General features: G+C 58.6%; 217 protein-coding genes, 5 tRNA genes, 2 pseudogenes and 2 riboswitches (2 of these 226 cut by a window edge). Of the genes and pseudogenes, 109 read left to right on the top strand and 115 right to left on the bottom strand.

Going from position 1 to position 226592, the window contains the following annotated elements; translation table 11 throughout:
- A protein-coding gene (locus tag RSK20926_RS09265; RefSeq protein WP_008206125.1) for a reductive dehalogenase crosses the window boundary here: on the top strand, nucleotides 1–1032 show its 3' portion. It extends 177 nt beyond the left edge of the window; 1032 of the gene's 1209 nt are visible here — the last part of the coding sequence; its start codon lies off the left edge, out of view; it ends in the stop codon at nucleotides 1030–1032.
- Between the two features lie 107 nt (nucleotides 1033–1139).
- Entirely contained in the window at nucleotides 1140–2051 is a 912-nt protein-coding gene (locus RSK20926_RS09270) for a pirin family protein (protein WP_037254634.1), read from the top strand.
- A gap of 39 nt (nucleotides 2052–2090) precedes the next feature.
- On the opposite strand, the gene RSK20926_RS09275 is transcribed toward RSK20926_RS09270, so the two are convergent.
- Complete coding sequence (locus tag RSK20926_RS09275) at nucleotides 2091–2591, bottom strand: GNAT family N-acetyltransferase (protein ID WP_008206129.1); 501 nt, start codon at nucleotides 2589–2591, stop codon at nucleotides 2091–2093.
- 3 nt (nucleotides 2592–2594) lie between these two features.
- Complete coding sequence (locus RSK20926_RS09280; protein WP_008206131.1) at nucleotides 2595–3182, bottom strand: TetR/AcrR family transcriptional regulator; 588 nt, start codon at nucleotides 3180–3182, stop codon at nucleotides 2595–2597.
- Between the two features lie 72 nt (nucleotides 3183–3254).
- On the opposite strand from RSK20926_RS09280, the gene RSK20926_RS09285 reads away from it, so the two are divergent.
- From RSK20926_RS09285 to RSK20926_RS09310, 6 genes are all read left to right on the top strand, one after another.
- Entirely contained in the window at nucleotides 3255–3536 is a 282-nt protein-coding gene (locus RSK20926_RS09285; protein ID WP_008206133.1) for a hypothetical protein, read from the top strand.
- 169 nt (nucleotides 3537–3705) lie between these two features.
- Nucleotides 3706–4992: a homoserine dehydrogenase gene (locus RSK20926_RS09290; RefSeq protein WP_008206135.1), complete on the top strand. Its 1287-nt coding sequence runs from the start codon at nucleotides 3706–3708 to the stop codon at nucleotides 4990–4992.
- 168 nt (nucleotides 4993–5160) lie between these two features.
- A complete protein-coding gene (glpX, locus tag RSK20926_RS09295; RefSeq protein WP_037254538.1) occupies nucleotides 5161–6147 on the top strand; it encodes a class II fructose-bisphosphatase in 987 nt (328 codons plus the stop codon).
- Between the two features lie 109 nt (nucleotides 6148–6256).
- On the top strand, nucleotides 6257–7999 hold the full coding sequence (recJ, locus tag RSK20926_RS09300; RefSeq protein ID WP_037254637.1) for a single-stranded-DNA-specific exonuclease RecJ: 1743 nt from the start codon (nucleotides 6257–6259) through the stop codon (nucleotides 7997–7999).
- Nucleotides 8000–8112: 113 nt separating this feature from the next.
- Nucleotides 8113–8187, top strand: a tRNA-Glu gene (locus RSK20926_RS09305).
- A gap of 169 nt (nucleotides 8188–8356) precedes the next feature.
- Nucleotides 8357–8431, top strand: a tRNA-Glu gene (locus RSK20926_RS09310).
- A 260-nt stretch (nucleotides 8432–8691) separates the two neighbouring features.
- On the opposite strand, the gene RSK20926_RS09315 is transcribed toward RSK20926_RS09310, so the two are convergent.
- From RSK20926_RS09315 to RSK20926_RS09335, 5 genes are all read right to left on the bottom strand, one after another.
- A complete protein-coding gene (locus tag RSK20926_RS09315; protein ID WP_008206141.1) occupies nucleotides 8692–9699 on the bottom strand; it encodes a GGDEF domain-containing protein in 1008 nt (335 codons plus the stop codon).
- Complete coding sequence (locus tag RSK20926_RS09320; protein WP_008206142.1) at nucleotides 9696–10283, bottom strand: heme NO-binding domain-containing protein; 588 nt, start codon at nucleotides 10281–10283, stop codon at nucleotides 9696–9698. Before RSK20926_RS09320 ends, RSK20926_RS09315 begins: the two co-directional genes overlap by 4 nt.
- 416 nt (nucleotides 10284–10699) lie before the next feature.
- On the bottom strand, nucleotides 10700–12256 hold the full coding sequence (locus tag RSK20926_RS09325) for a trimethylamine methyltransferase family protein (protein ID WP_008206143.1): 1557 nt from the start codon (nucleotides 12254–12256) through the stop codon (nucleotides 10700–10702).
- A 251-nt stretch (nucleotides 12257–12507) separates the two neighbouring features.
- Complete coding sequence (locus RSK20926_RS09330) at nucleotides 12508–13197, bottom strand: HAD family hydrolase (protein ID WP_008206149.1); 690 nt, start codon at nucleotides 13195–13197, stop codon at nucleotides 12508–12510.
- A 92-nt stretch (nucleotides 13198–13289) separates the two neighbouring features.
- A complete protein-coding gene (locus RSK20926_RS09335; protein ID WP_008206151.1) occupies nucleotides 13290–13574 on the bottom strand; it encodes a DUF3572 domain-containing protein in 285 nt (94 codons plus the stop codon).
- Between the two features lie 114 nt (nucleotides 13575–13688).
- Between RSK20926_RS09335 and RSK20926_RS09340 the strand changes: the two genes are divergently transcribed.
- A complete protein-coding gene (locus tag RSK20926_RS09340) occupies nucleotides 13689–15089 on the top strand; it encodes a diguanylate cyclase (RefSeq protein ID WP_037254541.1) in 1401 nt (466 codons plus the stop codon).
- A 190-nt stretch (nucleotides 15090–15279) separates the two neighbouring features.
- On the opposite strand, the gene RSK20926_RS09345 is transcribed toward RSK20926_RS09340, so the two are convergent.
- The 4 genes from RSK20926_RS09345 to RSK20926_RS09360 all read right to left on the bottom strand — a co-directional run bounded on the left by RSK20926_RS09345 (nucleotide 15280) and on the right by RSK20926_RS09360 (nucleotide 17278).
- Nucleotides 15280–15765 carry a periplasmic heavy metal sensor gene (locus RSK20926_RS09345; RefSeq protein ID WP_008206154.1) on the bottom strand — a complete coding sequence of 162 codons (486 nt, stop codon included), beginning with the start codon at nucleotides 15763–15765 and terminating at the stop codon, nucleotides 15280–15282.
- Nucleotides 15762–16151, bottom strand: coding sequence for a hypothetical protein (locus RSK20926_RS09350; protein ID WP_008206155.1), 390 nt, complete (start codon nucleotides 16149–16151; stop codon nucleotides 15762–15764). The genes RSK20926_RS09345 and RSK20926_RS09350 overlap by 4 nt, the downstream gene beginning before the upstream one ends.
- Complete coding sequence (locus tag RSK20926_RS09355) at nucleotides 16144–16740, bottom strand: RNA polymerase sigma factor (protein ID WP_008206158.1); 597 nt, start codon at nucleotides 16738–16740, stop codon at nucleotides 16144–16146. Before RSK20926_RS09355 ends, RSK20926_RS09350 begins: the two co-directional genes overlap by 8 nt.
- 70 nt (nucleotides 16741–16810) lie before the next feature.
- A complete protein-coding gene (locus tag RSK20926_RS09360) occupies nucleotides 16811–17278 on the bottom strand; it encodes an EF-hand domain-containing protein (RefSeq protein WP_008206160.1) in 468 nt (155 codons plus the stop codon).
- 215 nt (nucleotides 17279–17493) lie between these two features.
- Between RSK20926_RS09360 and RSK20926_RS09365 the strand changes: the two genes are divergently transcribed.
- Nucleotides 17494–18225: an NUDIX hydrolase gene (locus tag RSK20926_RS09365; protein WP_037254544.1), complete on the top strand. Its 732-nt coding sequence runs from the start codon at nucleotides 17494–17496 to the stop codon at nucleotides 18223–18225.
- A gap of 45 nt (nucleotides 18226–18270) precedes the next feature.
- Here RSK20926_RS09365 and RSK20926_RS09370 read toward each other — a convergent pair whose 3' ends face one another.
- From RSK20926_RS09370 to RSK20926_RS09380, 3 genes are read right to left on the bottom strand one after another with little or no spacing between them, the layout of a single operon-like run.
- Entirely contained in the window at nucleotides 18271–19176 is a 906-nt protein-coding gene (locus RSK20926_RS09370) for a DMT family transporter (RefSeq protein WP_008206163.1), read from the bottom strand.
- A gap of 18 nt (nucleotides 19177–19194) precedes the next feature.
- Nucleotides 19195–20124, bottom strand: coding sequence for a fatty acid desaturase (locus RSK20926_RS09375; RefSeq protein WP_008206165.1), 930 nt, complete (start codon nucleotides 20122–20124; stop codon nucleotides 19195–19197).
- Complete coding sequence (locus RSK20926_RS09380; RefSeq protein ID WP_037254546.1) at nucleotides 20117–20323, bottom strand: DUF2061 domain-containing protein; 207 nt, start codon at nucleotides 20321–20323, stop codon at nucleotides 20117–20119. The genes RSK20926_RS09375 and RSK20926_RS09380 overlap by 8 nt, the downstream gene beginning before the upstream one ends.
- Before the next feature lie 124 nt (nucleotides 20324–20447).
- On the opposite strand from RSK20926_RS09380, the gene RSK20926_RS09385 reads away from it, so the two are divergent.
- Nucleotides 20448–21311, top strand: coding sequence for a helix-turn-helix domain-containing protein (locus RSK20926_RS09385; protein ID WP_008206169.1), 864 nt, complete (start codon nucleotides 20448–20450; stop codon nucleotides 21309–21311).
- 107 nt (nucleotides 21312–21418) lie between these two features.
- Here RSK20926_RS09385 and RSK20926_RS09390 read toward each other — a convergent pair whose 3' ends face one another.
- The 3 genes from RSK20926_RS09390 to RSK20926_RS09400 all read right to left on the bottom strand — a co-directional run bounded on the left by RSK20926_RS09390 (nucleotide 21419) and on the right by RSK20926_RS09400 (nucleotide 25012).
- Nucleotides 21419–22186, bottom strand: coding sequence for an SDR family oxidoreductase (locus RSK20926_RS09390; protein WP_008206170.1), 768 nt, complete (start codon nucleotides 22184–22186; stop codon nucleotides 21419–21421).
- Nucleotides 22183–23658: a carnitine 3-dehydrogenase gene (locus RSK20926_RS09395; protein ID WP_008206171.1), complete on the bottom strand. Its 1476-nt coding sequence runs from the start codon at nucleotides 23656–23658 to the stop codon at nucleotides 22183–22185. The genes RSK20926_RS09390 and RSK20926_RS09395 overlap by 4 nt, the downstream gene beginning before the upstream one ends.
- A 439-nt stretch (nucleotides 23659–24097) precedes the next feature.
- The gene (locus tag RSK20926_RS09400; protein WP_037254548.1) at nucleotides 24098–25012 is read right to left on the bottom strand and encodes a 3-keto-5-aminohexanoate cleavage protein; all 915 of its coding nucleotides are present in this window, start codon (nucleotides 25010–25012) and stop codon (nucleotides 24098–24100) included.
- 134 nt (nucleotides 25013–25146) lie between these two features.
- Between RSK20926_RS09400 and RSK20926_RS09405 the strand changes: the two genes are divergently transcribed.
- Entirely contained in the window at nucleotides 25147–26184 is a 1038-nt protein-coding gene (locus tag RSK20926_RS09405) for a GlxA family transcriptional regulator (protein ID WP_037254550.1), read from the top strand.
- Nucleotides 26185–26447: 263 nt separating this feature from the next.
- On the opposite strand, the gene RSK20926_RS09410 is transcribed toward RSK20926_RS09405, so the two are convergent.
- On the bottom strand, nucleotides 26448–27491 hold the full coding sequence (locus RSK20926_RS09410) for an aldo/keto reductase (protein ID WP_008206175.1): 1044 nt from the start codon (nucleotides 27489–27491) through the stop codon (nucleotides 26448–26450).
- Nucleotides 27492–27660: 169 nt separating this feature from the next.
- On the opposite strand from RSK20926_RS09410, the gene RSK20926_RS09415 reads away from it, so the two are divergent.
- The 3 genes from RSK20926_RS09415 (at nucleotide 27661) to RSK20926_RS09425 (ending at nucleotide 29279) form a co-directional block, all read left to right on the top strand.
- Nucleotides 27661–28077: a rhodanese-like domain-containing protein gene (locus RSK20926_RS09415; protein WP_008206177.1), complete on the top strand. Its 417-nt coding sequence runs from the start codon at nucleotides 27661–27663 to the stop codon at nucleotides 28075–28077.
- Nucleotides 28078–28143: 66 nt separating this feature from the next.
- Nucleotides 28144–28545: a rhodanese-like domain-containing protein gene (locus RSK20926_RS09420; protein WP_037254552.1), complete on the top strand. Its 402-nt coding sequence runs from the start codon at nucleotides 28144–28146 to the stop codon at nucleotides 28543–28545.
- Nucleotides 28546–28676: 131 nt separating this feature from the next.
- Complete coding sequence (locus tag RSK20926_RS09425) at nucleotides 28677–29279, top strand: ImuA family protein (protein WP_008206181.1); 603 nt, start codon at nucleotides 28677–28679, stop codon at nucleotides 29277–29279.
- A 37-nt stretch (nucleotides 29280–29316) separates the two neighbouring features.
- On the opposite strand, the gene RSK20926_RS09430 is transcribed toward RSK20926_RS09425, so the two are convergent.
- Nucleotides 29317–29727, bottom strand: coding sequence for a DUF2000 family protein (locus tag RSK20926_RS09430; protein WP_008206183.1), 411 nt, complete (start codon nucleotides 29725–29727; stop codon nucleotides 29317–29319).
- Between the two features lie 123 nt (nucleotides 29728–29850).
- Between RSK20926_RS09430 and RSK20926_RS09435 the strand changes: the two genes are divergently transcribed.
- Nucleotides 29851–30333 carry an Lrp/AsnC family transcriptional regulator gene (locus RSK20926_RS09435; RefSeq protein WP_008206184.1) on the top strand — a complete coding sequence of 161 codons (483 nt, stop codon included), beginning with the start codon at nucleotides 29851–29853 and terminating at the stop codon, nucleotides 30331–30333.
- A 113-nt stretch (nucleotides 30334–30446) separates the two neighbouring features.
- On the top strand, nucleotides 30447–31676 hold the full coding sequence (locus RSK20926_RS09440) for an MFS transporter (RefSeq protein ID WP_037254554.1): 1230 nt from the start codon (nucleotides 30447–30449) through the stop codon (nucleotides 31674–31676).
- 170 nt (nucleotides 31677–31846) lie between these two features.
- On the opposite strand, the gene RSK20926_RS09445 is transcribed toward RSK20926_RS09440, so the two are convergent.
- Both RSK20926_RS09445 and RSK20926_RS09450 read right to left on the bottom strand, forming a co-directional pair.
- Nucleotides 31847–33541 (bottom strand): flotillin family protein, encoded by a 1695-nt coding sequence (locus tag RSK20926_RS09445; protein WP_037254556.1) that lies wholly within the window; start codon nucleotides 33539–33541, stop codon nucleotides 31847–31849.
- A 76-nt stretch (nucleotides 33542–33617) separates the two neighbouring features.
- Nucleotides 33618–34385 (bottom strand): OB-fold-containig protein, encoded by a 768-nt coding sequence (locus RSK20926_RS09450; protein WP_008206189.1) that lies wholly within the window; start codon nucleotides 34383–34385, stop codon nucleotides 33618–33620.
- 235 nt (nucleotides 34386–34620) lie between these two features.
- Between RSK20926_RS09450 and metG the strand changes: the two genes are divergently transcribed.
- The 12 genes from metG to glpD all read left to right on the top strand — a co-directional run bounded on the left by metG (nucleotide 34621) and on the right by glpD (nucleotide 47094).
- The gene (gene metG / locus RSK20926_RS09455) at nucleotides 34621–36366 is read left to right on the top strand and encodes a methionine--tRNA ligase (protein ID WP_008206190.1); all 1746 of its coding nucleotides are present in this window, start codon (nucleotides 34621–34623) and stop codon (nucleotides 36364–36366) included.
- A gap of 572 nt (nucleotides 36367–36938) precedes the next feature.
- The gene (gene hemP / locus RSK20926_RS22445) at nucleotides 36939–37109 is read left to right on the top strand and encodes a hemin uptake protein HemP (RefSeq protein WP_008206194.1); all 171 of its coding nucleotides are present in this window, start codon (nucleotides 36939–36941) and stop codon (nucleotides 37107–37109) included.
- On the top strand, nucleotides 37106–37585 hold the full coding sequence (locus RSK20926_RS09465; RefSeq protein ID WP_008206195.1) for a hypothetical protein: 480 nt from the start codon (nucleotides 37106–37108) through the stop codon (nucleotides 37583–37585). Before hemP ends, RSK20926_RS09465 begins: the two co-directional genes overlap by 4 nt.
- 41 nt (nucleotides 37586–37626) lie before the next feature.
- Nucleotides 37627–38895 carry an imelysin family protein gene (locus RSK20926_RS09470; protein WP_008206197.1) on the top strand — a complete coding sequence of 423 codons (1269 nt, stop codon included), beginning with the start codon at nucleotides 37627–37629 and terminating at the stop codon, nucleotides 38893–38895.
- Nucleotides 38896–38975: 80 nt separating this feature from the next.
- The gene (locus tag RSK20926_RS09475; RefSeq protein ID WP_008206199.1) at nucleotides 38976–39989 is read left to right on the top strand and encodes a porin; all 1014 of its coding nucleotides are present in this window, start codon (nucleotides 38976–38978) and stop codon (nucleotides 39987–39989) included.
- A gap of 225 nt (nucleotides 39990–40214) precedes the next feature.
- Nucleotides 40215–40508 (top strand): (2Fe-2S)-binding protein, encoded by a 294-nt coding sequence (locus tag RSK20926_RS22450; RefSeq protein WP_083805768.1) that lies wholly within the window; start codon nucleotides 40215–40217, stop codon nucleotides 40506–40508.
- Complete coding sequence (gene bfr, locus RSK20926_RS09480; protein ID WP_008206200.1) at nucleotides 40456–40944, top strand: bacterioferritin; 489 nt, start codon at nucleotides 40456–40458, stop codon at nucleotides 40942–40944. Before RSK20926_RS22450 ends, bfr begins: the two co-directional genes overlap by 53 nt.
- Nucleotides 40928–42463 (top strand): di-heme oxidoreductase family protein, encoded by a 1536-nt coding sequence (locus RSK20926_RS09485; protein WP_008206201.1) that lies wholly within the window; start codon nucleotides 40928–40930, stop codon nucleotides 42461–42463. The genes bfr and RSK20926_RS09485 overlap by 17 nt, the downstream gene beginning before the upstream one ends.
- Nucleotides 42464–42530: 67 nt before the next feature.
- Entirely contained in the window at nucleotides 42531–43469 is a 939-nt protein-coding gene (locus RSK20926_RS09490; protein WP_008206202.1) for an imelysin family protein, read from the top strand.
- A 14-nt stretch (nucleotides 43470–43483) separates the two neighbouring features.
- Complete coding sequence (locus tag RSK20926_RS09495) at nucleotides 43484–44578, top strand: DUF1513 domain-containing protein (protein WP_008206203.1); 1095 nt, start codon at nucleotides 43484–43486, stop codon at nucleotides 44576–44578.
- Between the two features lie 145 nt (nucleotides 44579–44723).
- Complete coding sequence (locus RSK20926_RS09500; RefSeq protein WP_037254562.1) at nucleotides 44724–45509, top strand: DeoR/GlpR family DNA-binding transcription regulator; 786 nt, start codon at nucleotides 44724–44726, stop codon at nucleotides 45507–45509.
- Nucleotides 45502–47094, top strand: a complete 1593-nt coding sequence (gene glpD, locus RSK20926_RS09505; protein ID WP_008206205.1) for a glycerol-3-phosphate dehydrogenase — start codon at nucleotides 45502–45504, stop codon at nucleotides 47092–47094. The genes RSK20926_RS09500 and glpD overlap by 8 nt, the downstream gene beginning before the upstream one ends.
- 189 nt (nucleotides 47095–47283) lie before the next feature.
- On the opposite strand, the gene cobO is transcribed toward glpD, so the two are convergent.
- A complete protein-coding gene (cobO, locus tag RSK20926_RS09510; protein ID WP_008206206.1) occupies nucleotides 47284–47919 on the bottom strand; it encodes a cob(I)yrinic acid a,c-diamide adenosyltransferase in 636 nt (211 codons plus the stop codon).
- 50 nt (nucleotides 47920–47969) lie between these two features.
- Nucleotides 47970–48180, top strand: a riboswitch (cobalamin riboswitch).
- 102 nt (nucleotides 48181–48282) lie between these two features.
- On the opposite strand from cobO, the gene RSK20926_RS09515 reads away from it, so the two are divergent.
- The 7 genes from RSK20926_RS09515 (at nucleotide 48283) to cobJ (ending at nucleotide 56430) form a co-directional block, all read left to right on the top strand.
- The gene (locus RSK20926_RS09515; RefSeq protein WP_008206207.1) at nucleotides 48283–48693 is read left to right on the top strand and encodes a DUF1636 family protein; all 411 of its coding nucleotides are present in this window, start codon (nucleotides 48283–48285) and stop codon (nucleotides 48691–48693) included.
- Nucleotides 48694–48696: 3 nt separating this feature from the next.
- Nucleotides 48697–49773: a cobalamin biosynthesis protein CobW gene (gene cobW / locus RSK20926_RS09520; RefSeq protein ID WP_008206208.1), complete on the top strand. Its 1077-nt coding sequence runs from the start codon at nucleotides 48697–48699 to the stop codon at nucleotides 49771–49773.
- A 143-nt stretch (nucleotides 49774–49916) separates the two neighbouring features.
- Nucleotides 49917–53162, top strand: coding sequence for a cobaltochelatase subunit CobN (gene cobN / locus RSK20926_RS09525; protein WP_008206210.1), 3246 nt, complete (start codon nucleotides 49917–49919; stop codon nucleotides 53160–53162).
- Nucleotides 53159–54319 (top strand): precorrin-3B synthase, encoded by a 1161-nt coding sequence (cobG, locus tag RSK20926_RS09530; RefSeq protein WP_008206212.1) that lies wholly within the window; start codon nucleotides 53159–53161, stop codon nucleotides 54317–54319. Before cobN ends, cobG begins: the two co-directional genes overlap by 4 nt.
- A 1-nt stretch (nucleotide 54320) precedes the next feature.
- A complete protein-coding gene (locus tag RSK20926_RS09535) occupies nucleotides 54321–54950 on the top strand; it encodes a precorrin-8X methylmutase (protein ID WP_008206214.1) in 630 nt (209 codons plus the stop codon).
- A gap of 2 nt (nucleotides 54951–54952) precedes the next feature.
- Nucleotides 54953–55669, top strand: coding sequence for a precorrin-2 C(20)-methyltransferase (locus tag RSK20926_RS09540; RefSeq protein ID WP_037254648.1), 717 nt, complete (start codon nucleotides 54953–54955; stop codon nucleotides 55667–55669).
- Complete coding sequence (gene cobJ / locus RSK20926_RS09545; protein ID WP_008206218.1) at nucleotides 55666–56430, top strand: precorrin-3B C(17)-methyltransferase; 765 nt, start codon at nucleotides 55666–55668, stop codon at nucleotides 56428–56430. The genes RSK20926_RS09540 and cobJ overlap by 4 nt, the downstream gene beginning before the upstream one ends.
- Before the next feature lie 3 nt (nucleotides 56431–56433).
- On the opposite strand, the gene RSK20926_RS09550 is transcribed toward cobJ, so the two are convergent.
- Nucleotides 56434–57174 (bottom strand): cobalt-precorrin-6A reductase, encoded by a 741-nt coding sequence (locus tag RSK20926_RS09550; protein ID WP_008206220.1) that lies wholly within the window; start codon nucleotides 57172–57174, stop codon nucleotides 56434–56436.
- Between RSK20926_RS09550 and RSK20926_RS09555 the strand changes: the two genes are divergently transcribed.
- The 6 genes from RSK20926_RS09555 to cobF all read left to right on the top strand — a co-directional run bounded on the left by RSK20926_RS09555 (nucleotide 57173) and on the right by cobF (nucleotide 62511).
- Nucleotides 57173–58369, top strand: coding sequence for a bifunctional cobalt-precorrin-7 (C(5))-methyltransferase/cobalt-precorrin-6B (C(15))-methyltransferase (locus tag RSK20926_RS09555; RefSeq protein ID WP_008206223.1), 1197 nt, complete (start codon nucleotides 57173–57175; stop codon nucleotides 58367–58369). The genes RSK20926_RS09550 and RSK20926_RS09555 overlap by 2 nt on opposite strands.
- The gene (locus RSK20926_RS09560; RefSeq protein ID WP_008206224.1) at nucleotides 58366–58743 is read left to right on the top strand and encodes a cobalamin biosynthesis protein; all 378 of its coding nucleotides are present in this window, start codon (nucleotides 58366–58368) and stop codon (nucleotides 58741–58743) included. Before RSK20926_RS09555 ends, RSK20926_RS09560 begins: the two co-directional genes overlap by 4 nt.
- A complete protein-coding gene (gene cobM, locus RSK20926_RS09565; protein WP_008206226.1) occupies nucleotides 58740–59534 on the top strand; it encodes a precorrin-4 C(11)-methyltransferase in 795 nt (264 codons plus the stop codon). Before RSK20926_RS09560 ends, cobM begins: the two co-directional genes overlap by 4 nt.
- Before the next feature lie 162 nt (nucleotides 59535–59696).
- A complete protein-coding gene (locus tag RSK20926_RS09570; protein ID WP_008206227.1) occupies nucleotides 59697–61007 on the top strand; it encodes a cobyrinate a,c-diamide synthase in 1311 nt (436 codons plus the stop codon).
- Nucleotides 61004–61726: a uroporphyrinogen-III C-methyltransferase gene (cobA, locus tag RSK20926_RS09575; protein WP_008206229.1), complete on the top strand. Its 723-nt coding sequence runs from the start codon at nucleotides 61004–61006 to the stop codon at nucleotides 61724–61726. Before RSK20926_RS09570 ends, cobA begins: the two co-directional genes overlap by 4 nt.
- 26 nt (nucleotides 61727–61752) lie before the next feature.
- Nucleotides 61753–62511, top strand: coding sequence for a precorrin-6A synthase (deacetylating) (gene cobF, locus RSK20926_RS09580; protein WP_037254650.1), 759 nt, complete (start codon nucleotides 61753–61755; stop codon nucleotides 62509–62511).
- A gap of 22 nt (nucleotides 62512–62533) precedes the next feature.
- Here the strand turns inward: cobF and RSK20926_RS09585 are convergent, their stop codons facing one another.
- Nucleotides 62534–63403 (bottom strand): DMT family transporter, encoded by an 870-nt coding sequence (locus RSK20926_RS09585; protein WP_037254565.1) that lies wholly within the window; start codon nucleotides 63401–63403, stop codon nucleotides 62534–62536.
- Between the two features lie 35 nt (nucleotides 63404–63438).
- Complete coding sequence (locus tag RSK20926_RS09590) at nucleotides 63439–64827, bottom strand: aminotransferase-like domain-containing protein (protein ID WP_037254652.1); 1389 nt, start codon at nucleotides 64825–64827, stop codon at nucleotides 63439–63441.
- A 232-nt stretch (nucleotides 64828–65059) separates the two neighbouring features.
- On the opposite strand from RSK20926_RS09590, the gene RSK20926_RS09595 reads away from it, so the two are divergent.
- On the top strand, nucleotides 65060–65458 hold the full coding sequence (locus tag RSK20926_RS09595) for a DUF983 domain-containing protein (RefSeq protein WP_232281876.1): 399 nt from the start codon (nucleotides 65060–65062) through the stop codon (nucleotides 65456–65458).
- An 80-nt stretch (nucleotides 65459–65538) separates the two neighbouring features.
- Here RSK20926_RS09595 and RSK20926_RS09600 read toward each other — a convergent pair whose 3' ends face one another.
- The gene (locus RSK20926_RS09600; protein WP_008206237.1) at nucleotides 65539–66177 is read right to left on the bottom strand and encodes a glutathione S-transferase family protein; all 639 of its coding nucleotides are present in this window, start codon (nucleotides 66175–66177) and stop codon (nucleotides 65539–65541) included.
- A gap of 195 nt (nucleotides 66178–66372) precedes the next feature.
- Complete coding sequence (locus RSK20926_RS09605; protein WP_008206238.1) at nucleotides 66373–67539, bottom strand: cytochrome P450; 1167 nt, start codon at nucleotides 67537–67539, stop codon at nucleotides 66373–66375.
- Between the two features lie 87 nt (nucleotides 67540–67626).
- On the opposite strand from RSK20926_RS09605, the gene RSK20926_RS09610 reads away from it, so the two are divergent.
- Nucleotides 67627–68154 (top strand): MarR family winged helix-turn-helix transcriptional regulator, encoded by a 528-nt coding sequence (locus tag RSK20926_RS09610; RefSeq protein ID WP_008206239.1) that lies wholly within the window; start codon nucleotides 67627–67629, stop codon nucleotides 68152–68154.
- A 152-nt stretch (nucleotides 68155–68306) separates the two neighbouring features.
- Here RSK20926_RS09610 and ppk2 read toward each other — a convergent pair whose 3' ends face one another.
- The 3 genes from ppk2 to RSK20926_RS09625 form a co-directional block, all read right to left on the bottom strand.
- On the bottom strand, nucleotides 68307–69224 hold the full coding sequence (ppk2, locus tag RSK20926_RS09615; protein ID WP_008206241.1) for a polyphosphate kinase 2: 918 nt from the start codon (nucleotides 69222–69224) through the stop codon (nucleotides 68307–68309).
- A gap of 212 nt (nucleotides 69225–69436) precedes the next feature.
- Nucleotides 69437–71029: a GMC family oxidoreductase gene (locus RSK20926_RS09620; protein ID WP_008206243.1), complete on the bottom strand. Its 1593-nt coding sequence runs from the start codon at nucleotides 71027–71029 to the stop codon at nucleotides 69437–69439.
- 104 nt (nucleotides 71030–71133) lie between these two features.
- Entirely contained in the window at nucleotides 71134–71592 is a 459-nt protein-coding gene (locus RSK20926_RS09625) for an Lrp/AsnC family transcriptional regulator (RefSeq protein WP_008206245.1), read from the bottom strand.
- A gap of 137 nt (nucleotides 71593–71729) precedes the next feature.
- Between RSK20926_RS09625 and ald the strand changes: the two genes are divergently transcribed.
- The 3 genes from ald (at nucleotide 71730) to RSK20926_RS09640 (ending at nucleotide 74421) form a co-directional block, all read left to right on the top strand.
- A complete protein-coding gene (ald, locus tag RSK20926_RS09630; RefSeq protein WP_037254568.1) occupies nucleotides 71730–72848 on the top strand; it encodes an alanine dehydrogenase in 1119 nt (372 codons plus the stop codon).
- 204 nt (nucleotides 72849–73052) lie between these two features.
- Nucleotides 73053–73487, top strand: a complete 435-nt coding sequence (gene mscL / locus RSK20926_RS09635; protein WP_008206248.1) for a large conductance mechanosensitive channel protein MscL — start codon at nucleotides 73053–73055, stop codon at nucleotides 73485–73487.
- A 124-nt stretch (nucleotides 73488–73611) separates the two neighbouring features.
- Nucleotides 73612–74421, top strand: a complete 810-nt coding sequence (locus RSK20926_RS09640) for a mechanosensitive ion channel family protein (protein WP_008206251.1) — start codon at nucleotides 73612–73614, stop codon at nucleotides 74419–74421.
- 117 nt (nucleotides 74422–74538) lie between these two features.
- Here RSK20926_RS09640 and RSK20926_RS09645 read toward each other — a convergent pair whose 3' ends face one another.
- From RSK20926_RS09645 to RSK20926_RS09660, 4 genes are all read right to left on the bottom strand, one after another.
- A complete protein-coding gene (locus RSK20926_RS09645) occupies nucleotides 74539–75012 on the bottom strand; it encodes a hypothetical protein (RefSeq protein ID WP_008206253.1) in 474 nt (157 codons plus the stop codon).
- A 123-nt stretch (nucleotides 75013–75135) separates the two neighbouring features.
- Complete coding sequence (locus RSK20926_RS09650) at nucleotides 75136–75663, bottom strand: GNAT family N-acetyltransferase (RefSeq protein ID WP_008206255.1); 528 nt, start codon at nucleotides 75661–75663, stop codon at nucleotides 75136–75138.
- Nucleotides 75660–76109: a YtoQ family protein gene (locus RSK20926_RS09655; protein WP_008206256.1), complete on the bottom strand. Its 450-nt coding sequence runs from the start codon at nucleotides 76107–76109 to the stop codon at nucleotides 75660–75662. The genes RSK20926_RS09650 and RSK20926_RS09655 overlap by 4 nt, the downstream gene beginning before the upstream one ends.
- A 92-nt stretch (nucleotides 76110–76201) precedes the next feature.
- Nucleotides 76202–76837, bottom strand: a complete 636-nt coding sequence (locus tag RSK20926_RS09660; RefSeq protein ID WP_008206257.1) for a class I SAM-dependent methyltransferase — start codon at nucleotides 76835–76837, stop codon at nucleotides 76202–76204.
- An 86-nt stretch (nucleotides 76838–76923) separates the two neighbouring features.
- On the opposite strand from RSK20926_RS09660, the gene RSK20926_RS09665 reads away from it, so the two are divergent.
- Nucleotides 76924–77817 (top strand): LysR family transcriptional regulator, encoded by an 894-nt coding sequence (locus tag RSK20926_RS09665; protein WP_008206259.1) that lies wholly within the window; start codon nucleotides 76924–76926, stop codon nucleotides 77815–77817.
- 32 nt (nucleotides 77818–77849) lie between these two features.
- On the opposite strand, the gene pheT is transcribed toward RSK20926_RS09665, so the two are convergent.
- The 3 genes from pheT to pheS form a co-directional block, all read right to left on the bottom strand.
- Nucleotides 77850–80246 carry a phenylalanine--tRNA ligase subunit beta gene (pheT, locus tag RSK20926_RS09670; RefSeq protein WP_008206260.1) on the bottom strand — a complete coding sequence of 799 codons (2397 nt, stop codon included), beginning with the start codon at nucleotides 80244–80246 and terminating at the stop codon, nucleotides 77850–77852.
- A 157-nt stretch (nucleotides 80247–80403) separates the two neighbouring features.
- A complete protein-coding gene (locus RSK20926_RS09675; RefSeq protein WP_050773065.1) occupies nucleotides 80404–81177 on the bottom strand; it encodes a type 1 glutamine amidotransferase in 774 nt (257 codons plus the stop codon).
- A 365-nt stretch (nucleotides 81178–81542) separates the two neighbouring features.
- Nucleotides 81543–82616: a phenylalanine--tRNA ligase subunit alpha gene (gene pheS / locus RSK20926_RS09680; protein WP_008206263.1), complete on the bottom strand. Its 1074-nt coding sequence runs from the start codon at nucleotides 82614–82616 to the stop codon at nucleotides 81543–81545.
- Nucleotides 82617–82942: 326 nt separating this feature from the next.
- Between pheS and RSK20926_RS09685 the strand changes: the two genes are divergently transcribed.
- Nucleotides 82943–85621 carry a methyl-accepting chemotaxis protein gene (locus RSK20926_RS09685; RefSeq protein ID WP_008206265.1) on the top strand — a complete coding sequence of 893 codons (2679 nt, stop codon included), beginning with the start codon at nucleotides 82943–82945 and terminating at the stop codon, nucleotides 85619–85621.
- A 478-nt stretch (nucleotides 85622–86099) separates the two neighbouring features.
- On the opposite strand, the gene RSK20926_RS09690 is transcribed toward RSK20926_RS09685, so the two are convergent.
- The gene (locus RSK20926_RS09690) at nucleotides 86100–86654 is read right to left on the bottom strand and encodes a hypothetical protein (RefSeq protein ID WP_232281867.1); all 555 of its coding nucleotides are present in this window, start codon (nucleotides 86652–86654) and stop codon (nucleotides 86100–86102) included.
- A 30-nt stretch (nucleotides 86655–86684) separates the two neighbouring features.
- Nucleotides 86685–86978, bottom strand: coding sequence for a hypothetical protein (locus tag RSK20926_RS09695; protein ID WP_037254570.1), 294 nt, complete (start codon nucleotides 86976–86978; stop codon nucleotides 86685–86687).
- A gap of 415 nt (nucleotides 86979–87393) precedes the next feature.
- On the opposite strand from RSK20926_RS09695, the gene RSK20926_RS09700 reads away from it, so the two are divergent.
- Nucleotides 87394–93231, top strand: a complete 5838-nt coding sequence (locus RSK20926_RS09700; protein ID WP_008206270.1) for a hypothetical protein — start codon at nucleotides 87394–87396, stop codon at nucleotides 93229–93231.
- Between the two features lie 12 nt (nucleotides 93232–93243).
- Nucleotides 93244–93960: a CpXC domain-containing protein gene (locus RSK20926_RS09705; RefSeq protein WP_157133076.1), complete on the top strand. Its 717-nt coding sequence runs from the start codon at nucleotides 93244–93246 to the stop codon at nucleotides 93958–93960.
- A 5-nt stretch (nucleotides 93961–93965) separates the two neighbouring features.
- On the opposite strand, the gene RSK20926_RS22055 is transcribed toward RSK20926_RS09705, so the two are convergent.
- Complete coding sequence (locus RSK20926_RS22055; RefSeq protein ID WP_008206274.1) at nucleotides 93966–96335, bottom strand: putative bifunctional diguanylate cyclase/phosphodiesterase; 2370 nt, start codon at nucleotides 96333–96335, stop codon at nucleotides 93966–93968.
- Nucleotides 96336–96817: 482 nt separating this feature from the next.
- On the opposite strand from RSK20926_RS22055, the pseudogene RSK20926_RS22695 reads away from it, so the two are divergent.
- Nucleotides 96818–98831: pseudogene (locus RSK20926_RS22695) on the top strand (DEAD/DEAH box helicase).
- 87 nt (nucleotides 98832–98918) lie between these two features.
- On the opposite strand, the gene RSK20926_RS09720 reads toward RSK20926_RS22695, so the two are convergent.
- The 5 genes from RSK20926_RS09720 to pyk all read right to left on the bottom strand — a co-directional run bounded on the left by RSK20926_RS09720 (nucleotide 98919) and on the right by pyk (nucleotide 101738).
- Entirely contained in the window at nucleotides 98919–99182 is a 264-nt protein-coding gene (locus tag RSK20926_RS09720) for a hypothetical protein (protein ID WP_008206277.1), read from the bottom strand.
- A 150-nt stretch (nucleotides 99183–99332) separates the two neighbouring features.
- Nucleotides 99333–99698, bottom strand: coding sequence for a 50S ribosomal protein L20 (rplT, locus tag RSK20926_RS09725; RefSeq protein ID WP_008206278.1), 366 nt, complete (start codon nucleotides 99696–99698; stop codon nucleotides 99333–99335).
- Between the two features lie 14 nt (nucleotides 99699–99712).
- Nucleotides 99713–99913, bottom strand: coding sequence for a 50S ribosomal protein L35 (gene rpmI, locus RSK20926_RS09730; RefSeq protein WP_008206279.1), 201 nt, complete (start codon nucleotides 99911–99913; stop codon nucleotides 99713–99715).
- A gap of 115 nt (nucleotides 99914–100028) precedes the next feature.
- Complete coding sequence (locus RSK20926_RS09735; RefSeq protein ID WP_008206280.1) at nucleotides 100029–100250, bottom strand: hypothetical protein; 222 nt, start codon at nucleotides 100248–100250, stop codon at nucleotides 100029–100031.
- A 42-nt stretch (nucleotides 100251–100292) separates the two neighbouring features.
- Nucleotides 100293–101738: a pyruvate kinase gene (gene pyk, locus RSK20926_RS09740; protein WP_008206281.1), complete on the bottom strand. Its 1446-nt coding sequence runs from the start codon at nucleotides 101736–101738 to the stop codon at nucleotides 100293–100295.
- A gap of 129 nt (nucleotides 101739–101867) precedes the next feature.
- Here pyk and RSK20926_RS09745 point away from each other — a divergent pair, with 129 nt between their 5' ends.
- From RSK20926_RS09745 to RSK20926_RS09755, 3 genes are all read left to right on the top strand, one after another.
- On the top strand, nucleotides 101868–102605 hold the full coding sequence (locus RSK20926_RS09745) for an N-formylglutamate amidohydrolase (RefSeq protein WP_008206282.1): 738 nt from the start codon (nucleotides 101868–101870) through the stop codon (nucleotides 102603–102605).
- A gap of 129 nt (nucleotides 102606–102734) precedes the next feature.
- Nucleotides 102735–102974 (top strand): DUF6868 family protein, encoded by a 240-nt coding sequence (locus RSK20926_RS09750; protein WP_008206283.1) that lies wholly within the window; start codon nucleotides 102735–102737, stop codon nucleotides 102972–102974.
- Between the two features lie 110 nt (nucleotides 102975–103084).
- Nucleotides 103085–103399 (top strand): DUF1244 domain-containing protein, encoded by a 315-nt coding sequence (locus tag RSK20926_RS09755; protein ID WP_008206284.1) that lies wholly within the window; start codon nucleotides 103085–103087, stop codon nucleotides 103397–103399.
- A gap of 81 nt (nucleotides 103400–103480) precedes the next feature.
- Here RSK20926_RS09755 and RSK20926_RS09760 read toward each other — a convergent pair whose 3' ends face one another.
- On the bottom strand, nucleotides 103481–104341 hold the full coding sequence (locus RSK20926_RS09760; protein ID WP_008206286.1) for a D-amino-acid transaminase: 861 nt from the start codon (nucleotides 104339–104341) through the stop codon (nucleotides 103481–103483).
- Between the two features lie 184 nt (nucleotides 104342–104525).
- Here RSK20926_RS09760 and RSK20926_RS09765 point away from each other — a divergent pair, with 184 nt between their 5' ends.
- Nucleotides 104526–105536: a DUF5671 domain-containing protein gene (locus RSK20926_RS09765; RefSeq protein WP_008206287.1), complete on the top strand. Its 1011-nt coding sequence runs from the start codon at nucleotides 104526–104528 to the stop codon at nucleotides 105534–105536.
- A gap of 3 nt (nucleotides 105537–105539) precedes the next feature.
- On the opposite strand, the gene dgcA is transcribed toward RSK20926_RS09765, so the two are convergent.
- From dgcA to RSK20926_RS09780, 3 genes are all read right to left on the bottom strand, one after another.
- Nucleotides 105540–106505, bottom strand: a complete 966-nt coding sequence (gene dgcA / locus RSK20926_RS09770) for an N-acetyl-D-Glu racemase DgcA (RefSeq protein ID WP_008206288.1) — start codon at nucleotides 106503–106505, stop codon at nucleotides 105540–105542.
- A 148-nt stretch (nucleotides 106506–106653) separates the two neighbouring features.
- Nucleotides 106654–107655: an N-acetyltransferase DgcN gene (gene dgcN / locus RSK20926_RS09775; RefSeq protein ID WP_008206289.1), complete on the bottom strand. Its 1002-nt coding sequence runs from the start codon at nucleotides 107653–107655 to the stop codon at nucleotides 106654–106656.
- 101 nt (nucleotides 107656–107756) lie between these two features.
- A complete protein-coding gene (locus RSK20926_RS09780; RefSeq protein WP_232281868.1) occupies nucleotides 107757–108995 on the bottom strand; it encodes an MFS transporter in 1239 nt (412 codons plus the stop codon).
- Nucleotides 108996–109214: 219 nt separating this feature from the next.
- Between RSK20926_RS09780 and RSK20926_RS09785 the strand changes: the two genes are divergently transcribed.
- Nucleotides 109215–110174, top strand: a complete 960-nt coding sequence (locus RSK20926_RS09785; protein WP_008206291.1) for an L-malyl-CoA/beta-methylmalyl-CoA lyase — start codon at nucleotides 109215–109217, stop codon at nucleotides 110172–110174.
- 113 nt (nucleotides 110175–110287) lie between these two features.
- Nucleotides 110288–110896: a hypothetical protein gene (locus RSK20926_RS09790; protein ID WP_008206292.1), complete on the top strand. Its 609-nt coding sequence runs from the start codon at nucleotides 110288–110290 to the stop codon at nucleotides 110894–110896.
- Between the two features lie 56 nt (nucleotides 110897–110952).
- On the opposite strand, the gene RSK20926_RS09795 is transcribed toward RSK20926_RS09790, so the two are convergent.
- Nucleotides 110953–111405, bottom strand: a complete 453-nt coding sequence (locus RSK20926_RS09795; protein WP_008206293.1) for an Lrp/AsnC family transcriptional regulator — start codon at nucleotides 111403–111405, stop codon at nucleotides 110953–110955.
- Between the two features lie 72 nt (nucleotides 111406–111477).
- Here RSK20926_RS09795 and RSK20926_RS09800 point away from each other — a divergent pair, with 72 nt between their 5' ends.
- Entirely contained in the window at nucleotides 111478–112074 is a 597-nt protein-coding gene (locus RSK20926_RS09800; RefSeq protein ID WP_008206294.1) for a LysE family translocator, read from the top strand.
- 121 nt (nucleotides 112075–112195) lie between these two features.
- Here RSK20926_RS09800 and RSK20926_RS09805 read toward each other — a convergent pair whose 3' ends face one another.
- Both RSK20926_RS09805 and RSK20926_RS09810 read right to left on the bottom strand, forming a co-directional pair.
- Nucleotides 112196–113029: an AraC family transcriptional regulator gene (locus tag RSK20926_RS09805; protein WP_008206295.1), complete on the bottom strand. Its 834-nt coding sequence runs from the start codon at nucleotides 113027–113029 to the stop codon at nucleotides 112196–112198.
- 51 nt (nucleotides 113030–113080) lie between these two features.
- A complete protein-coding gene (locus RSK20926_RS09810) occupies nucleotides 113081–113977 on the bottom strand; it encodes a hypothetical protein (RefSeq protein ID WP_157133077.1) in 897 nt (298 codons plus the stop codon).
- Nucleotides 113978–114042: 65 nt separating this feature from the next.
- Between RSK20926_RS09810 and RSK20926_RS09815 the strand changes: the two genes are divergently transcribed.
- Nucleotides 114043–115005, top strand: a complete 963-nt coding sequence (locus RSK20926_RS09815) for an acetyl-CoA carboxylase carboxyltransferase subunit alpha (protein ID WP_008206298.1) — start codon at nucleotides 114043–114045, stop codon at nucleotides 115003–115005.
- A gap of 9 nt (nucleotides 115006–115014) precedes the next feature.
- Here RSK20926_RS09815 and RSK20926_RS09820 read toward each other — a convergent pair whose 3' ends face one another.
- The gene (locus tag RSK20926_RS09820) at nucleotides 115015–115425 is read right to left on the bottom strand and encodes a winged helix-turn-helix transcriptional regulator (RefSeq protein WP_008206300.1); all 411 of its coding nucleotides are present in this window, start codon (nucleotides 115423–115425) and stop codon (nucleotides 115015–115017) included.
- Nucleotides 115426–115518: 93 nt separating this feature from the next.
- Between RSK20926_RS09820 and RSK20926_RS09825 the strand changes: the two genes are divergently transcribed.
- Nucleotides 115519–116283, top strand: a complete 765-nt coding sequence (locus RSK20926_RS09825; protein WP_008206301.1) for a hypothetical protein — start codon at nucleotides 115519–115521, stop codon at nucleotides 116281–116283.
- Nucleotides 116284–116385: 102 nt separating this feature from the next.
- Here the strand turns inward: RSK20926_RS09825 and RSK20926_RS09830 are convergent, their stop codons facing one another.
- Complete coding sequence (locus RSK20926_RS09830; RefSeq protein ID WP_008206302.1) at nucleotides 116386–117048, bottom strand: GntR family transcriptional regulator; 663 nt, start codon at nucleotides 117046–117048, stop codon at nucleotides 116386–116388.
- Nucleotides 117049–117134: 86 nt separating this feature from the next.
- Nucleotides 117135–117815 (bottom strand): M48 family metallopeptidase, encoded by a 681-nt coding sequence (locus tag RSK20926_RS09835; protein WP_008206304.1) that lies wholly within the window; start codon nucleotides 117813–117815, stop codon nucleotides 117135–117137.
- Nucleotides 117816–117914: 99 nt separating this feature from the next.
- On the opposite strand from RSK20926_RS09835, the gene RSK20926_RS09840 reads away from it, so the two are divergent.
- The 7 genes from RSK20926_RS09840 (at nucleotide 117915) to RSK20926_RS09875 (ending at nucleotide 123427) form a co-directional block, all read left to right on the top strand.
- Nucleotides 117915–118241 (top strand): TIGR02300 family protein, encoded by a 327-nt coding sequence (locus RSK20926_RS09840; protein WP_008206306.1) that lies wholly within the window; start codon nucleotides 117915–117917, stop codon nucleotides 118239–118241.
- 176 nt (nucleotides 118242–118417) lie between these two features.
- Nucleotides 118418–118493, top strand: a tRNA-Ala gene (locus RSK20926_RS09845).
- 490 nt (nucleotides 118494–118983) lie between these two features.
- A protein-coding gene (locus RSK20926_RS09855; RefSeq protein WP_085979697.1) for an IS3-like element ISRosp5 family transposase occupies nucleotides 118984–120110 on the top strand; the annotation gives its coding sequence in 2 pieces (ribosomal slippage) (nucleotides 118984–119248 and nucleotides 119248–120110; 1128 coding nt in all).
- Nucleotides 120111–120198: 88 nt separating this feature from the next.
- Complete coding sequence (locus RSK20926_RS22060; protein ID WP_083805763.1) at nucleotides 120199–121032, top strand: ABC transporter ATP-binding protein; 834 nt, start codon at nucleotides 120199–120201, stop codon at nucleotides 121030–121032.
- 15 nt (nucleotides 121033–121047) lie between these two features.
- A complete protein-coding gene (locus RSK20926_RS09865) occupies nucleotides 121048–121983 on the top strand; it encodes an ABC transporter substrate-binding protein (protein ID WP_008206312.1) in 936 nt (311 codons plus the stop codon).
- A gap of 3 nt (nucleotides 121984–121986) precedes the next feature.
- Nucleotides 121987–123039 (top strand): FecCD family ABC transporter permease, encoded by a 1053-nt coding sequence (locus RSK20926_RS09870; RefSeq protein WP_008206314.1) that lies wholly within the window; start codon nucleotides 121987–121989, stop codon nucleotides 123037–123039.
- 40 nt (nucleotides 123040–123079) lie between these two features.
- The gene (locus RSK20926_RS09875) at nucleotides 123080–123427 is read left to right on the top strand and encodes a GNAT family N-acetyltransferase (RefSeq protein ID WP_037254575.1); all 348 of its coding nucleotides are present in this window, start codon (nucleotides 123080–123082) and stop codon (nucleotides 123425–123427) included.
- Between the two features lie 104 nt (nucleotides 123428–123531).
- Here RSK20926_RS09875 and RSK20926_RS09880 read toward each other — a convergent pair whose 3' ends face one another.
- The 5 genes from RSK20926_RS09880 to RSK20926_RS09900 form a co-directional block, all read right to left on the bottom strand.
- Nucleotides 123532–123921 carry an ectoine synthase gene (locus RSK20926_RS09880; protein ID WP_037254577.1) on the bottom strand — a complete coding sequence of 130 codons (390 nt, stop codon included), beginning with the start codon at nucleotides 123919–123921 and terminating at the stop codon, nucleotides 123532–123534.
- A 17-nt stretch (nucleotides 123922–123938) separates the two neighbouring features.
- Nucleotides 123939–125273: an amidase gene (locus tag RSK20926_RS09885; RefSeq protein WP_008206319.1), complete on the bottom strand. Its 1335-nt coding sequence runs from the start codon at nucleotides 125271–125273 to the stop codon at nucleotides 123939–123941.
- Between the two features lie 128 nt (nucleotides 125274–125401).
- On the bottom strand, nucleotides 125402–126184 hold the full coding sequence (locus RSK20926_RS09890; RefSeq protein ID WP_008206325.1) for a maleate cis-trans isomerase family protein: 783 nt from the start codon (nucleotides 126182–126184) through the stop codon (nucleotides 125402–125404).
- Between the two features lie 63 nt (nucleotides 126185–126247).
- Nucleotides 126248–126997 carry an SDR family oxidoreductase gene (locus tag RSK20926_RS09895; protein ID WP_008206327.1) on the bottom strand — a complete coding sequence of 250 codons (750 nt, stop codon included), beginning with the start codon at nucleotides 126995–126997 and terminating at the stop codon, nucleotides 126248–126250.
- A 305-nt stretch (nucleotides 126998–127302) separates the two neighbouring features.
- Nucleotides 127303–128274: a LysR substrate-binding domain-containing protein gene (locus tag RSK20926_RS09900; RefSeq protein WP_232281869.1), complete on the bottom strand. Its 972-nt coding sequence runs from the start codon at nucleotides 128272–128274 to the stop codon at nucleotides 127303–127305.
- Between the two features lie 32 nt (nucleotides 128275–128306).
- Here RSK20926_RS09900 and RSK20926_RS09905 point away from each other — a divergent pair, with 32 nt between their 5' ends.
- Complete coding sequence (locus RSK20926_RS09905) at nucleotides 128307–129512, top strand: MFS transporter (protein ID WP_008206331.1); 1206 nt, start codon at nucleotides 128307–128309, stop codon at nucleotides 129510–129512.
- A 105-nt stretch (nucleotides 129513–129617) separates the two neighbouring features.
- Here RSK20926_RS09905 and RSK20926_RS09910 read toward each other — a convergent pair whose 3' ends face one another.
- The 3 genes from RSK20926_RS09910 to RSK20926_RS09915 all read right to left on the bottom strand — a co-directional run bounded on the left by RSK20926_RS09910 (nucleotide 129618) and on the right by RSK20926_RS09915 (nucleotide 131050).
- Nucleotides 129618–130175 carry a gamma-glutamylcyclotransferase gene (locus tag RSK20926_RS09910; protein ID WP_037254663.1) on the bottom strand — a complete coding sequence of 186 codons (558 nt, stop codon included), beginning with the start codon at nucleotides 130173–130175 and terminating at the stop codon, nucleotides 129618–129620.
- Between the two features lie 118 nt (nucleotides 130176–130293).
- Entirely contained in the window at nucleotides 130294–130464 is a 171-nt protein-coding gene (locus RSK20926_RS23480; protein WP_083805764.1) for an NAD(P)(+) transhydrogenase (Re/Si-specific) subunit beta, read from the bottom strand.
- Between the two features lie 394 nt (nucleotides 130465–130858).
- On the bottom strand, nucleotides 130859–131050 hold the full coding sequence (locus RSK20926_RS09915; protein WP_157133079.1) for a hypothetical protein: 192 nt from the start codon (nucleotides 131048–131050) through the stop codon (nucleotides 130859–130861).
- 85 nt (nucleotides 131051–131135) lie between these two features.
- Here RSK20926_RS09915 and RSK20926_RS09920 point away from each other — a divergent pair, with 85 nt between their 5' ends.
- Nucleotides 131136–131495 carry a hypothetical protein gene (locus tag RSK20926_RS09920; RefSeq protein ID WP_037254580.1) on the top strand — a complete coding sequence of 120 codons (360 nt, stop codon included), beginning with the start codon at nucleotides 131136–131138 and terminating at the stop codon, nucleotides 131493–131495.
- A gap of 486 nt (nucleotides 131496–131981) precedes the next feature.
- Here the strand turns inward: RSK20926_RS09920 and RSK20926_RS09925 are convergent, their stop codons facing one another.
- The 6 genes from RSK20926_RS09925 to RSK20926_RS09950 all read right to left on the bottom strand — a co-directional run bounded on the left by RSK20926_RS09925 (nucleotide 131982) and on the right by RSK20926_RS09950 (nucleotide 138121).
- Nucleotides 131982–132830 (bottom strand): carbon-nitrogen hydrolase family protein, encoded by an 849-nt coding sequence (locus RSK20926_RS09925; RefSeq protein ID WP_008206340.1) that lies wholly within the window; start codon nucleotides 132828–132830, stop codon nucleotides 131982–131984.
- A gap of 3 nt (nucleotides 132831–132833) precedes the next feature.
- Complete coding sequence (locus RSK20926_RS09930) at nucleotides 132834–133742, bottom strand: MurR/RpiR family transcriptional regulator (RefSeq protein ID WP_008206342.1); 909 nt, start codon at nucleotides 133740–133742, stop codon at nucleotides 132834–132836.
- 144 nt (nucleotides 133743–133886) lie between these two features.
- The gene (locus tag RSK20926_RS09935) at nucleotides 133887–135179 is read right to left on the bottom strand and encodes a TRAP transporter large permease (protein ID WP_008206344.1); all 1293 of its coding nucleotides are present in this window, start codon (nucleotides 135177–135179) and stop codon (nucleotides 133887–133889) included.
- Nucleotides 135176–135730: a TRAP transporter small permease gene (locus RSK20926_RS09940; RefSeq protein ID WP_037254583.1), complete on the bottom strand. Its 555-nt coding sequence runs from the start codon at nucleotides 135728–135730 to the stop codon at nucleotides 135176–135178. The genes RSK20926_RS09935 and RSK20926_RS09940 overlap by 4 nt, the downstream gene beginning before the upstream one ends.
- Before the next feature lie 82 nt (nucleotides 135731–135812).
- On the bottom strand, nucleotides 135813–136826 hold the full coding sequence (dctP, locus tag RSK20926_RS09945) for a TRAP transporter substrate-binding protein DctP (protein ID WP_008206351.1): 1014 nt from the start codon (nucleotides 136824–136826) through the stop codon (nucleotides 135813–135815).
- A 338-nt stretch (nucleotides 136827–137164) separates the two neighbouring features.
- A complete protein-coding gene (locus RSK20926_RS09950; RefSeq protein WP_232281871.1) occupies nucleotides 137165–138121 on the bottom strand; it encodes a MurR/RpiR family transcriptional regulator in 957 nt (318 codons plus the stop codon).
- 42 nt (nucleotides 138122–138163) lie between these two features.
- Between RSK20926_RS09950 and RSK20926_RS09955 the strand changes: the two genes are divergently transcribed.
- From RSK20926_RS09955 to RSK20926_RS09965, 3 genes are read left to right on the top strand one after another with little or no spacing between them, the layout of a single operon-like run.
- Nucleotides 138164–138946: an enoyl-CoA hydratase/isomerase family protein gene (locus RSK20926_RS09955; protein ID WP_008206354.1), complete on the top strand. Its 783-nt coding sequence runs from the start codon at nucleotides 138164–138166 to the stop codon at nucleotides 138944–138946.
- 19 nt (nucleotides 138947–138965) lie between these two features.
- Nucleotides 138966–141110: an acetate--CoA ligase family protein gene (locus tag RSK20926_RS09960; RefSeq protein WP_008206359.1), complete on the top strand. Its 2145-nt coding sequence runs from the start codon at nucleotides 138966–138968 to the stop codon at nucleotides 141108–141110.
- 1 nt (nucleotide 141111) lies between these two features.
- Nucleotides 141112–141912 carry a crotonase/enoyl-CoA hydratase family protein gene (locus RSK20926_RS09965; protein WP_008206360.1) on the top strand — a complete coding sequence of 267 codons (801 nt, stop codon included), beginning with the start codon at nucleotides 141112–141114 and terminating at the stop codon, nucleotides 141910–141912.
- A gap of 712 nt (nucleotides 141913–142624) precedes the next feature.
- On the opposite strand, the gene RSK20926_RS09970 is transcribed toward RSK20926_RS09965, so the two are convergent.
- The 7 genes from RSK20926_RS09970 to RSK20926_RS10000 form a co-directional block, all read right to left on the bottom strand.
- Entirely contained in the window at nucleotides 142625–142963 is a 339-nt protein-coding gene (locus RSK20926_RS09970; protein ID WP_008206361.1) for a RidA family protein, read from the bottom strand.
- A gap of 9 nt (nucleotides 142964–142972) precedes the next feature.
- Nucleotides 142973–144367 (bottom strand): FAD/NAD(P)-dependent oxidoreductase, encoded by a 1395-nt coding sequence (locus tag RSK20926_RS09975; protein ID WP_008206362.1) that lies wholly within the window; start codon nucleotides 144365–144367, stop codon nucleotides 142973–142975.
- Entirely contained in the window at nucleotides 144367–144663 is a 297-nt protein-coding gene (locus RSK20926_RS09980; RefSeq protein WP_008206363.1) for a (2Fe-2S)-binding protein, read from the bottom strand. Before RSK20926_RS09980 ends, RSK20926_RS09975 begins: the two co-directional genes overlap by 1 nt.
- Complete coding sequence (locus tag RSK20926_RS09985) at nucleotides 144638–145738, bottom strand: NAD(P)/FAD-dependent oxidoreductase (protein ID WP_008206364.1); 1101 nt, start codon at nucleotides 145736–145738, stop codon at nucleotides 144638–144640. The genes RSK20926_RS09980 and RSK20926_RS09985 overlap by 26 nt, the downstream gene beginning before the upstream one ends.
- Nucleotides 145739–145800: 62 nt before the next feature.
- On the bottom strand, nucleotides 145801–146799 hold the full coding sequence (gene dctP, locus RSK20926_RS09990; protein WP_037254589.1) for a TRAP transporter substrate-binding protein DctP: 999 nt from the start codon (nucleotides 146797–146799) through the stop codon (nucleotides 145801–145803).
- A 43-nt stretch (nucleotides 146800–146842) separates the two neighbouring features.
- The gene (locus RSK20926_RS09995; RefSeq protein ID WP_008206366.1) at nucleotides 146843–148153 is read right to left on the bottom strand and encodes a TRAP transporter large permease; all 1311 of its coding nucleotides are present in this window, start codon (nucleotides 148151–148153) and stop codon (nucleotides 146843–146845) included.
- Nucleotides 148150–148620 (bottom strand): TRAP transporter small permease, encoded by a 471-nt coding sequence (locus tag RSK20926_RS10000; RefSeq protein WP_008206367.1) that lies wholly within the window; start codon nucleotides 148618–148620, stop codon nucleotides 148150–148152. The genes RSK20926_RS09995 and RSK20926_RS10000 overlap by 4 nt, the downstream gene beginning before the upstream one ends.
- Nucleotides 148621–148648: 28 nt before the next feature.
- Here RSK20926_RS10000 and RSK20926_RS10005 point away from each other — a divergent pair, with 28 nt between their 5' ends.
- The 8 genes from RSK20926_RS10005 (at nucleotide 148649) to RSK20926_RS10045 (ending at nucleotide 155512) form a co-directional block, all read left to right on the top strand.
- Nucleotides 148649–149662 carry a LysR family transcriptional regulator gene (locus RSK20926_RS10005; RefSeq protein ID WP_232281872.1) on the top strand — a complete coding sequence of 338 codons (1014 nt, stop codon included), beginning with the start codon at nucleotides 148649–148651 and terminating at the stop codon, nucleotides 149660–149662.
- A 306-nt stretch (nucleotides 149663–149968) separates the two neighbouring features.
- Complete coding sequence (locus RSK20926_RS10010) at nucleotides 149969–150382, top strand: DUF7684 family protein (RefSeq protein ID WP_008206370.1); 414 nt, start codon at nucleotides 149969–149971, stop codon at nucleotides 150380–150382.
- Between the two features lie 574 nt (nucleotides 150383–150956).
- Nucleotides 150957–151170: riboswitch (cobalamin riboswitch) on the top strand.
- A 170-nt stretch (nucleotides 151171–151340) separates the two neighbouring features.
- Nucleotides 151341–151628 carry a DUF1636 domain-containing protein gene (locus RSK20926_RS10020; RefSeq protein WP_232281873.1) on the top strand — a complete coding sequence of 96 codons (288 nt, stop codon included), beginning with the start codon at nucleotides 151341–151343 and terminating at the stop codon, nucleotides 151626–151628.
- Entirely contained in the window at nucleotides 151625–152431 is an 807-nt protein-coding gene (locus tag RSK20926_RS10025) for an ABC transporter ATP-binding protein (RefSeq protein ID WP_008206374.1), read from the top strand. Before RSK20926_RS10020 ends, RSK20926_RS10025 begins: the two co-directional genes overlap by 4 nt.
- Nucleotides 152428–153375 carry an ABC transporter substrate-binding protein gene (locus RSK20926_RS10030; protein WP_008206376.1) on the top strand — a complete coding sequence of 316 codons (948 nt, stop codon included), beginning with the start codon at nucleotides 152428–152430 and terminating at the stop codon, nucleotides 153373–153375. The genes RSK20926_RS10025 and RSK20926_RS10030 overlap by 4 nt, the downstream gene beginning before the upstream one ends.
- 1 nt (nucleotide 153376) lies before the next feature.
- Nucleotides 153377–154390 carry a FecCD family ABC transporter permease gene (locus RSK20926_RS10035; RefSeq protein ID WP_050773066.1) on the top strand — a complete coding sequence of 338 codons (1014 nt, stop codon included), beginning with the start codon at nucleotides 153377–153379 and terminating at the stop codon, nucleotides 154388–154390.
- A gap of 319 nt (nucleotides 154391–154709) precedes the next feature.
- Complete coding sequence (locus tag RSK20926_RS10040) at nucleotides 154710–154931, top strand: hypothetical protein (protein ID WP_008206378.1); 222 nt, start codon at nucleotides 154710–154712, stop codon at nucleotides 154929–154931.
- 245 nt (nucleotides 154932–155176) lie between these two features.
- On the top strand, nucleotides 155177–155512 hold the full coding sequence (locus tag RSK20926_RS10045; protein ID WP_008206379.1) for a hypothetical protein: 336 nt from the start codon (nucleotides 155177–155179) through the stop codon (nucleotides 155510–155512).
- A gap of 72 nt (nucleotides 155513–155584) precedes the next feature.
- On the opposite strand, the gene RSK20926_RS10050 is transcribed toward RSK20926_RS10045, so the two are convergent.
- Genes RSK20926_RS10050 through paaG form a run of 4 tightly spaced genes read right to left on the bottom strand, consistent with a single transcriptional unit; the run spans nucleotide 155585 to nucleotide 158743 of the window.
- Entirely contained in the window at nucleotides 155585–156181 is a 597-nt protein-coding gene (locus RSK20926_RS10050; protein ID WP_008206380.1) for a TetR/AcrR family transcriptional regulator, read from the bottom strand.
- 8 nt (nucleotides 156182–156189) lie between these two features.
- A complete protein-coding gene (paaK, locus tag RSK20926_RS10055; RefSeq protein ID WP_008206381.1) occupies nucleotides 156190–157500 on the bottom strand; it encodes a phenylacetate--CoA ligase PaaK in 1311 nt (436 codons plus the stop codon).
- Between the two features lie 29 nt (nucleotides 157501–157529).
- Nucleotides 157530–157955 carry a hydroxyphenylacetyl-CoA thioesterase PaaI gene (gene paaI, locus RSK20926_RS10060; protein WP_037254667.1) on the bottom strand — a complete coding sequence of 142 codons (426 nt, stop codon included), beginning with the start codon at nucleotides 157953–157955 and terminating at the stop codon, nucleotides 157530–157532.
- Between the two features lie 2 nt (nucleotides 157956–157957).
- A complete protein-coding gene (gene paaG / locus RSK20926_RS10065) occupies nucleotides 157958–158743 on the bottom strand; it encodes a 2-(1,2-epoxy-1,2-dihydrophenyl)acetyl-CoA isomerase PaaG (protein WP_008206386.1) in 786 nt (261 codons plus the stop codon).
- A 198-nt stretch (nucleotides 158744–158941) separates the two neighbouring features.
- Here paaG and paaZ point away from each other — a divergent pair, with 198 nt between their 5' ends.
- From paaZ to RSK20926_RS10085, 4 genes are all read left to right on the top strand, one after another.
- Nucleotides 158942–160972, top strand: coding sequence for a phenylacetic acid degradation bifunctional protein PaaZ (paaZ, locus tag RSK20926_RS10070; protein ID WP_008206388.1), 2031 nt, complete (start codon nucleotides 158942–158944; stop codon nucleotides 160970–160972).
- A gap of 70 nt (nucleotides 160973–161042) precedes the next feature.
- Nucleotides 161043–161843 (top strand): PaaX family transcriptional regulator C-terminal domain-containing protein, encoded by an 801-nt coding sequence (locus RSK20926_RS10075; protein WP_008206389.1) that lies wholly within the window; start codon nucleotides 161043–161045, stop codon nucleotides 161841–161843.
- A gap of 18 nt (nucleotides 161844–161861) precedes the next feature.
- Nucleotides 161862–162845, top strand: coding sequence for an alpha/beta fold hydrolase (locus tag RSK20926_RS10080; protein WP_008206390.1), 984 nt, complete (start codon nucleotides 161862–161864; stop codon nucleotides 162843–162845).
- 106 nt (nucleotides 162846–162951) lie between these two features.
- A tRNA-Met gene (locus tag RSK20926_RS10085) sits at nucleotides 162952–163028 on the top strand.
- A gap of 73 nt (nucleotides 163029–163101) precedes the next feature.
- Here the strand turns inward: RSK20926_RS10085 and RSK20926_RS10090 are convergent.
- Entirely contained in the window at nucleotides 163102–164037 is a 936-nt protein-coding gene (locus RSK20926_RS10090) for a GlxA family transcriptional regulator (protein ID WP_008206391.1), read from the bottom strand.
- Nucleotides 164038–164133: 96 nt separating this feature from the next.
- On the opposite strand from RSK20926_RS10090, the gene RSK20926_RS10095 reads away from it, so the two are divergent.
- Nucleotides 164134–164925 carry a class II aldolase/adducin family protein gene (locus RSK20926_RS10095; RefSeq protein ID WP_037254668.1) on the top strand — a complete coding sequence of 264 codons (792 nt, stop codon included), beginning with the start codon at nucleotides 164134–164136 and terminating at the stop codon, nucleotides 164923–164925.
- A gap of 130 nt (nucleotides 164926–165055) precedes the next feature.
- Here the strand turns inward: RSK20926_RS10095 and RSK20926_RS10100 are convergent, their stop codons facing one another.
- The 7 genes from RSK20926_RS10100 to RSK20926_RS10125 form a co-directional block, all read right to left on the bottom strand.
- Nucleotides 165056–166084: an ABC transporter ATP-binding protein gene (locus tag RSK20926_RS10100; RefSeq protein WP_008206398.1), complete on the bottom strand. Its 1029-nt coding sequence runs from the start codon at nucleotides 166082–166084 to the stop codon at nucleotides 165056–165058.
- A complete protein-coding gene (locus RSK20926_RS10105; protein ID WP_008206400.1) occupies nucleotides 166081–167130 on the bottom strand; it encodes a Gfo/Idh/MocA family protein in 1050 nt (349 codons plus the stop codon). Before RSK20926_RS10105 ends, RSK20926_RS10100 begins: the two co-directional genes overlap by 4 nt.
- Nucleotides 167127–167261 carry a hypothetical protein gene (locus RSK20926_RS23345; RefSeq protein WP_269724397.1) on the bottom strand — a complete coding sequence of 45 codons (135 nt, stop codon included), beginning with the start codon at nucleotides 167259–167261 and terminating at the stop codon, nucleotides 167127–167129. The genes RSK20926_RS10105 and RSK20926_RS23345 overlap by 4 nt, the downstream gene beginning before the upstream one ends.
- Before the next feature lie 128 nt (nucleotides 167262–167389).
- The gene (locus tag RSK20926_RS10110; RefSeq protein WP_008206404.1) at nucleotides 167390–168229 is read right to left on the bottom strand and encodes a carbohydrate ABC transporter permease; all 840 of its coding nucleotides are present in this window, start codon (nucleotides 168227–168229) and stop codon (nucleotides 167390–167392) included.
- A gap of 10 nt (nucleotides 168230–168239) precedes the next feature.
- Entirely contained in the window at nucleotides 168240–169154 is a 915-nt protein-coding gene (locus RSK20926_RS10115) for a carbohydrate ABC transporter permease (protein ID WP_008206406.1), read from the bottom strand.
- A gap of 88 nt (nucleotides 169155–169242) precedes the next feature.
- Nucleotides 169243–170511 carry an ABC transporter substrate-binding protein gene (locus RSK20926_RS10120; protein WP_008206408.1) on the bottom strand — a complete coding sequence of 423 codons (1269 nt, stop codon included), beginning with the start codon at nucleotides 170509–170511 and terminating at the stop codon, nucleotides 169243–169245.
- A 34-nt stretch (nucleotides 170512–170545) separates the two neighbouring features.
- Nucleotides 170546–171448 (bottom strand): N-acetylmuramic acid 6-phosphate etherase, encoded by a 903-nt coding sequence (locus tag RSK20926_RS10125; protein ID WP_050773067.1) that lies wholly within the window; start codon nucleotides 171446–171448, stop codon nucleotides 170546–170548.
- A gap of 179 nt (nucleotides 171449–171627) precedes the next feature.
- Here RSK20926_RS10125 and RSK20926_RS10130 point away from each other — a divergent pair, with 179 nt between their 5' ends.
- From RSK20926_RS10130 to RSK20926_RS10185, 12 genes are all read left to right on the top strand, one after another.
- Entirely contained in the window at nucleotides 171628–172530 is a 903-nt protein-coding gene (locus tag RSK20926_RS10130; RefSeq protein WP_008206412.1) for a BadF/BadG/BcrA/BcrD ATPase family protein, read from the top strand.
- Nucleotides 172527–173282 carry a GntR family transcriptional regulator gene (locus tag RSK20926_RS10135; protein WP_008206413.1) on the top strand — a complete coding sequence of 252 codons (756 nt, stop codon included), beginning with the start codon at nucleotides 172527–172529 and terminating at the stop codon, nucleotides 173280–173282. The genes RSK20926_RS10130 and RSK20926_RS10135 overlap by 4 nt, the downstream gene beginning before the upstream one ends.
- A gap of 50 nt (nucleotides 173283–173332) precedes the next feature.
- Nucleotides 173333–174361 carry an SIS domain-containing protein gene (locus RSK20926_RS10140; RefSeq protein WP_008206415.1) on the top strand — a complete coding sequence of 343 codons (1029 nt, stop codon included), beginning with the start codon at nucleotides 173333–173335 and terminating at the stop codon, nucleotides 174359–174361.
- A complete protein-coding gene (gene nagA / locus RSK20926_RS10145) occupies nucleotides 174358–175536 on the top strand; it encodes an N-acetylglucosamine-6-phosphate deacetylase (RefSeq protein ID WP_008206416.1) in 1179 nt (392 codons plus the stop codon). Before RSK20926_RS10140 ends, nagA begins: the two co-directional genes overlap by 4 nt.
- A 310-nt stretch (nucleotides 175537–175846) precedes the next feature.
- Nucleotides 175847–176272: a DUF2946 family protein gene (locus RSK20926_RS23400; protein ID WP_008206418.1), complete on the top strand. Its 426-nt coding sequence runs from the start codon at nucleotides 175847–175849 to the stop codon at nucleotides 176270–176272.
- Nucleotides 176263–178455, top strand: a complete 2193-nt coding sequence (locus tag RSK20926_RS10155; protein ID WP_008206419.1) for a NosR/NirI family protein — start codon at nucleotides 176263–176265, stop codon at nucleotides 178453–178455. The genes RSK20926_RS23400 and RSK20926_RS10155 overlap by 10 nt, the downstream gene beginning before the upstream one ends.
- A gap of 11 nt (nucleotides 178456–178466) precedes the next feature.
- Nucleotides 178467–180380, top strand: coding sequence for a TAT-dependent nitrous-oxide reductase (gene nosZ, locus RSK20926_RS10160; protein WP_008206422.1), 1914 nt, complete (start codon nucleotides 178467–178469; stop codon nucleotides 180378–180380).
- Between the two features lie 139 nt (nucleotides 180381–180519).
- Nucleotides 180520–181746, top strand: coding sequence for a nitrous oxide reductase family maturation protein NosD (locus tag RSK20926_RS10165; RefSeq protein ID WP_083805770.1), 1227 nt, complete (start codon nucleotides 180520–180522; stop codon nucleotides 181744–181746).
- Nucleotides 181739–182647, top strand: coding sequence for an ABC transporter ATP-binding protein (locus tag RSK20926_RS10170; RefSeq protein ID WP_008206426.1), 909 nt, complete (start codon nucleotides 181739–181741; stop codon nucleotides 182645–182647). The genes RSK20926_RS10165 and RSK20926_RS10170 overlap by 8 nt, the downstream gene beginning before the upstream one ends.
- Nucleotides 182644–183465, top strand: coding sequence for an ABC transporter permease (locus RSK20926_RS10175; RefSeq protein WP_037254601.1), 822 nt, complete (start codon nucleotides 182644–182646; stop codon nucleotides 183463–183465). Before RSK20926_RS10170 ends, RSK20926_RS10175 begins: the two co-directional genes overlap by 4 nt.
- Nucleotides 183462–183995 (top strand): nitrous oxide reductase accessory protein NosL, encoded by a 534-nt coding sequence (locus tag RSK20926_RS10180; protein WP_008206430.1) that lies wholly within the window; start codon nucleotides 183462–183464, stop codon nucleotides 183993–183995. Before RSK20926_RS10175 ends, RSK20926_RS10180 begins: the two co-directional genes overlap by 4 nt.
- On the top strand, nucleotides 183992–184888 hold the full coding sequence (locus RSK20926_RS10185; RefSeq protein ID WP_008206431.1) for an FAD:protein FMN transferase: 897 nt from the start codon (nucleotides 183992–183994) through the stop codon (nucleotides 184886–184888). Before RSK20926_RS10180 ends, RSK20926_RS10185 begins: the two co-directional genes overlap by 4 nt.
- Before the next feature lie 104 nt (nucleotides 184889–184992).
- Here the strand turns inward: RSK20926_RS10185 and RSK20926_RS10190 are convergent, their stop codons facing one another.
- From RSK20926_RS10190 to RSK20926_RS10215, 6 genes are all read right to left on the bottom strand, one after another.
- Nucleotides 184993–186000 (bottom strand): Ldh family oxidoreductase, encoded by a 1008-nt coding sequence (locus RSK20926_RS10190; RefSeq protein ID WP_008206432.1) that lies wholly within the window; start codon nucleotides 185998–186000, stop codon nucleotides 184993–184995.
- A gap of 52 nt (nucleotides 186001–186052) precedes the next feature.
- Nucleotides 186053–186700, bottom strand: a complete 648-nt coding sequence (locus tag RSK20926_RS10195; protein WP_008206434.1) for a DUF3726 domain-containing protein — start codon at nucleotides 186698–186700, stop codon at nucleotides 186053–186055.
- Between the two features lie 3 nt (nucleotides 186701–186703).
- Nucleotides 186704–188389 carry a hypothetical protein gene (locus RSK20926_RS10200; protein WP_008206435.1) on the bottom strand — a complete coding sequence of 562 codons (1686 nt, stop codon included), beginning with the start codon at nucleotides 188387–188389 and terminating at the stop codon, nucleotides 186704–186706.
- 106 nt (nucleotides 188390–188495) lie between these two features.
- Nucleotides 188496–190040 carry a BCCT family transporter gene (locus tag RSK20926_RS10205; RefSeq protein ID WP_008206436.1) on the bottom strand — a complete coding sequence of 515 codons (1545 nt, stop codon included), beginning with the start codon at nucleotides 190038–190040 and terminating at the stop codon, nucleotides 188496–188498.
- A 62-nt stretch (nucleotides 190041–190102) separates the two neighbouring features.
- Nucleotides 190103–191083, bottom strand: a complete 981-nt coding sequence (locus tag RSK20926_RS10210; protein ID WP_008206437.1) for a membrane dipeptidase — start codon at nucleotides 191081–191083, stop codon at nucleotides 190103–190105.
- 131 nt (nucleotides 191084–191214) lie between these two features.
- Nucleotides 191215–192666 (bottom strand): aldehyde dehydrogenase family protein, encoded by a 1452-nt coding sequence (locus RSK20926_RS10215; protein WP_008206438.1) that lies wholly within the window; start codon nucleotides 192664–192666, stop codon nucleotides 191215–191217.
- 107 nt (nucleotides 192667–192773) lie between these two features.
- Between RSK20926_RS10215 and RSK20926_RS10220 the strand changes: the two genes are divergently transcribed.
- Both RSK20926_RS10220 and RSK20926_RS10225 read left to right on the top strand, forming a co-directional pair.
- The gene (locus tag RSK20926_RS10220; RefSeq protein ID WP_037254607.1) at nucleotides 192774–193685 is read left to right on the top strand and encodes a LysR family transcriptional regulator; all 912 of its coding nucleotides are present in this window, start codon (nucleotides 192774–192776) and stop codon (nucleotides 193683–193685) included.
- Nucleotides 193686–194684: a GlxA family transcriptional regulator gene (locus tag RSK20926_RS10225; protein WP_008206440.1), complete on the top strand. Its 999-nt coding sequence runs from the start codon at nucleotides 193686–193688 to the stop codon at nucleotides 194682–194684.
- A gap of 207 nt (nucleotides 194685–194891) precedes the next feature.
- Here the strand turns inward: RSK20926_RS10225 and RSK20926_RS10230 are convergent, their stop codons facing one another.
- The 10 genes from RSK20926_RS10230 to RSK20926_RS10275 all read right to left on the bottom strand — a co-directional run bounded on the left by RSK20926_RS10230 (nucleotide 194892) and on the right by RSK20926_RS10275 (nucleotide 206302).
- Nucleotides 194892–195458 (bottom strand): sarcosine oxidase subunit gamma, encoded by a 567-nt coding sequence (locus RSK20926_RS10230; protein ID WP_037254609.1) that lies wholly within the window; start codon nucleotides 195456–195458, stop codon nucleotides 194892–194894.
- Nucleotides 195451–198408 (bottom strand): sarcosine oxidase subunit alpha family protein, encoded by a 2958-nt coding sequence (locus RSK20926_RS10235; RefSeq protein WP_008206444.1) that lies wholly within the window; start codon nucleotides 198406–198408, stop codon nucleotides 195451–195453. Before RSK20926_RS10235 ends, RSK20926_RS10230 begins: the two co-directional genes overlap by 8 nt.
- Nucleotides 198405–198692, bottom strand: coding sequence for a sarcosine oxidase subunit delta (locus tag RSK20926_RS10240; RefSeq protein WP_008206445.1), 288 nt, complete (start codon nucleotides 198690–198692; stop codon nucleotides 198405–198407). Before RSK20926_RS10240 ends, RSK20926_RS10235 begins: the two co-directional genes overlap by 4 nt.
- Nucleotides 198693–198714: 22 nt before the next feature.
- Complete coding sequence (locus RSK20926_RS10245; RefSeq protein ID WP_008206446.1) at nucleotides 198715–199965, bottom strand: sarcosine oxidase subunit beta family protein; 1251 nt, start codon at nucleotides 199963–199965, stop codon at nucleotides 198715–198717.
- A gap of 188 nt (nucleotides 199966–200153) precedes the next feature.
- Nucleotides 200154–200843 carry an ABC transporter ATP-binding protein gene (locus tag RSK20926_RS10250; protein WP_008206447.1) on the bottom strand — a complete coding sequence of 230 codons (690 nt, stop codon included), beginning with the start codon at nucleotides 200841–200843 and terminating at the stop codon, nucleotides 200154–200156.
- The gene (locus tag RSK20926_RS10255) at nucleotides 200843–201610 is read right to left on the bottom strand and encodes an ABC transporter ATP-binding protein (RefSeq protein WP_008206448.1); all 768 of its coding nucleotides are present in this window, start codon (nucleotides 201608–201610) and stop codon (nucleotides 200843–200845) included. The genes RSK20926_RS10250 and RSK20926_RS10255 overlap by 1 nt, the downstream gene beginning before the upstream one ends.
- Complete coding sequence (locus tag RSK20926_RS10260; protein ID WP_037254611.1) at nucleotides 201603–202586, bottom strand: branched-chain amino acid ABC transporter permease; 984 nt, start codon at nucleotides 202584–202586, stop codon at nucleotides 201603–201605. The genes RSK20926_RS10255 and RSK20926_RS10260 overlap by 8 nt, the downstream gene beginning before the upstream one ends.
- 1 nt (nucleotide 202587) lies before the next feature.
- On the bottom strand, nucleotides 202588–203508 hold the full coding sequence (locus tag RSK20926_RS10265) for a branched-chain amino acid ABC transporter permease (RefSeq protein WP_008206450.1): 921 nt from the start codon (nucleotides 203506–203508) through the stop codon (nucleotides 202588–202590).
- A gap of 58 nt (nucleotides 203509–203566) precedes the next feature.
- Nucleotides 203567–204703: an ABC transporter substrate-binding protein gene (locus RSK20926_RS10270; RefSeq protein ID WP_008206451.1), complete on the bottom strand. Its 1137-nt coding sequence runs from the start codon at nucleotides 204701–204703 to the stop codon at nucleotides 203567–203569.
- Nucleotides 204704–205084: 381 nt separating this feature from the next.
- Nucleotides 205085–206302 (bottom strand): NnrS family protein, encoded by a 1218-nt coding sequence (locus tag RSK20926_RS10275; protein ID WP_008206455.1) that lies wholly within the window; start codon nucleotides 206300–206302, stop codon nucleotides 205085–205087.
- A gap of 199 nt (nucleotides 206303–206501) precedes the next feature.
- Here RSK20926_RS10275 and RSK20926_RS10280 point away from each other — a divergent pair, with 199 nt between their 5' ends.
- Nucleotides 206502–207197: a Crp/Fnr family transcriptional regulator gene (locus RSK20926_RS10280; RefSeq protein WP_008206457.1), complete on the top strand. Its 696-nt coding sequence runs from the start codon at nucleotides 206502–206504 to the stop codon at nucleotides 207195–207197.
- Here the strand turns inward: RSK20926_RS10280 and RSK20926_RS10285 are convergent.
- Nucleotides 207194–207460 carry a hypothetical protein gene (locus RSK20926_RS10285; protein ID WP_008206458.1) on the bottom strand — a complete coding sequence of 89 codons (267 nt, stop codon included), beginning with the start codon at nucleotides 207458–207460 and terminating at the stop codon, nucleotides 207194–207196. The two genes, RSK20926_RS10280 and RSK20926_RS10285, sit on opposite strands and share 4 nt — an antisense overlap.
- A gap of 122 nt (nucleotides 207461–207582) precedes the next feature.
- On the opposite strand from RSK20926_RS10285, the gene RSK20926_RS10290 reads away from it, so the two are divergent.
- The 8 genes from RSK20926_RS10290 (at nucleotide 207583) to RSK20926_RS10320 (ending at nucleotide 213506) form a co-directional block, all read left to right on the top strand.
- Nucleotides 207583–208035 (top strand): c-type cytochrome, encoded by a 453-nt coding sequence (locus tag RSK20926_RS10290; RefSeq protein ID WP_008206459.1) that lies wholly within the window; start codon nucleotides 207583–207585, stop codon nucleotides 208033–208035.
- Between the two features lie 12 nt (nucleotides 208036–208047).
- The gene (locus RSK20926_RS10295) at nucleotides 208048–209391 is read left to right on the top strand and encodes a cbb3-type cytochrome c oxidase subunit I (protein WP_008206460.1); all 1344 of its coding nucleotides are present in this window, start codon (nucleotides 208048–208050) and stop codon (nucleotides 209389–209391) included.
- 3 nt (nucleotides 209392–209394) lie between these two features.
- On the top strand, nucleotides 209395–210189 hold the full coding sequence (locus tag RSK20926_RS10300) for a CbbQ/NirQ/NorQ/GpvN family protein (protein ID WP_008206462.1): 795 nt from the start codon (nucleotides 209395–209397) through the stop codon (nucleotides 210187–210189).
- Nucleotides 210190–210193: 4 nt separating this feature from the next.
- The gene (locus RSK20926_RS10305) at nucleotides 210194–212080 is read left to right on the top strand and encodes a nitric oxide reductase activation protein NorD (protein ID WP_008206463.1); all 1887 of its coding nucleotides are present in this window, start codon (nucleotides 210194–210196) and stop codon (nucleotides 212078–212080) included.
- A 1-nt stretch (nucleotide 212081) separates the two neighbouring features.
- Nucleotides 212082–212258 (top strand): hypothetical protein, encoded by a 177-nt coding sequence (locus RSK20926_RS23020; protein WP_008206464.1) that lies wholly within the window; start codon nucleotides 212082–212084, stop codon nucleotides 212256–212258.
- Nucleotides 212255–212479, top strand: coding sequence for a hypothetical protein (locus tag RSK20926_RS10310; protein ID WP_008206465.1), 225 nt, complete (start codon nucleotides 212255–212257; stop codon nucleotides 212477–212479). Before RSK20926_RS23020 ends, RSK20926_RS10310 begins: the two co-directional genes overlap by 4 nt.
- Nucleotides 212480–212505: 26 nt before the next feature.
- Complete coding sequence (locus RSK20926_RS10315) at nucleotides 212506–213165, top strand: NnrU family protein (protein WP_232281874.1); 660 nt, start codon at nucleotides 212506–212508, stop codon at nucleotides 213163–213165.
- 251 nt (nucleotides 213166–213416) lie between these two features.
- A tRNA-Ser gene (locus RSK20926_RS10320) sits at nucleotides 213417–213506 on the top strand.
- A 166-nt stretch (nucleotides 213507–213672) separates the two neighbouring features.
- Here RSK20926_RS10320 and RSK20926_RS10325 read toward each other — a convergent pair.
- The 10 genes and pseudogenes from RSK20926_RS10325 to RSK20926_RS10370 all read right to left on the bottom strand — a co-directional run.
- On the bottom strand, nucleotides 213673–215166 hold the full coding sequence (locus RSK20926_RS10325; protein WP_008206467.1) for a class I adenylate-forming enzyme family protein: 1494 nt from the start codon (nucleotides 215164–215166) through the stop codon (nucleotides 213673–213675).
- A 42-nt stretch (nucleotides 215167–215208) separates the two neighbouring features.
- Nucleotides 215209–215991 carry an oxepin-CoA hydrolase, alternative type gene (locus RSK20926_RS10330; protein WP_008206468.1) on the bottom strand — a complete coding sequence of 261 codons (783 nt, stop codon included), beginning with the start codon at nucleotides 215989–215991 and terminating at the stop codon, nucleotides 215209–215211.
- Nucleotides 215988–216410 (bottom strand): PaaI family thioesterase, encoded by a 423-nt coding sequence (locus RSK20926_RS10335; RefSeq protein WP_008206469.1) that lies wholly within the window; start codon nucleotides 216408–216410, stop codon nucleotides 215988–215990. The genes RSK20926_RS10330 and RSK20926_RS10335 overlap by 4 nt, the downstream gene beginning before the upstream one ends.
- Nucleotides 216391–217542 (bottom strand): acyl-CoA dehydrogenase family protein, encoded by a 1152-nt coding sequence (locus RSK20926_RS10340; RefSeq protein WP_008206470.1) that lies wholly within the window; start codon nucleotides 217540–217542, stop codon nucleotides 216391–216393. Before RSK20926_RS10340 ends, RSK20926_RS10335 begins: the two co-directional genes overlap by 20 nt.
- Nucleotides 217539–218738 (bottom strand): acyl-CoA dehydrogenase family protein, encoded by a 1200-nt coding sequence (locus tag RSK20926_RS10345; RefSeq protein ID WP_008206471.1) that lies wholly within the window; start codon nucleotides 218736–218738, stop codon nucleotides 217539–217541. Before RSK20926_RS10345 ends, RSK20926_RS10340 begins: the two co-directional genes overlap by 4 nt.
- 119 nt (nucleotides 218739–218857) lie before the next feature.
- Nucleotides 218858–220033, bottom strand: coding sequence for an acetyl-CoA C-acyltransferase (locus tag RSK20926_RS10350; protein ID WP_008206472.1), 1176 nt, complete (start codon nucleotides 220031–220033; stop codon nucleotides 218858–218860).
- The gene (locus RSK20926_RS10355; protein WP_008206474.1) at nucleotides 220033–222129 is read right to left on the bottom strand and encodes an FAD-dependent oxidoreductase; all 2097 of its coding nucleotides are present in this window, start codon (nucleotides 222127–222129) and stop codon (nucleotides 220033–220035) included. Before RSK20926_RS10355 ends, RSK20926_RS10350 begins: the two co-directional genes overlap by 1 nt.
- 354 nt (nucleotides 222130–222483) lie before the next feature.
- Nucleotides 222484–223722 (bottom strand): Tm-1-like ATP-binding domain-containing protein, encoded by a 1239-nt coding sequence (locus tag RSK20926_RS10360; RefSeq protein WP_008206476.1) that lies wholly within the window; start codon nucleotides 223720–223722, stop codon nucleotides 222484–222486.
- 102 nt (nucleotides 223723–223824) lie between these two features.
- Nucleotides 223825–225309 (bottom strand): aldehyde dehydrogenase family protein, encoded by a 1485-nt coding sequence (locus RSK20926_RS10365; protein WP_232281877.1) that lies wholly within the window; start codon nucleotides 225307–225309, stop codon nucleotides 223825–223827.
- Nucleotides 225310–225684: 375 nt separating this feature from the next.
- Nucleotides 225685–226592 (bottom strand): annotated as a pseudogene (locus RSK20926_RS10370) (tripartite tricarboxylate transporter permease) (its annotated part continues 199 nt past the right edge of the window); the annotation flags it as partial.

Below are 226592 nucleotides of genomic sequence, written 5' to 3' on the forward strand. Positions count from 1 at the left end.
GCGGCACCGCGCCGGGGCGACGGCTTCACTCAGCGCGATTTTGCCCTGCGCAATGCCGCTTGGTTGGTTTCTGATGTCATTTCGAACCGGCGCGGTGCGGATGGGATCCGTGAGGGCTTTCAGGCCCCGATCCAGCCTGACACTCCAGTTGCGCCAGAGCCGATGCCGATCGAAGATCCTACCCGGATGAGCGCAGAGGTGAAGCGCATCGCAAAGTTCTTTGGCGCTGATCTTTGTGGTGTTACCGATCTGGACGAACGTTGGCTTTATACATCTCGTGTGGACACCCGCGACTTTTCCGAGGCCCCCCATGACCTGCCTGAGGGGCTGAACAGCGTTATTGTCCTTGGCCATGAGATGGAGCAGGAGCTGGTTGCCACCTACCCCTCCGCCTTGGCCGGAGCCGCTACGGGACGGGAATACAGCCATGAGGCCTCGGTGGTGATGCAGCTCGCCGCCTATATCCGCAACCTCGGCTATGAGGCGGTGCCCTCAATGAACGACACCGGGCTGGTGATCCCCTATGCGGTGAAAGCGGGCCTGGGCGAATATGCGCGCAATCAGATGGTGATCACGCCGGAATTCGGCCCCCGCCTGCGGTTCTCCAAGATCTTCACCAATCTGCCGCTGAGCCATGACGCACCGCAGCCCCTTGGGGTGCGCGCCTTTTGCGATATCTGCACCAAATGCGCCGATGCATGCCCGGTCAAGGCCCTACCCTACGGCCCTCCCGAAGAAGGCGGCAGCAATATCTCGGCTATCCGCGGCGTGAAGAAATGGACCTCCGACGCAGAGAAATGCTTTTCTTTCTGGGCCAAGCTGGCCTCGGACTGCGCCATCTGCATGCGGGTCTGCCCCTTCAACCGGGACTACAGCCAGCGCCACAACCGGCTGTGGCTGCGGCTGGCCTTGTCACCGCTGAGAAAGCTGGCCCTGCGGCTAGCCGACAAACACGGCGCCCGCGTCAAACCGGGAGACTGGTGGCAGCAGGATCAGAACGACGATCAGACAGCGGCGGGCAAAGAAAGCTAAGCTAGGTATGTGCGCTTTTGCACAAAAGCGGTGAGGGTACGGGCATTATCCGGCTGAGCGCGCAGCCCTATCTTGGCTGCAACGCAACTCATGCAGGAGACGAGACCATGTCCCTCAGACCGCTTTTGGAAAAACGCCCCGCCCAACCAACGCTGGAAGGCGCCGGTGTCAAACTGCACCGCGCCTTTGGTTTTCACGACCCTAGCGAGCTGGATCCCTTTTTGCTGTTTGACGATTTCCGCAACGAAGACCCCCTCGATTTCGAGAAAGGATTCCCCTGGCACCCGCACCGGGGCATCGAGACCATCACCTATGTGCTGTCCGGCGAGGTCGAGCACAGCGATTCCCTGGGCAACGCCGGCACGCTGGGTGCGGGCGGGGTGCAATGGATGACCGCCGGATCAGGCATCCTGCACCAGGAGATGCCCATCGGCAATGCCACGGGTCAGATGCATGGCTTTCAGCTCTGGGGCAACCTGCCTGCGGCGCAGAAAATGACCGCGCCGCGCTATCAGGACATCACCGCCGCCGACATCCCCGAGGTGACCGACGACGACGGCACCAGGGTCAAGGTGATCACCGGCGAATTCTGGGGGCAGCGCGGCCCGGTGGATGGCATTGCGGCGGATCCGCAGTATCTGGATGTCTTTGTGCCCGCAGGGGTGAAAAAGACCTTCCGGATCGACACCTACCGCCGGGCGTTCGCCTATGTTTTTGAGGGTTCTGCCGCATTTGCCGATGCCTCTGCCCCCTCCGGTGTGCTGCTGGAGAAAGAGGTGGCGGGCCAGGAGGTCAATATCCGCGATCTGTCCGGCGACCGCACCCTGATCCGCTTTGGCAGCGGCGATGAAATCACCCTGCAGGCGGGTCCCGAAGGGGTGCGTTTTCTGCTGATCTCCGGCGCGCCGATCGATGAGCCCGTGGCCTGGCACGGGCCCATCGTGATGAACACCCGCGAGGAGCTGCATCAGGCCTTCAAGGATCTGAAAAACGGGTCCTTTATTGCCCCGGCACACTGAAGAACGCATAGCGGAAAGGCCCTGCCGGGCCTTTCTGCATCACCCCATGGCATCCCAGATGTAGGTCGCCTCACCTTCCCCGTTCCTGGCCCCTTCCCGGAACCCGGCTTTCAGCAGCACCCTGGCAGAAGCGGCATTCTCTTGCATCACCCCGCCGGAGATCCTGACCCTTTGCACTCTGAACAGCGCCTGCAGCCCGGAGAGCATCTCTGTGGCATAGCCCCGGCCCCAGGCGTTTTCCGCAAACAGATACCCCAGATGCCGGACCGGCACACCCTCCGCCGCGTCATCGGTCATCGGGTGGCTCAGAAAGATCAGCCCGATGTTCTGCCCGGCCTCATCGGTCAAGGCAGCTGTTTCCGCCTCTTGCGCCAGCCCCTCCAGCAGGGTCAGACGGTCCTTGTCGCTCTCGAGATTTTGAAAACCCAGCGGCAGCCAGCGCACCACTTCAGGGGCCAGCAAGGCGCGACGGTCATCTGCATCCAGTGTTGAAACCGCCACGGCCCGCAGCCGTTCAGAACGAAAATCCAACAGGGCCATGCCTTATGCTCCCACCGCGTTGCGCACCATTTCCCAATAGACGCCTTCGACCTCTTCCAGCGACAAGCGTCCGCCGCTGCGGTACCAGGTCATCACACCGTTGAGCATGGCGATTACCGCCAATGTAGCAATCTTGGTATCCGGGATGCGGAAACAGCCGCTTGCCACCCCGTCTTTCAGAATCTGCTCCAGCGCATCCTCATAACTCCGCCGCAACACCTCGATGCCGGCAAAGTTCTCTTCGTTGAGATTGCGCAGCTCCATATAGGCAATAAAAACCTCATCCGGGCGCTGCATATGGAAGCGGATATGGAACTTCACAAAGGCTTCCAGCTGCACGGCGGCGTCGCCCTCCACAACCAGATCCCCCCAGGCCGCAAGCAATTCGCGCATGTGGCTTTCCATCAGACGGAACAACAGGCTTTGCTTATCCGGCGTGTAGTTGTACAAGGCCCCGGCCTGTACACCCACCTCCTTGGCGATCTGCCGCATGGAGACCGCCGCATAGCCATGCTGGGCAAAGAGCTGCAAAGCTGCTTCGCGGATACGGGGACCGGTGATGCCGGAGTGTGAACCTTGAGTACGTGCCATTCGGCAAAAGATAACTGAACATTTGTTCAGAAAAAAGGGGTCCCTTGTGCCTCAGGCAAACATTGTGCATTTATGACTGAGTTTCTGAAGGATCCGCTTATGCGCAAGCTGCTGCCCCTCACACTGATCTGTTCCGGAATTGCTCTTGCGGGCTGTTCTACGCAACCCGAGCTTCAGAACCAGATCACACCAGAGATGCGCGCTGCCGCTTACCCGCAACTGCTCCCTTTGGATCAAGCCCTCTCCCCTCTCCCCTCCCCTCAAAGCGAGAATGAGCGGTTGCAAAAACACCTGGACGCGCGTGGCAACACCCTCCAGCGACGCGCCGAGCGCCTCCGCCGTCAGCCGATCTGATTACTTGCGCCTTCCAGCGGTAGTTATCCCATTCTAAGTGCGGTTAGCACGGGTTCAAAACCTACCATTTCAATGCGAAAACCCCATGCAATGTCTCGCCGCCGTTGCACCCAATCCCTGAACCCGCTAAGGCGGAGCAGACTTGAGTTTGGGAAAAGGACCTCCGGCAATGACAGAACCGCTTCGTCTAGGGATTGCAGGTTTGGGCACGGTTGGCGTGGGCGTCGTAAAGATTGTCCGCCGTCATGCTGAAATGCTGGAGAGGCGTTGTGGCCGTCCGGTGGTGATCACCGCTGTTTCTGCGCGCGATGCCAACAAGGACCGTGGTGTGGCGCTATCCGGCTACGCCTGGGAAAGTGACCCGGTTGCGCTGGCAAAACGCGACGACATCGATGTCTTTGTCGAGCTGATGGGCGGCCATGAAGGACCCGCCAAAGACGCAACCGAGGCAGCCCTCGCGACTGGCAAAAATGTGGTTTCCGCCAATAAAGCATTGCTAGCAATCCACGGCCAGGCCCTGGCAGAGCAGGCCGAAGCCGCAGGCCGGGTGATCCGTTTTGAGGCCGCCGTTGCCGGTGGCATTCCGGTGATCAAATCCCTGACCGAAGGTCTGGCGGGCAATGAGATCACCCGCGTCATGGGTGTCATGAACGGGACCTGCAACTACATCCTGACCCGTATGGAAGCCACCGGTCAGGGCTATAACACCCTCTTTGAGGAATGTGCCCGCCTTGGCTATCTCGAAGCGGATCCCAACCTTGATGTGGGCGGTATCGATGCAGGCCACAAATTGGCGCTGCTCTCCTCCATTGCCTTTGGCAACAAACCCGCCTTTGACGATGTGGTACTCCAGGGTATTCAGCGTATTGAGCTGGAAGACATCCGTCACGCAGCCGACATGGGATACCGGATCAAACTCCTCGGCGTTGCGCAGCGGACTGCCCGTGGCCTGGAGCAGCGCATGACCCCCTGCCTAGTGCCCGCAAACTCCCCCTTGGGACAGCTTGAGGGCGGCACCAATATGGTGGTGATCGAAGGGGACGCGGTCGAGCAGGTCGTGCTACGCGGCCCCGGAGCGGGCGAAGGCCCCACCGCAAGCGCGGTTGCTGGCGATATCTGTGATCTGGCGCGGGGGTTCCGCATTTCGACCTTTGGCCAACCGGCCACTTCGTTGCAGGATCTCCCTGCCGCGCAGACCGGCCTGCCAGCCCCCTACTATCTGCGGCTGGGCCTTCAGGACAAACCCGGCGCCCTGGCCAAAGTCGCCAGCGCCCTGGGGGATGCAGGTGTTTCGATCGACCGGATGCGTCAGTATGGCCATTCGGAACCCACTGCACCGGTCCTGATCGTGACCCACAAATGCACCTCCACGATGCTGGAAGCGGCACTTGAATCACTTGCCTCGACCGATGTTGTCGACAGCGATCCCGTCGCGCTGCGCATCGAAGAGCTTTAGAAAAGAGCTCAATACACAGGTAAAAACGGGTTTTGGCGCGCAGAACTGCCCTTTTAGGGGCACAGAGGCGCGCCTTCCCGCTTAGCTATCGCTATCATCCCTTGCCCGCAGGTCCCTCAACGGGCTATGCGACAGGCAACTCGATATGGATTTACAGGATTTCAGAGCATGACCTCGACACCTAATGATGCCACCTTCCACGACCGCATGTTGTCCCTGGGCCTCGCCCGTGTAGCTGAGCAAGCGGCCCTCGCTTCTGCTTCTTTGGTTGGACGCGGTGATGAGAAAGCCGCGGATCAGGCCGCCGTGAACGCCATGCGTGAACAGCTGAACCTTCTGGATATCGCTGGCGTGGTTGTCATCGGCGAGGGGGAGCGCGACGAAGCTCCGATGCTCTACATCGGTGAAGAGGTTGGAACCGGCAATGGTCCCGGTGTTGATATCGCTCTGGATCCGCTGGAAGGCACCACGCTGACCGCCAAGGACATGCCCAATGCGCTGACCGTGATCGCCATGGGTCCACGCGGCTCCATGCTGCATGCGCCTGATACCTATATGGACAAGCTGGCCATCGGCCCTGGCTATGAGCCTGGCGTTGTCTCTCTGGATATGTCGCCACGTGAACGTGTCGAGGCGCTGGCCAAAGCCAAGGGCTGCGCCCCTGCTGACATCACTGTCTGCATCCTCGAGCGTCCTCGCCACGAAGCCATGATCACCGAAGTGCGCGAAACCGGTGCCGCCATCCGCCTGATCACCGATGGTGATGTTGCTGGCGTCATGCACTGCGCCGAAAGCGAAGTCACCGGCATCGACATGTATATGGGTCAGGGCGGCGCCCCTGAAGGCGTGCTGGCAGCAGCCGCGCTGAAATGCATGGGTGGCCAAATCTTCGGCCGCCTGCTGTTCCGCAACGATGACGAGAAGGGCCGCGCCGCCAAGGCAGGCATCACCGATCTCGACCGCATCTACAGCCGTGACGAGATGGTCACCCAGGACGTGATCTTTGCCGCAACCGGCGTCACCGGCGGCTCCCTCCTGCCCGCGATCAAACGCAAGCCAGGCTGGGTTGAGACCACCACCCTCCTGATGCGCTCCAAAACCGGTTCCGTGCGCCGCATGAGCTACCGTACACCGCTGGCCTCTCACGAGAATTGAGCCAAGCGCCATATGCGGCCTGTGGCCACTGCCACCGGCAGGGGCTTTTTTTGAAAGATGAAAGGGCCGGATCCAAAAGGGTCCGGCCTTTGCACATGAGGGGTATATGATGAGCTTTTTGGGTGTTGAGACTTCTTTGACCGGACGCCGCTGGACTGGTCCCGGAGTTGATCTGGAACGCGCTGCCGAACATATGCAACAGCAGACCGGGTTGCCCGCACCGCTATGTCAGGTTTTGGCCCGGCGTGGTGTTCCCCCGCATGAGGCCATGGGTTTTCTGACCCCGCAGCTGAAAGAGCTCTTGCCCGATCCCCGCCGGATGAAGGATATGGAGGCGGCCGCCGCGCGCTTCCTGGAGGCCGTGGAGAAGCGCCAGCGCATTGCCATCTTTGCTGATTACGATGTGGATGGCGGCAGTTCTGCGGCACTGCTGATTGTCTGGCTGCGCGCCATGGGGTTGCAATCGACCCTCTATATTCCGGACCGCATCGACGAAGGCTACGGCCCCAATGAGGCGGCCATGGCAGGCCTTGCGCGCGATCACGACCTGATCATCTGCGTCGACTGCGGTACACTCTCGCATGGTCCCATCGCAGCGGCCAAGGGGGCGGATGTCGTCGTGCTCGACCACCACCTGGGCGGCGAGACCTTGCCCGACTGCGTTGCTGTAGTGAATCCCAACCGACAGGACGAAGAAGGCGATCTTGGCTATTTCTGCGCTGCGGGCGTTGTCTTCTTGATGCTGGTCGAGACCCGGCGACAGGCGCGGGGAAAAGGCCTGGGCGCCGGGCCGGACCTGTTGAGCCTGCTGGACCTAGTGGCCCTAGCCACGGTTGCGGATGTGGCGCCGCTGACCGGCGCCAACCGTGCCCTGGTGCGCCAAGGGCTAAAAGTGATGGCTGGCCGTCAGCGCCCTGGCCTCGTGGCGCTGGCGGATGTCAGCCGTATGGATACAGCACCCTCGGCCTATCATCTCGGCTTTCTCCTCGGGCCGCGCGTCAATGCTGGCGGGCGTATCGGCAAGGCCGACCTGGGCGCGCGCCTACTGGCCACGGATAACCCGCATGAGGCCGCCGCTCTGGCAGAGCGGCTGGACCAGCTGAATAGTGAGCGACGCGATATTGAAAACGCCGTGCGTGCTGCTGCGCTGGAACAGGCAGAAGCCAGAGGATTTGACGCGCCCCTGGTTTGGGCCGCTGGTGAGGGCTGGCACCCCGGCGTCGTTGGCATCGTCGCCTCGCGCCTGAAGGAAGCCACCGGCCGCCCGGCTGTTGTCATTGGCCTGAACGATGGCGAAGGCAAGGGCTCCGGTCGCTCGGTCACAGGCATTGATCTCGGCGCTGCCATCCAACGCACCGCCGCAGAAGGGCTGCTTCTGAAGGGTGGTGGGCATAAGATGGCCGCTGGTCTGACCCTCGCGGAAGAGAACCTGGAACCCGCCATGGAGCGGCTTGCGGAATTGCTGGCCAAACAAGGCGCAGGCGACCTCGGGCCCTCGGACCTGAAACTGGAAGGCATGCTGATGCCCGGTGCCGCCACTGTTGATTTGATTGAGCAGATCGAACAGGCAGGCCCCTTTGGCGCTGGTGCCCCTGCCCCGCGCTATGCGCTTCCCAGCCTGGAGGTCCGCTTTGCCAAACAGGTGGGCGAAAGCCATCTGAAGCTCTCTTTGTCCGATGGTTTGGGCGGCAAGATCGATGCAATTTGCTTTGGCGCTTTCGACACCCCACTTGGCTCTCGGCTTCTCAACCATGGGGGGGCGAGATTCCATTTCGCGGGGCGTCTGGAGGTCAATACCTGGGGAGGACGGCAATCTGCGCAATTGCGCCTGGAAGATGCTGCAGAGGCGTAAAACATATATTTTTCAGCATCTTGGATGCACCTGGCGAGAAAACCTCTGAAATGTTCATTTTTCCTCTTGCGGCATCCCCCGCAACACCCTAAACACCCGTTCACAGCAAGGCTGCTCCGTTCGTCTATCGGTTAGGACGCCAGGTTTTCAACCTGGAAAGAGGGGTTCGATTCCCCTACGGAGTACCACTTTTCCCACAAGAATTCTCAAAGTACATCGCCTTTCATGGGCGCCATTTCCTTTGTGTTTCTTGTGCATTTTCATTCGCTTAGATAGCTCGGAAAAAAGTGGCAATTTCTGAAAAAAGGTCTTGCGCCCTGAAGCGGGACTAAGTAAATACCGCCTCACAGCAAGGCTGCTCCGTTCGTCTATCGGTTAGGACGCCAGGTTTTCAACCTGGAAAGAGGGGTTCGATTCCCCTACGGAGTACCACTTTTCCCACCCTGAAAAGCCATCGATCGCGGAGTGCGACACCATTTGATTGTCGCTTTGGTATATGTGATTGATTCAAGCACTTGAAACGTCAATCCCGTTTCCCCCCGCCCTTCTCCACTGCCTGCAACTTGGGTTGTGTCAAAAGTTGTGGACCTATCATAGCAAGGCAAGCTGCGCGCCAGGCGGCCACAGCTTGCAAAGCCATATGCCAGATGATTGCCACTGGTGATGTCACATGAGGTTGAACCGGCTTCAGATCACTGACCCGCCAGTTCCTCTTCTTCCATTCCGGAATGGTAGAAACAATGCCTGGATCGTCCAGCGTGTTTCGCCGCATACAGCGCCACATCGGCCTGATGGACCAGATCCGCCGCCTTGAGTGGGTGCTTATTCCAAATGGAAAGCGTGGTCCCAGCACTCGCAGAAATCTTACACAGGTGCCCCCCAAAGGGAACTGGCTCCTCCATCCTCGCGATTAGGCGATTGGCCAGGGCTTCTAGGACTTTTGGTTGCCTCACATTCTCGAGCAGGATGACAAATTCATCCCCGCCAACACGCGCAACCGTATCGCTCTGCCGCGTGCATTCGACCATGACTTTGGCGACGTTCTGCAGAACCGCATCCCCTGCTGCATGCCCCAGCGTGTCATTGACCGCCTTGAAGAAATCGAGATCTATGTGCATGACCGCAAAATCCGTACCGCGGCTGATCAGGCGACCCAGGATGTGATCCATAGCACGACGATTCTTGAGACCGGTGAGCGTATCTGTAAAGGCCTGCTCCTCCGCCGCGATTTTCGCGCCTTGGAGCCGTAGATTCAATTGGCGAGAAGCCTCCATAGCGGCCGATTTCGCCTCCACCAGATAGAGCATCTCAATGGTGAGATCCGTGGGCGAAAAATCAGCGCTGGTGAGATCATAGTCGCGCACAGCCTCTAGGACCGAGATGCCGAAAGAGAGATTGATCAAAGCGCCCTGGCCCTCAGGCAGCGGCACAAGAACGCCTTTCAGACTGGTCTGTGGCGCATCCCGAAACTGCAGATGGAGTTTAGCACCCGCTGTCTGGATCAAATCCTCGATCGAGCGGGCAGAACGTGGGCGGGAAAGATCAAAGATACGGAAAAACCGCTTTCCCTCCCAGTCCAGATCCGGGCGCAATTTCCGCAGGGTTGGCCCCACACTTTGCAATCGCCCAGAGGCGTCAACCAAAGCATGCATAGGACAAAGCCCATCCGCAATCGCAGAAAGATCTTGCAAGGAAATCATAGCGAATGCGCCCCTAGATCAAAGGCGCGCCCTTCCGCAAAATCGGATTCAACCAGGGTGATCGAAATCACTTCTGCGTCGCCCTTCTCTCCGCTGTGATCAAGGATCACCAGATCCCCATAGTCGTCGCCCATTGCTCGCAGAACACCCATCATAACAGAACCATAGCCAGGCAAGCCTGGCTGACAAATTAGATCAAACTGACCAGGGGCCTGCTCCACCAGCTCTAACGGCGGCAAATGCAGATCTGCGACCGCCAATCGCGCGCGATCAGGAAGATCATCCAAGGAGTGCAAAAATTCCACATAATTTACGCCCCCAAAACGCAGTAGTCGCCTGAGAGCTTCCACCTGCGGGTTGGACACCAAAAATGTCCCAAGGTCTTCTAGAATCTCCGGCAGCGGTCGTTCCAAGACCCGCTCCATCGCTGCAAGCATCTGCTCGGATTGCTCGTCAGTATAGGTGAGCATGGCCTCGAACTCGGTAAAGCCCAAACCTGCAAGATCCATAACGGTCACCCACCGCTCTTCCCCGTAGGTACTGGCGACGAATGCCTGAATTGCCCTGTTTATCAGACCATGCATAAATTGGCCCCTTAGTAAGTCACAGACAAGATGGGCGCTGGACAGTTAAAAAATGCCCAACAAATCAAATTTGATAGAGTTTATACACTTCCTGCGTCTAGGCCAACGAGATCTCTCCTTTTTGTCAGGGCGCTTCTCGCTCGTTTTGCAAGGAGTTGACCCTTTACCAGGCAACCTCAGCCTGGGGTTTTCAATTTTGCAAACCCCAGGTTTCGTCTGGTCTATTGGAGAAGGCCGGAATCGGTGTCCCCGTGCCAGGAAAGCACGGCGCCCTGCGACAGATGAGGGTTTGGTTGCGCAGGCAAGAGGCACTGTAGCCCGGTTCAAATAGGAAAAGCGCCCCAGCCTGACTGACTGGGACGCATGAGGTTTCCTACTGGTTAGGAATGCTGGCCGAAGTAGCCTCTAACAAAGGATCAGAAATCGGTTGGAGCGCCCCCTTCGGAGATGCGGCGGTCGACAAAGGCCCGCAACTCTTCCTTGATGGCCACGTCCATGGGTGGTTCTTCGTATTCAGCCAGAATATCTTTGTAGATCTTGTTCGCACGCTCAACCGTCCAAACTGACCCTGCGCCCTCCCAGGCCTCATAGTTTCTCCAGTCGCTCAGGAAAGGCTGGTAAAAGGCTGTGGTGTAACGGTCCTGTGTGTGTTGGATGCCAAAGAAATGCCCCTCGTTTCCGACCTCACGGATCGCATCCAGGGCGATCTCATTCGGTCCGGCGGCACAGACCTCTGGCTGCAGATAGCGCTGAATTTGCTGCAGCACCTCGCAGTCCATAATGAACTTCTCCGGGCTGGCGATCAGCCCCCCTTCAAGCCAACCTGCAGCGTGGTAGACCATATTTGTGCCGGACTGCACCGCCGCCCAAAGCGAATTCGAAGTCTCCCACATGGCCTGGCCATCCGGCACATTCGCCGCGCAGACTCCAGAGGAGCGCATCGGCAGCCCATAGAAGCGCGCCATTTGCCCAGTGATCTGTGTGGCTCGCATGTATTCCGGCGTACCAAAGGCTGGAGCCCCGGATTTCATATCCACGTTGGAGGTGAATGTACCGATCGCGCAGGGTGTTCCCGGGCGCACATATTGGAACAGGGCAATGGCGCAGAGCGCCTCAGCCAGGGATTGCGCTACAGCCCCGGCCATCGTGACCGGTGCCATTGCACCCGCCAGGGTAAAGGGTGTGACGACAATCGCCTGCCCCCGCCGGGCCATCCGCAGGCAGCCATCGATCATCGGATAGTCATGCTTCAGCGGCGAGGTCGAGTTGATATTGGTATAAAGCTTGGGAGAGGCCTCAAACTCCTCATGGCTATGGCCGCCCGCAATGCGCACCATCTCCATGACGTCCTCAACCCGCTCCTTGCCCAGAGAATAGGCATGCATCGCCTTATCTGTAAGCACCAGCTTGTCATAGCTTGCCTCCAGGTGGCGGATCGAAGCATGCAGATCCACCGGCTCCACCGGAAAGCCCCCGGCAAAATGAATACAGTTGAAATACTGCGTCAGCCTGACGAGGTTCTGGAAATACTCCCGAGTTCCGGTCACCTTCTTGCCGAGGTCCAGATCCCAGTAGTTTGGCGGCGAAGAGACATTGCCAAACAGAATATGGTTGCCACCAATCGGAATGGTGCGGTCTGGGTTTCGCGGCGTGATGGTAAAGGAACTCGGAGCTTTGCCGATCATTTCCATGACAAACTCGCGATCCATCTTCACCAGATCGCCTTCGACTTTGCAGCCGGCCTCCTTCAGGATCTCCAAAGCCTCCGGGTTCAGAAAGACGATGCCGATCTCCTCAAGGATGCGCATCGCCCCGTCGTGGATCGCCGCCAGGCCCTCTTCCCCCAGGGGTTCAGTCGGGCGATCGGTATTCACCGGGATCGACCAGGGCATCTGGCTGAGAGCAGCGCTGCCCCGACGGGCTGCTGCGCCAGCTCTGCCACCACCTCGCTTGCTTGCTGCTCTGCGTGCCATGGTTTTCTCCCTGTATTGCCATGCATGCCCTACAGCTGGACCAGTTTTGACTATACAGACCTGCCCAATCACGACACCTCTTGTCGTTTTTGGATCAAAGAGCGCCGCAGAACTCTTTTTCTAGACACATGTGCCCAGTTCACCCAAATACCCGCTGGTTAGCCCGCGATTCGAGAGTATCCGCGCGTTTTAGTGAACCAAGCTCGCTTTCTGCCCAGGCGCGAAGGATCCCGGCACAAGTATAGCTGTCCTCAGCGATCCAACCAGGCTGGGAGATGCCCAATATCAGGGAGTACCACATCCGCATGCGGTGCAAGTTCACTTTCCAGAGCCATTCCAGTCAAGACACCAATCCGAAGCATCCCAGCCGCCGCTCCGGCTTCCAGGTCGTGGCAGCTATCCCCAACCATAGCGACTTGTTCCGGGGAAAGGCCCGCCGATTTGCTGAAGGCCAGCAACGGATCAGGGTCAGGTTTCGCCCCATGTCCACTGTCAAATCCAGCAACAAAGGCAAACCGGTCCAGAACACCGGCGGTTTTCAACTGGCTCACCGCAGAGCTTTCGGCGTCATTGGTCATCACCCCCAGAACCTTGCCCCGTGCGAGCAGACTGTCGAGCAAAGCCGCCAAAGGTACCGCTTCGCAGAGTTCCGCTGTTGCAGCACTCTCTGCCAGATAGCGCTCTAGCTCTTCCTGATCCATATGATCGACATGGGGGACCAGGGCCGCAGCCACTTCCCCGTTTGAGCTGGCAATCACCAGGCTGTCCGGGTTAAAGGCACGCTTCTCCAGATCATAGCTGATCACCTCAGCCATCGCCTGTAGGCGGCTCGCATCCCCCTGAGAGAGTTCCGCCAGAACCTCTGCAGCCCAGCCATTCCAGGTGGCTGCAAATTCAAACAGCGTTCCGTCCTTATCAAAGAGAAATGCTTCGACTGGCATGATGGTGTCCTTCAGAGTTCGCGTCCGACATGGGACCCTAGAGGCAAAAACGGCTCAGGCAAGCGATTCTTGAATGGTGATTTAATTTTCTATCAGGTCCAGTGCATCTGAGACTTGCCCTGCAAGATCATTTTTGCAGTCAGGGGGAGTTCATATTTCATGCCCTGCGAATCGCAAAACTGCATGACCCAGGCATCGTCCATCGTTAAGAAATCGAGCACCGATCCCAAAAAGTCGGAATCCCCAGCGCGAAGGCGAAGATCCTCCGCGCCGATGCCGGTAGATCCCATAAACACTTGAACCAGCTCATCATTTCCCATCAGCCAGGTCAAAACCTTCAGGCCGATGGTTTCTGCTTCTTCCATGCTCAGCTGCATAATCGGCACCTTCCTGCCATTTTGTCGACAATTTGGTGAAAACACGAAACAGTTTATTAACCAGACTCACTGAAACTTCCAAGCAGAAGCAATCAAGTTTGGAAAGGCTTCCAGGTGCAGGGAACGGTGTTGGTCATAGATGGTGTCGCCACCAACCGCATTATGCTGAAGGTTCAGCTGACCGAGGCATTCTATAGCGTCGAACAGGCCAGTTCGGTGGGTGAAGTACTGTCCGCCGCACGCAGATCCCGCCCCGATCTGGTCCTGACAGCCATGACCCTGCCGGATGGAGATGCCGCAGCGGTAAAGCAGGCTCTGCGGCAGGATGAAATGCTCGCCAATGTCCCGGTCATTGCTGTATCGCACTCGAATGCCCCCGAGCGCCGCCTCAAGGCTCTGTCGGCGGGGATCGACGACGTACTGCCCCAGCCGGTGGATGATGTCATCCTGCAGGCCCGAATTCGCAGCCTCTTGCGGGCGCGCAGTGCAGACGAGGATCTGCACCTTCAGCGTGATGCATCACATGGGTTTGTCCTGCCTCTGTCCGACCGCGCCGGACGCAGTGACATTTTCGGTGCCACAGTCGCGCTGATTGCAGAAGACCCCGAAACAGCTGCCAAATGGCAAGAAAGCCTCTCGCAGCAGGTTCCCTGCTCTGTGCTCTGCCACCAGCTTGGGGACATAAAGCCGCTGATGCAGGACCCCGTAGCCGACGTCTTTGTCATCGAGTTGAATGAAGCCTCCGCCGGACCAGGGCTGCGTCTCTTGGCGGATCTCAGGGCCAGAGCGGCGACGCGCCAGTCCGTCATTATCGCCATTCCCAACCCTGCGGATCCGCATATCGCCGCAGAGGCGCTGGATCGTGGCGCGCATGACGTATTGCAGGCCGGGTTTGATGTCGAGGAACTGGCTCTGCGGCTCACCACGCAGCTGCATTACAAGACCCGCAATGATCAACTGCGCGCCAGCGTGCGAAACGGATTGCGGGCGGCTGTGCAGGACCCGATGACGGGCCTTTACAATCGCCGCTATGCCAAACCATTCCTTGATCGAACCGCCAAGCGCGCTGCCGAGAATGGTAGCAACTACGCCTTGATGCTGGCTGATCTGGACCATTTCAAGCGCATCAATGACAGCTACGGCCACCCCGTGGGCGATGCGGTTCTGATTGAGGCCGCAAAGCGCCTACAGGCGGAGCTTCGTCCGGTTGATCTATTGGCGCGCGTTGGCGGCGAGGAGTTCATGATTGTCCTGCCCGGCGCGGATGAGATTGAAGCAGGCGTTGCAGCGGTTGATCTGTGCAATGCAATCAACAGCCGCCCCTTCCATATCGATGGAATTCGCGAACCGGTCGAGGTGACGATCAGCATCGGCGCAGTGATCGGGCGCGGCAACGATGATGCCACCCAAAGCGTCAATGATCTTATCAGCGCTGCAGATCGCGCACTTTATGACGCAAAAAACGCCGGCCGCAACCAGGTGACCATGGGGAAAAAGGGCACTGCCGCCGCTTAACCTACGCGATCTTATGGGCTTAGCGCCTTGGGCCAACGAACTCTAAGCGGTCTTCAAGCGAAAACCAATCTCGGGGTTATCGAATTGAACAGCCCCCTATCCAAATCCCGCCAGCTTCCCGGAAAAGAATAGCGCCCGGAGGGTCGATACTCTCCAGGCGCTTATTCAGATCAATCCAGCGGGATTTACGCTAGTCGCGGGAACCACCACGATGTTTGCGCCAGTGCTTTGATTTCTCTCTGAACCGTTCCGTTAAAGCTGCGCGTTCCTCCACCGACATATCAGACAGTCGCGCGACCCATTGCTCATGGTTGGCCAACATGAACCCGTGAATTCCATCCGCATCGCTGCGAAGGGCGGATCGCACGGCTTCAGGATCAAAGGGCTCCGCCTCTATAAGGCGGAGGATCTCGGCCATTGCAGAGTGACGCTTGCCAAAAACAGCGCCATGACGATCCAGCGTCTTACGCCGCCATTCGCGCTTGGTCTCGCGGTCTAGATCACCCATGATCAGATACCCCAAGAGAGCAGCACCATTTTTATGCTTGTAGGAAAAATCCTTGTAGCGCCACGCCGATCCTATGGCGATGCCAGCAACAGCAAGGTTCAGGGCCAGAGAGACGCCCAGCAGCACTTTTAGCCAGGGCCGCATACGATATTTGCTTTCAGCACTCATTCTACGGCCTCTTCTCCTAGCCAGGTCACCAGGTCAATGTCGTTATAGGCAAGGACGTCTTCGCTGCTGGAGATCTGGTAGATCTGCTCAACCGGGTCCGGCAGGAAAGCGGGCGGCGAGATGCCGATCCATAGCCCCGCCATACTGGCCGCCGCCAGACCGCCAAAGGCCGGCCAGCCGCCAATCGCGCTGACAAACTGCTGCCAGATCCGGAGCGAGAAACGCCCAGGCGGCTGCGTCACAGGCGGCGTGCCGAGTTCAGACTGAACCGCCGCCGCATCTGCCAGAATCGCAGCCATCAAATCCTCGGAGGGGCGCGCCGGAACTTGCCGGGCTTCTGCAAAGAGAGCCTCCAGGTTGTTCTCTGCTTTTGTGTCATCAGACATCGCTATACCCCAACTCATCGCGCCGCCCTGCCAAGATCTTTGTCAGAGCTCGTTTGCCTCGAGCGGTCAAGCTTTCGACCGCTTCGACGCTGATTTCCATTATCCCGGCGATTTCCGGGTTTGCCAGTTCTTCAATATGGCGCAGAACCACCGCCTGCCGTTGCCGTTCTGGCAATTGCAACAGGGCAAGCTGCAGCGCATCGTGACGCGCGTTGTCCTGCATCTGCTCTGGTGCCTGTTGCCCCGGGTCCGGAGGCTCTGGAATGGCATCCAGATCGATATGCCCGCCGCGCTGGCGACGTTTTAGGTCAATGCACAGGTTCATGACCACCCGGTAGATCCAGGTGGAGACCTTTGCCTGACCGGGTTGCCACTCTGCCGCCTGCCGCCAGAGCCGCATCATCGCATCCTGCGTCACGTCCTCCGCTTCGGCGCGGTTGCCCAGCACCCGAGTGGCGACCGCCAGGGCACGTGGCGCAAGCCGTTCTGTCAGCTCCACCGCAGCCCGCGCTTCGCCATTGGCGAAAAGCTTCAACAAAGCGTCATCGCTTGGACCTGCGTCAGCGGCCACCTCAGACACCCTGGGCATCCCCCGATACGGGGGCTGCCTGGAGGTCACGGTCAGAGGCGTAGCCTGCAACTGCACCATTTGCTTTCACTCAGTTTTGCTCCGAGCCACATTTGCGACCATGCCGTTTGCCAAATCGGGATTTGGCCTGGTCAAATTCCTCTTGCGAGATGCCACCACTTTCGTCCTGGTCCATTCGCTGGAACATATCACCATGGCGTTTGCCCTCTGGCAACTCGCTTTGGCTCAGGGCGCCGTCGCCATCGGTATCAAAGCGTTCGATCATCTTGGCCATGCGTTTGCCCGCGCGCTTTTGCATCATCGCCTGCATTTCTTCCGGGCTCAGTTTACCATCTCCATTGGTATCCGCCTCGGTGAAACGCGCAGCTTTATGTGCTTGCATTTCCGCCTTGGTCACTTCGCCGTTTCCGTCAGCGTCCAACTCTTGGAAGCTGGCCTTGTGGCCAAACCCGCCATACCCCTGCTTTGCCATGGCAGAACCAGCCGCAAGAATTCCTACTGCGGCGACTGCTGCGGCGATGAACTTTGCATGTTTCATTTCGTTTTCCTCTTCTGCATGGCAGCCTCTCGCTGCCGGTTACAGAAGCTAAACGCAGGGCGAGCTACATTCCGTCGCAGTTTTTTCGCACGATTGTCAGCGCCCTCCCGCAACGTTCCCTGAATTGGCGATTGGCGGCACTCGTCAGAGGCACTATCGTCGCTCTGAAAATTGAGGGCTTCACCTCTTTGATCGACCACTTGCAGGAGAACCACATGAGCAGCACGACCATTCAGGGGGTGACGTCGACGGATAAGACCGCAATCCGCAATGCCGCCACTGTCATTGCCCTGCGAGATCGCCACAGCAGTAACCCAAAGGTCCTGATGGGGCAGCGCGGCGCCAAGGCGGCCTTTATGCCCAATAAATTCGTCTTCCCCGGCGGCGCTGTGGATCTTGCCGATGCCGCTGTTCCACTGGCCGAGCCACTGCCGCAGACCTGCCAAGAGCGGCTTGCAGAACAGGCCAGCACCGGGCTGCATCATGCGCTGGCTGTAGCTGCAATTCGTGAGCTATGGGAAGAGACCGGTTTGATTTTGGGTCTGCCTGGCGAATGGGGGTCCCCAGTTGACCCAGATTGGCAGAGCTTTGCCGCCACCGGTCACCTCCCCTCTGCAAGGGCCTTGCAATTTGTCTTCCGTGCCCTGACGCCACCGGGCCGCCCACGCCGCTTTGATGCGCGTTTCTTTCTGGTGGACGCAAGCCAAGTCACGGGCGATCTGGATGATTTTTCCCGTGCATCGGATGAGCTGTCGCATCTGCAGTGGATCCCGCTGAGCGAGGTGCGCAGCTTTGATCTACCCTTCATCACCGAGGTGGTCTTGGCCGAGGTCACGGGGCGCCTCAGGGATGAAACCCCGCCAGAGAGCGTGCCCTATTTTCGCAATGACGATGAAAAGAGCCTGTTCATGCGCCTTAAGGGCTACCCGATGCCAGAAGATGGTTGAGCTTCCAGCCCGGTGGCCTTTTCCGGTCTCCGGGCTCCTTGCCTGTTAGCGAATGGCCAGCCCCAGCGCCAGGATCGACAGGACCAGCAGGCTCATGCCCAGGATCTCGCGGCGGCTGATTTTCTCTTTGAAGAACAAGACCGAGGCCAGCAGCGACAGCAAAAGCTCGACCTGCCCCAGCGCCTTTACATAGGCGGCGTTCTGCAGGGTGAAGGCCCAGAACCAGCAGAAAGACCCGCCCAGGCTGGTGAGGCCGACCCAGACCGCAACCTTGCGCGCCTGCCAGACACGGGTGATCTCTCCCGGTTCGCGCAGTTTCAGCCAGGCCAGCATCATCAGGCTTTGCATAGTGACCACCGCCGCCAGGGTAACACCCGCACGAAAAGCTGGCGCCAGATCCCCCAGCTCCAGCGAGGCGCCCCGGTAGCTGACAGCGGAAAAGGCAAAGAGCACCCCTGCCCCTAGCCCTAGGCGTGAGGCCCGGTTGGTCAGATGCTGCCACCAGGCGCCCTTTGCCTCGGGCGGCTTTGACAGCACCAGCACCGCGCAAAGTCCAATCAGGATCGCCCCCCAGCCCCAGGCGCTGATGCCATCGCCCAATACCACCAGGCCAACAATGGCGGTCTGGATGACCTCGGTCTTTTTGAAGGTGATGCCAACGGCAAAATTGCGCTGCTTGAACAGGGCCACGACGCAGACAGTGGCGAGGATCTGCGACAGGCTGCCGATCAGCCCAAAGATCCAGAAACGCGCGCTAAGCTCCGGCAGTGCCTGGCCCGTCAGGCCTAGGTACAGCGCCAGCCCCGTCAGGATGAAGGGCGCCGAATAGGCAAAACGTGCAAAGGTGGCACCGCCAGGCGTGAGGGTCACACTGCTCAGAACCTTTTGCAGCATGAAGCGCACGGTCTGAAAACTGGCGGCGGCAATTGTAACGGGTATCCATGTCAGCATGGTCCCGCTTATGGCGTTCTAGCGCTGGAAAGGCCAGAGCGGATGCGGCACCGGGTCCTTGCGGCGCAGGAAGTATTTGCCAAAAACCTCACGATAAGAGCTGTAGCGGTAGCCCCCGTTCACCGCGAGGAAGGCGGCGCGGTTCTGCCGGTAGAGGCGCGGCAGCGCATACCAGGGCACGCCTGGGTGCTTGTGATGGACAATATGCAGGTTGTTGTTGAGGAAGAGCCAAGCCAGCGGTCCGCGATCCTCGATCACCACGGTGCGGTTGTGGCATTCCTCATGGGCGCGGTGCTCCAGGAAGGTGCGGATCTTGATCAGAGCCAGCCCGATATAGGCCGCCAGCAGCAGCGCCCAAAGCGGCAGCGGCGAGGCCTGTGCGATCCAGATCACCGGCACCAGCCCCAGCGCATGCAGCACCCAGTCACGTCTGATGGCATGATTGCCCGCCCGCGCCTGACGCCAGTCATCCGCCATGAAACAGATCTGCCCCAGCAAAGGCCCCAGAACGATGCGCCCCAGGAGGGTGTTGTTCACCTCCAGAATGGCGCGCCGCCAGGCGGGCATCTTCTGCCAGGCCCCAGGGTCCTGAAAGTTGCTCTCCGGATCGTCATAGGGGTCGGTCAGCCGTTCATCCTGGTGATGCGCCAGATGGGTGTCGCGGAAGCGCCCGTAGGGGATCATCAGGGTCAGCGGCAAGAACATCAGCGCCTCGTTGATCCAGCGGCTGCGGAAGGGGTGCCCGTGCAGCGCCTCATGGGTCAGCGAGGAATGCAGCGCGCAAAAAAGGCTGAGGCAAAGGATGGCCAGAGGCACGCTAAGAGGCGCCAGCAGGAACAGCACGGCCAGCCAGCCGCCATAACAGCCAATGATCAGTGCCAGGGTGCCCCATTCCACGCCGCGTGGCATGCAGCCTGCGCTCTGGATTTCGCAGCTTTGCTCAGACATTGGCGCGCCCCCAGGAGATCCGGGTCCAGACCCGCTCGTAGACCAGGTAGCAGGCAAAACCCACGGCGGTATTGACCGCCGCCATGATGCCGCCAACAGTGACCGATCCGGTGGCTGCCAGGCCGACCAGGGTCATGGTGGCCAGGCCCATAAGGTTCCAGATCACCGCCTTCACCAATGACCGTTTGCGTGTTTCCATATGCTGCCGCTCCTCAGGCTGTTTTTTTTGCGAGATTGCTTGCGGCGACAGTAGGTTAGGGGCCGACTGTGCAGAATTCTGAATTTGATTAACTTTTGTCACGGTTGGTGATATCTATCACCATATGCAGAATTTGATCGACAAGCGCCTGCGGGCCGCACAGTTCCGCACCCGGCTGAACCGGGCCCTGAAGGACAGCGGCCTAAGCCAGAGCGCGCTGGCGCGTGCCACGGGCGTCGACCGCTCCACCATTTCGCAGCTACTGACGGATGAGGGCGCGCGCCTGCCCAATGCCCATGTGGTTGGCGCCTGCGCCTCGGCCCTCGGAGTTTCGGCCGATTGGCTCCTGTCGCTTTCCGAGCGCCCCGAAAGTGCGGCAGAACTGCTGGCGCTCTCCATGGCGATGACCGAAGCTCCCCGTGCTCTGGTGGATGAGCGCATATATGAATGGCATCGCGAGGCCATGGGCTACAAGATCCGCCATGTCCCCGCCATGCTGCCCGATATGCTGAAGACACGGGCGCTGCTGGAATGGGAATATGCCCCGCATCTGGGCCGTACTGCGGATCAGGCCATCGGCGCCTCAGAGGACCGCCTGGCCTGGATGCGCCAATCCGGGTCGGATTATGAGATCGCAATGCCGATCTATCAGCTCGACAGTTTTGCCCGTGCCGAAGGCTATTATGAGGGGCTGCCGCTTGATGTGCGGCTGGAGCAGCTGGACCAGATGGAGCGCCTCTGCACCCAGCTCTATCCGCGCCTGCGGATCTACCTCTTTGATGCCAAGCGGCTGTATTCCTCGCCGCTGACCATATTCGGCCCGCTGATGTGCGTCTTCTATGCAGGCAGCCACTATATGGCTTTCCGCGACCGCGAGCGGGTTGAGACCTATACCGGTCACTTCGACCGGCTGGTGCGAGAGGCAGACGTGACCGCCCGGCAAATCCCCGAACGGATCAAAATGCTCAAGGTGGCAATCACCGACTAAACACGCTCTTCCCCTGTTCTGCGGCGGGCTCGCTCCTTGCCACAGGCCCGCGCCAGCGGGCCGCGCAGGCTCAAGGCGCGGCAGCGCCTTGAGCCATCTTTGCCGGTTCAGACCTTGGGGTCCGGGTTTTCCGTATGGCCATCCACCGCGATCACCTGGCCCGAGACCAGCCGCGCGCCATCAGAGCCCAGGAATACCGCCATATTGGCGATGTCACGGGCTTCAACAAAGCTGCCCATGGAGGTGCCAGAGGCATAGCCCGCATAGACCTCATCCCGGGTCATGCTCTTGGCCGCGGCTTCACGCTCCAACACGCCCTCCATGCGCGGGCCCTCGACGGCGCCGGGGCAGATTACATTGGCGCGGATGCCAAAGGGCCCCAGCTCCATCGCAAGGGTTTTCATCAACCCGATGACCGCCCATTTCGCCGCGCAGTAAGGCGCGCGGTTCGGATAACCATATTGCCCCGCCGTCGAGGAGGTCACGATGATGGCGCCCTTCCCCGCCGCTTTCATCATCGGGGCGGCATATTTCGCCGCCAGAAAGCAACCCTCCAGATTGACGCTCACGCAATTGCGCCAATCCTCCAGTGCCACATCCTCGATGAGGGCGGTGGGCCCGGCCACGCCTGCATTGGCGCAAAGCACATCCAAACCACCCCAACCCTCTGCGATCTCTGCAAAAAGCGCCTTTACGCCCGCTTCATCGGTGGCATTGACCACTGTGCCCCGCCAGCCTTCCGGCAGATCGGCTAGGCTCTCCGCATTCACGTCAGTGACCCAGACCTGATGTCCGGCCGCGGCAAAGCCCTCCGCCAGAGCCCGGCCAATGCCAGAGCCGCCCGCGGTGATCAGGACCTTCTGGGCGCCGCTCATCGCGGTGCCCCGATGGCACGGCCCAGGCCTTCCGGCGCGGCCAAAGCGGCATGGGCTTCGGCCAGCTTGACCAGATTGGCCTCGATATGGGCGGCCGGCGGCGCTGAGCGGCGGGTCTTTAGGTCCACATGCAACAGCATATGCTCGCCGGTCGCCAGCAGGCGCTCACCCTCATACATCTCATGCCAGAGGTGCATTTTCTTGCCCGCCCCCATGATCACCCGGGTTTTCACCTGGATCGGCTGGCCCGCGTGGACCTCATCGATATGGCGGATATGGGTTTCGGCGGTGAAATAGCTGCCGCCGTTGGCGATATATTCCGCGTCGCAGCCGATGATCATCATAAGCCGATCGGTGGATTGCGCAAAGGCATCCAGATAGCGGCTCTCGGTCATATGGCCGTTGTAATCGGTCCAATCCAGCGGCACGGTGCGGCTCTGGGTCAGCACCGGCTGGCTCAGATCCGCAAGATCTTTGATCGAGCGCACAAGCCCCGCCTCGCCCTCAAGCGTGATGTCATGGGCGTTTTGCAGCGCACCCGCACCCCAGTCATTTGCGCCCAGCGCCCGCATCATGCCAACCAGATTGTCGTCGCGGATACGCTCCATCTCGCGGATCGACATATGGCCCGATTGCGCATCCGACTGGCCCGCGATCAGGTCCACCAGCTCATCGGTGAATTCCGGCACATCCATCAGCTTGGTCCAGGGCCAGCTGAGGCAGGGGCCGAACTGCGCCATGAAGTGCTTCATGCCCGCCTCGCCGCCTGCCACCCGGTAGGTGTCAAACAGACCCATCTGCGCCCAGCGGATGCCAAAGCCGTAGCGGATCGCATTGTCGATCTCTTCTGTGGTGGCGATACCGTCTTTCACCAGCCAAAGCGCCTCGCGCCAGACCGCCTCCAGGAAGCGGTCAGCAACATGGGCGTCGATCTCTTTCTTCAGATGCAGGGGGAACATACCGATGCCGGTGATGATCTCTTTTGCCTTGGCGATCACCTCTTCACCGTTGGCAGCGGTGGTGACCAGCTCCGCCAGCGGCATCAGATAAACCGGGTTGAACGGGTGCGAGACCACGATCTGCCCGGCATTGCCGCGCCCTTCCTGCAGTTCCGACGGCTTGAACCCCGAGGTGGAGGAGCCGATGACGGCCTCGGCGCCCGCATGGGCCTCCAGCTCCGCATAGACCTTCTGCTTCAGGTCCAGCCGCTCCGGCACGCTCTCCTGGATCCAGGCGGCACCTTCGACCGCTTCCGCGATTGTGGCATGGAACGTCAGCTGCCCTTCGACCGGCAGAGTCACATTGCCCAGCCCCGGCAGGGCACGCCGCGCATTGCCCAGCACTTCGCTGATCTTGCGCTCTGCTTGCGGGTCCGGATCAAAGACCCGCACATTCCAGCCATTGAGCAAAAAGCGCGCGGCCCAGCCGCCGCCAATAACACCACCACCGATGATTGCTGCTGTTTTTGACATTCGTATCTTCCTAACTAGCGCCTCAGGAGTTATCCAACTCTCTAGTGAGGGCACATAACTTCTAGCCGTTCACCCTTCTCAAGCACCGGCTCACAAATCCAGGCATTCACAACAGGCGCACAGGTGCCGGTCTCAGCCAAGCAAGATCCTGCTTCACACTGGCTGCCATCCGTACACATGCGCCCAGCATCAACAGCCGCTCGCTTTGGCAGTTGGCAATACGTTATTTGCGCATAGATGCCTGTCCGTGCAAACACTCCACCCTTTGCTGCACACTCCTTGGCCATGAGCCTCTCTTCTTTGGTTCGAGGTCCTCGGTCGTATTCGGATTGGCATGCAGCCATGAGAAGAAGCATCGCCCAAGAAATGAAATAGCGCATCAAAGGTCCCTTTATCAAAGCAGTGCTGAGACGCTATTCCCTTTGTTGTCTTTGTCAATTCAGCCTTTAGGCGCCCGTTTCACCAACCCCAGTTGCTCGCGCACCTCTGCCGGTCCCATCAGCTTGCCGCCCATGTTCTCGATGATGGTGCCCGCGCGCTCCACCAGCTGGTAGTTCTCGGCCAGAACACCCTTATCGAGCCAAAGGTTGTCCTCCAGCCCAACCCGCACATTGCCGCCCGCCAGCACAGAGGCCGCCACATAGGCCATCTGATCGCGGCCCAGTGAAAACGCCGACCAGTTCCAGTCGCTAGGCACATTATTGACCATGGCCATAAAGGTATTGAGGTCATTCGGCGCGCCCCATGGCACACCCATGCAGAGCTGCACCAACGCGGGGTTTTCCAGAATACCCTCTTTCACCAATTCCTTGGCAAACCAGAGATGGCCGGTGTCAAAAGCTTCGATCTCGGGCTTCACACCAAGGTCCGTCATCATCTGCCCCATGGCACGCAACATGCCGGGTGTGTTGGTCATCACATAGTCAGCCTCGGCAAAGTTCATGGTGCCGCAATCGAGTGTGCAGATCTCGGGCAAACATTCGGCGATATGGGCCATGCGCTCGGTGGCGCCAACCATATCGGTGCCCGCCTCGTTCAGCGGCAGCGGGTTTTCAGTGTCGCCAAAGACCATATCGCCGCCCATGCCCGCGGTGAGGTTCAGGACCACATCCACGTCCGCATCGCGGATCCGGTCGGTGACTTCACGGTACAGCGCCAGATCCCGCGCAGGCGCTCCGGTCTCAGGGTCGCGAACATGGCAGTGCACCACAGCGGCGCCGGCCTTGGCCGCAGCAATGGCGCTTTCGGCGATCTGCTTGGGCGAACGCGGCACATGCGGGCTGCGATCTTGGGTGCCGCCAGAGCCGGTCACGGCACAGGTGATGAAGACGTTTTTATTCATGTTCAGAGGCATTTTTGGTTTTCCCCGCGATGTACAGGGATTTGCCCCGGGTTATCCCCAGGCTCCTCCCCAGATTCTGATTTGCTTTGACAGCGACTCTGCCGCAGCATTTTGCGGCACAGTTTACACCAGGCGAATCGAAGTTGATGAAATCCGCAAAAAACATCCTGCAGCCCGAGCATAAACCGCTGAAGACGGCGGTTCTGGTGCTCGACGAATGCAATACGCTCTCCTTTGCGGCCGCCGTTGATCCGATGCGCGCGGCCAATCGGCTAGCCGGGCGCGCCGCCTTTGACTGGGATTATGTCAGCGCAACGGCTGAGCCTCCGATGCTCACCTCGGGCCTCACGGTGCCTGCCACGCCGCTGGCGCGGCTGCAGGACTGCGAGCTGCTGATCGTTGTGGCCGGATTCCAGCTGGCGCAACAGGCCACCCCCAGCCTCCTTGCTGGGCTACGCCGCATCGCTGCAACGGGCGCGACACTCGCGGGCATCGACGGCGGTCCCTGGCTCCTGGCGGAGGCCGGTCTGCTCGATGGGCACCCGGCCACCACCCATTGGGAAGACCTGGAAAACTTCTCCGCCCGCTTTCCCGAGGTTGATGCCCGCAATGACCGTTTCACCACATCCGAAGGGCGCATGACCTCCGGCGGCGCCACCCCTGCGATTGAGATGATGCTGCATATCATCAGTGCGCGCCACGGGGCCGGCTTTGCCTCCCGCGTCGCAGGGTTGTTCCTCTACGATGGGCCTGCCGCAGAACAGCGCCCGCAGAGCCGCCTGGGCGGTCATCGCCACAATGCGCTCACCGCTAAGGCCAATGCCATGATGGAGGCCTCCCTGGATGAGCCTCTCTCCCTTGCTCGGATCGCGGGCGAGTTGGGCACCAGCCAGCGCAGCCTACAGCAGCAGTTCCGCCTGCGCCTCAATACCACACCGCAGGATCACTATTTGCACCTGCGCCTGGCAGAGGCGCGCCGCCTGGTCACGGATACCGATCTCTCCTTGATGGAAGTCGCCCTTGCCACTGGCTTCACCTCGCCTTCCAGCTTTGCCCGCGCCTTCCGGGTGGCCCATGGCACCTCAGCCCGCGAGCTGCGTCAAAGCCGCAGCGAAGAGCCCGCCTCCAGCCTGACCCGTGCGGGAAACACCCGCACCATCACCCCGCCCCCAACCACCCACTAAGCCAGGGTCTGCACAGGCAATTTTGCCACCAGTGGGCCGGATTTCGGGTCAAGGGCCGCACAGCGGCTTTGCGCAGCAAAGTTCACCCTTGAGGCGAAATCCGGATCGCCAATACTGGAACTGGCGCCTTTGGAGCAGAGCTGCTCCAAAGCGCTTCTCAGCAATTGCCCTTCCCGCCGCGCGCCAGCGCGGCGCCGAGCCCAACAGCAAGGGGGCATTTCAATGCACCCGATGCTGGCGGGAGCTCCGCCCCTCTGCTTCAATCAGTAAGGCATCGGATGGGCGCGGTGGGCCTGATCAATCTCCGACAGCACCTCTTGCGGCAGTTCCAGATTGACCGAGGCCAGTATACGTTCCATCTGCTCCAGCCGTGTAGCCCCAAAGATCGCCGAGGTCATGAAGGGACGCGTCCGGCACCAGGCCAGCGCCATCTGCACTGGATCCAGCCCATGCCGCGCGGAAATTTCCAGATAGGCTGCAACCGCATCGTAAACCCGCGGCGAATGGCGCCCGCCCAGTTCCGGGTTGATCGTCTTACGCGACCCCTCGGGCAGCGCGCCACCCTGATACTTCCCGGTCAAAAGCCCGGTCCCCAGAGGTGAAAAAGCCAAAAGGCCGACATCCTCGTGATGGCTAAGCTCCGCCAGATCGGTGTCGAACATCCGGCACAGGAGCGAGTATTCGTTCTGGATCGAGGCCACCCGGGGACCGCCCCCCTCCTCCGCCAGACGCAGCCATTGTGCCGTTCCCCAGGCGCTTTCATTCGAGAGGCCAAAGGCGCGAATCTTGCCCGCTTGCTGCGCCCCCTGCAAAGCACCTAGGCATTCCGCCATATTCTCCAGCACTGCCGCGCGGTCCTGCTGTGAAGGGTCATAGCTCCAATTCTGCCGGAACATATAGCTGCCCCGGTTAGGCCAGTGGAATTGATAGAGATCGATATAATCCGTCCGCAGTCGGCGCAGCGAGCCCTCGATGGTTTCTGCAATGGTCTGGGCCGAAATCGGCGCGCCATCGCGCACCGCCATCAGCCCCTGACCGGAGTGTTTGGTGGCCAGAACAACCTCTGCCCGGCGGCCACTGGCGGCAAACCAATTGCCAATGATCTCCTCGCTGCGGCCCACATGCTCTTTGGCAATCGGATTAACCGGATACATCTCGGCCGTGTCGACAAAATTCACCTCAGCCTCCAGCGCCCGCCCGATCTGGGCATGGGCCTCTGCTTCCGGTGTCTGGGTGCCATAGGTCATCGTACCCAGGCAAAGCTCAGAGACCTCAATACCGGTGCGGCCAAGCGGATTCATCTTCATATGTACAGGTCCCACTATCCTAATTCGCACCGCACACTATGCTGTTGTGCCCTCGTTTCAAGCCAATTTTAAGTTAAACTGAAATTAGAAAACATTCGGATTTTCCATGTAAATTTGGATTGTATACCGAGGCATACATACTGAGATTAGCTAAAATTGGAGGTCTAAGATGACGAACACGTCCCCTAGAAACCTACGTGAAGCCCTGTCAGAAGCTGAAGCCAGGGTTCCCCAGATTTCGGTCCGTGACGCGCGCGCTCTCCTTAGCAATGAGCACGTACTGTTTATTGATCTACGTGACATTCGAGAGATAGAGCGCTTTGGCGGCATCAAGAATGCACATTGCTGCGCACGCGGTTTGCTCGAATTCGCGCTCGACCCGGAAAGCCCCTATTTCCGTGAGGTCTTCAGCCAATATGAGACCTTTATCTTCTACTGCGACAATGGGATGCGCTCTCTTTTGGCCGCGCAAACCGCTCAGGACTTCGGATTGGGGCAGGTTTTTGCGCTCGAAGGCGGATTGGAGCGCTGGATGGAGCTTGGCCACCGCTCCGAACCGCTGCGTTGGACACCCGATGCCGCCTGACCCTGCTTGCATTTCTCACAAGAATTGCCAAATCTGTGCCCGGGCCGATTTCAAGAGGAAATGACCATGGCACAGACGATCACTAAAGGTATCAAGGCCCTTCTGGCGGAAGCCAATGCGGTTGTCACCACGCTCTCGGTTGTTGAGGCAATGGAAAAGGCCCAGGATCCTGACTATGTCTTTGTCGATCTTCGTGACATCCGCGAGGTGCAGCGCACCGGGATGATCCCCGGCGCTTTCTCCTGCCCGCGCGGCATGCTGGAATTCTGGATCGACCCGGATAGCCCCTATCACAAACCCGTCTTCAACCAGGATAAGACCTATGTCTTTTATTGCGCCAGCGCTTGGCGATCTGCCCTCAGCGCAAAGCTGGCAATTGAAATGGGGCTCAGCCCGGTCGTGCATCTTGAGGGTGGATTTTCAGCCTGGGCCGAAGCGGGCGCACCTGTTGTCCCACGAGAGAGCTAACCCCAGGCCCAGACCTCTCTGAACGCCGCCCCTTTTGGGGGTCAGAGCCCCTTCATGCAAAGCCTTTCAGATGCGGACAAGCCAGATCAAATAAATTTGAGAACAAAGAGCGAACATGTTAGCGTCATGGCATGTCGACTCACCTTCTCAACCGCCGTAGATATCGACCGGGCACCACCCTAAAAGTGACGGAGGGACTAGAACTGTCCCTTGGGCGCGCCCATGAGGCCTGTGGACCTGCGCGTGTCAGCTTTGCACTCTGGCTCGCCGCAGTCAGCCCTGGACCCGTGCTCTGGATCTCTGCCGCCTGGTCGCAAGAGCAACTCAATCCAGCTGGAATATTGGAGTTTGCCGACCCCTCCCGCTTTCTCTTTGCCCGCGCCAACAGCCGGGATGATCAACTCTGGGCTCTGGAAGAGGGGCTGCGCGCCGGTGTCGCCCCCCTGGTGGTTGCCGATCTCGATCATCCTCCGGCCCTTACCCCGGTGCGCCGCTTGCACCTGGCGGCGGAACAAGGGGGGCAACAAGGGATGCCTCCCCTGGCGGTCCTCCTCACCCCTGGTGAGGGCGGCGCGGCTGGGATTGAAAGCCGTTGGCAGCTGCACCCCAGCCATCAAGGGCAACACCGGATCTGGCATCTGCAGCGGCTGCGCGCCCGCAGCCTGCCCCCAGCCTCCTGGCACCTGCAGCAGGAGGCGCCGGGTCAACCCCTGCGCCCCTGCCCGCCTCCCTGATCTCAGCCATGATCCCAGCCATGATCCCAGCCATTGCTCAGGGATGCATCCGCGCCCCTTTGGTGATCTTGTCCACGAGTTTGCGCTCCTCACGTAGCGCCACCCCCACGAGGTTGAGCGCACCGGTTTCAAACTCCTGCACCGCAGCGCGGTTGGCCAGATCATGACCGGTTGCGAACATTTCTTGCGTGTAGATCGCAGGATCCGCACCACGTGACAGCGCCCGGTGCAGAACTTTGGTCAGCCCCGCCGAATCCGCAACCAGCACGATCACCGGCTGTATCAACAGTGCCCGATAACTCTGCCCGCTGGCATCCTGATAGCGGGCGCCAATCAGGTCGGGGTCCGCACCGACCAGACCACTGGTCAAAAAAGCTGTCACATTGAGTTTCTGCCACATCATCAGATCCTCTCTGACAACAATCGCGGCCTTCGTTTCAAACTCCATTTCACCTCCACTTATTCCAGAGTATCCTCAAAATTCCGTGGAAAATTCCCACTGGAAGATCAAAAACAGTCTAAAGTTCAAGCTACGGGCCATCAAACGAAGCAAATTCTGCAAGAGGCAGCCATGACCAGTTTTGACCAAACGGATCTGCGCATTTTGGCGCTCTTGTCGAAGAATGCACGGATGAGCAACAAGGAGCTGGCCCATAGCATTTCGCTCTCCCCCTCCAGCACCCATGAAAGGTTGAAACGCCTGCAAGAGAGCGGACTTCTGGCAGGGGCGCATGCGGATGTGCCGCTGGAGCAGCTGGGGCTTCCGCTGAAGGCCCTGCTCTTCATTCAGATGAGCGAACATGAAAAGGGCAAACTCTCCAGCTTTCTGCAGGAAATACTCAAAATCCCGGAGGTTCAGGCCGCATGGATGATCAGCGGTCGCTTTGATACGATGGTCGAACTGGTGGCTCGGGATACCAATCACTTGCACCTGCTTGTCGTTGAAAAATTCTCTTCCCGTGAGGAGGTCAGTCGGATTGAAACTTCGGTGGTTTTTGAGAGCATCAGGCGAAACGATCTATCTGCAACGCTCACAATCGAGACCTTGGGCTAAAGCGACCGCCTCCGAGCAAAGAGAGGCCCTAGAGTCCCCAAGCGGGCCCTAAAGCGACATTTTCGTCGAAAAACCGCTTGCAGCCAGTCCTCAGCAGGTCATGCTGCGCGATTATGCGTATGATCCTCTCCTTTGCCGCCCTCTTCCTCTCCGTAATTCTGCTGCAGTTGTCGACAGGGGGGGTCGGCCCGCTGGATGCTCTCTCCGGCATCACCCTTGGCTTTGACAAAGAGCAGATCGGTCTCTTGGGCTCGGCGCATTTTCTCGGCTTTTTCATAGGCTGCTGGTGGACCCCACGGCTGATGGGCTCAATCGGCCATTCGCGCGCCTTTGCGGCCTGCACGTCGCTGGGAGCGATGGGGCTATTGGGACATACGCTGACCGAGGATCCCCACCTTTGGGCCCTGATGCGGATTGCCTCCGGTGTTTGTGTTGCCGGCTGTTACACGGTGGTGGAGGCCTGGCTAAATGCCAAGGTCACCAATGAGAACCGGGGCCGCACCATGGGGCTTTACCGGATTGTCGATATGGGGGCTTCGCTGGGCGCGCAGCTGATTATCGCTGTACTGCCACCGGCGGCTTACCTGTCCTACAACCTCTTGGCCATTGTCTGCTGTGCGGCACTGCTGCCCCTGACCCTGACCAAAGCGAGCCAGCCCGAGACCCCGAATGCGCCGCGCCTGCGGCCGCGTCTGGCCTGGCGCTGCTCGCCCTTGGCGGTGGCGGGGGTGATCGTTGCGGCGCTCAGCTCTGCCTCCTTCCGGATGGTCGGACCGATCTATGGCCAGGAAGTCGGGCTGGCGGTGGACCAGATCGCGTTTTTCCTGGCGGCCTTTGTGCTGGGGGGTGCCATGGCGCAATATCCCATGGGCTGGCTGGCGGATAAATTCGACCGGCGCTGGGTGCTGATCTGGCTGTCTGCCGCTGCGGTGATCAGCTGCCTGGCCACCATGGCGACAAGCGGCATGGGCACCCTTGGGGTGATGCTGGCCGCCGGTTTCTTCGGCTTTACCACCTTCCCGATCTTCTCTGTCTCGGCAGCCCACGCCAATGACTTTGCCACCTCGGAAGAGCGGGTGGAGCTCTCCGCTGCCTTGATGTTCTTCTTTGCCCTTGGCGCCATCGCGGCGCCCTATGTCGCCTCAAGCCTGATTGAGAACTACGGCCCGCCCGCCCTCTTTGCCTTTGTTGCCTGCGGGCATCTCTTGCTGATCGGTTTTGGCCTGACCCGGATGCAGGCGCGCCCGGCACCGGAACTGGAGGAGCGCACCCGCTATGTCTATGCGCCGCGTACCTCCTTCACCATCGGGCGGCTGCTGAAAAGGTCGCGTGAGCGCAAATAGTCCCCTCAAAACCCTGCGCTGCGCGCGAATCGAGGGAAGTGCTCAAAGCGCCCGCCCCAAGGGGACGGTTCGGGCGCTGCTAAAGCTAAGCTTTGGCAGATAGGACGAGAAGGGCCAAAAAAGAAAGGCCGGGAAATCCCGGCCTTTCTCTTGTCTTTCAGGGCAGAGGGTTATTCCGCAGCCTCAATAGGTTTGCCGGCAATCTCTTCCTCTGCGGTTTCGCCTTCAACAATCTCTTCCGGACTGCTCAGCGCCTGGCTGGCAACACCTGCAACGCCGTCCTCCATGGAGATCCCCAGTTCCTCGCCCAGCTTTTTCAGCGCAGGCATCTGCACGGCCATGCCCATGATCGAATCAAGCGCCTGATTGACCACCGGCTTGTCGCCGGAATTGGCCGCCGCACCACCGGAGCCAACATAGGGAGCACCCGCACCGATGCCGCCCACCTGATGGATCTTGATCGAGTCGATCTTTTCCGCAGGTTTCACCATCTCGGCGATCACGCTTGGCATGGCTTCGATCCGGGCCATATCGACCTTCATGCGGATCATTGCAGGCGAAAGCGCATTGTCTGCATCCACCAGGGCGCGCTTACCTTCCGCTTCGGCCAACATGTCGTTCTTCTTGGCCTCGGCACGGATGTTGAGCGCATCCGCTTCGGCCTGAGCCTCCTCACGGCGGGCCTCGGCGCGGTCGGCAGCGGCTTCCTTTTCAGCCTGGGCCGACAGGCGGATGGCGGTTGCCTGGCGTTCGGCCTCGCGGGTTGCTTCGATCAGAACGATCTGCTTTTCACGCTCGGCCTCAGCCACCTGACGGGCGGTTGCCACCGCTTCGGTTGCCTTGGTGGCCTCGGCGCGGGCCAGATCAGCAGAGGCGCGGGCGCGGCTTTCTTCCTCGGATTTCTGCTGGATGATGATCTGGCGCTCCTGCTCGGCCACCTCCAGTTCACGCTCCTTGGTGATTTCGGCATCGCGCAGCTTGCGTTCGCGCTCGATCTCGGCGGCACGCACGGCTTCTTCGCGGGCAATCCGGGCGCGCTCTGTTTCACGCACAGAATCCTCGGTGCGGGCTGCGATCTCAGCCTCCTGCGCCACACGCAGGGTTTCCACCTTTTCCTTCTGCTCGATGCGGGCCTGCTCTTCATCCTGCTCGATCAAGAGCTGCTGGCGCTCCGCCTCCATCGCCGAGCGGCGCACCGCGACCTGGGCTTCAGCCTCAATCTGCGCCCGCTCTTTCTTTGATTGCGCAATCACCTCGGCCAGTTTGCGCATACCAACGGCGTTAAAGGCGTTGTTCTCATCCAGGGCCTCAAAGGGCGTCTGGTCCAGCGCGGTCAGCGAAACGGATTCCAGCGATAAGCCGTTCTTCAACAGATCCTCGGAGACAGCATTCTGCACCTCCTGCACAAAGTCAGCGCGGTTTTCATGCAAGCCGTCCATGGTCATCTGCGCGGCCACTGCGCGCAGACCGTCGATGAGCTTACCCTCGATCATCTCGCGCAGTTGCTCAACATCAAAGGTCCGGTCCCCCAGGGTCTGGGCCGCACGGGCAATGCCCTCAACAGTGGCCATGACAGAGACGTAGAACTCAACACCCACATCAACCCGCATCCGGTCCTGAGTAATCAGGGCCGCATCGCCGGAGCGCTGAACTTCCAGGCGCAGGGTCTTCATATTGACTGGGCTCACTTCGTGCAGCAGCGGGATAACAACCGTGCCGCCATCCATAATGACCTTCTTGCCGCCAGAACCGGTTTTCACCAGGCTGATTTCACGGGTGGAGCGGCGATAGAGACGGCCCAGAACCAGGCCAATAACCAGCAAGAGCATCAGAATGCTCGGCACAACAATAATTAGTAATTCCATGGGAATTCCTCCTTCAGTAATAGTCACATCAAGTTTTTCTTTGTTCATCGGGCTGTCCGCCCAAAGAGAGCTGGGGTCATTCCGACAGCGGGATCAGGACATATTTGTCCTGGCGCCGGTCCCGGATCACCAGAACCTCGGTGCCCTGGGTGATTTGCTCATCCCGCTGTAGGGGTTCCGCGCGCAGATAATGCGCATTGCCATAGCCATCCATGACCCGCACCTCCGCCGGACGGCCTTGCGCTGCGGTCCCTTGGGAGACGATGCCGCGACGGCGGCCGAGGCTGCGCTCTGATAGGGCCTCGCTCTCGACCTGCGGCAGAAGCCGGGCAAACGCCGCGCCAAAGCCGCGGGTGAACCACAGGGCAAAGGCAAAGGCTGGCAGGGAGGCCAGCATGGGAGGCAGGCTCCAACCCAAGAGGTAGCGCAGCCCGAACTGCAGCCCCATCCCCGAAAGGCCAAAGGAAAAGAGCATCACCGCCAGCCAGATCAGCATCGGCATTTTGCCAAGGCCAAGCCAGGCGCTGGGACCCGCAGCAGCCACAGCCGGGGCAGCCGAACCACCGGCCTCGATCCCGTCGATTTCTGCCAGATCCAGCCCTTCCAGGTCCGCCCCGTCAAAATCAACACCATCGAGATCCAAATCGCCCAGATCAGGTGCTTCAAACCCGCCGGGAGCCCCCTCTATGCCATCGAGATCTGCATCGACATCCGCATCAGCACTATCTCCCAGAAAGCTCATACCGATGAGCAGTGCCGCCAGTTCCAGCACCGTCAGCCCCAAGAGCAGGGACAGCGATAGGGTAAAAGGCATGAACTCGGGAGAGAACAGATAGTCGAACATCAATGGGCAAAATCCTATTCAGTATACAATGGCATGCAATTCAGATGGTAATGGCGCTGTGAAGTTTCAAGGCAGGAACCAATCAAAACTCGCCCTAAAGGTGATTTATTCAAACCGACCAGGCAAGTGATCTTTGACCAATTGCAGCAAAATTCCCAGGAAAGGGCCGCCTGGGGTTTTCGTGCTGACCTGCATGGGGTAGACGGGCCTTTGACGTATTCACAGGGTGGATGGCATGGCACGCATTCTGATCACTTCGGCAATTCCCTATATCAATGGGATCAAGCATCTGGGCAATCTTGTTGGCAGTCAGCTGCCGGCTGATCTCTATGCGCGCTTTCAACGTGGCATCGGCAATGAGGTTCTCTTCCTCTGCGCAACGGATGAGCACGGAACACCCGCTGAACTGGCGGCCGCGAAGGCAGAGAAACCAGTTGCGGAGTTTTGCGCCGAGATGCATGGCGTGCAGTCAGAAATCGCCAAGGGCTTTGCCCTCAGCTTTGATCACTTTGGCCGCTCCTCCAGCCCCGAGAACCACAAGCTGACCCAGCATTTTGCGGGCAAGCTGGAAGAGGCGGGTTTGATCCGGGAAGTCGAGGACCGTCAGGTCTATTCCATTGCGGATGGCCGCTTCTTGCCGGACCGCTATGTCGAAGGGACCTGCCCCAACTGCGGGTTCGAGAATGCCCGTGGCGACCAATGTGAGGAATGCACCAAGCAGCTGGACCCAACCGATCTGATCAATCCACGGTCTGCCATTTCGGGCTCCACCGATCTGGAAGTACGCGCAACCAAGCATCTGTTCCTGTGCCAGAGCCAGATGAAAGACCAGCTGGACGCCTGGATCGACAGCAAGGCCGACTGGCCCATCCTGACCACCTCAATTGCCAAGAAATGGCTGCATGATGGGGACGGGTTGCAGGATCGCGGCATCACCCGTGATCTGGATTGGGGCGTGCCGGTCAAGAAGGGCGGCGAAGACTGGCCCGGCATGGAAGGCAAAGTCTTTTATGTCTGGTTTGACGCGCCAATCGAATACATCGCCTGTGCGGGCGAATGGGCAGAGGCCAATGGCAAATCCGACGCCGACTGGCAGCGCTGGTGGCGCACCGACAAAGGCGCGGAGGATGTCAAATACGTGCAGTTCATGGGCAAGGACAATGTGCCTTTCCACACGCTCTCCTTCCCTGCCACCATCCTGGGCACAAACAACTACAATGAGAAATCCGGCGATCCAGAGCGCTGGAAGGCCGTCGATTACATCAAGTCTTTCAACTACCTGAACTATGACGGTGGCCAGTTCTCCACCAGCAAGGGTCGTGGGATCTTTATGGATCAGGCGCTGGAGATCCTGCCCGCCGATTACTGGCGCTGGTGGCTTTTGTCCCATGCGCCCGAAAACAGCGATGCCGAGTTCACCTGGGAAGATTTCCAGCAATCCGTGAACAAGGACCTTGCGGATGTGCTGGGCAATTTCGTCAGCCGCATCACCAAATTCTGCCGCTCCAAATTTGGCGAAGAGGTGCCAGCAGCTGGGGAGTTCGGACCTGAAGAAGACGCCCTGATCGAAGAGCTGACCAATCGGATCCAGGCCTATGAAGGGCACATGGAAGCGATGGAGGTGCGGAAATCCGCGCAGGAACTGCGTGCGATTTGGGTTGCCGGCAATGAGTATCTGCAAAGCACCGCCCCCTGGTCCACCTTCAAGACCGACCCCGACAAGGCTGCGGCGCAGGTACGCTTGGGCCTCAATCTGATCCCTCTTTATGCGGTGCTGAGCGCGCCCTTCATTCCGGGTTCGGCCGCAAAGATGCTGGATGCCATGGGAGTCGAATCTCCCGGCTGGCCCAAAGATGTCAAAGCCGCTCTTTCTGTCATGCCTGCGGGTCATGGCTTTACGGTGCCAGAGGTGCTTTTTGCCAAGATCACCGACGAGCAGCGCGAGGAATGGCAAGAGCGCTTTGCCGGGATACGCGACTAAGACACGCATCACACCCACTCATGAAGAAAGCCCGCCACTCTCTGGCGGGCTTTTTCTTTGGCTGCCGCAGATCAAAGCGAGCCCCATTTTTGGGCATCTGATCCCGCAGTCACAGGCAACCGCAGGAGAGAATCACGCCAAGATGGCTAACCTTAAACTTGTCATCAAATGCTTCCCCAACGGCGCCCAGTCTACACTCTCCGAAGATCAAACAGGGAAAAGGCCCCGTCTAGTCATGTTCCCCGCCCCTATTTTGAAAACAAGTAGGCAGGGTGCAAATTTTTTCCGACTAAATTACTAAGAATGGGTTTCCTGATAAAATAAATCAGGTATATATCCCTCAGCCAACCTGCGCGACAGGCCAGCCCGCATCGAAACAACTGCAACCCTATCGCCACCATGTCGAACGGAACGCCTGAGCCCAGCACCTCCGACCGGAAAGACACTCAACCTGTGGACCGGTCCGATACAGAACTGCTGTGGAGCGCAAGCTGTGCGCCTTCGGGATCTCTGTCCGGCTTCTGTCTGGAATGGCTTCTGGACAAGGCGGAATTCAACAATGGGCGACCCTCATGAATCAGATCACCTCCGAGCCTGTGGCAACCACAGCAACCACCGAAGTCTTTCCGACTTATCACGCCGAAGACCTGACCCGTGGCGGCATCCAGGCCCGCATTCTGCTGAACGGCCAGATCTACAGCCTGCGCATCACCCGCGCGGGAAAGCTGATTCTCACAAAATGACGCAGCGTGGCGCACCTCCTCGCGGCGGCGCCTCTGTTGGGCTGCTGAATGACCTGCCCCCGCTGGAAGCGGGGGCCGTGCGCTATCTGCGCCATTGGTTCAGCGGCGCAGAAGCGCGCTCCGACCTGCACCAAGCCTTTCACGGGAAACTGGGCGCGCCCATTGCCGAAAGCGCCTTTGAGAGCTTTGGGGCGCTTTGCGATTTCTGCGTCAAACATGGCCGCCGCCCGCTCGTCCGGCATGGCATGACCTGCTCTTGTCTGGGAGCCGATGAAAACTGTTTTGCCAATCTTGTTGCGGCTGCGGCTGCGGGAGATCTGGAGGATGCGGAACTTCTGGCCTCCCTCATTGTTCCCCCAAAGCGCGCCCAGCAGCTCTGCCATCTTGCGGTTCAGTGCGGGCTCTATCTGCAGCAGATCTCCCAGAACGCACCGCCACGACGGACCTACCGGCCTGGCAACGCCACCCTTCACTGACTGAAACAAAACCCACCAAAAGAAACCTAAGGACTATATCGATGAAATCTGTTTTTCTTACAGGGACTGCGCTGGCAGGTATAATTTTCAACGCCGCGCCCGTTTTGGCGGCGAGCAAAGCTGACATTCTGACCAACTATGCCAATATTGCAGAAGCCAAGTATCAAGACAGCCTGCACACCGCGAAACAGCTTCAATCCGCCGTTGAGGCACTGATCGCCTCCCCTTCGGCTGAGGCTCTGGAGGCCGCGCGTGCAGCCTGGATTGCCTCTCGTGTGCCCTATCAGCAGTCCGAAGTCTTCCGTTTCGGCAACGCTATCGTTGATGACTGGGAAGGCAAGGTAAACGCCTGGCCGCTGGACGAAGGTCTGATCGACTATGTGGACGCCTCCTATGGTGGCCCAAGCGACGAGAACGCTCTGGCCGCACTGAATGTCATTGCAAACCCTTCCTTTGACCTTTCCGGCAAGAGCATCGACACCAGCAAGATCACCCCAGAGCTGCTCTCTGACACCCTGCATGAGGCTGACGGCATCGAGGCCAATGTGGCCACCGGCTACCACGCCATCGAATTCCTGCTCTGGGGTCAGGATCTGAAGGGCACCGAGCACGGCGCTGGCGACCGCCCCTGGACGGACTATGCTTCAGGCGAGGACTGCACCGGCGGGCACTGCGACCGCCGCGGTGAGTATCTGAAGGCCGCAACAGACCTGCTGGTCTCTGATCTGGAATGGATGGCCGCACAGTGGAGTGCATCAGGTGAGGCGCGCGGTACGCTCCTGGGCGATGAAGACGTCGGCATCTCTGCCATGCTTACCGGTATGGGGTCCCTCTCTTACGGCGAACAAGCCGGTGAGCGCATGCGTCTGGGCCTGATGCTGAACGACCCGGAAGAAGAGCATGACTGCTTCTCCGACAATACCCACAACAGCCACTACTATGACGGTTTGGGCGTACAAAACGTCTATTTGGGCGAATATGTGCGCGTCTCGGGAGAGCTCGTTTCCGGCCCCTCCCTGTCGGATTTGGTTTCCGCTAGCGATTCCTCCCTGGACAGCGAGATGCGGTCAAAACTAGCAACCACCATGCAAGCCCTTGGAAGAATTAAACTTACTGCCGAAGCAGGCACGTCTTACGATCAAATGCTTGAGGCAGGAAATTCTGCAGGCGAAGCGCTGATTATGGGTGGCGTAAACGGTTTGGTTGATCAGACACGCTCCATCGAACGGGTCGTAAAACTGCTCAGCCTTGACGGTCTGGAATTTGAAGGTTCCGACAGCTTGGATAATCCTTCGGCTGTCTTCCAATAAGACGCAGCGAATAGAGAAATCCCAAGAGGGCTAGCCAGGCAGGGTAGCCAGCCCTCTTTTCAAAAAAGAAGAAAACCCCAATGAAATCTACCACCTTTTCCGCGCTCGCCCTTGGCGCGCCTTTCGCGTTGTGCGCAACTGTTGCCTCTGCTCAGGAGTTCTCCTGGGAAGGCGAAATCGAAATCGGCAATGAGCAGGTAATCTCCTCTGACGTTGCCGCCAATGAGATCCGCAACACCTATGCTATCATCACCGCCACCGGCACCTATAGCTTTGCCAATGGCGTGGAAATTTTCGCCACCCTGACAGGTGAAAGCGTCACCGATGCAACTGCGGACCGCACGTTCGAAGACATGGGCCTCTATGTCGAAGAACTCGGCCTCAGCTTTGGTGTCGGCGAATCCACAACCGTCAGCCTCGGTAAACTTGCGCCCTCTTTCGGCAGTGCCTGGGACGATACTGCCGGTTTCTTTGGCGGCACGCTGGCAGAGGACTATGAGCTGACCGAGCAATTGGGCGTTTTGGCGGATGTTGAACTCGCCAATGCCGGCACCCTCTCCTTTGGGGTGTTCTTTGCCGATGACACCAGCCTCAGCCGCTCCTGGGGTGAAGATCGCGGTCGCAACCGCGCCTCTGCCGGTGGTGCAGGCAATACCGGTGAACTGGACAACTTTGCCATTCAGTGGGCCCATGAAGTAAATAACACCCGCTTCCACGTCGGTGCGCGCCACCTGAGCGCAAGCGTGGGCGATGTCGATGATGAGCAGGGCTTTGTCGCGGGCATTGGCCATTCCTTCGACGGCGGCCTGGACGTCTTTGCAGAAACGGCTTCCTTCTCCAACTTTGGCGGCACTGCGGACGACGCGACTTTTGTGACCCTCAATGCGGCCTATGCAATCGGCAACCTGACCCTCTCTGGCACCCTGTCGCAGCGCGATCTGGATACCTCTGGCAAGACAGATCTTCACTCGATCGCTGCCGAGTATGAGTTCCAGAACGGCATGACCCTTGGTGGCGCCCTGGCGTTTCAGGATGACAGCGGAGTGGAAGACACCATTCTTGGCGTCAACCTGATTATCCCCCTGGGCAGCTGAACATGATCCCTCGGGGCTGGTGAAACACTTCAAACCGAACCGGACTGGGCCGCAGCATTGCGGCCCTTTTTTCTTTTCCACCCCTCAATTCTCCCTGCGACAAACCGCCCAAAGAGGTTTTCAAAGTAAATTAGTCAGAATTAAAACTTGTATCCTTATTTTTTCTGTCAGATATTCGCTGCAGCCGGGACGAGTGAGTCCCTCGATAGCCTAGGGACCAGCCGCATGATCATATGCCATTGTACCCAGATCACGGATCACGACATCCATGCTGCCATCAACTGGATGCGGGATGCGGATCCTGCAACCATCATCACGCCGGGCAAGATCTACCGCGCCCTCGGAAAGGCAGCGGATTGCGGCGGATGCATGCCACTCTTCCTCGACACCATGCGAACGAATGATAAGATGACGGTACCGGCGGGGCTGCAGAACCTACGCCTTAGAACAACTCAGGAGAGCACCTATGAAGGGCGACCCCAAAGTCATCGACTATCTCAACAAAGCGCTGCGTCATGAACTGACCGCCGTCAATCAATACTGGCTGCATTACCGCCTGCAGGACGATTGGGGCCTGGGCAGCATGGCCAAGAAGAGCCGCGAAGAAAGCATCGAAGAGATGCAGCACGCGGATGATCTGATCCAGCGCATCCTTTTCCTGGGCGGGCATCCGAACCTGCAAAAGCTGGACCCGCTGCGGATTGGCCAAACCCCGAAAGAGACCCTCGAATGCGATCTGGCCGCCGAAGAGAGCGCACGCGCCCTCTATAAGGAAGCCCGCGAGGCCTGCGACAAGGCCGGTGACTATGTCACTATGAAACTGTTTGAAACTCTGCTGGCGGATGAGGAAGGTCACATCGACTTCCTCGAAACCCAGCTCGAACTACACGACCGGATTGGTGCTGAAAACTATGCACAACTCAACGCCACCAAAATGGATGAGGCTGAAGAGTAATCTGCTCTGGGCTGCCGCTTTTGCGGCAGCCACCCCCGGGGCAGCATTGGACCTTTCACCTCTTGCCCTGGGTGACCCCCACCTGAAGACCCTCCCCCGCAGTTCTGAAGATCAGGCACGGATCACGGAAGTCACCCGTGCGACCGGGGACTTCTCTCGCTCAGAAGCATTTGAAGCCCGACCTGCCGGCAGAGCCACGGTGCGCGCGCGCAGCGATGACGAAGCCTTCTCGCATCACAGTGCCAATCTATCCTTTGAACAGGAACTCGAATTCAAGCTCGGCAATGGGCTGTTCAAGAAGATCTGGGTCTTCTCGCCTGCCTCCACCCGTGCCTCTGACGGGTTGGGGCCGCTTTACAACGCGCGCTCCTGCCAGCGCTGTCATGTAAAAGACGGGCGCGGAGAAGTCCCGGAAGATCCGGATTACCGCTCCGCCTCGATGTTCCTGCGCATCTCGATCCCGGCCCCCGCGCCCAAAGAGATGCAAGCGATTGAGGACTATCTCGGCACCGCGCCTGATCCTGTCTACGGCGGCCAGCTGCAGGATTTCTCCCCACCCGGCATCGCACCGGAATACCGGCTGCGGGTCAGCTATTCACCGCTGACAGTCCCACTGAAGGGTGAAGCCCCCGCTACACTGCGCGTGCCCAGCTATGAGGCTGCCGAACTTGGCTATGGCCCACTGCACGAGGGGGCCATGCTCTCTCCTCGTATTGCACCGCCAATGATTGGGCTGGGCCTGCTGGAAGCAATCTCTGCCAAAGACATCCTCGCCAATGTGGATGAGCAGGACAACAACGGCGACGGCATCTCTGGGCGCGCAAACCTCACCTGGTCGCAAGAGTTTGACCAGGTCATGTTGGGGCGCTTTGGTCACAAGGCCGGCATGCCCACCCTGCACGAACAATCAGCAGCCGCTTTTTCAGGCGATATTGGCATCTCGACACCCCTGTTCCCGTCAGCTGCCGGGGATTGCACTGCAGCGCAGGTGGCTTGTCAGTCCGCCCCGCATGGCGACGGGGATATTCGCGGCACCGAGATTGATCAGGCCAATATGGATCTGGTGACCTTCTACAGCCGCAATCTGGGCGTGCCAGCGCGACGCAATATTGATGACCCAGAGGTGCTGCGCGGCAAAGAGATCTTCTATGCCGGTGGCTGCATCAGCTGCCACACACCCAAGTTTGTCACCCAGCGCCTCGCAGACCGGCCCGAAAACAGCTTTCAGCTGATCTGGCCCTACAGCGACCTTCTGCTGCATGATATGGGTGAGGGGCTGGCGGACAATCGCCCTGAAGGCCGCGCCACGGGCCGTGAATGGCGTACCCCCCCGCTCTGGGGCATAGGCCTTACAAAACAGGTAAACCCGCGCGCCACCTATCTGCATGACGGACGTGCCCGCACCCTGCTAGAGGCGATCCTCTGGCACGGCGGCGAGGCGGAAGCGGCAAGAAATCGTGTGACCGAACTGGATCCGGCGGACCGACGTGCCCTGATCCGCTTTTTGGAAAGTCTTTGAATTGAAACATCTGTTTTCAAGCGCTGTTCTAGCCCTTTCGCTTACAGCATCCTCCCTCCATGCGGATATGGTCGATGAAATCCTCGACCAGCAGATCCTGCCCGATATGCAGACCCTGGCTGAGAGCAGCGCGCATCTGGCAAATGCGGCGGAGCAGATGTGCCGCCCTGGGGTCAGTCCCCTGCGCGAAGCCTATGCCCAGGCCTTTGACGCCTGGATCCGTGTCAGCCACCTGCGCTTTGGCCCCAGCGAAGTCGAGAACCGCGCCTTTGCGCTTGCCTTTTGGCCGGATAGCCGTGGGAAAATTCCAAAGACACTTGCTGCCCATCTGCGCAAGGCAGATCCAGCACTTCTCTCTGATGCAAAGTTTGCCCAATCCTCCATCGCGGGTCGCGGTTTTTACGCTTTGGAGTTTTTCTATTTCAGCCCTGAGGACATCGGCGCAGAGCCCAGTGAATTCACCTGCGGGCTTACACGCGCCATTGCCCGCGACATCGCTAAAAACTCCGAAGCGATCTATCAAGACTGGCTAAGCGGCTACGCCACGCAGATGCGCGAGGCGCAGGGTCGCTATGCGAATGAAAGCGAAGTCAAACAGGAACTCTACAAAGCGCTGAACACCGGATTGCAGGTTCTATCTGATATGCGCCTTGGGCGTCCCCTGGGCGCATTTGACAAACCGCGCCCCAAACGAGCCGAGGCCTGGCGATCGGGACGCAGCCTTCACCACATCCTTCTTTCGCTTGATGCGCTGAAACAGCTGGCCCTCAGCCTTTCTGCCAAGGATCCGGCGCTGGCCGAGCGGTTGGAACAGGGATTTGATCGTGTCTTAGCCCGGGCCGAGGCACTGGACGACCCCCGCCTGGAAGGGGTTGCTGACCCGCAAAAGCGTTTTCGCATCGAAGCGCTGCAGCAGCAGGTCAATGATCTGCGAACCCTGATCGAGGCAGAGCTTGGGCCGTCACTGGGGGTTCTTGCGGGTTTCAACTCGCTCGACGGCGACTAACACTGGAGGCAAGGATGACAACAAGACGCAGTTTTCTGACGGGTCTCGCGGCCAGTGGCTTTCTCCCACAGGTCAGCTGGGCTGATGTCGGCACCCCGGCCTTTCTAACTGCCGGGCGCGACAGGCAGGGCCACTTTGTCCTTGTCGGCTTGAGTGGCGCCGGGGCCCCGCTCTTTCGCCACCAACTCCCAGGGCGCGGCCATGCTGCTGCCGGGCATCCCACGCGCCCAGAGGCGGTTGCCTTTGCCCGCAGGCCCGGCCAATTCGCCGAGGTCATCGATTGCAGAAGCGGCACAATCCTGACCAGACTGACGCCCCCCTCCGGGCACCATTTTTATGGCCACGGCTGCTTTTCCCCAGATGGCACAAGGCTGTTCACCACAGAGAATGACTATGACAACGCCCGCGGTGTCATCGGTATCTGGGAGGTAGGCACCAGCGGCTATCGCCGCATTGGCAGTTTCTCCTCTGGCGGGATAGGTCCTCATGATCTTTTGCTGCGCAATGGCGCGCAGGGTCCGCAACTTGTCGTGGCCAATGGTGGGATCGAAACCCACCCCGACAGCGGTCGCGCTAAGCTGAACCTTGCCACGATGCAAAGCAATCTAAGCCTCTTGTCGCTGAGCGGGCAACTGCTGGAGCAGGTCACTTTGCCGACTGACCTTCGGCTGAACTCCATTCGCCATCTTACCCTAGCATCCGATGGAACCATCGGCTTTGCCATGCAATGGCAGGGCGATGCGGGCCAAGGGCACCCGATTGTTGGCCTCCACAGATCCGGCGGGTATCTGCAGCTTTTGGCCGAAGGGGACCCTCGTCTGCATAACCTGAATGGATATGGCGGCTCCCTCGCCTTCTCGGCAGATGGGGCGGAAATTGCCGTCACCTCCCCGCGCGGCGGCGTGGTTCAGGTTATGAACACACAGTCCGGCGAGATAGTACGAGAACACCAGCTGGCAGATGTCTGCGGCCTCAGCTCTGGTCGAAGCCATCTGATTGCCAGCACCGGGCAAGGTCACATTTGCCAGCTCACTCCCAAGGGCAGCACATTGCTGCATCAGGATGAAATCGCCTGGGACAACCACCTGATCGCCCTCCCCCAGCTCTGAGCCGCTGTCGTTGAAAACCAATCAAAAAGCAGAAACGCAGTTTCGGCTGCGTTTTTCTTTACCTCGCGCAAAAACGAAAGCACAACGAAAATAAAGAGTGACTCTTCGAAAGGGTTTCACTATGGAGATTTCGAAAGGAACCGCCATGGATGCCACCAGCCGTCACGCAAGGATTTTGGAACTTCTCAACACGCAGGACCGTGTCGAAGTGGAAGAGCTTTCCGCCCTGTTTTCAGTTTCGCTGCAAACCATTCGCACTGACCTGCGGGATCTGGCGGCACGCGGCGCTCTGTCTCGGATACATGGTGGCGCCGTGCGCCTTAGCTCCGCTGCGAACCGTGCCTATGCGGAGCGGCGCAAGCAGAACGCAGATACCAAGCAAAACATGGGAACACTGGCGGCAAGCCTGATCCCGGACCATTGCTCCCTTGCCCTCAATATCGGAACTTCGACGGAACAGGCCGCAAGGGCGCTGGCCTGTCACAAAGGGCTGACCGTTCTCTCCAACAATATTAATATCATCAATATTATGATGGGCGGGGAAGCCAAGGAGTTGATCCTGGCGGGCGGCACAGTGCGCCAGAGCGATGGCGCCATTGTCGGCGAAGATGCGGTTGAGTTCATCAATCGATACAAAGTCGACTATGCAGTTATCGGTGCCTCGGCCCTGGATGCTGATGGGGCTGTGCTGGATCATGACAGTCGCGAAGTTTCGGTCGCACGTGCAATTCTGCGCAATGCCCGCACCAAGATCCTGCTCTGTGACAGTAGCAAGTTCTCCTGCTCCGCTCCGGTCCGGATCTGCGATATCTCCGATCTCGATATTCTTGTCACCGACTACCCGCCCCCTGCCGCATTCCAGGAGGCTGCAGATGCAGCTGGCACCCGCATCCTAATAATCGACAAAATCGAAAGTCGCGAAAATGACTGACAACGCTACCTCCACCGGCACAATCACGGATCTCTTCATCATTGGCGGCGGCATCAATGGCTGTGGCATTGCACGCGACGCCGCCGGGCGCGGTCTTTCGGTGACGCTGGCAGAGATGAAGGATCTCGGCTGGGCCACCTCCTCGGCCTCGACCAAGCTGTTCCACGGAGGCCTTCGCTATCTGGAATACTTTGAGTTCCGACTGGTGCGCGAAGCCCTGATCGAGCGTGAGGTGCTGCTGCGGGCGATGCCCCATATCTCCTGGCCCATGCGCTTTGTCTTGCCCTTTCACAAAGACATGCGCTTTGACAGCGAGACACCCACCTCCAAATTGCTCACCACCTTTATGCCTTGGATGAAGGGGCGGCGTCCCGCCTGGCTGATCCGGTTGGGGCTGTTCCTCTATGACAGCTTGGGCAAGCGCGGGATCCTGCCCGGCACCCGTAGCCTCGACCTGCATCACGATGCGGCCGGAGGACCATTGAAAGGCAAGTTCAAGCGCGCCTTCGAGTATTCCGACTGCTGGGTCGAGGATGCGCGTCTGGTGGTACTGAATGCCCGCGACGCCCAGGCCCGCGGGGCGGAGATCCTGACCCGCACCGAAGTTCTGTCAGCTGAGCGCCATGCGGACCATTGGCTGGTGCGCACCAAGGACCATGCCACCGGCAAAGAGCAAGAGCATCGCGCCAAGATGCTGGTCAATGCAGGCGGCCCCTGGGTGGCAGATGTGCTGCATCAGAAACTGGGGCAGAACAGCCGCGAAAATGTCCGTTTAGTGCGTGGCAGCCATATCGTGGTGCCAAAGCTCTTTGATCATGGCCGTTGCTACTTCTTCCAAGGCGAAGACGGCCGCATCATCTTTGCCATCCCCTATGAGGAGGATTTCACCCTGATTGGCACCACCGATGCAGACCATCCTGATCCACAGACGCGGCCCAGCTGCACCCCGGAAGAACAGGGCTATCTGGTCGATTTCGCATCGAACTACTTCGAAAAACCGCTATCGCGTGCGGATGTCATCTGGACCTACTCCGGCGTTCGCCCGCTTTATGATGATGGCGCCAGCTCGGCCACTGCGGCCACCCGCGAATATGTGCTGACATTGGATCAGGCGCAGGCGCCGCTCCTGAATGTCTTTGGTGGGAAGATTACCACCTATCGCAAGCTGGCAGAGGCAGCGCTGGCCAAAATCGGCGAGGCCCTGCCCGGTCTGTCAGGCGATTGGACCGCAGGTGTTGCGATGCCTGGTGGCGATTTTGCGGTTGAGGATGTGTCGAAACTGGTGGCCAAACTGGCTGCCGATTTCCCCTTCCTCTCCGCCTATGCCAGCCGCCGCCTGATCCGCGCTTATGGCACCGAAGCCTGGGAGATACTGGGAGATGCCAAATCCGCCGCCGATCTGGGTCAGGATTTTGGCGCAACTATAACTGCACGAGAGCTCGACTGGGCAATTGCCCGCGAATGGGTACGGACAGGCGAGGATTACCTGTGGCGCCGCACCAAATTGGGGCTGCGGCTGGATGAAGCCCAGCGCGCTGCCGTGGATGCCTATATTCAGGACCAGTTGACCCAGCGTGCTGCCTGACCCTCGGCAGTTTTGTGAAAAGGCAAAGGGCTAAGGGTGATTGGGTTTTGTTGCGGGGGAACAACCCATATGAGCCCGCATGCCTGACAACGCCCAAGATTAGTATCAGCAAGGCTGACAGGTTGTTTCGCGCGCGAAACAACCTGCCTTTTCAGAATAGATAGGGATCACATCCAAAGGGCATCGGCCTCAGAATTCGACGCCTTTCTGTGCCTTTACCCCGGCGCGGAACGGGTGCTTGATCTGCCCCATCTCGGTGACCAGATCGGCGATCTCGATCAGCTCTTCTTTGGCGTTCCGGCCTGTCAGAACAACATGGGTCATGGCTGGCTTTTTCTCCACCAGAAACTCCAGCACTTCTTCGAGGTCGAGATACTCATAACGCAGCGCGATGTTGATCTCATCCAAGAGCACCATGGTATTGCGCTCATCCAGGATCATCTCCTTGGCCTTCTCCCAGCCCTTTTGCGCAGCCGCAATGTCGCGCGCCTTGTCCTGGGTCTCCCAGGTGAAACCCTCGCCCATGGCGTAGAACTGACACAGATCGCTGAAGTTCTCCTCGATCAAGGTGCGCTCTCCGGTCTGCCAGGCGCCCTTGATGAACTGCACCACGGCCGAGGGCATCCCATGGGCGATACAGCGCATGATCATGCCAAAACCAGAAGAGGATTTCCCCTTGCCGGGACCGGTGTGGACGATGATCAGGCCCTTTTCACCCTCTTTTGTTTTCATCATCCGGTCACGCGCGGCCTTCTTCTTGGCCATTTTTGACGCGTGACGGGCGGCTTCTTCTTCTGAGATGCCGGTTTCAGACTTTTCACTCATTTGCGCTCTCCCGCTGTTCGCCCCATGTCTTGACAAAGAAGGGTGCAATAGCGCAAGGGGGTTCAGCTGGTTCCTGGGGAAACCTGGGCGAAGAGGGAATGTGACAGCTGGAATTATCTGGCAAAAAGCACAGCCGCCCCCGCGACCGTGACCGGATGAGACCGCCATGCCACTGGGACACCCCGGGAAGGCAGGAGGGTCGACAGAGCGCACGCTCTGGCATCCGCAAGCCGGGAGACCTGCCAGCAAGAGGAGATTTCAACGGGCGGACGGGGTGTTCCGCGACCGGTTGGGGGGCCAAGCACGATATTGCCCCCATCTGGCCGAGCCCCCTGTTTGCCGACCGCAACAGGAGATGCGCGAATGGCTGAAGACAAGGCGGAGACGCCCGCGAGCAACGCGGCACCGGTGACGCTGACCGTATGCCTCACCTGCCGGAATGAAGGCGCGGATCCGGAGGCCACACGCCCCGGCACTCTCTTGCATGACGCCCTGAAAGAGGCGGGCATGCCTGAGGGCGTCACCCTGCGCGGTGTCAAATGCCTCTCCGCTTGCTCGCGCAGCTGCACCGTGTTGCTGACCGGCGGCGAAGAGCGCTGGAGCTATGTCTATGGGGATATGGATCCCGAAGAACACGTGGCAGAGATTCTGACCGGCACCGCAGCCTATGCCGCTACCGCCGACGGTCTGGTCCCCTGGCGCGAGCGCCCCACAGCATTTCGCAAACAATCCGTTGCCCGCATCCCGCCGGCTGCTTTCCCTTCCGAGGAGTAATTCATGAGCAACCTCAACAAGATCCCCGTCACCGTCATCACCGGATTTCTGGGCGCGGGCAAAACCACTTTGATCCGTCATCTGATGCAGAACCCGCAGGGCAAGCGTCTGGCGGTTGTGGTCAATGAGTTTGGCACCGCTGGCGTGGATGGCGAGATCCTGAAATCCTGCGCGGATGAAAACTGTCCGGCTGAGAACATCATGGAACTGGCCAATGGCTGCATCTGCTGCACCGTTGCCGATGACTTCATCCCCACCATTGAACAGCTGATGGACCTGCCCGAAAAGCCCGATCACATCGTGATCGAAACCTCTGGCCTGGCGCTGCCCAAACCGCTGCTGAAAGCCTTTGACTGGCCCGCGATCCGCTCCCGCATCACCGTGGACGGAGTTGTGGCACTGGCGGATGCGGAAGCCGTTGCCAAAGGCCAGTTCGCGACTGATCTGGACGCAGTGCAGGCGCAACGCGAAGCAGATGAGGGTATCGATCACGAAACCCCGCTGTCGGAACTGTTCAAGGATCAGATCTCTTGTGCCGATATCATTCTCCTGTCCAAGGCCGATCTGGCCGGCGAAGAGGGAGTCGAGCAGGCCCGCGCCACCATTGAGGCCGAAGCTCCGCGCAAGCTGCCGATCCTGTCGATGTCCGAAGGCGTGATTGATCCCCGCGTCATCCTGGGGCTTGAGGCCGCGGCCGAAGACGATCTGGATGCGCGCCCCTCCCATCACGAGCATCATCACCACCACGATGATGACGACGATCACGACCATCATCACGACCACGACCACAGCCATGACGAATTTGACACAATCGTTGTCGAAATGGGCGAAGTCAGCGATCCGGAAGCGCTGCAAAATGCCATCGTGAATCTTGCCCGGACCCGCAATATCCTGCGCGTCAAAGGCTATGTCGCGGTGGAAGGAAAACCGATGCGGATGCTTGTGCAGGCCGTGGGCGAACGCCTGCGCGCTCAATATGACCAACCCTGGGGCGCACAAGAGCGCAAAACCGCACTGGTGGTCATCGCTGAGCATGACAATATTGACGAAGTGGCCATCCGCGCCGCTCTGGGGGCCTGAAACTGATGCCCAACGGCGAAACCTCAGGTGTTTCGCCCGGCGGAAACGCCGGGCAGCGCCCGACCTCCCCCACAGGAGGGCGCTTCGCTTCCTCCCGAGGCCGGGCACTGCCCTCAGCTCTTCTTTTGGAAAGGGCCTGACACATGCATGTCGTCTTCCGCGAAAGCCACGGCCTTGACGAGACTGATACCCCGCAGGATCTGGGGCAAACCCCTGCGGATCTTGTGGTGCTGTCCTTCTCTGACAGCGACCTCGGCGCCTTTGCAGCAGGTTGGCACCGGGCGGAGGGCAAACTGCCCAGGCTCCGGGTCGCCAACCTCGTCGCGCTGAAGCACCCCCTCTCGGTCGACGTCTACGCGGAACAGACACTTGAGGGCGCCAAGGGCGTCCTTGTCCGTCTCATTGGCGGCGAAAGCTATTGGTCCTACGGCCTCGCCACCCTGCAGGACCTGGCCCGCCGTAAGGGCATCGCGCTGGCAGTGCTGCCGGCCGACGGGCGTGAAGACCCTCGCCTGGACGAACTCTCTACCCTGCCCGTCTCTACCCTGCGCCGTCTGCAATCCCTCTGCGATGCCGGAGGCACCGTCGCGGCCCAGGCCGCCCTCGCCCAGCTTTCGCTGGCTGCTGGGCTATATGCAGGGCCAGTGCTTGGCCTCAAAACCACGCCTGAACACGGCTTCTACGACCCGGCCAAGGGCGTTCTGGCGGAACTGCCGCCGCAGGACAAACCGCTGGTTCTGGTCAGCTTCTATCGCTCATACCTCACTGCCGCCGACACCGCCCCGGTGGATGCGCTGATCGAAGAGCTGCGTGCCCGTGGCTACGCCGCCTATGGCGTCTTTGCCGCCAGTCTCAAGGCCCCTGCCGCCGCAAACTGGCTGCGCGACAAACTCCCGGAACTGGCCCCGACGGCCATCATCAACGCCACCGCATTTTCCGCCCAGGGCACCGACGGCAGCGCCTCTCCGCTCGGCGCGACCGGCTGCCCGGTGTTCCAGGTTGCACTGTCCACCGCGCGCCGCAAGGATTGGCTCGAGGCCGACCGCGGCCTCTCCCCTGCCGACCTCGCCATGCATGTCGTCCTGCCCGAGGTTGATGGCCGCATCTTTGCCGGCGTCGTCAGCTTCAAATCGCCGGGCAAAAAAGACCCCGACCTGCAGTACTCCCGCTTTGCCCACCGCGCTGACACGGACCGCATCAAGGCAGCCGTGGACCGTGTCGAAGGCTGGCTGCGCCTCGCCAATGTGCCCAATGCGGACAAACGCCTTGCCCTGATCCTCTCCACCTACCCCGGCCGCGATCACAACCTCGCCCATGCCGTCGGGCTCGACGCACTGGCCTCCTGCGACGCGATCCTGCGTGAGCTGTGGGACAAGGGTTACACGGTCGAACCGCAAGAAAACACCGGCTTGCGGCTGATGGAAGAGACCCTCAGCCTCCCTCTCTCTGACTACAAATCCGCCCTATCCACCCTGCCGCAAGATCTGCAGAACACCCTGGCGGAGGCCTGGGGGGACCCGGAAGGCGATGCAGACTTTCGCGATGGGGCCTTTCACTTCAAAGCTTTGCGCGCAGGTAAGGCCCTGGTTGCGCTGCAGCCCGAACGTGGCGAAGTGAAAACCCGCGTCGACGACTACCACGACCTGGACCGCACCCCTCGGCATGCCTATGTGGCCTTCTATCTGTGGCTGCAAAGCCAAGCAGACGCGCTGGTCCATATCGGCGCCCATGGCACGCTGGAATGGCTGCCGGGCAAGGCGGTAGCGCTCTCCGGTGCCTGCTGGCCCGAAGTGCTGACGGGCTCGCTGCCCGTTGCCTATCCCTTTATTGTCAACGATCCTGGCGAGGCCGCGCAGGCCAAACGCCGCATTGGTGCTGTCACGCTTGGCCACCTGCCGCCGCCGCTGGCGCAGACCAACCTACCCGAGGGTATGTCACGGCTCGAAAGCCTCTTGGACGAATACTCCACCGCCGACGGCCTCGACCCGGCCCGCCGCGACCGCCTTATTGATGACATCCGGGCCGAGGCGCAGGGAACCGGTGTCGAGGCCGACCTCGGCCTCACCCCCGATACCTCCCCAGCTGAGGCGATCACCCGCATCGACGCCTTTGTCTGCGACATCAAGGAAAGCCAATACGGCGAAGGCCTGCATATCTTTGGCACCGGCCAGTGCGGGACTGAGGAACGCGCAGGCCTGATCGCCGCGTTGGACGGCAAAATCGTCACCCCCGGCCCCTCTGGTTCGCCGTTTCGCGGCCGCGCCGATGTGATCCCCACGGGCCGCAACCTCTTTACCACAGATCCAAGATCGGTGCCATCGCGGGCGGCGCATGCGCAGGGGGTCAAATTGGCGGAAGAGCTGCTGCGCCGCCACCTCCAGGACCATGGCGACTGGCCCAAGGGGCTGGTGATCGACCTCTGGGGCTCCGCCACCATGCGCACCGCGGGTGAGGAATTTGCCATGGCGCTGCACCTTGCAGGCCTGGCGCCGAAATGGGACGAGAACTCCGAGCGCGTCTCCGGTTTCGAGGTGCTGCCGCTCTCGATGCTGAACCGCCCGCGCATCGACGTGACCCTGCGCGTCTCCGGCCTGTTCCGTGATGTCTTTCCGGGCCTCGCCCAGATGTTCGAAAGTGCCGCCGCCGCCCTTGCGCAGCGCGAGGAAACCCAGGCCGACAACCCATACCTGACAGAGACCCCCCGCGTCTTTGGACCCAAACCGGGCCAATACGGGCTGTCGATGAACCCGCATCTGGACGACTATACGGATGAGGCCCGCCAAGCTGCTGGCGAGGCCTGGCTCAACGCCTCCTCCCACGCCATCGACGCCAAGGGCGCCATCCATGACGCCCGCGAAGCGCTGGAGGTCCGGTTGCAGGGCGCCGACAGCTTTGTGCATCTACAGGACCTGCCAGAAACCGACCTGCTGGTCGCCTCAGACTATGCCGCGCATGAGGCCGGTTTTGCCGCCGCCATGGCCCGCATCGGCCAGGCGACGCCTGCGCTCTACCACATGGACGCGACCCGCCCGGACAAACCGCAGGCGCGCTCCCTGGGTGAGGAAATCGCCCGCGTCACCCGCGCCCGTGCTGCCAATCCGGACTGGGCCACCTCGATGATGAACCACGGCTTCCGCGGCGCCGCCGAAATCGCCGCCACCCTCGACCATATGGCCGCCTTTGCCCATCTGGCGCAGGTGGTGCAGCCGCATCTGTTTGATCTCTACTTCGAAGCCACCCTGGGCCGCGACGATCTGGTGGACTTCATGCAGCGTGAGAACCCGGAGGCATTGCAGGCCATGCGCGACCGCTTCCGCGCCCTGTTTGATGCCGGTCTATGGAGCACGAGGCGCAATTCGATCATGGCCGATCTGGAGGGGGCAGCATGAATGCCACCACCCCCAAAGTCTATGGCTGGTGTCCCGGCGCCCTGCGCCCGATGATGTCCGGCGACGGGCTGGTGGTGCGGGTGCGTGCGCCGCTGGGGCGGCTGACACCTGATCAGGCGCGCGGTGTGGCAAGGCTGTCGCAGGAGTTTGGCAGCGGGCTGCTGGATATCTCCGCCCGCGCCAACCTGCAGATGCGCGGCATCCGCGAAGAGGCGCATGATGCATTGATCGCCGGCCTACGTGATCTCGGCCTCATTGACCCCGATGCCCAGGCCGAGGCCCGCCGCAATGTCCTGCTCGCGCCCTTCTGGAGCGAAGGGGATGAAACCCACGCTATCGCCACAGACCTGAGCGCCGCGCTGACTGCGGCCACAGATCTCTTCCTACCGGGGAAATTCGGCTTTGCCGTCGACTGCGATGAAGCACCGGTCCTGCAAGACACCGCCGCCGACATCCGCATCGAACGCTCCTGCGAGGCTCTCATCCTGCGGGCCGACGGCGCGGAGACTGGCAAACCCGTCACGCGGGAAACCGCCGTTTCCGAAGCCCTGGCCCTGGTCCGCTGGTTCCTGGAGCAAGGCGGCGCGCCAGAGGGGCGTGGCAGGATGCACCGTCTCATTGCGCGCCGCGCACCGCCACCAGCGCATGTCGCCCCCTGGGTAAAAGCAAGCTTCACCGCAGAACCCGGACCTGTCTCTGCGGGAACGCTCGCGGCATTGGAGTTCGGCCAGATGCCTGCTGCCACCCTGGCCAAACTGGCAGACTACGGCGCCATCCGCCTCACCCCTTGGCGCGCGCTGCTGGTGGAAGGCGCCGATAGCCTGCCGCCTCTGCCCGGTCTGATCCTGGATGCAAGGGATCCGCGCCTGCAAGTCATCGCCTGTACCGGGGCACCCGGCTGCCTGCAGGCGCTTTCGCCAACCCGCGACTTGGCTCGCAGTCTGGCAAAACAGCTCCCCGCGGGCACCACTGTGCATGTGTCGGGCTGTGCCAAGGGTTGCGCTTGCCCGGCCCCCGCCCCGCTCACCCTGACCGCCACCGGCCAAGATGAATTCTCCCTGATCCGCCATGGCACTGCCGCAGATCAGCCGCTAAAGACCCGCCTGAGCGCCGCCGCGTTGCGCGCCTCTCCCGAACTTTTGAAAGAGGGCAGCTGACATGCTCCACACCTATGAAACCAACGGCGCCGCGATCTATGCTGAGAGCTTTGCCACCATTCGCCGCGAAGCAAACCTCACCCGTTTCAACAAGGACGAGGAAAGCGTCGTGGTGCGTATGATCCACGCGGCCGGCATGGTCGGGCTGGAGGAACATGTGCGCTTCTCAGAAGGTATGGCGGAAACCGCCCGTGCTGCGCTGGCCCAAGGCGCCCCGATCCTTTGCGATGCTTATATGGTCAGCGAGGGCATCACCCGCCCGCGGCTGCCCGCAGATAACGAAGTCATCTGCACCCTGCGCGACCCGAAGGTGCCCGAAATGGCCAAGGAAATGTCCAACACCCGTTCGGCAGCCGCGCTTGAGCTGTGGCGCCCGAAACTGGAGGGCGCTGTGGTGGCCATCGGCAATGCCCCAACCGCGCTGTTCCACCTGCTGAACATGCTGAAAGACCCATCCTGCCCGCGCCCCGCCGCCATCATCGGCTGCCCGGTGGGTTTTGTCGGAGCGATGGAATCCAAAGACGCGTTGATGGAAGACCTGCCGGTGCCTTCGATGATCGTCAAAGGCCGTCTGGGCGGCTCTGCCATCACTGTTGCAGCGGTGAACGCGCTGGCGAGCTGGAAAGAGTAATGATGGGTAAAGTCATCTGCGCAGGGCTTGGCCCCGGTGATCCAGACCTGATGAGCGTGCGCTCGCACCGGCTGATTTCCGGCGCGCGCCATATCGCCTATTTTCGCAAGGCTGGCCGCCAGGGCCAGGCCCGCGCCATCGTCGAGGGCATGCTGGGTGACAACGTCACCGAACACGCGATGGAATACCCGGTCACCACCGAGATTCATTTCTCGGACCCGGAATACAACCGCGTTCTGGGCGAATTCTACGACCAATGGGCCGATACCTTGGCGGAGATCGCCCAGAGTGAAGACGTTGTGGTGCTCTGCGAGGGCGACCCGTTTCTCTATGGCTCTTACATGCATCTCTATACCCGCCTGCAGGGCCGTACGGCGCAAGAGATCGTGCCCGGCATCACCGGCATGTCCGGTTGCTGGACTGCCTCGGGCCAGCCAATCACCTGGGGTGATGATGTGCTGACCGTGGCGATGGCCACCCTGAGCGAGGATGAACTCGCCAAGCGCGCCGCCGAGACCGACGCTCTGGTGGTGATGAAGATCGGCCGAAACCTGCCCAAGCTGCGCCGAGCACTGGAACGTGCGGGCCGTGCAGATGACGCCTGGCTGGTCGAGCGTGGCACCATGCCGGGGCAGACCGTACAAAAACTGTCGGAGATCACGGGCGAGGTTCCTTATTTCTCCATCGTATTGGTTCACGGACAGGGGCGCCGACCATGAGCATGAGTGACAAAGGCTGGGTGGTGATCGCTGGGCTTGGCCCTGGAAACGAGGCGCTGGTGACCCAGGAAGTGCGCGACACCATCGGGGAAGCCACTGATATTGTGGGTTATATCCCCTATGTGAAGCGCATCGATCAGCGCGAAGGCCTGACCCTGCATGCGACCGACAACCGGGTTGAGGTCGATCGCGCCACCCATGCGCTGGAGATGGCCGCCGAGGGCAAGCGTGTGGTTGTGGTCTCCTCCGGTGATCCTGGCGTGTTCGCCATGGCCTCTGCCGTGTTCGAAGCATTGGAAAACAATGCCGAAGCCCGTCCTGAATGGCTGGATCTGGAGATCAAGGTTCTGCCCGGCATCACCGCCATGTTGGCTGCTGCTGCCGCCATCGGCGCGCCTTTGGGGCATGACTTCGCGGCCATCAACCTCAGCGACAATCTGAAGCCTTGGAGCCTGATTGAAAAACGGCTGCAGCTGGTCGGCGAGGCAGGCTTGGCAATGGCTTTTTACAACCCGCGCTCTAAATCGCGGCCGCATCAGTTTGCCCGTGCACTTGAAATCCTGCGGGGCGCCTGTGGTGAGGAGACCCTGATCACATTCGCCCGCGATGTGACCAAGCCGGGACAGGAGTTGCTGACAGTGCCACTGAAAGACGCGATGCCCGAGATGGCCGACATGCGCACCGTGGTGATTGTCGGCAACCACGACACCCGGCGGGTGGGCAATTATGTCTACACACCGCGCTACGCGACTGAAAGCTAGGGGTTAGGACGCCGGATGCGCCAGCCAGGCAATAACCTCTGCCACGCGGCCCTTGACGGGGCGGCCCGGCAACTCGGGTCTGTCGATCATAATGACTGGCAGGCCGAGGCTGCGCGCGGCCGTGAGCTTGGCCACGGCACCGATGCCGCCGGCGTTCTTGGCCACCACTTGGGTAATGCCATGGCGCTGCATCAGCGCGGTATCACCGGCCGCATCAAAGGGCCCGCGAGCGATCTCCACCGTCGTGTTCGGCAGCGGCAGGGGCGCATCAGGCTGGTCCACCAGACGCAGCAGATAGTGGTGCTGGGGCTTGGCCGCAAATTGGCTGAGGTTCTGCTTTCCGATTGCCAGAAACACCCGCGCGGGCATCTCAGGCAGCGCATCCACCGCGCTGTCGATGCTGTCCACATGGATCCAATTGTCGCCCTCGCCCGCCTGCCAGGCCGGACGTTCAAAGGCGCAGAGTGGCACACCCGCCGCCACACAGGCCTGGACCGCATTGGTACTCATCTGCGCGGCGAAGGGGTGGGTTGCGTCGACCACATGGGTGATGGCTTCGGCCGTGAGGTAAGCCGCCAGGCCTTCGGCGCCGCCAAAACCGCCAACACGCGTGGGCAGCGGCTGGCTGACCGGCTTGGCGGTGCGACCCGCATAAGAAAACACCGCATCCGCGCCTGCCCCGGCCAGGGTCTTGGCCAGCGTCGAGGCTTCGGTGGTGCCGCCCAGAAGAAGGATGCGTGTCATGTCTGATGGCCTTTCCAAACACTGGCTCTCTATCATTGGTCTGGGCGAAAATGGCCTGGAATCCTTAAGCGATGCAAGTCGGAAGGCGCTGGCGGAGGCAGAAGTCATATTCGGTGGCCCGCGGCATTTGGAACTGGCGGATGCTGGCGCCAAGGGGCAGCCTTGGCCAGTGCCCTTTTCGACCGAGCCGGTGCTGGCCCTGCGCGGGCGACGCGTGGTTGTTTTAGCCTCGGGCGATCCGTTCTGGCATGGGGCCGGTGGGTCGCTGATGCGCGATCTGGAGGCGGAGGAATGGGTCTCGCACCCGGTGCCCTCTTGTTTTGCGCTGGCGGCCAACCGACTGGGTTGGAAGCTGGAAGAGGTTCTATGCCTGGGCCTGCACGCGGCACCCTATGCGCGGTTGCTGCCGCTCCTGGGCCGGGGTGTGCGGGTGATCTGCACCCTGCGGGATGGAGCTGCATCCGGCGAGTTGGCAGCCTGGCTGGTTGCGAATGGCCAGCCGGATGCGCAGCTCTGTGTGATGGAACGGCTGGGCGGGCCCAAGGAACAACTGCACCGCACCACGGCAGAAACATGGGATCTGGCGCCGGGGGGGGCTCCGGTCCTTATGGCCATCGAGGCCAAGCGGCCCGGGCTGCCGCAGGCTTCGGGGCTGGCGGATGCGCATTTCGCCAGCGATGGACAGATCACCAAACGCCCGGTGCGGGCGCTGACACTGTCGGCGCTGGCACCGCGTCCGGGCGAGCTTTTGTGGGATATCGGCGGCGGCTCCGGCTCTGTCTCAGTCGAGTGGTGCCTGGCGGCACGCGGCGCGCGGGCAGTGACGTTTGAGCCGCGCGAGAGCCGTCTGGAAAACATCCGCGCCAATGCCGCGACCTTTGGCCTTGATCACCGGATGACGGCCGTTTTGGGCAAGGCCCCGGACGTATTGGAGGGCCAGCCCCTGCCTGATTGCGTGTTTATTGGCGGCGGCGGTTCGCAGGCGCTGTTGCGCCATCTGTGGGAGATCCTCCCCGAAGGCACGCGGCTGGTGGCCAATGGCGTCACGCTGGAGACAGAGACCCTGCTGATGCAGGCCCATGCTGCACAAGGCGGGCACTTGATGAAGGCGGAGATTGCAGAGGTCGGACCGCTTGGCTCCATGCGCGACTGGCGCCGGGCACGGCCTGTCATCCAGTGGAGCGTCACCCGATGAAAGTGGCGGGCATAGGTTTTCGCGGCGTTGCGACGGCGACGGATTTGCAGGCGGCGTTGGCGCTGACCGGCGAGCGTGTGGATGCGCTTGCCTCGATCGCGGAGAAAGCCGAGACGCCCGCCATGCAGGAATTTGCGCGCAGTACCGGACTGCCGGTGATTGCGCTGCAAGAGAGCGATATTGCCGGGGAGCAGACCCTTACCTGCTCGCCCCGGATCAAGGCGCGGTTTGCCACCGGCTCGCTGGCGGAAGCCGCGGCGCTGGCGGGCGCGCGCCATGGAGCACGGGGCGCGCGGGCGCGCCTCTTGGCCCCGAGAGTTGTCACCGCGGATGGGCTTGCCACCGCGGCTATAGCAGAAAGACTTGAGCCATGACCGTTCACTTCATTGGCGCCGGACCGGGCGCTGCCGACCTTTTGACCTTGCGCGGGCGCGACATCATCGCCTCCTGCCCGGTGTGCCTATACGCGGGCTCGCTGGTACCGGAGGAGATCCTGGGCCACTGCCCGGCGGATGCGAAGATCGTCAACACGGCCGCCATGGATCTGGAGGCCATCGTGGCGGAGATCAAGGCCGCCCATGAGGCAGGCCAGGATGTGGCGCGGCTGCATTCCGGCGATCTGTCTGTCTGGTCTGCAATGGGCGAGCAACTGCGCCGCCTGAAGGCCGAGGGCATTCCGGTGAGCGTCACCCCCGGTGTGCCGTCCTTTGCCGCCGCAGCCGCCGCGCTGGGAACCGAGCTGACCCTGCCGGGCCTGGGCCAGTCGGTGGTGCTGACCCGTACGCCGGGGCGGGCCTCCTCGATGCCCGAGGGTGAATCGTTGGAGAACTTCGCGCGGACCGGCGCCACACTGGCGATCCATTTGTCGATCGGCAATCTGGATCATGTGGTCGACAGCCTGACGCCCCACTACGGTGCTGACTGCCCGGTAGCAGTGGTCTACCGCGCCAGCTGGCCGGATCAGCAGATCCTCCGCGCCACGCTGGAGACCCTGAAAGAGACGCTGGATGAGAAGATCTCCCGCACGGCGTTGATCCTGGTGGGGCCGGTGCTGAAGGGCGAGGGCTTTGACGAAAGCTGCCTCTATTCCGCCGATTACGACCGCCGTTACCGACCGCAGAGCGCCGAGAGCCCCTGGTCGAGCTGGAGCCATGGCGATGATTGAAGCAGTATCACGTGCCGCGGGCCTAAGCTCAGGCCTCTGCAATGCCAACAAACGAACGCAAAGGGCTGCTCCGGACCGCGGGGTGGCGCAAGCGCGCCGTCCCGGGGGGGCGGTCCGGCGCGGCCCGGCCTGCGGCCGGGCGAGACATAAGGAGACCGCGCAATGAACCCTCCCGGACTGATGATCTCGGCGCCCTCCTCTGGCACCGGCAAGACCACCGTGATGCTGGGCCTTCTGCGGGCACTGGCTGAGGACGGCCTCACCGTGCAGCCCTACAAGAGCGGACCGGATTATATCGACCCGGCCTTCCACCTGGCGGCGGCGAAACGGCCCAGCTTCAATCTGGACACCTGGGCGATGGATGCGGGCCTGCTGGATGCGGTCACCGGTCAATCGGCGGGCGCGGAAATCTGTGTCGGCGAAGGCTCCATGGGGCTTTACGATGGGGTGGCGACACGCGGCCAGTCGGGGTTTGGCTCCTCTGCCGAAACCGCCAAGCGCATGGGCTGGCCGGTGGTTCTGGTTGTGGACGTGGGCGGCCAGGCGCAATCGGCGGCGGCCACGGCACTGGGGTTTAAGAATTACGACCCCGAGCTGCCCTTTGCAGGTGTGATCCTGAACCGGGTGGCAAGCCCGCGTCACGAACGCCTCACCCGGCTGGGGATGGAAAAAGCCGGTATCAAGGTGCTGGGCTCCCTGCCCCGGCGCGGTGATCTGGCCCTGCCGGAGCGGCATCTGGGCCTGATTCAGGCGGTGGAGCACCCGGATCTGGAAGCCGCCATCGCAGGCTATGCCGCCTTCCTGCGCGAAAATGTGGATCTGGAAGCGATCAAAGCCGCCGCCATGTCCGGTGCCGCGCCTGCCCCTGCCAGCCTGCCAACACCACCGGCCCAGCGGATTGCCCTGGCGCGGGATGCAGCGTTTTCCTTCACCTATCCGCATCTTCTGACCGGTTGGCGTGCGGCCGGAGCAGAAATCCTGCCCTTCTCTCCGCTGGCGGATGAGGCCCCAGCAGCGGACGCAGATCTGGTCTGGCTGCCGGGCGGATACCCTGAGCTGCATGGCGGCGCCCTGGCTGCGGCAGAGACCTTCCGTGCAGGCGTACGGAAACATGCCGAAACCAAGCTGGTGCATGGCGAATGCGGCGGCTATATGGCCCTGGGCGAAGCACTGATCGACAAGCAAGGCACCCGCCACCAGATGCTGGGCCTCTTGGGGCTTGTGACCTCATATGAAAAACGCAAGTTCCACCTGGGTTACCGCCGCGCTATTCTGCAGGCCGACATGCCCGGGTTTGGCACCGGCAATGCCCTGCGCGGGCATGAGTTCCACTACTCGACCATTCTGGAGGAACCTGACGCGCCCTTGGCCAATGTCATGGATGCTGACGGCAACCCAGTACCGGAAACCGGCTCGATCAAGGGCCATGTGACCGGCACCTTCTTCCACCTGATCACCGGAGAACAGGCATGAGCGGCTTTGTCAGCTTTGTGTCATCTGGCCCCGGTGACCCGGAGCTCTTGACCGTGAAAGCGGTGAAGCGGCTGGAAGCGGCGGATGCGGTGCTGTTTGACGATCTATCCTCCGGCCCGATCCTGAGCCATGCCCGCGAGAATGCGGATCTGGTGGGTGTGGGCAAACGCGCAGGACGTCCCTCACCCAAGCAAGATCATGTCAGCCAGCTTTTGGTGGATTACGCATCATCGGGCCTGAATGTGGTGCGGCTGAAGTCCGGCGATTCCGGTGTCTTCGGGCGGCTGGAGGAAGAAATCACCGCGCTGCGCGAGGCAGGTATAGGTTTTGAAATCGTACCCGGCGTGACTGCCGCATCAGCTGCTGCTGCGGCGGCGAACATCCCACTGACCCGGCGCATGACGGCGCGGCGGCTGCAGTATATCACCGGCCATGACGTGACAGGTGGCCTGCCGGAAAACCTGAATATGGCGGCTCTGGCCGACGGGGATGCCACCACAGTGGTCTACATGGGCAAGCGCACTTTTGCAGGCCTGTCGGAGAAGCTGATGGAGGCAGGCTTGCCTAAAAGCACCCCAGCGCTGGTGGCACTGGGCGTTTCCACGCCAGAGCAATCCCTGCATCGCCATACCGTGGGTGAGCTGCCGGACCTGTTACGTGCAATGGAGACGACAGCCCCGGTGCTGATCCTCTATGGTCCCCTGGCCGATCCGGAATGAGCCGGGACAAGACGAAAGACGCTGCCATGATTGAACTCACCCTCATTGGGATTGGGACAGGTAACCCGCAACATATGACCCTGCAGGCCATTGAGGCCCTGAATGCGCAGGATCTGATCCTGATCCCCAACAAGGGTGCGGGCAAGGACGATCTTGCCGGGCTTCGGCTGGAGATCTGCAAAGAAGCAATCCGGGGCAGCGGCCCGCGTATTGTAGAGTTTACCCTGCCGGTGCGGGATGAAGCGACCCAGAGCTACCGCAAGCGTGTAGATGACTGGCATGATGCGATTGCAGAGATCTGGTGGCAGAACATCACAGATCATCTACCAGAAGGCGGCAAGGTCGGGTTTCTCGTTTGGGGGGATCCATCGCTCTATGACAGCACCATGCGGATCGCAGAGCGGCTGAAATCCCTCACCCAGATCCAGCTAAACGTGATCCCGGGTATTACCTCCATTCAGGCTCTTACAGCCGCGCATGCGATACCGATCAACGAGATTGGGGCGCCCTTCATCATCACCACGGGTCGTCAATTGCGCGACAATGGCTGGCCGGACAGCGCCGAAACCCTGGTTATCATGCTGGACGGTCAGTGCTCATTCCAGTCTCTGGATACCGCAGGTATCACTATCTGGTGGAGCGCCTATGCCGGCATGGAAAATGAGATCAACATTTCCGGTCCGTTGGCAGAGGTCAGCGCCGAGATCCTTGCGACCCGCGCCAAGGCGCGACAGGATCATGGCTGGATCATGGATATCTACATTCTGCGTAGGACTGAGAGCTAAAGGCAAAAAATGTCTGGAAAGGTCAGGTCTGGGCAGCAGGCTTGACCCGCCCTGCAAGCCAGAGCGAGGAGAGCCCAGAGCAGATGATGATCGCCAGCCCCCAAAGCGCATAGCGGTCCGGGAGATCTCCAAAGGCCAGATAGCCGACGATTGCCGCCGCCAGGAGCTGACTATAGATCAAAGGGGCCACCACATTTGCGGGTGTGCTCCTGTTCACCACCACCAGCAAGAAATTCCCTGCTGCCGATCCCAGAGCACTGATCAGGATCAGACTGATCCCGTCGGATGTGTAGCTGGTTGGCATGTTGCCCAAGGCAAAGGGAAACAGGGCAATTCCGCCGATCGAAAGCTGCGACAGCAGCAGGAACCGCGGTCTGAACTCCCCGGCCAACCAGCGTGTAGCAACCAGGAAAGAGCCGTGAAAACAGCCCGCCAGGACAGCAAACCCCATCCCAATCCGCATATCCGCCCCTGGTTTCACCACCAAAAGGACACCGGCGAAACTCACCAATAGAAGCACGCCACGCCCCAGGGTGACAGGCTCTTTCAACAGCAGGGCTGAGAGTACGAAGGCCACAATGGGGCCAACAAAAAAACCACCAAATACATTGGCCATGGGTTCTGTGCGCAGGGCCGTCAGGATGCAGCTGATCGCAGCCGTCACCAGCAAGGCCCGCAGCCAGATGCGCCAATCCAGAAACCCGCGCAATTCGCCCGCAGTCAGCCCGGCAAAGGGCAAAAAGAGGAGCGCTGCCACCGCAAAGCGTGACCAGGCCACAAACAAGGGGGCAAACCCCTGCCTGGTCATTTCCTTGCCAGCGGCATCACCAATGACAATCAGAACCATTGCCAGGACGACAAGACCGAGAGCCTTTAGGGGAATGTGTTTCAATGGGGCTACCCCTGAATAAGTTGATCAACAAAGGGTCAGCCGAGCCAATCCTTGCGCATCAATGCATCCTGCAAGGCCAGCAGATCTTCACGCAGCTGAGCCATTGAAATCGGACCACCCAGGCAGACACGAACCGCCTCTTGTGGTTCCCCTGCGACGGTGAAGGCATCACTGGGCAGGATACCGATCTTGCGGTTTGCCATACGCCCCATGACCTCGGCCCGGCTGGTGCCCTTGGGCAGTTCCACCCAAAGACAAAAGGCTTCGGGCGCAGATTCGAAACGACACCCTTGTAGAATATCAGCCGCTAGCGCCTGACGCTCTCTCGCGGCCTGTTGCAGGTTTGCTTGCAGTGCAGCCGCTGTACCATCCTCGATCCAGCGTCCCATCAGGGCCAGGCTCAGCGGTGAGGGCATGATGTGCATGCTCCGTTGGATCTGGGCAAAGGCCCCCATCGCAACCCCATTGGGGATAGTGGTATAGGCCAGGCGCAGACCTGCCCCGAACACCTTTGAGATCCCCGCGATATGCCAGCCAAGATCCGGCAGGTGGCTGGAAATCGGCGCGGGCGCATCCGCTGCGATGAAGCAATAGGCATCATCCTCGATCAAAGGCAGATCAAAGCGCTTTAGGACCTCTGCGATTTCAAACCTTCGCTCTTTGGGGATTGTTCTGGTTCGGGGATTGCTCAGGGTCGGGTTCAGATAGAGCCCGGCTGGCCAATACTCCGTTATCAGGGCCTCCAATGCCTCTGGGATGATGCCATGCTCATCCTCCTTGACGCCGATGAGTTTCACCCCCAATTGTCCCGCAATAGAGCGCAGGCCGGGATAGGTCACGGCCTCACAGAGCAGGGCTTGGCCCGGCTCGGTCAGAAGCGTGAGAATCGCATAGATGCTCGCATGCGCTCCGGGTGAAATGGCAAGGCGCTCCAAGGGGGTGTCAAACCCATTCTCCTGCATCCAGGTCCGGGCGAGGTCACGATCCGCAGCACTGCCCGTCACCGATTGATAGCGCAGCAGTGGCACCAGATTTGCAGAAACATGCGCCACGCCCTGCGCCATCCGCCTGAGCAGCTGAGGCTCTTCCGGCTCTGGCGGCATGTTCATCATCGGATCTTCTTCCAGGCTCCGGCGTGGGTCCGGCTGGGCGGTTTCAGTCTCTTCCCCTGCCGGGCCGTTTGTCTCCCGCACAAAGGTGCCGCGACCAACAAAGCTTTCAATGTCTCCGCGCCGGACGGCCTCGGCATAGCCGCGAGATACGGTGGAGAAATCCACACCCAAAGCCTGCGCCACCCCGCGTTGAGGCGGCAGCCGATCACCCGGTTTCAAAATTCCAGATTCGATGTCCGTGCGAATGGCTTCAGCCAATTCAATATAGCGCGGCCTGCCTGTCGGAAGCAGCGAGGGGATCCATTGTGCCAATGCGATAGCTCCAAGGGCAATTACGGAAGGGCAATTGAGGGGCAGAACACCAAGGCGCTCCACCATTGCCCGCATTGCAATAGCAGGATTGTCTGGATTTGCAAACAAATTGATCGCATCAATGATTGCAATCAATTTCAAAACAAACTACACCGCTGCTGTCAGCACGGAGACCCCTTTGATGCAACACACAGAATCACCTGAGATTGAGCAGCCCACACCTACGATGCACATGCCCAAGGATGAACCAAACCTTCCGGAAGGCGAGACCGAGGTGGAAACCCGTGACTGGAAAGCGGCGGTTCTGCGCGGGCTGCGCCTGCGATGCCCCAGCTGCGGTGAAGGGAAGTTGCTGCACAGCTACCTGAAGGTTCGCCATAGCTGTGATCACTGTGGTCAGGAGCTCTTTCACAACCGTGCCGACGACGGCCCTGCCTATCTGACCATCCTGATTGTCGGGCATATTCTGGGTTTTGCGCTTCACATCACCTTTGTGCTTTACCGGCCTGATCCCCTGGTTCTGGCCCTGATCATGTCCGCCGTGACGATCGGCACATCGCTCTGGCTGTTGCCGCGTATGAAGGGATTGGTGGTTGCCTATCAATGGGCCAAACGGATGCACGGGTTTTAGACCCGGCCTGCGCCACTGCGACCGGGGCTTGGCCCGAGCCTAGGGCAAGGCACTTCTGATCCCTTTGGGCAGCGAGCCTCCTATGGCAGCGGGACCGGGCCGCTTTCTGTTGGCACTTGGTAGCCGCGCTGCACCGCTGGCCGCGCGGCCAACCTCTGATACCAGTTACAAACGGCAGGATAGGCCTTTAGGTCCACCTCCTGCCATTCAAATCTGGAGATCCAGGGCCAGATTGCCATATCCGCAATCGTATACTCACCCCTGCCCGCCCCCGCCACATAGTCCCGATCGCTCAATCGCTTATTGAGCACCTTGTAAAGACGGTGGGCCTCGCCAGAGTACCGCTCTTCCGCATAGGGTGCGGCACCTTTGTTGAAACGCAGGAAATGATGGACCTGCCCCAGCATCGGGCCCAAGCCCCCCATCTGCCACATCAGCCATTCCATCATCGCCCAGCGTTCTTGGCCTGCGCACAGGAAACGCTGCTCTTTCTCAGCGAGATAAAGCAGGATCGCGCCACTCTCCATCAGGCTCATCCCGGTTTCACGATCAACGATTGCAGGAATTCGGTTATTCGGGGAGATCTCAAGAAAATCCGGGGCCAACTGATCACCTGCGGTAATATCGATGGGTTTGACCTGATAGGGCAGATCAAGCTCCTCCAACAGGATTGAGACCTTCCGCCCGTTTGGCGTCCCCCAAGTGTAGAAATCAATCATTTCCGCCCTCCCCGCATATCTGCTTTTCTGACCACCTCTGCTGATCGGCGCCGTTGCAGCAGCTTTGACCGGAAATCTGCCCAAGCCAAGTCAGAAACCACAAGAGAGGACCAATTCTCACTTAGCAATGACAAGACCTGGAGTTCCAAAACGCCGCCTTGCGGCTGAATGGCAGGGCCCAGCCCCTGAAGCAGTCTAAGACGCAGCCGCCCAGTGCACCGGGACCTTTTGTGGTCCTCGGAATGCCCAGCCCCCAAAGGGGACCTCCCCATTCAGTTCGAGTTTCGGCAGGTATTCAAACAGCATGGGCAGGGCTGCCTCTGCAATCAGCGCTTTGGAAATCCAGGCCCCGGCACAGAAATGCGGCCCGGCACCAAAGCTGAGTGAGGGGCTGCAATCTTGAAAAAGGTCAAAGCCCTCTGGGTTTGAAAAGCGCCTCTCATCTCGATTGCCCGAGCCAAACATCAAAAACACCCGATCCTCCGGCAACAAACGCGCCTCTTCGATCTCATAGGGCTGAGCAACACGCCTTGGCGACATGCCGATTGGGGAAATCCATCGCGCATATTCTTCAAAGGCCTGCAGCCAGCTGGCCTCGCCCCCCAGGACCGCGTCGAGCTGCGCTGTGTGGGTCAAGAGCGCCCAGGCCGTACCGGCAATTGCATCGCGTGGCTCGTTCTGGCCGCCGGAAATCGCCAGCTTGATATTTGCGCGCACCTGCTCCTCCGGGAGGCCCGCGCGCAGTTGCACCGCAAGGAGCGACAGGTCATCCTCCGCAAAGCCGCGCGCCATCTCTTCGGATATGGCCCGATCGATTTCCGCAGTACAGAGATTGCAGTTTGCCTCAACCGCAGGATCCCCTTTGTAGTTTGCACAACCATCTATCATGCCCTGGCTCACCCGATCCATATCGAGAGCACTCATGCTGCTGAGGCCTGTCACCAGTTTCAGCGCCTCTGCCGAGACTGGCAGGGCAAAATCCGCAACCAGATCACAAGACCCCCGGCGCTGAAGCTGCTCCAAAATCTCGGCGGTTCGCGCCCGAAAGCCCTCTCGCCAGACCCGCTGCACCGTTTTGGGCGATACAGTCGGGAAGATCGCCCTGCGCTCAGCCATATGGTCCGCACCGTCCTTGCGCATCATGTTCTCGCCCATCAGCAGGGTCATCAGCCCCTTTGGCTGAACCGAAGAGAAGACATCGGTCTTTTTCTCTTCGCGAAAAATGTCGTCCCGGCGCGTCATCAGGAAGGCATCCAGTTGCGGCACATAGACCACCGCCGCAAGGCGGCGCATCGCCGCCAGATCCGGATAGGGATCCTGCCAAAAACGCTCTGGGTCGATGTCATAGGTTTTCGCGCGCACAGCCAGAGCCCTCCATGTTGACTTGTCAACTCAAACTCTGAACCCAGATGTGTTGCCCTGTCAACAAGCTCGGGATACCTTCCAGACATGAGCGATAAATCCCCCTCTCCCACCACGGATCTGGCAGATGATCTGTTTTTGGTTCACCCCGAACCGGATGACGGAGCCCCGGCGGCGCCAACACTCAGCTTTCGGCGCAGCCCCGTGGTACTGGTGACCTTTGCGGGCAACAGGCTCACCCGGAATGCGACCCGCGCGTATCAGGCAGAGTTTGGTATCGGGGTGATGGACTGGCGCATGCTGGTGATGCTGACCCGCCAACCGGGCTGCAGCGTGGCCCATGCAGCGCGCACCACCGGAATAGACAAGGCCGCAGTTAGTCGGTCGCTGGCCCATCTGGAAAGCGCAGGTCTGGCCAAGGCAGAGGCCTCTGGCGGCGATGAGAGGCGCAAATCCTGGCATCTGACCGATGCTGGCCAACAGCTCCATGCGGAGCTATTGCCGCGTGCGCTGGAAAGGCAACGCGGCCTGCTAAAAGGCTTCAGCGAGGACGAAGTGCATCAGTTCACCGGGTTTCTACAACGATTTCTGCACAATATCGAAGAAGCCGATTAACCACATCTCCAACCGCGCCGGGCCTCTGGCCCGGCGCCACGCCCAACAGCTTGCAGGTTTTCTCTGAAAACTGCCAGTTGGCGGGAGCTCTCCCCTCGGTCAGCGCGCGCCTCAGGAGCAACGGGAGCAACTCAACTTGTGTGCTATTATCCCTAGTAAACCTTGGGAACGTAGAGCTCATCCGGCAGGAACCGGCGTTCATAATCCGGGTTATACTCCCGGTCCGGCAGCGTGACCTTTTCGCTTTCGACCTCTTGATAGGGGATCATGCTCAGAAGATGCTCAATGCAGTTCAACCGCTCGCGCTTCTTGTCATTGCCTTCAACGATGTACCAGGGCGCTTCCGGGATATTGGTCCGCTCGAACATCTCCTCTTTGGCTTTGGTATATTGCTCCCACCGAATGCGGCTCTCCAGATCCATCGGGGACAGTTTCCACTGCTTCATAGGATCGTGAATACGCATCATGAACCGCAGCTGCTGTTCCTCATCCGTGATGGAAAACCAATACTTCAAAACGATTGTGTTTGAACGCACCAGCATGCGCTCAAACTCAGGCACGTCGCGGAAAAAATTCTCCACCTGGTTTTCATCGGCAAAGCCCATGACCCGCTCCACACCAGCGCGGTTGTACCAGGAGCGGTCGAAGAGAACGATCTCACCCGCCGAGGGCAGATGCGGCACGTAACGCTGGAAATACCATTGGCTTTGCTCACGACGGTTTGGGGCAGGCAATGCCACCACCCGCGCAACCCTGGGATTCAGACGCTGCGTGATCCGCTTGATTACTCCGCCTTTCCCGGCACTGTCGCGCCCTTCCATGATCACCAGAACCTTGGCCCCGGTTTCAACCACCCAATCTTGCAGTTTGATCAGCTCCGCCTGCAAGCGCAGAAGGTTGCGAAAATAGACCTGCCGGTCCAGCATCTCCGGGTGCTGTTCACGGTAGATCTTTCGCAGCTCCATCGAGAGCATCGGTTCTGCAAATTCGATTTCGATATCCTCATCCAAGGTGTCCTGCAGCTCAGCTTCGAGCCAGTCAAAGGAGTCCTCTTGGGTATCGCGGGTCACGGGCGCATTCCTCTCAGTTGTTGTTTGCAGATCGCTTTGCCAGAGCTCTAGGGTGCTTTGATGTCAGTTCCACGACGCAGTCCGCCAAACGCGGCAGAGCAGCGTGGGACGGTCCGGAACGGGATTCGGCACCAGGAGTTCTAATCTCCCTAGGGAATCGATTTTTGACCAAAGGTGCAAGCAGCTTCGCCAGATTTTGGTGGCAAATCTCGCTATGCCTGCCGCGCTGCCTCCAAAATCATGTCAGCTGCCTTTTCAGCAATCATAATGGTCGGCGCATTGGTATTGCCGCTGGTGATGCGCGGCATGACACTGGCGTCTGCAACCCGCAAACCGGACACCCCGCGCAGACGCAGCTCGCCATCCAATGGGGCGTCTTCACCCTGCCCCATATGCACCGTGCAGGTCGGATGAAAGATCGTGGTGCCAATGTCACCTGCCGCTTTGCGCAGGTCTGCCTCATCATCCGAAACGGGTCCGGGCTTCAGCTCTTCCGCAGCATATTGCGCCATGGCGGGCTGTGCCATGATTGCACGGGCCTGCCGGATTGCGGCAACCGCCACCTGTCGATCCCCTTCAGTCGACAGGTAATTTGGCGAAATTTTAGGGGCTTGCAGCGGATCCGGGGAAGAGATCGCAACATGGCCACGGCTTTCGGGGCGCAGATTGCAGACACTTGCCGTCAACCCAGGGAAGTCATGCAGAGGCTGCCCAAAGGCTTCCAGCGTCAGGGGTTGCACGTGGTATTCCAAATCAGGTGTCGCCAGATCCGGCCGCGATCTGGCAAAGGCCCCCAATTGGCTGGGCGCCATCGACATCGGGCCAGAGCGTTTCAACGCATATTCCATCCCGATCTTCGCCTTGCCCCAAAGCGAATTGGCCAGCGTGTTCAAAGTGTGCCCCTGCTTCAACCGCCAGGCACAGCGCAGTTGCAGGTGGTCCTGCAGATTGCTGCCAATCGCCGGCGCGTCCTTCAGAACGCTGATCCCGTGTTCCTGCAACAACTGCCCCGGACCCAAGCCGGAAAGCTGCAGGATCTGCGGGCTATTGATTGCCCCTGCCGACAGGATCACCTCTGCGCGCGCATGCGCGGTGAGAACCTTATCCCCTTTCTGGTATTCCACCCCGGTAGCGCGCCCAGCCTCAACCAGGACTTTGCGGCAATGGGCCTGGGTCTCCACCTTCAGGCAATCATTCTGGCTGGTTCGCAAAAAGGCCTTGGCCGTGTTCATGCGCCAGCCATCCCTTTGGTTCACCCGGAAATAGCCAACCCCTTCGTTGTTGCCGGTATTGAAGTCCGTGACCTTGGGCAGACCCCAGCTGGCGGCAGCCTCCATCCAGTCGTCCAGAACATCCCAGTGCAAGCGCTGGTTCTCGACCCGCCATTCGCCGCCTGCCCCATGCAGCTCTGAGGCGCCATCGACATAGTCTTCGGACTTCTTGAAATAGGGCAGCACATCGTCCCAACCCCAGCCAGGCAGCCCCAGTTGACGCCAGCCATCATAGTCAGCGGCCTGTCCGCGCAGATAGAGCATGCCATTGATAGAGGAGCACCCACCCAGAACCTTCCCCCTCGGATAGATCAGACTGCGCCCGTTCAATCCGGGATCCGCCTCTGTCCGATACATCCAATCGGTGCGCGGGTTGTTGATGCAGTAGAGATAACCCATCGGGATATGAACCCAGTGGTAGTTATCCTTACCCCCAGCCTCGAGCAGAAGCGTTTTATATCCTGCATCGCTGAGCCGCTTTGCAATCACGCAACCCGCACTCCCTGCACCGGCAACGATATAGTCCCACTCCATGCTTTGCCTCCGCATTTGCTGCCGTATTTCACCGCATTGCGACAAGGCCTGCAACCGAATGCGGTGCGAAACATCAATTTTTCAAGTGCTTGCGCGCAATACGCTCAGACTGGGAGGGCGGTTGTCTTGAACACCGTCCGCAGCGCAAAGCTAGATTGCATCTGCGCAACGCCCGGCAGACGCGCGAGATGCTGGCGGTGGATCCGCGCAAAGTCATCGGTGTTTTCCGCCACGACTTTGAGAATGTAATCAGCGGTCCCCGCCATCAGGTGGCACTCCAGCACGTCGGGGATACGGGCAACCGCACGCTCAAAAGCATCCAGAACATCATCCGCCTGCCCCTGCAGGGTGATTTCCACAAAAACGGTTGTGGGCACCTTCATTTTGCGCGCATCTAACAGCGCAACATAGTCTTTGATATAGCCCTCACTCTCGAGCCGTTGCACCCGACGATGGCAGGCCGAAGCCGAGAGGTTCACCTTTTCACTGAGGTCCGCATTTGAGATGCGACCCTGGCGCTGAAGCGCCTGCAGTATACGACGATCTGTGCTATCCAGAGACATTTCTGCTAATTTCCTTGCTCACTTTACCCATTATATTCGAAGAATCTTCGAAATGCATGTTTTTATTCTGCTCAAAAAAGCAGCACCTTTTGTTTGTTCTGCGTCAGACTGACGCAAAGCAAACGGAGGAGTTGCACATGAAAATCGGTTGCCCCACAGAGATCAAACCTCAGGAATTTCGCGTCGGCATGACGCCTGACGCCGCCCGCGAGGCGGTCAACAACGGTCATGACGTTGTGATCCAAAAGGGCGCAGGCCTGGGCGCTGGCTTCACTGATGAAGACTATGCAGCAGCCGGTGCAGTTGTGCTGGACACCGCAGAAGAGATCTTTGCCACCGCGGATATGATCGTAAAGGTGAAGGAACCTCAGGCGGTTGAGCGCAAAATGCTGCGCGAAAACCAGCTGCTCTTCACCTATCTGCACCTGGCACCCGATCCAGAGCAGACCCACGACCTGCTGGAGTCGGGCTGCACCGCAATCGCCTATGAAACCGTGACCGACGACCGTGGTGGTCTGCCCCTGCTGGCCCCAATGTCCGAAGTTGCCGGTCGCCTGGCACCTCAGGTTGGCAGCTACACCCTGCAAAAGGCCAATGGTGGTCGCGGCGTGCTGATGGGCGGCGTGCCCGGCGTTGCTCCGGCCAAGGTTGTTGTCATCGGCGGCGGCGTTGTCGGTACTCATGCAGCCAAGATCGCTGCAGGCATGGGCGCAGATGTCACCATCCTCGACCGCTCGCTGACCCGCCTAAAGTATCTTGACGATGTCTTTGGCCGTGACTTCAAAAACCAGTACTCCACCGCTGGCGCAACTGCTGAACTGGTCCGCGACGCAGATATGGTGATCGGCGCGGTTCTGATCCCCGGTGCAGAAGCGCCGAAACTGGTGTCCCGTGCGCAGCTTTCCGAGATGAAGCCCGGCGCGGTGCTGGTTGATGTGGCCATCGACCAGGGCGGCTGCTTTGAGACCTCCCGTGCCACCACCCATGCCGACCCGATCTATGAGGTCGACGGCATCATGCACTACTGCGTGGCCAACATGCCGGGTGCTGTGGCCCGCACTTCGACCCAGGCCCTGGGCAATGCGACCCTGCCCTTCATGCTGAACCTGGCCAACAAAGGCTGGCGTCAGGCCTGTGAGGATGATCCGCATCTGCTGAACGGCCTCAACGTCCATGCCGGCAAGCTGACATACTATGCGGTTGGTAAAGCCCTCGGCCTGGATGTGATCTCCCCGAGCCTGGCACTGAAGTCGTAAGTTCAGCACAACGCCAAATGCTCATCGCCCGCCAGCGCCTCCCTGCTGGCGGGTTTTTCGTATCAAGATGATCCCTCTACCGCATATTGCATGGACCTCAGAGGGTTTTTCCCCCTAGCCAAAACATGCAAATTCAATTCAGATTTAGGGATGAATTGGGGCACGTCTCCAACTCACTCCTAAAATGGGAATAGGGACAGGAAAATGCTTTCTGAATTCAAAGACTTTATCGCCAAGGGCAATGTCATGGACATGGCGGTAGGTATTATTGTCGGCGCAGCCTTCACGGCTATTGTCAAATCCATGGTGGGTGATCTGATCAATCCGATTGTTGGCCTCTTCACCGGAGGTGTGGATTTCACCAATTCCTATATCGTGCTGTCCGGTGAGGTCGCGGCAGGGGCTTCGCTGGAAGCGGCACGCGAGGCCGGCGCCGCAGTCTTTGCCCATGGCGCCTTTATCATGGCCGTGATCAACTTCCTGATCATTGCCTTTGTTGTCTTTATGCTGGTGCGCTACGTCAACAATGTGAAAGAAGCCGCCGCACGCAAAGAGGAAGCCGCGCCAGAACCCGAAGCGCCAGCAGGGCCAACCGAATTGGAAGTCCTTCTGGAAATTCGCGACGCGCTCAAGAAGTAAACCTGCCGGTTTTCGACCCCCAAGCCCCCAACTTTGGGGGCTTTTTCTATTGATCTTCCCCTTGTCGCAAAGCGGTCGATCGTGGTCATAGCACATCCAACACGCAAACAAATGGATTAGAATAATGATTGAACAGCTTATCGCAGAGGGCTTTTCATACTGGCCTTTGGTTCTGAACGGGGCGAAGGCCCTTCTCGTTCTGATTGTTGGTTGGATCGCTGCCGGGATGATCAGCAGGGCAATACAACGTCGGATCAATGCCACACCAGAGATTGACCCGACCCTCGGCAATTTTGCGGCAAGCATGATCCGCTGGGCCCTGATTGCTGTGGTTCTGATTGCGGTGTTGGGCGTGTTTGGCATTCAGGCAACCAGCTTGGTCGCTATGATGGGGGCCGCGACCTTGGCCATTGGCCTCGCCCTTCAAGGCACGCTGAGCGATCTGGCAGCGGGGTTCATGCTCATCCTGTTTCGCCCCTACAAGATCGGCCAATTCGTCGACATCGGAGGCACATCCGGGACCGTCAAAACGCTCAACCTATTTGTGACAGAGCTGGCAACCCCGGACAACGTGCAGATCATCGTTCCCAACGGGCAGGCCTGGGGCGCTATCATCACCAACTACTCCCACTACGCCACGCGGCGCGTGGATATGGTGTTTGGCATCGACTATGGCGACAACGCCGAACAGGCCAAAGCCATCATTCTGCGCATCGCGGGCAATGATCCGCGTGTAAAAAGTGACCCAGAACCCTGGGTCCGGGTCACAAACCTGGGGGATAGTTCGGTCGATCTGACAGCCAGGGTCTGGTGCGATGCCGTAGACTATTGGGAGCTGAAGTTCAGCATGACCCAAGCGGTCAAGGAAAGCTTTGATGCTGAGGGTATTTCCATCCCCTATCCGCACCAAGTGGAGATCAAAAAAGAAGGCTAGTGGGCGGTTTTCGCTTGCGACTGAAGAAACCGAACATGACGTGTGTCCTTTGGGGTTCTTCTGGTCTAGCCCTGCAGCGTCGACCTGGGCTCGTCGCGCTTAACCATCCAGTCCTGTCTAACCAACCCCACCCTGGCGCATTTGCTCGGGTGGGAGGCCAAAATGGCGAGACACCCCATCCTTGGCCAAAAAGGCCCAACGAGCCGCCAAGAGTTGGTAACTGCGCACTTCCCAGCCGTCCCCATCCGGCTGGAATCGCAACCGCCAGGCCCCTTCGATCGTGACCGGCAATCGGATATTCTCCGGCAGGGGCGCATCGGCTTTTCTGGATAGCGCTTGACGGGTTGTCTGGTTTTGCAGCTGCAGCAGCTGTTGCTGCAATGCATGGGCTTCGGGGTTTCTGCGCCCGGCGATCACCAATTCGATGACGGTATCGTTTCGCACCAGCCCTTTGACACAGAAATCGCCGCGATTGTTGGACCACATGATGGGCACCAACGACACTGCGACCTGACAGATCTCTTGTTTGAATAACCCGCGATCCTCGATCAGAGGAGTAATCTCAGCTGCGGATCGACGTCTGTTCTGCATCAGGGCATCCGGTTTAGTAGGCTACGGAACATGGGGACCTTGGAAAAACCAAAGCCCCCAATCTCCAGTTTCTACCCCTGATCTCTTTAAGGAAGAGTTGCCGCCCCGGTCATTTTGGCAATTCTACTGCCCTTTGGCGCGCGTCATGATCAGGGTATCAAACCCTTTATATCGGGCTTCCCCCACGACGCGATAGCCGGTTTTTTCAGCAACCCGCTGCGAGGCCACATGGGCCGGGTTGAAGATCGCACAGGTCTGCGCCCAATCTCTGGTTTGATCCGCCCATTGATGGATGCAAGCCACCGCCTCAGAAGCAATCCCGCGCCCATGAGCTGCTGGAGCCAGCACCCAACCCGCTTCGGGCAGCCCCTTGGTCGGGCCCCCAATGCTGCGATGAAAATCCGCGAAACCGACCTCTCCCAGAAAGGCCTGGGTGTCGCGATCCTCAACCACCCAAAACCCATAGTCGAGCGCGGCCCAATGACCGATGTAACGCAGCAGGCGGTCCCAGGATTGCTCCTCAGTACTGGGTGTTCCGCTGATAAACTCAACTACGCGCTGATCCGCCCAAAGTGCGACAACATCTTTGAAATCATCGATCACATGCGGCCGAAGCACCAGTCGCTCTGATTTCAGGATTGGGGCGCTCATCCTGGCAGCGCGCCGCTCAGCACGTATTTCAGCACTTCCACGACTTGGCGGGGTTCTTCCGCAACAGCCAGCGCCGCCGCATGTACTTCTTTTAAGGCGTGCTGATGTTCCGGCGGGTTCAGCACGATGATGGATTTACCCAGAGCAGCCGCATAGCCCGCATCAAAGGCCGCGTTCCACTGTTTGTATTTTTCGCCGAAACGCACCACCACCACATCAGCGTCAGCAATCCCCTTGCGGGTGCGGATCGCATTGACCATGGCACCCTTATGGTCATGCCAGTATTTGTTTTCCTCTACGCCCAGGATCGCGACACCGCAGTCATCGCTGGAGGCATGATCGGTCACCGGGCTGTTGAATCGAACATCCAACCCCTTGGCACCCTCGGTGATCTGTTCGCGCCAATCGGTATGGATTTCGCCGGAAAGATAGACATTCAAACTCATGCTGCGCTCCTGTGCTATGTTCGGAGACAAGGCTTAAGCCGGAACGCGGACCTAGGCCAGCCGGAAATCTCCCCGCGCCGCAACCGGGCCCCTCAGCGCTTGCGGGCGACGAGATAACGGCTCGGCGTCGAAGGCGGGTAATTCCCGGTCTCGATGATCTCGAAACCAGCGGCCTGCACCGCGGCCTCTAGATCCTGCATACGGGTAAAATCCACAAATGACGGCGCCTTTCCAACGAGCTTCATCAAGGGGATAGCCACCTTGAACATATAGTACTTCCAGGTGCCGACCTGCTCCCCAAGACAGGGGGTTTTGGAGATAAACAACCCACCCGTGGGCAGTTTTGCCGCCACATTGCGAAGGACCTCCTCAAGATTTGGAATAAGGTGCAACAAATTATGCGCAAGAACGGCGTCAAACTCCCCATCGGCCAGATCCTCTGCCGGGCGGTGCAAGAGGGTGAGGTTATCAGCACCCGCCTCCTGCGCGCGCTGGCGCCCAACCGCGAGCATCCCATCCGAAATATCTGTTGCGACAAAGCTTTCGACGCCCTTCGCCAGCTCAATGGCGGTTGAGGCCGTACCGCAGCCCAGTTCCAAAACCCGGTCGTTTGGCTTCAGATACGAACGGGTGCGACCCAGCGCATAGCGGTAGGATTCCTCATCGCGGATCGACGATTTGGCATATTTCGGCGCAATATTGTCCCAGAACTTCATATCGGCAGTCATTACAGCTCTCCTTTGCCGCCATAGGTTACATATGCGCAAACCACATATGAATTGCCGAAATTCGCAATTGCCTTATACATATTTGCATGATTGAGCCTGACTGGAACCATATTCGCGCCTTTCTCAAAACCGCTGAAACCGGATCGCTTTCGGCAGCGGCGCGCAAACTGGGCCTGACCCAACCGACCCTGTCGCGGCAGGTCGCGGCCCTGGAAGCGGACCTTGGCCTCCTCCTGTTCGAGCGGCTGGGCAAATCGCTTTCGCTGACAGATGCGGGCCGGGAACTTCTGGCGCATAGTCAAAAGGTTGGCAAAGCGGTCGATGGGTTGCAACTGGCCGCCAGTGGACAAACACAGAGCATCGAGGGCACGATCCGGATCACCGCCAGCGATGTCACAACCGCCTTTGTATTACCCCCTGTTCTGCATGAGCTACGCCTGCGCGCACCGCGTCTGACAATTGATCTGGTGGCAGCCAATGACATCCGCGATCTGATGCGCCGGGAGGCCGATATTGCCATTCGCCATGTTCGCCCCGAGCAGCCAGAGCTGATCACCCGTTTGGTACAGGAACCCACTGCCCGTTTCTACGCCGCAACCAGCTATCTGGAACGGCGCGGCCGCCCCCGCAGCCTGGCGGATTTTTCCAACCATGACTTTGTAAGCTTCAGCACGGCGGAGCGTTCTATCGAGTTTTTCACGCCCTTGGGCATCCATCTCACTGCCGAGAACTTCAAAATCGGCAGCAATAGCGGGCTGGCCGCATGGGAGCTGGTAAAACAGGGCTTTGGCATCTGCCCCATGGCGGATGATGTCGCCGCTGCGGCAACAGGCATAGAACCCCTCTTGCCAGAGATGGATCCAATTGTGTTCCCGGTCTGGCTCACCACTCACCGTGAGCTGCATACCAGCCGAAGGATCCGATTGGTTTTTGATCTTCTGGCTGAGTTTTTCACTGAAAAACAAAAACGCGCCCCTTAGGGCGCGTCTCTTTTCTAGGCAATGGCTGGGTTTCAGCCCCGCAGTGTGCCGCCAGTGGCTTTGGTCACCTTGGCGATGATCTTTTCGCTCACCGCTTCGATGTCCTTTTCCTTCAGGGTCTTGTCGCTGGGTTGCAGGCGAACGGTCATGGCCAGAGATTTCTTCCCTTCACCCAAAGAGCCACCGATGAACTCGTCAAAGACGCGAACATCCTCGATCAGGGCTTTATCCGCACCAGCTGCTGCATTGACCAATGTCAGTGCTTCCACGCCTTCATCGACAACAAAGGCAAAGTCACGTTCGACGGCCTGCAGGTCGCTGGCTTCCAGCGCTGCCCGTGTGGCGCCGCTTTTGCGTGGCAATGGCACCTCATCCGGCCAGATGGTGAAGCCGACGACCGGGCCCTTGACGCCCATTTCCGAAATCACCTTGGGGTGCAGCTCACCAAAGATCCCCAGAACCTTCTTGGGGCCCAGGCAAATCTTGCCATGGCGACCGGGGTGCCACCAGCTCTGTGCGCCACGCAGGATCTGCACCTTGGCGGGCGCCCCAATCGCAGAGAGGATCGCTTCAATGTCCGCCTTGGCGTCAAAAGTATCCACATCGCGTGAGGCGCCATGCACATCCTTGGGCCCGTTGCGGCCCACCAGGATACCGGAGATCAGATTGTGCTGTTCACCCGGCTCCCCACCGTGAAAGGCTGGGCCAACTTCAAACAGTGCCTGATCCATATAGCCGCGCGCCTGGTTGCGGGCCGCGGCCTGCAACAGGCCCGGCAGCAGGGCGGGACGCATATGCGACATCTCCGATGAGATCGGGTTGGCCAGCATGGTGGCATCATCGCCCCCACCAAAGAGCGCAGCCGAGGCCTTATCGATAAAGGTATAACCGACCACTTCGTTATAGCCGAGGCTGGCCGCCGTGCGGCGCGCCATCTGCTGGCGGCGCTGCTGTGGCGTCATCACCGGCTTGGGAATACCATCAGTAACCCGTGCCAGCGGCTTGCCCTTTAGCTTGGTCAGCGAGGCAATCCGCGCCACCTCTTCCACCAGATCGGCCTCTCCCTGAACATCCGGGCGCCAGCTGGGCACATGGGCCATATTGCCCTCCAGACGGAAGCCAAGACGGGTCAGGGTCTGGCGCTGGTCGCTTTCCGGGATTTCCATGCCGACCAGGGACTGCACCCGGCCTGCGTCCAGCTTGTAGGCGCGGGCGTGATCCGGCACATCACCGGCGATCACCACCTCAGAGGCCTCGCCGCCACAGAGTTCAATGATCATCCGGGTGGCCTGATGCAGACCTTCCAGAGTGTACTCAGGGTCGACACCGCGTTCAAAACGGTAGCGCGCATCGGAATTGATCTTGAGCGCACGCCCGGTCAGGGCAATCTGCACATGATCCCAGAAGGCGCTTTCGAGGAAGACGTCCACGGTTTCTTCGGTGCAGCCGGTTTCCTCGCCGCCCATGATGCCGGCAATGCTTTCAGCACCATTGGCGTCGGAGATGACCATCTGGCCCGCCCCAAAGGTATATTCTTTCTCATCCAGCGCCTTCAGGGTTTCACCACCCTGGGCCCGGTGAATGCGCAGATCGCCAGAAACTTTTGCGGCATCAAAAACATGCAACGGGCGGTTCTGATCGAATGTGAAGAAATTGGTGATATCCACCAGGGCCGAGATCGGGCGCAACCCGATGGCCTTCAGCCGGTCCTGCAGCCAGGCCGGGCTGGGGCCGTTCTTGACGCCTTTGATCAGGCGGCCGGTGAACAGCGGGCAGCCGTCCTGGGTGTCTTCGTCGATGCTGACATTGATCGGGCTGGCAAAGCTGCCCTGCACCGGTTCGAATTCTGGAGTCTTCAGAGTACCCAGGCCACGTGCCGCCAGATCGCGGGCAATGCCGTAAACGCCCAGCGCATCGGGACGGTTCGGGGTGATGGCGATCTCGATCACGGGATCAACCTTGGCTGGCTGATTTTCCGCCAGCCAATCGACAAAGCGGTCGCCAACCTCGCCAGAGGGCAGTTCAATGATGCCGTCATGCTCATCCGACAGCTCCAGCTCCCGCTCGGAGGCCATCATGCCAAAGCTCTCGACGCCACGGATTTTCCCGACACCAATGGTAATGTCGAGGCCAGGGATATACATGCCCGGCTTGCAGACCACCACGGTGATACCTTCGCGAGCATTGGGCGCGCCGCAGATGATCTGCATCTCGCCCTCATCGGTCTCGACCTTGCAGACCCGCAGCTTATCCGCATCCGGGTGTTTTTCAGCATGTTTCACATAGCCCAGGGTAAAATCCTTGAGCCGGTCTGCTGGGTTACTGATCTCTTCAACCTCAAGCCCCAGATCGGTCAGGGTTTCGGCGATCTCATCCACCGAAGCCTCGGTGTCCAGGTGGTCTTTCAGCCAGGAAAGAGTGAATTTCATCGGTCTAGGATCCTGTGGCAAGCCATGCGTGTTTCCAAGAGGCAATGACAAAGATTGCCCCCATGTGCAAGCCTTGCCGCCGCTTCGCTGGGTCAGAGCCGGGCCAGCGGTGCAAAAGCGCACATCTGCGTACATTATTAGGGGGGAGACGGCCGGGTCAGTCTTGCCGCAGCATTTGCAGCCAATTGGCCAGCTCTGTGCTCCTGGCCTGCAGCGACAGGGCCTGCCGCGAAGTGCCCAGCCGCGCAGCACTGTCTTCGCAGGTCTCTGCCTGCTCCAGATCCTCCGCTAGGGCCTGATGCAGTGAGAAGATCCCCTTGCTGCGCAGATAGGCCGCGATGCCCGCTGCAGCCAGTTCCGGATGATATTGCGTTGCCCAGACCCTTGCGCCGCCCTGCTCATAGACAAAGGCCTGCACCGGCGAATGAGCATTCCCTGCCAGCAGCTCTGCGCCTTTCGGCAGGCGCTGCACCTCGTCGCGGTGGATGCAGGGGACCGCAAAGCCGTTGCGGCGGCCTGCCAGCATGGCATGGGCGGCCCCCGCTTCGGTCAGCTGCACCTTCCGCGCGACACCAACCTCGAACCCGTTCGGGGAGGCCCCTACCGCGCCGCCCAGTACCACCGCAGCCAGTTGCATGCCATTGCACGAGCCCCAGACAGGCAGGCCAGCCTTCAGGACGCCTTCCATCCAGCGGCGCAGAGGGGCTGCCTCGGCTGCATCGGTGGACCAGGCCACCCCGGCCCCGGTGAAGACAACTCCGGTAACACCCTCCAGCTCTTTGGCTGAAAATGCACGCGCATAGGGGTTCAGGATCTTCACCCCGGCCTCAGGGGCCAGCGCTGCAAAGCTCTGCACAAACCCGCCAGAGGCGGCCTGCCCGTTCGCAACCATATCTGGCGTATTGCTTTCGAGAATCAGAATAGTGGCCATCACCGCGCCTCCTCTGCCGTCTTTCGCCGCTACATAAGGCGCAGAGGCAAAACTGGCTTTTCACCACGCGACATCCCAAAGGTCGCAAATGCGAAGTGCCGAAAATTCAGCAGCCCTGGCAGGAACACTTCAAAGGCAGGCACCCGCCCCGGCGGGCAGGCGCAATCACGACTTAAGCGAAGGGCAATGCCTGACCTAGGGGAGGTGCAAAGCGCCTTCCCGTTTTGCCGGAGGCAAACCTGTGGGTTGACGGGAAGGTCAGGCGCGGCCCGGCCTGAAGGCCTGGCTGAACAAGAACCACTACTCGGAACGCAAAACGCCCGCCTGAAACAGGCGGGCGCAAGTTTCTTTGCAATCTTCGGGTATTACCGGCTTAGCCCGCCGTGCAGGGTCGGCACATCCAGGCATTGGAAGCCGTAGTGGCGCAGCCAGCGCAGGTCGCTGTCGAAGAAAGCGCGCAGGTCGGGGATGCCGTATTTCAGCATCGCCAGACGGTCGATGCCGATACCAAAGGCAAAACCCTGATAGACCTCCGGGTCGATACCGCCGGCGGCGATGACTTTTGGGTGCACCATGCCGGAGCCGAGGATCTCCATCCAGTCGTCACCTTCGCCGATCTTCAGCTGGCCATTGTCCCAGGAACAACGAATGTCCACTTCGGCGGAAGGTTCGGTGAAGGGAAAATGCGAGGCGCGGAAGCGCAGCTCGACATCATCCACCTCAAAGAAGCTTTTGACAAATTCCTCCAGCACCCACTTGAGGTTCGCCATCGAGATGTCCTTGTCCAGCGCCAGGCCTTCGACCTGGTGGAACATCGGCGTATGGGTCTGATCATAGTCGGCGCGGTAGACGCCACCGGGGCAAATGATGCGCAGGGGCGCGCCCATCTTTTCCATCGAGCGGATCTGTACGGGGCTGGTATGGGTGCGCAACACATGCGGCGGGCGGTTATCGCCTTCGGCGCGGTGCATATAGAAGGTGTCCATCTCGGCACGCGCAGGGTGGTGGCCGGGAATGTTCAGCGCATCAAAGTTATACCAGTCAGTATCAATGCGCGGACCTTCAGCAACGGAGAAGCCCAGCTCGGCAAAGATCGCGGTGATCTCTTCGCTGGCCTGGCTGATCGGGTGCAGACTGCCGCGGCGCGATGGGCGCGTTGGCAGCGTCACATCCAACCATTCGGTGCGCAAACGTTCGTCCAGAGCAGCATCCGCCAGAGCCGATTTCTTCGCCACCAGCGCCGAATTGATCTCATCTTTCAGCGCATTCAACGCAGGTCCAGCGACCTGACGCTCTTCTGGGCTCATCTTGCCCAGCTCGCGCATTTTCAGGCTCACCTCGCCCTTTTTGCCAACGGCGGCCAGGCGAATGGCCTCCAGTGCGTTTTCATCCGCAGCAGCGGCGATTTCGGATAGGTATTTTGCCTTAAGATCGTCCATGACGGTCCCCTGAGTTTCAGCTTAGGCCCTGCTACCATAAGTTCTGCTGAAAGCAAGAGCCGCAGAGCGCCCCACCCCTAGGAAGTGCCACAAGAACCTCAGATTTCAGACCAGGAAGGGTAGTTTCGGAGGATGCAAGAGACCGCCCCCTGCCCCAGCAGCCGGTTTTCCCTAAAATCCTCTGTTTTTTTTGTGAAGCACTCATACTTTTTTCAACCTCTTCCTGTTTTCCTCTGCTCGGGTTTTAGCCAGGCGAATGGCGCGACCGTTAATGGGTTTAGTTTTTGATGCACGACGGCCCAGCAACAGGACCAACGGGTGAATAGATGACTAAAGAGAATTCCAAGAAAGCCGTAAAAAAGAAAAAGTCCGGAAAGGGTTTTAAGCTTTTTTCCAGCATCGGCGCCAAGATCACGCTCATTCTGGTCGCTTTGGGCGCGGCATCAGCCTTGGGCGGCGTTTTGGTGAATATCGTTTTCACCGAGGTAAGTTCGCAAATGCGCGTCCTCTCGTCAGAGAAGCTTCCACAGCTGGAGGTCAGCAATCAACTTGGTGCAGCGGCAGATGTCACCAAGGATGCGATGACCAAAATCCTCTTGGCCAGCGATGAGGCCGAATTGGCGGCTGCCGAAGAAGATGTGGCAAAGGCCGCCTCAACACTCGCCCAGGCAACAGCCGCCCTCCCCGCAGAGCTGCGTGGGAGTTTCGAATCCGAAACCGCAGAAGTTTCCACCACCCTGCAAACGTTGACCGATGCCCGCAACAGCGCATTCCGGAACCAGGTCTGGATCGAGACACAAACCGCAAGCCTGCAGACGCTCAGCGTCGCACTTCAGGACCGTCTTTCGATGGTTGCGGATGATGCGCACAAGAACCTGATGCAGGGAGGCGATGACACCATCGCACAGGTTGATTCCGTTCTGACAGATCTGGTGGAAAAGCAATTTGGTGGCCTGCAGACCCTGCTGGAAGCCCGCGCCGACATTAACCTCTTGTCTGGTGCCGCCCTGGCCCTGGGCCATGTGCGCGACGTCCCGACCCGTAAAGCCCTTAAGGAGATGGCCAGCACCGCCATTGAACGGCTTGATCCGATCATGAAGGACCTGGAGACCCTCGGCCTCAGCGCCTTTGACGCCAAGCGCGTTCGCAAGGGGATCGGCGTGTTCAAAGAGACCCTGACTGCCAGCCGAAAAGAGCAGAAGGAAAGCCGCAAAGCCGTTCTGAAGGCTCGCAAAAGCAGTTCCGCCCCCCTGACACGAGCCTTGGACAAGATGATCTTCACCCTGTCTGTGGCCGCAAGCCAGGCCAGCACCGACAACCAAAGCGCAATTCAGGGCCTCTTGGACAATCAGGTCGGCGTTTTGCAAAGGTTGCTTGTCATCAATGGCACAATCAGCAGCTTCCAGCTTGCGGCCCTGAATATTGTGACAGCTTCCGATGTTACTATGGCGGAAGAAGCTTCTGCCCCGCTGCAAGAGGCAGCAGCGGAACTCGGCAAACACCTCAACTTTAACAACGGGCGTCTTGCAACCGAATTGAAAGCCATGATCGCCATGGCCGACCCCGGAAAAGGGCTGGCCGTATTCAAGGTCGCCTCCTTGCAAGCAGATGAGGCCGCAGCGGTTGCCTCTTTGGATACTGCGCGTGTCATTCTCAGCATTTCCGAACACGCTGCAGAACTGGGGCAGGCCAGCCAGAGCGAAATCGCGGAAATGGCGGTTGGCATTACCGCTGAAATGACCGGTGCCCAAAAGCAGATGCAAATGCTGATGTTGCTGTCTGGCGGCGTCCTGATCCTTGCGCTTTTCCTGACACGGGTTTTCGTCACGCGACCCTTGGCAAAAATCAGCGAAACCACCGAGCATCTGGCGGATGGCGACCTTAGCCCGGTCAAAGGCTATGATCGCTCCAGCGATGAAATTCGTCGCATCGCTCAGGCGCTTTCGGTCTTTCGCGACGGCTTGGTCGAAAAAGAAGAGATGTCCAAAGCCACAGAGGCAGAGCGCGCGCGCAGGCAAGCGGAGCAGACTGCAGCGGTCAATGCGATCGGAGACGGCCTGGATCGCTTGGCCCATGGCGATTTGACCTTCCGCATCGAAACGGAGATGAGCGACGGCTATGCCAAGCTCCGGGATGACTTCAATGCCGCTCTGGATGGCCTGGAGCAATCAATGGGAAGCCTCACCACCAGCGGCAAATCAATTGCCGGCGGCACCACAGAGATTTCTGCGGCCTCGCGCGACCTCTCTGAACGCTCGGAACGCACGGCTCAAACGCTGGCAGGCACTGCTGCGGCTGTCAATCAGCTATCCGTGTCGATCACCCATACAGCAAGTGCTTCGGGAGAGGCTTCCACCTCTGTCGAAAAGGCACGGGTAAGCGCAGAGGAAAGCCTGGAGGTTGTTCAGCGCACCTTTGAAGCGATGGAAGGTATCAAGGAGAGCTCTCACAAGATCTCGCAGATTATCGGCATGATCGAGAGCATCGCACAACAGACCAACCTCCTGGCCCTGAACGCCGGGGTTGAGGCCGCACGCGCTGGATCTGTTGGTAAGGGGTTTGCCGTCGTCGCTTCCGAAGTTCGCACCCTCGCCCATCGCTCCAAAGAAGCAGCCACAGAAATTTCTGCCCTGGTGGCTGAAAGCGGTGAGAACGTTGAAATGGGCGCCGATCTGGTCGAGCGCACCGGCGCTGTGATCAAAGTAATTTCCTCTTCGGTGACGGGTGCTGCCTCTTTGATGCAGGATATTTCCGAGGCTTCATCAGAGCAGTCCCGCAGCCTGCAGGAAATCAATACTGCCATGGGACAACTGGACGATTCCACTGCTAAGAACGCAGCCCTCTTTGAAGAGGTCACCTCTTCCAGTATCGGCCTCTCGCATGAAGCGCAGGCCATGGATTCCGCCCTTGGCCGGTTCCGCACCCATGCCTCAGCTCCTGCAGAAGAAGAGAATTGGCAGGCACAAGATGGGGATGGTGAAGAAGATATGGCCTGGACCGGTTAGCCAAACCAAGGCAAGCCGCACCTCTGCACCCTTCACCTCATTTCCGAAAATTTGCCCCTCCTGCAATTAGCGGGAGGGGATTTTTGTGCGAGCCGTTTCCTATCCGAGAAAACTCGACCAACACATTTGCAGTGACGGCCAGGCTCTCTGATCCCGCAGCTTTCTTCCCTTAGTGACTGGCCTTAGTGACTGGCCTTAGTGATTGGAACGGGCCTCACTTTTCAGGGCAATCCACTTTGCAAAGCACCATTGGCTTGAAAAGCTGAAGCTAAAACGCTGAATGAGTGAGAAAAGGTCGTTTCAGCGCCCAGCTCATGAAAGGGTGAGGAACTCTGGATTCAGGTGCCACCCTCATTTGGCTCGCCCTCCCCGAACAGAGTCAGGCGCCGCATCTTGATAGATCATTTGAAGAGGCGCCACTGGGTGAAAGTGCCGTCAGCGATCTGAGGATGATGCAGGTAAGTTCGCGATACGGGAACTACGGCGCTCTTACACGCTCAAAATGTCTGAGCCCGAGCAAGAGGAGCAAAAGAAGGAAGAACAACCCGAAGAAATCACCAATGAGATAGGCAAAGTAATCTTCCAATGAACTGTCAAAAACCCAGTTGGTAAGGAACGAGGTTACCACCGAAATGATCAACCCTGCGATCATGATCCAGACCCAGCGCGGGTTCTTCCCGACCTGAGGGTGCAGGTCCCATCCGGCCAGTCTCAGAACAAAGAAGATGACGGTCGGGACCGAAACCGCAATGGCAATCGCCGCAAGCCGACTAGGAACAAACGCACCTGTTCCCGCGACATAAAGAAATACAAGAAACACCCCTGGCAAAAGCGCTAAGATAGAGCGCCATCCCAAGAGCCAAGCCGAAAGTACGCGCACCCCGTGCGGCAGAAAAAGCAGGCTCGCCCGGCTCGGAAACTCCGGAAAAAACAAGGCCTGCACAGGCATGAGTAGCTCAAACGTGACAAAGAAAGCCACGACATAAGCAGACGAAACAACGCCGGCTTCCTTAGCTATTGTCTGCAGAAACACCCTTGCCCCTCATAACTTGCTCTTTAGCAGTTATCTTTCGGGGGACTTAACAAAGTAATAACCACGCGCAGAATTTTCCGAATGAACCAAGTAGCCTTTCTGAACCAAAGACTTCAATGCCCTAAAAAAGGTCGGACGAGAAACATCTGCGACGAGCCGGTGATCCAGCAAAGCAGTCGTTTTTACCGGGCCTGGAGCCACAGCAACATCACTTGCCGCGTAGTAGACATCTTTTTCTACAGTCGAAAGTTCCTGCAAACCCAGGGATTGCTCCATGTCCTGCAACAGTTTTCGTAACTCGGTAAGTTTTGAGAGTTCCGTCATCTTCTTTACCTGAACCAGTCGTGCCACTGTGCCTATATAATTGGCGCATCAGTGCAAAAAGTAAACCAGTTTTGCTGAATTTAGCCCCAAAAAGTATCACATTGACACTTTCGTGAATAACGATAAGCTTTTCCACAGTCCGACGCCGACAGATTCGTGAGTGGTGGCTGTCGAAAATCCTTTTTTAGAACGATATCCGGGCGCGGGGCTCTTTGACCCGCGTCCTTTTTTGTGGCTGGATCAGACCAGTTTCGTGGATCATTTACTGCTGTCGAAACGGTTCTGAACCCCAAACAACTGGCAAAACTCTGGACGAAACCACTTTGTCTGTGCATCCTGATCGGCAGGGCCACTGCTTTGGGCCCGTCGATTTTTCACGTTTTTCAAGTGATCTGATAATTGGTTGGGGGGTGTCATGCCTTTGGATAAGGACGCTGTAAACGAGCTCAAGCAGAAGATTAAGCTGGCTCGTAACAAGGAACTGAACTTTGCACTGGCCCTCGGCAAAAAGCCCGAGGATTGCGCCATCATGATGCATAAGGAACGCGGTGGCGATAAACTCCTTTTGAAAGTCAAAAAGGAGAATGGCGTTCAGCCACAGAAGTCCTGCTACGGCACGCTAAGTGTCGATGGTCAGCTTCTGAAGCTCATGTGCAAAAGTGACCCGCCAGCTGGTCTGGTCAAAAACTTCCGTGTTTTCTTTCGCGCCAATAGTATTCCGATCAAACTGGCGGTCCTAACCCCCGGAGGCGAAGCTTTTGAGGGCGATGATGAGGGCGAGCAGGAAGGCCAGGCAGAGAGCCAAGCTCCCGACAGCGCTGCCCCCCCGCCGGAAGAGACCGCACCCGCTGCCGCATCCGGACCAGAAGAGGCAGAGGACCCTCTGGCCGCGATCAAAGCGCAGATCAAAGAGTTGAACGCTGGCATAGCGAAGCTGGCAGGACCCGTAAAAGACAAGCTGGCCGAGGGCTTAAAAAAAGCCGCCGCGCTTGCCGCATCAGGCAAGATTGACAAGGCCGAAGCGCTGCTTGAGCAACTTTCGAATGCACTAAACAAAGCAGCGAGTATCCCAAGCGCGCCCCCTCCTCCGCCGCCCCCAGATGGGGGCCCGGATGGAAATCCAGCAGAAGAGGCCGGAGAGAAACCAGACCCCCTTGCAGAACGCTGGGAGGTCACCTCCTCGAAGGTGGCGCCGCATGTGGCCAAGACCCTGAAATCGGGCAAAGGTGACCCGGACAAAATTCGCGCTGTTTGGTCCTTTGCTCAGGGCAAAGCCGAGGCGGGTGATTACGCGGCCGCGTTAAAGGCCTTGGGGCCGCTTTCCAATTTGCTTTCGCAAGCGGCGGAGGCCGAGAAAACTGCCGCTCAGGAAGAGGTCGATAAGGGAGACGATACGCGACAGAAACTCCAGGCTTGGGAAGCCACAAAGGCGCAGCTCGAGCCCAAGGTCATGGAGATTGTGAAGGCCAAGGACGCGCGCTCAACCAAGGTTGGCGCGGCCTGGGAGATGGCTCTTAAAGCAGCAAGCACTGGTGATTTTGACACCGCGAACAAGATTGTCGGGCGGTTGCGCTCCGCCCTAGGGCTTGATGAGGCTGCCCCTGCACCATCGGAAGGTGGCTCACCCCAGCAGAGCGAAGCCCCACAAGCGCAGGCAGGGGATGAGGCTGACAAGGCCGATGATGACAAACCTGCCTCTGACGACCCTGCACGCAACAAAGCCCTTGGTAAAATCGACAAGGTGAAGGGCGACCTCACCAGGGTTGAAGGGCTGATCGCGGCATTTGGAACGCCGCAACCAAAGGACTGGGAACTGCCCATCAAAAGCGCCGCAAAAATGCTGGCGATTGCCGAGGACAAAGAGGTCAAGGAGTTGGAGGCTGCCGCAACCGAAGCCGCAGCTCTTCTGGCAGAGTTGGAACCCAAGGTGAAACAGCTCACCCTGGACAAGGAGGCCTGGGAGAAACAGCACCCGCTGTTCGTGGCGCGCCTGGTTCCGATCCAGGCCCATGCAACCCATGATATCGATCCGATCAAAGGCAAGCTCAAGGATCTGGAAGATGAGGTAAAAGCCGCAGAAGCAGATGCGGCAGGTTTCGACTTCAAAGGGGCCGCCGGGCGCATTGGCGCCTTTCTCTCGCTGGCGGATGTGGTTGAAGCCCTTGCGGATGGCTTTGCCCATTACCGAAAAATCCAGATGGACCGCATGAACTTGGTCACGCCGAAACGTGCCATGGTCGCGGCGCGCGCGCCTGTCCAGGCAGCAATTGATGCGCTGATAGATACCTATGACAAAGGCGTTCAAAAGGCCGGAGAGGAGAAGTATCCCGAAGCCGTTGAAGAGATGAACAAGGTGCCGCAGTTGCACCAAAAGCTAGAGTTGCTGCTGGACCGGGCCAAGGCCGTGGATGGCGACCCTGCGGATGCGTCCGACACTGGCCTCATCGGAACCGTGCTGGACTACCTCAACGCTTTGAATGGCTTTCCCGATCCGGTCAAACTCTTGCTGAAGACGGGTATCGACAGGGTTCAGGCCGCCTATGACGCCTCTCTACCCGCAGCCGAAGCAGATGTCTTGAAGGCCAGCGAACGCCTGACACTGGCAAGGCGCGATGCGAATGATCTGTGGACCCGTGGACAGAAGGCCGAAGCCTATGTCGATCTCCGGGCGATCTTTGATGCCAAATTGCGCGATTTCAAAGCCCATGCCGGAAAGGAAGGCATTGAGGACGTGATTGAGCGGATGGAGAGTGACTCCACCAGTGCCGCATCCGATGCCATCCTGCGCAAATTCGACAGCGCCACGCGCCTCTTGCAATCCAGTCAGGCGGATTGGCCCAGCTATGAGGCACGGGCTGCGGATTATGTGGCCTATAAGACCAAGCGCGATGCGGTGAAAACCCGGCTGGAAGATCTGCGCAAGCTCCCCGAGGCCTCAACCGCAACGGATGAATTGGCCACTGCCGATGCACATCTGCGCCAGGCTGCCACGCTCGCAGCAACGCGGGACTATAAAAGTGCCTTAGATAGTGCCAATGCAGCAGATGCCGCCGCGGATGTGGCCAAAAATCTGATCGACATGCGCACCGAAATGGCCAAGTTGAAAAAGGACGATGTGCTGGCTGCGGTCGACAAGGACGTTGTTGCGGCCTTCAAAAACTATGATGACCTGGCGAAATTTGTTGAAGGAAAGGACGACGGCACCTTTACCGCCCTGCGCGGGACTGCAGATGCTGAGGCTCAAAAAGGACGCGATGCCTCCGTTGGTCCGGATCCTGATCATGACAAAATCCGCGAGCATCTGGGCAATGCGATTTCGCAACTCGAAGCGGTCATCGACAGTATCGCCTGCAAAGCGGCCTTTACCACCCTGCGTGCGGCGATCAAGCCAGCAGTTGAAAATGAACTGCCCACGGGCAGCGCCGCCAATGACAATTGCCTGAGCACCGATTTGCCAATCATCACCGCCTTGCTAACCGCAGCAGATGATGCCGTGAAGGACCCCGGATTTGATTTTGGAACCGGTCTTGCCAAAGTGAATGAGGCCAATACCGAAGTACAGAAAGCGCGCAAAAAACTGGCGCTCTACAAAAAGGCCAAAAACCCGGTGCTTTGGCTGGCCTGGGCAAAAAATAGACTGGTCCTTGCGCGTGATGAAGCGCTCACCCATACCAATCCGATTGATGCAAAGGCGAGCCTTCAGGTCGAAATCGATCGCCTTACGGCGTTTGAGACAGCCTTCACCACCGATTGGGCTGCGGGCAAACATGCGGCGGCCACATCCAAGGTCACGGCGGATATGGACCGCGCAAAGGCCTATGAAAAGTATCGTGCGGACTATGTAGAAACCATTCGGCAGCGTCAGGTTTGGATCATTGACCGCGAGGCACTGATTGCAGGCGACGCTTTGGTAGCGGCCGAACGACAAGAGGTTGCCGATGCCAAAGCTGCCATTGCAGGCCTGCTTGAAACCCGTTCCTACACCCCGGCGCAGAGCCTCTGTGCTAGTACCTATTTCGTCATCGAACGTGGCAAGGATATGCTACAGGCGCGAACGGACTATGAGGTGAAGCGCGCAGCAGCGGAAGCCAAAGTGCAAGAGGCTGAGACTGCCGCAGGGAAGGTCCCCACAAATGCAGAGCTAGCGGCCGAAGCCGCCGCTTTGCGCAAGCGTTACAATGATGCCCATGCTGAAACAGCGGCAGACAAGCGCAGGTTTGATTTTGCCGGCACCGAAATGGAGACATTGACCAATAGCCTCTGTCAGCCGGTCATTGACCGTTGCACCGACTACGAAGCCTTTGAGGACAAACGCAAGGCATTTGCAGCGAAAATTCAGGAGGTGAAGGACCACGAGAATGCTGATCTGATCACCCCACTGATCGCCCGCCTGGATGGCAAATACGCCAACATGATGGATCTGGCGAGCAAAGGGCATATGAACCGGGCCAAGGCCCTGTTGGATGTCCTGCCGCAGGATTGTGAGGACGCTCTGGTCGCCGCCAAAAACAACGCGGCTCTGGATGGTATCGGCAAAGATCTGGAAACCATGGATGAGGACGACACCGATGCGATCAAAGCAGCGGTAGAGGCCCTGCGCGAAACCTTTGACAACCTGCGTTGGGAAAGTGAAGCGCAATATGCGCAGTCACATGATCTGGCAGAAAACCTGGTGGAAGCGGTTGAGGCCAAACTTGCCTCAGATCCGAAAGCGGCCAAGGCAGCCCTTCCGGAAGCCTTGCAAGCCTGCAAGGATCTACAGACAGAGATCGGCCACCATAAGCAATTGAGCGAATTGGCAACACGTGTCATTGCACGTATCACCTCTGTCACGGCTCCCTTTGAAAAATACGCCATCATCAAAGAAGATGCGGATGCTCTGAAAGCTGCCGTTACCGCGGCCCTGGAAGGTGCGCAGAGCGGCGGCGATCTGGATACCGCCAGTGCGGCCATCGAGGAGGTGATGAGCAAGCATCACGCCTTGATGATCATGGCAGCACGGCATGATCAGGTGATCAAAGATCGCGACGCGCTGGAGGCGCAGCACAAAACGCTTTTGGGGAGCGAGTATCGATACGCTATTCGCGAGGACTTGGAGAAGCTTTCTGCACTGTTGGAGCAAGCCGCGGAAGCCGCGGAGAAGCGCGATCACGACACTGCCGAAAAACGCATCAAAACGGCCAAGGAAGTCGCCGTGGATGCGGTGGCAAAGAACAAGATGGCGGGCAATCAGGCACCGGATGCGGACAACATCAAATCCATCCTGGAGCGCCCCGACGGCGATGCACAGCTGGACGCCATGATCAAGGATCTGGACCCTTCGGTCCAACGCAAGGTGCTGCGCGTCGCATTTGAGGCGAAATATGGCTGCAAGTTGAACATCTATGTCGAAGCCAAGGATGAAGCAGCCGATCGCCACGACGCGGCCAATATCGTCGCTGACGGCAGCAAGAAAGGACCCAACATTCGACGCCTCTATGAGGTGATGTCGGTCTTGCCTGTAAATGACACCCGCGACAATGACTCGATGAAGATCTTCGGTTACGAAGATGTCGAAACCCAGAAAGGATCTTATTACTCGGGCGGCGACGTCAAAGAAGTCGTGATGCGCGAGGGCAATGCCAATCTAAGCGACGTCTATGGCTTTGGGCGACCGCATGAGGTGGGCGATGTTGACGAAAATTGCAAACCGGCGGACGATGAGCAGGTCGATTTCTTCTCTTGGAACACCCTGCATGAAGCAGGCCACGCGGTTGATGATCAACGCAACTTTATGGGGGGCGTCAAAGGCAATGCCTCCTACGGCGGCTGGCAAGAACACGGCATCAATGTCAAACCCATCGCTGATGCCATCGCCGGGCACTATAAATATGATCCGACCTATACGGCGGACTATATCCTTGGGACTGCTGACCCCGCCCTTCCCGAGTGCCCTGATACCGTCGAGCCCGAGGAATGGGAACGACGGCGCAGCAAGGTTCATGCCCATGTGGACATGGCCCGTGAAGGTAACAATCCATGGCAAAGCGCTGCAATCGCCGCAAAGCTGAATGTGGGTGGCCGGGTCTACCATGAGAGCTACAAAGACCCAAGTTATTGGTCCAGTTACGAGTTTGCAGCCCGCAAGCAGGCCATCACCGGCTATCAGTTCCGCGCTCCTGGCGAATGGTTCTCAGAGCTCTATGCAGCCTATCACAGCAAGAAGCTGAAAGATCAGCATCCTGCGGTGCAATGGCTCAAAGATCTGAAGTAAGGGGGACCGATAATGTCACTATTTGTGCAAATGAACCTGACATGCCCAAGCTGCAAAGCGGTCTTTACCTGCAAAGCCGTTGGCAGTGTCAATGCCGATCGACGGGCGGATCTGCGCGATGAGATTCTGGAAAACCGTTTCCAGATCATATCCTGCAGCGAATGCGAGCATGAGTTCCGATTGGAACCTGATTTCAACTATCTGGACGCTGGGCGTCACCAGTGGATTGCAGCACTCCCGGCGCGCCAATTGCGGGATCATGTGGAGATTGCTGCGGAAAAGCAGGCCGTTTTCGAAACCAGCTATGGCAGCCAGGCCCCCTCTGCCGCACAGAGCATCGGTAAGGCGCTGAAAACCCGCTTGGTTTTTGGTTGGCCTGCCATGCGCGAAAAGCTGATCCTGGAAGAATTGGGTTTTGACGACATCCTGATGGAGGTTGCAAAGCTGGATCTCTTGCGGATCCTGCCTTCGGCCCCGCTGCGCGAAGGTGTCGAACTACGGCTCACCGGCGCCAATGATGAATTTCTGGATTTCATCTGGGTCGAAGCCTCAAGCGAGGAGGTGCTGAACGGTTTTCAGGTCCCTCGTCGCCTCTATGATGAGATTGCGGCCAATCCAGAACCCTGGGTGCCGGTGCGCGCCATGTTGGCGGCAGGGATGTTCGTAGACATGCAGAAATTGTTTATGGGCGAAGGAGAGGTGCCAGCCGAAGATGATGCCGCAGCCTAGTAAAGCTAGCTTGCGATATTCAGATGCTCGGCCTGGCTAGGGAAGAGCCGCGCAGTTGCCGCCCGCTCCGCAAGGGGCGGGCCATCATAATAGCCCTGCAGGTAATCTACCTTGCAGGCTTTGAGCAATTTGCGATGCTCATCGGTTTCGGCCCCCTCACCTGTCACGCGCATCCCCAGAGCATGCCCCAATTCGGCAATCGCAACCACAATTGCCCTTGTTTCCTGCGACTCTGGCAGTTTCGATACAAAGGCGCTGTCGACCTTGATCTTGTCCACGGGGAACTTCTGCAAATAGCTGAGAGAGGAGTATCCCATGCCAAAGTCATCCAATGCGACCGTCACGCCCAACTCTTGCAGAGCCTGAATTTCCGTCAGCGCTGATTGGCCACTTGCCAGCACCACCGTTTCAGTAATCTCCGCTTCCACAGCCTCTGCCGGGCAATTCGCCTCATATAGGCAATCATTGAGAAACTCATCCACCCTGGAGCCAAAAAGCTTGGGCGATAGATTGACCGCAACACGACCACGAAAGCCCATTTCATGCCATTTGGCCGTTGTCTTGAAGGCCTGCAGCAGCATCTGTCGTGTCAGCTCCCGGATAAGGCCGCTATCCTCGGCAATCGGAATGAACTCCGCCGGAGAGACCGTCCCCAATTGCCGATGATGCCAGCGGGCCAATGTCTCAAAGCCAATGATCTCACCAGTCTTCAGGTCGGTTTGGATCTGGTAGACAGGGCGGATGTCTCCCTGCTCGATGGCATGGCGCAACTCTCTTTCCAGAAGCGCCTTGCGTTTGATTTCTGTTTCCAAATCTTCATGGAAAACCTCAACCGTGCCCCGACCTGCGCGTTTGGCCTCATAAAGTGCAAGATCCGCGCGCCGGATCCCTTCTGAGGGCTTTGAGTCCGGACCGGAAAGCGTGGCGATACCGGCACTCATCCCTGTGTGCAGGACCTGGCCATTAATTTCTTGCGGCTGAGACATCTCAATGACCAGGCGTTCTGCAATATTGGTCAATCGCTCCAGGCTGGAAGCGCCTTTGACCAGGATGGCAAATTCATCCCCGCCCAAGCGTGCGGCCAAGACATAGGTACTGGCGCAGGCTTTGAACTTCTGCGCGACCACCTGCAGCAGAGCATCCCCTGCAGGATGGCCCAGGGTGTCATTGATCAGTTTGAAATGGTCAAGATCGGCCAAGAGGATCGAGACCTCTTCCGCTTCCTCCTGCAGCCAGCTTTGAAAGGTCTGTTCCATTAGGCGGCGGTTCGGCAGGCCTGTCAGGCTATCATGCTCAGCCAGGTATCGCGCCCATTCAGCCTGGCGGGCCTGATCACTATGATCCGAAGCCAGAAGCAATGTGCCAAGATACAGCCCATGTTCATCCCGAATTGGGCCACTGCGAACCAACAGGCTGAGGTCCTCTCCAGATTGGCTGTCGACAATATTCGCTTCAAAGGCAAAATTCTCTTTCCGCAGGACATGGCTTTCTGCTTTCTCTGCCAGCTCCGTTGTAAGCCAGGTGCGGAAATTCAACCGATACCCAGCGCGTGCATTGCCAAAGAATGCTTCTGCATTTGGGTTGCAGAACACCACTTGACCGTTTTCATCGGCAAGAAGGACAGCGTCACGGGTCGACTGCAGTGCTCTCAAAATGCGCTTATTCTCACGACGGGCGCTTTCGTCGCTTTCGGCGCGCAGTTCCGCCATTTCTATCTTGCCGAGGCGGAGCTGTTCCAGCGAGCGGGCAAGCATCCCCAGCTCATCGCGCCGATCCTGATCCGGCACCGGGCCATCCAGCTCATTGTCACGCAATGCTGCAACCGTTTTCGCCAAATCACTCAGCGGTCGGGAGAGGACCGAAACGACAAAAAAGGCGACACCAGAAAAGAGAAAGAGCGCGATCAAAGCAACCAGCAGAAGATGCTCCAGAGATTCCTTCAAAGGCCCGTTTATCGCACTCTCCGGTACAACAACCGTCACTTCCCCTAATTTCAGGTCTCCGTATGCGGGCGCTTGCCTGATTTCAGCACTGGCTTGCAGCGCCCCGGCCCCCATAGCAAAGCCCTCGTCGGTGCGTTCGACCAATACCTCGCCTTTTGCGTCTGTGACCATGACATGGGCAATGGATCCTTTGGCGAGAATCCCCTCGGCTATTTCCTCAATCCGTTGCTGGTCGAACATGCCTAATGGTAGCACCAAGGCCTCTGCACCCAGGTTCGCCGCCATTTCACTTTCACGCACCAAACCATCCAGGAACATTTGTTCGTGGTCGTGCGCTTCATGCGTGACCCGCAGGAATTCAAAAAGAACCAGCGGCAACAGGAGCCCTAGGTTCAAGCGGGTTCGAAAGGTGAGGGATCTGAGAAATCGCATACTGTTCTTCAACACGTCCCCGGAGTGCTGAGGATGATTTCTCCTGCAACCGGCTTCAGTACATAGGTTTCCGTCCTGCTGCAAAGAGCAGAGGGAGAGAGAACAGAGGAAAGCAAAACAGGTCTTGCCAGGCGAAACCGTTTCATTGGAACACAACCTTTCTTCACAGCCGGCCCGCTCACCCTGACAAGAGAGTCTTAAATCAAGGTGTCTGGCGGGCAGCTTGCGCGGGCACAGTTGACGTCGAAGTCAGGTTTCTACTTCAATTTTTCCCGATATCACCACTTGACGCGAAATTCCGATGTCGCGTCGGGGCTCAGGCTTCTGGATGCTCAATTGGCCCAAAGAGATGCGCCCTTCACTGTCTTAGGCCTATACAGTGGGCTGTGAATGGCCTATATGCCGCCAATTGCCACCGCTGGCCCTGCGCTATAGCGCGTCCTCCCTTTCGCCCCAGCCCCGACAACAAAGCAGATCCCGAATTGAAACAGACCCTGTCTCTGGCGCTGGAGCGCCGCGGATATACCTCTCTAACCCCGGTTCAAGAGGCCGTCACCGACCCCGATCTTGGTACAGGTGACCTTCTGGTTTCCGCGCAGACTGGATCGGGCAAGACGGTTGGCTTTGGGCTTGCGATTGCAGACACCGTTCTGGGCGAAGACGATCGATTTGCTGCTGCTGCCGCGCCGCTGGCATTGGTCATCGCCCCAACCCGTGAGCTGGCGCTGCAGGTAAAACGCGAACTGGCCTGGCTCTATGGAGAGGCGGGCGCGGTTGTTGCTTCTTGTGTTGGCGGCATGGATATGCGCGATGAGCGTCGGGCATTGGATCGCGGCGCCCATCTGGTGGTCGCAACCCCTGGCCGTCTGCGCGACCATATCATGCGCGGCTCTATCGATCTGTCGGACCTGCGCGCTGTGGTTCTGGACGAAGCGGATGAGATGCTGGATCTTGGCTTCCGCGAAGATCTTGAGTTTATCCTGGGCGAAGCTCCTGAAGAACGTCAGACCCTGCTGTTTTCCGCCACCGTACCCCCGGCGATCGAGCACCTGGCGCGCAGCTACCAGCGTGATGCCAAACGGATTTCCACAGTCGCCGAGACCTCGCAGCACAGCGATATCGACTACCAGGCGATGCTGGTTTCGCAGCGGGATGGCGACAATGCCATCATCAATGTGCTGCGCTTCTATGAGGCGCCCAACGCCATCGTCTTCTGCAACACGCGCGCGATGGTAAACCGGCTGCTGAGCCGCCTTTCCAACCGTGGTTTTGCGGTGGTTGCCCTGTCGGGAGAGCTATCCCAAGCGGAACGCTCCCACGCTCTGCAAGCCATGCGCGACGGACGCGCACGGGTTTGCGTGGCGACCGATGTCGCTGCCCGTGGCATCGATCTGCCAAATCTGGAGCTGGTGATCCATGCGGAGCTTCCCTCAAGCCACGAAACCCTGCTGCACCGTTCGGGCCGTACCGGTCGGGCTGGGCGCAAGGGGGTCAGCGCGCTGGTTGTTTCGCCCAAATCCAGAAAGAAGGCCGAACGTCTGCTGAAAATGGCCAAGTTGCACGCCAATTGGGGCGGCGCACCTTCGGCCGAAGCGGTACGCAGCAAGGACACCGAGCGGATGCTCAACGATCCTTCCTGGACCGAAGATCAGAGCAGCGGCGAGGAAGAGATGATCGCGCAGCTCACGCAGCCTTCACCCAGAGCAACTGGCCGCTGGCTACCTGCGCCTGTGGAATGCCAGCCGCTCGGCGCCAGAAGAGCTCTCCGAAGTGGATGACAAGCCCACCAAGCGCGAACCTTTTGGCCCCAGCACCTGGTTCTCTATTGCTGCGGGGCGCAACGAGGGTGCGGATCCACGCCGCCTGCTGCCGATGCTCTGCCGCGCTGGTGGCATTACCAAAAGCGACATTGGCGCCATTCGCATCCAGGGCGAAGAGAGCTTTGCCGAGATCCGCGAAGAAAAGGCCGAAGGGTTCCTGCAAACCCTTGGATCCGAGATGGTTCTGGATGATGGCACCGCGATCCGCAAATTGGACACCCCGCCAAATATTCCGGCGGCCCGTCCTTCTGGCCCACGAAAGCCGGGCGGGAAGCCCGGAGGCAAACCGGGCCATCGCGGCAAACGCCCCTATGAGGGCGCTGGCGCGCAAGAGAAGAGCTATGGTGGCGGTGAAGGCTCAAAGCCCTACAAAGAGAAGAAGCCTTATAAGGATGCCTCTGACCGGCCAGCCCGGCGCAACAAAGGCACCGAAGATGGACCTAGCTTCTTTGCGAAACCGGCCAAACCCGCAGGGAAAGCTGCCAGCAAGCCAGACACCAGAGCTGACGGAAAACCTGCAGGTAAGCCCAAGACAGGCCCCAAAAGCAAAACCGGACCCAAGGGACCGCCGCCCCCTAAGAGCAAACCAAACAGCAAGAAGAATAAAGCCCGCGCCGCAGCAGCCAAGGCCGCTGCAAAGGCTGGAACAGGCAAGCCACGCCGCCCCAAAGGCTAGTCAGCGAAAATGGCTCGCCACATTAGGCGACTTTAAAATTTACAATGCCGCCAGGTCATGAACCTTGGCGGCATTACTTTTTCTGCCTTAGGCCTTCAGACAGGCATCAAATGCCGCCTTCTGTTCTTTGGAGACGACGCCTCCGGCGCGTAGGCCAACTGCCTCTTGCGGGGTCAAGAATTTGTAGAGATCACTCTTGATGCCTGCCTGTTTCCAACATGTCTCGATAAGGGGTTTTGTAACCTCGATCGCAGCGTCAGATCCGCCCTTGGTGACGATGGATACGCTATTTCCACCACTACAACCGGCCAGCAATACCGCACCTGCGATGCACATGGTCCAAAGCTTCATGCTTCCAAGTCCTTCCTTGTAAAATCAGAATCTTACAACCACAGGCATAGGATGGATGTCATTTCACCCTCACTTCCAAACGAGAGGGTCAAAGCAAAAAGGCCGCTCCAGATGGAGCGGCCTTTCCAAATTCGGGATCCGTCTGGAGCCTTAGGCGGCCAGAGCGTCCTGTGCCTGGCGCACGATGGCACCAAAGGCTTCGGGCTCGTGCACGGCCAGGTCGGCCAGAACTTTACGGTCTACTTCGATACCTGCCAGGTTCAGACCGTTGATGAAGCGGCTGTATGTCAGCGCTTCGTCGTGGCTGCGGACAGCAGCGTTGATACGCTGGATCCACAGCGCGCGGAAGTTGCGCTTGCGGTTCTTACGGTCGCGGGTTGCATACTGGTTGGCCTTGTCGACGGCCTGACGGGCAACCTTGAAGGTATTCTTGCGGCGGCCGTAATAACCTTTGGCTGCCTTGATGACCTTCTTGTGACGGGCGTGTGTTGTGGTTCCACCTTTAACGCGGGACATATCTCAATCTCCTCTTAGCGGTCGTAGGGCATGTAGCCCTTGACGATTTTGGCGTCAGGAGCCGACAGCTCCGAGGTGCCGCGAGCATTGCGGATGAATTTCTTGGTACGTTTGATCATACCGTGCTGTTTACCAGCCTGAGCAGCCATGACCTTACCGGTCGCGGTCACTTTAAAGCGCTTTTTGGCGCTCGACTTCGTCTTCATTTTGGGCATTTCCGTCTCCTTCAATGCGGGTTCGGTCTATGCGCGACTCGGCATGCCACTTCGGGCCGGCCACGCGAACAGAATGGGGATTTACGGAAGCTGCCCACAAAGGGCAAGCGGAATCTCAGAGAAAACGCCCCAGAACGCTGAAAAACACGTCTGGGACCTGTTCCAACCGATAGCCACCCGGTTTCTGAAGCACCGCAAAGGTGATGAGCCCCACCCCGGCCAACAGCATAAGGGATGAGACCCGAGGCGGACGACTGTCACTGATGGCCGAGAGGATGGAGGGCACCGACAGTGCACCAAAAAGGATTCCCACTATAAGAGCCAGATCCGTATCCATCTCAACCTCAAGAACAAACTAACAGAGTACCTGAGGTTAAGCCTACTCTGGATCGAGGCTATAGATCAAACGTTCATCACAGGGCGCCACACGCAGGATGTTTGTGGTGCCCGGCACATTGAAGGGCACACCTGCTGTAACAACGATCTGATCACCAGCCTCTGCAAAGCCCCCTGCTCGCGCGGCGCGTGCCGCAGAAACCACGGCCCCCTTGAACCGTTCCTGCCCTGGGATCACAACACAGTTGCAGCCCCAGCTAAGAGCCAGCCTGCGCGCGGTGCGGTGCAGCGGAGTAAGGGCCATGATTGGCACACCGGGACGTTCGCGCGCGGTCAGCAACGCAGTTGTACCACTCTGGGTGAAGCAGCAGATCGCCTTGATATCCGTCTTTTCCGCAATCTCACGCGCAGCAGCGACAATTCCATCAGCGATGCTATCGCCCTTTGCAGTTCGGGAAGCCGCAATGATCTGGGTATATGTCGGATCGACCTCCACCTCAGTTGCGACCTTATCCATGGTTTGCACCGCTTCAATTGGATACTGGCCTGCGGCGGATTCCGCACTCAGCATGATCGCATCGGTGCCCTCGTAGATGGCGGTCGCCACATCCGAGACCTCCGCCCGCGTTGGCATTGGGCTTTCGATCATGCTTTCCAGCATCTGGGTCGCCACGATCACCGGCTTGGCAGCCGCGCGGCATTTGCGAACCAGACGTTTCTGGATCGGCGGTACCGCCGCCACCGGCAGCTCAACCCCCAGATCGCCGCGCGCCACCATGATGCCATCAGATGCGTCCAAAATCTCCGCAAATTGCTCAACCGCCTGCGGTTTTTCGATTTTCGACAGAACAGAGGCGCGGCCATCTGCCAGCCCCTTGGCCTCAAACACATCTTTGGCCCGCTGCACAAAAGACAGCGCGAGCCAATCAACACCCAGCTGGCAGACAAACTCCAGATCTTCCCGATCCTTTTCGGACAAGGCAGCCAGAGGCAGGAAGACATCCGGAACATTGACCCCCTTGCGGTTGGAGATCGTTCCGCCATTTTCAACGATGCAATCGGCAAAATCCGCACCGCAGTTTTCTACCGTCAGGCGGATCTTGCCATCATTGACGAGGAGATGCGCGCCGTTTTCCAGCGCTTGGAAAATCTCAGGGTGAGGCAGGCAGACCCGCGTGGCATCCCCCTCTGCCTCATCCAGATCGAGCCGGAACTTCGCCCCTTCTTCCAGCTCTTCCGATCCATTGGCAAAAACACCAACACGCAGCTTTGGCCCCTGAAGATCCGCCAGAATCGCAATGGAACTCTCCAGATCCTGCTCCACCTGGCGGATGATGCGATACTTTTCGGCAATTTCTTCATGGCTACCATGGGACATGTTGAGGCGAAACACATCCGCCCCCGCCTCATGCAGAGCGCGGATCGTCTCATAGGTTTCGGAAGCCGGCCCCAGCGTGGCAACAATCTTCACATTCCGGGATCGTTTCATGGGGTGCATTCCTTCTGGCTGTCTCCCCGTCAGGGGAATGTTAACGCAAACATCTGATGCGGCTTATCACTCAGATTGCTTTTTTTCGCAACTCCTCTAGAGATATCGCCGGTAATAAGCGACAGGTCCATGACATATTCCCCATTCTTTTTGCACGGGGCCGACAGGCCCGCCCGCTGGCTGATCACCTGTGATCACGCCACCAATTTTGTCCCCTCTTTTGTTGGCGGCGGTGATCTGGGGCTGCCCGCAGAAGATATGGCCCGCCACATCGCCTACGACGTTGGCGCCTATGAGGTTTCCAAGCTCTTGGGGGAGTATCTCGATGCCCCTGTTGTTGCGTCAAATTTCTCACGGTTGGTGATCGACCCCAACCGCGGCGAGGATGATCCGACCCTGCTGATGCGGCTGTATGACGGGACGATCATTCCTGCCAATCGCCACGCAGATGAGGCAGAGAAGGCGCGGCGACTTGACGCGTGCCATCGCCCCTATCACCGCGCGCTTTCCGAACTTGCAGCACGGCCAGACACCGTGATTATCTCGATGCATTCTTTCACCCCTCAGCTGCGCGGACGCCCGAAACGCCCCTGGGAGATTGGCATCCTGTTTCCAGAGGGAGAGGCCTTTTCTCCGCATCTGATCTCGGAATTGGAACAGGACAAAGATCTCTGCGTTGGAGTGAATGAACCCTACACAGGCTATCTCCCTGGGGATGCAATCGACACCCATGGCACCAAAGCAGGGCGTCCGAACGCCCTAGTGGAGTTGCGCAATGACTTGATAGCAGAGCCGGCCGGCCAGGAGGCCTGGGCGCGGCGCTTGGCTCAGGTTCTTCCTCTCGCCCTGGAACGCTCTGGCCTGTGAAAGATCTGGCCTGTGAAAGCTGGGGCATTTCTCTCCGCCGGGGCATAGCGCCGCAGACGACTTGAAACGGGGGTGTCACCCCCCCAACTCTGTCCTAGGAAAGGCGCTATTCCTTCCAGGAGGCATGAAATGACGCTGGAAACACTAACCGCATTCTTTGGCTGGCTGACTATCCTCAACCTCGCAGTTTTGGCCCTGTCCACATTTGCAGTACTCCTGTTCCGCGACGGGCTTGCCAGCCTACATGCAAAGCTGTTTGATCTGGATGAGGGCTGGATCAAGCAGAGCTACTATACCTATCTGGCGGGCTACAAAATCTTGACCCTGGTCACTGCAGCCCTGCCCTACCTGGCGCTAAAACTGATCTAGCCAATCGACCTCCACCTAGTTGATTTCATGTGTTCCTGCCCCGGCATTGTCCCAATGCGCCCAGCCTGCTACCCAGACAACAGGACGCAAATTCACCAAAGGACGCCAAGATGGATCCGCAAACAGAGATCGAACTCCAGGCCGCTGCTTTTCGCCGCCTGCAAAAGCACCTGATGGAAGACCGGACCGATGTGCAAAACATCGACATGATGAACCTGGCGGGCTTTTGTCGCAATTGCCTGAGCCGCTGGTATCAGGAAGCCGCCAATGAGAAGGGGATCGAAATGGGCAAAGACGAAGCCCGCGAGGTCTTCTACGGCATGACCATGGCAGAGTGGAAGGCGAATTTCCAAACAGAGGCCAGCCCGGAAAAGCAGGCAGAGTTCGAGGTCGCGTTTAAGGAAAACGTGACGGACAAAGGTTGATCAAGAAAAGCTGATCAAGCCTGCGCCAAAACGCAAAAAAGCCGCTCGGATGAGCGGCTTTTTCTTTGTGTCGCTGTGCAATCAGATTGCTTTCTTGCGGCTTTCTTCCAGATAGATCTCGCGCAGGCGCTTCGCGATCGGCCCTGGCGTACCATCGCCCAGTTGCACACCGTCGATCTCCACCACAGGCATCACAAAAGCAGAAGCAGAGGTGGTAAAGGCCTCATCCGCCTCTTTTGCTTCATCGATGGTGAAAAGGCGCTCTTCGATCTCCATCTGCGCCTCTTCTGCCAAGCGCAGCACTGCGGCGCGGGTGATCCCGTGCAGGATGTCATTGGACAGTGGGCGGGTCACGATCTTGCCATTCTTGACGAAATAGGCGTTGTTCGAGGTGCCTTCGGTCACATGGCCATCTTCAATCAACCATGCATCATCGCAGCCCGCTTTCTTGGCCATCATCTTACCCATGGATGGGTAAAGCAGTTGCACGGTCTTGATGTCACGACGGCCCCAGCGGATATCTTCGATGGAGATGATCTTGGCGCCCTTCTTGGCCGCAGGGTTATCCGCAAGACCGGGCTTGTTCTGGGTGAACAGCACCAGCGAAGGAGGCGTACCCTCCGCGGGGAAAACGAAATCCCGATCCCCGTCAGAGCCGCGCGAAACCTGCAGATAGATCAACCCCTCTTCAATCCCGTTCAGCTCCACCAGTTTGCGGTGAATTTCCAGCAGCTCGTCCTTGCTGCAGGGGGATGGCATGTCGAGTTCATTGAGCGACCGGTCCAGACGCACGGCGTGACCTTCAAAATCAATCAGTTTTCCATCCAGAACCGAGGTCACCTCATAGACCGCATCCGCAAACAGGAAACCACGGTCAAAGATCGAGACCTTGGCCTCATCCTCAGGCAGATATTCGCCATTTACATAAACAGTACGGGTCATGAGCACTACTTTCTTGGGCTTTAGGGTTATCGAGACAGCTTCGTTCTTTTGACTATTGAAGCTGCCTTGTTCAAGAGACTTTGCTATTCACGTCCCCAAGTGCTGCAAAGCGACGCAAGGGAAAGCTTGACGATGAACGGTGTTCATGAAAAATTGAACACTGTTCATGAGGAGATTCTGACCGATGCAACAACCACCGGAATTGACCCACTTTGTGCGGGAGGCTTTGAACCGGGGCCAGTCGCGTCAAACCATTGAAGCGCAACTTGCGGCGGCGGATTGGACCGGCCTGGAAATTCAGACAGCGCTTGCTGGATGGGACTATTGTGAGCCCATTGGCGCCGTTCCCCGGCCGCAGCGTTCGACCAGCGCCTGGGACGCCCTGTTCTATGTCATGCTCTTTGCTGCCTTCGGGCTGATGATAGGCCATGCCATGCATCTGATGCTGGGGGTAATAACCTTTATGATGCCCGAAGCCGGCGATAGCTACTCTCGCTACCGGATGAACGGATTGCGCTGGTCGATGGCGGCGGTCATGGTCTTTACCCCGGCCTTTCTGTGGCTGCATTGGAAGGATGCGCGCGCCAGCCAGGCCAATCCGGTACGCCGCTTTGGCACAATCCGTCGTTGGCTGACCGCCACTGCCCTGCTGGCGGCCGCGCTGACGCTCGCCTGCGATAGCATCTATGTGATCTATGCTTTCCTGACCGGCGAACTGACCCCACGCTTCATCGTGAAAGCCATAGCCGTCGCCCTCATGGCAGGAACAGTGCTCTACTATTTCCGGCAAGAGCGCCAAACCGAACCTGTCGCCCGTTTCAATCCAGGCGCTTGGCTGGCGGCGGGCCTCACCCTGCTCGCCCTTTCTACCAGTCTCTGGCTGAGTGGCGGACCACTGCAGGGGCAAAAAGAGGCCCGTGATGACATTCGCCTCCGCGAGTTGCGCATAGTCCGGGAAGATATCGCAGCCTGCAAAAGTTTCAGAACCGAAGGTCTGCCCGAAACTCTGGCCCCCATGTCCTGCGCCCGCGCACCGCAAGATCTGACAGGCCTGGCAAGCGCAATTACCTATGAGCGCCTGGAGCAGGACCGTTTTGAAATTTGCGTCCAACTGGAGGCTCCTGACCGTGCAAGCAATCTGTACGATATCCATCGAAAAGGAAGCCTCCATTGCACGGCTGAGACACTAGAGTAGTCTCTAACCCCAGAGCTCAGCTGATGGCGGGTGCACACCTGCCGCGTCAAACTGCAGCGGCACATCACGATCTTCCGCCAGCAGCAGCGGCCCATCAAGATCGGTCACAACAGCGCCCTGTGCCACCAAGGTGGCCGGGGCCATCGCCAGCGAAGAGCCGACCATGCAGCCCAGCATCACCTGATAGCCTTCCGCGAGCGCGGCCTCGCGCAGCTTCAGGGCTTCAGTCAACCCACCGGTCTTGTCCAGTTTGATATTGACCACATCATATTTGCCTTTGAGCTTGGGCAGGCTTTCGCGGTCATGACAGCTCTCGTCTGCGCAGACCGGCACCGGGCGCTCCATACCGATCAGGGCCTCATCCTCACCCGCAGGCAGCGGCTGCTCCACCAGCTCCACTCCCAATCGCACCAGATGCGGCGCCAATTCCGCATAGACCTCAGCCGACCAGCCCTCATTGGCGTCGATGATGATCTTGGCATCCGGCGCCCCAGCCCGCACCGCTTCCAGGCGGGGCATATCATCCGCAGTGCCCAGCTTGATTTTCAACAACGGACGGTCTGCATTCTCCGCCGCTTGCTTTTGCATCTCTTCCGGGCTTGCCAGGGACAGCGTGTAGGCGGTGATTTCCGCCCCCGGCGCCTCCAAGCCAGCCAATTCCCAGACCCGCTTGCCCGCTTGTTTCGCTTCCAGATCCCATAGCGCGCAATCCACCGCATTGCGGGCCGCGCCGGCAGGCAGCAACCCCTGCAACTCGTCGCGGGTAAACTCCGCTGGCAAGCCTTCAATTTCGGCTGTGACGCTCTCCATCGTTTCATTGTAGCGGGCATAGGGCACACATTCGCCCCAGCCTGTGACACCCTCTTTCTCGATACGAACAGTCAGCACCTTGGCTTCGGTTCGTGACCCGCGCGAGATGGTAAAGACCTGCGCCAGTTTGAATACATCGGGGGTGACAGTGATCTTCATTCTGTGGTCCTTCGCGCCTGTTTCCGGTTTTCCCAGAGAATATGCCGACCAGGGCGCCAAGCGCGCCCCGGTGTCTTCATTTTGCTAGAAATACCTCCGCCGGAGGCACCAAACCTAACGGCAAGCGCCTCCGGTCAGGGGGTATAAATCAGACCGCTGCCAGAGCGTCTACCAGGCGACCAGCGCCATGGCGATAGGGGTCCACGGCAGGCAGGCCCATTTGTTCTTCCAGCTTGGCAAGATAGGTCACCGCCTCATCCTCGCTCAGATGCTGGGTATTGACCGAGATGCCCACGATCTGACAGGCCGGGTTTGCCCGCTGTGCAAGCGGCAGAGCCACGGCCTTCAGCTCTTCCAGAGTGGGGACATCATATTCGGGCAGACCGCGCATATGAGTTCGGGTCGGCTCATGGCACAGGATCAGTGCATCCGGCTGCCCACCATGCACCAGCGCCATGGTAACGCCAGAGTAAGAGACATGGAACAGCGACCCCTGTCCTTCGATCAGGTCCCAGTGATCATCATCATTGTCCGGGGTCAGATATTCGATCGACCCAGCCATGAAGTCAGCGATGACCGCGTCGAGCGGCACGCCGTGGCCGGTGATCAGAATGCCGGTCTGGCCGGTCGCACGGAAGGTGGACTTCATGCCGCGATCGCGCATTTCATTGTCCATCGCCATAGCGGTGTACATCTTGCCGACCGAGCAGTCGGTGCCAACTGCCAGACAGCGCTTGCCGGTGCGGGGCTTGCCGTTGGCAATCGGGTAGCCAACGGTGGGAACGCGCACATCATGCAGAGTGCCACCATGGGTTTGTGCCGCTGCAACCAGATCGCCCTCGTCGCGCAGCAGGTTATGCAGGCCAGAGGCCAAGTCATAACCCATTTCCAGCGCCTCGATCAGAACGGCTTTCCAAGCTGCGGAAATCACGCCACCCCGGTTGGCAACACCGATCACCAGTGTCTTGGCACCGGCTTCCTTGGCCTCTGCCAGGCTCAGGTCTTTCAGGCCCAGGTCTGCGCCGCAGCCTGGCAGTCGGATCTGGCCAACCGCATGATCCGGACGCCAGTCACGGATACCAATTGCCACTTTGGCAGCCAACATGTCGGGCGCATCGCCCAGGAACAACAGATATGGTGTCTCGATCATGGGTGTTTCCTTTTCGTAACTCAGAAAGGAGTTTCGGAATAATTCGCCGCAAGTTCATACCCATTTCACGCATTCAAAAGCTCACCGTGCATTTTTCTTGCTCACTTTTCAGGATTCTTCGAAGATTCCTTCGATAGGTCAGCATCTGATATGCTTTCTTCCTCCTGCAGCCAGGATTCGGCCTGCAAGACCCCCGCTTGGGGCGCACCAAGCACCGCAATAGCTTGCAAATTGCCCGTTTCTTCCGGCGCCTCCTCCTGTCCACGTCGCAAGACAGCCACCACTGCAACCAAGAAACACAGGGCTGCCAGCACAATCAGGAATCCTTTTCCGTCAGCAATACTGACCGAATTTGGCCCCGCAAGCGTGCCGACGAATTGGCCTACATTCAGCAAGAACAACATCGTCCCGCTCGCAGGCACAATCTGCGAAGATTTCAGTTGGTCATTGGCATGGGCAGTGCAGACCGCATACATCGGCAGGCTCGCCCCCGCGAGCAGTCCAAAACCTGCCACCAATGAGGTATGCGACGGATCCATCAACATCCAGATACAGGCCCCTGCCCCAGCCAGCCCCAGCCCCATAAGCACCAGACGTCTATCCGTCTTATCGCTGATCCAACCAACCGGGTATTGCACCACAGCCCCAACGATCATCGCGACCACCAGAACGCCGGAAGCCTGTGCGCCACTCAGCCCCAGTGACAGCGCATAAAGCGGCAAGGCAATGAACCAGCCAGCCACGGCAACCGCGCTGACCAGATTGCCAACCACCGCCATCGGCGACACCCGGTAGAGCTTCCGAACAGACATCCGATCCGGCACCTCATATTCCGGCGCCTTGTTCCCAGACAAAAGCAACGGAACGATGGACAGTGAAATCAGGATGGAAACGACCCCAAACAGAAGATTGCCACTTGGGTCTGGCAAGGCAACCAGGGCCGTACCGATGGCAGGACCAGCCATCCAGATCATAAAGTAGATCGACAGGATCTGCGCGCGATTGTGGTTCTCAGCCTTGGCCTGCAGCCAACTCTCGGTAATCACATATAGACCTGGGTAGCAAAACCCTGCCAGAAATCGCATCGCAGACCAGGAAACGGGATCTGACGTCAACAGATGCAGGATGGCCGCGATACTCACCAAAGAGGCCAAGGCCGAAAAGGCCCGGATATGCCCGACCTTCTCAACCAGTTTGGGCGCCACCGCCGTGCCAACCAAGGCCCCCGCAGGATAGGCCGCCTGCATCAGTGAGATGGTGAACTCTGAAAATCCCAGGCCAGCGCCCCGGATTGTCAGCAGGGTAACCAGAAGACCATTGGCTACCATCAGAAGAATCATGCCCAGAAAAAGGGCCCAGTTTTCAAAAAATGCGCGTTTCATACCGCCAGCTTTGCCACGCACAAAAAACAGCTTCGCGCCTGTTTGCGGCACCTGCAGCTGCGCCGCAATGCAGCGTTTTTTCTGCGGTTGCAAAATTCACTTGCAGTCACACGCGCAACTTAATAACACTTGCGGCAATCAATTCGTAATTTCCTTACCCTCGAAAGGACACCGCAGATGAGCTTCCGCATTCAGCCCGCCGCACCTGCGCGCCCCAACCGCTGCCAGCTCTTCGGGCCCGGCTCCAACACCAAGCTGTTTCCAAAAATGGCGGCCTCGGCAGCGGATGTGATCAACCTGGATCTGGAAGATTCCGTCGCCCCAACCGATAAGGACGCTGCCCGCGCCAATGTGATCGAAGCGCTCAACACCCAGGACTGGGGCAGCAAATACATGTCCGTACGGATCAACGGGCTTGATACCCCCTATTGGTACCGCGACGTGGTGGATCTGCTGGAACAGGCCGGGGATCGGCTGGATCAGATCATGATCCCCAAAGTGGGCTGCGCCGAAGATGTCTATGCTGTAGATGCTCTGGTCACCGCGATTGAGCGGGCCAAAGGCCGGAGCAAGCCGATTTCCTTTGAGGTCATCATCGAATCTGCTGCGGGTATTGCCCATGTGGAGGCCATCGCGGCTTCTTCGCCCCGAATGCAGGCGATCAGCCTGGGCGCCGCTGACTTTGCCGCCTCCATGGGTATGCAGACAACTGGCATCGGCGGCACGCAGGAAAACTATTACATGCTGCGCGAAGGCGAAAAGCACTGGTCGGATCCCTGGCACTGGGCCCAGGCCGCGATTGTTGCCGCCTGCCGCACCCATGGCCTGCTGCCAGTAGACGGCCCCTTTGGGGACTTCTCAGATGATGAGGGCTATATCGCTCAGGCCAAGCGCTCTGCCACCCTGGGCATGGTGGGCAAATGGGCCATCCACCCCAAGCAGATCGCCCTGGCGAATGAGGTCTTCACCCCCTCCGAAGCCGCCGTCGGTGAGGCCCGCGAAATTCTGGCCGCCATGGAGCAGGCCAAGGCCAATGGCGAAGGCGCCACCGTCTACAAAGGCCGTCTGGTCGATATTGCCTCGATCAAACAGGCAGAGGTTGTCGTGGCCCAGGCAGAACTGATCGCAAATAGCTGACGCCATCCAATCTTTATTGCGGTATCAAGGGCGTCCAACCGGGCGCCCTTTTTTTGCACCACCCAGCGCCAAACCTTCGATGAAGCCCAGCGCCACAATAGGATGATCCGACGATGCCCGATCTTACGCTTTTCCACACGGCCGAAGTCCATGTAACTACATTCGCCGCTCTCGCGCCTTCGGCGGATCTGCAGCAGGTCGTGCGTAGCGATTGGCTTGAACGGGCCCAGCAGGGTATCCCGCCCGAGTTGGAGCAAGAGATCACGGCAGCGATCCAAGCCACATCCGGACCTGTGCTATGCACCTGCACAACACTTGGGGAGGTCGCGGAGAAGGCCGGTGCCACCCGCCTGGACTGGCCGATGATGCAGGAGGCTGCACGCATCGGCGGCCCGGTGCTGATGGCCTATTGCCTGGATAGCACCGCTGCCCCCTCAACTGTCCTGCTAAGGCGCGCTTTTACGGACCTAGACAAAGAACCAGAGTTGCGCAGCCTCCCTCTGACCGGACTGTGGGGCCATTTTACTGAGGGCGACAACAAGCGTTTTGAGGCGGAAATCGCAACCTGGATCAGCACCAGCCTGAAAATGCTGCCGGATACCTCCTGCGTTGTCTTGGCCCAGGCTTCCATGGCAGGAGCTGCCGAGATCCTGCAACGGCAAACAGCGATCCCGATCCTGGCGTCGCCTGCCATCGCCATGAAGCACTTGCTTGGCGAATAGCAGAACTCTCGCGCTTCATATTTCCCCAAATATCCAAACCCCACGCCAGCCAGGGGTCAACTGCGCAGATCCTTGGGCGAGCCCATAACCACATAGGTGGTGATTGCGGTCACATAAGGCGAGGTCCCCAGAATATCGGTGTGAAAGCGCTTGTAGCTGGGAAGATCTGCGCATTCGACCCGCAGGAGGTATTCGATTGTGCCAGTGATATTGTGGCATTCCACCACCTCTGGCGCTTCATCCATGGCTCGTTCAAAGGCCTTTTGCGCCTCTTTGGTGTGCTCCCCCAAGCCTACCCCGATATAAGTCACAAAGCCATTGCCCATGGCATCCCGATCCAGCACCGCCCGGTAGCCAGTGATCACGCCGCTGCGTTCCAGATCTTGGACGCGGCGCAAACAGGCAGACGGCGAGAGCCCTACACGGTCTGCCAATTCCAGATTGCTGATCCGACCGTCCCGTGTCAGCTCTTGCAATATTTGATGATTTATTCTGTCATTTTTCGCCATTGGTTGCAGAAATAGATTACTTACGCACCAAAACGCAATTTCATTTGGCACAAAACGCGTCATTTTTTCGCTATGACTTACGAACTCTTCCTAGCACTCGCCGGTTTTGCCCTGGGCACAGTTTTCACCCCTGGCCCCAACAACTTGATGCTGATGGCATCGGGTGCCAACTTTGGCTTCCAGCGCAGCTTACCCCATCTGATCGGGGTTGCTGTCGGGTTTCCGATCATGATCCTGCCAGTGGGCCTGGGTGTCATGCAGCTTTTTGATGCCTTTCCGCAGCTCACTTTGGTGATGACGGTGCTGTCAGTAATCTACATGGTCTGGCTGGCCTGGAAAATCGCCAATGCCGCCCCTCCACAAGAGGGCGGCACCAGTGGCGACCCCCTTACCTTCCTGCAGGCTTGTGCATTTCAATGGGTCAACCCCAAGGCCTGGGCCATGGCATTGGGGGCGATCACGCTCTATGCAGCCAGCCGGGATGTGACCGCTATTCTTTGGGTTTCAGGCACCTATTTGCTGATTGGCAGCTTCTCGGCCTCTGCCTGGACCGCGCTTGGCCAGCAGCTGCGGCGCATTTTGACCCGCCCTGCGCAACTCAGGGCTTTCAACTGGGCCATGGCCGCATTGCTGCTTGCCTCACTGGCCGCAATCTTGCTTCAACAATAGCCTTCAGGCCTGCGATCTCCCTGCCCACCAACGCACCAATCAGACTTTCAATCGCGACGAACTCAGAAGGGCGAGGCATTTCACCTCGCCCAAACTCTTGGCCCGAACTCTTGCCCATCGATTACTTGAGCGGCAAGCAGATTTCGGTGACCAGTTCCTCCGGTGGAACTTCACGCGGGTTGTTCAGATAGAGCTCATAACAGGGCGTATCTGCAGGCTCTTCGCCGGATGCAGGCAACCAATTGCCAAACAGGCTATGATAGGCCGCTGAAATGCCCGAGTAAGGGCCCTTGTAGGTCAGGACCGCCACCTTACCACTGTCCAGATGACTCTCTTCCATACCCTCTGGCACCGCATCACCAGAGAACACGGCCCCAGCAAAGCTGCGCAGATCTGCCGCTGCGACCTCTTCCGGGTTATCATAGTAGATAGCTGCGACCTCGCCGATCTGCGGCCAGAGGCCACGCGTCTGACAAAGTGCTCCAAAGGCTTCGAACTTTTTTCCAATCAGGTGATAGTCGCCAGTGTGGGACAGCCCCACCAGGCGACGAGCGGGTTCTTCTCGAATTGTTACAGGATACATAGGATAGGCTCCGGTTTTAAAATCAGGGCGTTGGGGCAAATGGCACCCCGCCTTTCGAAAGGCCGCCGGGCTTTTGCCATAGGCCTCGGTGAATGCCCGAGAGAAGGAGCCCAGGTTTGGATAGCCCACCGATTGTGAGATCTCCGCGACAGGGGTTGTGGTAATCACCAGCGCGCTGGCGGCACGATGCAGGCGAATACGACGCACAGCCTGGGCGCAGGTCTCACCGGTTATGGCATGAAACACCCGGTGCCAATGGAACCGGGACATGGCCGCCACATCTGCCAATTGATCCAGCGACAGATCCCCATCGGGATTGTCATGGATGTATTCAAGCACACGCAGAATGCGGTTTTCATAGGCAGCGGACATGGCTTACGGGTTCCTTCTCTCTTGCCCGATCAGATGTGCCACAGGGCCGGATCACAAATCTTGCTGACTTGCCTGCGGCAGCGGATTTTTCGGCGCCATGGCTTCAAGAAATTCGCGAAGCTTACGTGCAACTTTCAGCGAAGTTTCGCGCACCTCATCAGGATCAATCTGGTCCCGCTGAAAATCTAAACCGCCGATGACATAGGTTACACCAGTCAAGTCATCAGAAATCTCAAGCGAACATTTCCAAAGTGGCCGTGTAGTATCGATACGCGATGGCTGTTTAGGGTCGAAGGAAAAGGGTTGGTACTCACAATGGGCATTGCCTCGAAACCCATCAATGGCTCTTCCGTTCCCAGCCAGATTTACGACCTCTGTTCTAACACGTCGGGCCTGTTTTTCGATCAAACTGCTCGTTTCATCAAAAGTTGTTCCAGCCTTACCAACCCCAAACAATTGGGTCCCGTCTCGAACACCAACTTGGAAGACCCCTTCGCGCAGGCCCAGCTCTTTTGCATAGCCCTCCAGTGGGGAGCGAAACCCAAAGGTGAAGCTGGCAACTGGAATGGGAGCGGATTGCGGTTCCTCCAGGCAAAATGCCAATATTCCCCTGTTTTCATGTTCTTCAGGAATTGCAAGTTCTGCCTGGATCGCGCGCCCACCCTCTGCACCGAGAGTTTCAAAACTGCTCATCAGCTCCGCCGGTAGTTCGACTTCCATCCGACCAATTCCCAGCCGAACCGAAGAAGAGAAATGGCATGCAGCACGGCGATCAAGATCTCCAAGGAACCCGTGGAAAGCCTTGGAGAATTCAAACGAGACAATAACCACAGAAACAGCGGCGAACACAAAGAGTGCTCCCAAAATGCCAAATCCAAGAAACTTGAGGTAGCGAGTCGACAACACTCCCTTCGTTCTCATGTCATCCTTCCCAAGGCCAAACTCCAAATCGCAACAGTTGCATCTCATCGCACAGAAGGCCATATACGGCGAAACCGCTAAGGCGAGGCAATATGACTCAGTATCTGGAATTTGAAAAACCACTGGCCGAAATCGAAGGCAAGGCAGAAGAACTGCGTGCCCTGGCCCGTGCCAATGAAGAGATGGATGTGGCTGATGAGGCCGCAGCGCTGGATGCAAAGGCAGAGCAGCTGCTGAAAGATCTCTACAGCGATCTTACCCCCTGGCGCAAATGCCAGGTGGCCCGCCACCCAGAGCGCCCGCATTGCCGTGACTACATCGATGCGCTGTTCACCGAGTATACGCCGCTGGCGGGTGACCGGAACTTTGCCGATGACCTCGCAGTCATGGGCGGCCTTGCCCGTTTCAACGATCAGCCCGTGATGGTTATCGGCCATGAAAAAGGCTCTGACACCAAGTCGCGCATTGCCCATAACTTTGGCATGGCCCGCCCCGAAGGCTACCGCAAGGCCGTGCGCCTGATGGAAATGGCTGGGCGCTTTGGCCTGCCAGTTGTCACCATCGTGGACACCACCGGCGCCTACCCCGGCAAAGGCGCTGAAGAGCGCGGCCAGTCCGAAGCGATTGCACGCTCCACCGAGATGAGCCTGAAGATCGGCGTGCCGGTGATCTCTGTGATCATTGGCGAAGGTGGCTCTGGCGGCGCCGTGGCCTTTGCCTCGGCCAATCGTGTCGCCATGCTGGAACACGCTGTCTATTCGGTGATCTCACCCGAGGGCTGCGCCTCGATCCTGTGGAAGGATGCTGAAAAGATGCGCGAAGCCGCCGAAGCCCTGCGCCTCACCGCACAGAACCTGCAGGAACTCGCGGTAATCGACCGCATCATCCCCGAACCCATGGGCGGTGCGCATCGGGACGCCAAAACCACGATGGCCTCCGTTGGAGTGGCCATCCAAGAGATGCTGGACGAATTGAAAGACAAAGACGGCGCGGACCTGATCAAGGATCGCCGCCAAAAGTTCCTTGATATCGGCTCCAAAGGACTTGCCGCCTAGGATCAGCCACTAGGGCAATTCACCTTTCCGGATTCGCGAGACAACACGCTCCCGGTCCATTTGAACCTTATCACTGAAGCCGGTCATCGCATGGCCGGCTTCGTTGTATTTGGCGCTCCACAGCGCAATCTCAGCCAGCACAGGTGCCAGATCACGCCCCTTTGGTGTAAGGCTATAGAGGAAGCTTCGGCGGTTATCCGGATCCTGGGTTTTAACCAAAATCCCAGCCTCTTCCAATTGCTTTAGCCGCTGCGCCAGAATGTTTGTCGAGATCCCCTCCCAACCGTCCAAAAGCTCCCCATAGGTTTTGGCACCTTTGACCGCCATGTCACGGATCACAAGAAGGCTCCAGCGGTCGCCAAATACCTCCAGCCCATAAGCCACCGGGCATCCCGACTGATATTTACTGTCTTTTTTCATCAGATCTCTTTTCTCACATTTCTACTTGCGAATTGCAAGTTGTTATGACAGCAATTGATAACTTGCATTTTGCAAGTGTTTAATGGAGCAACCATGACCTATACCCTCAATAACGCGGCTTTCCGCGATCGATCCCGGCTGTCCCGACGCCAGCTGCTCGCCACTTCAGCAGCCGCACTGCTGACCCCCTCCCTACCCCAAGCCAAGGACCATCCCGTGACCCCACAAGCCTTTGTCTATACCGAAGTCGCAATCTCAATCCCCTTCGATCAAGCCCCTTGGCAGGAAATCAATGCTGCGATTCTCAAGCAGCCAGGTTTCTTGAACAAAACTTGGTTATCGGGACACGCGAGCGGATCTCTCGGCGGCTTCTACGCCTTTGACAGCATTGAAAACGCGCGCGGTTTCGTCACCGGATACTTCCCCTCCGAAGCACGCAGCTTTGGGGTCGCCCACAATACGCGGGTTTTTAATGCCAGAGTAACCGCCAAAGCCAGCCGCGATATGGACTCGGTCTTTTATGGTGGGCAAGCCGCAACACCCGGTGCCTTTGTTTATACGGAATTGCAACTGTCGCGCGCCTTTGATGATGCGCCCTGGCAGGACCGCAACAAGGCCTTGAAACAGGTGCCCGGGCTGCAAAATAAGGTTTGGTTGAGTGGGTTGCAAACGCAGACCCTGGGTGGGTTTGATGCCTTTGACACTCTGGACAGCGCGGCAGAGTTTGCGCTCAACCGCTTCCCGGAAACAGCGGCCGAATTGGGCTGTGCATTCTACACGCGGATCTTTGATGCCACGCTGACCGAGACCGCAAGCCGGGCGATGGGCTCCCCCTATTACAGCAACAGCGAAAGCTGAAACTGAAGCAATTCAATAGGGCCTCCCAACCAAATATCAGACAGACCACCGTACAGGGCGGGCAGGCAATTGCGCAGCGCCCTGAATAGCCGTATCGCGGTCCTAGCCGGCCAGCAGCCGAAGCCCCTGCGTGACATCCGAACGAACAGCAAGACGCAGCCCAGGCTCATCCCCAGCCCGGAGCGCCGCGATGATCAAACGATGGTTCTGTGGTGGGTCGGTCCGCCCAAGCCGTCCGTAAAGCGCTCGCATGGTCGGGCCAAGTTGCAGCCAGACGGTTTCTGCCATAGCCAGCATCGCTGGCGCCTGCGCACGTAGGTAAAGGGTGCGATGGAACTCTAGATTGGTTCTGATATATCCCACCGCATCGCGCTTTGAGACCATCTCGGCCACAGTGGAATTGATGCTCTGGAGCCGCTCAATAAGAGCCATATGAGCACGCGGCAAGGCGCGGCTGGAAAGCTCTACCTCCAGAAGCGCACGCAGCGCTGCCAGTTCTTCTATGCGCTCATTCGAAAGCTCAGGCGTGGAAACACGACCCGAGTTTGACAGGAAGAGCGCACCTTCTGCCACCAGGCGGCGAACCGCTTCGCGCGCAGGCGTCATGGACACCTCAAACTCACGCCCGATCCCGCGCAAAGTCAGCGCGGCACCCGGTGCAATCTCACCATACATGATCCGTGCCCGAAGGGTCCGATAAACCCGATCATGGGCAGAGGCTGAAGTATCCGGAACGGAGCTGGAAGCGCGCAGGGTTTGGCTCATAAGATTTACATGTGATCACAAAACAGGGAGAGGTCAAGCGCTTCACTTAAGGCAATACAGCATTGGGCCGCAGCCCTGTCGACAACCTAGAAGCGATATCGATGGAGGCTCGAGCCCTCTTCTTTCAGCCAACGCCTCTCGGCGCTGCTATCCCCAAACAGTTTTTGCACCAGGGACCAGAAATCGGCGGAATGATTCATCTCTTGCAGATGCGCCACCTCATGCGCCGCCACATAGTTCAACACCTTTGGTGGCGCCATGATCAGGCGCCAAGAATACATGAGCCCCCCATCGGAAGAACAAGACCCCCAGCGCGACCGCGTATCCCGCAGAGTGATCCGGCTATAGCCTCGCCCCAAGTCCTGCGCATAGTGATCCGAAGCCGCAACCAGCCGATCACGCGCCAGTTCCTTCAGGAACCTCTCCAGGGAGCGCTTTGGATTGCTCCCACCGACCAAAAGCTCATCAGGTGTGAGTTTGACACCACGCCGTTTCTCGGAAGAGATTCTCCGGGCCGCCCCCTCAACAGGGAGTTCATTGCCAAATTCTGCCTCGACCGGTGCGGGATGCCTTTCAAGATGGGCGCGGATCCAATCTTCTTTCTCCGCTGCAAACTCCAACGCTTCATCCTCTGGAACCCGCGGTGGCAGGGTCAAGGTTACCCGCCCATCCAAAGCGGAGATTCGCAAACTCATCCGGCGCGCCCGTTTGGAACGGCGCAACATCAAGGGCACAGGTGGCTTTCCCGGAAGGTGATATGCGCTCATCTATGGCCCCTTTACGGCAAAGGCTTTGACAGTGCCATCCTCATATGGCAAGGCACCTGAATCGTCGACACGACTCATGTATAAATCGAGGGGATTCAAATGCCCAAAGAAGAATGGGGTGTAAAGCGCGTCTGCCCAACCACAGGCAAGCGGTTTTACGACCTGAACAAAGACCCGATCGTCAGCCCCTATACGGGCGAAATCGTCGAGCTTAACACCGGCAAAAGCCGGATGATCGAAGCCGATAGCGAAGACGCAGCGACTTTGAAAGCCAAAGAGAACATCGATGCAGATGCCGATGTGCTGGAAGATGACGAAGACGTCGACCTGGATCTGGGCGATGATGTTCTGGACGACGACGATGAAGAGGATAACGTACCTCTTGAAGAGATCGCCGATGTCGCCAGCAACGACGACGATTCCTAAATCTTTGGGCTGGCTCAAGCCAGGTTTCAACCACTCTGAGCCAGCCCAAAATCACCCATGAAAAAATCTGTTGGCAAAGGTGCATTTTCCTCTTGCAGCCCAGGCCAACCTCCCTTAAATCACCCTCACACCGCGAGACGGAACGGACCAAACGGTCAACGGAACGCGGAAGGTTTGGGGCCTTAGCTCAGCTGGGAGAGCGCCTGCATGGCATGCAGGAGGTCAGCGGTTCGATCCCGCTAGGCTCCACCAAATCCTCCTTGAAAAGTGTCAGATCGCTTTGCTCTTTCGGTCAAAGAGATTGCCTCTGATGGTATTTCGCGGCTGACTGCGGACCAATCCCGCTTGGCACGGTCACTTGATTTTCAAGAATATGACCTGAGAAGAAGTCGAGAGCCGCGGGAGCGCCACGCAGCTACGAGCCCTAAGTGTGAACTTGATTTTCATGCTGCACGCGCTTGCAGCGCGCCGGGCCGCTGCACCGCCGAATACCGCTCACGGCATAGCAGAGGAGAATGCGGCCTTTCGGGCGGACCGCAGAAAATCTGAATCCTCAAGTTCGCACAGCGCGGGACAGTCCGGGCTATTGGCACAGTGATGGCTTTCACAGGAACCATGACCCGCATCATCTGCGCGATCCCGCGCGCATCATTGCGGTCGGTCTTGTTCACATGCGCCTTGAGGAATGATCCTCCCCCACTGAAGTGATCCGCCCGTATAGTTAGGAAACGGAGGATCAGATATGGGAATCAAGCGACACAAGCCCGAAGAGATTGTCACGAAGTTACGGCAGGTTGAGGTGCTTTGCGGCCAAGGGATGCCGCGCGTAGACGCCATTCGACAGGTGCAGATTACAGAACAAACCTTCTATCGCTGGCGCAAGCAATATGGCGGTATGGGAACCGACCAACTGAAGGAACTAAAGCGACTTCAGAAGGAGAATGACCGGCTGCGTTGGGCAGTTTCTGATCTGACATTGGACAAGCTCATTCTGTCGGAAGCTGCACGGGGAAACTTCTGAGCCCCTCGCGCCGCCGTAACTGCATTGATCATGTGCGACGCCAGTTCCACGTCTCAGAGCGTCGCGCCTGCCGTGTTCTGGGACAGCACCGTTCCACACAGAGGCGGGTGCCTGTTGGACGTGCTGACGAAGACCGGTTGGTGTCTGACATGATCGAACTGACACGCCAATATGGTCGATACGGTTACCGTCGGATAGCGGCTCTTCTGAGAGACGCCGGCTGGCAAATCAACGACAAACGTGTTGAGCGCCTATGGCGGCGTGAGGGGCTGAAAGTTCCAATGAAACAACCGAAGAAAGGACGGCTCTGGCTGAACGACGGGTCGTGTGTTCGACTCCGGCCCGAATATCGTGACCATGTCTGGTCCTATGACTTCGTGCACCATCGAACGGATGACGGGAAAGCGTTCCGGACACTGAACATTCTGGATGAACACAGCCGGGAATGCCTGGCGATCCGGGTGAAGAGGCGCTTGAACTCGGCAGAAGTTATTGACGCGCTGACAGATCTTTTCATCCTGCGTGGCGTTCCTGCTTTCATCAGATCAGATAATGGCCCAGAGTTCATTGCTCAGGCCGTTCGAGATTGGATCGCAGCGGTCGGTGCCCAAACGGCCTACATTGAACCAGGATCACCTTGGGAGAACGGATACTGTGAAAGCTTCAACGCGCGCTTCAGAGACGAGCTGCTGAATGGAGAGGTATTTTACAGCCTGCGTGAGGCCCAGATCCTGATTGAACAATGGAGAAATCACTACAACACAAAACGGCCGCATAGTGCTCTGGGCTATCGCCCACCGGCTCCGGAAGCCATCGTTCCGGTGGAAACCAGGCCGATCATGCACTAACACTCACACTGGACCACTTCGATGGGGCTGATCAGCCGCCACTAGATACCCAATCCCCGCTCGTTTCAGACCTAATGCTGGCTGAGACATGAAAGATATCGCGGATGATACGTCTCTTTCCGGATGTTCCGACGCCCAGCTAACTTGCGGCGCGTATCTTACCGTTAAAGACGCGAGTTGGAATGCACCACGAAGTCGCAAACCAGTCCTATATCCAATCAGTTTTGATCTCTCGCCTGGTCAGGTCCTCGGAATTGTTGGTCCCAACGGCGCAGGGAAATCCACGCTACTCCGACTGCTCTACCGGTATCATCGCTCCACAAGCGGCTCGGTAAAGATTGATGACCACGATATCTGGACGGTTTCTGCGAGAGACACAGCGCGCAAAGTTGCAGCAGTCTTGCAAGAGCAGCCCACCGATTTTGCGCTGACAGTTCGCGAGATCGTTGCCCTTGGACGCACGCCTCACCGGACTGGGTTTGGAGGTACATCAGGTCGAAGGGATGCCGATATTCTCGCGGCAACACTCGAACGGCTAGACCTTGGTGGTTTCGCGGAGCGTCACCTAGGCACGCTGTCAGGCGGAGAGCGTCAGCGTGTGATGGTCGCCCGCGCGCTTGCGCAAGAACCACAGCTCTTAATCTTGGATGAACCCACCAACCACCTCGACATTCGGCACCAACTTGAGGTTCTGAAATTGATCCGTGACCTTCCAGTGACGATTGTCACCTCGCTGCACGATCTGAACATGGCCGCAGATGTTTGCGACCAGGTGCTGCTGTTGGACGATGGTTACGCTGTCGGTTTTGGCGCGCCGCAAGACGTGTTCTCTGAGATCGCGATTTCGAATGCCTTTCACGTGACAGCGCGGCGAGAACATCTCGCGCCGAGCAATACGAAACATATGACATTCCATCTCTAATACAGGACCACCCAGATGAAACTGATCGCATTTGGCGCAGCAGCGCTTAGCTTCAGCGCTAGTATGGCCGTCGCGGACACCACCGTTCAAAGCTGTAACCGCACAGTGACCTTCGACGCACCGCCAGAACGTGCAGTCTCCAACGACGTTAACCTAACGGAAATGATGCTCGCCCTGGGCCTTGCGGACCGCATGGTCGGCTATACCGGCATCTCCGGTTGGAAGACGCTGGATGAAGAGATGACAGCGGGTGTCGAGGAACTCCCCGAGCTGTCTGCCAAATACCCATCGAAAGAGGTGATCGTCGGCGCCGACGCAGACTTCTTCTTCGCGGGCTGGAACTACGGCATTAAGGTTGGCGGTGAGGTCACACCAGAAACACTCGAACCCTTCGGAGTGCAGGTCTACGAACTGACGGAAAGCTGCACCCACATCATGGACAAGGAGAAGGCCAGCATCGAGGACATGTACAATGACCTAACCAACCTCGGCACGATCTTCGAAGTCGAAGACAAGGCAGCGGAACTGGTCGAGGGCTACCGGGCAGAACTTGCGGCCTTCACCGGTGAGCTGGAAACCGGCGAACCCCCACGTGTCTTTATTTATGACAGCGGCGAAGATACCCCCTTTACCGCCGGCCGCTACGCCATGCCCACGGCGCTGATCGAAGCCGCAGGCGGCGTGAACATCATGGATGATTTCGAGAAAAGCTGGGCCACCGTCACCTGGGAAGAGGTGGTCGAACGGAACCCAGAGGTGATCATGATCGTCAACTACGGCGAAGTCACCGCCGAACAAAAGCGTGAGTTCATGATGTCGAACCCAGCCTTTGCCGACCTCGACGCCGTCAAGAACGACCGTTTCGTGACGCTGGAATACGTCGAGGCCACACCGGGACCGCGCAACATTCAAGCGATCAAAACCCTCGCCGAAGCCTTCTGGGCTGAGTAACTCATGAGCGAGGCCGCCAGCACACACCCTTTGGCTCGCCGCCGCTTCGGCGTGTTACCTTTTCTGTTGGTTGGGGTGGCCCTGCTTTTGGTCTCGCTATCATTCGCAGTGTCGGTGGGTGCGGTTCCCGTCCCCCTCGGCACGGTCTGGGGCATCCTGCTCAACAATATCAGCCCCGGGCTGATCGAGCAAACCTGGAGCCAGGGGCGCGAGGCGATCGTCTGGGAAATCCGCTTTCCAAGGGCGATCCTTGCGATGATGGTCGGGGCTGGTCTGGCGATGGTGGGCGCAAGTCTGCAAGCGGTTACGCGCAACCCTCTGGCGGATCCACATCTGTTGGGCATCTCGTCCGGCGGAGCTTTTGGGGCGATCTTGGCACTCCTGCACACGGGTCTGTTCATTGGCCTTCTTACTGTCCCGCTTCTGGCTTTCCTCGGGGCACTTGGGGCCACAACCATCGTGCTGGGCGTGTCACGCTTTGCCGACGCGATGAGTGCGGACCGGCTTGTCCTGGCGGGCGTCGCCGTTTCCTTCATCATCATGGCCTGCGCCAACGTTCTGATCTTCCTCGGCGACCCCAAAGCGACCCACGTGGTCGTCTTCTGGATGCTGGGCAGCCTCGGCCTCGCGCAATGGGGCCAGTTGATCTATCCGCTAGTTGTGCTTCTAGTCAGCGCCGCCTGGCTTCTGTCGCGGTCTACGGAATTGAACGCCATGACGGTGGGCGATGAAACCGCCTCAACCCTCGGCATCCCGGTCGCCCGCTTCCGCCTTGCGGTATTCGTGGCAGGTGCACTCATCACCGGTGTCATGGTCGCTTTCTCCGGTATCATCGGGTTTGTCGGCCTGATGGTCCCGCACGTAGCTCGCATGCGGGTCGGCGGCGACTACCGACGGGTGCTCCCCGCCTCAGCCTTTCTCGGGGCGATCTTCCTCCTCTGGGCGGATATCACAGCGCGTACAATTATGGCACCGGAAGACATGCCCATCGGCATCGTTACCGGCCTAGTCGGTGGTGTCTTCTTCGTTTGGCTTCTGAGCCGACGTCAGGCTTAGCATATGCCTAAACAGTCAAATGCAGACACCAAACAAGCAGATGATTGAGACCGGACGTCTTCGCCTTCGACGCTGGGACAATAGTGACATTCACCAAATTCACCTGTTGCTGGCTGATCCAGACGTCATGCAGTTCAGCGAAAATGGCGCGCTGAGCGAGAGCGATCAGATAACTTGGTTGCAACGTGCAACAACGCAGCAGCCAAAAAGCGCCTTGCCCGACTGCCTTGCTATTGAAAGAAAGCAAGACAGTCGAATGTTTGGCTATGTCAGCTTGATCAAAGATCTTTCGAGAGTTCAATCGGGTGACGTCGAAATCGGTTTGCGACTGATGAAGAGTGTATGGGGTCGAGGATACGCAACTGAAGCCGCACACAGATTGATCTAAGCAACAAAGCTCCGTGAACACCATCGTCCAAAAATGCCCGTTTTTAATGCCGTCCAAATCCTTGTGGGGGGCTTTGCCGGACAACTCTGGTTATATGGCACACCTCAGGAATCAAGCGGCGCGTAACTGCCGTCCGACCGGTGAACTTCCTGCCCACTTAGGGGCGGATTGAACGCGCAAACGAGGCGCAAGTCTCCGCCAATCGCCCGCACCTGGTGCCGGTCATTTTTGTCAAGAGCGTATACGGTAAACGGTTCAAGAGGTTGCCAGTTATTCTCACCGGCCAGCGTCACCTCTCCCCGGCCTGCGATGCAGTAACAGGCCTCCAAGTGATGTTTGTATTCAAGCTCCAACGTGGCCCCGTCTTCGATAATTGTATCGGTCATCGAAAACCCCATCCCGTCGGATGCCAGCAACAAGCGACGGCTTTTCCAACCAGGGCCGGAAACGTCTCTGTCGGTATTGGCAATGTCGGTCAGGCTTCGTACGATCATTGTTTGCTCCTTAGGGTTCATAGGTGTTTAGATATAAGGGATGCGAGATGAAGCGCCCCATGGTCGGCATTTCGTGCGCCAATCAACTGAAGCGAGACTGGTGTTCCGGCGGCGGTGGCCTCAACCATCGGTATCGACACAGAGGGCAGATCTAGGTGATTGGCGATAGCGGTGTTGCGAATGATCAGGCTATTCATCCGCAAGTAATTTTTCTCTTCGGTCAGTTGGTTCAGCCTAGGCGGAAGGATAGGAAGTGTGGGCAATAGCAGGCCGTCAAAATCAGCCAGAATTTTATCGGAAAGGCGTCGCAGCCCGCGCATCTTTTCAAGCAATTGACTGTAGCGTGCCGAAGATATTTTTGCAGCCTGTTCCATGCGCATAGCGATACGTGGGTCATATTCCGCCCGCTGCTTTGCGAGATAATCTTTGTGAAACTGAAACGCTTCGTAAGTCACGATGTCAGAGGGCGGCAATTCGTTTGCAATCTGGTCAAACAGAAACGGTCGGCGATCTGTTTTGACCCCCAGATCGGTCAGAACGGAAATGGCCTGGTCATAGTAATTGCGTACCTCAGAATCGGTTTCTTCCAGGAGCAAGTCAGTTGGGAGCAGGAACCGCTTCCCGCAAAGAGAGTGTTTGCTCTGCACGCCCTCGTGGCCGGTCACGGCGTCGAACAGCGCAGCAAGGCCAGAAACATCTGGGGCGATCAGCCCTGGCACATCAAAACTTGGAGCAAGTGGAATGATACCCCGGCTGGGAAACACGCTCTGAGACGGGCGAAAACCGGCCAATCCGCAACACGCCGCGGGGATACGACAGGACCCACTGGTGTCCGAGCCGACGGCGAACAGGCTCATTCCTTCGGCAACTGAAACCGCGCCGCCAGACGATGATCCGCCGGCAACCATGCTCTGGGCGCGGCCTGCCGGTGACAGCGGGGTTCCAAAATGGCTGTTCAGACCAAGGCCGGAATAGGCGAATTCCGTCATGTTCGTCTGCCCGATCAAAACAGCCCCCAAGGCCCGCAGTTTCGCGAGGAATGGAGCGTCTCTGCTTGCACGGGGATTGTTTTTCAGAACCGGCGATGCGGCACAGGTCACACGCCCTTGAACATCGAAATTGTCTTTTACTGAAAACGGCACTCCCGCTAACGAAGGACACTTCTGACCCGTTGCGCGTTTTTCATCCCAATATGACGCCTCATGCCGCGCCTGATCCGGAAAAAGGCGCCGAAAACTAACATTCCCCTGCAAAGCCGGGTCAGCCGCATGTGAAAGGGCCTGGTCAACCAGTTCTGCTGCGGTAATGCGGCCGCTCTCGAGACCTGCCAGGATGAGGTTCAGATTTTGCATTGTAGTTTTGTCATTGCCCTGGGGTTATTGTCAGGCGGCAAACTCAGGTGTTGACCGGGGTGAGTTTTAAAACGGTTTGAACAAACCGCGCATTCCTTTACCGAAGAGGATAATTTTAGATCACACCTTCAACGCAAAAGAAGCTGTCCGAAGCCGGTGACAGGTTTGTCGTAGCCGCTCAGCCGCAAAGACTGCCAAAACATGCATTGATTACTGCAAAACACGGGTTTGTTCAGCGTGCTTTCAAGCCGTTCAATGGTTTCTACTGTTCTGACGCCTGTGCAGGAAACGAACACTGCATCCGCATCTTCGTGGACAATATCAACCACCGCGTCATGGATGGTCTCCGGCTTCAGACGGGCCATATCCTGATCGTCAAGCAAACCGAAATACGCTTGATTAAGAACTTCTGTCCCCTGACTTTCGATAAATTCACCCATGGCCGCGGTGATTTCCAATGTATAGGGGGTCAGGAGTGTTATCCGTTTGATGTTGCTGGCCTCGAAAGCCGCTATTGCGGCTAAAATTGGTGTCACGACCTGAGCGCCGGGCCTGCCTTTTTGAATTTGAGCCGTCACTTCTTCGGGGCCAATTAAAACTGAGGCTGAGGTGCAGCTGTAGGCGATGACATCAATATGGGTCGTGGGCAAGATGAGGGAGGCGGCCTCAGACAGCTGTGGCCCCATCCGGCGCAGGTTTCCCTCCGTAACCGGAATTTCAAGCGGAACTCTTGTCGAATAGTAGCAAATCTCTCCTCCGCGTGGCGTCATGAGGCCAAAGTCCCGCTCAGTGATCATATCGCTGGAAAGGACGATCAAGCCGATCCTGTTGGGTCCAGGCTTGTCCCCGAGATTGGGGACAAAATATTCATTTTCGCGCGTGGCAGATGATGGTTCGGCGGGGGGTGGCATAAATCTAATTCCTGACGGGTTTTCAGTTTGAGCTATGACTCTGCCCTGCAAAACGAAGAAACTTTAGCGCACTGCTCGGTTCATGCCGCCGTCTGACAAGATGCTTTGCCCGTTGATGTAACGTGCGCCGTCTGACGCCAGAAATACGCAAGCCTGACCGATTTCTTCAAAAGTAGCGGGGCGCTGTGCCGGGATGGACCGTCGGGCAAACTCGGACAGATTCACATTTTCACAGAATCCGGGGAGCAGGTTGTTCATCCTGATGTTGTAGCGGGCGTAACGGTCTCCGAAAAGTTTCGAGAAGCTGTGCAACGCTCCGCGCAACATACTCATGGGATATGGTGCGCGTGGCTCGATGGTATTCATTGACGAAATGTTCACAAAGGCTCCCCCGCCCTGTTTAATCAGGATCGGAGTGACTATGCGTGCGATTTTGACGACGTTCAGCACGTACATTTCCAGGCTTTCGTGCCACAGCTCGTCCGTCAATTCGAGCAATGGTCCGTCAAAATCCGGATCAAAGCCAACTGTCTTGATCGCTTCGGGAACGGAACCGCCATGGCCCATATTGCTGACAATAGCATCGATCCGGCCATATTTGCTCATCGTGTCGTCGACCATCGCTTGCAGATCATCCACGTCCAGCACCGAGCCTCTGCGGCCGATACCCCCCAGTTCTTCGGCCAATTCGACAGAGCGGTTGGACGGTGACATCAGCGAAACCTTGTAGCCTGCCTTTGCCATCTCCAAGGCGCAGCCCCGGCCAATTCCCTGACCCGTGCCGGTCATCAGTGCGACTTTTTCTTCGGACATAATTTTCTCCTGCTGTAGCAGCCTAGCAGGCGCGTGTTACATTGGGCACATGCCTGAGCTGAGAGAGGATTACTGCACCCATCTGAGAAAATCGAACGAGATTAACGCATAGACCTGTTAGGTTATCTCACACCAGTGGAAACCCCGCATCCCATCTGGGGGGGAGTTTTAGGGGCGCTACAAGACGTAAGGAAGAATTTCGCACGGCAAATTATGAGCGACCACAAGGGCTCAGCGGTGAAAATAACCCAAACGCAGTCTTTCCCGGGTCAAAAGCCAGCGGTAACGCCGCATGGTTCGATTACTTAAATCGACAACAGCCACTTCCTAAAAATCCTGACCGCGACACGGTCCTGATCGCCATGTCGGCAGACAAAGTGCAACCCGCGCTCCAAGGGCACACGGCTTGTGTCTAGTCGAATGAGCCTGCCCTGATCCAAATCCCTGGCAGCCAACAAATGTCGTGCCAACGCCACGCCTTGCCGGTCAATCGCGGCTTCCAGCAAGACAGCGCTTTCGAAGAATTCAATGTTTCGCGAGGTGACCTGATCCGGGTTCAGGCCAACTTGCTCCGCCCATTTATTCCAACCTGCGTTGAAGGCGTCATAGAGCAGCGGCAACTGTAAGATGTCCTCGGCTGGCATCGGCAACCGAGCCTCCCCCACAAGCGCAGGCGATGCAACGACGACCAACTCTTCGTCGGTGATTTTCTCACTATAAAGCCCCTCCCAGGGGGGCACCCCAAACCGCAGGGCCACATCAACTTCAGACGTGTCGAAATCTGTAATGCCATCGTCGGTTTCCAGAAACAGCGCGATGCCCGGATGTTCTCTTTGGAACAAAGGTAGACGGGGTACAAGCCATTTTAGCGCCACTGAATTTGGCAGCGATACCTTCAAGGACTGGTGTTGGTGTTGCCGTTTGACATCCGACACGCCTTTTTGCAGTGATGTGAAGGCCTCTTGTGTGGACTGGTAAAGCCGCCAACCTTCCTTGGTCAATTCCACGCCATTTGGGCGGCGGTGAAACAATGTTGCCCCCAAATATTCTTCCAACAGCTTGATTTGGCGGCTTACCGCGCCATGCGTGACGTTCAAACTATCTGCCGCTTTGCTAAGACTAGACTGTCTAGCTGTTTCGTCAAAGGCCTGCAGGGCGCGAAGATGTCTGAGTTTTTCCATGGCTTGAGAATACCTAACACCATTCAGAGAAAAATTCGATAGGACTCTCACCCCTGAACGGGTTACCTTACCTCCCTGTTCGATACGTACTGCCAAAACTCACACCAGTGACCAGGCCAACCCGCCTCATGACGCAAAATGTTGCCAATCCCTTATCTCCGCCGATACCTTTTGGAACGCTCGCTGTCCTTTGGCTGGTTGGCTGGACATTGCGCGTTCACATTCTGGCTGCGCCGCCATTGGCGACGCGCATTGCTGAAAGTTTTGGACTTGGTGAGGCGGCAGCGGGCGCGCTGACGATGCTGCCCGTTGTGGCAGTCGCTTTCGGTGCCATTCCAGCGGCATGGATCATTGCACGCTTCGGCCTTCGCGCCGCTGTCGTAACAGGCCTTCTTGTCATGACCGTTGCGTCCGTTGCCCGTGGGCAGGTACCCTCAGCTTCAATGTTGTTTGTAGCATCAGCAATTATGGGATTGGGTGTTGCAGTGTTCCAAACGGCTCTGCCTGCAGCGACGCGCGTTTGGACGCCCACGCATGTTGCACTTGGCAGCGCGGTCTATCTCAATGGCATGATGATGGGCGAATTGTCAGGGGCCGGGCTGACATTACCGGTCGTGCTGCCATTGGCAGGGGGTGATTGGCGGTTTGCCCTGGTCCTCTGGTCCATACCGATATTGTTGATCACAATGTTGGTGGCTTTGGTACGTCTACCCAAGGTTCAACCCAACACAGGGAGAGCGGCTTTGCCCGGGCTGTGTCAGGAAGCGTCCCTCCCTCGATGGAATGACGTCCGCGTCTGGCAATACGGGCTACTGCTGAGCAGTTCAGTTGTCGCCTTCTTTGTAATCAATGCTTATTCTGGATCGCTTCTCCAATCGAGAGGCGAATCCCACACAGCCGGAGCGTTCCACTTTGCTTACAACGCCACACCTGTATTTGCCTCGTTTGTGGTTCTCCTGGCTCCGAAATGGGTTGGGTCGCGCAGGCCGATTGCGGTATCGGCTTTGTTTGCCTGGCTTGGCTTGGCAGGATTTTTTCTCCTGAAGGGCTGGGCGTCCTGGGGTTCAGCATTGGTTGCCGGATTTGCCGCGACCATCGAATTGATCCTCCTGGTCTCGCTGCCTCCTGTGATTGCCAAAGGGATTGCTGTTACGAGGCTCAGCGCTGGAATGACGCTCATCGGTTTTTCCATCGCCTTCCTGCTAACATTGCTCGGCGGTTGGCTGGCTGATAGCACGGGTTGGATCGAAATGGCTCTGACACCGTCGTTGATATTTATGATGGCGGCTTTCGCGACATTGGGTCGAACAGCGCACTATCCAAACTATTACTAGTGGAAAGGGACGGCATTCAGACAATTATACGATTGCTGCGAAGAGCTGTTTCAACGGTGGAGCAATACAGAGGCCAGGTGACGACGGGCCAATCACGCCGGACGCTTAATTTATGGCGACCATTGCGTTTTGAAGTTCCGACACGCGCTTCTGTAAAATTTCCAAATTTTCGTCGAAAATTTCCAGACGCTCAATGCTTTTGCACGTGTTGAACAAATACTCGGAATTGGGACCGCGACTGCCGGAGGCATGCGCTATGATTTGCGCCTGAGCTTCTAGAGTTAGCGCACCGCAATACTCTTCGTGAGATGGATCGATAACATAGCAAATAGCATCCACCTTTTCACCAGAGTCCAAGATGACCGGGCAGAGTAATTCTTGATAAGCGTCTGAGGTCAGTTCACGCTGACGTAAATCGCCAATTGCTTTAGAAGCATTCTTAGCCTCTACAAAATACACGACACCATGGCACTGGGTGCCCCGTTGTTTTTCCAAGGCAAGAACCAAGCCAGGGCATTGCTTGGTTCCACGATAACGCACCGACCACATGCAGAAGCTACGAAAATACCCGTCGATGCGAGCAGTGTGTTTCTCTGAAAAAATGAAGTCTGGTCGCCAAATCAGAGATCCATAACCAAAAACCCAAAATCCACTTTCAGTCATTTTTTCAATTTTCGACCTATTCATTACGTTTCCTCAATCGATCTGTGCCGTAATTTGTTGACGCTATCTTGGATGCCACCATGGAATGTGCGTGTATTTGCCCTTTAAAGCACCGGGTCTACGATAACAGAATGCTCGACGACCGCCGACATCGGGAAACAAACATCTGCTTGGCTTTCCAATATTCCAACACAGGCATGCCCCCAATCGGTTTATTGGAAGCGTCTTGCGCCATAGGGTCTGCGATGTCCTTTGATCCGAACACGATGGCGATTTCTTGCTCCGACATTGCGATGTTTCCACCTTTTGATTTTAGAAGAGAGATCAGAGCGACCGGAATCGCATTGCTTTGGAGGGCCCCTGAATTCTTGATTGAAAAATAGAAACATCTCCCAACTACGTAAATCGAATTTTAGGCACGTTCACGCCAGAAAAACTCACATACGTCAGGTGTGCGCAACCAGACCTTCAGCGCATACGAGGACTAGCATGTGATACTGACGCGATTTGCAGGACCGCTCAAGCTGAAGACACGGGCACCGGCAATCGGCGCGCACTCGGCAATGAGGAAGGCGTGCGTGACCCTGGCCAGACGCCTCGCGTTTGGAAAAGCACCGCTGGGGGAGCTTGTCTCATAGCAGGTAGCCAGTCATCGGACAGAAGGCTCAGACCGGAAACTGCGCCTAGAGCCTACAGGAAGCCCCTAACGCGCAATCTGCTATAAGAGAGAGGTCTGCATTGCTTCCTGAAACGATGGCGACAACAGACTTTCCTTCCCACTCTTCTGCATGTTTTTGTGCCGCAGCCACTGCCACTGCTTCGCCCGGCTCTACCAGAATTTTCATCTCTTTCAGGATCAGCGAGATTGCTGACATTGCTTTCAGGTCAGAGACCGCAAACCCGTTGGCCAAGAGCTACCGGTTGATTGGGAACGTCAGCGCGCCTGGAAACTGCGTAGCGATGGAATCGACGGCCTGCTTCATTGCCTATCAACTCACGCACATTGCGCAGGAAAACAAGTGTGAGGGTTGGTTGAATTCGAGGCTCGCTTCTATGAGTTTCGCTGCCGGGAAACTCACCGTTTCTGCAAACTCGAACATTGCGCTTCGCTTTGAGCGCGTCAATTCACGACGGCGGCACAAGCCCGGAACGTCCGCCGAGGCAGAGCCAAACAGGAAAAGCCATTCATCAATCGATTCCTATTTATTTGGGACGTCGCGCCAGCAATTGTCGCAAACCTGGAGGCAGACTGATGTGACCAAAAAGGCAAGTTTCGTCCTTCAACGGATTCCCGGACCACTGATTTTAAAGACAAAATAGCTGTGCCAGAGGCAAAACTATGTGCTCCTTCTCACTCCTTGCAAAGGATCAGATAGTTTTGCCTTTTTGATCAGATATGCCGCTTCTGGCAGCGTGGAACATATCATCCCGAAAAGATATTGAAACAACTTGCAGAGGTCGAAGTGTACGCACGAAGGGCCGAAAAACTGACTTTCGCTGCGACCTGCACCGATACGGGCTATGCGCAGATAGGCACCTTTGCATAGATTAGGCACTTTCCCGAAAGCAGCCCTTCAACCTGAACGCAGCAAACAGCGGCTCGGCGCCCAATTCAGTCAGCGCGAATTGACTAAAGATGCTGGGATCGCACTAGGCCCTCACAGCACATAGTGCTGAACTCGGAAACCGCCGCCAATGTCCGGAGACAACCCGCAATCAACCTGGCAATTCGAACACTTCAACCACTCGAAACCTGCATTGGCGGTATCCTGGAGTTTGGGCCCAGTCCACAGTTGCTATCGCTTTTCAGGAGGTCAGGAGCTCGATTTGGTAGTCTTCCAAGCGGTCCTGGAGAAAAGTGTAGTCCCGTCGGGCTTTGCTTTGGGTCTCACGATCCAGAGTGAGGATACGGAAATCCTCCTCCCGGTCAGAGAACGCTTCAGGCGGGGTAGTTTCATCCTGCCATGGCAAACAAAAAAGAGAGTTCCCGTAAGTTTCGCCAGCCCTGTTCAGGGATAGGAAAAAGACCTGGTTCTCCAGGGCCCTTGCGATGGCAAAGGGGTGCCAGGTGTGAAAGCTCTTGTCCCGGTAATAGGCGCCGCAATGAAGGATTGCATCGACCCCATGGTCGATGACGAGCGTGCGAGCCAGTTCCGGGATACGAATGTCGTAGCAAATGATGGGGGACAGCTTAAAGCCGTTGATTTCGAATACAAAAAGATGGTTGCCGCGATGGAAATACTCTTTCTCCATCGATGCGCCATATTGGGCCAGATGCAATTTGTCGTAATGGCCGACAAGCTGACCGTCAGGGCCGACCACCCCTGTGCAGATGAAGGGGCCGCCTTCGCCGGCCCTCGCAAAGCCGAAGGACACTGATACCCCGTGCTCGATAGCCACTTGCCGCCAGGCTTGGAACGAGGCGCCGTCGAGCGGCTCGGCCAAGTCGTCCAGCCGCGCAAAGGTTTCACGCGAATAGTCGATGCTCGACAGTTCCGGCAGCACCACCAAGTCCACGGGCGTATCGGAGGCACGAAGACGGGCCCGGACTTTCCCAACCGAGGCGGCAAGATGTGCGTCCCGTTCGGCTGCTCTGGTCATTGCAGGTATGCTAATCTGGCAGGCCAGAATTGTGAGCTTATCATTGGTGGGCATTTTTCAGACCTTCTTGTTTTGCCAGTATTCGTTCATACGTGTCCGGTCGGCTTCGATCCGCTCGATCCGCTCCACTGTCCGGCTTGACTGACCGATGGTGAAAAAGCCGATCAGCGCTTCGATCAAGACTGTGCTGCCAACGTAACTTTCAAAGAACAGCGGGCTGCGATTTGGACCCAGAAGCACGTAGTCCGCCTCCAAAGCAATGGGCGCTGCCGGGCTGTCCGTGATGGCGATGACTTTTGCCGTGCGTTCCCGAGCGATCCGGGCCAATTCAATTGAAGCGCGGGCGCAGGGCTGCTGACTGACGGCAATCATCACGTCACCTTCCCCGATATCGGCCACCGGGTCCGCGAAGACACCGCCGTCGCCCCGGACAAGCCGGAATTTTCCGCTGGCCATGCCGCCAATGTAATGCGCATAGGCCGAAAAACTGGCCGAGGCCTGCATGCCGACAATATAGACTGTCCGGCTGTCATTCAGAACCTTGGCAACGCTGGCAAAGTAATCCGGATCAATCGAGTCGAATACTGCCGTCAGGTTGTCCATTGTAGCGGTTCGGAATTTCCCCCAAGTTTCGCGCGCTTCAGCATCGCCGCCGGATTTTTGCAGGCTTTCGGCCCTCAGGTGATATTCGCTGATGTCGTTCTGTTGGACCTGCTTGCGGTACACTTCGCGCAATTCGCTGTAGGTCTCAAACCCCAGGGCTTTTGCAAGCCGCGCGAAATTTGGCAGCGAAACACCTGCGTTGGTCGCCACCTGGCGCATCGATAAGGTCGCGATATCACCCGGATGTTCAAGCATGTAGGTCGCAACCACCTTCAGCGCGCGGGGAAGCTGAGGCAGCTGCGCCTTCAGACTCTGCGTGACACTGAGGTACATGTTCATATCGTTTGCCGGTTCTTTTGGCATTTGGCTTCCCTGTGTTTTAACGGGCGCCTGCGTGATTCATTTGTGACGCCTCGTTGCAGTTGGTTTAACAAATGCAACTTGTGCAACAGGGAATTTCAGGCCGGGCTGCTATTGGGAGACAGACCGCCTGGCCTGTGGCTTGGATCAACGGCTGAGCAGAAGATCCGGCAGCCATAGCGATAACTGCGGCACAAATGTGGTCAGCACCAGGGTCGGCAGCCAAGCGCAGAAGATGAACAGCAGTGTCGGGCCAAGCATTCTGCTGACCGGGGTTTCTGTCACCTGCGCGCCTAAATACAGGAGAGGAGCCGTGGGCGGGGTCACATTGGCCATACCAAGGTTCACTCCAAGGATCGCAGCAAAATGGATCGGATCCACACCAACGCTCTGCACAATCGGCAATAGCAGCGGGGTTGACAGCAGCAGCCCAGAGATATCGTCCATCAGCATCCCGATCAGGATCATCACCAGGTTGACCATCAGCAAAATCACAATTGGATTTTCCGATACCGAAAACACCATTTCACGGGCGAGCGTGGGGATGTCTTCGAAGATCAGGAAGCGGCTGACAATGAGGACCATAAAGATCATGGTCATCACCACGCCGATGGTGACGCCGGCCCCGGCAAGCGTGTTTATCAGCCCACGCCAAGTCAGCCCCCGGTAGACGTAGATCGCAATCGGGATCGAGTAGACCACCGCGACACCTGCGGCCTCTGTGGGGGTCATGATGCCGCCGTAGATGCCGCCGAGTATGATCACCGGCATAATCAGCGCGGGCATAGCCTGGCGGGACTGCAGCTTGAAGACTGGTAAGAAATTCGCAGGCTTTTCAGTGACTTTGATGTCCTTGTATTTGCGCAGGGCAAACTGGTTGGTCACGATCAGAAGAATAATCAGGATGATCCCGGGAATGACCGTCGACAGGAAGGCCTTCAGCACCGACTGCTGTGCCACCCAAGCATAGAGAATATGAGAGGAACTGGGCGGGATCAGCAGGCCAAGCGGACTGGCGCTGACAATCAGCGCGGCCGACAATCCGTCGGGGTAATTGGCCTTACGCAGATGCGGCATCATGATGCCGCCGATGCAGGTCAGTGTAGCATTGGCACTGCCCGAGATGGAGCCGAAAATGCCGCTGGCCACAACCGCTGCCGCCGACAGGCCACCCTTGATATGCCCGATGAACAGTTCCGCCAGCGCCACTAGCGGCGCGGCAATCTTGCCCTTCTCCATGATCGCGCCTGAAATCATAAACAGCGGGATCGCCAGCAACACCAGGGTGTTCATCTTCCAATACCCGGCGGGCAAATATCCAGTGATGTCATAGCCGCCCGTATAAGCGAGGAAGAACAGCACTGCGCCGAATGCAATATAGACGCTGACACCCAGCAGGAGCATCCCGCAGATGATCACGATACTTCCGAAAATGATCATGCCTTTGTATCCGTTTTTACCGTGCCATTGGACTGCGGGCCATCGATCAGGTGCAGCACAAAATAGATGGAGTTGAAGAGAGTCATGAAGAAGAAGCCGACCATGATTGCGGTGCGCGGCACCACTGCGGGAATCTTCAGGGCCGTGGTCCGCTCCCAAAGCGGATAGGCCAGAATTTCACTTTCGACGGCGAGATAGCACCAATAAACGATGTAAATGCCGATCAGGATCTCAATCAAATAGACCAAGATGCCGCGCCACCAGGCCAGTTTGGAGTTTCCAAGAATAACGCCGAGGATATCCGCGTTCACATGAGACTTGCGCTCGGCCGCCAGAGCCGCACCAAAAAAGAAGGTCCAGAAGCTGATCGCCAGCAGCCATTCCTCATAAGCAAAGAGATTGCCTGCAAAGCCGTAGCGGATGATCACCACAGCCAAGAAGGTGAAGGCCATCAGCAGGCCGCCCGCCGCGACGAACAGGCGCATAAACCGCAAAGCTGCACGAAGCGGTGCGCCAAGGACTTGCGGTACTCTTTCTGCAATCTCGCTCATTTGCCCCCTCCCAAGAACATTTTGCAGCCGGGCGGTCGGCACGGTTTCCCGCCGACCACCCGATCTTCATAAACGCTAGGGATCAATTTCCGGTCAGGCGGTCGATGGTTTCCTGTCCAACCGAGTCGACCATGGTCGGCCAGATATTCTCGCGGACCCAGGCGCCCATGGCTGCCTGCTCATCCCCATTCAGTGCCAGGATTTCATAGCCTTTGCCTTCAAGCATCTCGGCAAATTTGGCATCGTTTTCCCGATTGTAGGCAAAGAAGTCATCCGACGCTTTGCTGAACGCAGCCTGCACGACTTCGCGCTGCTGTTCGTTCATTTTGGCCCAGGTCTTTTCCGACGCATAATAAGAAGTCAGCTCAGAAACAGAGTTGTACTGGACGTAGTATTTGCCAACGTCCGACTGCGCGAAGATCGAATAGGTCGCTGATTTCGTACAGCAGATCGCGCCATCCACAATGCCCGATTGCAGTGCTGGAAAAATATCGCCCCAAGCCATGGTAGTTGCCTGGAAGCCCAGCCCTTCGACCATGTTCTTGACCACAGGTGAAGACCAAACCCTGATGTTCATGTTCTTTGGCCCAAGGTCGGCCCAGTTATCAGGTTTCTTGTTGGCAACGATGCCGGTGAAACCTTCCGGATTATTTGCCAGCAGGCGCAGGCCCAGTTCGCTCAGGCGTTCTTGCAAAATCTGGTTAAACGGGCTGTCCATGTTGCGCATGACAGCATCCATTTCATCGAAATCATTGACGAGGAAGGGCATCGACAGGAACTCGAGCCGCGGATCCTTGTGCGAGTAGATGAAGGCGGCAGTGAAATCGATGTTGCCGCGCATGGTGTCTTCCATCAGCGCTTCGCCCGAACCCAACTGGTTGGCGGGGAAGAGAGACATTTTCAGACCCACGTCAGCCGCTTCGATGTCAGCTTTGATCTGCTCCATCATTTTGGTCCCGGGGTGATCGACCGGAAATGTACCAGCAAATTTCAGGCGCATATCGGCTGCAGATGCCAGTGTGGCGACCGACATTGCAAGCACGCCTGCCAGGCCGGTGCGCGCCAGGGTTTTTCCGATTTTCAGTGTTTTGAGCATGATTTCCTCCCTTACTCACAGCTTTTGGTCGGCGCTCCCCGGCGCCGGCGGCAATTGTTCTCCGCTTTGCGCAGCCATTTGACGGGGCGAGTCGCTAGCGGTGTTACCCGAACCTAGCGACAAGTTGGTTTCGTTTGCAATACTTTTTACATTTTGCGTTACATTTGATAAATTTCAACTCTAACGCACACCGAGCACGAGGCCTTCACTCACGTCAGCGAGTGAAGACAGAAACGACCTTGCAAACCGGTGGAAAAATTGGGGTGTGACCGGGAAAATTTGGCCCGCCGCCTAAGAAAGCGACTCCGCGCACGAGCATGGGCGCACGGCGTCAGTTGCTATTTTCGCCGCAATTTCGGAAGCTTCGACTGCCAGTAAGCTCCGAAGTCTTCGCGCAGGGCTTCATACTTTCCAATCCTTGTCTGTGCCTGTTCCCCGCCTTGGCTGACAAGGTGAAACAGCAAGCATTCCAGAACTGCCATTGCTCCGGCAAAACAGCTGAAATGGTGCTGCGACTGCAAAGAGACTTTGAGAAAAAGATCGACCTCGATGCCAGGCGCGATCAGCTCGGAATCGGAAATCAGGATCACGCGGGTACCGTTGCGCTTAGCCAGCCTGAGCGCGCTGATAGTATCCGCGCTGTAAGGCGGAAAGGTGATTGCGAGCAGTACATCCTGCGGATTGACCGAGATCATTTCGTCAACCGGACTGCCCATATGCCGCGGTATCAAGTGCAAGTTCGGAAGCGCCATGCGACCCACGTAATGGAAGTAGTAAGCCAAGGCGTAGCTCGCACGCGTAGCGGTTACATATGCGCTTTGGGCCTCCATCAGCATGTTGACAGCGGCTTCGGCTTTGTCCGCGGTAAGCAGACGCAGCGAGCGTTTGACAATGTCGATCTCATTGCGGGCCGTTCCTGCCTGCGCCCGACCAAAATCGCTGGCACCAGACATCCTGTCGATCCAGTCCTCCCCCGAGGCTGAATCGTATTTCTCAACCAGAGAGACACGGAAGGGTTCGCGAAACTCATCAAAGCTGGAAAACCCGGTGTGGCTGGCGAGACGGACAAACGTATTGGCGCTGACCCCGGCTTTTGCGGCAGTAATTCGGATCGGATCCAGCCCAAATTCATTCGTATTATCAACGATATATTTGGCAGCCATCTGCAGGCGCGGCGGCAGGCTGTCCATTGCTGCAATTAGACTTCTGCAAATTCCGCTCTTGTTTGCTCCATGCATCGGCGCACCCCATAAAAAACAAATGTTCTGACATCTTTTGTGAAAGAATATCTGCACCCTCTCTATTAGTCCATCTGTCAAGTGTCGAAAGAGAGCGCTATGCCGTACCAGACCATCATCTATCGCAAGTCAGGCCCTGTGGCCGAAATCCGTTTCAACCGGCCACACCGCCTGAATGCTGTGATTTCAGAATTCTACTCTGAAATACTCGATGCGCTGAACGTTGCAGAAAAGGACGCTGATGTCCGCAGCATTGTGCTGACTGGCGAGGGCCGGGCGTTCTGTGTAGGCGCTGATCTGAAAGAACATGGGGCTGGAACACGGACCGAATTGGAAAAGCTTGCCTACCTGCAGCTTGGCAATGATGTCTGCGAACGGATCTACAAACACCCCAAGATCATTATCGCCGCGGTCAACGGCTACGCGCTTGGCGCCGGGGCGGAAATGTCCTGCTCAGCGGACATTATCCTGATGAAGGAGAACGCGCAGATCGGCTTCCCGGAGATTTCGATCGGCACGCATGTGGGCGGAGGTGTTACCGAAATCCTCCCACGGCTAGTCGGGTTAGCCAAGGCCCGGGAACTGATCTTTACAGGCCGCCGCATCACCGGCGCCGAGGCCGCCGCAATCGGGTTGGCAACCCGTGTCTTTGCAGATGAGGAATTTGAAACGGGCGTTGCCGGGTTTGCCGCCGAAATCGGCTCCAAGGCTCCCTATTCCCTGCGGTTTGCAAAGGAGAACCTGAACGATTCAGACCGGGACTATGCCTCCCGGCTGGTCACCGAGCTGGACGCTCTGCGGACCTGCATGCTGACCGAAGACTGGCAAGAAGGCGTGAATGCCTTTGCTGAAAAACGCGCCCCCGTATTCCAAGGTAAATGATCAGGCAGGGTCAATAGTCATGAGCAACGCACTGAACCGTATCTTCAATGCCGCGTCGATTGCCATAATCGGCGCATCAAACGACCCCGCCAAGCGCGGCAACCAGGCGATCCGCAAGTTGCGCGCCGACGGCTACGCGGGCGCAATTTATCCGATCAACCCAAAGGCCCCGGAAGTCCTGGGACTGAAAGCCTACCCTTCGGTTCTCGAGGTCGAGGGCAGCATTGATGTGGTGCTGGTATGCACCCCCGCCAAAACGCTGCCCGCCATCCTGGCTCAATGCGGTGAGAAAGGCATACCGGGCGCCGTGGTGCTTGCTGCCGGTTTTTCGGAAACAGGCCCCGAGGGAGAGGCAATCGCAGAGGCTACATTGGCTGCTGCCAAAGCCCATAACGTGCGGCTGGTCGGTCCCAACACCAATGGCGTGTTTAACCTTCACAACAATATGAACATGGTTGGGGTTCAAGACGTAGAACCTGGCAATATCGGCATCTGCTCGCAATCCGGAAACATGATGCTGGCCTTTGTCACCGAAGCAAAACGCCGGGGGGGGGTCGGCTTTTCCTCTTATGTCGGGGTTGGTAACCAGCTGGATGTGACACTTTCGGAGTATCTGCAGTACTTCGCGGATGACGCGGATACCAAGGCTCCGGTGTTCTACGTGGAGGGGTTCCGGGACGGGCGCGCGTTTCTCGATACCTGCCGCGAGGTTACGCAAAGGAAGCCAGTGATCATCTACAAATCCGGCCGGACAGAGGCGGGACAGGTCGCGGCCAGCTCACACACCGGCTCACTGGCCTCCAGTTTTGCCCTTACCCGCGGACTGCTAAAGCAGGCTGGCGCAACAGTCGTGGAGCAATCGGACAAGATCCTGTCGATCGCTGAAGGCCTGTCAAAACTGCCAGTCCCCATGGGGGGCAAAGTTGCGATCCTGGCCGATGGTGGCGGGCACGCAACAGTGACAGTGGACGCGCTGGTTGATGCTGGGGTCGAACTGGCCAGCCTGTCTCCAGCAACCATCGAAAAGCTGCGCAGCATCCTGCCGGCCGCTGCGTCCTGCGTGAATCCGGTGGATGTGGCTGGCGGCACCGATGACAACCCTTTGATCAGCGCGGCCTGTGCAGAGGCGATCCTGGCGGATCAAAACGTCGATATCCTGATGGTGATCGGCATGTACGGTGGGTTTGCTGCACGGTTCAATCCGGCCCTTCTGGAGGTTGAAACAGAGACTTCGCAGCGCATGGCTGCCCTCGCAGAACACCACGGAAAACCGCTAATCGTTCAAAGCGTTTACAATGCCCTGCGTACCCGGCCCATTGAGGCGCTGAAGGACGCGGGCGTGCCGGTTTTTGTCTGGCCCGAGCCTGCTGTGCGCTGCGTGTCGGAGCTGATCGGCTATGCACAAGCCCGGCGCCGAAATGCAGCCTCTCCGCTGGTCCGTCCTGATGAACCGGCACCAAGCGGCACCGCACTGGTGGACAGGGTTGTCAACACCGGGCGGGACGCTTTTTATGAATACGAAGCCAAGGACCTGCTGGCGACTTATGGCATCAAAGTTCCGGGGCAGTTCCTAGCCCGCTGCGAGGACGATCTGACACAGGTCTCCACTGCACTGGGGGATGCGCCGATGGCGATGAAGATCGTTAGCCAGGATATCCTTCATAAATCTGACGCCGGCGGTGTGAAACTGAGGGTTTCAGGCGAACCGGCGCTGCGTGCAGACTACCGTGAAATTCTGGCCAATGCCCGCGCCTACAACCCAGATGCCGATGTGCATGGGGTGCTGATCGCCCCAATGGCAGAGCCCGGTGTTGAAGTCATCATTGGGGTGGTGCATGACCCGATGTTCGGCCCTGTATTGATGTTCGGACTGGGCGGCATCTTTGTGGAAGTGATGAAGGACGTTTCCTTCCGCGCTCTGCCGATGAGCCGCGCCGATGCCCAAGAAATGGTAGAAGAAATCCAATCCAGTAAAGTACTGGACGGGGTTCGCGGCGGCCTGCCGGTGGACAAACTCGCTCTGGTGGACCTTATGATGAAAGTGTCGCAGCTGGCACTCGCCCATCCTGAAATCAAGGAAATCGATCTCAATCCTGTCATCCTGCGAAGCGACGGCTATGACATTGCCGATGCCCGGATGATCCTGAATTCAAAAGGCCACTGATATGACTGACAAGCTTCTATACGAACAACATGGCCACGTTGTGACCCTCACTTTCAATGTGCCAGAAAACCGCAATGTGATGACGGATGCTGACATGTGCGCGGCACTGGTCACGGCAATGCGGCGCATCAACGATGACCAATCAGTACGCTGCGCCATCCTGACCGGCGCTGGCAAAGCCTTCTCTGCTGGCGGCAACTTGAAGCATATGAAAGAGAAGAAATCTATCTTTGGCGGCGATGCAGTGACGGCAAAAGATGGCTACCGAACTGGCATTCAAAGCGTAACCAGGGCCGTGTGGGACTGCGAGGTGCCAATCATCGCTGCGGTGAACGGACCCGCCTACGGCGCTGGCTGCGACACGACCTGCATGTGCGACATTCGCATCGCCTCCACGCGCGCGGTTTTTGCAGAAAACTTCGTCAAGGTCGGAATTATTTCCGGAGATGGCGGCGCCTGGCTGCTGCCGCGCCAGATCGGACTGTCGCGCGCGGCGGAAATGACTTTTACAGGTGAACCGATCGATGCATCCACGGCACTGGAATGGGGGCTTGTCTCCAAAGTTGTTGAACCTGAAGAACTGCTGGCGGAAGCCAATAGGCTGGCAGAACGGATTTCTGCCAACCCGCCCCGGCAACTGCGGATGGCAAAGCGTTTGCTGCGGGAAGGGTTGAACACAAAGCTCGACAGCCTGCTTGAGTTGGCAGCTGCCTACCAAGGGGCCTGCCATCAGACCGCAGATCATACGGAGGCGGTTGATGCTCTGCTGGAAAAACGGGTACCGGTGTTTACCGGCCGATAGCTGGTTCTTTCCAAATCGGGCACTCAACTTGCTTCTGGTGCCAGAAATTTTACTGTGAAAAGGCCTAAAGAAATGAGGCTGGACGCATGTGTGCCGTTTGGATGCCAAACAATGGCATTTGCGAAGCGCGAACTCAGTAGAAGCCGGACCCACAGGGATGCCTAGGCTGTGTCCGTAGCGAAAGGCTTCTGCATCCGCTCCTCTTCTACCCACACGCCATGCGGCGAAAGTGCCGTTTGGTCGAAACGTCGGTACCTGGCCGGAAACGACATCTGTGGATAGCTGAACTTCGTTCCTGTTCCCGGACACCAGGGCAAAGTACCCCTGTTAAGTTCTGAAGCCCAAAATCGGAAATATTCCGAGTACCCGTCCCGGCATCTTGTATTGTTGGATGCCCACCTACGCTTCAGCACACCTCCAGACAGTGACCACTTCGGGCTGTCTGCAGTCATCAGGCTCCCGGATCGCCACACGATCTTGCTGCAGACACGCTGCCACGGCAAGGCGACTGAGATCCCGAGGTGTACCTTGGGTTTTCTTGCTGAGCGCGCTCGCAGCACCAAAAAATTACAGCAGGCGCATAGTCATTCGCGCAGCAATGCGGTGGGAAAGCCTGCCATTCAAGCAAGGCTAAGCAGAATGAATTTTTGAAACCACACAGCTTGGGCTGATACGAGGTTTTAACCTTGTTCAACTTAGCCGAGGAGGTCGATCAGTACGCAGCGGTCACGATTATCTCGACCTTCAGTTCCGGGTGGGCGAGTTTTGCTTCACCGCAGGCGCGGGCGGGAGCTTGGCCCTCAGGAATCCACGCGTCCCAGACGGCGTTCATTTCCGCGAAATCTGCCATATTGGCTAGCCAGATAACCGCCTGTAGCATCTGGTCCGGCGACGATCCGGCCTTTTCCAGAAGAGCGTCAACACGCGATAGACAGTCGCGGGTCTGTTCGGTGACCGTGGCCCCATCCCCGACCTGCCCACATAAATATGCAACCCCGTTGTGTTTGACGATTTTGCTCATTCGCGCGCTCGTCTCGATCCGTTCAATCATAGAGGCCTCCTATTCAGTCGCGTCTTGTGTCGTTTCGTTCATTGCCGCGAGTTCGCCCAGCGTCACAGGTTTGAGAGGGGCGCGGATGCGATAGTAGCCTGTCTCATCCGGAGATTGTCCGTTGGCATCGGCCAGCAGCGCGGTCACCGTTAATCCGCAATAGCGGCCCTGACAGGGGCCCATGCCCGCGCGTCCGAAAGCCTTGGTCTGGTTTGGACCGAGGCAACCTATCTTTGCGTAGCCGCGAATACTTCCTGCGGTGACCTCCTCGCAGCGACAAACCACGGTGCTGTCGGTAGGTTGCAACGCGGCACTATAGGGGGGATAGGCAGCGTCCAAGAACGGGCGCACGGCCAGTTCCCGCGCCAGTGCCCGGCGTAGTGGAGCAGCCATGCGATTGCGATCCTGTGTCGACAGGCGTTTGGCATTCTCAGCGATTTTCAAGACCGTTAGTCGTCCTGTGTGTTCAGCCACTTTTGCACCGCCAATGCCAGCGCCATCGCCTGCGATGAATACCCCCGCGACATCACTTTGACCCCATTCGTCAAGCTCAGGCACAAATGCGCTTTGGGCCGCATCCCACCCGTGAGAAACACCAAGGGATCGGGCCGCCTGGGCATTGGGAACAACGCCATGATGAAGAAAGACCGTTTCACAATCGATCCGCTGCCTGCGGCCTTTGTGGGTGAATGTCACGGCCTCGGTCTTGCCATCACCTTCAATGGAAATCTCGGTTGCGCCTGTATAGCGAGGCACCTTAGCGCGCTTGATTTCGGCCAGCATTTTCAGGCCCTTGGCCATGTAGGGCCAACCCCGAATGGCTCCTCCCAAATGGCGTAGAGCACGGAAAGTATCGCCTCGCACCTGTGTTTCAATCATTGCCGCTGGCGGTAAGCCCGCGCGCACCATCTGCGCGGCGATCAGATACAGAAGCGGACCGGAGCCCACCAATACCGCACCTCGGGCCACAACGCCGGATTGTTTCAGCAAAATCTGACCCGCTCCAGCTGTCATCACGCCCGGCAGGGTCCAACCTGGAATAGGCATGGGGCGTTCTAGCGCACCGGTTGCCAGCAGAATGCGATCTGCCAGAATCTGCGCTCCACGTCCCTCACAGGTGTAGGAAATGCGAAACTCATCTTCGATGGCCCAGACAACAGCACCGGCGATGTGATCGACCGCGCTCTGCCTTAGCGCCTTGGTCAGCCGCGTTCCATCGGTGTAGTCCTTACCAAGAATTTCTCCACGCTGCGGGGCCGCCTTGTCGACGTCGCGGTAGATCTGCCCCCCGGCTCGAATTTGTTCGTCCAAAACCGCAGTGCTCAACCCCAAATCGGACGCCTGCGCTGCGGCTGCCATGCCCGCCGGACCTGCGCCAATGATGGCGACGTCATACTTGTCCATTATGCACCCCCCTGTTCGCTTGGGCGCGAAATAACCAAGCCTTCGCTCACTTCGAGCATGCAGGCTTGACGGGTCACGCCGTCAAGCTCGATCAAACAATCAAAACAGGCCCCCATCATGCAGAACGGCGCGCGGGGAGCGCCTGAAACGGGATTATGGCGAAACACTTCAACACCAGCAGCCAACAAGGCTGCAGCAAGGTTTGATCCTTCTGGCAAGCTGAGCGTTTTACCCTCCCATGTCACGTCTACGCGGGGGCCGCTTTCAATCTCAAGAAATGGCGAAGCGGTCTTCATTGAACACCTCCAGATCTGGCGCTGCATGGGTTCCTTCCAGCCAGTCAGGCAGGAGCCGCGCGTGGGCGGCGGCAAGGGTTATACCGCTGTGGCAGGTCACAAGGAATGCGCCAGGCATCACAGTGCTCTCCTGATATATCGGCAACCCGTCGGGCGAAAGAATGCGCAAGGCGCCCCAGCTGCGCACCAATTGCGCTCGGGCTAGCGCTGGGTATGCAGCGATCGCCTCGGCCGCCAGTCCAGACAGACCGGGCTGGGTCACCCGATCATCAAGCCCAACTTCTTCGTTGGTGGCCCCTATCTGGATGCCACCTTCATCGACTTGCCTTGCAATCAATGACGGACGGTTGATGAGCTTGGGGAGCTTCTCGGTGATCAGCACCTGACCGCGTTGAGGCCGGATGGGGGCTTTGAATCCCATCTTTGGACCAAGCCCTGCAGCTCCAAGACCGGCGGCCAGTACGACTTTACCTGCACTTATAGTCGAACCATCTACGCAGGAGATTTGGAAACCATCCGGCTGTCTCACATCTGTGACGGTCTTGCCGTTAAGAACCTTTCCACCCATGCGGCGCACATCAGCGGCCAGGGCCAAAAGTAATTTCAGAGGGTTCGCGTGACCATCTTGATAGTGCAAAATCGCGCCGACGACTTTCGGGCCGATATGCGGCTCCTCTTTGTGCAACGCATTATGCCCAAGAACTTCGTAGGGGTAATCCCCGCCGAGCTTAGCTTTTAGCTCTTCATATTTCTCAACAGTTGCTTCCAAGGTCTCTTCGGAGAAATGGAGGTCGTAGCCTCCCTTTTGTTCCAACGGTACGTTTTGACCGGTGTTCTCACCCAATTCGTTTGCGAATTCAGCCCAGATTTTTGCCGATTGCTGGGACCATTGGGCGTAGCGTGGTTGGTTCATCCCCTTGGATTGCACCCAGACCAGTCCGAAATTTCCGCGACTGGCACGGAAAGATCCGTCATCACCATCTAGAACAGTCACCGTTCGCCCACGTTGGAGCAAGCCCCAGGCAACCGAGAGGCCAACGATACCGCCTCCGATGATGGCATAATCGGTTTGCATATGATCCGTTCCGATGTTGGAGAATGTGTCAGGGCAGCGGCTGCCGCCCTGACTGGAAAGGCTTAGTTGCCTGCAGCAGCAACTTTATCGAGGATCGCCTGCCCCCATTCGACACCGACGTCTTTTAGAACGGCGGGCCAAACTTCGGCCCGGGCCTTTGCAGCCATCGCCGCGAGGTCATCTTCGCTCAATTTGGCAACGGTGGCACCAAGCTCGTCAACAAGTCGCTGCTCGTTTTTACCCTGATCCGTTTCAGCAACTTCCCAACGCGTGGCTTCGAACGCAGCGGCTTGTTCTTTCAAGGCAGCTTGATCTTCTTCAGACAACTCAGCAAGGCTGCCGTTCGAGATAATCATGTACCAGACTTCGAAGTGCGTGTTGGCTGGGATATAGGTCTTTGTCACGTCACGGAACGAGGCATAGTAACCTTCGGCACCGGAACCGATCACACCATCAACCACACCAGTCTGAACGGCGGTGAACGCTTCGGAGAACGGGATTGGAGCAGGGATATACCCAAGTGCCTCGCCGGTGAGCTGGAAGCTTTTGATGCCCGGGACGCGCACTTTGATGCCGTTAGGTCCAACCGAACCAGGGTTGGCGTTTTCAACATTCAAAGAAATGCCGCCGAAATAGACAGGATATGCGGCTAGCATTGTGATGTCTTGCTCAGCGTAAAGCCCAGCCACGGTATCGCGCACTACTCCTCCGGGGCCATAGACAGCACGGGCCTGATCCCAGTTGCCTGCAAGGTAAGGGAAGGAGCTGATCTGCATTCTACGATCCGCCGCCGCAGCTGCGGGCTGGGTTGCCATATCGATTGCACCCACACTTATGCGTTCCTGGACGCTCGTGTAGTCTCCAAGAGCAGACGCGGGAAAAATGTTGATTTTCACATCCCCGCCAGTGGCCTCATCAACGGCTGCCGAAAAGGCACGTAGCTCGACGTCAATCGTGGCATCTTGCGGGCGCACGTGGCTCATCTTCAGATCGGCTGCGGCGCCATAGCTACCAAATGTCATGAGCGCTGCGGTCGCTGTAGTAAGGAATGCATGTTTCATATTGGTTCCTCCTTGTTGGGGTGCATTTTGGTTCGAGATAGGTTTAGGGGGCCACGTCATATCCAAAGAAACGTGGCAAGAAGAGTGACAGGTCCGGCCAGAGCGAGGTGAGAAAAACCACGGGCACATAGCCAAACAAGATCAGTTTCATAGCGGGCGGAATGACTTTGGTGACCTTCACGTTGCCAATTCGGGCACCCAGATAAAGGATTGAAGCATAGGGTGGGGTCACGCCGCCCATCGCTGTGTTGACGCCCATGATCGCGGCAAACTGCACCGGGCTAACTCCGATCGCATTCATCAGGGGCAAGAGCAGCGGGGCAATCAGGATGATTGCTGTCACGTCGTTGACAACCATGCCGACCAGAAACAGCATGATGTTGATAAGGATCAGTAGCACGACCTTGTTCTCTGTGATCGAGAAGATACCCTGCACAAGTTGTTGCGGGATGCTTTCAAAAACGAACATCTGGCTAAGGATCATCGAGAACAAGATCATCATCATGATCGCGCCCACGGCGGTCGCCGCTTCTTTGCCAGCCGATAGGAAGTTCTTCCACTTCAGGCCTTTGTAGATCAGAAAGCCAACTGGGACGGCATAGATAACGGCGACAGCAGCGGCTTCGGTTGGGGTCATGATACCGCCATAGATGCCACCAAGAATAATCACGGGCATCAACAATGCAGGGAAAGCATGGAAGCCGCGACGGGCAACTTCGCCAGAGAGCTCCGAGAAGGAAGGTTTGTCATCCAATACGAGGTCAAATTTGCGCGACATGATGATATTGATTACCGAAAACGATGTCATGATCAGCAAACCAGGTCCGAGCGTGGCAAGGAAGCAGGCGAGGATGGATGTGTCCGTGACCCAACCATAGACGATCATGGTGACCGAAGGTGGGATCAGAAGGCCAAGGATGGATGAGTTCGCAATCAGCGCAGTGGCATATTCCCGTGGATAGCCACGTTTCTCCATCTCAGGGATCAAAAGCGGACCAATGGCTGCAATACCCGTCAAGCCAGAGCCCGAGATCGCGCCGATCACGGCGCAAGATACCGCCGCCACTACTCCTAAACCGCCCCGTACATGGCCTATGAAAGCATTCACAAAACGCAGAAGCGAAGCTGCAATCCCGCTCTCTGACATAACAGTCCCAGCAAGGACAAAAAGGGGGATGGCCAGTAGAACTGGGTTGCCCAACTGCTGTGCCCCCCACAACATCATCCCTTTCATGGTCACGTCACCCATGAAATACATGACCATCAATGCGGACCCAAAACAGTAGGGCAGCGGAACGCCTAATGTGAGCGTGATAACCAACAGAGCAATGGCAAGAAGTGCAATCTCAATCATGAGAACTCTCCGGTTTTCAAGCTGCGGATATGGCGCACCAAATGCGATGCTGTGTAGATCATCATCAGCGTCAGGCCGACGACCAGCGCCACATCGGAATAGAAAGTCGGGATGTACAGGGTCGGGCTTTCGCGCCAGACACGCCATGCGTACTGTGTATAATCCCAGGCCCAGGACAACAGCCATAGGCCGACGATCAGGCTGATCATCTCTCCTATGATTGCCAGAATTGTGTGACCGCGATCCGTTTTAATAAAGATCTCAAGAACATTGGCACGGATATGGGTGTTCTCTCGAGAAGCGTTGACGGATCCAAGTATGTAGAGCCACACAGTTGGATAGGCCATCGTCTCTTCCAGCCCCATAACCGGGACCTGCAGAACGTAGCGTGTGATAACCTGAACGAACTGTCCTAATGCCACCGAAATGATCAGTGCCGTCAGAAGGTATTTAGCAAATCTATCCATCTGTCCCCCGACCCACAGGTTTCAGAATGTGGGCTATCGCACCATCACACTGGACATTTGGCATCAAATCAATTTCATAATATCTTTAACTCCATCAATTGAATTTATGGCTATGCATCTATCCTTTCGACAACTTTCGACCTTTCGAGAAGTAATGCGGTCTGGCTCCATTAGTCGGGCTGCCCGGTCAGTTGGTCGCACGCAGCCGGCCGTCTCAACAATGGTTCAAACCCTTGAAGATCAGTTAGGTTTTGCCCTGTTCATAAGATCGCACGGCAAACTGACGCCCACGCCCGAAGCCTATTTCTTTCTGGAAGAATGCGAGGATATTCTGGGCCGCGTGGAACGTACGGAACGCACGCTGGAGCGGATCAGCTCACTGCAATCCGGCAAGCTCAAGATCGCTTGCCACCCTGCAGCGTCGAGTGCTTTCTTACCACGTCTCCTAACCAGGTATCTTAAGGACCGAAGCGATCTTGATGTATCATTCATCATGAGGTCCTCAGACGTGATCGAAGACCTGATCGCATCGCAACAATACGACCTTGGGTTTGCCGAGACTCCGCAGCCACGCGCTTCGATCCGGCAAACGGATTACGACCTTGAATGCGTTTGCGTGTTGCCAAAAGACGATCCATTGGCGAGTGCGGAGGTCGTCACGCCCGATGACCTGGATGGCCGCCCTATGGCCGTTCTTTTCGATGAGCATGGAACGGCGGTTCAAACAGAGGCCGCCTTCCGCTCAGCCGGATGTCATTTCAATAAGCGGATTGAACTTCGCACCTGCCTTCCGGGATTGCAGTTTGTGGCGGCGGGCCTTTGTGTGATGGTTTGCGACATGATCACGGCCTATAGTCATCTGACACAGGACCCAGAAAAAGCACGGTTGTCGATCAGACGTTTTCGTCCGCAAATATCGAACAGCGTTTCAATCCTGACGCCGGGCTACGCCACACAATCCATGGCAGGCCAAGACTTCATAGGCGAGCTTCACACCGCAGTAGAGCAGATGCAGATCGAGATCCGCGACAAGTTGAAGTAACCGCAACTGAACTACGCAGTTATGCAACTCGCAACGCTGACTGAAGTGAAGACGTCGTGGCAAAGTTCAATGTCGGCATTGGCGAGATAAACGCCTTCCCAGGCAGGCATGCTGCAAGCGCTTAGCGATGCTGCATCAGCGAGGTGGGCAAAATGATCGGCTGGTTAGTCCCGCGCCTGCACCGTTTGACCCTGTTTTGAGACCTTCGCTGCAGGAGTGGCAATGTCCGGTTTGAGGTTTATTGCAACATGTCTATTCGCACCGGCAACCTTGACTTACGCATGATTGCAATGCCCTTTATCGAGGATGTTCAAATACGTTCACCTTCCCGCTGACGTTCCAATTTCCATCCCGACGGGAATGACGCGATTCAAGTGCTTAATATTGATCGAGCGGGAAATCAGTAACGACTACAGGAACGAAGTCAGCGCAGCTCTTGTAGCAGCTGGGTGTCTTTATGCTTTAGCATGGGGTCTTGATTGTTCCATATGGGACGATGCCGTCGATTGGGCGTTCCTTGAGCACTACGACTACGGAGAATATCCTGAAGATAAATTTGTCATGACGACATGGCATGACAACGAAACGCTTGAGGAAACTGTGGATTTTGCGAAGCACTGCACGGAGTATTCCAATGTGAAACTTGACGATATTTTGGTCCTAGATTTCTCCAAGCAAGAACGCAGCGATTTCATTCAGAAGCTCTACTCAGACAAGTAAAAGCCGCCATTCGTTGACATCGAAGCATTCGGCACTCTAGGGCTCTCTGCCTACTTGCGGCGATGCGGCAGCGAGGTTGCGGCGAAATCGCACCGGCTTTTGGCCACTAGATGACGCCAGCCAGCCAAAACTCGACATTCGCTCTAGGCACGGCCCACACTCCGCTGTAGGTCCTAAGATCCTGGGCTTCTTTCCCGAAAGCGGACGCTTGGTGCGTGATTTGGCATTCTTTGATACCGCAGACTGCAGCTGCGTCAGCAAAGCGCAGAAAGCTGACTTTGCAAACTCTGAACAACTACTCCAAGTCTGCCTTTCGACCGATCAATCAGATTGGTTGTTCTGAGCCCCTAGCCGCCACTTTTGGTGCAAACAGATGAAGCAGGTTGTGCCAGTAGTTTAAGCCCAGAGCGGACGGCCCAACCGGTGGAAACGGGCGCGCGAGATGACATTGGGGCAAGGTCATGCTTTAGGCTAGGCGAGCATTGGAAACACCCTCAACAAGGCTTTGTAGAACCGTTCTTCTGGGACACAAATTTCCATTGGTAAATTCACCATTGACACAATCAAATTTGCACTCATACATAGCGCTGATGGTTTTTCCGGGGGACACTCCTGGAAAATGAAAAGGGAATACGGTGAGGTGTAGCCAACAGGCGCCAAATCCGTGACTGCCCCCGCAACTGTGAGCGGAGAGCATTGCTGCAACAAGCCACTGCCCCAAGGGGTGGGAAGGCGTAGCAAGGCATCGACCCGCGAGTCAGGAGACCTGCCATCTAGTAGTTCACCAACCCAGGACGGGGAGTCCTGAAGGAGGCTTAGATGGCACAAAATTACTGTGTACACGGGACCGGTACCTTCTCACTTCGCGCGATTTTCTGCGAGGCGAGACATGACCAAGACCATTGACCACTGCATACTGATTTGCGCGACCTGTAAAGGGACAGGCGATGCCAACAGAATGCGCGCAGCGTTGGCTGCCCGTGTTTCCAAACGGTTCGCTCTGCGCGCAGTTGAGTGTATGGCGGGCTGTGACAGGCCTATTTCTGTTGGCTTGCAAGGGCCAGGCAAGACACAATACCTCTTTGGTGAGATTGAAACTGAAGCCGATATCGAGGCGATTTCAGTTTTCGCACAGCAATATCTGACGAACGAAACCGGCTGGAGCAAAGCATCAGACCGGCCCAAGGAATTGCGCAACAAGACCCTGGCACGGCTTCCTGCCCCTCGGTCGGAGGGCAAGTTATGACAGGGTCTTCCGCTTTTCTCAGCGTTCGTGATCTGGAGTATTTTGCTCTGAACGGCGATGCGCTCCTCTCCGGAGTATCTTTTGATCTTGAGCGTGGCGCGATACTTGCCATTGCCGGGCCAAATGGGGCGGGCAAGTCTACCTTGTTGAACCTGCTTTCCGGCAGTGAACCGCTGACACTTGGAGAGGTTCTGATAGGCGGTTCAAGCTTGAGCAAAATGAAAGCCGACGAGCGGGCGGGGATAGTTGCGCTGGTCAGCCAACAGAGTTCGCCGGATGGGCGGTTGCGGCTTCAGGACTATGTTGCTCTGGGGCAATTGCCTATCGCGACACGCCGTTCAGCAGGTCAAAATGCCCAGGCGGTTCAGTCCATTCTGAATCTAACGGGCCTGTCAAAGTTGGCTCTAAAGCCCATGGCCCAGCTATCGGGGGGCGAGCGTCAACGTGCGCATATTGCCCGCGCCTTAGCCCAGGAGCCCGAGCTGCTGTTCCTGGATGAGCCCACAAATCATCTCGATCCGGACGCCAAAGGACGCATGCTCTCTCTGGTTGCTTCGCTGGGTATCACCATTGTTATGGTCGTGCATGATCTGGTGATGATTCCGGAGTTTGCGACCCATGCGGCCTTGATGAAATCAACGCGGATTGTCGCCTTTGGCGCGGCCTCAGATGTGCTCACGCCTGAAAATGTCCAGGCGACCTTTGGGGTCAGCTATCTGTGCCTGCCACATGAGGGCCGCATGATCCCAGCGCTTGATATTCGTAAAACCAATTTGCCAAATCTGAAGGAAAACGCGCAATGAAAACTCTATGGTCTGCAGCCCTTCTTATGGGGGTTGCCAGTGGCGCCGCCGCCTATGAGGTCACCGTCGACAACTGCGGCAAACCGCTCGTCTTTGACACGACACCTGAGCGGTTGGTGGTGCATGACATCAATATGTCGGAGATGGCTTTTGCTCTTGGCCTGCAGGACAAGATGGTTGGCGTCACCGGGATCACCGGATGGTACAAGACGAGCCCTGACTTTGACAAAGCCCGCGGTAACCTTCCCGAGCTAGCGCCCAAGTACCCCACAGTGGAGAACCTGATTTCTGCTTCCACCGATCTGTTCTTTGCTGGATGGTACTATGGGATGAAGCCGGGCGGTGATGTAACTCCAGACACGCTGGCACCTTTTGGGATCAAGACCTTGGTCCTGACAGAAAGCTGCGTTCACCTGGATAAGGATCGCCCCAAAGCCAGCATGGACCTGTTGTTTGATGACGTCTTGCGTCTTGGCCAGGTTATGCAAGTGGAAGCCAAGGCTGAATCCCTAGTTGCAGGCTGGAGGCAGCAATTGTCCGCGATCGAAGCCAAAACCGCTGAACAACCCAAGCCGCGTGTGTTCCTTTTGGATGGCCCTGCTGACGCGCCCTTCACTGCGGGAAAGTTCGCTATTCCCGACGCTATGATCACTGCCGCAGGCGGCACCAGTGTGACCCATGATTTGGACACCAGCTGGGGGCGGACCTCTTGGGAGGCCGTCGCCGCGGCAAACCCAGAGTTCCTGGTACTGCTGGACTATCAGAATGGAAACGGTGCCGAAGAGACCTTTAAGTTCCTGCAAGAGCACCCGGTCATGGCACATGTTGATGCGGTCAAGAACGCCCGTTGGGTGGGGCTTCGCTACGAAGAACTGACGCCTGGACCCGCCAATATCGCAGCCATCGAGAAAATGGCTGAGGCCATGCACCCGGGCCTTAACTGATATGGGCCGATTTGGCCTATCGCTACTCTTGGGGGCGGCCGCTTTGGTCGCCCTTCTCTTGCTGTCCGTTCTCTACGGATCAACAGACGTACCAGTGTCAGAGGTTCTCACCGCTATTTCATATGGGTTCGGGTTCAACAATGTAGACCCGGAACCGATCCATCGGATCATCTTTGATCTGCGTCTGCCGCGCGCCCTTTTTGCAACCCTGATCGGCGCCGGATTGGGGTTAGTTGGCGTGGTGTTGCAAACCACCACCCGCAACGATCTGGCAGATCCGTTTTTGTTTGGTCTTTCCTCAGGGGCTGCTGCCGGGGCAGTGTTCGTCATCACCGTGACCGGCGACATCTTGGGTATCTGGACCCTCCCGATTGCGGCCTTTGGCGGCGGATTGATCGCCTCAGGCATTGTGTTACTTCTTGTACGCTCCTTGCAGAGTAGCGCCCCAGAGAAGCTCATTCTGGCGGGGCTGGCCGTATCTTTTCTCTTTGCCGCCATAACCAACTATCTGATTTTCTCGGGTGACAACCGGGCTGCTCATTCAGTGATCTTTTGGATGCTGGGCGGGTTGGGACTGGCCCGCTGGGAAACGCTGCCTCTGGTCGGCTCAGGCCTTGCTTTGATCGCCAGCTATTCCCTATGGCGTGCCCGCTGGTTGGATGCTTTGTTGACTGGAGACACAACCGCCGCCAGCCTCGGTGTGCCAGTTGGAGCGCTGCGGACCCGAATGTTCCTGATCAGCGCCCTTGCCACCGCCGCCTTTGTGTCAGTTGCTGGTGTCATTGGATTTGTCGGTCTCATGGTGCCACATATTGCTCGCGGGCTAGCCGGCCCAATGCACCGGAAACTCCTGCCAATGGCAGCCATCATAGGCGCAGTTCTTCTCACTGCATCGGATATCGCATCGCGGGTTCTTCTTGCGCCACAAGAGCTCCCAGTGGGAATTGTGACGACCGCAGTTGGGTCAGTGTTTGTGTTTCTCTTGCTTTTAGGAACCAAGGGAAAGTCGTGCTGACCAACCGCTTTTGAGGAAGCTCTCAAATGTAGGCCCCCAAAAGGTACTCTCAGGAGGCCGTCCTAGTTTGGAAAATGGTGCTATCTTGGGCATAGCTGGCACAATTTCTTGCTCGGACTACAGCTGCAATGAAGGTCAACTTAGCGACACTAGGATCAGTATCGCGCGACATTGCAATGTCGGCTTCTAGAGTATGCAGTTTTAGAGCAATCACTGCATGTGGCTGAGGGTGTGTGGAAGCTCATTTGGCATTTCAGTTTTCAGGGTTTTCTGCCGGTTTCATTTGGGTTGTCCAGTTTCCGGGCCAACTAGGGGCGCATTGCGCTATGACACCTTCGCCTCGGCCCTCTCTGCGGCCCGCGCGGGACTGGGCATCTTGCTGGGCTCGCTACCTCTCTGTCAGGCCGATCTGGAAAGTGGTGCATTGATCCAGATGAGCACAGAGGTGATGCCACATCATGAAAGCTATTGGCTGCTGGCCTCCAAAGAGCGCATTTCCCGGCAGCGATGGGAAGTGCTGCGAGAAACCATGGCGAGATAATCACGCAACTCAGGAAAACTGGGCAGAGCTTTGATCCATGCTAGGGCAGCGCCCGAGCCTGGGTGGGTGCGCAAGCGCCCTCCCGTGGGGAGGGTCGGGCGCTGCCAAAGCGGAGCTTTGGCAATTGGCGAAACGTTTAGTATCCAGCGCCCTTTCAAAGCTCCCTCCGCGGGCAAACCCACCGTCAAATTACGGTGTCCTGACAACTGCTTTGCATAGAAAATGTCGTGTGATAGCTATTTGCTATGTCAAAGGTAGTTCCCCTCAGCGACGAAACCGCGCTCGAGTTTGTCGAACGAGCAGACGTTTTGAAGGTTTCTGATGAAGCAATCAACGAAGTTCTGCGGCAACATTTTGACTTCGCAAGTGACGAAGAGATCAAAAAGCTGAAACTACAGTCTAAACCCTTTTGGGTTCAGTTTTATCAGCATCGTGTTCAAGAATTACTTCAAAGAGGCGGATCGCGATTTGCTGCAATTAGGTTTGTCCAGAGAAAGAACGAAAGCGCAGAGGAACGTAGAAAGCTCTCTGAAACTGAAATTGAAAGACTAGTTGACTCGGTTGGTAAGTGGTCCCGCTAAAGAAACTATTTCAGAGCGCACTTTCGATCAAAGCGCAGCATCCCATAAACTGGGCTCAAAGCAGACGCTACTCTACAGCCCCCGCACCCCGTTCAGGGTCAGGTTGGCGACCAGCTCGGCATAATCCTCGCGTGCCTTAGGGCCTGCGCCAGAGTTCCACATATAATACCAGTTCAGCATGCCAAAGACCGACATGGTGGCAGAGCGCAGTTTCTCCGCATCATTCGCAAACACCTCTGGCGCGACAGACTGTAGGGTATTGCTGAGAAACTGCACCATCTCGCGCTGGTATCCGCGCAGGAGCTTTTGCTGATCCTCCGGCAACGCCCCCATAGAACCCGACTGCACCTTGTGCTCATAATCGGCCCCCTGATAGGCGAGCAGGATCTCTGCCACCACCTGGCGCAGCGCCTCATCTGGGGCAAGCTGGGCGACTTCGACACCGCAGACGCGGTCACGCAGGTCAGAGAGGTAGGTATCAAGGAGGCCGAAAAGCACAGCATCCTTGCTCCCATAATAGTGGTAGATATTGGCCTTCGAGATCCCGCACTCGCGCGCCAGTTGGGTCATCGAAGCCCGATCATAACCGGCCTCGGCAAAGACCTTGGCAGCAGACTTCAGGATCTGCTGCCGCTTCTCGTCGTGATCTTTTGCAATGGTGCGGGCCATGAGGCGGGTTACTCCTTGCCGCGATTGTCGACAACGCGCTTGGCCTTGCCCTGGCTGCGCTCGACCTCGCCCGGGTCCCCTACGATAATCTCGGTAGAGACGCCAACCATATCCTTGATCCGCTTGGTCAGCATCCGCGCCGCGGCGGTCTTGCTCAGCTCATCGGTGGCGCCGGGTTCGGCCTCGACAAAGACCCGCATCGCATCCATGCGGCCGGATTTATAGAGCTCGATCTGGTAGTATGGCGCCAAGCCGCCAGTGGCCAGGAGCTGCTCTTCGATCTGGCTGGGGAAGACATTGACCCCGCGCAGGATCATCATGTCGTCGCTGCGCCCGGTGATCTTCTCCATCCGCCGCATCGAGCGTGCGGTACCGGGCAAAAGCCGGGTCAGGTCGCGGGTGCGGTAACGCACCATCGGCAGTCCCTCTTTGGTCAGCGTGGTGAAGACCAGCTCGCCCAACTCGCCATCCGGCAACACCTCGCCCGTCTGCGGATCGATGATTTCGGGCAGGAAGTGATCTTCCCAGATCACCGGACCATCCTTGGTCTCGACGCATTCATTGGCAACACCGGGCCCCATGATTTCACTAAGGCCATAGATATCGACCGCATGCATATCAAAAGCCTGTTCGACCTCGCGGCGCATGGCGTCTGTCCAGGGCTCAGCCCCAAAAACGCCGACCTTCAGCGAGCTGTCGCGCGGATCCAAGCCTGCGCGGTGGAACTGCTCCAGGATATTCAGCATGTAAGAAGGCGTCACCATGATGCCATCGGGCTGGAAATCACTGATCAGGCTTACCTGTTTTTCGGTCTGGCCGCCGGACATCGGCACCACTGTAGCGCCGAGGCGCTCGATCCCGTAGTGCGCACCCAGCCCGCCGGTGAAAAGCCCATAGCCATAGGCATTGTGCACCATGTCGCCCTTGCGCAGGCCCGAGGCCCGCAGGGAGCGCGCCACCAGATCGGCCCAGTTGGAAATGTCATTGGCGGTATAGCCAACCACGGTGGGCTTGCCGGTGGTGCCAGAGGAGGCATGCAGGCGGATGATCTCTGAGCGCGGCACCGCAAAGAGCCCGAATGGGTAGTTGTCTCGCAGGTCGTTCTTATAGGTGAAGGGGAACTTCGCCAGATCCTTCAGTTCTTGCAGGTCCTCCGGATGCACGCCAGCGGCTTCAAACCGCTCCTTGTACATCGGCACATTGTCATAGGCATGGCGCAGCGACCATTTCAGCCGCTCCAGCTGCAGTGCGCGGATTTCGTCGATCGAGGCGATTTCGACCGGGTCGAGTTCATTTCTATTCGGGCTCAGATCTTCCATAATTTCCTCCCACGCCAGCTTTCTGGCGTCTATTCCTCAAACAATTGACCTTTGATCGCACGGGAAAGGCCACGAAAGGCTGCAATCATCTGGCCTGTCTGGTTCTCAACCGTGACATCGTAGATGCCGCTGCGCCCGGTCAGAGAGACCTCCTCAGCCTTCGCGATCAGCCTATCGCCCAGGCGTCCCGGCGCGGTGAAGGTGATGCTGTTGCTCTGGGCCACGGTGGATTGGTTGCGGCTGTTGCAGGCAAAGGCAAAGCAGCTGTCCGCCAGCATGAAGGTCACCCCACCGTGGCAAATGCCATGGCCGTTGCAGTGATGGTCTTCAACCGTCAACTCGATGCGCGCGCGCCCCTCGTCCACCTCGATGAGCTCCATGCCCGCCCATTTGGAGGCCTTGTCGCTGGCCCACATCGAGGCCGCTGCTTTTTCGGCGCGTTCCCTTGGGGTCACGGTCAATGTCCTTTAAAGCTTGGTGCACGCTTTTCCAAAAAGGCAGAGACCCCTTCGGCATAATCGGCGCTTTCGCCGCAGGTTTTCATGGCATCGGCCTCCTGCTCCAGATGCGCGTCCAGCGTCGCCACTGCGGCGTCTTGAATGCAGTGCTTGCTAAGGCCCAAACCCAGAGTGGGTCCATTGCCCAGCTTCTCTGCCAAAGCACGCGCCTCTGTCATTAGATCCGCATCCGGCAAGGCTTTCCAGATCAGTCCCCAGTCTTCGGCTTTCTTCGCAGGCAGCGGCTCAGCGGTGAAGGCCAGACCCTTTGCGCGCGCCTCTCCCAGAAGGCGGGGCAGATGCCAGCTGCCGCCGGTATCGGGTATCAGCCCCACTTTGGAGAAAGATTGGATAAATTTTGCGCTCTCGGCGGCAAAGACCATATCGCAGGCCATAGCAATATTCGCCCCCGCCCCCGCCGCAACGCCATTGACCGCGCAGATCACCGGAAACTCCAAGGAGCGGATCAGCCGTACCAGCGGCGCATAAAAGGTTCGCACCGTGTTGCCCAGGTCTGGCGGTCCGTCCATCTTGCTGGGGTCCCTGTCGCCCAGGTCCTGCCCCGCGCAAAAGCCGCGCCCGGCGCCGGTCAGCAGGATCGCCCGCTTGCCGCTGTCGCGCGCGTCTTCGATGGCTGCGCGCAGGGCATAGTGCATCTCGTCGTTGAAACTGTTCAGCCGGTCGGGCCGGTTCAGAGTGATCTCCACCCATGTACCGTGATCCGAAACCAGAATAGAATCCGCCATGCCTTACCCCTCTCTGCTGCTTCAGCCCGCAGGCTGACAGCCCTTGCCATCCGCCGCCCCTGAAACAGGAGCGCAGCATTGCTTTACAAACTTCTTGCATAAACCGACTGGTCGGTCAATATATCTTCAAACGCAGAATTCACATCCTCCCCAGAGGCGCCATCTTAGTGGCCGCCCTAGACAGGAAAGGGACAGCACATGACACTTCTTGAGGTTTCCAGTTTCGCCGCCGGAGAATGGGTCGCACCGGGGTCCGGCGCCCGCAGCATTGCCAGCGCCATCACCGGTGCGCCGCTGGCCCAGGCCGGGAACGACGCGCTGGACGTGCAGGCGATGCTCAGCTTTGCCCGCGACAAGGGCGGACCGGCCCTGCGCGCCCTGACCTTCCATGACCGCGCCCGTATGCTGAAGGCCCTGGCGGCACATCTGAACAGCCACAAACAGTCGCTTTATGACATCAGCTTTGACACAGGTGCCACCCAAAGCGATCACATGATCGATATCGACGGCGGCATCGGCACCATGTTTGTCTTTGCCTCCAAAGGGCGGCGCGAGATGCCCGACGGCCATGTCTATCTGGATGGCGATGTCGAACAGCTGAGCCGTAACGGCAGCTTTCTGGGTCAGCATATCTGCACGCCCTTGCAGGGCGTTGCGGTGCATATCAATGCCTTCAACTTCCCCGTCTGGGGTATGCTGGAAAAGCTAGCGCCGACCCTGCTGGCCGGCGTGCCCGCCATCGTGAAGCCTGCGACTGCCACTTGCTATGTCACCGAACTGGCGGTGCGGCTGATGCTGGAAAGCGGTATCCTGCCAGAAGGTGCGTTGCAGCTGGTCTCCGGTGGCTTGGGCGATATGCTCGACCATCTGACCATGCAGGATGTGGTCAGCTTCACTGGCTCGGCCCATACCGCGCTGAAACTGCGCCAGACTCCGGCAATCCTGGAAAACTCGGTGCGATTTGTCGCCGAGCAGGACAGCCTCAACGCTTCGATCCTGGGGCCGGATGCGGTGTCAGGCACGCCGGAATTCGACCTCTTCATCAAAGAGGTCAGCCGCGAGATGACCACAAAGGCGGGCCAGAAATGCACCGCCGTGCGCCGCATCATCACGCCGGAAAGCCAGACCGAAGCGGTGATCGAAGCGCTCTCTGCCCGCCTGGCCAAGGTCCAAATCGGTGATCCGCGACTTGAGAGCACTCGCATGGGCGCGCTGGTTTCAGCCAGCCAGAAGCGCGACGTGCTTGAAAAAGCTGCGATCCTCGCGGGTGAAGCCACCCGCGTCTTTGGCAACCCCGAAGGTTTCGCCGTTGAGGGCGCTGATGCCGAAAAAGGCGCCTTTGTGCCGCCGATGCTGTTCCACTGCGAAACCCCCGACAGCGCCCAGCGCGTGCATGACACAGAGGCCTTCGGTCCGGTTTCGACCGTGATGAGCTACCGCGATCTGGACCACGCAATCACTTTGGCCAACCGTGGCGAAGGCTCACTGGTAGCCTCGGTCATCACCCATGATGCAGAGGTCGCGCGCGCGGTGGCGCTCGGCTCCGGTGCATTCCATGGGCGGCTCTACTTCAACAACCGCGATTCGATGAAGGAAAGCACCGGCCATGGCTCCCCCCTGCCCCATATGGTGCATGGCGGACCCGGCCGCGCCGGTGGCGGCGAGGAACTGGGCGGGGTACGCGGTGTAAAACACTATATGCAGCGCACCGCCATTCAGGGCAGCCCAGAGATCCTGTCAGCGATTGGCGAGAAATGGGTGCCTGGTGGGAAAGAGGTTGCAAGCCCGGCACATCCCTTCTCCCGCAAATTCGGCGAACTCTCGATTGGCGAGACCCTGCATACGGATCCGCGTACCGTGACGCTGCAGGATATCGAGACCTTTGCCCATTTCACCGGCGACACCTTCTATGCCCATATGGATGACGAGGCCGCCAAGCGGAACCCCTTCTTCCCCGGCCGCGTCGCCCATGGCTACCTGCTCCTCTCCTTTGCCGCCGGCCTCTTTGTGCAGCCCGATGAGGGCCCGGTTCTGGCCAACACCGGGCTGGACTCGCTGCGCTTTATGAAGCCGGTGGAGGCAGGCGACAGCATCAAGGTGCGCCTCACGGTCAAGAAGAAGACCCCGCGCAATGAAGAATATGGCGAAGTGCGCTGGCATGTGACCCTGACCAACCAGGAGGATGAGATGGTCGCGGAATATGAGCTTTTGACCATGAATGCCTTTTAAAGGCGTCTTTCAAAAAGATCTTTTATTGCGCGGGCTGGTCTAACCTGCCCGCGCCCCCTATTCTGCCGCCATGACTATTCCGGCAGATAATTGGTTTGAAACCAGCATTGCACAGCTTAACGATCCGCAGGATATGCGTGTCTGGTCTATCATTGTCTCTCTCTTTGGTGATCTCGCACAACGCCCCGGAGAGCAGATAAGCGGCAGCGCGCTTACCCGGATCATTACCCCCATGGGAATCAAGCCGGAGGCCGTGCGGGTTGCGCTACACCGATTGCGCAAAGACGGATGGCTGGAAAGCACCCGTTCGGGTCGCGCGTCGGTCCATTTTCTAACCGATTATGGCCGCAGCCAGTCAGCGGCCGTCACCCCACGCATCTACGCCAGAAGCGCACCTGCGGCGCAGCCCTGGCATCTTTTGATCGCTGAGGATGGGCAAAATGCGCAGGCGCTGGAAGAAATTCTGTTGCTGCCGCAATATATCGCGGTCAATCGGACCTGCGCTTTGGGCATTGGCCCCGCACCTGTGGGATTGTCAGAATTTCTCGTTGCATGTTCCACAGAGCTGCGGGTGCCGGAATGGCTAAAGTCGAAACTCTTCCCGGAGGATTTGGCGATCAACTGTACCCGGCTTTGCTCAGCCCTTTCGAATATCAAGATCGCAGAAGAACCCAGCGCCTTTCAGTCCGCTGCACTGCGCACTCTCATCGTGCATCACTGGCGTAGGATTGCTTTGCGACAGCCGGATCTTCCTACTGAATTCCATCCCGAAAGCTGGCGAGGCGAGATCTGTCGCCAAAGCGTCTTCCAGCTTCTTGATCAGCTCCCGCCGCCGGACCCAGCACTTCTGGCGCAAACCTCCTCTGATTGACCGCCGAAGGAGCGTCCAATGTCTGCCCTCAGTACCTTGGCCATTGCGGCCCTCGCAGCCCCTGCAGCTCTCCTGGGTGGTTCACATTTCAAGACACGCCGACTGGCGCGTGAAGCCAGAGAGGCGGTCCCGCCAATTGGGCACTTTCTGGACACGGCCAAAGCGCGGATTCACTATGTGGATCTAGGTCCACGCGAAGCCCCGCCGCTGGTGTTTATCCATGGGCTCAGCGGCCAATTGCAGCATTTCACCTATGCCCTCACGGATCTGCTCTCCGATGAGTTTCGCGTCATTGCACTGGACCGACCTGGTTGCGGCTATTCCACCCGGAGCAGTGACGCCATGGCACGGCTTCCGGAACAAGCCGATATTTTGCTGGAGTTCCTGAGGCGGCTCGACATTCATCAACCCACGTTGATCGGCCACTCGCTTGGCGGCGCGGTTGCGCTTGCTATGGCGCTGCAAGCACCTGAGGACATCCGTGGCCTCGCATTGCTATCCCCCTTGACCCATCCTGCGGCTGAAGGGCCAGAGGCCTTTAAGGGCCTGATCGTCCACAGCAGTTTGATCCGGCACCTGATGGCGCAGACCGTCGCGATCCCCACTGCTCAGCGCACCGCCGGGCCGGTTCTGGACCAGATTTTTGCCCCAGAACGCTGCCCCGACGATTTTTTGACAAAAGCGGGCGGAATCCTCGGCCTGCGCCCCGAAGCCTTTGTTGCCGCCTCTGCGGATGCGAGCTTCCTCTATCCTGTCATTGCAAACCAGGCCGCCAGCTATGCCAAAGATCTACAATGTCCAGGTGCCGTCCTTTTCGGAGCCGAAGACAGGATCCTGGACCCCACACACCAGGGCACATCGATGGAAGCCCTGGGTTATCCTTGCCAACTCCTCCCAGAGCGGGGTCATATGCTGCCGATCACGAGCCCCAAAGCCTGTGAAGAATTCATCAGAAATACCGTCAGCAAGCTCCCGGCCTATGCACACAAAGATGCAAAGTAGGGCGCAGTTTTCGCTGCGGGAAAAAAAACTGAGTTTTCCAACAAACTTGTGCATTTCCGCCTTGACCGCACCCGCGCCATTCCGTAAATCGCCCCTCACGGAACATGGCGCGGTAGCTCAGTTGGTTAGAGCGATCGACTCATAATCGATAGGTCGGGAGTTCAAGTCTCCCCCACGCCACCACCTCCCCCTCCTAGAATATACAGCCTGCCAGCCAGCATTATGCGGAACTGTCCGCCGCTTGCCCCGCACCCTTTCAACGCCGTGCCTGGCCTTGCCGCATCTGCCGAGGAGAGATCCCGAAATGCTGGCGGAAAGCGCGCGAGAAACCAGCGGCAGAACCGAAACCGCAGGCCAGCGCCACCTCAGTGGCGGGCATAAGTGTCTGTGCCATCAAATGTCCAGCCTGCTCCAGCCGCAGTGCCAGATAGTGGGCGCTTGGTGTACGCCCCAAGCCGCGCTGGCAACGCAGCCGCAGCTGCTTGTTGCTATGGCCCAGAGCCTGGCACAGGGCAGTAACAGGCAAGGGCTGCGCGAGATTTTCCTGCATCAGCGTTTCCATCTGGCGCAGGATCGGATCCTCCTGCGCCCTATTGCGCTGTGGCTCTTCTCCTTTGCGGATACGCCCGTGGGACATCGCCTCGGCGACGGCAGCGGCAAAATCAGCGCCTTTTTCCTGTCCAACCCAGGCCAGCATGGCATCGCCGGTTGCCGTGCCTCCAGCCGCGGTCAGCCGTTTCCTGTCCAGGCTGTAGATCTGATCAACTAAGGAAACTCCCGGCCAGCTTTCACGGAAATCCGCCTCAGCCTCGTAGTGCAACACTGCCCGCACACCATCCAAGAGGCCCAGCTCTGCCAGAATCACCGTGCCTGTATCAACACCGCCAATAACGCAGCCCCTGCGCCGAATCCGCGCCAGATAGGATTTCAGCCGCGCGGAGATATGGCGCCGGGGATTGTAGCCTGCGCAAAGCAGCACCAGATCCGGCGCTGACTCTACGCTCCAATCCTGACTGTCCGGGGAGACCATCCCTCCGTTTGAGGCCGCCACTGGCGCGTCAGTTGCCGTGAGCACTTGCCAGCTAAAGACCTCCTGCCCTGCGGTCTTGTTGCCTAGGCGCAGGGTCTCGGTCGCCAACACATAGGCCAGCATCTGGAATTCAGGGAACAAGATGAAGCGAACATTCAACATATGGGCAAAATGAAGCAAAAATTGGTCACTTCAAGACAAGTTTTTACGTCCTCCAAGATCGAAGCTCGTGTCAGTGACAACAACAGGAACGCCCGGATGAAGATCTTTACCCCCGAAACCACCGGCGGCAGGCCCGCCACTTGCTCTGATGCAGAATGGGAGGCGCGCTGTGAATTGGCGGCTATCTACAACGGGCTGGTCAAATACCGGCTGACCGATCAGACCAACCAATGGCATGCGGTGCGGGTGCCCGGCGAGGACGCCCTGCTGACCCATCACTATGGCTGGATGCATGAGGAGGTCACCGCTTCAAACCTGATCAAGGTGGGGTTCGACCGGGTCAATCACAACCCGGAGAATGGCGCGCCGAACCCCTCAGCCACCGAAATCGGCAAGCTGTTCTTTGAGGCAGAGCCGGACATGAACTGCATCATGCACATCCATACCAAGGCGATCATGGGTGTCTCTGCCCAGGCCGGGGGTGTTGGCCCCTATAGTCAGGCCTATCTGATGATCGGTGGCGGCGATGTGCTGGGCTACACGGATTATGAGTTCGAATGCACCGATGATTTCCTCACCGGCTTGCTGAATGCGGGACGCGGCAAGAAAGCCGTGGTCGAGGCCTGGCATGGCGCCTTTGTCTTTGGAGCCACTGCGGGCGAGGCTTTCTTCCGCTCTTTCTATCTGGACCAGGCCTGCGCGGTGCAACTGGAAGTGCAAAAGGCCGCAGCCTGCCCCGGCGTTGAGATCCGCACCATTCCGGAACACGAACAAAAGCGTCATCTGGCGGATATGTCCACCAGCGACTGGTACGGCTACGAGGGGGAGTTGGAGTGGCTGGCCATCCGCCGCCGCCTGAACGTGGAGGCCCCGCACTATTTAACCTAAACTGCACACAGCCTACACGCTTCAAAACTGAATTAGCATCCCCACCCGTCAAGCTAGTGACGGGCACGCGCCTGGCCGCCCCAAGGCGGGCGCGTTCCGCCCCCGCCCGGGCAGCCGCTGAGTACCGGGTTCAGACTTTGAGACGTCCACCTTCACTGTCAAAATAAAACGCCTTTTCAGCAGCGTAGCCCAGGCGCAACTCCTGGCCGAGGGTGATCTCATGCTGGCCAAAAAGGCGCACGGTGATCTGACCTGCCTCTCCCTGTGCAGCCTCGGCCATCGGCCCGGACAAACGGCCAATCAGATTGGTATCCCCGCCCAGCCTTTCAACATGCTTGACCTGCACCGTCAAAGGCCCATCAGCATCCAAACGCAGATCTTCCGGGCGGATGCCGATCTCGCTGGCGCCATTGTCTGCAAGCAGCCCTGCGGGCAGGAAATTCATCGCAGGCGCCCCCAGGAAACCCGCTACAAAGCGGTTCGCCGGATTATTATAGAGCTCCATCGGGCTCCCAACCTGTTCCACCCGCCCGTCGCGCAGCACAACGATCTTATCCGCAAGGGTCATCGCCTCAGTCTGATCATGAGTCACATAGATCATCGAAGTCTTCAGCGCCTGGTGCAGATTGGCAATCTCCAGCCGGGTGTTCATCCGCAGGGCCGCGTCCAGGTTCGACAAAGGCTCATCAAACAGGAAGAGTTTTGGCTGGCGCACGATGGCGCGGCCAATGGCAACCCGCTGCCGCTGCCCGCCAGACAGTTCGGAAGGGAAACGGTCGAGATAGGCATCGAGATCCAGCATCCGGCTGGCCTCTGCCACCCGCTCTTCGATCACCGCCTTGCTCTGACCCTCTTGCTTCAGCGCCAGGGACATGTTGCCGCGCACATTGAGGTGCGGGTAAAGCGCATAGCTTTGGAACACCATAGCGATGCCGCGCTTGGAAGGGGGCACATGGTTGACCAGATCCCCGCCAATGGTGATCTCGCCGCTGCTGGCATCCTCCAACCCCGCGATCAGCCGCAGCAATGTGGACTTGCCGCAGCCTGAGGGGCCGACAAAGACGGTGAACTCGCCTTCTTCAACCTCGATGTTGATATCCTTCAGCACCTCCACCGGGCCAAAGCTCTTGTTCACGGAATTGAGGCTGAGGGCTGTCATTGCGTTTTCTCCGTCGTATTGGGTTTTGCCAGCTCCACCGGCGCGCCTGCTCGAATACTCTCATCCGCCGCCAGGCAGACCGCGAGGGAAAGCACCGCGTCCTGCATATGGCGTGAGAGGTCCAGATCTTCAGCGATGGCGCGCAACACATAGGTCTGCTCCAGATCGCAAAGCTCTTGATGGCCGGGCTCATCCGGAAGGGTGATGACCCGATCACCCGCGGGTTCATGGCGCAGGATGTTGCCCACCGAGGTATGGCCATCGACGTCGGAGGACCCCGTCTTATCCGCCTCAACGATGGAGACCGATCCATTTGGCGACACGATGTCTTTTACAAAGAACGCCGTCTCCGACATCATCGGACCCCAGCCGGCCTCATACCAGCCGACAGAGCCATCGGCGAACCAGACCTGCAGCTGGCCGTAGTTATACATGTCTGCAGCGATCTCTTGCGAGAGGCGCAGACCCATGCCGCTGACCCTTATGGGTGCGGCATCTGTGATCTGGCACATGACATCCAGGTAATGCACACCGCAATCTACAATAGGACTGGTGGTCTGCATCAGTGCTTTATGGGTTTCCCACTCGGCACCGGCGCTTTGCTGGTTGAGGTTCATGCGGAACACATAAGGCCCGCCCAGATCCCGCGCCTCAGCAATCAATCGCTGCCAGGAGGGGTGATGGCGCAGGATATAACCAACGACCAGCTTGCGGCCCGCCGCCTTCGCCTTGGCAACCACACGCTGTGCTTCCGCTACCGTGGTGGCCAGCGGCTTTTCGACAAAGACATGGGCACCACCCTCCATCGCCGCGCAAGCGTAGTCTGCGTGGCTGTCTGAATAGGTGGCGATGACCGCCAAATCCGGCGTCATCTCAGCCAGGGCCGTTTGGAAATCCTTGAAGATCGGATAGCCCTGCAATTCAGGATGATCGGTCTGGCCGGAGCGGTTGACCAGAGCAACGATTTCAGAGGCAGGGTTTCTGTGATGCGCCAAGGCATGGGAGAGACCCATATTGCCAAGGCCAGCGATCAAAACACGGGTCATGGGGCACCTCCTATGAGCAGCTTCGTCGCAAAGACCCGCGGGGTGGCGCAATCGCGGCGCCCCAGGGGGGCGGGTCGGCGCGGCCCGGCCTTAATGCCGGGCAACATCGTGGTTTCAAGTGCATTGCTCATTTCACCGCTCCCAGCCCCCCGGATCACAAGACCGGGGCGCTTGCGGCCCAGGCAACGCCCGTCCGCCCCTATGTGCGGACGTTTCGATTCCGCCCGCGGATGGGCCCTGCCCTTTTGCTGCGATATGCTCATTTCACCGCCCCCGAGGTCAGTCCACGGATCAGCTGGCGCGAAAAAATCACGTAGAGCAGCAGCACCGGCAGGATTGCCATGCTCAGCGCCGAGAGAACCGCGTTCCAGTCGGTCACGAACTGGCCGATGAAGACCTGACTACCGAGCGTAAGCGTCTTGACCTCCTCTGCCGGGGCCAGGATCAGCGGGAACCAGAGATCATTCCAGATCGGGATCATGTTGAAGACCGCAACCGTGGCCAGCGCCGGGCGCACCAGCGGCAGCACGATACGGCCAAAGATGGTGTATTCGCTGAGGCCATCAATCCGGGCGGCATCTTTCAAATCGTTTGAAACCTGCCGCATAAATTCGCTGAGGATAAAGACTGCCAGCGGCAGCCCCTGCGCGGTATAGACCAGGATCAGTGCCCAAAGCGTGTTGACCAGCCCGGTTGAGACCATCAGATCCAGGATCGCAACCGTGCCGATGCGGATCGGGATCATGATCCCCAGCGCCAGATAAAGCCCCATCAGCAGATTGCCACGAAAGCGGTACTCGCTGAGGGCAAAGGCCGCCATGGCTCCAAAAAGCAGCACCAGTGCCAGCGAGGCAACGGTGACGATCAATGAATTCTGAAAGTAGAGGAAGAAATCCCCCTGTTTCAGAACGGTCTGGTAGCCGACCAGCGAAAAGCTCTCTGCATCCGGCAGCGCCAGGGGTTCTCGGAAGATCTTTTTACGGGTCTTGAAGCTGTTGATCAGGATCACAAAGACCGGGAACAGGGCGATCAGCGTATAGAGGATCAGCGCCCCATGCATGGCCAGGGTGTTGAAGGGTCTTTTGCGTGCGGAACTCATAGGCTTTTCCTCACAGCTGGTAGCGGCGCATCCGGGTCTGGATGCCAAAGAGATAGATACAGACCCCGACAAGAATGATCGCGAACATGGCACCGGCAATGGCCGCGCCCATATGCGGGTCCCCAAGCTGGAGCTGAAAGCCAAAGAAGGTGCGATACATGAAGGTGCCCAGGATGTCGGTTGAGAAATCCGGCCCCGCCAGCGCCCCCTGGGCGGCATAGATCAGGTCGAAAGCATTGAAATTGCCCACGAATGTCAGGATCGAGATGATCCCGATAGAGGGCAGGATCAAGGGCAGCTTGATCTTCCAGAAGGCGGACATGCCAGTAATGCCGTCGATCTCTCCGGCCTCCAGGATTTCCTCCGGGATGGTCAATAGCGCCGCATAGATCAGCATCATCGGGATGCCGACAAACTGCCAGACAGAGATCAGCGCCAGCGTGGTCAGCGCATACTCTTCTTTGCCCAGCCAGGGCGCAAAGAGCGACTTCAGCCCAACCGCATCCAGCATCGAGGGCGCGATGCCCCAGATCGGTGAGAGGATCAGCTTCCAGGCGAAGCCCACGATCACAAAGCTGAGAATGGTCGGAATGAAAATTGCGGAACGGTAGAGAGCGGCAAACCGCAGGCGCGGGTGGCTCAGCAGAGCTGCCAGCGCAATGCCGATCGGATTTTGCACCAGCATATGGATCAGGAAGAACCAGAAATTATTGCCCAGCGCGTTCCAGAATTGCTCTGACCAGATCGGATCCCCAAAGAGGGTCTGGAAATTCTGCAGGCCTGTGTAGACGCGCTCTTGGTCGATCTTGCTGTAAAGCGCCAGACGCAGCGTGTTGAACAACGGGAAGATCATCACGGCGGTGTAGATCAGAACGGCAGGTGCCAGAAAAACCAATATATGCCAGCGGGTTCGCGGCTTTTGCATGTTTCACTCCTGGCTGGAAAGTCGTCGGAATTCGAGTGGATGGCGCAGGGCTGCGCCATCCCGTGAGTGGTTTGGCCTGATTAGGCTGTTACTGCTGCGGTGCGTACCAGCTGGCCAGCCCGCTTTGCAGTTCCTTGCCCAGATCGGCAGGGGCAGAGGCGCCCTTGATCGCCGCGACAGAGGCGCCCCAGGTCTCATTCTCGAGGTTCGGGGTACCGCGCGACAGGATCTGATAGGTGGAGCGGATGGTCGACTCGCACTCACCCCGCCAGCTGACAAATTCCTTGGCTAGCGGATCGCTCAGCTCAACCGGGGTTTTCGACAGCGGGAAAAAACCTGGCAGCGCATTGCCAAAGATCGAAGCGAACTCGGGCGAGGCTACCCAAGAGAGGAAGGTCTTGGCCGCTTCCGGGTTGGCGGTGGCGGCATTCATACCGATGCCGATGTCGGTGTGATCCGAGATATAGCAGGTGTCGCCGGCGGCCTGGACCGGTGGCTTGAAGGCGCCCATTTCAAAATCGGCTTGCGTGTTGAAGCCGGAAATCTCCCAGCTGCCCGCCGGATAGATCGCAGCCCGGCCCAGGGTAAAGAGGTTCTGGCTGTCCGGATAGGTCTGCGCCTCAAAACCGTCACCAAGGTAGGGGCCCCATTTCGCCAGCGTTTCATAGGGGGCGACCCAGGCCTCATCCGTCAGCTTCTGCTCCCCGGCGATCAGCGCCAGACGGCCCTCTTCGCCTTTCCAGTAGTTTGGACCAATGTTGTTGTAACCCATGGTGGCGGCTTCCCATTGGTCATTGGTGCCCATGGCCATCGGGATATAGCTGCCGTCCTCGCGGATCTTCTCAAGCGCAGCAAAGAACTCCTCTTCTGTTTCCGGCACTGCCAGCTCCAGCTCCGCAAAGGCTTCCTTATTGTAAATGAACCCATGGATCACAGATGCCATAGGTACGCAGAAGCTGGCGGAGCCATCGTCGGTCTGCCAGGCGGATTTCGCCACGTCGGAGAAGTTCCCCATTGCCGCCAGATCTGCCAGGTTGCTCAGTCGGCCCGCTTCATAAAGCGCCAAGGAAGCATCAAAGGGGCGGCAGGTGATCAGATCACCAGCAGAGCCCGCCTCCAGTTTCGAGTTCAGCACCGCATTATATTCCGCCGGGGCCGAAGGGGTGAATTTCACCTTGATACCGGGATGCTTGGCCTCAAATGCCGGGATGATCTTGTCCTGCCAAAGGGTCAGGTCATCATTGCGCCAGCTTTCGATTGTCAATGTGACGTTCTCAGCACTGGCGGCCGCCCCCAGCAGAACTCCGCTAGCGAGCGCCGTTGCGGCCAGTGCCTTTGACATAAATTTCTGTTTCATATTCTTCCTCCCTTTTTCTATTTTCTTGATAGGCTTACGTGGAATGCAGGTCGCGCAGGCGATCCAGGACAGGTCTCAGATGCCCACGGCTCTGTGTGAGCTCGTTTTTTGCAGCAGCGTAGTCCTGCACACCTGCGGCCAGCAGGATTGCAATTTTGACATCGCCTTGCGCGTTTTGAATGGCAACCTCTGCCTGATCAGCGGAAACCTCTGCAATCGTAGAAACAATGGATTTCGCGCGCTGGCGCAGTTTCGCATTATCCGCACGCAGATTGACCATCATGCCATCATGGATATGACCCAATTCAAGCGCCATGAGCGTTGAAAGGCTGTTGAGAGCTATCTTCTGAGCCGTGCCCGCCCCCAGTCGTGTCGAGCCTGAAAGGACCTCTGGCGGGGTTGGTAGCAAAACCGGAAAATCACTCTCCTGAAGCAGTGCAGCCCCTGGGTTATTCGCTAAGGCCACAACTGGACATTTTGCATTGCGGGCTATGCGGGCCGCTTCCAAAGTATAGGGCGTAGAGCCGCTTGCCGAGACGGCAATCAGACAGTCAGCAGGCCCCAGATCCAAAAGCTCACCTTGCAAGGACGCGATGTCATCTTCAGTATCCCCGGGCATCTCCGCATTCTGGGGCACTCCACCAGCCATGAGAATTCGGATCTGATCAGCGGGAATTCCAAAGGTCCCCCCCAACTCCATGGCATCCGCTGCCGCCATCAACCCCGAGGACCCGGCAGCAGTGTAGAACAAGCGCCCGCCGCCACCAATCGCAGCAGCCATGACTGTCGCAGCCGCACAAATCTGCGGCAACGCAGATAGCGCGGATTGAGCCGCCTCCCCCTGCGAGACCACCAACAGGCGCGCCGCCTCCAATTGCGGGCGCAGATCCAAGCCAGCAACCGAAGCATGTAACTTTTCCGTGTTCACCCCAGTCACACGAATCCCTTTCTATCGAGCAGATTGGAGAAACAATACCTTTAGAATACCAAAAGTCCAGATATTTTTAAATGGCATATGTTTTCACTCCCCCGAACCCCGCCAACAGACCAATTTCGCCCCAAAAAATCAAAAAATCCTCTTTTCGATCGGTTAAAGGTATTATATAGGTATTCCCCATGGAGATGCTCAGCACCTATTCCACAATCGCCATTGATGGCGGAGGCACGAGATGCCGCCTGGCCCTCACCTATAGGGGTCAGAGCTTTTTTGTTGAGACCGGCTCCAGCAACATCTCTTCCGATTTCAACCTCGCCTGTCGCGAAATCGTGGCCGGGCTACGACGCCTCTCTGATGCAAGTGGCCGCTCGCTTGAGGAGCTTTCCACCCTCCCAAGCTTCCTTGGACTAGCCGGCGCGGTTGGTGAAAAGACCTGTTCCAGGCTTTCCGAGGCGTTACCTTTGGAGCACTGCCTGATCCAGGACGATCGCAGCACAGCGTTGCGCGGCGCACTCGGTGTGAGTGATGGCGCCATTGCCCATTGCGGAACCGGCTCCTTTCTGGCCAGCCAGATCCACGGGCACCCCCGCATCATCGGCGGCTGGGGTGCCGTTTTGGGGGATGAGGCCTCTGCGCAGTGGCTGGGGCGCCGGGCGCTGACCCTCGCGCTGAATACCGCGGATAAGCTATTGGCGGCATCCGACCTTACAGAGCATCTGCTAGATCGCTTTGAAGACCCCGCTGGCATTGTCGAATTTGCGGCCCAAGCCAGCCCCGCCGCTTTCGGCAAGTTGGCCCCCAGCATTGCCGAACATGCGGAGCAGGGAGACACTCTTGCAATAGAACTCATGCAATCTGGTGCCCACTACCTTGCGACCTCACTGGAGAAAATCGGCTGGAAACCAGGATTGACGCTGTGCCTCACCGGCGGCCTTGGGCCGCAATATGCGCCCTACCTTCCCAATGCGATGCAAAGCTGCCTGACCGCACCGCAGGGCGACCCGCTGGAAGGGGCAAAGCAACTGGCCCAGGAATACGCAAAACAGCTGGCACGCGCAGGTAAGCTAAAGGAGCACATATGAATATCGCGGATTTTCTGGCTCCGGATGGCTGGCTCTTGCAAAGCAGTGGCCCACGCTATGTGCAGCTGCGCCACCGATTGGAGCAGGCCATTGCAGAAGAGGTTCTCCCTTCTAATAGCGCCCTGCCCCCGGAACGTGAGATCGCAGGCATTACCGGCCTATCCCGTGTCACTGTACGAAAAGCCATCCAGGAACTGGTCGAAAAAGGTGTTGTTGAACAAAGGCAGGGGTCCGGCACTTTTGTGAGGGAGCCGCTTGCACGCGTTGAGCAGTCCTTGACCAAGCTCACATCCTTTACCGAAGATATGCGACACCGGGGGGTCCAGACCTCCTCCACCTGGCTGGAACGCGGGGTATTTCTGGCCTCAGAGGAAGAGATTGAGACCCTGAACTTGGAAGCAGGCGCTTCGGTCTCTCGTATTCGTCGCCTGAGGCTGGCGGATGGTCACCCAATGGCGCTGGAACATGCGGCGCTTCCTTTGGACATTCTTCCCAATCCGATCGACATCACCAGCTCGCTCTATGACGTTCTGGATCAATCGGGCAACCGTCCCGTGCGCGCCCTGCAAAAGATCTCTGCCATCAATCTCGGCGCGGCAGAGGCAAATCTGTTGGGTGTTGCCGAGGGCACCGCCGGCCTGCGCATTCGGCGGATCTCCTTCCTGGAAAACGGGCGCACCGCAGAGCTGACACGCTCAGTCTATCGCGGCGACGCCTATGATTTTGTCGCGGAACTGCGCCTCACTCCCTGAACCCCGGATATCAACACAGATTGATCCCGGCCCGTCAAAGGTTACAAAACATGCTGATTGCTGCCACGCAAATGCGACGAGAGATTGAGGAAATTCCTCTGGCTGTAGAACGCCTTTTGAGTTCTGGGCAAATGACCATAGAAGACGCAGCTTCCGCGATCAGACAACAAGAGCCACAGCTGCTGCTGTCCGCTGCGCGCGGCTCTTCCGACCATGCCTGCAGTTACCTCAAATATGTCAGCGAAATCCTCCTGGGTTTGCCTATGGCCTCGGTCGGACCATCCGTGGCTTCAATTTACAACAGCCGCCTTATGCAAATGAACGCCTTGGCGATTTCGGTTTCGCAATCGGGGCAAAGCCCGGACATCCTGCACCTGACACAGTCGTTCCGTCGTGCGGGTAGTTTCACCGTTGCAATCACCAATGATGCCTCCTCCCCCTTGGCCCGAGCCGCGCATCGGACGCTCGACATCGACGCAGGACCCGAACTCAGCGTTGCGGCCACAAAAACCTTCGTCACCTCTTTGGTCGCAGGTCTGTGGTTGCTGGCAGAGCTGAAACAGGATCAACAGGTGCTGGCCGCTCTGCGACATTTACCAAGCCAGCTGGAAGCTGCGACGAGATGTGACTGGTCCGAGGCCGTCGATGCCCTTACCGGGGGCTCCCTGTTCACCTTGGGGCGCGGGCCGACCTTTGCCATCTCCAACGAAGCGGCGCTCAAGTTCAAGGAAACCTGCCAGATCCACGCGGAGAGCTATTCCAGCGCCGAAGTGTTGCATGGGCCGGTCTCTATCGTTGATCAGCATTTCCCGATCATTGCCTTTGCCGCGGCAGATGCCGCAGAGCAAACGATCTGCGAAGTGGCTGATCAACTGGCGCAAAAAGGCGCGCAGGTCTTTACCACCAGCAGCCATGTTACCAGCGCTAAAACCCTGCCCCATCAACGTACAGGGCATTGGCTCACAGATCCGATCGCCATCATTGTCTCTTTTTACGCAATGGTGGAACAGGTTGCTGTACAGGCCGGAGTGAACCCAGACGCCCCTCGGCACCTGAAGAAAGTCACGGAGACCCTATGAATACGCCTGTGCATTTCTATTCCGGTGGCCCGATCTTTGATGGAAGCAAACTCCACCACAACTGCCTCGCACGGTTTGAGGCGGGCCGCCTGGTCGAGATCTTCGACGGCGTATCGCCACCGGCAGGTGCGCGCTGCACAGATCTAGCCGGTGATATTCTCAGCCCGGGCTTCCTGGACCTGCAGGTCAACGGTGGCGATGGCATCATGCTGAATGAAGCCATCAACCCAGAAGGCCTGCGCCGAATAGCGGCCGCACACCGGCGCCTTGGCAGCGTCCAGATCCTGCCGACACTTATCACCGATACCGCCGCAAAAACACGCGCAACCATTGAAGCCACAAAACAGGCTATAGCAGAAGGCGTGCCTGGAATCGCAGGCTTGCACCTGGAAGGTCCGCACCTCTCGATCAGCCGCAAGGGTGCCCATGACGCCGATCTGATAAGGCCCATGACAGAGGAAGACCTCGACTATCTGGTTGATGCCGCAGAGAGCCTACCGGCTCTCCTCCTGACCATCGCGCCAGAAAATGTTTCGGTGCAACAGGTCTCTACTCTTGCACGCGCAGGGGCGATCATCTCGCTCGGCCATTCCGACGCCGACTATGAAACCGCCATCGCCTATGCAGAAGCCGGTGCAAGTGCCGTAACGCACCTTTTCAATGCAATGAGTCAGCTTGGAAATCGAATGCCTGGCATTGTGGGCGCCGCTCTGGAATGCACCAAGCTGAACGCCGGGCTGATCGCTGACGGCATTCATGTTCACCCATCGACCATGCGCGCCGCTTGGACGGCCAAAACAAGCGCTAATCAAGATGGCAGCACACAGGTGTTGCCCCGTGCCAGTGAGATCTTTCTGGTGAGCGACGCCATGGCGCCAGCAGGCTCGGATATTCAGAGTTTTGAACTCGAGGGGCGCAGGATCTCTCGTGAAAACGGCCGCCTTACTCTGGAGGACGGCACATTGGCTGGGGCGGATCTGGATCTGACAACCGCAATTCGTGTCCTGACGCAGCAATGCGATGTCCCGCTCAAGGACGCCCTGGCGGCGGCCATTGCGACGCCGCGCAGAGTTATTGGAGCGTGGGGGGGCGGTGAATCCGCACTTGGGCTGGCGGAAAGCCAATTTATCAAGATCAAGGCAGATCTCTCCTCAGCACATCCGGTGGTGGAATAGAAAGCCCGCAACCTGACCAGAGGTTTTGCGATTTATCTGCAGCCCGAACCGTTCTTGCATCCCAAGCGAACAACCCAAAGGCGCAGGAAATTTAACCAATACCGCCAAAGAGTTAGACTACACCTCCCGTCGAAAGTTCTAATATCGCACCAAAAACTCACCTATGACTTTGTTTCATCTCGGAAAAACCAGTTTTTCTTTGATCTAGAACAAGTCGCGACATGCCCCTGGAGCATAGGTTCGGGTCGAAACAAAACCGAATCTTGCTCTGATGTCCTCAAACCTGCAACACACACTTACTGGCAGAAAAATGCTGTCCCGCCTACTGGCGGCGCTGGCCTGCCTCATGGTAGTTTTGCAGCTTGCTCTGCCCAGTCTCGGGCAGGCTAGTGATCAGGGAACATGGGTGGAGATTTGCAGCGACCTTGGTCCTGTTGAGGTTGAAATTAGCAGCGGGGAAACCCGCACCCCTTCTGACGATTGCCCGGATTGTGACATTTGCCTGCTTTGTGCAGCTGAAAACGGCCAGGCCCGGCCTCTGACCCTTTCACAGACCTACGGCCCTGTTCCGCAGCACAGTGCACATTCCCTCAAGCAGGGGATTGTTCTCTTGAACCCGGCGCAATTCTGGCATGACGGCCGCGGCCCTCCCCGAATTCAAAAAACTCCTATGGAGCGCGCATCTGATGCCTCCATGGCAACCACCTTACAAGAAGGAGGGGCGCCATGGATCTGATGCGCACCCTTTGCGGCTGGATTACAGCCCTTTTGATTTCTCTAGCGGCAGCAAGTGCCCCTGGACCGGCGCAGGCAGATAGCCTGGCCTCATTTCTCTCCGAACTTACTCCCAGTGATCTCTTCCCCGGAGCCGAGAGTTTTGGCCCGGTGCGTAGCGACGTGCCTGTTTCACCAGTCATCAAGGACGGTGAAACAGTAGCCTATGCCTTTCTGACCTCGGATTTTGTTGGCACCACCGGATACTCAGGCAAGCCGATCCATGTTGTTGCTGCCATCGACATGGACGCGGTTCTAACTGGTGTGAAACTGGTCAAACACTCCGAGCCTATCGTTCTGATCGGGATCCCCAATTCCAAAATGGTGGCTCTGACCGAAGGCTACGCCGGCCTTGATCTGAAGGCTGAGGCCGCCACCGGCGGCGAGGCTCATGATCTGGACATCATTTCCGGCGCCACCGTAACAATCATGATCATCGACGACAGCCTTGTGCGTGGCGGTATCAAGGTGGCCCGCGCGCTTGGCCTGGGCGGCCTCTCCCCGAATGTGGCGGATGGCCCCAAGCGCGAAGTCGATATGACTCAACGCGAAGTCTTTGACTGGCATACCATGGCAGGCGACGGCTCCACCCGCCGCATGACTCTCGACATCGGCCAGATCAACGCTGCCTTTGCGGATACCGGTGATCAGCGCGCGATCAAGCGCCCAGAACCCGGTGCGCCGGATGGCACCTATATCGACATGCATCTGGCCCTGGTTTCGGTGCCTTCCATAGGCCTCAGCCTGCTGGGCGAAGCGGAATACAAGAACCTGACCGAGTGGCTGGAAGAGGGCGAAGAGGCCATCCTTCTCCTGGGACGCGGTGCCTATAGTTTCAAAGGCTCTGGCTATGTGCGCGGCGGCATCTTTGACCGTATTCAGCTGATCCAGGGCGACAATTCGGTGCGCTTCTTTGACAAGCAGCAGCGCCGCCTGGGCGAGCTGGCCACCGATGACAGCCCCAGCTTCACCGAGCTGGATATCTTCAAGATCCCGGCGAATTCCGAATTCGACCCGACCGAACCCTTCCGCATCCAGCTGCTGGCGCAGCGGGTGGTTGGCGCCATCGACAAGACTTTCCTGACCTTTGATCTGGGCTACAAGCTGCCGGAGCAATACATGCTGCCAGTCGCTGCCCCAGTCGCGGTGGTCGACAGCGCCAGTGATGAGGCTGCAGCTAAATCGGCCCTGTGGCAGCGGATCTGGCGCGACAAGCAGGTGGAGATCGCCGTGCTCGGCGTCATGCTGCTGGTGCTGACCGCCGTCTTCTTCTTCCAGTTCCAGGCCACCATGAATGCGCGCGCCTTCTATTGGTTCCGCATGGGCTACCTCAGTTTCACCCTGGTGTTCCTGGGCTGGTACGCCAATGCGCAGCTCTCGGTGGTGAACCTGATGGCCCTGACCGCCTCGCTGCGCTCCGGCTTTACCTGGGATGCCTTCCTGATGGATCCACTGGTCTTTATCCAGTGGTTCGCCATCGCAGCAGCTCTGTTGTTCTGGGGGCGTGGCGCCTATTGCGGCTGGCTCTGCCCCTTTGGTGCACTGCAAGAGCTGACCAACAAGCTGGCGCGCGCCCTGAAGGTACCACAATGGACCCTGCCCTGGGGCCTGCATGAGCGCCTCTGGCCACTGAAATACATGATCTTCCTGGGTCTTTTTGGTCTTTCCATCGTCTCGATGCCATTGGCAGAGACCTATGCGGAAATCGAACCCTTCAAGACCGCGATCATTCTGAAATTCGTGCGCGACTGGCCCTTTGTAATCTTCGCACTGCTGCTGCTGTTGGCGGGTCTCTTTGTGGAGCGCTTTTATTGCCGCTACCTCTGCCCGCTGGGTGGCGCGCTGGCGATCCCCGCGCGGATCCGCATGTTTGATTGGCTGAAACGCTACAAGGAATGCGGCAGCCCCTGTCAGACCTGCTCTAACGAATGCCCTGTCCAGGCCATTCATCCGACTGGTGAAATCAACCCCAACGAATGCGTCAACTGTCTGCATTGTCAGGTGCTCTACCAGTCCGACACCAAATGCCCGGTGGTGATCAAACAGATCAAGCGCCGTGCCAAGACCGGCACTCCCGGTCCTGACCTCAAAATTGGCCGCCCGCCGGCCAATCACCCCAACGCGAACAAGACACCTGTTTCCTGAAGGAGGACATCATGTCTGAAGACACCAAATCCAACCTGAGCGTGACCCGCCGCGGCCTCTTGGGCGCAACCGCAACCGGTGCAGCCCTGGCCGCCACCGGCGTTGGCAGTGCGATGATGGGCGCAGGCCCAGCCAAGGCCGCTGGCGCCAAATCAGCTCTGGCACCGGGCGAACTGGATGAATACTACGGCTTCTGGTCCTCGGGCCAGACCGGTGAGCTGCGCATCATGGGCGTGCCTTCCATGCGTGAGCTGATGCGGGTGCCGGTTTTCAACCGCTGCTCTGCCACCGGCTGGGGCCAGACCAATGAGTCACTGAAGGTCCTGACCGAAGGCCTGCTGCCGGAAACCAAGGAATTCCTCGCCGCAAACGGTAAGGTCACCTATGACAACGGCGACCTGCACCACCCGCATATGTCTTTCACCGACGGCAGCTATGACGGCCGTTATCTGTTCATGAACGACAAGGCCAATACCCGCGTCGCCCGGGTGCGCTGCGACGTGATGAAATGCGACAAGATCATCGAGATCCCCAACGCTCATGACATTCACGGGTTGCGCCCACAGAAATACCCTCGCACCGGCTATGTCTTTGCCAATGGCGAGCACGAAGCACCGCTGGTCAACGATGGCTCGATCCTCGACAAGCCCGAAGAATATGTGAACATCTTCACCGCCATCGACGGCGACAGCATGGAAGTAGCCTGGCAGGTCATTGTTTCGGGCAACCTCGACAACACCGATTGCGACTACCAGGGCAACTACGCCTTCTCGACCTCCTACAACTCGGAAATGGGTATGAACCTGGCCGAGATGACCGAGAGCGAGCTGGACCATGTTGTTGTCTTCAACATCAAGGCCATCGAAGCTGCCATCGAGGCAGGCGAGTATCAGGAGCTGAAAGGCGTCAAGGTTGTTGACGGCCGCAAGGGCGCGCCCGGCAAGCTGACCCGCTATGTCCCGATCCCGAACTCGCCTCACGGTGTGAACGCGGCTCCGGACAAGAAACACATCATGATCGCGGGCAAGCTCTCGCCCACCGTTTCGGTCATCGACGTGGAGAAACTGGCGCCGGTCTTTGATCAGGACGCCGATCCGCGCTCGGCCATCGTGGCAGAGCCGCAGCTTGGTCTTGGTCCGCTCCACACCGCCTTTGACAACCGTGGCCACGCCTATACCACCCTGTTCCTCGACAGCCAGGTGGTGAAGTGGGACATCGCCAAGGCAATCCAGGCCTATGCCGGTGCCGACGTCGATCCGATCCTCGACAAAGTGGACGTGCAGTACCAGCCGGGCCACAACTCCACCTCCATGGGAGAGACCGCTGAGGCGGATGGCAAGTGGCTGATTTCGATGAATAAGTTCTCGAAGGACCGCTTCCTCAACGTTGGTCCGTTGAAGCCTGAAAACGAGCAGCTGATTGATATCTCCGGCGACAAGATGAAGGTGGTCCACGATGGCCCGACCTTTGCCGAACCGCATGACTCGATCATCGTGCACCGTTCCAAGGTGAACCCGGTGGATGTCTGGGAGCGCAACGACCCAACCTGGGCCGATGCCCGCGCCCAGGCCGAGGCCGACGGCGTGGATCTTGACGACTATCAGGACAGCATCATCCGGGACGGCAACAAGGTTCGCGTCTATATGTCGAGCCAGGCGCCGAACTTCAGCCTCGAGAGCTTCACCGTAAAGCAGGGCGATGAGGTCACCGTGATCGTCACCAACCTGGATGACATCGACGACCTGACCCACGGCTTCTGCATGGCCAACTTTGGCGTCGCCATGGAGATCGGCCCGATGGCCACCGCCTCCGTCACCTTTGTGGCAGAGCGTCCCGGCGTGCATTGGTACTACTGCCAGTGGTTCTGCCACGCGCTGCACATGGAGATGCGCGGCCGCATGTTCGTCGAGCCCCGGGGCGCCTAAGATGCGCTGGCTCCACCCCCAATCCGATCCGGACACGACTGGGCGGCGCCCAGTCCGGGCGGGTGCGAAAGCGCCCGCCTTGGGGGCGGGGCGGGCGCTGCCCAGCCTGCTGCTGGGCCTGACACTAGGCCTGTTTCAGATGGTCCCCGCCTCCTGGGCTGCCGAATGGCAGGTCCCCAATGAGGCGGGCGCCATTGCACATGTTCTCGCTCAGGCGGCGGACGGGGATACCCTCCGTCTGGCGCCTGGTATTTACAATGAACGCATTACACTTGACCGGCCCATCACATTGGATGGTCAGGGCCATGCGACGCTGCAGGGCGATGGCCAGGGCAGCGTGGTCACAGTCACAGGTCCCGGCATTACCGTCCAGGGGCTGACCGTGAAGGGCTCCGGCTCTGATCACGGCACGATTGATAGCGGTATTCAGCTGACAAAAACAGCCCGCGCGCCAGTGATCCGCGACAACACCGTCCTGGGCAATCTCTACGGCATCGACATCCATGGCGCCCGTGACGCATTGGTGACCGGCAATACCATCGAAGGCCGCCAGGACCGTCTGATGAACATGCGCGGCAATGGGGTCTATGTCTGGAACGCCCCCGGCGCCACCGTTGAAGGCAATGACATCCGCTGGGGCCGCGACGGGATCTTTGTGAACTCCTCCAAGCGCAACACCTTCCGCGGCAACCTCTTCCGCGACCTGCGCTTTGCGGTCCACTACATGTATGCCGACAACTCCGAGGTCTCGGATAATGTCTCAATCGGCAACCACCTGGGCTATGCGGTGATGTTCTCCACCCGGGTCAAGGTGATGAACAATGTCTCCCTCAATGACCGAGATCATGGCGTGATGCTGAACTACACCAATAAGGGTGTTATCAGCGGCAACTATGTAAAAAGCGCCAAGGACAAATGCACATTCCTCTACAATTCCCACAAGAACGATTTCTCCGGAAACTGGTTCCAGGGCTGCGGCATTGGCATCCATTTCACCGCCGGAAGCGAGGGTAACCGGATGGTAGGTAATGCCTTTGTCGGCAACCGGCACCAGGTGAAATACGTCTCCACCCAGTGGGTGGAATGGTCCGAAGAAGGGCGCGGCAACTACTGGTCTGACTTTGCAGGCTTTGATGTCGACGGCAATGGCATTGCGGATGCGCCCTACCGGCCCAATGACAGCATGGACCATGTGCTCTGGACCCAGCCTGCCGCCAAGCTCCTGATGGGGTCGCCTGCCGTGCAGCTGGTACGCTGGTCGCAGTCCGCCTTCCCCGCGCTGCTGCCCGGCGGTGTTATTGACAGCAATCCCCTGATGCGCCCGGAACTACCGGAAGCCGCAAACAGGGTAGAACAGGATGGATAAAATGCGCGATGAGCCAATCCTGAAGATTTCAAGCCTCGATAAGTTCCGGGGCAAAACTCAGGTACTGCATGGCATTGACCTAGAGCTTTATGCCGGCGAGCGGCTGGCGTTGCTGGGCCACAATGGGGCCGGCAAATCCACGCTGATCAAATCCGTCCTGGGCCTTATTAATGCTGAAGGCGGCACTATCTCAATCTGCGGGGCTCGGCCCGGCACAGGAGCCGCCCGTGTGGCCACAGCCTTTCTGCCAGAGGCCGTGAGTTTCCATCCGGCGTTGACTGGATTTGAACAGCTTAAGACTTTTGCGCGTCTTTCCGGCGAGAAACCCGATATCGCCGCCCTGCTGCAGCGGGTAGGCTTGGGTGAGGCCATGCACCGCCGCATCGGCGCCTATTCCAAGGGCATGCGCCAGCGCCTAGGCCTGGCGCAGGTTCTGCTGGGACGGCCCAAACTGGCGCTGCTGGATGAACCCACCAGCGGCCTGGACCCGATCTCACGCCAAGACCTCTATGCTATCATTGATGAACTGGCCGCCCAGGGCACCGCAGTGCTGATCGCCAGCCATGCCCTGACGGAGGTCGAGGCCCGCACTGACCGCATCGCCATCATGCGCAAGGGGAGCAAAGTAGCCGATGACACGCTGGCGGGCCTCTCGGCCCAGGCGGGCCTGCCCGTGAAACTGCGCCTGCGCGCCAGCGGGGATCAGGCAGATCGTATCGCGCTAGAAACCGGCGGGCGCCGCATCAACGGCGCTTCGGTCGAGATCCTCTGCACCCCGCAGGACAAGATGGCAGAGCTGCGCCGCATCGCCGCCTTGGGGGATGCCGTTGTGGATATCGACATGGTGCCACCACGGTTGGATGACCTCTATCGCCACTACTCCAACGAGGAGCTGAACTGATGCGTTTCCTCGCCATCACCCGCGCAGAACTGACCATCCTCAGACGTAATCTCTGGATCTTTATGGCCACATTGATCATGCTGGCCTTTGCCTTGGCGCTGTCCTTTGCGGGCTCTGCCCCAACCGGGACCCTGGGCGTCGATATGCTGACCATTTCAGTTGCTTCGATGACCACGCTCTCAGTCTATCTGGCGCCGCTTCTGGCGCTTATGATGGGCTTTGATGCCATCGCAGGCGACAGGGACCGCGGCAGTCTCGCGCTGCTGCTCACCTATCCGGCGGGGCGCGGAGAGCTGCTGGCGGGCAAATTCCTGGCCCATCTCGCAGCGCTGACGATTGCCATGGTCATTGGCTTTGGCGCGGCCGGAGCAATTGCGGCTTGGTTTGGCGGGGCTGGAGCCGAGAGCCTCCTGGCGCTCGCACGGCTGGTACTGACCTCAATCCTGCTGGGTGCAGTTTTTCTAGTTCTAGGCTATGCGATTTCGGCCCTGGCCAATAGCACCACTGCTGCCGCCGGACTCTCTGCAGGGCTCTGGCTGGTCTTTGTGGTGCTTTTTGATCTGGCGCTGCTTGGTGCCGTGGTCATGGATGGCGACGGTGTCTTTACGCAAAGCATCTTTCCCTGGGTCATGGTGGCCAATCCAGCGGATGCCTTCCGTCTGTGGAATATCGCCGCCTCCGAGGGCGTCGCACTCTCCAGCGGCATGGCCGGTGCCGCCGCCGCGCTGCCCACCTGGGCCGCCCCACTCTCCTTGCTGGCCTGGCCGATCCTCGGCTTTCTTTTGGCCCGCGCCGCATTTCAAAAGGTGGAACCATGAGACTTTCGCCCCTCGCCCCCCTGCTGGCTGCAGCCACCCTGGCGCTTACCGCCTGTCAGGAAGAAGAGGCCAAGGCGCCCCCAGCCCCGGTTGAACTGACGCAGACGGCGCTGAGCTATTTTTGCCAAATGAACATCGCAGAACATGGCGGACCCAAGGGCCAGATCCATCTGGAGGGCTATCCCGCACCGCTGTTCTTTGCCCAGGTGCGCGACATGGTGGCCTATCTCAAAGGGCCCGAACGGGATGCGGATATCACTGCGGTCTATGTCAGCGATATGGGCGTGGCAGCCAGTTGGGCCGAACCCGGCGCCGACAACTGGATCAATGTGAGTGACGCCGTGTTTGTCATCGACAGCAATGTGGCAGGCGGCATGGGTGCGCCAGAGCTGGTGCCCTTTGCAACAGCAGAAGCCGCCCAGGCCTTTGTTGACCGTTATGGCGGCTACACCGGAACACTGGAAGAGATCCCTGCCGAGGTCGCTCTTGGCCCGATTGACCTCGACCTGAAATTGGAGACCCCCTCATGAGCCCCTCACAAAGCCGTCGGCGCTTTCTGTGCCTCTCCGCTTCGCTGATGGTTGCTGGTCCCGCACTTGCAGCCAACTCACCGGTTGCCCATTGGCAAGGCCACGCCTTGGGGGCCACGGCCCAGATGACCCTCGCCGGGCTTGACCCGCAAGAGGCAGCGCCGGTTTTTGCCCGCGTCGAAAAGGAGCTCTCCCGCCTCGAAGCCATCTTCAGTATCTACCGGCCCGATAGCGAAGTGGCGCGTCTGAACGCAACCGGTCGGATAGCCCTCCCCTCACCCGAGTTACTGGACATTCTTTCACTCTCTGCCAGCCTACATCGGGCCAGCAAGGGCGCCTTTGATCCAACTGTTCAGCCACTCTGGCAAGCACGGGCGCTGGGAAAAAGCGAAGCTGGTCTGAACAGAGGTTTTCAGCATCTGCGCTATGATCCCTCGGCCGTATCTTTTGCACGACCAGACATGGGCTTGACCCTGAACGGGATTGCACAGGGCTATATCACCGACCGAATTGCAGCACTTCTGCGCAGCGAAAGTCTGACAGATATCCTGGTCGACATGGGGGAGATCAGTGCCTCGGGTCTCAGCCCGGACGGCAATGGCTGGCGTGCGGGGATCACCTCCCCGGCCGGAGACATCCTGCAGCGTGTGACGCTTCAGGATCGGGCGCTTGCGACCTCCGCCGGGAGCGGCACCCAGTTGAGCGATGGCAGCAGCCATATCCTGGACCCAAGGTCCGGTGAAGCTGCCCATCTTAAGCGCCTTGTTTCGGTCAGCGCCCCCTCTGCGGCCTTGGCAGACGGTTTTTCTACAGCACTTTGCCTTCTCAGTCAGGAGGACGCATCAGAGCTGATACGCCACTTCCCCGGCACGCGACTAGAGCATTTTGCGTAACCCTAGACAGTCAAACGCAAATGGCCCCGCTGCAAACTGCAACGGGGCCTTTTTTTGTTTTGGGGGCTCTCTCGCGACCTTGCGTGAAAGCTATCACAAAACGATCAGAGCAGCGCGCGGATTTTCTCCAGTGTCGCGGAGTTGACCGCAACGCCTTCGCTTGCTGCACGTACCCGTGCTTTGGCCCGGCCATCACCGGGCAAGCGGCCGCCATCCTGCTCACGGATCGAAGCTACCAGGGCCGTCATACGATCTGCAAAGGCACCGCCGGAGGTCGCGGCGGGGTCAATCGCAATGAAGAACTGGCCGGTCTTGGGCGGGCCGCCAACAGGGCCGGAGAAGGGGCTGGCAACAGTCCCCAGGGTGGCACCGGTCATAGCGGCGGCCATCATCTCAACCATCAGGGCAATGCCGACACCTTTGTAGCCGCCCGAAGGCACCATGGAGCCCTTGAGGCCCGCATCGGGATCCGTTGTTGGCTTGCCCTCCGCATCCAGCACCCAGCCTTCCGGCACCGGCTTTCCCTCGCGGGAGTGTTTCATCACTTCGCTCTTGGCAATGGTGCTGGCGGATTGGTCGATCAGCACCCGCGCTTCACCATCCTCACCGGGGGCCGCGATGGAAAACGGGTTGGTGCCAACAACTGGCTTTGCGCCGCCAGAGGGCGCAATGGAGGCCGGCGCATTGGTGAAGCCGATCCCCATAAGACCCGCCTGTGCCAGACGCTGGGTATGCACGCCCAGGACGCCGCAATTGTAGGAGTTGTTGACCGCAAGTGCGGCAATGCCCTGTTCGCGGGCCAGCGGGATCAGCGCCTCAAAGCCCTTGTCGATGGCGGCGTGGGCAAAGCCAGTAGCGGCATCCACGGCAACGACCGAAGGGCGCGGAGTGCTGAGCTGTGGCACTGCCTTGCCATCGACTTTGCCGCAGTCCACATGGCCTGCATAGATCGGCACATAGGCCAGCCCGTGCGAGGCAACGCCATCGGCCTCTGTCATCGCGGTTGCGACAGCCAGCGGGCGGGCGTTTTCCTCGGAGGTGCCCGCGGCAACCAGCGCCTTGAAGGCCAGATCTTCGATTTCGGAGAGGGTCAGCGTTTCAGTCGCGCTCATCTCAAGGGTCCTTTTCTATTGTACTTGGCCGGGGGACCTGCCCCCGGAAAAATCAATCGTTGTCGCTAAGGCCGGCACCGGCGCCTAAGATGCGCGAGGCTTCGGTTGCGGGCGCATAGGTGCGGTGGGCAAATTCACCTAGTTTTTCCCAGGCCTGGGGATCAACATCAGCGCGCATCACCGGCTCGCTCTGGCCGCTCATCTCGGCGGGGGCAGCACAGGTCAGCGTGCTGGCATGTGAACACAGGATTGCCTCCCGCTCCCCCTGCACACAGAGCCGCTGACCATCTGTGGTCAACCGAGCATCTTCCCAGGTGACGGAAACCGGCACCCCAAGGCGCAGGGCTGCGCCAGCAGCGAAGGGCACCACCAGCAGCGGCAAAGAGACGTTTTCCATCTCGATCACCTGCCCGGCCTCCATGCGCACTGCACAGTCACTCATGGCGGCACCAGCAATCAGAGGGCTCATCCGGCCAGCAGGTGCTGCCCAAGTGCCGCTCAGTACCGCCGGAGAGAAATCCAGCGCCGGCAGGCGATCATTGAGGGTCAGGAGATCAGCTAGCATCTCGGCGCCAGGGAAGCTGAAGGCCGCCAGCCAGCGGGTGCCTTTGGCGGCTTCTTCCGCCAGGCCCCAGGAGAGGCCTGCACCGCGGGCGGCGCGTTTGCTCATGGCTTCGATTTCGTTCAGAGAATGGTTCATCGCTCAGCCCTCCTGCGCATCGGGATAGACCCAGAAATCACCGTCGCGCTCGGCCAGTTCTTCTGGGAAAGGCGCGTTGCCGTACATGCAGATCCGCACCCAGCGATCCGATCGCGGGTCGAAATGCATTGCCCCGAAAAAGGCCAGCTTGCAGCGCAGCATATCGATGGGTAGCACATTTTCAGAGATGGTATTGTCGCGGATCTCGGCATAGGGCGCACGGTTGGCGATCTGGGCGCGGCGCACCGAATGGCGGTGTTCGGGATGGCGCAAGAGGAACTCCGCCACCGGGGTGTCTTCTGGCCAATGGGCCAGCGCCTGATAGAGCGCGGTTGCATCGCGGCCCGGCGCCAGGGGCTGTTCGTATTCCTCGATCGGCTCCTCAAAGCGTTCGCCCAGGCGCGGTTCCAGCTTCTCTTCAGAAACATACCAGGCACGCGCTTTGTTGGCGGGTTGGGTCCAGTCGGTCTGCAGCGCCCAGCCGTAGACCTCCTGCAAAACCTCACGCAATCGCGCCACCGTCATAGCACCCGCGATGCGGAAGGTGGCGGTATTGTCTGCCGCCATCTCATCCTCCAAGTCATCAATCAGCGCCCCATAGGGTTCCAGCATCAGCGAGGCCAGCCATTCCTGGCCTTCGACGCTCAGTGCTTCCGAGGCCCAAAGGTAGAGGCTGTTCCAGGGCTGAACCTCGGGCAGGCCTTCGTCTTCCAGCTTGGCCGAAAGCGCCGCTATATCGGCACGCAGCGCGGCGAGTTTTTCCACCTGCACCGGATGCTCAGAATGCCAATGGGCGACGGCCTCACTATTGCGGGCAAAGAGGCTGTGGAACAGCTCTGCTTCCTCAGCGCTGGCCACTTCGACGCTGCGCACCCGTTGCAGGGCGGTTTCACGCGCGGCGACCCAGTTGCTGAACAGCACCGGGTGGTTCAAAAGAAAGGGCGCCATGCCCAGGCCGGTGGAATTGCCGATGCCCATGCTGCGAGCCAGATCGGGATCCAGACGGGCCGCCGTTGCACCTTGGTTGGCGGCGCGGGCATCCGCCATGTGCTGCACCAGATCACGCACAAAGGCGCGGGTCAGAAAGACCGAGAGCATCTCCACCTGGAACGGTACCCGGAATTCGGGCCGGTCCGCGATCATCTCACGGTCTGCAGCCCCCAGCTTGCCGGAGCCGTATACTGCCGTGGTGCGCATCAGGTAGCCGACCGCCTCGATCTGGGCGGCATCGGGCTGCTCACCGGCGGCCAGGGAACTGACCACATGCTCCCAAAGGCGCACGGACCGGTTGGCACGTGAGACCGAAAGCTCGGAGCCAGTCACGCGGCCTGCTTCCTGCACCGGAATATTGTGAGAAAGGCGTTCGATGTCATCGGTGCTAGGGATACCGTCAAACAGGGTGAAGGTCGCATCCCAGGCCTCTGCGATGACCCGATCCGAGCGTTTCTCGGCCGGCAGGTCATGAGCATAAGCGATCAGCGAATAGGCGCGTTCCGGCCCGTGCGCGGTATAGACCGCATGGCCCACGCCGCTCGCATCAATTTCAAAAGCAGTCTGTTCAAAGCGCCAGCCTTCCCGCGCCATGCGGCGGGTCAGGATACGCATAAAGGACAGGCGCGATTGGTGAAAAGAGCCGAGACGCGCGAGGCGCATCACCAAATTGGGGTCGCGGCAGGAGACTTCGGTCATTCTGGTTAGCCTTTGCAATCTGGGTATTCGCGCGTTTCCTGAGCCCGGCAGATCCAGGCTGCGGCTGGGCACCAGATAGCGCCCAGCCGGAGTTTTTAAAGCGGGCTTAGCCCTCTTTGCCCTTGGCCAGGGTAATGCGCAGCGCATCCCAGAGCGAGGGCAAGAGCAAGAGCGAGACTGGCACCGCGGTGACCACGATAAAGCTCTGCAGCTTGGAAACACCGCCGGAACCAACCGAGATCAGGATCACCGCCATGACACCCATGGCAACGCCCCAGAACACACGCACGGCTGCGGGTGGGTTGTCACCATCGCTCATGGTGGCAGAAATCACATAGCTCATCGAGTCACCTGTAGTGGCCACGAAGATGGTGGTCAGGATCAGGAACAGGATAGAGATCACAAAGCCCATCGGCAGGTTATTGGTGATCGCCAAGAGGGCCGCAGGCAGGTTGAAGCCTTCGAAAGCGGCCGAGATGGTACCCGGGTTCTCCAGCTCCATCGCAATGCCGGTTCCACCGATGATGGTGAACCAGAAGTTGGTCACGATCGGGGCGATGATCGACAGCATGATGATGATCGAACGGATCGAGCGGCCGCGTGAGACGCGGGCGATGAACATAGCCATCAGCGGGCCATAACCCATGAACCAGCCCCAGAAGAACACGGTCCACCAGCCGAGCCAGCCTGGCTCACCAAAGACGCCTGCATCTCCACGGAACAAGGCCATCTGGAAGAAGTTGCCCAGATAAGTGCTGAAGCCGGAGAAGAAAGAGCCGAAGATGAACCCGGTCGGACCTGCCAGCAGGACAAAGAGCAAGAGAACCGCTGCCAGGATCACATTGATCTTGGAGAGGATCTGGATGCCGCGCGACAACCCGGTCATGGCCGAGATGGTATAGATGGCCACAAGACCCGCAATCACCATGAACTGGGTGGCAAAGACATCGGGAATGCCGAAGAGGTCCGACAGGCCATAGCTTACCTGCAGACCGAGGAAACCGATAGGACCAACGGTGCCGGCCACAACCGCGATGATCGAGGAGGCATCGGCAATCAGACCAATCGGGCCATTGATCGCCTTGTCGCCGAAGACGGGGTACAGCAGTGTGCGCGGCGCCAGCGGCAGGCCTTTTTCATAGTGATAGTGCATCAGCATCACGGTGGAGAGCGAGCCCAGAATGGCCCAGGCCAGGAAGCCCCAGTGCATAAAGCTCTGGGCGATAGCCGGGTTTACCGCAGCCTCAGTCGCGCCCTCGGCTCCGTAAAGCGGCGGCGAATAGAGAAAATGGGCAATCGGCTCACCCGCCGCCCAGAACACGCCACCGCCTGCGAGCAGGGTACACATGATCATCGAGCCCCACTGGAAGGTGGTGAACTCCGGTTTCGCCAGGGCGCCCATGATGGCACTGCCGCCGGGCAGAACGCAGAGCAACAAACCAATGAGGAATGTCGCCAGCAGGAGCACCTGCCAATATAGGCCGAAATAGGTCGCCGAGAAATTGAAGCCCCAATCAACCATGGCCGACAGGGTTTCGAGGTCGACCAGTGCCATCAGGCAGAATAGGGCAATAAAGCCCCCTGAGATCAGAAAGAGCGGCTTGTTAACACCGCCTTTCTGGCTCGTGTTGTCTTGTGTTACGTCAGTCATTTTCCCCTCCCATGGGAACGGGACCGGCATGGCCCCGCTTGCAATTCGGCTCTCGTCGTCCCTTACGCAGCGCCGAAATTGTCCTTGAAAAAACGGTGCCAATTGCGACCCATGATCCCGGCAACCTCATCACCGTTCATGCCGGTGGCACTGAGACCGTCTTCGATGTTGCCGAAATCGCGGTTGTCCTTGAACCAGCCGGGCATGTCCGGGAAACCGGGGGCGGAAGCAGAGCCTTCGCCGTAGTCGATTTCCTTGGTCCAGCGCCCCACGCGCATCCATTCGACGATGCTGTCGGGTTGATCCTGGCAAAGATCAGTACCAATGCCGAGGTGCTCCACCCCGTACTTGTCAGCGGTGCGCGCAATCATCTCGCAGAAGCTCTCAAGAGTGCAGGCGCTCTTGTCCTTCAGGTGATGCGGATAGACCGAAAAGCCGAGCATGCCGCCATTGCTGGTCACAGCCCGGATGACATCCTCTTTCTTGTTGCGCAGCGCCGGCGACCACTCATATGGGTTGGCATGGGTGATGGCGATCGGACGGGTGGAGAATTCAGCCGCCTCGATGGTAGACCGGTCGGCAGAGTGGCTCATATCCACCACCAGGCCCACGCGGTTCATCTCTTTGATCACCTGTTTGCCCATGCGCGTGAGGCCCGGATCCTCCGCCTCGTAACAGCCGGTCGCCAGCAAGGACTGGTTGTTATAGGTGAGCTGCATGAAGCGCGCACCCAGGGTGTGCAGGATCTCGATCAGACCGATGTCGTCTTCCATTGGCGAGGGGTTCTGGAACCCGAAAAACACTGCGGTGCGGCCGGTTTCGCGCGCTTTTTCAACGTCAGAGGCCCATTGCCCCTTCATGATCAGATCCGGGTATTGCTCAAACCAGCGGTTCCACTGTTCGAAGTTCAGGACCGTCTCACGAAAGTTCTCATGATAGGCGATGGTGACATGGATCGCGTCCACGTTGCCCTCACGCAACTGACGGAAGATCTTTTCCGACCAATTGGCATATTGCAGGCAGTCGATACGGTATCCGGTCATTCTTGCACCTCGATTTCGTGTAACCAGCGCGTCCTCCCCGTTCGGGAGGGCTTGTGCTCCCGCCCAGAAAGGGCGGGAGTTTTGGGGCATGTTTTGCGCCGATCTTTAGGTTACGACGCAGCTCTTTTGGCTCAGACCGGTTTGCCGGCGCTGATGTAGGCAGTCTTGACAGTGGTGTAGAATTCCGCTGCCGCCTTGCCCTGCTCGCGCGGGCCGTAAGAGCTATCGCCGCGCCCGCCAAAGGGCACGTGGTAGTCGGTGCCAGCAGTCGGCAGGTTGACGGTCACGACACCGGTGCGGGCATTGCGACGGAAGTGGGTGGCGCGGGCCAGCGACTGGGTCACGATGCCGGAAGTCAGGCCGAAGTTGGTGTCATTCACCACCGAGAGCGCCTCATCATAGCTGCCGACCTTGATCACAGAGGTCAGCGGCGCGAACATTTCCTCGCGGTTGATGCGCATATCGTTGGAGGTGCTCAGGAACACGCCGGGCGACATGTAGAAGCCTTCGGTTGGCATCTCCAAACGCTGGCCGCCGCAGGCGAGCTCCGCGCCTTCGCTTTGGCCCAGATCCACATAAGCCAGGTTCTCGTCCAGCTGCTGCTGGCTGACCACCGGGCCCATCTGCACGCCTGCTTCCAGCGCGTGGCCGACTTTCATTGCCTGGGTGCCTGCAACCAGCTTTTCGACAAAGGTGTCGTGGATGGCCTCATGTACCACCAGGCGCGAAGATGCGGTGCATTTCTGGCCGGTGCCGCCAAAGGCGCCGCCCAGGGCCAAGGTGACAGCCAGATCCAGGTCGGCGTCATCCATCACTGCCAGTGCATTCTTGGAGCCCATCTCCATCTGAACCTTGGTCAGGTTCTGGATCGCTGCAGCGGCGATGCCCTTGCCTACGGGAACCGAGCCGGTGAAGGAAATGGCATTGACCTTGGGGCTTTCCACCAAACGCTGGCCGATAGAACGGCCGGAGCCCATGACCAAGGAGAACAGGCCTTTGGGGATGTCCTGCCGGTTGATGATCTCTGCCAGAGCAACGGCAGAGGCCGGGGTGATATTCGCAGGTTTCCACACTACCGCATTGCCATAGCAAAGTGCCGGAGCGATTTTCCAGGATGCGGTAGCGGTCGGGAAATTCCAGGGCGAGATGATCGCAACGGTGCCGACTGCCTCTCGGCGCACGTCGATCTCGATGTCCGGGCGCACGGAGTCGGCGTTCTCACCAAGCTGGCGCAGGCATTCTGCGGCATAATAAGTGAAGAATTGGCCGGCACGGAAGACCTCGCCCTTGCCCTCGGCCAGCGGCTTTCCTTCTTCGCGAGAGAGCAGCGTACCAAGTTCCTCGGCCCGTGCCATCAGCTCATTACCGATGGCGTTCAGAACCGCCTGCTTGCGTTCCAGCCCGTAAGCGGCCCATTCGGCTTGTGCGACTTGCGCTTGGTCCAGGGTCGCTTCCAGCTGGTCAGCGCTGGCCTGAGCAAAGATGCCAACAAGGTCCGAGAGGTCGGAAGGATTGCGATTTTCAATCTCGCTTTCACCAGCCAGCCATTCGCCGGCGATCAGGTTCTTTTGAAGTTCGCTCATGTGGAAAGTCCCGTTTTTGTCAGCATGCAATTGCGCAACTGACTATGGACTCCGGACGTCCATTCATTCAAACTCAAATTAGTTAATCCAATTTCAGGAAAACTGAAGTGTCAATAAAGATCGAAATGCTCCGCTGTTTTGCCATGGTCGCCCGCCATGGCAATCTAAGCGATGCGGGGGAGCAATTGGGGCGCACCCCCTCGGCGGTCTCGATGATGCTGAAACAGCTGGAAGGCCATCTTGGCGAGCCGCTGTTTGAAACCGATCGCAAGAGCAAGCTCACCGCTTTGGGCGCCTATGTTCTGGAGCAAGCAGAACGCGAGCTGCGGCAGTTCGACGGCACAGTGCAAAGCATCGAAAACTACGCCAAGGCGCGACACGGACGCGTGCGGATCGCCTCTGTCCCCTCGGTGGCAGCCACTGTTCTGCCGCAGGCAATATTGAGCTACACCAAAGACTTCCCCAATGTTCAGATCGAGCTGCGGGATATGGATTCCCCAGGCGTTCTGCGAGAGCTCACGCGCGAGACTGTTGATATCGGCCTTGCAACCGCCGGTCAGTTTTCCGGCATTCTGCACCGGCAGGAACTGGTCTCGGATGGCTTTGGGGTGATTTGTCCTATTGGCCACCCTTTTGCCAGTTCACAGCAACCATTGGCCTGGGACGCGCTGGAAGATCAGCGGCTGATAGCCAATGCGCTCTCTGAGCAGATCGCGGCACCGCAATCCCAGGCGCTGCATCGCGATGCCCTCCTGAATGTTCACAACATGACCTCGATTCTGGCCATGGTCGGCGCCGGATTGGGTATTACACTGCTGCCGGAAATGACCGCCAGACTGGCCGAATCATCCGGGCTGGCCTTCGTTCCACTGGCAGACCCTGCGGCCCGCAGGCGGATAGATCTCCTGCGCAAGGCAGAGGCACCCGCCTCACCGGCAGCGCGCGAACTGGAAAAGCGGATCATTTCGACCGTTGCGGAGCTCGCATTTGAAACACCGACGCCAAGAGAGGAAGCCTGAATGACCAAGCCGATGACCCTGGGGTTCCTGATTTTCCCCGGCTTCCCCATGTCCTGCCTGACCTCAGCGATTGAGCCACTGCGCGCAGCCAATGAAATTGCTGGTAAAGCCGCATTCGACTGGAAAATCCTCGCCGAAGAAGAGGGACCTATTCCCTCCTCCGCCGGTGTCGCCTTTGCACCGGATATGCTGCTCTCAGAGGCCGAGGGGCTAAGTCATATCTTCCTGGCCTCACGACCCGACAGCCGTTTTGCCCATCCAGTAAAAGCCAATGCAGCGCTGCAGCGCCATCTGCGCGGCGGTGGCAAGCTGGGCGCCTTTAGCGCAGGGGTCTTCCCCTTGGCCCGCAGCGGCATGATGCAGGAGCACGCAATGGCGGTGCACTGGTGCTACGAGGCTGCTTTTGCCGCTGAATTCCCCGAGGTTGAGATCCTCCAAACCGTACTGCAAGACGAAGGTCCCTGCATCACCGTCGCCGGCGCAACGGCGGTGTTCGACCTTATGCTGAACATGATTGATGAGGTACTGGGGCCAGAGGTCACCACCGAAACCGCCTGCTGGTTCCAGCACCCCTTTGTGCGCGGCTCCAGCGTGCCGCAGCGACTGCCGGTTCTGGGCAATGCTGCTGGCCAGGATATGCTGCCGCCCAAGGTGGCGCAGGCCATCGAACTCTTTGCCGAACACATCGAAGACCCGATCCAGATCAGTGCGGTTGCAGAGGCCATCAATATGTCGGCCCGCAGCCTGGAGCGCAGCTTCAAACGCGCAACCGGCCAGAGCCCGCTGAAATACTACCGTCAAATGCGGATGAACGAGGCGCGCCAGCTGGTGCTTTATACAAGGGATCCAATCACCACCATCGCCTATATGGTGGGCTATTCCTCCCCCTCAACCTTCCAGCGTCACTACCGGGAGTTCTACGGCATCAGCCCGCTGAAAGACCGGGAGGCCAAGAACTCTTTACGGGTGACGGATGGCAGCTGCCTGCCATCCGTCTAGAGCTGCTTTCAGGGCATCTGAATCGATCCATTTGTTAAACGGCCCGACCGGTGGGCCGGGGAGCGCCTGACCTTCCCGTCAAACCGCAGGTTTGCCTCCGGCAAAACAGGAAGGCGCTTTGCACCTTCCCAAGGTCAGCCACTGTGCCCATGTTTTCCAAAGAGCGCTTCAAAATAGTTGAACCAAGCCCTGGACCTAACCAATAAGTCAGAGGACCGAATGCGCGGCCTCAACAAGTCCGTGATGCAGGGAGCCAGCAGAAGAGCGCGGCGCATAGATCGCCACCTTCTGCCCCGGCTCCAGACACCAGATAAAGCAGGCCATATGCTCAAGGCGGCTGCGGCTCACGTCGCCGACCTGCATCGCCAGCAAGTCCACATTGCAAAGACGTTCCAGAACATCGCCCAACCGCGCGCCCTCTAGATCAAAGCGGCACCAGCCATCGCTTTGCTCGGTTACAGAGCCGGCGGCGCCAACGGCTTCTTTCACTTCACTGTCCAGAGTTTCATGGGCCGCGTAACCCGCCGAGATCATCCATTGGTCTGCTCCCATCCAGAAGCAGGAGTATGGCTCTCCCAGAACGCCTTTGCCGGGGGCGGGCAGCTCCGCGCCTAGCAGGGCCTGGGCACCCGCAGCACATTGCGCCTCTTCACCCCGACGGGCGGCAAGGCTGGCGAAGGCGCAATCGGCGCGTTCCTGAATGGTCAGGCCGTCAAAGCTATCGACCTGCGCCGAGGAAGCCGCAAGTGCGGTGATTGATTTCAAACTATGCACGGAGACGCTCTCCTTCGGGATCTACAAAATGGGCGCTGACAACTTCGACCTGGATTTCCTGACCTGCGAGCGGGTTCACCGCGCGGATGATCTCCCCTTTGCGAGCATCGCCATTCTTCAGAAAGCCAATGCCAATCGAGCTTTCGAGCACCGGCGAATAGGCGGCTGAGGTGACATAGCCTTGGTCAACCTTGGCATTGACCGCACCGCTGGCATTCATCAGATGGGCACCGGCAGAAATGGTCTCATCCGATTTAACCGGCCGGAAGCCGACCAGCTTCAGAGCATCCTCTTCATTCATCCCCTCACGTTCGCTGAGGGTATTGCCAATGCAGTCCTTCTTTTTGCTGACCATCCGGCCCATGCCGAGGTTCAGCGCCGAAGTGGTACCGTTGAGCTCATTGCCCGCCGCGTGACCTTTTTCGATCCGCATGACCCCCAGCGCTTCGGTGCCATAGGGCACCACGCCGAATTCCTCGCCCGCCTCCATCAGCCTGCGCACCAGCGCATCGCCATAACGGGTTGGAACCGCAATCTCATAGGCGAGCTCCCCCGAGAAGGAGATCCTAAACAGCCGCGCCCGGCAGCCCCCCGCCACGGTGACTTCGCCACAGGCCATAAAGGGAAAGCCCTCGTTGGAGAGGTCGAACTCCGGGTCTACAACCTTTTGCAACAGCTTGCGGGCATTGGGACCCGCCACCGCGAACTGCGCCCAGGCTTCGGTGGTTGAGATCAGCTGCACATCCATGTCAGGGAACAGGCATTGACGGGCAAATTCCATGTTACGGTAGACTAATACGGCATTGGCGGTGGTGGTGGTCACCACGAAATGATCCTCGGCAAAGCGCGCGGCGGTGCCGTCGTCATAGGCAATGCCATCCTCACGCAGCATAAGGCCATAGCGGACCTTGCCCACCGGCAGTTTGGCAAAGGCATTGGCGTACATTTTATTCAGGAAAGCAGCCGCGTCCTTGCCCTGCACATCGATCTTGCCCAGCGTGGTCACATCACAGACACCAACGGAGTTGCGGGTCTGCAGCACTTCGCGGTCCACCGATTGGCGCCAATGGGTCTCGCCCGCTTTCGGGAACCACTGCGCCCGCAGCCAGTCGCCAACCTCGGTAAAGACCGCGCCCTGTTCTTCGGCCCAGCGATGCGAGGGCGTCTTGCGGGTCGGGTGGAAATGCTTGCCGGTAGCGCGCCCGGCCAGGGTGCCCATGGCAACTGGCGTATAGGGCGGGCGGAAGATGGTGGTTCCGGTCTCCGGGATCGATTTTCCGGTCAGCTCCGCCATCACCGCCAGCCCCAGCATGTTGGAGGTCTTGCCCTGGTCGGTGGCCATGCCCAGTGTGGTGTAGCGCTTCAGGTGCTCGACCGAGACAAAGTTCTCCTGATGCGCCAGTTTGACGTCCTTGACAGTGACATCGTTCTGCAGATCGACCCAGGCGCGCGATTTACCGCCGGAGACATGCCAGAAGGGTTTGAGCGAAATGGGCGCATCTTCCGCCTCGGGCAAATCAATTGCAGAAGCCGTGATCCCGATTGCCTCCAAAGCGGTCGCAGCTCCGCAGGCCCCGCTGCTGAGAGCCTGCGCCGTCGAGAGCTGCCCCATGGCGGCACCGGCAACAGACATACCAACCGGCAGATCGGTGCCGGGCACAAAAGCCGCCAGATCCGCGTCCCACTGCGGCCGACCCCGCTGGTGGCAGGTCAGATGCACATTGGGGTTCCAGCCGCCGGAGACCGCGAGCGCGCCGCAATTGACCTTACGGGTCTGACCATTAGCCAGCCGCACGGTGACCGAGCTGAGGCCAAGGCGTCCAGAGGTGCCGATGACCTCGGCACCCGCCAGCAGTTCGGTGCCCGCAACCGAGGGCGCGTCGGCGCGCACATCGATGACGGCTGGCACGCTTACTCCCTTGGCAATCAGATCCGCCGCAGTGCGGTGGCCATCGTCATTATTGGTAAAGATGGCGATCTCTTGCGCAGGCGCTGCCGCCCAGCGGTTCAAGTAAGAGCGCACCGCACTGGCCAGCATTACGCCAGGGCGGTCATTGTCGGCAAAGGCGATCGGGCGCTCCATCGCACCGGCACAAAGAAGTGCCCGGCGCGAATAGATCCGCCAGAAGATCTGCCGCGGCTTGCCCTCTTGCGGCACTGCCACGTGGTCCTGCACCCGCTCAACCGCGCCATAGGTGCCATGGTCAAAGGCGCCCACGATCGTTGTGCGCGACATCAGGCGGACATTTGGCATGTCAGCCAGCTCTGCAATCGCCGCTGCCGCCCAATCGGCGCCGGATTGATCCCCCAAGGCCAATGTTTCGGAATTGAGACGCCCACCCATGCGGAAATCCTCATCCGCCAGGATCACCCGCGCGCCAGAGCGGCCGGCGGTCAGCGCCGCAGCCAGGCCCGAGGGGCCGGAACCAATGATCAGCAGATCACAGTGCAGGAAACCCTTGTCATAGAGGTCCGGATCTTCCTCAAAGGAAATGCTGCCAAGGCCCGCCGCCTTGCGGATGATCGGCTCGTAGATCTTCTCCCAGAAGGCTTTGGGCCACATGAAGGTCTTGTAATAAAAGCCCGCAGTCAGGAAGTTGCTGAACCGGTCATTCACCGCCATGGCGTCAAAACGCAACGAGGGCCAGGCGTTCTGCGGCGCCGCTTCGAGCCCGTCGAAGAGCTCGATCACCGTGGCGCGGGTATTGGGCTCTTGCCGGCCGCCTTTGCGCAGCTCGACCAGGGCATTGGGTTCCTCTGAGCCTGCAGTCAGCACCCCGCGCGGGCGGTGATACTTGAACGAGCGGCCCATCAGGCGCTCGCCATTGGCCAGGAGGGCCGAAGCCAGGGTATCGCCTTCGTAGCCTTTGTAGCGGTGCCCGTCGAAGGTGAAGCTCACCTCTTTGGCGCGGTTGATCTGGCCGCCGTCCAGCCGGTTTACTTCTGTCATTTGCTGCGCCCCCGCGCCCGGGCCACATCGCGGGCCAGTTCTACCTGTGTGATTTCATGGGTGAGCATGTTGCGGGTAACCACCAGCCAGGAGCGGTCTCCGGCCTCGTGATACCACAGCTCACGATGCTCACCTGCCGGGTTGTCCCGCAGATAGAGGTAGTCGTGAAATTCCTCTTGTGCGGTGTCACTCCGCCAGTCGGGCCGGTCGATCAGGCTGGCATCGCCGAGGTAAGTGAATTCCTGTGCGTCCCGCAGACCCAGCAGGGGATGGTCGATCATCATCGCGTGTTTCCTCCTCTTGGGATCAATGTAGGTTGGGCTGGGCGCCCTGGCCCTTTTCGTCGATCATGCGGCCCGTGCGAAACCGGTCGAGGCGGTAGGCCTGCGCCGCCTCATGCGGGGTATCGGTCGCCAAGAGATGTGCAAAGCAGAGACCGGAGGCGGGCGTCGCCTTAAAGCCGCCGTAGCACCAGCCGCCGTTGAAATAGAGACCGTCCACTTGGGTGCGGTCGATGAAGGGTGAGCCATCCATCGACATATCCATGATACCACCCCAGCTGCGCAGCAAACGCACCCGGCCCAGCGCCGGGATCAGCGAGATGCCACTTTCGACCACGTCTTCGATCACAGGCAGGTTCCCGCGTTGCGCATAGGTGTTGTACATATCGATGTCCCCGCCAAAGACCAGCCCGCCCTTGTCAGACTGGCTGCAATAGAAGTGCCCGGCCCCATAGGTGATGACCCCGGGGATGATCGGTTTTAGTCCTTCGGAAACAAAGGCCTGCAGCACATGGCTTTCGATTGGCAGGCGCATGCCTGCCTTGGCCATCACCCGGCTGGAAGATCCGGCAACCGCCACGCCAACCTTACCGGCACCGATGAAACCCTTGGTGGTTTCAACACCTAGGCATTTGCCCTGTTCGATGCGGAAATCCGTGACTTCGCAGTTCTGGATGATGTCGACACCCAGGCGGTCTGCCCCACGGGCATAGCCCCAGGCCACCGCGTCATGGCGCACGGTTCCGCCGCGCCGGTGCAACAGCCCACCTTTGATGGGAAAGCGCGCATTCTCGAAATTGAGGAACGGGTAGAGTTCACGGACGCCCTCTGTATCCAAAAGCTCTGCGTCATCCCCCGCCAAGATCATCGCATTGCCACGCCGCCGCGCCGCGTCCCGCTGGGCGTCGGTATGCACCAGGTTCAGAATGCCCCGCTGGGAGACCATGGCGTTGTAGTTCAGCTCCTGCTCCAGATCTTCCCACATCCGGAGGCTGAGGTTGTAGAAGGGCTGGTTGCCATCAAGCAGGTAGTTAGAGCGCACAATGGTGGTATTGCGCCCAACGTTGCCGCCGCCGATCCAGCCTTTTTCAACCACCGCAACCTTTGCGGTCTGGTAGCGTTTGGCCAAATAAAAGGCGGTCGCCAGCCCATGGCCGCCACCGCCAACGATGACGATATCATAATGCGCCTTTGGTGCCGGGTCGCGCCAGGCAGGCCGCCAGCCCTTATGGCCGGTCAAGGCCTCTTTGATGATTCTCAGTCCGGAGTACGCCATTGTGCCCTCATAAATCTCACCCAGAGATGATCAGGAGTGTCAGGCAAGGGCCGATCCGCTTTTGGACAAAATCAAATCCGAATCCGACAGTTGCTGCGCCGGTTTTCAAAAGAAAACGGCCGCCCCATGGACGGCCGCCTGTTCAACTTCTGCTTTCTGCCCGGCAGTTGCCCGGGCTAGCGGTTGTCTTAGACCCCCAGAAACCGGTCCGTCAGCTCCGGCGTCAAATCCGCCATACTGCCGGACCAGGCGTTTTCTCCCTTATTCAGGATCACCGCCGCATCCGCCACCTGGCGCAGCTCACTTAGGGTCTTGTCCACCACCAGAATAGCCATGCCGGTTTCCGCCTTGAGGCGGCTGATCGCGGCCCAGATCTCCTGGCGCACCACCGGGGCCAGACCTTCTGTGGCCTCATCTAGGATCAGGAGGCGCGGATTGGTCATCAGGGCGCGCCCGATGGCCAGCATCTGCTGCTCACCGCCCGAAAGGGACGAGGCCAGCTGATCGCGGCGCTCGGCAAGCCGAGGAAAAAGCTGTCCTACACGGGCAAAATCCCAATCCCCGGGCCGGGCCGCCGCCGTCAGGTTCTCTTCGACCGTCAGCGGCGCAAAGCAGCGCCGCCCCTCCGGCACCAGCCCGATGCCCAGGCGCGCGATCTGATGCGACTTAAGCCGCCTGAGATCCTCGCCTGCAAAGCTGAGGCTGCCCTTGGAAGGCACGACCATGCCGCAGATCGCCTTGATCGTGGTGGTCTTGCCCATGCCGTTGCGCCCCATCAGGGCCAGCACCTGGCCCTCACCGATGGAAAGGTCGACGCCAAAGAGCGCCTGCGATGGACCGTAAGAGGCCTGAAGCCCCGAGATTTCCAGCATGCTCATTACGCCTCCTCCTCGTCGCCCAGATAGGCCTGGCGCACCTGCGGATCCTGCCGGATCTCATCCGCAGTGCCGGTGGCGATGACCTCGCCATAGACCAGGACGGAAATCCGATCCGCCAGAGCAAAGACCGCATCCATATCGTGCTCCACCAGAAGGATCGGCGCCTCTTGGCGCAGCTCATCCAGAAAACCGGTCAGCGCCTTGGAGCCGCTGGCGCCAAGGCCCGCCATGGGTTCGTCCATCAGGAACAAACGTGGTTTCAGAGTCAGGGCAACGGCTACCTCCAGCTGGCGACGCTGGCCATGAGAGAGATCGGCGGTGCGTTTGCCCGCATCCTGCCAAAGCCCAACGCGTTTCAATGCCTCTTCGGCCCGGGCCAGCAGCTCTGCATCCTTCATCACTTTACGGAAGAAGGAAAAGGCATTGCCCCTAGCCCCCAGCGCACCCAGGACCGCGTTCTGCAGAACCGTAAACTCCATCGCCAGAGATGAGATCTGAAAGGTCCGCCCCAGCCCCAGCCGGGCGCGGGCGACAGTATCTAGGGCGGTGACATCCTGCCCCAAGACTTCGATCCTGCCCGCATCCGGCGTCAGCCCGCCGGAGATCTGCTTGATCAGGGTGGATTTACCGGCCCCGTTGGGACCGATCAGCGCGTGGATCTCACCGGGGTAGAGTGTCAGTGAGACATTGTTGCTGGCTTTCAGCGCGCCAAAGCTCTTGCTTATGCTTTCGGTGCGCAGGACTGGTTCCCGTGGCATATCAGTCATGAGCCACCTCCCGTCCGGCAATCAGGCCGATAAGACCGCCCTTGGCAAAGAGCACCATGATCAAGAGCAGCAGGCCGAGGAAGATCTGCCAGTATTCGCTGATGCCCCCCAAGAGATGCTCTAGCAGGATGTAAACCGCAGCGCCCAAGAGCGGTGCGTAGAGACGCCCCACCCCGCCGAGGATCACAAAGATCATGATCTCGCCGCTGGTATGCCAGCTGAGCATGGTCGGGCTGACAAAGCGGTTGAGATCCGCAAAAAGCGCCCCGGCCAGGCCGGTGATCGCGCCCGAGATCACAAAGGCCACCAGCCGCAGCTTGAAGGGGGTGAGACCCACGGTCTCGACCCGTTCTGCCGTCTGCCGCGATGCTGAAAGCGCCAGACCAAACGGCGAGCGCGCCAGCCGGGCAGAGAACCAGAGCGCCATTGCCAGCACCGCAAAGGCGATGGCAAAGAACTGAATCGGATCCAGAGTGTTGAGCCCAGGCATCTCGTTCCTGACCCAGATCGACAGCCCGTCCTCACCGCCATAGGCCGACCAGCTGATGGCGAAATAGTAGAGCATCTGCCCAAAGGCCAAGGTGATCATGATGAAATAGACGCCTGAGGTGCGCAAAGACAGCGCGCCGATCACCAGGGCCGCCAGCGCGCTTGCAACCACGGCAACCAGCCAGATCAGCGGCATCTGGTTGCTGCCCTCAAAGAGGAAGGGCCAGGTAAACAGCGGCTCATAGTTCTGCGCATGGGCCGCAAGTATGCCCATGGCGTAGCCACCAATACCAAAGAAAGCCGCATGGCCCAGGCTCACCAGCCCGCCGAGGCCGAGGGCGATATTGAGCCCCACGCCGGCCAGGGCCAGGATCGCCACCTTGGTGGCCAAGGTGATCACGAATGGCTCATCCATCTGCCAGGCCAGCAAAGGCACGCCCAGCAGGGAGGCCAGCAGAGCCGCGTTGATCAGTCTTTCACGTGTCATATCAGGCACTCCCTCCGAACAGGCCCGAGGGGCGTACCAGCAGCACCAGCGCCATCAAGATATAGATCAGCATCGAGGCCAGCGAGGCCCCCAGCGAGGTGGCCGTCGCAGGCTCCATCATCAGAGCAAAGAGCAGCGGCAGGAAGACCCCGCCCAGGGTATCGGTCAGTCCCACCAGCAGCGCGCCCACCAAGGCTCCCTTGATCGAGCCGATGCCGCCAATGACGATGACCACAAAGGCCAAGATCAGCACCGGCTCACCCATGCCGACCTGCACCGACTGGATGGCGCCCACCAGGGCGCCGGCCAGCCCGGCGAGGGCCGCACCCAGGGCAAAGACCAGGGTATAAAGCTTGGAGATATCCACGCCCAGCGCGGCAATCATTTCACGGTCGGCTTCGCCGGCGCGGATCTGGATACCGATGCGGGTGCGGGCGATCAGCCAGAACAGCCCGGCGCCGACCACCAACCCGATGGCAATAATAGTCAGGCGGTAAAGCGGATACTTGATGCCGCCCGGCAGAGTTACGGGGCCGGAGAGATACTCCGGTACATCCAGGAATAGCGGGAAGGAGCCGAAAACCCAGCGGGTGCCTTCAGAGAAGATCAGGATCAGCGCAAAGGTCGCCAGCACCTGATCCAGGTGGTCGCGATCATAAAGGCGGCGGATCACTGTGACCTCCACTAGGGCGCCCGCCGCCGCAGCAGCGGCAAGACTGGCCACCAGCGCCAGGAGGAAGGAGCCTGTGGCGCCGGCTACAGCGGCAGCGGCAAAGGCGCCGACCATATAGAGCGCGCCATGCGCCAGATTGATCAACCCCATGACGCCAAAGACCAGGGTCAGACCAGCAGCCATGAGGAAGAGCATGACCCCGAACTGCAAACCGTTCAGGACCTGCTCAAGAATGAGAATGAGGGACATTTTGGGAATTCCTTGCGCCGGGGCCGGCCGTGCCGCCCGCCCCGGTTTTCAAGGTCTCTTACATATTGCACTCAGCGGCATAGGCGTCAGCATGGTTGCTGAGGCCGGTAGCCACGATCTTATTGGTGAAGACATCGCCTTCCTGGATAACTTCGCGCACGTAAATGTTCTGCACCGGGTGATTGTTCGGGCCGAACTTGAAGTCGCCACGCACCGAGTCGAACTCTGCCGCCTGAAGTGCGGCACGGAAGGCATCCTGATCCTTCACATCGGCCTTGTCCAAGGCGCTGAGGATCAGGTTGGCGGTGTCATAGCCCTGGCTGGCATAGAGCGACGGCAGGCGGCCGTATTTCTCCTGGAAGGCCGAAACGAAGGTTGCATTGGCCGCATTGTCCAGATCCTTGTTCCACTGCGAGGTGTTCTTTACACCGAGAGCAGCGGCGCCAACCGCCTGCAGGATCCCCTGATCAAAGCTGAACGCCGGGCCGACCACGGGCAAATCCACGCCGCTATCGGCATATTGCTTCAGGAAAGAAATCCCCATGCCGCCGGGCAGGAAGAAATAGACTGAGTCTGCGCCCGAAGCCCGGATCTGGGCAATTTCCGCCGCATAGTCGGTTTGGCCCAGTTTGGTATAGGTTTCACCGGCCAGACCGCCGTCATACATGCGCTTGTAACCGGTCAGCGCATCCTTGCCCGCCGGGTAGTTCGGCGCCAGAATGTAGCTGTTCTTCAGACCCGCATCATTGGCGTAGGCCCCGGCCGCCTCATGCAGGTTGTCGTTCTGCCAGGCCACGTTGAAATAATTCTGATGACAGCGCTTGCCCGCCAGCACCGAAGGTCCGGCATTCGGGGAAAGGTAAAAGACCCCCTGCGCCGTGGCCGAGGGCACAACCGCCATGGCCAGGTTGGACCAGATGATACCGGTCATGATATCGACCTTTTCCGATTGGATCATCTGATCTGCAATCTGAACTGCGCTTTCCGGCTTGCGCTGATCGTCTTCGATCACCACTTCCACGTCATCACGTCCGGCGGCCTCGATGGCCAGCATGAACCCGTCGCGCACATCCACGCCCAAACCAGCGCCGCCGCCGGACAGGGTTGTGATCATGCCGATTTTGGTATCAGCCTGCGCACCAAGTGCCAGAGCCGATACCGCTGTGGCCAGAGCCAGTGACTTCAGAGCTTTCATGTCTTTCCTCCCAAAACAGTTTTAACTTCGAATTCGCGTTAGTCGCGATTATGGCTTGGCTTACTATTTCCGCTTTGGGCGGAATGCGCCAGCTCTTGTTCGCCTCTTTTCACCCTCTGGAACCGGAACCCTGGCATGGGTTGACAGCAACAGAGGCCAAGACTTTCTAAAACTGTAGGCAGCAAACATGTTTTATTTCAAGATTAAAATATTGAACCCTAAAATATAAATCTCCTCAGGTCCGCGCTCCAGCCCTGCGGCAATCTCCACTCTTTAGGAGTGAAAACCTGGCTCTGAACCGAACAATACACTATTTTTGCAAAACAAAAGGCCCTCTTTACCTGGGGCAAAGAGGGCAAGTTCAGGGACAAAACAAATGAACTATTGTGGGCTGGGCCGTGCCTGCGGTGGCGCGCTGGCTTTGCGTTTTGCGGCATTTCCTTGCACAAGCCAGGGCAGCAGCCGCAGCGAAACCAGAGCAAAAGCCAGTGTCCAAAGCGCCGCAGCACCATGAATGGCTCCGAGGTCAAACCCCTCAAAGACGCGATCAGCAGAGCGCAGGGCAGCAGCACCACAAAGCAGTGCAAAGGCTAGTGTCAGAAGCGGCCCCGCGACCAGGTCCCGCCCGGTATGCCCCATTGAGGCCCGCATCATTACCGCAACGGTCATGCCGCCAATACCGCCAATGCCCAGGATATGAACCGCCGCGGCCTGTTCCATCAGCTCCAGGGCGGCAAAGCCAGCCACAAAGAGCCCCAGTGGGATGAAGGCATAGGCCAGATGCAGCATCAACAAGATTGCCGAGGTCAGTACAGAACTGCCACGCCAACGGGTGAGCCGGGCCATATGCAGCACCCCTGCTATCATCAGCAACACCGCCGCAAACAGGCTGCCCGGCGCTAAGACCCAAGCCAACAGAGCGGCCGCTCCGAAGGCGAGCGAGACCCCGTCGAATCGTGAGAAAGGTACCGGCAGTGGCGCCTCCTGACCGCGGGTTTTGACCAGCCAGTTGCGGGTGAAACTGGGAATGATACGCCCACCGATCAGCATGATCAGAAAAATCAGCAGCGCGATACCCAAACGGCGACTATAGTCAGAGATGCCCGCGCTCATCACCTCAAGATGGAAACAGAGGTTGGCAAGGGTAAACAAGGAGACCGGCATCAGCACTTTGAGGTTGCGCCAGTTTTTCCCCGCAACAATTTCCCGTGCGATCATAGCCGCAACCAGGACCAAAAAAGCACAATCAATCAAAAGTGCAGCAACGGGGCCAACGAAACCCGTCCAAAGGACCATGCGCCCGAGGATCCAAAGTGCAAACAGAGCCGCCAGGGGCCATCCCCGCACCGGCAAACGGCCGGTCCAGTTTGGCACCGCCGTGAACAGAAACCCTGCGAGAACAGCACTACCATAGCCAAAGACCATTTCGTGAATATGCCAATCGACAGCAGCAAAGGGCCCATTGTAATCCAGTACACCTTGCCAGATCAGCACCCACAGGGGCACCGCGATCAGACCGGTCAGAATTGTAGCTGCAAAAAAGGGCCTAAACCCGTAGGAAAACAAGGCAGGACCAGTAAAAGCTTGGCGGGGTTTCATCTTTGGCTCCTCAGAGGGGGGATCGCGCAGGTGATCCTCTGACTAGGTGGGGCTTGCAATGGAAAGGGCTATTTGCCTTCCAATCACTGGCAGGTGTTTTCTCCTGCCCAGCTATCGGGTATTTGCAAAAGACACACTTTGTCCTGCCTCAAACTTGGGACATAATCCCGAACGCAGGTCCACCAGATGGGGAATACTCTTGGCCAAACTTGATGAAAGCCTTCTGGTTGGATTACCACCCTTCTCTCTGCTCAAGCGGCCGCAGATCCGTGAGATCCTCGATCAGGCGCAATCCAAACGCTATGATCATGACACTGTGATCTTTCGCGAAGACTATGAGGCGGATCGGTTTTACCTGTTGCTCGACGGGTATCTGAGGGTTGTGCGAACCACACCGGACGGGGAGCAGATCATCGCGCTGCATATCTCTCCTGGGCAATTGTTTGGCATCGCACCTGCATTGGAGCGTGATACCTACCCAGCAACAGCAGTGGCCGCGACAGAGTCTATCGCTCTATCCTGGCCTGTCAGACTGTGGACGCAGTTCACTCAAAACTACCCTGGCTTTGCCACTGAAAGCTATAGGACCCTGGGCTCACGCCTGGGGGAAATGCAGACCCGGATTACCGAACTTGCTACCCAAGCCGTGGAGCAGCGGGTTGCCGCGGCCCTGATGCGCCTGGTCAGCCAATCGGGCCGAAAGGTTGAGGAAGGCATCGAAATCGCCTTCCCGATCACCCGGCAGAATGTTTCGGAGATGACCGGCACCACGCTGCACACCGTTAGCAGGCTTCTTTCTGCCTGGGAGAAATCCGGGATAGTCCATTCCACCCGCAAACACATTACGGTGACAGATCCACATCGCCTGATGCTGCTCAGCGGGGCGCAGGGCTAAGCGCCTGATTTGCGCCCGCCTACAGGAGGTGCGGCATCACAGTCTTCGCAGCATTTCTCAGCGGATGCTTGTCGCATCGCCTGGGTGAGCTCATCTCGATCCTGATCATATTCGCGGCAAACATCATCCAGATCGCAGAATGTCACAAAGGGACAGCCTGGGCACAGCATGCCCCTTTGCCAAAAGACCTGAGCACAGCCGGGTCTCTGCTTTAGCAAGTGCGACAGGCTCTGTTTCCAAAGATCCTGATCTGAATCTTGCATGGGCAACCCTCCTCCCCACTACTTACCCACAGGCAATCCCCCTGATCTTTGCGTTTGCACAACTTTTCGGATGACAGAGAAAGCTAGGCATAGACATCCGCAACTGTAGTCAGGACCGCGATATGTCTGAATTCCTAACCAAGGCGCGGGCCAGGAACGTCTTTTACGGAGGCTCTTTGTTCTTCGTCGTCGTTTTTGTGGCCATGACCGCGCAAAGCCACCGCTTCATTGTGGAAAAGTCCACCGCCGGAATGGAGCTGAGCGAAGAGGTGGTCAAAGGGAAACACATCTGGGAGCGCCACTCCTGCATCAACTGCCACACCCTGCATGGGGAGGGTGCCTATTTTGCACCTGAGGTCGGCAATGTGATGACACGCTGGGGCGTTTTGGATGAACCAGAAGAGGCCTTTGAAATGCTGGATGCCTGGATGAAATCCCAGCCCACCGGCATCGAAGGTCGCCGCCAGATGCCTCAATTCAACCTGACCGAAGAAGAGACCCGAGCCCTGTCTGAATTCCTGCGTTGGGCGGATCAGACCGACACTCAGAACTGGCCTCCGAATGATGCGGGCTAAGGGAGAGAGAGAATGAAATACCAATCACAAAAAGTGGCCTATGCCTATTTCATAGTGGCCATGGCGCTCTTTGCCATTCAGGTACTGGGCGGCCTTCTAGCCGGGTGGATCTATGTTTCGCCCAATTTCCTCAGCGAGCTTCTGCCCTTTAACATCGTGCGGATGCTCCATACCAATGCACTGATCGTCTGGCTCCTGCTGGGCTTCTTTGGGGCCGCCTACTTCCTTGTGCCCGAAGAATCAGAACGTGAGTTGTTTTCAACCAAGCTGGCCTATATCCAGCTGGCCATTCTTGTCGTCGGCACTCTGGGCGCCGTTGGTTCCTACCTGGTCGGCATCCATGGCGGGCGCGAGTTCCTGGAGCAGCCTCTCTGGGTCAAATTCGGCATCCTGGTGGCGGCAGTGATCTTCCTGATCAACATCACCCTCACCGTGCTGGCTGGCCGCAAAACCGCGATCACCAATATCCTGTTGATGGGGCTTTGGCTCCTGTGCCTGCTCTGGGTCTTTGCCTTTATCAACCCGGACAACCTCTCCCTCGACAAAATGTACTGGTGGTTTGTGGTGCACCTCTGGGTCGAAGCGACCTGGGAGCTGGTGATGGCCGCCATCCTTGGTTACCTGATGCTGAAACTCACCGGTGTTGACCGTGAAGTCGTTGAGAAATGGCTCTACATCATCGTGGCAACCGCGCTCTTCTCCGGCATCCTCGGGACTGGTCACCACTTTTATTGGATCGGCACACCTGGTTACTGGCAGTGGATCGGCTCGATCTTCTCCACCTTCGAGGTTGCGCCATTCTTTGCGATGATGTGCTTTGCCTTTGTCATGGTCTGGAAGGGCCGCAAGAACCACCCCAACAAGGCCGCACTTCTGTGGTCGCTGGGCGCATCCACCGTTGCCTTCTTTGGCGCTGGCGTCTGGGGCTTCCTGCACACTTTGCATGGGGTGAACTACTATACCCATGGCACCCAGATCACTGCAGCCCACGGTCACCTGGCCTTCTATGGAGCCTATGTGGCGATGAACCTGGCGATCTTCAGCTATGCGATGCCGATCCTGCGTGGACGTGATCCCTACAATCAGGTTCTGAACATGGCGTCTTTCTGGCTGATGACTGGCGGCATGGCCTTCATGACCTTCGTCTTGACCTTTGCCGGCACCATCCAGACCCACATGCAGCGCATCGTTGGCGACTACTACATGGATGTACAGGAACAGCTGGGTCTCTTCTACCTGATGCGCCTAGGCTCCGGTGCGGTCTTTGTGATCGGTGCACTTCTGTTCATCTACAGCCAGGTTGTTGCCCGCCGTGAGGTGGTCTCCCCCGGTTCCGCAGCAGTCCCCGGAGAATAAGCAATGAACGCGATCAATACGCCTCAGCTGCCCTTTTATCAGCCCGCCGGAAACGAATGCGCGCTGTTTGAAATGGCCCATGACAACGGTTTACCCCTTCTTCTGAAGGGGCCCACCGGCTGCGGCAAGACGCGGTTCGTAGAACATATGGCAGCCCGTCTTGGGCTGCCCCTCTACACCGTTGCCTGCCATGATGACCTCTCTGCCGCTGACCTGATCGGGCGCTATCTGCTAAAGGGCGGCGAGACCGTCTGGGTCGATGGCCCCCTCACCCGCGCGGTGCGTGAGGGCGGCATTTGTTACCTCGATGAAGTGGTCGAAGCGCGCAAGGATGTGGCCGTGGTGCTGCACCCGCTGACCGATGACCGGCGCAGGTTGATGATCGACCGCACCGGCGAAGAACTGGTGGCACCAAGTAACTTCATGCTGGTGGCCAGCTACAACCCCGGTTACCAGAACATTCTGAAAAAGCTGAAACCCTCGACCCGGCAGCGCTTTCTCTCTGCCAGTTTCGATTTCCCGGCACCTGCGGATGAAACCGCCGTTGTTGCCGCCGAAAGTGGACTGGATCAGGAACGTGCAGCCAATCTAGTGCGCCTTGCAGGCCATATCCGCAAACTCTCCGGCATGGATCTGGAAGAGGGCGTCTCAACCCGTCTGTTGATCTATGCGGGCACCTTGATAGCCAAGGGCATGAGCGTGGATGCAGCACTCGAAGCAGCCATTATTGCGCCTCTCAGTGACGAAGAAGAGGTTTGCCAGGCCCTGCGTGACCTCGCAGCCAGCGTATACGGATAAAGCCATGATACACCCCTTGGACCTGATGGAGCCGGAAGAAACGGTCGGCAATCTCTGGCATGATATGGCCAGCCGCATGGGCGCTGAAAGCACCCATGCTGAGGCTTCGGTCACGCTGGAGGAGATGCGCGCCAGCATCACCCTCCTGTTCAAGGGGCTGGGCGGAGCGGGCGGCATCGAGATTCTCGAAGCCCCCGCTGCAGCCTCCCGCCATCGGCTCAACCATCTGCGCCGCATCGGCACACCGCAAGAAATGGAGCATGTGGCAGATTTTGATGGCGAGCGCCTGCGTTTGCCGCCACAGATCCAAGTGTTTTCAAGCCGCGCCTTAAACCGTCAGGCCTATCTCTGGCTGGCGGCCATGGCGGCACATATCCAGATGCCAGTTTCACAGGCCGATGGTTTTGCGCAGGATCTCGCAGCGATTTCCGCCAACCTCGATGCCCTGCGGGAGGTCTATGCAGCCTGCCCCGGATTGCGCAGCGCCTTTCACCTTTTCTGCCAAGAGGTACAGCAAAACCGCCGCCGCAGCGGATTGCCTCAATACGAGGCCCGCCTCGAAAGCCTCATTCAGCAGCAGCTTGCCTCCCCGGAACGCGTCCCGGATTTTTCTGACCTGGCTGGCACCCCTCCGCGCGGCTACAAAACCTATCAGCCCATTCCCATCTGGCTGCGTCTGGAGCAGCGCATCAGTGGCAGAGGCGCCGCTGCAGATCCGGTGGATCCACAGACCGCGCCCGGCCTGGCCGTCACCAGCCGCAAAGAGGGCAAACGCGAGGAGCGCGAACAGGCAGACCGGCGTGACAGTTTCATCATGCATAGGTTTGAATCCATCATGTCCTGGGCCGAGAGTCTGAACCTCAACCGGATGGTGGATGACGACGACAATGAGAATGCCCAGAAGGCCGCCGAGGACCAGGAGCAGATCACCCTGTCGCAGCATATGCGGCGCGCGGCCTCAAAACTGCGGATCTCGCTGGACCTGTCACCGCAGGATGCAGACCTTGAACGCCTGGCGGGCAAGTTCACCTACCCCGAGTGGAACCACCGCCTAGGCGAACATATGCCAGCCCATTGCCGCATCCTGGAAAGCGAAGCGGAGCCCGCCGAAGGGTTTGAACCCGATGCCCGACTGGTGGCGCGGGTCCAGCGCCAGTTTGCCCCGCTGCAGCCACGTCGCGTGATGCTGCCGCGCCAGCTGGATGGCAATGACCTGGATCTAGACGCCGTGGTCGCCAGCCGCGTGGATCTGACCGCCGGGCGCGAAGGCAGCGACCGCATCTGGCAGGCCAGCCGCCCGATGGCACGCGACCTGAGTGTCGCAGTGTTGATGGACTGCTCGCGTTCCACCGAAGCGGTGGTGAAAGAACGCGCGGTGATTGATACCGCCCGCGATTCCCTCGCCGCTCTCTCTGCAGGCATCTCCAGCGCCGGTGACAAGCTGGCGATCTGGGGCTTTTCCTCGCTGCGCCGCGACCGGGTCTATATGACCCGCGCCAAGAGCTTTGAGGACCCGATGGGCCCTGGAGTGACCGCCCGGATCGGCGCCTTCAAACCCGGACATTATACCCGCCTTGGCGCTGCAATTCGCCATGCCTCCGCCCAGCTTGCCGAAGAAGCCTCTGCCCGCAAGCTTTTGCTGGTTTTGACCGATGGCAAACCCAATGATCTGGACCACTACGAAGGCGTGCACGGCATCGAGGACAGCCGCATGGCCGTGCGCGAGGCCCAAGCTCTGGGCCAGGCGGTGCATGGCGTTGTCATCGATGCGGATGGCCAGGACTGGTTTGCCCGCATCTTTGGGCGCGCAGGCTTTACCCTCTTGCCGGACCCAGCCCGTCTGCCGCGCGCCCTGCCTGAAATCTATCACTCCCTCACAATGGAGCAATGACATGAAGAACCTTTTGCCTCTCTCACTTGCCCTGCTACCCCTGCCCGCACTGGCCGAAGGGTTCGAACGCCCCATTCCCTTGCCACAAACAGCCGCTGCCGAGGTGACCTTCCTCATCGCTTCCATTGTCATGATCTTGATGCTGGGTGCCGTACATTATCTGGTCAACCGCAGATGAAACACCGCCCCTCATGGCGGCTGCAGGCTGGGCTCTATCCCTTTGGCTGGGGCGCTGTTGCCGTCAATCTGTTTTTTGCCAGCCTGATCACACAAAGCCTTGGATGGCGGGCACTTACCCCCTATGAAGCCATGGTCTGGGCCGTGCCGCTGGCGCTGCCGGTTGGCTGGTGGTTCGGCACCCATATAATGAGACTGATCGCAGAGGCAGAAAAACGATGATGGATTGGGCCGGGTTTGCATTCGCGATGGGCGCATTTCTCGGCAGTCATTTTCTTCCCCGCATCGGAGGGATACGTGAGAAACTGATCGTGCGCCTGGGTCGACGCATTTACTTCGCTGGATATGGCATTCTTTCGCTGGTCCTTTTGGCCTGGGTTATCCATGCCGCGGGTCAAGCCCCCTATGTCAAGCTTTGGCCCCAAGAAAGCTGGATGCGCTGGCTTGTGAACCTCGCAATGCCCTTTGTTTTTCTGCTGACGACCTGCGGTATCGGGGTGAAGAACCCCCATACACTCGGCGGTAAATCCACGGCTGAATTTGATCCAAAACACCCTGGCATTGCCGCGGTCAGCCGTCATCCATTGCTGCTGGCCCTGCTGATTTGGGCACTTGTGCACCTCCTTGCCAATGGAGATCTGGCCCATGCGCTGCTCTTTGGCAGTTTTGCCGCCTTCCCCATGCTGGCCATGTGGGGATTTGACCTCAAAGCTAAACGCCTAAGCGAAACCCAAGAGAATGAGCTCCTCACAAAAACCTCTTGGTTCTCGCTTGCCCCAGTTTTCCAAAAGGTTTGGTGGAAACAGAATTTCCGCACGCTGAGTCTCCGCGTCGCTTTGGGATTGTTTTTTTGGGTGGGGGCTCTGCACCTACATGCGACCATCATCGGCGCTTGGCCATTCCCCTGATCCGCGCGCCCCTGATCCGCAACAGAACAACCAGCAGTCAATCCAATCGCAGGCCAGTGCCCTCAGCTAAGATGGGTCGCCTTCTGAGGCTCAAAAGCAAAAGCGCGTTCAAGTCACCACCTTTGTTTTCGTGGCGCCTAAAGATAAAAACAACGTTACATTTCAGATCCTTAAGCCAAAATCTCAGAAAAACACATTTTCCACCAAATAGCGCTTGTCTTCCTCATACATGCAAGGATATACCCGTCCGCGGAGACGTGGCCGAGTGGTCGAAGGCGCTCCCCTGCTAAGGGAGTAAACGGGAAACCGTTTCGAGGGTTCGAATCCCTTCGTCTCCGCCATCATTCAAAAAATGGCGTTTTGGGTCATCTGGCGTACCCGGGTGCAGCAAGTGCGATTTTTTTTCCTGGCTCCCTGCAGGGATAAACCAAGCATATGCCCGTTGCCGCTCGCCCGTGTCTCTGCGAAAGGGGCAACTCGTCTTTTTCCCGCCCCCACAAACGGCGCTCAACCAAGCTCCTGAGCAAAGTGTTGTAAAAGCTGGTGTTTAAGGATCTTTCCTGTGGGTGCTGCGGGCAGTTTTTCCGTTATGACGATATGAGAGGGACACTTATAGGCCACGAGCTGCGATTTGACGAAATCGCCCAGCTCCTCCGCATCGAGTGCCCCTGCAGGACTGGCTTCGACAAAGGCGATGACTTCCTCATCACCTTTGACCAAACGGCCAACCACCGCGGATTGCACGACCTTTGGATGAGCATTCAGTGCAGCCTCCACTTCGGGGGGAAAGATGTTAAACCCACCACGAATGATCAGCTCCTTCGAACGCCCCTCGATATGAAGGAAACCACGCTCATCAAGCCGTCCGATATCGCCACTGCTTAGCCACCCTTGCGCATCCAGAACCTTGTCGGTTTCTTCTGGGTTTTTGTAGTAGCCCAGCATTACATTTGGGCCTCGCAGCTGCACTTCGCCCAAACCATCGCCGCCACCTGCAACGCCTTGCGAGATCCGCACCTCCACTCCGGGCAACGGTGGACCTGTGGAAATGTCCGGATTGCCAAGACTGCTGTTGCGTGTCGCACAGATACCCGCCGTGGCTTCGGTCATGCCATAGCCGTTTTGCAGGGCGACACCATAGAAGGCTTCGGCTCTGCGTTTCCAGTCTGGGTCTAAGGGGGCTGCCCCCGAAGAGACATATTGCAACGACGTGCTGCCCAGTTTTTCCAACCCTTGTTCTTTGGCATATTGCATGACCAGCGCATGCATCTGCGGGACTGCGGCTAGCCGGGTCACCCCTGCGCGGAGGGCCTGGTATAGGTTTTCGGCAGAGAAACGTGCTTCAAGCCAAACCTCTGCCCCGGCAAACAAAGCTGCTGTCATCACCGAAGCCAGTCCAAAAACATGGGTCATCGGCAACACCCCATAGACCAGATCACCCGGCTGCATATCTCGCAACTCGGCTGAGGCCCGCCCCCCAAAGAGCAGGTTTCCATGGCTTAACATGACCCCTTTGGGCGCACCGGTAGTCCCGGTCGTATAAAGAAGGACCGCAACCTCAGCAGGGGCATCTCTGCTGCCTCCGTCCTGAACAGCCATGTGAAATTGACCAAATTTCCCATGAACCTCTGTGGCCTTCAGCCTCTCTGCATGGCGCCTTGCGGGTTCCGAGACCTGACTAGAACAAAGGATCACTTTTGGCTCCGCATGACTGAGGATCTTGTCCACCTCATCAGCACTCATCCGCGCATTCACCGGAACCGCAATCGCCCCAAGCTGCGAGATCGCCATCAGGGTCGCCACCACCGCGCAGCAGTTTTCGGACAAAACCAGCACACGATCTCCAGGACGGACACCTGCATCCGTCAGGACCTCAGCAGAAGCTGCGCTGGCATCTGCCAGCTCACGGAAGCTCCAGGAAACCCCAAGGCTATCGCGCAGAGCGGCCGCATTCGGGCGCTGCTCTACCTGCCGGGTCAATAGGTCGTGCCAGAATTGCATGGTCGCTTTCCCCTTGTTTGCGTTCACTTTCTACTTTGGTGGTCAGATATCCCGAAACTCCGGTGCCCGTTTTTGCAGGAACGCGGCGATACCTTCGCCGGCCTCCCTGCTCCCGGTGGCCTTGGCCATGGCGTCCCGCTCCAGGCCAAGTTGCTCATCCTCACTTGTCTCATAGGACTTGTTCACCAGGCTCTTAATGGAATTTTGTGCTTTGGCGGGGCCTACGCAGAGCTCATCCGCGAGTTTCATTGCCGTGGACACCCCCTGCCCGGCAGAAACCACAGCATTGACCACCCCAAGCTCAGCCAGGCGATCAGCGGATTGTGGACGCGCCAGAAGGCACATCTCCATCGCAAGTGGACGTGGCAACATACGCGCCAATGACGCGGTCAGCCCCCCATCCGGCACGAGGCCAGCCTTCACATAGGCGGCCGTGAACTGCGCCCCTTGCTCGGCCACGATCAAATCCGCCGCCAGTGCTAGCGACACCCCGGCCCCTGCAGCGCCCCCCTCGACCACCGAAATGACCGGAACAGGTGCCGCCCGCAGCCCCTTGATCAGATCGTGTAGGTTCTCGATCTTTTCGCGGCGCTCGCTCTCGCTCAACTCTCTGCGGTTGACCAGAACCGTCAGATCCCCTCCCGCGCAGAAAAAGCCCCCTTCGGAGGTGAGCAGAATGACGCGAATACGGCTTTCCTGCGCCAATGTCAGAGCGGCCGCAATTGCCTCATAGAGGTCTTCGGACAATGCCCCACGTCGCGAGGAATTCATATTGATGACCACAGCCCGATCGCCAAGGTCTTCCAGCCTCGCCAAACTTGTCATTTGCGGATCCTCTTAAAGATGCCCGTCGCTGTCGCCAGTAGGCGCCCCTCCTCATCCAGAAGCTCGCCATAGATATGCGCGACCGAGGCGCCGCCCCCCTTTGCCTGAGCAAGCGCTTTCACGCGCCCACCCTTTGCCGCAGCAACGTAGGAAATGTTCAGAGAGACCGTGACCAGCGGCGCGTGCCCCTCTGGGTCAAAAAACTGCGAAGCCGTATTGCCACAGACCACATCCAAGAGTGTCGCCGCCATGCCGCCGTGCAGAATGCCATGGCGGTTTAGATGCCGCGGCTCCAGATCCAATGTCACGCAGCACTCACCAGTGGTGCGATTGATGGTGGTCTCATAGCCCACCATCTGCTGGCATCCCGGATCGTTGATTTGAAAACTATCGGAACCGTCAGGCGGCAGAGAGGTCAATGAAGCGCTCCAGTTGAGTGTCAGTGTCGCCAAACCGATGATCGGCCATGATGATACGTTTGGCAAAATGGGCCAATTCGTATTCCTGCGTCATGGCGATACCACCATGCATTTGTATGGCTTCTTCCGCGATAAGTCGGCCTGCGCGGCCAATCAGGTTGCGAGCCGCTGCAATTTGCAGATCCCTCTCTGCCGTTGACGGGCTTTCAAGGTGGCCAGCGGCATTGATTACGGCAGAGCGCGCTTGCTCCAACTCGATCAACATTTGCGCCATACGATGCTGCAAAGCCTGGAAGGTGCCAATCGGACGACCAAATTGCTGCCGCGTTCCCAGATACTCCTTAGTCAGATCGACAGCGGTTTCCATCGCACCCAAGGTCTCAGCAGCAAGTGCGACCTCAGAGCGTGCCCGTGCCCGCAGCAGGGCTTCATGGGCTTGACCTCGTTCTCCCAGGCGTGCGGAAAGAGGCAGATGGACTTCATCCAGATCCACTTCGGCAGCGCGGCCACCGGCCATCAACGGGTACCCCCTGAGGGAAAGACCCGCAGTCCCACGCGGAACAAGAAAGAGCGAGATCCCTTCTTCCGCACCGCTGGCCCCGTCCTCCCGGGCCGAAACCAGCAGAACATCCGCAGCTTCCGCATTCACGACGACGGCCTTGCGTCCACTCAGGACAATTGCATCTGCGCTGGTCTTTGCCAGTGCCTCAACCTGGGCGAGGTCATAGCGGCTATTGGCCTCGCCATGGGCCAAAGCAAGCTGCAGGTTGCCCTCGATCAGGTCGGCCAAGAAGGCGCGCTGATCTTTATTGCCCAGATCAGCGATAAGACTGCCACATAGAACGCCGGTATCCAGCACCGGCTCCACCGCTCCTGCTCGGCCCAGCTCTTCAAACACCGTTGTCAGATCAAAACCCTGGCCACCAAACCCTCCATCCGCTTCGCTGAACAGAGCACCTATCACACCAAGCTCAGAGAGCTTGCGCCAGATCTCCGCGTCAAAGCCCCTGGCGCCTTCCTCTCCACCAGCGCCCAACAGTGTGCTGGCTTGCAGTGCTTTCTGATGGTCCCGCAGGAAACGACGCAGGCTGTCCTGCAGCATCTGGCGCTCTTCGGTCAGTTCGAAATTCATGCCCTGCCTCCCAGCTTTACCTTTGCGATGATGTTCTTTTGGATCTCGTTTGAGCCACCAAAAATAGAAAGCTTTCGGTTGTTGAAATACTGCGCGGCAACCGCTTCACTGCCTTCTGGGCCGAGGCCCGGCTCATTGCCGCTTTCAACCGCTTCAGAGGCAAAGGGCATCGCATAGACACCCGCAGCACGGCGTGCCAGATCATTGATTTCCTGCCGAATTTCCGTCCCCTTCACCTTGAGCATGGAGCTCTCAACGCCCGGCGCCTGCCCTGCCGCCGCACGCGAAATGATGCGCAGATTGGTGGTGGCCATAGCCATCAGGTCAATTTCGGCCTGCGCCAGACGCGCAGCAAAATGCGGGTTTTCGATCAGTGGGCGGCCGCGATGCATCTGAGCGCGCGCCATACGCTTCACCGCTTCCAGCCCTGCGCGACTGAAGCCAACACCAGCGATATTGGTACGCTCATGGGTCAAGAGATACTTGGCATAGGTCCAACCTTTGTTTTCCTCCCCAACCAGGTTTTCCACCGGTACTTTTACATCGGTGAACCAGATCTCATTAACCTCATGGGTGCCATCCAAGAGAATGATCGGGCGCACCTCAATGCCTGGGGTATCCATGTCGATCAGCAGGAAAGAGATCCCCTGCTGCTGTTTGGCATCTGGATCGGTGCGGACCAGGCAGAAAATCCAATTGGCGTATTGCCCCAGGGTGGTCCAGGTTTTCTGACCGTTGACCACATAGTGATCGCCCTCTCGCACCGCGCGGGTTTTGAGACTAGCAAGGTCAGACCCGGCACCTGGCTCAGAATAGCCTTGGCACCACCAGTCTTCACCGGAGAGGATCCGTGGCAGGTAGTGATCCTGTTGCGCCTTGGAGCCAAACTTCTGCAAGACCGGTGCCAGCATCGAGAGCCCAAAGGGCACGATCCTTGGTGCATGGGCCCGGCAGCATTCCTCCTCAAAGATATGGCGCTGAACCGCGTTCCAGGCGCAGCCCCCGAACTGAACGGGCCAATTGGGCGCCAGCCAGCCCTGTTCATTCAGGATCGCGTGCCAGCGATCATGTCCTTCTTTTCCAATACTACGCCCCAAGCGCATCGCTTCAGACATTTCTGCTGGCAGCTTCTGTTCCAGAAACTGGCGGACCTCCGCGCGAAAGCGCTCTTCTTCCGGTGAGTAACTCAGATCCATTTCACGCTGTCTCCCCGTACGCTGTATTGGAACCCTGGGTTCTGGCCCTGGCCAGAACCCGCGCCGTGCCCCTCCTCGATGGAGGGGCGCGGCGCCCCTTGCTTCATTTCTTTGGCGGATCAGAAGATCTCAAAGAGACCTGCTGCCCCCATGCCGCCGCCGATACACATGGTGACCACTCCCAACTTGGCACCGCGACGTTTACCCTCACGCAGGAGGTGCCCCGTCATTCTGGCCCCGGTCATGCCAAAGGGGTGGCCGATGGCGATAGAGCCGCCATTCACGTTGCATTTTGCATCGTCGATGCCCAGACGATCCCGACAATAGAGAGCCTGGCTGGCAAAGGCTTCGTTCAGCTCCCAGAGATCAATGTCATCCACTTTAAGACCATGGCGCTCCAACAGACGCGGCACGGCAAAGACCGGACCAATGCCCATCTCATCCGGCTCGCAACCCGCAACACAGAACCCCTTGAAGGCGCCCATAGCTTCGATACCGCGCTGCTCAGCTTCCTTGCTGTCCATCAGAACAACCGCTGCGGCACCATCCGACAATTGGCTGGCATTGCCGGCGGTGATGAATTGACCTTCACCGCGCACCGGATCCAGCCCCGAGAGCCCCTCCAACGTCGTGCCAGGCCGGTTACACTCATCCCGGTCCACGGTCACTTCGCGCTGGCTGATTTCACCGGTTTCCTTGTCCTTAACGGCCATGGCCGCCTGCATGGGAACAATCTCATCCGCAAAGACCCCGCCTTCCTGCGCCGCCGCAATCCGCTGCTGGCTGCGCAGGCCATATTCGTCCTGCGCCTCACGGCTGATGCCATAGCGTTTTGCCACGATGTCCGCGGTTTCAATCATGGTCATGTAGATCGCAGGCTTATGCTCCAGGATCCAAGGGTCAGGAGCAGGGCGCATCTTTGCCTGCACCATCGAGATACTCTCAACCCCGCCGGCAACCATGGGGCCAGAACCGCCCTCGGTGATTGACTGAGCTGCCAGGGCGATACTTTGCAGACCGGAGGAACAGAAGCGGTTCACGGTCATTCCCGAGGCTGTCACAGGCAGACCAGCCCGGATAGCGATCTGTCGGCCTATGTTGCCACCTGTTTCCCCTTCAGGCAGGCCACAACCGATGATGCAATCCTCTATTTCGCTGCCTTCCAGGCCTGCCCGGGCAACAGCGGCCCCAACTGCATGGCCCCCCATGGTTGCGCCATGGGTCATGTTAAAGGATCCCCGGAAGGACTTTGCCAGTCCAGTCCGAGCGGCAGAAACGATAACGGCCTGTTTCATCAGCTGTTCTCCTTGTTCAGATCATCAAAGCTGCGGCCCTCGGCCACCAGTGTTTCCAGCAGGGGGGCAGCTTCCCAGAAATAGGCATCTTCTTCGGCGTAGCTTTTGATATTATTCAGGATCTTATCCAAACCTTGAATATCGGCCCATTTCAGCGGGCCACCGCGATAGCGCGGGAAACCGTAACCAAAGAGCAGTGTCATATCGACATCAAGCGGCCTGCGCGCGATCCCTTCTCCCACCACCTTGGCGGCTTCATTGACCATGGCAGCCATATAGCGGTTGAGGATTTCCTCATCCGTAAAGGCGCGCGGGGTAATCCCCTGCTCTGCGCGTTCCGCCGCGATTAGGTCAGAGACTTCGGGATTTGGGGTTCCACCCCTCTTGCCAGCTTCATAGACATAGTAGCCCTTGCCGGTCTTCTGGCCGAAATTGCCTGCCTCACACATTTTGTCGGCGTAAGAACTGTCGCGATCGCGTGGATCCATACCCTCGGCCCGTTTGCGTTTGCGCACAGCCCAGCCGATATCAAGCCCCGCAAGATCCGCCACCGCAAATGGCCCCATGGCAAAGCCAAATTCGGTCAATGCCTTGTCGATCTGATAGGGTGAGGCCCCATCCAGAACCATATGATCCGCCGCTTTGCGATAAGTTGCCAGGATGCGATTTCCGATAAACCCGTCGCAGACTCCTGCCCGCACCGAGATTTTCTTGAGCCGCTTGCCCAGTTCAAACCCGGTCGCAACAACATCCAAAGCAGTCTTATCTGCGACAACCACCTCCAGCAGCTTCATGACATGCGCTGGAGAGAAGAAATGCAGCCCGATCACGTCCTCAGGGCGCGAAGTTGCAGCCGCGATCTCATTCACATCCAGATAAGAGGTGTTGGAAGCAAGGATGGCCCCTTTCTTGCAAACGGCATCGAGTTTGCCAAAGACCTCTTTCTTGACGGACATCTCTTCAAAGACGGCCTCAATCACCAGATCCACATCGCTCAGAGCCTCATATCCGGTCGCCAGGCTCAGGGCCTCTTCCGTCAACTGCGCGAATTGCTCTTCAGAGATTTTCCCCCTTTTCAGGGCACCCTGCAGATTACCAGCAATCCGTCCTTTGGCCGCAGCAGCCGCTTCCTCGCTCATCTCCAGCATGACAACAGACAGGCCAGAGAGAAGCGCGGCAGTGGCAATGCCTGCGCCCATGGTGCCGCCCCCGATGACCCCGATAGATGCCAGCTGCCGTGGTTCAACACCTTTGAGTTCTGGCAGCTTGCTCACCGCGCGCTCAGAGAAAAACGCATGGATGAGGCCCAGGCGTTGATCTGAGTTCATCAGCTCCATGAACAATTCGCGTTCGCGTTTCAGACCTTCTTCCAGGCTGGGCGCCTCGGCGGCGGCCTGAACAGCGCGCACGCAGGTCGCGGGAGACAGCTGCCCCCTGCCCTTCTTCAACGTCGCCTCATAGATGGCATCAAAATCGACGGCCGCAGGTGCTGGCATTTCCCCAACCGCGCGACGCCCAGCCCCGGCACTCAACAACTCGCGCGCATAGACAAGGCCAATCTCACGGGGTTCACCTTCGGCAATCCGGTCAATGATCCCAGCCTCAAGCGCTTCCTTTGCACCGATGTGGCGGCCCGTTGTGATCATTTCCAGTGCCTTTTCGGTTCCCGCAACACGCGGCAAACGCTGTGTCCCTCCGGCACCCGGGAGAATGCCGAGATGCACTTCAGGCAGTCCCATTTTGGCTGTAGGCACAGCAATCCGGTAATGAGAGGAGAGAGCGACTTCCAGCCCGCCACCGAGTGCGGTGCCATGCATGGCAGAGACCACGACCAAAGGGGAAGCTTCGATGCGATTGCAGAGTTCCGGCAACCAGGGTTCCTGTGGTGGTTTGCCGAATTCCTTGATGTCAGCTCCGGCAAAATAGGTTCGACCATCCCCATAGATCAAAACTGCTTTTGCGCCTTCGCTCTCGGCACGCTCAATCCCAGACAGCAGCCCCTTGCGGATATCAACGCCAAGTGCATTCACTGGCGGGTTCTGCGCCTTGAGGACCGCAATCTCGCCTTCGAGCTGATATTCGATAGCATCGCTCATGCTTTTACCTTTCTAACTTCCGCAGGTCGGTCTGCGCCTGGCCCGCATCATTGTTCCCTCGATCTAGGCACAGCCGATCCCTCCCGGCCAAGCCTGACACAATTCTCTCACGCGAAACCTTACGTCATTGCCGCCAAGGTCTCTGGCCGCCACAAGTGACAGCCCCCTCTAAAATTCCGACATGCGGAATGATATTCTAGATTTTCGCAACAACCGTAGATGGACCTTGCTCCTGGAGCAAGTCGTTACCTGACGCAAAATCTAATCTTCCGGGATTTAGGGGGGCCTCACGAAAAAACGCACCCGTTTTCACGGATGCGTCCTGATGATTTGAATGACAACTCACCTTGTGAGCTATTTCTTGGCACTAACTACACCAGACCTGACCCAGGCATCAAAGATTTCCAACACTTTGGCAGAGAACTGCGCATCATTGATATGACAGTCCATCTCCACAAGGTCGGCATTATCCGGCACCGCTTGGCGCATCTCATCACAGAAAGCAGCCAGGCCCTCCGCGTCATGCAGCTCACCACCTGGCCGGTCCCACTCATTACATCCCTGATTGGGCAAAAGGAGGCTAACAGGTGCCTGGGCCGAGGAGAGTTTTACCGCAATCTCCTGCGCCACATGTCGGCGCTCATCAGCCTCTAGGACAGCGGAGGACAGAAGCCGATTATGGGCATGTACTGGGCGCCCCTCCAGTGGGTTAGGCACACCTTGCCATCCCACATAGTCGACCAGATCATAGCACCCCGGCGCCACCAGCTGCGGTATTCCGGATCGCCCTGCACTGGTCATTCGATCCCCCCCTGCCGAAAGCCCGCCAAAAAGATGGTTTGAAACCTCCTGCGGCGCGAAATCCATCACCGCAGCAAAAGCACCCTCACCTGCTAGGCTTTCAAAGGCACGCCCACCCATGCCGGTGGCATGGAACACCGCCACTTCGAAACCACGCTCTTCCAGCGCCGGTTTCAGGGTTACCATGTAGCGCAGCACCGTCTTGCCGAAAGAGGTCATGCCAATCAGCGGCCTGTCCCTACGCGGTGCCTCAACCGCACGGGCGGCGCCCAGCACGGCCCCTGCCGCCTGGCTGAGAGATGCCTTACAGATCGAGTTCAGCCCATAGAGCCCACCGGCCCAGAGGATCATCTGCACATCTGCCGGGATCCGTTCCGGCGGCATCAAGGGCGAGAAGGCCACGGTGGACACCACATATTTCGGCACACCCACAGGTAACGCTGCACAAAGGTCCAGCGCCAGATCGGTGCCCATGGTTCCGCCCAAAACGATAACTCCGTCAATGCGCCCCTCGCGATAGAGCTCCAACGCCTTGGCAGCAGATCCCGCCCCCATGATCTGCATGGCGGTGTTTTCATCACCGCTGGCGATGGCCTCAGCAATGGAGCTGCCTCCGGCCTCTGCAACCTGATGCTTACTAACATCTGTCGGGCGACTGGGGTCACCCAGCACGCTCACATCCATTGACAGAACCCTGCCGCCCTGGCCTTCGATCACTTCGGCCAGGTAATGCAGCTCGTCATCCTTAGTGTCGTAGGTTCCCGCAACCAGGATTGTCTTTTCAGCCATCATCTCACTCCTGGGACGCCGCAGGCGCCCTTCATTTCATCTTTCTCAAAGTACCCCGCCGGAGGCCACAGGTTTTGCCCGCAAAACCTGTTCCCCTTCCTAGCCTCACAGCTGGATCCAAGCGGTTTTCAGATCGACATATTTGTCCAATGCATGCAGCGATTTGTCATGACCATTGCCGGACTGGCCGACCCCGCCCAAAGGCACTGTGTTGTCGGCGCCACCATAGGTATTCACATGCACAACTCCTGCACGGATACCTGCAACCATGCGATGGGCGCGTGACAGATCCGCAGTCCAGACGCCTGCGGCCAGGCCAAAGTCGGTGCCATTGGCGAGGCGCAGCGCCTCGTCTTCGGTTTCGAATTTGGTTACGGCTAGGACAGGCCCGAAGACCTCGCGCTGGAACAGGGCGTGGTCGCGCGCCACATGGGTCACAATCGTGGGCGCCATATAAGAACCGCCGGTTTCTTCCAAAATGCGGCTACCGCCGGTCACCACCTGGCCTCCTTCGGCGCGCGCCATATCCATGAAGGAGAGATTGCGCCGCAACTGATCCTCGGAATTCACAGCCCCGATTTGAGTATCAAGTTCTAGCGGATCACCAACCCGCAGCGCCTCAGCCTCTGCTTTGAGCAGGGCTACAAATTCGTCATGCACCGAAGACTCGACCAAGAGGCGCGAACCCGCAACGCAGACCTGACCAGAATTGCGAAAAATCCCCATGGCAGAGGTCTTTGCCGCTTTTACCAAGTCCTTTGTATCAGCGAAAACAATGTTCGGGGACTTGCCGCCTAGTTCCAGGTAGCAGCGCTTCAGGTTGGAGCGCGCCGAGGCCTCCAGCAGCTTGCGCCCGGTTGCGCCGGAGCCGGTAAAGGTCAGCACATCCACACCCATGGAATTGGCCAAAGCTGCACCGGTCTCAGCACCGCTGCCGGTGACGACGTTCAGCACCCCGTCAGGCAAGCCGCATTCAGCACAAATCTCTGCCAGCCGCAGCAAGGAAAGCGAGGCGGTTTCTGCGGGTTTCAACACCACTGAATTACCCATGGCCAAGGCAGGCGCCAGTTTCCAGGCCCCGATCATCAGGGGGAAGTTCCAGGGCACGATGGCGCCGACCACGCCAACCGGTGCGCGATGCACCAAGCCCAGAACATCCGGCGCAGTTGGCGCCACTTCGCCGACTACCTTATCCAGGGCTTCGGCATAGTAACGGAAGGTTCCGGCCGCCGACCCCGGTTCCGCTTTCAGCGCCATGTTGAACTCGGTGCCATTGTCGCGCACGCCCAGAACCGCCAGTTCGACAGCCTCTGCCTCGATCTGGTCGGCAATACGGTGCAGGATCTTCTTCCGTGCGGCGGGGCTCTGTTTCGCCCAGCGGCCATCCTCGAATGCCCGCCGCGCTGCAGCGACAGCGCGCTCGACATCGGTGGCAGATGCCCCCTCCAGGGTGGTCAGAACAGACCCTTCAATCGGCGAAGTAACTTCGAGTGGCGCCCCCGAACCTCCTTCCCACGATCCTTCAAGAAAGAGTTTTTGCGGCGCCACAGGAGCTTGCCGAAGCTGGTTGATGCGGTTTTGGTCTGCCATTCGGCCTCCTTCAGGTCCCTGCGTTCTTTCCAAACGCGGCGGATATGCATCGCCAGGACCAAGATGATGATACAAAACAGAATAAATGCGATGGGGCGGTTGATGAAGTCCCAGGGTTCCTTGACCCGGGCCATGCCAGCGCGCAGCTTCACCTCCATGATACCGCCCAGCACCATGCCGAGAATAATCGGCACTGCGGGCAGAGCCAGGCGCTTCAGCACAAAGCCAAAGAAGCCAAAGCCCGCAGCGATCAGGCAATCGGTGGCAGAGTTGCGCAGAGAATAGACCCCCACAAAGCTGAGCGTCAGATGGCACGCCGAGAAAGCGGTTGGGGATGCGCACCACCTGGATCAGCGATTTGGTAGCAAAGAGCAGGAAGACAAGAACCAGGACATTCAGCACCAGGAGCGCTAGGTAGAGCGCGACGACAAAGTCCATATCGTTCTGAAACAGCCCCGGCCCCGGCACCACGTTATGCACGTAGAAGACAGAGAGCATCATCGCCGTCAGTGCCTCGCCCGGGATGCCCAGCGCCAGGAGCGGCACCATAGCGGCAGCGGGCACTGCATTGTTCGCCGTCTCTGCCGCAATCAGCCCTTCGGAGGAACCCTTGCCGAAATCCTGTGGGCGTTTGGAGCTTTTCTGCGCATAGGTGTAGGACATGAACTGTGCGGTGAATTCGCCGACGCCAGGGATCATTCCCATGAGCACCCCAAACCCGGCAGAAACACTTGCCACACGCGGATGCCGTGCCAGCTCCCGCAGGCCCTGGAACATGCCGCCGCGCAGCTTGGTCAGATGCACTTTTTCGTCGTCATCCATCAGGAGGACAAAGGCCTGGCTGATGGCAAAGAGCCCCAGGACCACCACGATCAAATTGACGCCGCCGCCCAGAAAATCCTGCCCAAAGGTGTAACGCTGGGTGTATTTCACCGGCTCCATGCCGATGGAGTTGAGGAAGATCCCGAGACAGGCCAGTGCCCCTGCGATCAGCGCCTGGCCGCGATGGGCCACCACCACCAAAAGCAACCCGAGAAGGGCAGCCAGGAAGATCTCACGGCTGCCGAACATCGGCGCCACCTTGGCCAGCACTGGCGCAAAGAGGATCAGGCAGATAACGGAAAAGATCCCGCCGAAGAAACTGGCGGAATAGGCCAGGCTGAGGGCCCGGCGCGGCTCGCCGCGCGCCGTCATAGGATAGCCGTCATAGGTGGTCAGCGCATTGACCGCTGTGCCCGGGGTGTTGATCAGAATGGCGGGAATGGCGCCGCCGTACATCGACG

It is taken from the genome of Roseobacter sp. SK209-2-6 (genome assembly GCF_000169455.1).
GTDB lineage: Bacteria > Pseudomonadota > Alphaproteobacteria > Rhodobacterales > Rhodobacteraceae > Pseudophaeobacter.

Coding starts and splice junctions, on each gene's coding strand:
- glpX (WP_037254538.1), top strand. CDS start 5,161: ATGACCTCGACACCTAATGATGCCACCTTCCACGACCGCATGTTGTCC.
- RSK20926_RS10360 (WP_008206476.1), bottom strand. CDS start 223,722: ATGATGGCTGAAAAGACAATCCTGGTTGCGGGAACCTACGACACTAAG.
- RSK20926_RS09450 (WP_008206189.1), bottom strand. CDS start 34,385: ATGTTCGACTATCTGTTCTCTCCCGAGTTCATGCCTTTTACCCTATCG.
- RSK20926_RS10350 (WP_008206472.1), bottom strand. CDS start 220,033: ATGAAACAGGCCGTTATCGTTTCTGCCGCTCGGACTGGACTGGCAAAG.
- RSK20926_RS09965 (WP_008206360.1), top strand. CDS start 141,112: ATGACTGACAAGCTTCTATACGAACAACATGGCCACGTTGTGACCCTC.
- RSK20926_RS10355 (WP_008206474.1), bottom strand. CDS start 222,129: ATGAGCGATGCTATCGAATATCAGCTCGAAGGCGAGATTGCGGTCCTC.
- RSK20926_RS10000 (WP_008206367.1), bottom strand. CDS start 148,620: ATGGATAGATTTGCTAAATACCTTCTGACGGCACTGATCATTTCGGTG.
- RSK20926_RS10010 (WP_008206370.1), top strand. CDS start 149,969: ATGTTCAAATACGTTCACCTTCCCGCTGACGTTCCAATTTCCATCCCG.
- RSK20926_RS09745 (WP_008206282.1), top strand. CDS start 101,868: ATGACATATTCCCCATTCTTTTTGCACGGGGCCGACAGGCCCGCCCGC.
- RSK20926_RS09345 (WP_008206154.1), bottom strand. CDS start 15,765: ATGAGTGCTGAAAGCAAATATCGTATGCGGCCCTGGCTAAAAGTGCTG.
- dgcN (WP_008206289.1), bottom strand. CDS start 107,655: ATGATCGAGACACCATATCTGTTGTTCCTGGGCGATGCGCCCGACATG.
- RSK20926_RS09570 (WP_008206227.1), top strand. CDS start 59,697: ATGAACCCTCCCGGACTGATGATCTCGGCGCCCTCCTCTGGCACCGGC.
- cobF (WP_037254650.1), top strand. CDS start 61,753: ATGATTGAACTCACCCTCATTGGGATTGGGACAGGTAACCCGCAACAT.
- RSK20926_RS09930 (WP_008206342.1), bottom strand. CDS start 133,742: ATGCCAAAAGAACCGGCAAACGATATGAACATGTACCTCAGTGTCACG.
- cobM (WP_008206226.1), top strand. CDS start 58,740: ATGACCGTTCACTTCATTGGCGCCGGACCGGGCGCTGCCGACCTTTTG.
- paaZ (WP_008206388.1), top strand. CDS start 158,942: ATGACACTTCTTGAGGTTTCCAGTTTCGCCGCCGGAGAATGGGTCGCA.
- RSK20926_RS09915 (WP_157133079.1), bottom strand. CDS start 131,050: ATGTCAGCAATCTCGCTGATCCTGAAAGAGATGAAAATTCTGGTAGAG.
- RSK20926_RS09560 (WP_008206224.1), top strand. CDS start 58,366: ATGAAAGTGGCGGGCATAGGTTTTCGCGGCGTTGCGACGGCGACGGAT.
- RSK20926_RS09330 (WP_008206149.1), bottom strand. CDS start 13,197: ATGCCAGTCGAAGCATTTCTCTTTGATAAGGACGGAACGCTGTTTGAA.
- dctP (WP_008206351.1), bottom strand. CDS start 136,826: ATGCTCAAAACACTGAAAATCGGAAAAACCCTGGCGCGCACCGGCCTG.
- RSK20926_RS10190 (WP_008206432.1), bottom strand. CDS start 186,000: ATGAGCGCGACTGAAACGCTGACCCTCTCCGAAATCGAAGATCTGGCC.
- RSK20926_RS09500 (WP_037254562.1), top strand. CDS start 44,724: ATGGATGCCACCAGCCGTCACGCAAGGATTTTGGAACTTCTCAACACG.
- RSK20926_RS09270 (WP_037254634.1), top strand. CDS start 1,140: ATGTCCCTCAGACCGCTTTTGGAAAAACGCCCCGCCCAACCAACGCTG.
- RSK20926_RS10020 (WP_232281873.1), top strand. CDS start 151,341: ATGCGCGCAGCGTTGGCTGCCCGTGTTTCCAAACGGTTCGCTCTGCGC.
- RSK20926_RS09735 (WP_008206280.1), bottom strand. CDS start 100,250: ATGGATACGGATCTGGCTCTTATAGTGGGAATCCTTTTTGGTGCACTG.
- RSK20926_RS09435 (WP_008206184.1), top strand. CDS start 29,851: ATGACCAGTTTTGACCAAACGGATCTGCGCATTTTGGCGCTCTTGTCG.
- RSK20926_RS10330 (WP_008206468.1), bottom strand. CDS start 215,991: ATGACAAGTTTGGCGAGGCTGGAAGACCTTGGCGATCGGGCTGTGGTC.
- glpD (WP_008206205.1), top strand. CDS start 45,502: ATGACTGACAACGCTACCTCCACCGGCACAATCACGGATCTCTTCATC.
- RSK20926_RS10030 (WP_008206376.1), top strand. CDS start 152,428: ATGAAAACTCTATGGTCTGCAGCCCTTCTTATGGGGGTTGCCAGTGGC.
- RSK20926_RS09595 (WP_232281876.1), top strand. CDS start 65,060: ATGCCCAAGGATGAACCAAACCTTCCGGAAGGCGAGACCGAGGTGGAA.
- RSK20926_RS09645 (WP_008206253.1), bottom strand. CDS start 75,012: ATGCAGAACAGACGTCGATCCGCAGCTGAGATTACTCCTCTGATCGAG.
- RSK20926_RS09490 (WP_008206202.1), top strand. CDS start 42,531: ATGGTCGATGAAATCCTCGACCAGCAGATCCTGCCCGATATGCAGACC.
- RSK20926_RS10250 (WP_008206447.1), bottom strand. CDS start 200,843: ATGAGCATGCTGGAAATCTCGGGGCTTCAGGCCTCTTACGGTCCATCG.
- cobA (WP_008206229.1), top strand. CDS start 61,004: ATGAGCGGCTTTGTCAGCTTTGTGTCATCTGGCCCCGGTGACCCGGAG.
- RSK20926_RS09865 (WP_008206312.1), top strand. CDS start 121,048: ATGAAACTGATCGCATTTGGCGCAGCAGCGCTTAGCTTCAGCGCTAGT.
- RSK20926_RS09765 (WP_008206287.1), top strand. CDS start 104,526: ATGCAACAACCACCGGAATTGACCCACTTTGTGCGGGAGGCTTTGAAC.
- RSK20926_RS09800 (WP_008206294.1), top strand. CDS start 111,478: ATGACTTACGAACTCTTCCTAGCACTCGCCGGTTTTGCCCTGGGCACA.
- RSK20926_RS10300 (WP_008206462.1), top strand. CDS start 209,395: ATGAACGCGATCAATACGCCTCAGCTGCCCTTTTATCAGCCCGCCGGA.
- RSK20926_RS09835 (WP_008206304.1), bottom strand. CDS start 117,815: ATGAGCGCATATCACCTTCCGGGAAAGCCACCTGTGCCCTTGATGTTG.
- RSK20926_RS10115 (WP_008206406.1), bottom strand. CDS start 169,154: ATGCAAAAGCCGCGAACCCGCTGGCATATATTGGTTTTTCTGGCACCT.
- RSK20926_RS09940 (WP_037254583.1), bottom strand. CDS start 135,730: ATGAGCGAGATTGCAGAAAGAGTACCGCAAGTCCTTGGCGCACCGCTT.
- RSK20926_RS10075 (WP_008206389.1), top strand. CDS start 161,043: ATGACTATTCCGGCAGATAATTGGTTTGAAACCAGCATTGCACAGCTT.
- RSK20926_RS10310 (WP_008206465.1), top strand. CDS start 212,255: ATGAAACACCGCCCCTCATGGCGGCTGCAGGCTGGGCTCTATCCCTTT.
- RSK20926_RS22060 (WP_083805763.1), top strand. CDS start 120,199: ATGAAAGATATCGCGGATGATACGTCTCTTTCCGGATGTTCCGACGCC.
- RSK20926_RS09280 (WP_008206131.1), bottom strand. CDS start 3,182: ATGGCACGTACTCAAGGTTCACACTCCGGCATCACCGGTCCCCGTATC.
- dgcA (WP_008206288.1), bottom strand. CDS start 106,505: ATGAAGATCACTGTCACCCCCGATGTATTCAAACTGGCGCAGGTCTTT.
- RSK20926_RS10215 (WP_008206438.1), bottom strand. CDS start 192,666: ATGAGCGAACTTCAAAAGAACCTGATCGCCGGCGAATGGCTGGCTGGT.
- RSK20926_RS09870 (WP_008206314.1), top strand. CDS start 121,987: ATGAGCGAGGCCGCCAGCACACACCCTTTGGCTCGCCGCCGCTTCGGC.
- RSK20926_RS10140 (WP_008206415.1), top strand. CDS start 173,333: ATGCTGATTGCTGCCACGCAAATGCGACGAGAGATTGAGGAAATTCCT.
- RSK20926_RS10050 (WP_008206380.1), bottom strand. CDS start 156,181: ATGGCCCGCACCATTGCAAAAGATCACGACGAGAAGCGGCAGCAGATC.
- RSK20926_RS09985 (WP_008206364.1), bottom strand. CDS start 145,738: ATGCAAACCGATTATGCCATCATCGGAGGCGGTATCGTTGGCCTCTCG.
- RSK20926_RS09895 (WP_008206327.1), bottom strand. CDS start 126,997: ATGTCCGAAGAAAAAGTCGCACTGATGACCGGCACGGGTCAGGGAATT.
- cobG (WP_008206212.1), top strand. CDS start 53,159: ATGAATGCCACCACCCCCAAAGTCTATGGCTGGTGTCCCGGCGCCCTG.
- RSK20926_RS10165 (WP_083805770.1), top strand. CDS start 180,520: ATGGTCCCCGCCTCCTGGGCTGCCGAATGGCAGGTCCCCAATGAGGCG.
- RSK20926_RS23400 (WP_008206418.1), top strand. CDS start 175,847: ATGCTGTCCCGCCTACTGGCGGCGCTGGCCTGCCTCATGGTAGTTTTG.
- RSK20926_RS09660 (WP_008206257.1), bottom strand. CDS start 76,837: ATGACTGCCGATATGAAGTTCTGGGACAATATTGCGCCGAAATATGCC.
- RSK20926_RS09905 (WP_008206331.1), top strand. CDS start 128,307: ATGACGCAAAATGTTGCCAATCCCTTATCTCCGCCGATACCTTTTGGA.
- RSK20926_RS10170 (WP_008206426.1), top strand. CDS start 181,739: ATGGATAAAATGCGCGATGAGCCAATCCTGAAGATTTCAAGCCTCGAT.
- RSK20926_RS09815 (WP_008206298.1), top strand. CDS start 114,043: ATGACTCAGTATCTGGAATTTGAAAAACCACTGGCCGAAATCGAAGGC.
- RSK20926_RS09655 (WP_008206256.1), bottom strand. CDS start 76,109: ATGAGTTTGAATGTCTATCTTTCCGGCGAAATCCATACCGATTGGCGC.
- RSK20926_RS09785 (WP_008206291.1), top strand. CDS start 109,215: ATGAGCTTCCGCATTCAGCCCGCCGCACCTGCGCGCCCCAACCGCTGC.
- RSK20926_RS09910 (WP_037254663.1), bottom strand. CDS start 130,175: ATGACTGAAAGTGGATTTTGGGTTTTTGGTTATGGATCTCTGATTTGG.
- RSK20926_RS09515 (WP_008206207.1), top strand. CDS start 48,283: ATGGCTGAAGACAAGGCGGAGACGCCCGCGAGCAACGCGGCACCGGTG.
- cobN (WP_008206210.1), top strand. CDS start 49,917: ATGCATGTCGTCTTCCGCGAAAGCCACGGCCTTGACGAGACTGATACC.
- RSK20926_RS09390 (WP_008206170.1), bottom strand. CDS start 22,186: ATGAGCGGCGCCCAGAAGGTCCTGATCACCGCGGGCGGCTCTGGCATT.
- RSK20926_RS09885 (WP_008206319.1), bottom strand. CDS start 125,273: ATGCAAAATCTGAACCTCATCCTGGCAGGTCTCGAGAGCGGCCGCATT.
- RSK20926_RS09875 (WP_037254575.1), top strand. CDS start 123,080: ATGATTGAGACCGGACGTCTTCGCCTTCGACGCTGGGACAATAGTGAC.
- RSK20926_RS09780 (WP_232281868.1), bottom strand. CDS start 108,995: ATGATTCTTCTGATGGTAGCCAATGGTCTTCTGGTTACCCTGCTGACA.
- RSK20926_RS09360 (WP_008206160.1), bottom strand. CDS start 17,278: ATGAAACATGCAAAGTTCATCGCCGCAGCAGTCGCCGCAGTAGGAATT.
- RSK20926_RS09475 (WP_008206199.1), top strand. CDS start 38,976: ATGAAATCTACCACCTTTTCCGCGCTCGCCCTTGGCGCGCCTTTCGCG.
- RSK20926_RS09880 (WP_037254577.1), bottom strand. CDS start 123,921: ATGATCGTACGAAGCCTGACCGACATTGCCAATACCGACAGAGACGTT.
- RSK20926_RS09555 (WP_008206223.1), top strand. CDS start 57,173: ATGTCTGATGGCCTTTCCAAACACTGGCTCTCTATCATTGGTCTGGGC.
- RSK20926_RS09830 (WP_008206302.1), bottom strand. CDS start 117,048: ATGAGCCAAACCCTGCGCGCTTCCAGCTCCGTTCCGGATACTTCAGCC.
- RSK20926_RS10210 (WP_008206437.1), bottom strand. CDS start 191,083: ATGACCGGATACCGTATCGACTGCCTGCAATATGCCAATTGGTCGGAA.
- RSK20926_RS09925 (WP_008206340.1), bottom strand. CDS start 132,830: ATGCCCACCAATGATAAGCTCACAATTCTGGCCTGCCAGATTAGCATA.
- RSK20926_RS09890 (WP_008206325.1), bottom strand. CDS start 126,184: ATGCCACCCCCCGCCGAACCATCATCTGCCACGCGCGAAAATGAATAT.
- RSK20926_RS10275 (WP_008206455.1), bottom strand. CDS start 206,302: ATGAAACCCCGCCAAGCTTTTACTGGTCCTGCCTTGTTTTCCTACGGG.
- RSK20926_RS09430 (WP_008206183.1), bottom strand. CDS start 29,727: ATGGAGTTTGAAACGAAGGCCGCGATTGTTGTCAGAGAGGATCTGATG.
- RSK20926_RS09720 (WP_008206277.1), bottom strand. CDS start 99,182: ATGAAGCTTTGGACCATGTGCATCGCAGGTGCGGTATTGCTGGCCGGT.
- RSK20926_RS10255 (WP_008206448.1), bottom strand. CDS start 201,610: ATGACTGATATGCCACGGGAACCAGTCCTGCGCACCGAAAGCATAAGC.
- RSK20926_RS09970 (WP_008206361.1), bottom strand. CDS start 142,963: ATGATTGAACGGATCGAGACGAGCGCGCGAATGAGCAAAATCGTCAAA.
- RSK20926_RS09960 (WP_008206359.1), top strand. CDS start 138,966: ATGAGCAACGCACTGAACCGTATCTTCAATGCCGCGTCGATTGCCATA.
- RSK20926_RS09640 (WP_008206251.1), top strand. CDS start 73,612: ATGATTGAACAGCTTATCGCAGAGGGCTTTTCATACTGGCCTTTGGTT.
- RSK20926_RS09610 (WP_008206239.1), top strand. CDS start 67,627: ATGAGCGATAAATCCCCCTCTCCCACCACGGATCTGGCAGATGATCTG.
- RSK20926_RS09935 (WP_008206344.1), bottom strand. CDS start 135,179: ATGATCATTTTCGGAAGTATCGTGATCATCTGCGGGATGCTCCTGCTG.
- RSK20926_RS10110 (WP_008206404.1), bottom strand. CDS start 168,229: ATGAGTTCCGCACGCAAAAGACCCTTCAACACCCTGGCCATGCATGGG.
- RSK20926_RS09350 (WP_008206155.1), bottom strand. CDS start 16,151: ATGTCTGATGACACAAAAGCAGAGAACAACCTGGAGGCTCTCTTTGCA.
- RSK20926_RS10245 (WP_008206446.1), bottom strand. CDS start 199,965: ATGGCGTACTCCGGACTGAGAATCATCAAAGAGGCCTTGACCGGCCAT.
- metG (WP_008206190.1), top strand. CDS start 34,621: ATGGCACGCATTCTGATCACTTCGGCAATTCCCTATATCAATGGGATC.
- RSK20926_RS09395 (WP_008206171.1), bottom strand. CDS start 23,658: ATGTCAAAAACAGCAGCAATCATCGGTGGTGGTGTTATTGGCGGCGGC.
- RSK20926_RS09975 (WP_008206362.1), bottom strand. CDS start 144,367: ATGGACAAGTATGACGTCGCCATCATTGGCGCAGGTCCGGCGGGCATG.
- RSK20926_RS09425 (WP_008206181.1), top strand. CDS start 28,677: ATGTCGACTCACCTTCTCAACCGCCGTAGATATCGACCGGGCACCACC.
- RSK20926_RS10290 (WP_008206459.1), top strand. CDS start 207,583: ATGTCTGAATTCCTAACCAAGGCGCGGGCCAGGAACGTCTTTTACGGA.
- RSK20926_RS09400 (WP_037254548.1), bottom strand. CDS start 25,012: ATGCCTCTGAACATGAATAAAAACGTCTTCATCACCTGTGCCGTGACC.
- cobO (WP_008206206.1), bottom strand. CDS start 47,919: ATGAGTGAAAAGTCTGAAACCGGCATCTCAGAAGAAGAAGCCGCCCGT.
- RSK20926_RS09920 (WP_037254580.1), top strand. CDS start 131,136: ATGGAATCGACGGCCTGCTTCATTGCCTATCAACTCACGCACATTGCG.
- RSK20926_RS10205 (WP_008206436.1), bottom strand. CDS start 190,040: ATGACTGACGTAACACAAGACAACACGAGCCAGAAAGGCGGTGTTAAC.
- cobW (WP_008206208.1), top strand. CDS start 48,697: ATGAGCAACCTCAACAAGATCCCCGTCACCGTCATCACCGGATTTCTG.
- RSK20926_RS09685 (WP_008206265.1), top strand. CDS start 82,943: ATGACTAAAGAGAATTCCAAGAAAGCCGTAAAAAAGAAAAAGTCCGGA.
- RSK20926_RS22450 (WP_083805768.1), top strand. CDS start 40,215: ATGATCATATGCCATTGTACCCAGATCACGGATCACGACATCCATGCT.
- RSK20926_RS09600 (WP_008206237.1), bottom strand. CDS start 66,177: ATGATTGATTTCTACACTTGGGGGACGCCAAACGGGCGGAAGGTCTCA.
- RSK20926_RS09675 (WP_050773065.1), bottom strand. CDS start 81,177: ATGGCCACTATTCTGATTCTCGAAAGCAATACGCCAGATATGGTTGCG.
- RSK20926_RS09375 (WP_008206165.1), bottom strand. CDS start 20,124: ATGTCTGAGCAAAGCTGCGAAATCCAGAGCGCAGGCTGCATGCCACGC.
- RSK20926_RS10285 (WP_008206458.1), bottom strand. CDS start 207,460: ATGCAAGATTCAGATCAGGATCTTTGGAAACAGAGCCTGTCGCACTTG.
- RSK20926_RS09620 (WP_008206243.1), bottom strand. CDS start 71,029: ATGGAGTGGGACTATATCGTTGCCGGTGCAGGGAGTGCGGGTTGCGTG.
- RSK20926_RS09840 (WP_008206306.1), top strand. CDS start 117,915: ATGCCCAAAGAAGAATGGGGTGTAAAGCGCGTCTGCCCAACCACAGGC.
- RSK20926_RS09485 (WP_008206201.1), top strand. CDS start 40,928: ATGAGGCTGAAGAGTAATCTGCTCTGGGCTGCCGCTTTTGCGGCAGCC.
- RSK20926_RS09820 (WP_008206300.1), bottom strand. CDS start 115,425: ATGAAAAAAGACAGTAAATATCAGTCGGGATGCCCGGTGGCTTATGGG.
- RSK20926_RS09370 (WP_008206163.1), bottom strand. CDS start 19,176: ATGCTGACATGGATACCCGTTACAATTGCCGCCGCCAGTTTTCAGACC.
- RSK20926_RS10200 (WP_008206435.1), bottom strand. CDS start 188,389: ATGACCGAAGTCTCCTGCCGCGACCCCAATTTGGTGATGCGCCTCGCG.
- RSK20926_RS09790 (WP_008206292.1), top strand. CDS start 110,288: ATGCCCGATCTTACGCTTTTCCACACGGCCGAAGTCCATGTAACTACA.
- RSK20926_RS09665 (WP_008206259.1), top strand. CDS start 76,924: ATGATTGAGCCTGACTGGAACCATATTCGCGCCTTTCTCAAAACCGCT.
- dctP (WP_037254589.1), bottom strand. CDS start 146,799: ATGAAACATGCATTCCTTACTACAGCGACCGCAGCGCTCATGACATTT.
- RSK20926_RS09980 (WP_008206363.1), bottom strand. CDS start 144,663: ATGAAGACCGCTTCGCCATTTCTTGAGATTGAAAGCGGCCCCCGCGTA.
- RSK20926_RS10345 (WP_008206471.1), bottom strand. CDS start 218,738: ATGGATCTGAGTTACTCACCGGAAGAAGAGCGCTTTCGCGCGGAGGTC.
- RSK20926_RS09700 (WP_008206270.1), top strand. CDS start 87,394: ATGCCTTTGGATAAGGACGCTGTAAACGAGCTCAAGCAGAAGATTAAG.
- RSK20926_RS10120 (WP_008206408.1), bottom strand. CDS start 170,511: ATGAAACAGAAATTTATGTCAAAGGCACTGGCCGCAACGGCGCTCGCT.
- RSK20926_RS09650 (WP_008206255.1), bottom strand. CDS start 75,663: ATGAGCGCCCCAATCCTGAAATCAGAGCGACTGGTGCTTCGGCCGCAT.
- RSK20926_RS09380 (WP_037254546.1), bottom strand. CDS start 20,323: ATGGAAACACGCAAACGGTCATTGGTGAAGGCGGTGATCTGGAACCTT.
- RSK20926_RS09420 (WP_037254552.1), top strand. CDS start 28,144: ATGGCACAGACGATCACTAAAGGTATCAAGGCCCTTCTGGCGGAAGCC.
- RSK20926_RS10080 (WP_008206390.1), top strand. CDS start 161,862: ATGTCTGCCCTCAGTACCTTGGCCATTGCGGCCCTCGCAGCCCCTGCA.
- RSK20926_RS10225 (WP_008206440.1), top strand. CDS start 193,686: ATGACCAAGCCGATGACCCTGGGGTTCCTGATTTTCCCCGGCTTCCCC.
- bfr (WP_008206200.1), top strand. CDS start 40,456: ATGAAGGGCGACCCCAAAGTCATCGACTATCTCAACAAAGCGCTGCGT.
- RSK20926_RS10135 (WP_008206413.1), top strand. CDS start 172,527: ATGAATATCGCGGATTTTCTGGCTCCGGATGGCTGGCTCTTGCAAAGC.
- RSK20926_RS09440 (WP_037254554.1), top strand. CDS start 30,447: ATGCGTATGATCCTCTCCTTTGCCGCCCTCTTCCTCTCCGTAATTCTG.
- RSK20926_RS09365 (WP_037254544.1), top strand. CDS start 17,494: ATGAGCAGCACGACCATTCAGGGGGTGACGTCGACGGATAAGACCGCA.
- pheT (WP_008206260.1), bottom strand. CDS start 80,246: ATGAAATTCACTCTTTCCTGGCTGAAAGACCACCTGGACACCGAGGCT.
- RSK20926_RS10305 (WP_008206463.1), top strand. CDS start 210,194: ATGATACACCCCTTGGACCTGATGGAGCCGGAAGAAACGGTCGGCAAT.
- RSK20926_RS10105 (WP_008206400.1), bottom strand. CDS start 167,130: ATGACCCGTGTTTTGATCGCTGGCCTTGGCAATATGGGTCTCTCCCAT.
- RSK20926_RS09405 (WP_037254550.1), top strand. CDS start 25,147: ATGAAATCCGCAAAAAACATCCTGCAGCCCGAGCATAAACCGCTGAAG.
- mscL (WP_008206248.1), top strand. CDS start 73,053: ATGCTTTCTGAATTCAAAGACTTTATCGCCAAGGGCAATGTCATGGAC.
- RSK20926_RS10035 (WP_050773066.1), top strand. CDS start 153,377: ATGGGCCGATTTGGCCTATCGCTACTCTTGGGGGCGGCCGCTTTGGTC.
- RSK20926_RS09470 (WP_008206197.1), top strand. CDS start 37,627: ATGAAATCTGTTTTTCTTACAGGGACTGCGCTGGCAGGTATAATTTTC.
- RSK20926_RS09795 (WP_008206293.1), bottom strand. CDS start 111,405: ATGGCGAAAAATGACAGAATAAATCATCAAATATTGCAAGAGCTGACA.
- RSK20926_RS09955 (WP_008206354.1), top strand. CDS start 138,164: ATGCCGTACCAGACCATCATCTATCGCAAGTCAGGCCCTGTGGCCGAA.
- RSK20926_RS09410 (WP_008206175.1), bottom strand. CDS start 27,491: ATGAAGATGAATCCGCTTGGCCGCACCGGTATTGAGGTCTCTGAGCTT.
- RSK20926_RS09995 (WP_008206366.1), bottom strand. CDS start 148,153: ATGATTGAGATTGCACTTCTTGCCATTGCTCTGTTGGTTATCACGCTC.
- RSK20926_RS10090 (WP_008206391.1), bottom strand. CDS start 164,037: ATGTTGAATGTTCGCTTCATCTTGTTCCCTGAATTCCAGATGCTGGCC.
- hemP (WP_008206194.1), top strand. CDS start 36,939: ATGAATCAGATCACCTCCGAGCCTGTGGCAACCACAGCAACCACCGAA.
- nosZ (WP_008206422.1), top strand. CDS start 178,467: ATGTCTGAAGACACCAAATCCAACCTGAGCGTGACCCGCCGCGGCCTC.
- RSK20926_RS09495 (WP_008206203.1), top strand. CDS start 43,484: ATGACAACAAGACGCAGTTTTCTGACGGGTCTCGCGGCCAGTGGCTTT.
- RSK20926_RS10045 (WP_008206379.1), top strand. CDS start 155,177: ATGTCAAAGGTAGTTCCCCTCAGCGACGAAACCGCGCTCGAGTTTGTC.
- RSK20926_RS10240 (WP_008206445.1), bottom strand. CDS start 198,692: ATGATGATCGACCATCCCCTGCTGGGTCTGCGGGACGCACAGGAATTC.
- RSK20926_RS10180 (WP_008206430.1), top strand. CDS start 183,462: ATGAGACTTTCGCCCCTCGCCCCCCTGCTGGCTGCAGCCACCCTGGCG.
- RSK20926_RS10235 (WP_008206444.1), bottom strand. CDS start 198,408: ATGACAGAAGTAAACCGGCTGGACGGCGGCCAGATCAACCGCGCCAAA.
- RSK20926_RS09465 (WP_008206195.1), top strand. CDS start 37,106: ATGACGCAGCGTGGCGCACCTCCTCGCGGCGGCGCCTCTGTTGGGCTG.
- RSK20926_RS23345 (WP_269724397.1), bottom strand. CDS start 167,261: ATGAGCAATGCACTTGAAACCACGATGTTGCCCGGCATTAAGGCCGGG.
- cobJ (WP_008206218.1), top strand. CDS start 55,666: ATGAGCATGAGTGACAAAGGCTGGGTGGTGATCGCTGGGCTTGGCCCT.
- RSK20926_RS10195 (WP_008206434.1), bottom strand. CDS start 186,700: ATGAACCATTCTCTGAACGAAATCGAAGCCATGAGCAAACGCGCCGCC.
- RSK20926_RS10265 (WP_008206450.1), bottom strand. CDS start 203,508: ATGTCCCTCATTCTCATTCTTGAGCAGGTCCTGAACGGTTTGCAGTTC.
- RSK20926_RS10340 (WP_008206470.1), bottom strand. CDS start 217,542: ATGAATTTCGAACTGACCGAAGAGCGCCAGATGCTGCAGGACAGCCTG.
- RSK20926_RS23020 (WP_008206464.1), top strand. CDS start 212,082: ATGAAGAACCTTTTGCCTCTCTCACTTGCCCTGCTACCCCTGCCCGCA.
- RSK20926_RS09705 (WP_157133076.1), top strand. CDS start 93,244: ATGTCACTATTTGTGCAAATGAACCTGACATGCCCAAGCTGCAAAGCG.
- RSK20926_RS10270 (WP_008206451.1), bottom strand. CDS start 204,703: ATGAAAGCTCTGAAGTCACTGGCTCTGGCCACAGCGGTATCGGCTCTG.
- RSK20926_RS10130 (WP_008206412.1), top strand. CDS start 171,628: ATGGAGATGCTCAGCACCTATTCCACAATCGCCATTGATGGCGGAGGC.
- RSK20926_RS09760 (WP_008206286.1), bottom strand. CDS start 104,341: ATGACCCGTACTGTTTATGTAAATGGCGAATATCTGCCTGAGGATGAG.
- RSK20926_RS09385 (WP_008206169.1), top strand. CDS start 20,448: ATGCAGAATTTGATCGACAAGCGCCTGCGGGCCGCACAGTTCCGCACC.
- RSK20926_RS09275 (WP_008206129.1), bottom strand. CDS start 2,591: ATGGCCCTGTTGGATTTTCGTTCTGAACGGCTGCGGGCCGTGGCGGTT.
- rplT (WP_008206278.1), bottom strand. CDS start 99,698: ATGTCCCGCGTTAAAGGTGGAACCACAACACACGCCCGTCACAAGAAG.
- RSK20926_RS10095 (WP_037254668.1), top strand. CDS start 164,134: ATGAAGATCTTTACCCCCGAAACCACCGGCGGCAGGCCCGCCACTTGC.
- RSK20926_RS09535 (WP_008206214.1), top strand. CDS start 54,321: ATGCTCCACACCTATGAAACCAACGGCGCCGCGATCTATGCTGAGAGC.
- RSK20926_RS22055 (WP_008206274.1), bottom strand. CDS start 96,335: ATGCGATTTCTCAGATCCCTCACCTTTCGAACCCGCTTGAACCTAGGG.
- RSK20926_RS10365 (WP_232281877.1), bottom strand. CDS start 225,309: ATGGCAGACCAAAACCGCATCAACCAGCTTCGGCAAGCTCCTGTGGCG.
- paaG (WP_008206386.1), bottom strand. CDS start 158,743: ATGGCGGATTCTATTCTGGTTTCGGATCACGGTACATGGGTGGAGATC.
- paaK (WP_008206381.1), bottom strand. CDS start 157,500: ATGGAAGATCTGAGCCCGAATAGAAATGAACTCGACCCGGTCGAAATC.
- RSK20926_RS09290 (WP_008206135.1), top strand. CDS start 3,706: ATGACAGAACCGCTTCGTCTAGGGATTGCAGGTTTGGGCACGGTTGGC.
- RSK20926_RS10295 (WP_008206460.1), top strand. CDS start 208,048: ATGAAATACCAATCACAAAAAGTGGCCTATGCCTATTTCATAGTGGCC.
- RSK20926_RS10100 (WP_008206398.1), bottom strand. CDS start 166,084: ATGACAGCCCTCAGCCTCAATTCCGTGAACAAGAGCTTTGGCCCGGTG.
- rpmI (WP_008206279.1), bottom strand. CDS start 99,913: ATGCCCAAAATGAAGACGAAGTCGAGCGCCAAAAAGCGCTTTAAAGTG.
- RSK20926_RS10155 (WP_008206419.1), top strand. CDS start 176,263: ATGGATCTGATGCGCACCCTTTGCGGCTGGATTACAGCCCTTTTGATT.
- RSK20926_RS09335 (WP_008206151.1), bottom strand. CDS start 13,574: ATGCAGCTGAGCATGGAAGAAGCAGAAACCATCGGCCTGAAGGTTTTG.
- RSK20926_RS09445 (WP_037254556.1), bottom strand. CDS start 33,541: ATGGAATTACTAATTATTGTTGTGCCGAGCATTCTGATGCTCTTGCTG.
- RSK20926_RS09285 (WP_008206133.1), top strand. CDS start 3,255: ATGACTGAGTTTCTGAAGGATCCGCTTATGCGCAAGCTGCTGCCCCTC.
- RSK20926_RS10325 (WP_008206467.1), bottom strand. CDS start 215,166: ATGCAATTCTGGCACGACCTATTGACCCGGCAGGTAGAGCAGCGCCCG.
- RSK20926_RS09315 (WP_008206141.1), bottom strand. CDS start 9,699: ATGATTTCCTTGCAAGATCTTTCTGCGATTGCGGATGGGCTTTGTCCT.
- RSK20926_RS09625 (WP_008206245.1), bottom strand. CDS start 71,592: ATGTCTCTGGATAGCACAGATCGTCGTATACTGCAGGCGCTTCAGCGC.
- RSK20926_RS09825 (WP_008206301.1), top strand. CDS start 115,519: ATGACCTATACCCTCAATAACGCGGCTTTCCGCGATCGATCCCGGCTG.
- RSK20926_RS10025 (WP_008206374.1), top strand. CDS start 151,625: ATGACAGGGTCTTCCGCTTTTCTCAGCGTTCGTGATCTGGAGTATTTT.
- RSK20926_RS09540 (WP_037254648.1), top strand. CDS start 54,953: ATGGGTAAAGTCATCTGCGCAGGGCTTGGCCCCGGTGATCCAGACCTG.
- pyk (WP_008206281.1), bottom strand. CDS start 101,738: ATGAAACGATCCCGGAATGTGAAGATTGTTGCCACGCTGGGGCCGGCT.
- ald (WP_037254568.1), top strand. CDS start 71,730: ATGAAAATCGGTTGCCCCACAGAGATCAAACCTCAGGAATTTCGCGTC.
- RSK20926_RS10315 (WP_232281874.1), top strand. CDS start 212,506: ATGGGCGCATTTCTCGGCAGTCATTTTCTTCCCCGCATCGGAGGGATA.
- RSK20926_RS09695 (WP_037254570.1), bottom strand. CDS start 86,978: ATGACGGAACTCTCAAAACTTACCGAGTTACGAAAACTGTTGCAGGAC.
- pheS (WP_008206263.1), bottom strand. CDS start 82,616: ATGGACGATCTTAAGGCAAAATACCTATCCGAAATCGCCGCTGCTGCG.
- RSK20926_RS23480 (WP_083805764.1), bottom strand. CDS start 130,464: ATGTCGGAGCAAGAAATCGCCATCGTGTTCGGATCAAAGGACATCGCA.
- RSK20926_RS10185 (WP_008206431.1), top strand. CDS start 183,992: ATGAGCCCCTCACAAAGCCGTCGGCGCTTTCTGTGCCTCTCCGCTTCG.
- RSK20926_RS09415 (WP_008206177.1), top strand. CDS start 27,661: ATGACGAACACGTCCCCTAGAAACCTACGTGAAGCCCTGTCAGAAGCT.
- RSK20926_RS10260 (WP_037254611.1), bottom strand. CDS start 202,586: ATGACACGTGAAAGACTGATCAACGCGGCTCTGCTGGCCTCCCTGCTG.
- RSK20926_RS09320 (WP_008206142.1), bottom strand. CDS start 10,283: ATGCATGGTCTGATAAACAGGGCAATTCAGGCATTCGTCGCCAGTACC.
- RSK20926_RS09355 (WP_008206158.1), bottom strand. CDS start 16,740: ATGCCCAGGGTGTCTGAGGTGGCCGCTGACGCAGGTCCAAGCGATGAC.
- recJ (WP_037254637.1), top strand. CDS start 6,257: ATGAGCTTTTTGGGTGTTGAGACTTCTTTGACCGGACGCCGCTGGACT.
- RSK20926_RS09550 (WP_008206220.1), bottom strand. CDS start 57,174: ATGACACGCATCCTTCTTCTGGGCGGCACCACCGAAGCCTCGACGCTG.
- RSK20926_RS09805 (WP_008206295.1), bottom strand. CDS start 113,029: ATGTCCGCTGCCTATGAAAACCGCATTCTGCGTGTGCTTGAATACATC.
- RSK20926_RS09750 (WP_008206283.1), top strand. CDS start 102,735: ATGACGCTGGAAACACTAACCGCATTCTTTGGCTGGCTGACTATCCTC.
- nagA (WP_008206416.1), top strand. CDS start 174,358: ATGAATACGCCTGTGCATTTCTATTCCGGTGGCCCGATCTTTGATGGA.
- RSK20926_RS09325 (WP_008206143.1), bottom strand. CDS start 12,256: ATGGCACGCAGAGCAGCAAGCAAGCGAGGTGGTGGCAGAGCTGGCGCA.
- RSK20926_RS09755 (WP_008206284.1), top strand. CDS start 103,085: ATGGATCCGCAAACAGAGATCGAACTCCAGGCCGCTGCTTTTCGCCGC.